Source organism: Nitrospirillum amazonense (assembly GCF_007828045.1).
GTDB lineage: Bacteria > Pseudomonadota > Alphaproteobacteria > Azospirillales > Azospirillaceae > Nitrospirillum > Nitrospirillum amazonense_C.
The window spans coordinates 1-191,493 of record NZ_VITN01000013.1 but is presented as its reverse complement, the minus strand read 5'-3'; the positions used below and the strand labels follow the sequence as shown (position 1 = coordinate 191,493).

Here is a 191,493-nt window from a genome sequence, read left to right as displayed (position 1 = left end):
GGGTCCGTAGAGGACTTCCACCTCCAAGTCACAAGCCGGTTACCAACCCGGCTCTCGGTGCTTACGCACCTCGCGCCATGCCTGGCGCACCGAAAAAAAGGGGCCGGCGGCATGCGCCACCGGCCCCTCGTCACACTCAACCCCCTCGCGGTGGAGGCTTACTTGCCTTCCGGCGCCAGGCCGCGGTTCCGCAGCATGGGCCCGATGTCCGGGTCCTGGCCGTAGAAGGCGCGGAACATGGGGCCGTAGTCCTCGGTATGCCCCTTGGACAGGATCATCTCGCGGAAGCGCTCACCGTTTTCCCGCGTCAGGCCGCCATGGTCCTTGAACCAAGCGTAGCTGTCGTCATCCAGCATCTCCGTCCACAGGTAGGCGTAGTAGCCGGCGGCGTAGCCGTTGCCCCAGATGTGCAGGAAATAGCTGGAGCGGTAGCGCGGCGGCACGTCGTCCACGTCCAGGCCGGTCTTGGCCAGGGCCTCCTTCTCGAAGGCATCGACATCCTGCTTGGGCGCGTCGGCCGGCAGGCTGTGCCATTCCAGGTCCAGCATGGCGGCGGCGACGATCTCACCCAGGGCATAGCCCTGGTTGAAGGTGGCGGCCTTCTTGATCTTCTCCACCAGCTCGGCCGGCATGACCTCGCCCGTCTGGTAATTCTTGGCGTAATGGGCCAGGACCTTGGGGTCCAACGCCCAGTGCTCGTTGAACTGCGACGGGAACTCGACGAAGTCGCGCGCCACGTTGGTGCCCGACAGGGTTTCATAGGTCTGGTTGGCGAACAGGCCGTGCAGGGCGTGGCCGAATTCGTGGAACATGGTGGTGACGTCGCTGAAGCTGATCAGCGCCGGCTGGCCCGGGGCGGGCTTGGTGAAGTTGCAGACGTTGTAGACCACGGGCTTGGTGCCCAGCAGCTTGGACTGCTGGACGAAGTTGGACATCCACGCCCCGCCAGACTTGTTGTCACGCTTGAAGTAGTCGAAATACATCAGCCCCAGGGGGGAGCCGTCCTTGTCGATGACGTCGTAGACCAGCACATCGGGCTGGTAGACGGGGATGTCGGTGCGGCGCTTGAAGGTCAGGCCGTACAGCTGGTTGGCGGCGTAGAACACCCCCTCCTCCAGCACGGTGTGCAGCTCGAAATAGGGCTTCAGCGCGCCTTCATCCAGGTCGTACTTGGCCTTGCGCACCTGCTCGGCGTACTTGTCCCAATCCCAGGGCTTCAGGGCGAAGTCCTGGCCGTCCTTCTTGATCTGCGCCTGGATATCGGCCGCCTCGCGCTTCTGTTCCGCCGCCAGGGCGGGAACCATGCGCTTCATGAAGCCTTCCGCCGCGTCCGGCGTCACCGCCATCTGGTCGGCCAGGACATAGGCCGCGTAATTGGGGAAGCCCAGCAGCTTGGCCTTCTGCGCCCGCAGGTTGGCGATGTCGGAGATGGTGGCGCGGGTGTCGTTGGCGTCGCCCTTCTCGGCACGGGTCCAGCCGCGCTCGAACAGGGCCTGGCGCGTGGCCCGGTCGTCGAGGGAGGACAGCGCCGGCTGCTGCGTGGTGTTCTGCAGCGGCACCAGGTACTTGCCCTCCAGCTTGCGGCCCTTGGCGGCCTCGGCGGCGGCGGCGATGGCGCCGTCGCCCATGCCGGCCAGCTTGGCCTTGTCGTCGACCACCAGGCCGCCTTCCTTGGCCGCCGCCACCAGCTTCTGCTGGAAGGCGGTCTCCAGCGACGACAGCTTGGTGTTGAGATCGCGCAGCGTGGCCTTGTCGGCGTCATTCAGCATGGCGCCGGCATGGATGAATTGCTGGTAATACACCTTCAGCAGCTGGGCCTGCTCCGGGTTCAGCTTCAGGCCGTCGCGCGTGTCGTACAGCGCCTTGACCCGCTGGAAGAGCTTCGTGTTCAAATAGATGGCGTCGTTGTGCTGGGCCAGCAGGGGCGACACCATGGTCTGCACCTTGTCCAGCGCGTCGTTGGTGTTGGCCTGCACCACGCCGAAGAAGACCTGGCTGACCCGGTCCAGCATGCGGCCGGACTTCTCCATCGCCACCAGGGTGTTGTCGAAGGTGGGGGCCGCCGGGTTGCCCGCGATCTTCTTGATCTCGGCCAGCTGGATCTTCATGCCCTGCTTGAACGCGGGCAGATAGTCGCCGTCCTTGATGATGTCGAAGCGGGGCGCTTCGAACGGCAGGGTGCTGGCGGTGGCGAAGGGATTGGCGCCAGCCGTGGCGGGCTTCTCCGCCAGCGCCGGGGTGGCGGTGAGCGTCGCGAGCGCCAGCGCGCCCACGGTTCCAAGCAGAACGGTACGTGTCATCGGGATCCCCTGACAGTCTCTTGTTTCGTTTCCCCGCCCTCGACGACCGTCGATCAACAGGGGTGACCAGGCGGATCCCCCCCGCAGGGTCCCGCCGAAGGGGAGGGTTGTATCACGTCTGGCGAAGGATCGTTGCCCCTTCCGTATCGGCGCGGGGTCGGCACGTGCGGCATTTTTCGCACCGGGACGGCACCTTGCCCCATCACGGGTGCATGCGGGCGCCCTTGGTGATCTTGTCCACCAGCTTCTTGTCGGCACGCATGCCGATGCCCACCACGCGGGCGTCCTCCGGCCCGTAATCGGCGAAGACGGCGCGGTTAGCGGCGTCATGCCCAGTGCGGAACATCTCCTCGATATAAAGGGAGGTGCGCAAGCCACGCTCCAGGGTACGCCGATGGATGGCGGCCATGGTCGCGGCGTCGGCAGCCAACACGATCACCGGCTGCACCGACAGCGGATTGTAGACGGTGCCGGAGCGGTCACGGTAGGGTTCGCCGATGATCTCCGGACATTGGGCGACGATGCCGCTGGTCAGGAAGGCGGTAACGTTCAGCGCCTGCCAGGCGGCCAGGTCTTCGCGCAGGACGAGGGCGATTTTGGTATCGAACATCAAGACGGGCTCCTTGAGGCCGGGAGAGGCCCCGACTGTGGCGGGCGTCGCCGGTGCCGGTCTTGGACGTTTGTGCGACCCGGAGCCGCGCGAATCCGCCACCGACGCGGCGGCCGACGGCATCACCGCCGCCCCGGCCTTCCCCGGTATCGAGCGGATCGAGGCGCGCTTCCATGGTGAGGCCTTCAGCCCCCACCGCCACGACACCTATGGCCTGGGCGTGACGCTGCACGGCGTCCAGACCTTCCAGTACCGGGGCCAGCGGCGCTATAGCCACCCCGGCAACGTCATCATTTTGCATCCGGATGAGGAGCATGACGGCGGCGCCGGCACGGATGAGGCCTTGCGCTATCGCATGCTGTACCTGGAACCGGCGCTGCTGCGCCGCTGCCTGGACGCCGATGGACACCCCGGCGCCGCCCTGCCCTTCGTCGGTCAGCCGGTGCTGGCCGATGCGGAGCTGCGCCAGGTGCTGCTGCCGGCGCTCAGTTCCCTGGATGAGGGGCTGGAGGATCTGGCGGTGGACGATCTGCTGGTCCGCCTGGCCCGTGGCCTGGCCCGCCATGCCAGCGTCAAGACCAAGCCCCTGGGCCTGCTGGCCCAGCGCCAGGCCCACCGGGCGCGAGACTACTTGGAGGCCAACGCCCTGGCTCCGGTGCGTTCAGAGGATCTGGAAGCAGTCACGGGCCTGGATCGTTATGCCCTCGCCCGCCACTTCCGGGCCCTGTTCGCCACAAGCCCCCACCGCTTCCTGGTGATGCGCCGGCTGCAGCATGCCCGCCGCATGATCACCGAGGGCGAACCGTTGGCCGAGGTGGCCGCCGCCACCGGCTTCGCCGACCAGAGCCACCTGCACCGCCATTTCAAGAAGGCCTTCGGCATGACGCCGGGGCGCTGGGCAGGTCTGGTGGGACCAACGGAAGCAGCCTCGTGGAGGCGAGCGACCGGCGGCTGAGGGCTCAGCCAACGGACAGCACCGCCGCATCGGGCGCCAAATCCAGCATGTTGTCCTTCAGCCGACTTACCTGGCCCAGGAGGTGCTGGATGGCCGGTGTCATGATGAGGTCGGGGCGATAGACGGCGCAGACGGTGATGTCCGGCAGCTTTTCCTTCAGGGCCAAGTCGGTGACGTTCTCCCCCGGCAGCTTCAACTGCGGCCCCATGGCGTTGGGCGCCAGGCCCGTCCACAGGGTGACGGTGTTGGGCCGGCCGGCCAGGGCCAGCATCACGAAGGGGGATTCACAGCGGGTGAAGGGCGGCAGGTGATCCACCCCCGCCTCGGCGAAGGCGCTGCGGAAATGATGGTCGAAGCTCTGTTCGGATTCCGCGAGCAACCATTCCGCCTGCGTAAGGTCCGCTAGGGACCGCGCCTTTTCCAATGGATCGCCCTTGGCCACCGTCAGCACCGCGGGCAGGCGCAAAAGCGGCTCGCACCGAAAGCCCATCCCCATCTCCTCCGGGTTGCCCGGCAGGGTAGCGATCACAAGGTCCAAGGTGTGGTTGTACAGCTTTTCGAACAACGGGCGGCGCGACCCACCCAGCACGGTCCAGGCGGTGTCCGGGTGGCGCTCTTTGAAATCCACCAGGGTGGGCGCGACCGCGACGCTGGCCAAGGTTGTGAGGCCCAGGCTGACATGGTCACGCGGGCCAGGGCCACGGAACTCATGCTCCGCCCGCGCCACCTGATCCAGGATGCCCCGGGCGCGGCGCAGCAGCGACACGCCATCCGGCGTCAGCTGAGTGCCGCGCGAACTGCGCGTGACCAACTGGCGGCCGGCCCAGATCTCCAACTCGCGTACGGTCTTGGCCACCGCGGGCTGGCTCACCGACAGCAGGCGTGCCGCCTCATTGAAGCTGTGGGAGTCGGCGACCGCGACGAACGCCTTCAACTGATGGATTTTCATGGGGATCGCCGACCGGTGCCGGATAAGGTTGACTGTACAACTCTCATCAGAAAACACCAAGGCCGGAAAGGAAATGGCGACCCCGGCAGCGGCCGGCATCTCCTTTTCCTATACGAAAGAGACTCGCTCGGCCCTGCCGGTTGCAGCGGCGCCACCACCGCCAGCGTCATGGCCGCGGATGCCCAGGAGCAGCAGGCGCGTCACCTGGAGCGGATGGTGTAACGGGTCGCTGACAGGGTGGCGGATACGGCGCTGACTTTGGTGTCCATGAAACCGGTGGCGCGCATCCAGGCACGCACCGGCGCCTCACCGAAGGTGGCCTTGGGACCCTTGCCGTGGATGAGCCACAGGGCGGCGCCCGGCGGCAGTGCCGCGTGGGCCGCCACCGCCCGTTCCAGGTCCGCCGCGTTCCTGACCACCGCCAGCGCCAAGCGGGCCTCCGCCGGGGTGGCGGCCACGGCGTCCGCCAGCGCCTCCGCCAGGGCGGGATCGTCCACCGTGCCGATGACCAGGACCGGCGTGGCCGGGCCGACACCCAGCTTCTGCGCCAGGCTGGGCGGTGGCGTGGTCAGCTTCTTGGCCCAGCGGGTGGCGGCGTCGGCCCCCAGGGTCAGGATCAGCGGACCGTCCGGCGTGGACAGCACCAGGTCATCCCCCTCCACCGTCACGGCGATGATGGCAGCCACCGGCACGGTGCGCCGGACCTCACCGCGCAGGATCAGTTCCCGGCTTTCCAGCAGGGCCTTCACCTCGCCCGCCCCTCCTTCGCCGGCGCCCCCGGCCCAGGTGGCGTGACAGACGGCCTGCAACCCCATGATGTATCCCCCATTCACGGTGGCCGGCGGCCCTCAGCGCTGGGCCGTCGCCAGTTTGATCGCCAGGCCGATGAACACCACGCCGGCGATGCGGTTCAGGATGACTTGCGCGTTGCTGGACCGGACCAGCCAGCGGTTCAGCCCGCCCGCCAGCACGGCGATGGCGGAGAAGCACACCAGCGCCACGGCGGCGAACACCGCCCCCAGCAGGAAGATCTGCACGGTGACGCCGCCCCTCTCGGGCGAGGCGAACTGCGGCAGGAAGGCCAGGAAGAAGATGGCCACCTTGGGGTTGGTCACGTTCATGACGATACCCCGGCCATAGAGGGCCATGTAGCGGTCCGCCCCCGCCTTGGCACCGCCCAGCGCCTCCGGCGACGCGCGGAAGGATTTGTAGGCCAGGTACAGCAGATAGGCGGCGCCGGCGGCCTTCAGCAGAGTGAAGGCCAGTTGCGACTGCTGAAAGATGACGGCGACCCCCAGCGCCACGGCGGTCGTGTGCACCACCAGGCCGGTGCACAGGCCCAGCGTCACCATCACCCCGGCCCGCCAGCCCCGCGCCGCCGACAGCGTCAGCACGAACAGATTGTCCGGCCCCGGCACGAAGGCCAGGATGGCAGCGGCGGTGATGAAGGTCAGCAGGGTTTCCAAGGACAACATGGGCGCGGTCTCAAGGTCTTGACGGAAAAGGTGTTCAGCCACCGATCCTTCCAGACTTTGCCCGCCCCGGCCACTGTCCTTATCAGAACCAGCCATTATACTGCGTGGATCGTATCGGATAGGGGACCACCGTGCCGCCCAGCCCCCCGCCACCCGTCCCGCAGCTGACGGTCTGGTACAACACCAAATGCCCTGTCTGTAACGCCGGCATCGACTGGCAGACCAACCGCCTGGTGCAAGCCGCCCGCGCTCGCGTCATCGCCTTCCGCGACATCAACCTGGAGCCGGAGGCGCTCGCCCGCTTCGGCGCGGATGTGGAAGCCGTGCGCCGCCGCCTGCACGGCCTGGACGCAAACGACCGCCTGCTGGTGGGGGCGGACTGCGCCATCGCCATCTGGCGCCACACGCCGGGCGACGCCTGGCTGGCCGCCCTGCTGGGCAACCGCGTGATGCGCCCCCTCACCCGCCTCGCCTACGACGGCTTCGCCGCCGTGCTGTATGCCTGGAACCGGCGCAAGGGGCATTGGTGACCCAATCGGAATGACCGCATGAAAATCCTGATCGATGTCGACGCGCTGGAAGCGGCGGGCCTTTTGACACGCGAAACGGCGACCATGCTGCGAACCCACGCGCTGCGGGGAACGGGCACCACCGCGATCAACGCGCTGCTGGCCCTAGGCGTCCTCGCCACGGCCGCCGGCATCAACGCCCTGCTGCCACGCCCCAGCCTGACGGCTGTCTTCGGCGCGGCTTTCATCCTCGCCGGCGGCTGGGTTCTCGCGGCACTCGGTCCAGTGGCGCAAGTTGGGCGCGATCTGGATGATCGTGGGTGCCCTGGTCCTGTCGGCGGCGCTGGCCATCATCATCCAGCGCCCTCTGACCGGATCGCTGGTCCCGATTCCCATCCTGCTGTTGGTGGCGTGGTACGCCGGCAGCCGCTTGCTGATCGGATTGGTTCCTTTGGCCATCGCCGCCGCCATAGGCGGCAGCACCGGCTATTGGCATGCGGTCTACGAAATTTCCGTGCAGGAACCATCGCTGACCATCGTCACCTTCACGGTGTTGGGCTGCCTGGCCTGGCACCTGGCGCTCAGAAGCGTGGGCAAGGCACAGGCCCTGACCATCGTTTTCGCCCGCGTTTGTGTCATCCTGGTCAATCTCGGGTTCTGGATAGGGTCGCTCTGGGGCGACACCCCTGGCCAGATGTGGGACCAAGCCCAGGCGGACCGCATGTTCAGCAGCGCGGGCGCCACCATCACCCCCACGGCTTTCGCCACCGCCTGGGCGGTGGCCTTGCTGACCGCTGGTGCGTGGGCCGCCGCCAAAGGGCGTCACTTCCTGGTCAATACCGTGGCCACTTTCGCCGTCATCCACATGTATACTCAATGGTTTGAGCGACTGGGCGTCACACCCATCTCCATAACCGTTGGCGGCCTGATCGCCCTGGGGGTCGGCTGCCTGGCCTGGCACTACAACAGGCAGATCTTCGGCGACGAAGACTGACACGTAGCGCGACGGTTCCCAAAACCGTTGTCCCCTACTCCGCCGCCCGCACCGCCGGCAGCGGGGCGGGCTCCAGCGTCACCGGCACGCCGCTCAGCACGGCGTTGCCGGACAGCGGGTCGCGCAGGTTCTCGTCCAGCAGGGCGTTGAGGTTGGCGCCGGGGCGCTGGCTGGCCAGCCCGAGCTTGGCGCCATCCACGTCATGGCCCCAGCCGTGGGGCAGGCTGACGACCCCGGGCATCATGTCGGCGCTGACGGCCACCTGCACCTCGATCGCCCGGCCGGCGCGGGACAGGCGGGCGTGGCCGCCATGGACCACCCCGTGGCGGCGGGCGTCATCGGGGTGCACCAGCACCGTGCAGCGGAACGGCCCCTTGGCCAGGATGGGCAGGTTGTGCATCCAACTGTTGTTGGAGCGCAGGTCGCGCCGGCCGATGATCACCAGGTCCGGTGCCGGCTGTTCCAGCGCCGCCAGGGCGCGGGCCAGGTCCGCCACCAGGATGTCGGGCGCCAGCTCGATGCGGCCGCTGGGGGTGCGCAGCACCTCCGGAATACGGGGTTGCAACGCGCCCAGGTCGATGCCGCCGACGCTGTCCGCCACCTTGGCCAGGGTCAGGCCGCCCGGCTTGCGGCCGAAGCCGTCGCCATAGGGCCCGCCGCGCAGGGCCAAATCCAGCAGGCGCTCCGGCCCCGTCCAGCGCGAGACGGCGGCCAGGACGGCGGCGGTATGGTCCCCCGCCCAACGCCCCACCTCCGCCGCCACCATGGCGTCATCCAGGGCGGCGAGGTCGGCATCGGCCCCCTTGCCTTCCGCGATGGCGGCCAGCTTCAGCAGCACCTGCCATTCCGCCAGGACGCCTTGACCCCGGGGCAACAGCGCCGGGCTGTAGCGAGCGTGGTTGCGATAGGACAGCTGCGGAAAGGCCACGTCGTAGTGGCTGTCCTGGAAGGGCGACACGCCCGGCAGGATGACGTCGGCGTGGCGTGTCGTCTCGTTCAGATAGATATCGACGCTGACCATCAGGTCCAACTGGTCCAAGGCGCGCGCCAGCCGGTCGCCATTGGGCGATGACAGGACGGGGTTGCCGGCCACGGTGAACAGGGCCCGCACCTGGCCCTCGCCCGTCGTCTCGATCTCCTCCGCCAGGCAGCCCACGGGCAGTTCGCCGAACACCTCCGGCGCGTTCGACACGCGGGAGCGGCGGCGGCCCAGGGGCACGCCCCGCCCCTTGCCGCCCGTCCCCACCGTGTTGGCGGCGAAGGCGGCGGCCTTGGGGAACATCGCCCCGCCCAGCGCGTCCAGGTTGCCGGTCAGGACGTTGACGGCATCTACCAGCCAACTGGCCAGGGTGCCGAATTCCTGGGTGCAGGTGCCGATGCGGCCGTACAACACCGCCGGCGCCGAGCCCGCCAAGTCCCGCGCCAGGGCGCGGATGGTGTCGGCCGGAATGGCGGTGTGGGCGGCGGCCCGTTCAGGGGTGAAGGGCGCGATGGCGGCGCGCAACTCCTCAACGCCGCTCACATGCTCCGCCAGCCGGCCCAGCCGCACCAGCCCCTCGTCGAACAGGGTGTGGACCAGGGCGGCCAAAAAGAAGATGTCGCTGCCCGGGCGGATGAAGTGATGCTCATCGGCCAGGGCCGCCGTCTCCGTCCGCCGGGGGTCGATCACCACCAGCCGCCCGCCGCGCGCCTTCAGGTCCTGGGCCTTGCCGCGGAAGTCCGGCACGGTCCACAGGCTGCCGTTGGACGCCATGGGGTTGCCGCCCAGGATGACCATCAGCTTGGTGCGCTCGATATCCGGCACGGGGATGCTCAGCCAATGGCCGAACATCAGGCCGCTGGACAGCTGCTTGGGCATCTGGTCCAGGGTGGAGGCGGAATAGATGTTGCGCGTACCCAGCGCCCGCGCCAGCACCGGCGTGTACAGCAGCAGGCCCATCTTGTGGGCGGCGGGGTTGCCAATATAGGTGGCCGCCGCGTCGCGGCCGTGGGTTTCCAGCAGGGGCGTCAGCCGCCGCTCGATCTCCGCGAAGGCCTCCTCGTACGTGGCCTCGACGAAGCAGCCGTCGCGCTTGATGAGTGGCGCGCGCAGCCGATCCGGATCCTCATGCAAATCCTTCAGCGCCACGCCTTTGGGGCAGATGAAGCCGTGGCTGAACACATCGGCGTCATGCCCCCGGATGCGGGAGACGACGCCGTCCACCGACGTGACCTCCAGGCCGCAGCAGGCCTCGCACAAGGGGCAGATGCGGTGGGCGACGGTTTCAGTACCAGTCACGGGCGGGCCTCCCAATTATTGTGGCCCAACTATCGCGGGTGGACGGGGCGGCTGTCCAGGCCTCGCATCCACTGGGCCTAACGTCTTTGGCCCCTCGACATCCATTCGGTTACAGCCCATCTTATGGGGCATGAGCAACCTCGCCCCCACCTTCCCCGACGGCGAAGACGAAGCCGCCGCTGAGCTCGCCGCTCTCACGGCGGCGATCGAGAAGGCGCGCGCCAACAAGCGCGGGGTCCCGCATGAGGAAATGCGGGTTTGGCTGCGCGCGTTGGCTGAAGGTCGCTTTGATGCTCCACCACCAGCGGCCCGTGACTTGTGAGTGTCATTGGGCGCGAAGACGCCCGTGACGACGTCGCCCGGATCACCAGCTATATCGCCCACGACAATCCAGTGGCCGCTGGTCAAGTAGCGCGCGCCTTGTTCATCGCCGGTGAAAGCCTTGTGGACTTTCCCCGCCGGGGACGCCTTGGGCGTGTAGCGGCAACCCGGGAACTGATCGCCTATCGACCCTACATCATCGTTTATGAGATCGATGCGGAGGGCGACGTGCATATCCTGCGCGTCTGGCACGGCGCCCAGGATCGCCTGTAACGGCAGAACGCCCGATCCACTGGAACCGGGCGCCCCTTCACCTCATTCCGCCAGCGAGGCGGTGGCGCTGATTTCCACCAGCAGGTCGGGGGAGATCAGGGGGCCCACCTGCACGATGGTGGTGGCGGGCTTGGCCCCGCCGAAGACGGCGCCGTGGGCGCGGCCCACATCCTGCCAGGTGCTCATGTCGGTCAGGTAGATGCGTGTTTCCACCACGTGCTCGGGCCCGGCGCCCAGCTCGGCCAGGGCGGCCACGATGCGCTCCAGGATCACCTTGGCCTGGCCGCCGGCGTCGCCGGGGTGGAAGGCCTTGCCATCCGGGCCACCGCTGGCGGTGGTGCCCGACACGAAAATCAGGTCGCCGGCCTTGACCGCCCGCGAATAGCCGATGGCCTCGCCCCAGGCGGACGCCACCTCAACCTTCTGCCTACCCATGAGTCAGTTCCCTATTATTCGCCGCGCTTGATGTCGGCGTAGTTTAATTGCGCGGACACCATATCCGCTGTTGGATTGTTATCCAGCGGCGGGAAAGCAGGGCTGATGCGCTTCAGGGATCCAGGGGGTCGCCGGCGTCCAGCGTCAGGGCCGACAGGGTGGGCAGATAGGCCACGTCGAAGGGCGACACCCGCTCCAGCCCGGTGAAGGGGACGGAGCCCAAATCCTCCTGGTTGCGCGTGGCGAAGCGGTCCTCGGTGATATAGCCGCTCTGGCCCAGGTCGGTGACCACCAGGGCCTTGCGGTCCATGGGCATGCCGTAGCGGTAGATCAGGCGGTCGGCGTTGCGCAGGTTGGTGGTGGTGTGGCGGGCGTGCGGCTCCACCAGGATGGCGTCGGCTGGTACGCCATAATCCTGGACCAGGGCCTTTTTCATCTCCAGCGCCTCATTATAGGGCGTCTGGTTGGGATGGACGTTCCCGCCGCTGACGATGATGACCGGCGCCTTGCCGTCACGCCAGCGCCTGGCCGCCAACTGTACCCGCAACAGCCCGGGCGCAGACAGGGCCACGCCCGCCGTCTCCGGCCCATAGCCCGGCACCACCAGGGCGGTGTAGGGATACTTGGCCCAGTTGATGGTCTTCAGGCGGGCGACCGCCGCCTTGTTCTCGCCGGCCTCCATGGGTTCGAACCGGCCGGCCTCATCCCGGCGGTTGATCTGCAACAGCAGCAGGGCGAAGACCTCCGCCGGCTCGAAGAACGGGCTGTCATCCGCCAGGCCGTCCGCCAGGACGGAAACCGTGCTCTTCACCAGCGTGCCATAGGCGGGGGCCGCCACGTCATAAGCGGGGCCGTCGATGGCGGGGCCGCGCGGCTTCTCGCCGAGGCCGTAGACCGCCAGGATGTGATGGGCGGTGGCCGCAGCCTGCGTCCAGGCGCGAACCACCACGTCGGCATCCTGGCCCGGCATCGCCGGGTAGAGACCGCTGGCGTCCAGGGCGGCCGCCAGGCGCCGCGCGGCCTCGGGATGGGCCTTGAGGGCGGCGGCCAAAGCCTGGCCGGCGGCCGCCACCTCCGCGTCCGACCAGTCGAAGCCGCGGACGTAACACCCGGTGTCGCCGCCACAGGCCTCCACCGCCCCGCGCGCCCGGGCACGGCGTTCCGCCGCCAGGCGGTTCAGTTCCGGCGCGGTCGCCACGGCCGCCAGTGCCTGCGGGTCGCGCGACAGCAGGCTCAAGCCATAGAACAGCTTGTCGCGCAGGGGCTGTTTATAGACCAGCGGCTTCGGCGCGGGCATCGTGGGCTCCGCCGCCGGCGCCGCTCCCGCCCACGCCGACCAGGCCATCACCGCAATCGCGGCCACACGCGCCCTGCACCGCATATTTCCAAGCCTTCGGTCCGTTAAAGTCGCGACACCTTATACGGGAACAGCGTCGCTTGCATGACCATGCGCGGGTCCCCCTCGCCCGAAGTCCTAGCCGCATCGGGACGTTGCGCGCGGTGGAATGTCACGGTCATAGTGCGCGGCACTCGACGACAGCCCAGCCAGGAAACACCGACCGCCTTGCCCACCCTGCCCCGCCTCACGGTCCTGTTCCTGGCCCTGGTCCTCGCGGCCCTGCTGCCGCCCCGGGCCGACGCCTGGGCGGCCAAGCCCAAGCCCCTGAAGGTGCAGGCCGATACGGAAGAGGTGGTGCCCACCGTGCGCCTGCCCGATACGGCGCGCCCCCTGCGCTACCGCCTGAACCTGGCCATAGATCCGGACCAGACCGAATACTCCGGCCAGGTGGAGATCAAGGTCGCGCTGGGCAAGGCGGCGGACCACATCTGGCTGAACGGCCGCGACCTGGACATGGCCTCGGCCGAGGTGGTGACGGCGGCGGGGGAGCATCTGCCCGCCACCTGGGACCAGGTGACACCGGACGGCGTGGCCCGCATGGGCTTTCCCCGGTCGCTGGCGCCGCAGACCTTGACGCTACGCTTCACCTACACCGCCCCTTTCGACCCCTCGCTGGACGGTCTCTACCGGGTCAGTGAGAAGGGGCTGAACTACGCCTTCAGCCAGTTCGAGGCCATCAGCGCCCGCCAGGCCTGGCCTTGCTTCGACGAGCCGCGCTTCAAGACGCCCTATGACATCACGCTGACGGTGAAGGCGGGGGACGAGGCGGTGACCAACACCCTGCCCGTGCGGGAGGAGGCGGTGCCCGGTGGCGGCCGGCGCCTGACTTTCGCCCCCACCCGGCCCTTGCCCACCTACCTGCTGGCCTTCGCGGTGGGTCCGCTGGACATTGTGAAGGGGCCGACCATCCCGCCCAGCGGCGCCCGCCGCCGGCCCATCCCCCTGCGCGGCGTGGCCCTGCATGGCAAGGGTTCGCGCCTGGCCTATGCCCTGTCGGTCACGCCGGGCCTGTTCCTGACGATGGAACGCTACTTCGGCATCCCCTACGCCTACGGCAAGCTGGACCTGATCGCGGCCCCCGACTTCGACGCCGTGGGTATGGAGAACGCCGGGACCATCCTCTATAGCGAGCAGCGCCTGCTGGTGAAGGCCGATGACACGGTGGACGCGCGCCGCCGCTTCCTGGTGCTGCACGCCCACGAAATCGCCCACCAATGGTTCGGCGATCTGGTGACGCCGGCCGGTTGGGAGGACATCTGGCTGAACGAGGCGTTCGCCAGTTGGCTGGCGCCCAAAGCGGTGGATGCCTGGCAGCCGCGCATGCTGACCGCCCGCGTGGTGGAGCAGGAGGCGCTGGAGGCGATGGACCTGGACTCCCTTGCCTCCACCCGCACCATCCACCAGCCCATCGCCACCACCAGCGACATCGAAACCGCCTTCGACAACATCACCTACCGCAAGGGAGCCGGCGTGCTGTCGATGGTGGAGGGCTATATCGGCCCCGACGCTTTCCGCAAGGCGGTAGCCACGCACCTGCGCCGCCACATCGACGGCGTGGCGACGGCCCAGGATTTCTTCGGCGCCCTGGCCGACACGGTGCATGACCCGGTGCTGGTCGATTCCCTGCGCTCCTACATCAACCTGCCGGGCGTACCGCGCCTGTCGCTGGGCTGGACCTGCCCCCGCACCGGGCTGCAGGTTCTGACGGCCCAGCGCCGGTACCGCCCCCTGGGTTCCGAGGCCGCCACGGCGGCCCACTGGACCCTGCCCTTGTGCGTGCGGCCGGGCGCGGCCGGCGCCACCACCTGCATGATGGTGACAACGGCGCGTCAGACCCTTTCCCTCAGCCAGTCCGCCTGCCCGGCGGTGCTGATCCCCAACGCCACCGGCGCCGGCTATTTCCGGCTGTCGCTGACGACCGAACACTGGCGCCGGCTGCTGGCTGTGCTGCCGCGCCTGCCGGCGGCGGAGCAGTTGGCCCTGCTGGAAAGCCTGTGGGGCGAAGTCGCGGCCGGCCACCAGCCCCAGTCGCTGTACCTCACCGCCGCCGTCAGCCTGGCCACCGTGCCGGCCTGGGACGTGGCCTCCGCCCCCTTCCCCCGGCTGAAGCAGTTGCTGGAGCAGGCGCCGACCGACAGCGACCGTGCCGCCCTGCGCCTGTTCCTGCTGCAGGCCTGGCGGCCGGTGCTGGCCCGCGTGGGGCTGACGCCGGGCAAGCTGGACCGGGTGGCGCCGGAAAACACCGCCCTGCTGCGCGACCGGCTGGTGGCTTTCCTGGCGCTGGAGCTGCGGGACGAGGATGTGCGGGCCCGCTTGATGGCTTTGATGCGGGCGTCCGACACCCAGCCGCCGGCGGAGATACGGGCCACGGGCATGGCGGTCATGGCCCAGGAACTGGGGCGTCCCTATATCAACGGCCTGGTCGATCAGCTGCGATCCTCCACCGACGCGGAAGAGCGGGAAATGGCGCTGGACGCCTTGAACCGGGTGACCGACCCCACCCTGGCGGCGGAGGTGCGCGACATGGTGTTCGCGCCTTGGCTGAAACTGAACGAGGTCAACATGCTGATTCGCGGCCAGGGGCGCGAATCCAGCCACGTCCCCGCCTATTGGGCCTGGGTCCAGGCCAACATGGCCCATCTGCGCGCCCGCGGTTCCTCCGCCACCTTGGGTGCGCTGACCCTGCCGCTGGAAGGGCTGTGCAGCGCTACCGCGGCGGACCAGGTAGAGGGCTTCTTCCGGCCCATGGCCTCCGAGCTGGAGGGCGGCGGGCGCACGGTGGATCAGGCGGTGGAGCGCATCCGGCTGTGCGCGGCCCAACGGTCCGGGCCCCCGCCCCAAACGCAAACACCGGGGCAAAAGCAATAATCCCTAAAGTGTAACCCCGAAAGTTTCGATCATCTGGCTGAATTGTTTAGGCTCATGGCTTGCTGTACCTACTGAAGGAACAGTGTTGCAATGGGGCCCTTGGGTCCCGACCTGGCCATCAGGCCTGGGCATGAGGATATGCGTGGGGCGCACGCCGGGGGGCGGCTTCCACAAGGCATCGCGTCGGGGATGACCAGTCAGGGGAAGCATGAGTCAGGCAGAAATCAACCGGGACGCCGACGACGGCGATGACGCCGCAGTCCGTTTGATGATCGTGGAGGATGACGCCCTGGTGGCCTTGGGCATTCGCCTGACGGTCGAGGATCTGGGCTATTACGTCTGCGGCATCGCGGCCTCCGAACCCGAGGCCGTCGCGCTGGCCGCCAGCAGCCATCCCGACCTGGCCCTCATGGACATCCGCCTGAAGGGCACCGTGGATGGAATCGACACGGCCCGGCGACTCAGAAACGAATTCAGCCTGCGGTCGGTCTTCCTATCGGCCTACACGGACGAGCAGACCATGGCCCGGGCCAGCCTGACCTATCCCTTGGGCTTCGTGCAAAAGCCATATTCCGCAGGACAGTTGAAGTCGGCCCTGGACTTGGCCTTGCGGCGGCTTGCCGCACCCAGGGACTAGACGGAAATCCCCGTTGAGTGGCGCCCGCCCCCGGGTCAAAAAGGCTTAGGACGAATTCCTGCTTGGAATGATGTCCAGACTGGCGTGTTATCAAGGCGGTAGCGTTCCGTCGTGGTTAACGCGCTGGCAGGGTTTCCCGCATTGGCCGGCCGCGTTGCCTTAATTCCGCCGGAAGGTGCTGCAAAATCATTGTCGTGGCTCGGGAGCCTCGGGCCACGACGTCAAGACGTGCGGAACCAATCCGCGCGTAAAGACGCATAGAAGGAGAGGAATATGCGCTTTAAAGCCCTGATGCTCGCCCCGGTTCTGTTGGTTGGCTTGGCTGCTTGCGACAAGCACGACGCCCCGGCCCCTGCCAAGACCGAAGCCCCGGCTGCCGCCCCGGCGGCGCCCGCCGCCGAACCCCCGGCCGCCGCCCCGGCTGACAGCACCGCCACCCCGGCGCCGGCCCCGTCCGACGCCACCCCGGCCCCGGCCACGCCGGAGCCTTCCACGACTGAACCCCCGAAGGGCAACTAAGCACTTCGTCGGGGCTTTGGCCTAGCGTTCACAGGCCCGTTCCGCATCGGAACGGGCCTGTTTTCGTTTGTTCGTTTTCCTCAAACGCCGGCAGGCGCATCCGCGCCTTTGGCTTGTCCTCGCTCCGCCCTGCGATGCTCGCTGCGGCGGCCCCGGTCGGGGCCTATGGATAAATCAACTTGTCGGTCGCGCCTGGCCCTAATCCGCCTCGACGGGACGGGGGCGACCGTCTTCGCCGATGGCGACATAGGTGAAGACGCCCTCGGTCACCCGCACCGCCTCGCCCGTGGCGCCCCGGCGCACCCAGGTGTCGATGCGCACGCGGACGGAGGTGCGGCCAACGGCCAGGATCTCGGTGTAGCAGTTCAACTCATCGCCCACCGCCACCGGCCGGTAGAACTTCATGGCCTCGATGCCCACGGTCGCCACCCTGCCCCGCGCCCGCCGCACGGCCTTGGCGGCACCGGCCAGATCCATCTGCGACAGCACCCAGCCGCCGAAGATGTCGCCGTTGGCGTTGGTGTCCGCCGGCATGGCGAAGGTGCGCAGCGCCGGCGCCGTGGAAAAGTCGGGGGCGGGCGGTTGGTCGTTCATGGGTCCGTACTCCAGGCCGGGCACCCCCGATTTGGGAGGGTGCCGCGGCCATCCTTACAAAATGTGGTGGTCATCGGGGCCGATCCGCCGCCCCGGTCCTTGAACTGCGGCGACGCCCGCTCCTATAATGGGGTATGAGCGACCTGTTTCAGAATACCGCCCGCAAGCAAGACAGCTATTCCGCCCAGGACATCGAGGTTCTGGAGGGGCTGGAGCCTGTCCGCCGCCGCCCTGGCATGTACATCGGCGGCACGGACGAACGCGCCCTGCACCATCTGGTGGCCGAGGTGCTGGACAACGCCATGGACGAGGCGGTGGCCGGCCACGCCAACCGCATCGACCTGGAACTGGCGGCCGACGGCACCGTGTCCATCCGCGACAACGGCCGTGGCATCCCGGTGGACGACCATCCGAAATACCCGGGCAAGTCGGCGCTGGAGGTCATCCTCACCACCCTGCATTCCGGCGGCAAGTTCAGCGGCAAGGTCTACGCCACCTCCGGCGGCCTGCACGGCGTGGGCCTGTCCGTCGTGACCGCGCTGACCGACCAACTGACGGTGGAGGTGGCGCGCGACCGCACGCTCTACACGCAAAGCTACAGCCGGGGCGTGCCCCTGACGCCGCTGGTGAATGCCGGCCCGGTGAACAACCGCCGCGGCACCCTGGTGCGCTTCCACCCCGACGCCCAGATTTTTGGCGAAGGCGCGCATTTCAAGGCGGAGCGGCTGTACCGCATGGCGCGGTCCAAGGCCTATCTGTTCCGGGGCGTGGAAATCCGCTGGAGTTGCGATCCCTCGCTGCTGGCCGACGACAGCCCCATCCCGGCGGCCGAGACCCTGCATTTCCCCAACGGCCTGCTGGACTATCTGGTCTCGGCCCTGAAGGACCGGCGCACCGTCACCCCAACCGCCTTCGCGGGCCAGGCCGACTTCCCCAACCAGGCCGGCCGCGTGGAATGGGCGGTGGCTTGGCCCGAGGATGACGAGGGCTTCAGCCACACCTACTGCAACACCATACCCACGCCCCAGGGCGGCACCCATGAACAGGGCCTGCGCCAGGCGTTGACGCGCGGCCTGAAGGGCTATGGCGAGCTGGTGGGCAACCGCAAGGGCCCGTCCCTGACGGCCGAGGACGTGGTGGACGGCGCCACCATCCTGCTGTCCGTCTTCATCCGCGACCCGCAGTTCCAGGGCCAGACCAAGGAAAAGCTGGTGAGTGCCGAGGCCGTGCGCCTGACCGAGGCGGCCATCAAGGACCACTTCGACCACTGGCTGTCGGCCGCCCCCGACGCCGCCAAGGTGCTGCTGGACCGCCTGGTGGAAAAGGCGGAGGAGCGGGCGCGTCGCCGCGCCGCCAAGGACATGGCGCGCAAGACCCCCACCCGCCGCCTGCGCCTGCCCGGCAAGCTGGCCGACTGTTCGCGCCAAAGCTCCGAAGGCACCGAGATCTTCATCGTCGAGGGCGACAGCGCCGGCGGTAGCGCCAAACAGGCGCGCAACCGCGAGACCCAGGCCATCCTGCCCCTGCGCGGCAAGATCCTGAACGTGGCCTCGGCCAGCACGGACAAGCTGCGCGGCAACCAGGAACTGAGCGACCTGGTGCAGGCCCTGGGCTGCGGCGCCGGCAAGGAGTTCTCCGCCGAACGGCTGCGCTATGAGCGCATCGTCATCATGACGGACGCCGATGTCGATGGCGCGCACATCGCCTCGCTGCTGATGACCTTCTTCTATCGCGAGATGCCGGCGCTGATCGAAAACGGCAACCTGTTCCTCGCCCTGCCCCCGCTGTATCGCCTGTCCCAGGGCAGCAACGTCCGCTACGCCCGCGACGATGCCCACAAGGACGAGCTGCTGGGCAGCGTGTTCAAGGCCAACCAGAAGGTGGAGATCAGCCGCTTCAAGGGCCTGGGCGAGATGCAGCCCAGCCAGTTGAAGGAAACCACCATGGACCCGGCGCGCCGTACCCTGCTGCGCGTGACGGTACCGGACATCCGCGACCCGGAGCAAAAGGACGACGCGGAGAGCACGGCCAGTCTGGTGGAAAGCCTGATGGGCCGCAAGCCGGAGCTGCGCTTCAAGTTCATCCAGGAAAACGCCAAGTTCGCGCAGGATCTGGACGTTTAAGCGCCGGCTGAAAGCTTAGGCGAACGCCCGGACGGTTCCCCATCCGGGCGTTTCGTTTTTCAGCTGTGCCAGACGCCGTTCAAGGCGCCGGCGTAATAGCTGTTGCCCGTGCTGCTCTGGCTGGTGGTCAGCGGGTTGAAGCCCGCGTGGCCGTTGGTGAAGGTGGTCATCTTGCCCAGCAGGGTGGTGACGTCCGCAGGCGTCAGCAGCACGCCGTCGCTGGCCTTGATGGTGGCGACCTCGGCACTGGTGCTGGTGAACCAGTTCGCCAGGCGCGCCGCCTGCCCCACCCCCAGCTGCTCCACCACCAGGTCGTTGCCCGCGCGCTGCAGCCATACCTTGTCATGGGTGACGAACAGGTCCAGCTCCCCGCTGGGGCCCACCCCGTTGCTGGACAGGGACAGGGCGGCGCCGGTGCCGGCCATGACGATCTTGTTGCCGGCGCCAGTCAGGTTCAGCGTGTCCCCGCTGCCGGTAAGGGTGATGGTGTTGCCGGGCCCCGTCATCTTCAGGCCGCCCTGGGCGCCGACCGTGACCACGTTGCCGGAGCCGTTGACCGTGTTGCTGGACTTGGCGGCCAGGGTGATGGCGTCACCGCCTGCCGTCACGCTATTGCCCGTGCCGTTGAGGGTCATGGTTTCGCCGGCGACGGTCAGCGTGATGGCGGCATTGGTGCCGTTGACCGTCTCCGTCGCACCGCCGGGTGCCGCCACCGTCAGCGTCGCGTCGGAAGCGGTGATCGTGTCATTGCCGCCGGTCACCGTCAGGCTGGCGCCGCTGGCGATGGTCGCGGTGTCGCCATTCCCGTTCAGGGTGGCGCTGGCCTTGGCGGCCAGGATAAGGCTGCCGCCCGCCGCGGTGGTCACTTGGTTGCCCGTGCCCGCCAGGGTCAACGTATCGCCCGTGCCCTGCACCAGGATGGTGTCACCCGCGGCGCTGATGCTTTCGACGCTGTTGCTGGCGGTGACGGTGATGGTGGCGCGGCTGGCGGCGCTGCCGAGCACGACGTTCTTGCCGCCGGCCAAGGTGACCTGGTCGCCCGTCCCGGTCAGCGACAGCGTGGCGCCGCTGCCCGCCATCAGCGTGTCGTTGTTGCCGGTGGCCAGCAGGATGCCCACGTTGGTCAGCGTATCGACCTTGCTGCCGCCCGTGACCGAGGCGCGCCCGCTGACCAGATTGATGGACATGCCGCTGGCGTCATAGCGGATGGTGGCGGCGGCCGAGCCCGAGAGCGTCGCGCCGGTGGCGTTGCCCACCACCGTCGTGGCGGCGGCCATCGCGGCCACGGTGGCGCCGCCCACGGCGGTGACGATATTGCCGGCGCCCTGCACGACGGCCCTGCCCCCATCGCTGACGGTCACGATGTTGTTGGTGCCGTTAATGGTGGCGGCGGCCCCTTGCGCCACGGTGACGGTGTTGGCGGTGCCGGAGATGACATCGCCGATCGCGGCCACGCCGACGACCTCACCATTACCCAGCAAGGTTTGGCCATTGGCCGCCAAGCTGACGTTAAAGCCAGGCCCGGCGACGGTGAGCGTCGCGTCGCGGCCCAGGATGGTGGTCGGGCCGGCACTGGCCGGGCCGGTCAAGGTGGCGCTGCCGCCGGACAGGAAATTCAACGATGTGCCGGCGCCATTCAGCGCCAGGTCAGACTGGGTGGTGATGGTGCTGGTCCCGGCGTAGAGGCGGTTGGCCCCTTTCTTCGAGCCGGTGACGGTCACGTTGCCGGCGCCGGCCAGGACACGGATGGTGTTGCCCGCCGCCTGGACCAGCATGTTGCTGCCGCCCACCGACAGGGCGTTGCTGGCGTAGTTCAGGAATACGGTGTCGCCCGTGCCCGTCACCGTTTCCACCAGGTTGGTCGCGGCCAGGACGATGGTGGAGTTGCTGCCCAGGTCGGTGACGGAATTGCCCGAGGTATTGAGGTTCAGCGTGCCCGAGCCGTTCATGGTGACCTGGTTGCCGGTGCCGTTGACCGTCAGGCCGCCGCTTTTGGCGATGGTCAGGAAATTCAGGCTGCCGGTGAAACTGGAGGCGAAGCCGTTGAAGAACACATGGTCGCCGGAATAGCTATCGACGACGGTGTTGTTGTTATTGATATTGACGATGTTGCCGCCGCCGATAAGGGTGATCACATCGGCGGTGGCGGTGACGGAGATCACCCCGCCCCCCACGGCGATGGTATTGCCCGCGAAACTATCGACAATGGTGTTCCCGCCGCCAACGATGCTGGTCACGCCGTTGATGGTGGACTGCAGCAGGGTGATGGTGTTGCCGGACCCGACGATGGTGTCGCGGTTGCCCTGCACGACCAGCGTGCCGCTGTTCACCAGCGTCGAACGATTATTAGCGGTAACAATGGTCGCCATCGTGCGTTCCCCAACAAACACGCAAGATGGCCATATGGCAATCACCCAGGCCGTTGTGTATCGCGCATAAGATTATATTTGGGCTCATCTTGGTCGCACCCAAGAAAAAAGGCCGCATCGCTGCGGCCTTTTTCAAACAAACCGGATGAACGGCCAGGCTGCCAGCCCGGCACCGCCCATTACCGGAAATGAGAAATGGAAAAGCTCAGTGGCCGTGGCCGCCGTGACCGTGATCGTCATGGCCGTGGCCGCCATGCCCATGATGGGCATTCGCTTCGGCCGGCTTCACGGCGGCGATGGACAGCGCGGCGAGCAGGCTGAGGCCGAGGAAAGCAGCGATGCCGATGGTGACCATGGATATCGTCCTTATGAAGCAAGGGGCGGTTGAGCCGACAAAGGAAGCCTAGACCAGTTCTCGCGGGCTGCGCAACCGGCCAGGTGACAAAGTCGTGTCATCTCTTGAGATGATGGGGCTTCCGCCGGCCAAAACAAGGGCCCAAAACAAGGGCGGCCAGGCTATCGACTCGGCGGTGGCCCGATCAGGCTTCCGTCTCTCTGCCTCGTCACCGGCCGGTGCATCGGGGAAGCGCCACGGGGCCGCGTCGCACGATTAACCCGGCAACAGGATAAGAACCGGCTTCCCTCCCGCCCCGGACTCGGGCGCGGAAGATGACACAACAGTTGACATTAAAGGAAATCCTTGCCCTTGCGGGCTGGAATTGATATCGAACGCGCGACCCTAGATCATGCCGCGACTTCCGCCAAGTCGCGCGTGGTTCGGGTATGGGCGGCGCCGGGCCGCCATGTACAGGCCTGGATGCGGCCCCGATCCCGTTTGAAGACGGGCTTGGCGTGGGATGGCGGCCCCGCCGGCCCGGCGCTTGATCCAAAGGGGGGCGCGGCGGTTCCGCCGGGTCCCGTCCTTTTAACGACGCACATCATACAGATACAAGGTCGCATGCTTTTCTCGGAAATTGGGCTAGGCCCGGAAGTCCTTCGCGCGGTTGAAGACGCGGGCTATAGCCAGCCGACCCCGATTCAGGAAAAGGCGATCCCCTGGGTGCTGCAGGGTCGCGACGTGCTGGGCTGCGCCCAGACCGGCACCGGCAAGACGGCGTCGTTCACCCTGCCCATGATCGACATCCTGGCATCCGGCCGCGCCCGCGCCCGCATGCCGCGCTCACTGATCCTGGAGCCGACGCGCGAGCTGGCGGCGCAGGTGGCCGAGAACTTCGAGGTCTACGGCAAGTACCACAAGCTGAACATGGCGCTGCTGATCGGCGGCGAATCCTTCGGCGACCAGATCAAGAAGCTGGAGCGCGGCGTCGATGTCCTGATCGCCACCCCGGGCCGCATGATGGATCTGTTCGACCGCGGCAACATCCTGCTGTCGGACATCAAGATCCTGGTGATCGACGAAGCCGACCGCATGCTGGACATGGGTTTCATCCCGGACATCGAGCGCATCGTCGGCCTGCTGCCCAAGATGCGCCAGACGCTGTTCTTCTCGGCCACCATGCCGCCGGAGATCCGGCGCCTGGCCGACGCCTTCCTGATGAACCCGCGCGAGATCACGGTGGCCCCGCCGGCCTCCCCCGCCGCCACCGTCACCCAGGCGGTGGCCATGGTGCGGGGCGAGGACAAGCGCGAGGCCCTGCGCCACCTGCTGCGAACAGAGGACGTGAAGAACGCCTTCATCTTCTGCAACCGCAAGCGCGACGTCGCCCTGCTGCACCAGTCGCTGACCAGGCACGGCTTCAACGCCGGCGCCCTGCACGGCGACATGGTGCAGTCCAAGCGCACCGAGACGCTGGAACAGTTCCGCCAGGGTGAGATCGCCCTGCTGTGCTGCAGCGACGTGGCCGCGCGCGGCATCGACATCGCCGGCGTCAGTCACGTCTTCAACTTCGACGTGCCCCACCACGCCGACGACTACGTCCACCGCATCGGCCGTACCGGCCGCGCTGGCAAGTCCGGCCGCGCCTTCATGCTGGCCACGCCGGACGACAGCCGCACCCTGGGCGCCATCGAGAAGCTGATCGGCCGCGAAATCCCGCGCATCATGATCGATGGCCTGGAAACCCCGGACATGTCCGAGGGCGAGAGCGAAGGCGGACGCCGCCGTCGCAGCAGCCGGAGCGACAGCGCCGCCAAGGGCGGCAGCCGTCGCCGCGGCAGCAGCCGGGGCGACGCCGCCCCCGAAGCCCCGCGCGAGGCCCAGGCCGAAGCCGCGCCCGTGGCGGAGGAAGCGGTGGAGGCCCGCCGGCCGGAACGCCAGGAACGGCCCGAACGCTCTGAGCGCCAGGAACGCCCTGAGCGGGGCGGCCGTGACCGCAACCGGAACCGCGACAATCGGGGCGAAGCCCGTGAGGGCGGCCGGAGCGAGGGGGGTCGCGCCGACGCCCGTCCCCCGCGCCAGGATGACCGGGGCGAGCCGCGCCGCCGCTGGCGGGATGAGGATGACGGCCCGACGGTCGTCGGCTTCGGCGATGACGTGCCGGCCTTCATGCTGCGCGTGGCGCGTCCCGTGGCCCGCGCCGTTCCACCGGAAACTTTTGACGGTTCCGACACGCCCGAGGCGTGACGGCGAACGCCGGAGGCTTGGAAGCATCCCATGCAGACCATCTTCGTGCAGATCAAGTGCGAATTGGGCAAGGCCTACGACGTGGCCGATTCGGCCGTGGAGGCCTTGGAAGAGGTTTCCGAGGTACATTCCATCTCCGGCCAGTACGACCTGATGATGAAGTGCTATCTGGGTGACGAGGCCGACATCGGCCACTTCGTCACCCAGCGCCTGCAGACCCTGCCGGGCGTCAAGGACACTTTCACCATCATCACCTTCAAGGCCTTCACCTGACATCCCCGCCGCCCCTTCGCGGGGTTGGTGCCGCCCGTGGCGTTTTCCAGGATGGTGTTTCTGGGCCACGCGCCGACGATATCGGGAGATGAGCCCGTGGAACGGGCCAGCCGTGTTGACTTGGCCCACGGCATGGGCAAGAAGGTGATCCATGAAGCGGAGCAAGGACATCGGCCACATGGCCCGGAACGGCGGCATCCCCACCCCCAGCCCCTGCGTGCACTCGGGCGCGCTGACGGGGAGTGCGACACGTTGAGCCCCCATCCCCTGATTGCGGAGCCGTCCATGGCCGCCACGCGGCGGCGTGCCGCCATCGCCGCCACCCTGATGGTCGGCCTGATGTCCAGCACGGCACTGGCGCAACAGCAGCCGACACCGCCTTCCACCGGAGCACCCGCCGCCCCCCAGGCTGCGCCCGCCCAGGCCGCCGCCCCTCAGGCCGCGCCGAAGAAGGACCAGCCGCCCGTCCTGCTGGAGGCCGACCAGGTCGACACGGACAATGAGCTTGGCATCACCACCGCGACCGGCAACGTGCAGCTGTCGCAGGGTGGCCACGTCGTGCTGGCCGACACCATCAGCTATAGCGAGCGATCCAACGTCATCACCGCCAGCGGTCACGTCGTCATGATCCAGCCGGACGGCGAGGTGATGTTCGGCGACTATGCGGAACTGACGGAGGACCAGAAGCAGGCCTTCGTCGACCAGTCGCGCATGCTGTTGCAGGACAACAGCCGCCTCGCCGGCTATCAGGCCGAGCGCATCGACGGCCGCTATACCCGCGTCACCCGCGGCACCTACAGCCCCTGCAAGCTGTGCGAGGACGATCCCACGCGGCCGCCCACCTGGCAAATTCGCGCCAAGCAGGTGACGCACGACAACACCTCGCACGACATCTATTTCCGCGACGCCACCATCGAGGTGGCGGGCGTGCCCATCACCTACCTGCCCGCCTTCTCCATGCCCGATCCCACGGTGGACAGGCGCAGCGGCTTCCTGACGCCCACCATTGGCTACAACACCAATTTGGGCATGTTCGCGCGGGTGAAGTATTACTACGACGTCTCGCCGGACAAGGACCTGCTGTTCGACCTGTTGCCCAGCGCCAACGACGGCTTGCTCATCGGCACGAAATATCGCCAGCGCTTCACCAACGGCTACCTGGAACTGCAGGGGGCAGCCACCTATACGCAGAACCCGCAGGCGACGTCCAACGGCACCATCAGCCCGACGGAGCTGCGCGGCTGGGCGCAGGGCATCGGCCGCTTCGACATCGACGATTCCTGGCGCTGGGGTTTCGACCTGAACCGGGTCACCGACAACAACTTCCTGTTGCGCTACAACTATAGCGCTGAGCAGCTGCTGACCAGCCGCCTCTATACCGAGCACTTCGCCGGCCGCGACTACTTCAACGCCGGCATCTACGGCTTCCAGGACCTGCGCCCTTCCAACACGTTGGAAGAGCCGGTGGCCCTGCCGCTGATCACCTACAGCGCCCTGGGCGAGCCGGGCGAAACGCTGGGTGGCCGCTGGTCCTTCGACGCGCAGTACCTGGACCTGTGGCGCGAGCAGGGTGTGCGGTCCCGCCGGGCCTCACAGGTCTCGGGCTGGCAGGGCGACTACACCAACAGCCTGGGCATGGTCACCACCGTGAACGCCCTGCTGCGGACCGACGCCTACGCCATCGGCAACCTGAAGGACGCGGCCAACGGCGGCCCCCGGGACGACTTCACCCGCGTCCGCATCTTCCCCCAGGGCCAGATCATGACCCGCCTGCCCTTCGTACGCGAGGACGGCACCGTGTCGGAGATGATCGAACCCATCGTGGCCTTCACCGCCGCGCCCAACTATCACAACAGCCGCGACCTGCCGAACGAGGACAGCGAGGACATCGAGTTCGATTCCACCAACCTGTTCCGCCTCAGCCGATACCCTGGCGTCGACCTTCTCGATGGCGGCCAGCGCGTGACCTACGGTGTCCGCGCCGGCGTCTACGGCAATGGCGGCGGCAGCAGCACCCTGTTCTTCGGTCAAAGCTACCGCCTGCAGCACAACACCGACTTCGCGGTCAATTCCGGCCTGTACAGCCGCCAGTCCGACTATGTCGGCCGCCTGGAACTGACCCCCAGCCCGTGGATGGACATCAGCTACGGTTTCCGACTGGATCCGACCAGCGGCGCCCAGCGCATGCACGATTTCACCGGATCGTTCGGCCCGTCCATCTTCCGCGTGTCGGGCAGCTACCTGTACATCAACAAGCTGGAACTGCAGAACGGCACCACGGCCGACACCACCTCCAACCTGCAGGAAGTCAGCGGCGGCGTGACCTCGTCCTTCCTGAAGTATTACACGGTGGGCCTTTCCACCCGGTACAACCTGGCCGAGGGCGGCGGACCCGTGTCCACCAGCCTGACCACCACCTACCAGGACGACTGCTACACCTTCTCGCTGATCATGGAGCGTGATTACGCCCAGCGTGTCGGCCTGGCGTCCGGCAACCGCATTTACTTCCGCATGATCTTCAACAAGCTGGGCACGTTCGTCAGCCCCGCCTTCACCGGCACCTCGCATTAGTTTTGCAGGTAACCCGGTTACGGGGTTTATAGTCCGATATCGCGACCAGGCGGGGCCTCCAGGCAGCGGGGCCCCGCCACCGATATCCGAGGAAGAACCCCATGCCCGCTTCCCTGCCGACCCGCCGCGTCCTGTTCCGGGGCCTGGCCATGGCCGCCCTGGCCATCGCCGGCCTGGCCGCCGCCCGCCATGTCGATGCCGCCACCCCGTTGCCCAGCTCCGCCGCAGGCTCGGCATACGATTACAAGTTCACCTCCATCGACGGCGATCCGCTGCCCCTCAGCCAGTTCAAGGGCAAGGCCATCCTGGTGGTGAACACCGCCTCCCTCTGCGGCTTCACCCCGCAGTACAAGGGCCTTGAGGCTCTCTACACCGCCTACAAGGACAAGGGCCTGGTGGTGCTGGGCGTGCCTGCCAACGATTTCGCTGACCAGGAACCGGGCAGCAATAAGGAGATCAAGCACTTCTGCGACGCCAACTTCGCCGTCGATTTCCCCATGACGGAGAAGGAAACGGTGACCGGCGACAAGGCCCATCCCTTCTACAAGTGGGTCGGCGCCGCCAAGGGCGCGCCCAAGTGGAATTTCCACAAGTACCTGATCAGCCCTGAGGGCGCGCTGATCGCCGCCTTCCCCAGCAAGGTGGAACCGGAATCGCCGGAACTGAAAGCCGCCATCGACGCGGCGCTGTCGCACAACGGTTGAGAGCCGACGTAGACACGGCGGGGTGGGCCATCCCCCCGTTCATTGGCCCAGCCGTTGGCCCGTCGTGCATATAGGCCGACAGCCGCTTGAGTTTGGGAGGCGGCCCCGCTAGGGTCAGGCCCGGGAGACGTTGTTTCCCGGGCTTACTAATTCCTTGTTCTCCCTGACCTATCTGCTGGGTGTTGGCGCCACCATGAGTTATGGCCTCTATGATCACAGCCGCCGGGCCCGCCGCCGTTTCTGGGGGCGTCTGGGCAAGTTCCTGCTGCTGGCCGGTGTCGTCGGCGTCGCCTGCGCCTTCAGCTATGAGGTGGGGCAGGAACAGTTGATCCGGCGGGAACAAAGCCTGCAGACGCAGCTGACCCAGGCCCAGTCCGCCAAGGAGGAGACCGAGCGCAAGGTCGCCCAGCTGCAAGCGGCGCTGCAGACCGCCGAAGTGCGCGTCAGCGAGCTGCAAGTGCGCTATGACCGCGACGTGCCCACGGGCGACCTGGGCCGGTTGAAGGACCTGCTGGCCAAGAAGATGGTGGAGGGTGTGGACGCCGGCCGCCTGGCGCTGATCATTGAGCAGACGGGCACCCCCCGCTCCTGCGGCAAGGCGGAGACCAAACGCTTTGTCCTGTCGACCTCGCTGTACAAGGGTCCCAACACCTCGGCCGGCTTCGCCGACGGCGCCATCACCGTCTCTGGCGAGGGCGCCACGTCGCGCAGCCCGGACGGCGCGCCGCAATCCTGGTTCGACCCGGCCAAGCCGGTCACCCTGAAGTTCACCGACAAGAACGGCAAGGAAACCCAGACCACGGGCATGCTGCCGCTGCAGCATTCGGTGATCATCGACGACACCGAGTACCGCTTCAAGATCAGCCCCGGCTCACGCTCCTTCGTGGACGTGGTGGGCGATCACTGCCCGTTCCCTTGATGCGCGCGGCGCTTGATCGACCATGGTCAAGGGCACGCTCAGGCGCCGGCGAACATCCACCGTCCGCTACTGCCGTCGCTCTGCGGCACTGGTGGCGGACAGGTCGCCGGCGTCCAATTCCAGGTCCAAGTCGACCGGATAGCCGCCATAGAACCCCGGGTTGACGCCGCGCAGCAGCAGGCGGGCGCGTGGGTCGGTCAGGATGGGGCCCTTGGGCTCCAGCGTCAGGGCTTGATAGTCGTAATCGGCCAGTGCCCGGGTCACCAGGGCCACCTTGCCGTTGTGGTCGGGGTTCAGCACCACCGGCACGCCGGCGCCGGTCGTATCCGCATAGCCGATATGGCCGGGCGCCTCCGCCTGCAGGCCGCCGTAGGCCAGCACCGGCGCCATGCCGTCGAAGCGCCCCAGCAGGCGCCCGCCCAGCTTTCCTTGCAGGGTGTAGCCGGCCGCCGCCCAGGCCGGCAACGCCTGGGCCAAATCCACCTCCGCCACCGTGGCGCTGAAGCCGCCACCCTCCTCCGGCGACAGATGCACGTGGCCGCCGGCCCAGGCCAAATCGCCGCCTTGCAGCAGCACCCGGCCCTCCGCCAGTTGGAAATCCAGCCCCACGTCCTCCAGCGCCAGGGCGGCGCGCACGGCCTTGGCCTCGATATGCTGGACAGGCGGACTGTGCAGCGGGAACAGCCCGTCCAGCGCCACCGCCCCCTTGAGGCCGTCGATGGCCAGGGACGGGCTGGCGAGGCTGACGGCATCGGCCCGCACCTCCCCCGACGCGGTCAGATGCCCCTGCTCCCAAGACAGATGGGCGCGGCCTGCCACCGTGCCCAGGCCCTGGACCGGTCCCGCCAGACCGGCGCCGGGCAGCAGGCGGCTGAGATCCGGCACGTTGGACAGTGTCAGCGGCTCCAGCACCGCCGCCGCCTCCCCCCGCTTTTCCGCCCCGATCCAATGGCCGCTGAGCCCCAGGATCAGGGGCGTGTCCAACCCGCGGGCCTGGCCCGCCAGGGTCAGCGTGGCGGCCGGATCGCCGGACAGGGTGACGGCCAAGGCCAGGGGCGGCAGCATCGCACCCCGCACACGGCCGCCATCCAGCGTCAGTTGCCCGGAATGGGCGCGGTTGGCGCGATCGAAGCCGGCGGACAGATGGGCCCCTTCCAGCGTACCGCCCAGCAGCACCGGCGCCTCCACTGACGCGGCGGACGCCTCCAGGGCACTCAAGCCCCCGGCATCCCAATCGGCGGCGATGTGCAGGCCGGTGGTGCCACCGGCGATGAGTGGCGCGGCCGCCGGCCCCAGGCGCCCCACCAGGGCACCCTGTGCCTCGGCATGCCCCCGGCGTTCCTTGCCCCAGCCACCGCGCCAGGCCACCGTGAGGTGGCCGTCGGCACCGGGGTCCCAGCCCAGGCTGACCGGCGTGCCCCGTCCGTCCCGCAACCGCCCCCCCACTTGCGCCGCACGGGTCAGATCCAGGCGCCAGGCGCCATCGCCTTCCGGCGTCAGGTTTCCGCCGCCGTTGAGGAAGGCGGCCATCAGCGGCAGTTCCGGCGCCGTCATCCCCTCCGCCGCGACGGTCACGGCCAAGGCGCCGCCCCCGGCGGTGCCGGCCACGGTCAGCAGACCCTCGCCGCTCCAGGTCCCGGCGCCCCGGGCGCGCAGGGTCGTCCCCCACGGCGCGGCGGGCATGGCGGCCTGCGTGCCGGTCCCCTGCATGCCGATCCAGGGCTTGGCGCCCTCCAAGGCCAGGTGGGCGGCGGGCGTCTCGGCGGTGGCGCTCACGGTCCATCGGTCCCCGTCGCCTTGCGCCACCAGGTGGGCGGAAATGGGGCCGCCCCAATCGCGCACGCGCAGGTCCGTTACCGTCAGTTCAGCCTTGGCCGTGCCCTTGGGGCCTGCGGCCAGGGTGCCCGACACCATCGGGGTGGCACCCGGCGCCGCGGCCAGCCGCAGTGCTGGACCATCCGCCGTCTTGGTCAGGCTGACGGTCACGGCAAGCGCCGGCCAGCCGGCCGCCGGCTCCATCACCGCCTGCCCCTGCCAAGCGCCCGCTTCCGCCCCGTCCCCCGCCTTGTGATCGAGCGTGGCGTGCAGGGCCAAGGGCATGGACCAGTCACCGTGGATCAATTGGGCCGATCCAATGTCCACATGGTCGATGGGCAGATCCGTCAGGCGCGCCAGGGCCTGCCCGTTCAGATGGCCGGCATCCAGGCTGACCCCGGTCAGCGCCAGGCGCGCCGGCTGGCCCCAGGGCACCAGGCCGGCGAAGGTCACCAGCGCGGTGTCGGCCTCCAGTCCCGGCTGCAGGCGCACGCCCGCCTCCAGCCAGCCCCAGCCGGCGTGCCGCACCGTCACCTGGGCATCGGCGAAGCCGGCCTCGACCAGGGCCGCCTTCAGCCGCTGTTCCGCCGTGGCCGGCAAAATCAGCCGGCCGGCCAAAATGCCCCCCGCGATGGCCAGGGTGAGGGGCACCAAGCCCCATAGCCAGCGGCCCCCCCATGGCGGCAGGCCGGCCTTGAACGGGATCGGCCACCGCCACCCCTCCAACGCGGCCCGCCACGACGGCAGGCGTCCCGCGCCGGGCGTCGGGCGACGCTTGGCCTTGGGCGCGCGCAGGTCGGGGGGCCGCATTCCGGGCGGCGGCCGTAACGGCGGCATGGACATAGGATGTATAAGTCCTTCCCGGCCCCGGTGGTGCCCGGAACCGTGGTGGAGAGTGGCAAGACCGCCGCCGGACCACAAGCAGCGCCACAGCCCCCTGTGTGCGGCAAGAAGGTCCGGTCACCGACCTTGATCGCCTCCTCATGCAAGGCGCTTGCCGGTTTTGGGTCCCCCACGCGCCAATTTTGCCGCGGGCGGGGGGCGGCTGCGCCAGAAGGGCGGTTCAAATCGGCCGGCGGGGGCGCTATGGTCCGCCGACCGGCAAAGCCGGACACGGACGCGCCCACCACAAGAACGAGCTTCCCAAAATGGATCTTGAGAACACCCTGTATCTCGACCTGCCGGCCGGCCGCGTCGTCATCGCGCTCCGCCCCGACCTGGCCCCCAACCATGTCGCCCGCATCAAGGAACTGGCCCGCGACGGCTTCTACAACGGCCTGAGCTTCCACCGCGTCATCGAGGGCTTCATGGCCCAAGGCGGCTGTCCCATCGGCGACGGCACCGGCGGTTCGGGCAAGAAGCTGAAGGCGGAATTCTCGGCCGAGCCGCATGTGCGCGGCGTCTGCTCCATGGCCCGCGCCATGAACCCGGACAGCGCCGACAGCCAGTTCTTCATCTGCTTCGACGACGCCACCTTCCTGGACCGCCAGTACACCGTCTGGGGCAAGGTCACCGAGGGCATGGAATTCGTCGACGCCCTGAAGAAGGGCAGCCGCCGTGACAACGGCAGCGTCACCGACCCGGACAAGATCGTGAAGATGCAGGTCGCGGCCGACGCCGCCTGACCCTGGCATCCTCCATCCGGTTCAAGGTTCGACCGCCCGCCCCTTAAGGGGCGGGCGGTCCGCTTTTAGGGCGGGCGCTGGACCGGGGGTAAAAACGGCCCCCCGGGGCGGGTTTGGCCCCCCTGGTCCGGCAGAAACTGCCGCGAGGGGAAGCCCCTGCCGCCCCTACCTCCCCCCTCCGCAGCTAAGCACTTGAATTTCCTTCACCTCGAATGTTGGCACACCCCCTGCATATAGGGAGGCGACTAACAAGCGGCCGGCATCGACCGGCAGCGACGTTCGAGGCGAAAATGGAAAACCCGATTTACGTGGCGCTGTCCCGTCAGGAGGCGCTGTCCCGGCAGTTGGATGTGGTGGCGAACAACATCGCCAACATGAACACGACGGGCTACAAGCAGCAGCGCATGCTGTTCCAGGAATACCTGGAGAAGCCGGCCCGCGGCGAACGGGTCTCCTTCGTCCAGGATTACGGCCTGATGCGCGACACCCGCGCCGGCGCCCTGCAGGTGACCAACAACACCCTGGACCTGGCGCTGAAGGGCGACGGGTACTTCACGGTGGAGACCCTGTCCGGCCCGCGCTACACCCGCGCCGGCAATTTCCAGCTGAACGACCGTCGTGAGATCGTGGACCAGAACGGCCTGCCCGTGCTGGACACCAACGACAACCGCATCACCGTTCCCGACGGCACCACCGACCTGAAGATCCAGGGCGACGGCACCGTGATGGCCGACCGCGCCCAGCTGGGCAAGCTGAAGGTCGTCACCTTCGACGACCAGCAGCAGATGCAGACCCTGGGCGGCGGCCTCATGACCACCACCCAGACGCCGCGCCCCTCGGCCAACCCGCAGGTGACGCAGGGTGCGGTCGAAGCCTCCAACGTGCAGGCCATCGTCGAATCCACCGCGATGATCGACGTGCTGCGCCAGTACCAGATGACCCAGAAGCTGGTGGACGAGGAACATGATCGCATCCGCAACGCGATCACCCACCTCGCCAAAGCCCAATAACGCCCCAGTGACGCCGAAGAAGTAGGAGAAACAGATCATGCGTAGCCTCTCCATCGCCGCCACGGGCATGCAGGCCCAGCAGACCAACGTCGAAGTCATCTCGAACAACATCGCAAACATGACGACGACCGGGTTCAAGCGTCAGCGCGCCGAATTCCAGGATCTGCTCTACCAGAACATGCGCCGGGTCGGTTCCAACTCGTCCGACGCCGGCACCATCGTCCCCACCGGCATCCAGATCGGCGCCGGCGTGAAGACGGCGGCCGTGTACCGCATCAACGAGCAGGGCAACATCACCACCACCGGCAACAGCCTGGACCTGGCGATCAACGGCAACGGCTTCTTCCAGGTGACGCTGCCCAGCGGCCAGATCGCCTACACCCGCGCCGGTTCCTTCTCGCTGAACGCCAACAGCCAGGTCGTCACCTCCGACGGCTACCTGCTGAACCCCGGCTTCACCATCCCGCAGAACGCGGTGGACATCTCGGTGGACGCCTCGGGCCAGGTGCAGGCCAAGATCGACGGCCAAGTGAATCCGGCCATCGTCGGCCAGCTGACCCTGGCGAACTTCCCCAACGCGGCCGGCCTGGAGGCCATCGGCGACAACCTGCTGCTGGAAACCCCGGCCTCGGGCCAGCCGGCCACCGCCGTCCCCGGCTCCACCGGTTTCGGCCGCATCACGCAGAACGCGCTGGAAACCTCCAACGTCAACGTCGTGACCGAGATCACCAACCTGATCCAGGCGCAACGCGCCTACGAGATGAACTCGCGCGTCGTGACCACGACGGACCAGATGCTGCAGTCCATCACGAACATGAAGTGATGACGGCGGATAGCGGAGAACAGTCATGAAAGCCTTGGCCACCATCCTGCTGGGCACCAGCATCCTCTTCAGCGCCGGCGCCGCCATGGCCGCCGACCTGCATGGCGATGTGGACGTCAATGCCGACACCATCCACCTGGGCGACCTGTTCGACGCGCTGGGCCCCAACCAGGCCACCATCGTCATCGGCCAAGCCCCGGCGCCGGGCCACCGCATCACCTACGACGCCACGGTGCTGGACCGCATCGCCGCCGCCAACGGCGTGGATTGGAAGTCGACCGGCAACGAGCGCGTGATCGTCAGCCGTCCATCGGTGGACGTGACCGCCGACCAGATCCAGGCCGCCTTCACCAAGGCCCTGGCCGACGCCGGCGCGCCGGCGGGCATGGAAGTGCAGCTGGACAACCCCGGCACCGTCCTGCGCCTGCCGGCCAACAGCGACAGCAGCATCGGCTTCGCCAACGTGAACTACGACGCCGCCCGCGGCCGCGCCACCGGCGACCTGGTGATCCCCGCCAAGGGCGAACCCGTCATCCGCCAGAGCTTTGGCGCCCGCGTGGCCGTCATGGTCACCCTGCCGGTGCTGAACCGCCGCGTGGCCCCGGGCGAGACCATCGCCGCCAGCGACGTGGAATGGACCAAGGTGCCGCGCACCCGCATCAGCGGCGACGTGGTGACCGAGGCCCGCGACCTGATCGGCCTGACCGTGCGCCACGGCGCCAGCCCCTACCAGCCGGTGCGCGCCGACGAGGTGCGGGCGCCGGTGGTGGTCACTCGCGGCGCCCTGGTCACCATGATGCTGCAGTCCGGCAACATGATCCTGACGGTTCAGGGCCGCGCCCAGACCGAAGGCGGCGTCAACGAGATCATCCGCGTCACCAACACCGCCAGCAACCGGACCATCGACGCCCGCGTGGCCGGCCCCGACCTGGTCATGGTGCAACCAACGGCCCAGGCCCCCCTAGGGCAGTTCAACACCACCACCGCCCGCGCCACCCGCACCGCCCTGAATTGAGGAGAGACATCATGCCTGTGCCTTCCACCATCCGCGCTCTCCTCATCGCCACCGCCGCCACCGTGGCGCTCAGCGGCTGCGGCGCCGTCGACCGCATCAACAACATCGGTAAGGCGCCGGACATGAGCACCCTGTCCGACCCCACGACGCAGAAGGGCTACCAGCCGGTGCGCATGCCCATGCCCACGCCGCCGGTGCTGGAGCGTCAGGCCAACTCGCTGTGGCGCCCGGGCGCCCGCGCCTTCTTCAAGGACCAACGCGCCAGCCAGACCGGCGACATCCTGACCATCGCCATTTCCATCAACGACAGCGCCAACGTGTCGGATGAGACCAAGCGGTCGCGCGCCAATTCCGACAGCATGGGCATCCCCAACTTCTTCGGCCTGGAGGCCCAGATCCCCAAGGTGCTGAACTCCGCCACCTCGGCATCCAGCCTGGTGTCCACCACCAGCGCCAAGGCGTCGGACGGGAAGGGCACCGTCGCCCGTTCCGAACAAATCGACCTGAAGATCGCCGCCCTGATCACCCAGGTACTGCCCAACGGCAACCTCGTCATCCAGGGCAAGCAGGAAGTGCGCGTGAACTACGAACTGCGCGAGCTGACCATCCAGGGCATCATCCGGCCCGAGGACATCGACAACACCAACGCCATCTCGTACGAGAAGATCGCCGAAGCCCGCATTTCCTACGGCGGCCGCGGCCAGATCACCGACGTGCAGCAGGAACGCTACGGCCAGCAGCTGCTGGATGTCCTCCTGCCCTTCTGATGACCGCCTGATCCAACGGCCCGGCGGTGCCCCCGCCGCCGGGCTTCCCATCAGCCTTCCGGTCCGCAACCTTCCAGCCGGCGCGGCCGCAGCGGATCACCCGAGTTCCATTTTCGCCTGTTAGTCCCCCGCGTCCACGGGGCCTCTGTGGACCTTTGTTGACCTCGAACAAACTGAAAAGGGCCGGTGTCGCGTGCACCGGCCCTTCTTTTATCCAGGTACTGGTATCCGGCCACTGCTGGTCAGCCACTGCCAGATCGGTGGCGAATCAATCGTCGCGCTGCGTGCGCTCCATCCGCTCATGCCGCTCCTGGGCCTCCACCGACAGGGTGGCGATGGGGCGGGCCTCCAGGCGGCGGACGCCGATGGGCTCCCCCGTCTCCTCGCAATAGCCGTATTCGCCCAGCTCGATTCGTTCGATGGCCTCATCGATCTTGCTGATCAGCTTGCGCTCCCGGTCCCGGGTCCGCAGTTCCAGGGAACGGTCGGTTTCCGCCGAGGCGCGGTCGGCGATATCCGGTTCCTGAATGCCGCCATCCTGCAGATTGACCAGGGTTTCGGTGGACTCTTTCAAAAGCTCCGCGCGCCATTGCAGCAGCTTCTGACGGAAGTACTCCGTCATCACGGGGCTCATGTACGGCTCATCCTCGGACGGGCGGTAATCCGGGGGAAGTATCGGAGACGACATATGTTTTGGTCCGAATCCAGTGTGATCGAGACGGCGCGGAGTATAGGGAGACGCAACGCAACCCGCAATACTGCGCGCAGCGCCGGCATGCGATGTTTAAGTCACTGAAATGGATGGCGATTTTGCCCACTCCCGCCCAAAGCGAGAAGGCGGCCGGCCATTCGGATTACAGGTATAAGCGTATAAGAATAGGACGGGCTCTCCGTCCGCGGGCGCCCGCGTGAGCCGCCCCCTTCCCCGCGCCCTAGCGCGAAGCCGATTCGAACTTGGCCAATTCCACCTGCGCGCGCAGGTCGATCTCATCCAGCACTTCCTGCAGGCGGGGGTCGGCCACCGTCTCGCGCCGGCTCTGCACCATGCGCACCAGGTCCTGCAGACGTTCGCGCGGGAAGGTGCCGGCCAGCAGGCCCAGCCGCAGCTCGTCCAGCTTGTCCAACAGGTTTTCCGCGCGCTGGCGGGCCTTGCGCTTGGAGTTCAGCGCGTCGTCGACCTCCTGCAAGGCCAGCAGCGGCGTGATGGCCATCGCGGTCTGCGCGCCGGTCACAGACTTCACGCCCTCATCACCGTCGCCTTCCGACACCTGGGTGCGGAAGCTATCGCCACCGGCCCGTTGCGTTTTGCGCGTCTGGCTGGAGGGAAGGGAGGAACCGGGACCTTGAATCTTCATGTCGTGCCGCCACCGCAATCTGGGCCAGCCGCCCGGTACATCCGGACCTCTTCACCCATTCCTCCCCCGACGAAACCGGAAAAAGGGGGCGATTCCGCCGGTTTGGCGGGCCTGCGGCCTGTCTTATTGTTACCACCCGCAGGGAAGACGCGCATAGGGCAATTTTTGCCGGGGATATTCGGCCGCCTCTGGTCATAACGGCGGGCTGACGGCCCTGGTTCCAGCGGCTGCCCCTGGGAAACCGCCAGCTTTGGGCGCATGCTGCGGTTGGCATGAAGTTCGCTAGGGGAGCGGCATCTGTTTCAGGGAGTATCCCCCCCGTGTTCACGCACGACCCGTTCACGAACGCCCGCATCCGTTCCGCCACAGCCTCGGGCACCGCCCTGGGCCGCGCCCTGAAGCGCGCCGCCGTCGTGCTGGCCGCTGTCCTGGCCCTGGGTGCCGCCCAACCGGCCGGCGCGCAGTCGCGCCTGAAGGACATCGTGGATGTGGAGGGCGTGCGCGACAACGTCCTGGTGGGCTACGGCCTGGTCGTCGGCCTGAACGGCACCGGCGACACCATCAACAACGCGCCCTTCACGCAGCAGAGCCTGTACGGCATGCTGGAGCGCCTGGGCGTGAACATCCGCGGCACCACGCTGACCACCAAGAACGTGGCGGCCGTCATGGTCACCGCCACCCTGCCCCCCTTCGCGGCGCAGGGCACGCGCATCGACGTACAGGTGGGCACGCTGGGTGACGCCAAGAGCCTGCAGGGCGGCATCCTGGTGGGCACGCCCCTGCTGGCGCCCGACGGCGACGTCTATGCCGTGGCCCAGGGCCCCGTGGCCATTTCCGGCTTCACCGCGCAGGGTGCCGCCGCCAGCGTCACGCGCGGCGTCCCCACCGCCGGCCGCATCGCCGCCGGCGCCCTGGTGGAACGTACCGTGGACTTCCGGATGTCCGACATGCAGGCGCTGCACCTGGCCCTGCACAATCCCGACTTCACCACCGCCAAGCGCATCGCCGACGCCATCAACGCCGCCATCGGCATGGGCACGGCCATGGCCATGGACCCGTCCAACGTGACGGTGAACGTGCCGGCCGGCCGCAAGGCCGACCTGGTGGGCTTCATGCGCGACATCGAGCAGCTGAAGGTGGCCCCCGACAACCCGGCCACCGTGGTCATCGACGAGGCCTCGGGCGTGATCGTGATGGGTGAGAACGTGCGCATCAACACGGTCGCCATCGCCCAGGGCAACCTGACCATCAAGATCACGGAGACGCCGCAGGTCTCCCAGCCCGGCCCCTTGAGCGGCGGCACCACCACCACCGTGCCCCGCACCAACATCCAGGTGGACGACGGACAGGGGAAGAAGCTGGCGATCCTGCCCTCCGGCGTGTCCTTGCAGGACCTGGTGCAGAGCCTGAACGCCCTGGGCGTCAGCCCCCGCGACATGATCTCCATCCTGCAGTCGATCAAGGCCGCCGGCGCCCTGCAGGCCGAACTGAAGGTGATGTGATGAGCGACGACATGAAGCTGTCGCCCCCCGGCTACGATGCCAAGGCCCTCATGGACGCAAAGGGGACGCCCAAGCCGCAGGCCGGGCCCGGAAACGGCATGAAGGACGACGCGGCCATCGAGAAGGCGGCCAAGGAGTTCGAGTCCGTCTTCATCAGCCAGATGCTGCAACACATGTGGGAAGGCGTGAAGGTCGATGAGAACTTCGGCGGCGGCCATGCGGAGGAGATGTTCCGCGGCATGATGATCGAAGAGCAGGCCAAGGCCATCACCAAGGGCGGTGGCCTGGGCATCGCCGATGAGATCAAGAAGGAAATGATGCGCATGCAGGAAAAGGCGGCCGGCGCCGACCCGCTGCATCGCCCCCAGAACGCCGCCGCGGGGGCCGCGGCGCCCAAGAACGCCTATGCCCAGGCGCAGGCCACACTGGCCCAGCACATGCCGCTGGATGCCGCCACCAGCCCCGCCATCAGTTCCGACGCCGCCTCGGATGACACGCCATGACCCCCAGCGACACCCCCTCCCTGCCCCCGCCCGCCCCGGCCATGGCCAGCCCGGCCGAAGCCCGCGCCCTGTCGCTGATCGCCGCCATGGAGCGGCTGATGGCCCTGTACCAGGAAGAGACGGCGCTGCTGAAAAAGCGCGACATCAAGGCCATGCTGGCCCTGGTGGAACGCAAGCACCTGCTGACCAAGAGCTATGAGGACGCGGTGCGCATCATCAGCCTGGACATGGTGGGCTTGCGCGCCCTCAGTCCGGAGCTGAAGGCACGCATGAGGAACTTGGCCGAACTGTTCCACAAGGAATCCATGGAGAACGCCACCACGCTGCGGGCCGCAGCCGCCGTGGCGCAGTCGGTGGTCAACATCATGGTCAACACCATCAACAAGCAGCGAAACCAGGAACAGGGCTACGTCGCCAAGCATGGCGCCGCCCGTCCGGCGGGCTATCGCCGGGCCGGCATCCCGCCCCTGGCCGTGAACCAGTGCCTCTGACCTGACCCGACACCTCCCGGCATTCGCCCGCCCCGCCCTGGCCGCCACGCCGGTGGCGGGCGCTGGCGCATGGGGGCGCCCAAGGGGCGGCAGATTCTTCCCCCTGCGGCAAGAAGCTCCCATCCCCGGCGGGCGTTTTTCCCGTCATCCAACAGTTCCATCCTGAAAAACCGTTGAAAAACCTGGGCTGGGCCCTTTCGAAGGCCTGGCACGTCGATTGCTTTCCCAGGCGGTGGGCGTCTTGCCCGCCACCGTCCCCGCCATCCGGCGGTGGACGTGCCCAGGCCCGAGGAAGCGACACATGACCGGTTTCCAGTCCGTTCAAAGCCTGTTCCCCACCCAGGGGACCACCGCGTCCGGCATCCTGGGCGGCACGGCGGCGGGCGGCGAGGCGGCGGACCTGTTCACCCAGTTGCTGAGCGGTATGGTCGACGCCAACACCGCCGCCGGTCAGTCGGCGGGCCAGGGTGGCGCCTTTCTCACCGCCGGCCAGGGCGCGGGCGGCGCCAATGGCGCTGCGATCCCCTCCCCCTTCACGCCGTCCACCATTCCCTTCGCCACGGGCAAGGGCGGCGTGCAGGCCAAGGGCGGGCTGGTTCCGGCCAGCGCCACCACGGGCACGGCCGTGACCGCCCTCATGACCGGCATCACCGCCAACACGCCGTCGGCACTGCAGCCCGCCACCGGCTGGACACAGACCCATTGGTCGGCCAAGACCGCCATGGCCGATGCGGCCGACGGCGCCACCGACGGCCAAACCGCCGCCGCCACGCAGGACGGCGCCGCCACCGACACCACGCTGGCGGCATTGGCCGCCGCCATGGGCGGGCAGCAGCAGCCCACCCCTCCCGTTCCGGTCGCGCAGACCACCGCCGGCCAGATGCCATCGGACGCCATCAAGGCGGATGCCGCCACGGCCACGAACGCGACGGCCGCCGGTCAAGCGGCCGCCCAGGCCGCTACCGCCCAGGCGGATGCAGTCCAGGCCAACGCCGCCAAAGCCGATGCGGTCCAGATTGGTGCGCCCCAGACGAATGCGGTCCAGATCGGCGCGTCCCAAACGGGCCCATCCCAGGCCAGCATGGCGCTCCCCGGCATGACGCCGGTGACCGAGCCCACCGCCGCCGACGCGGCGCTGGCGGCCCAGGCCATGCAGGCCAGCCCAGTCCCATCCGCCAAGGGCAGCGCCGCCTCCGCAGCAGCAGCCAGCCTGGCCGTGGCCGACCAGAAGGCCGCGGCACTGGCCGCCGGCGCCCCGCCGGTCACCAGCCGCGCATCCACCGCCGCTCCGCTCGTCAACGCCGCCCCGACCCAGACCCAAACAGTTCAATCGCAGGCAGCCCAGACCCAGGCGGCCCAGGCTGTTCAATCGCAGGCTGTTCAGGCCCAGACCGTCCAAGCCCAGGCGACCAAGGCCCAGGCCGGCACCGTGGCCGATGCCACCGCGCTGGCCGCCACGGCCGCCGCCGCGGCGACGGATGGCGCCACCAAGACGGGCAAGGCCGACGGCGTGGCCGCCTCGGGCTCCGGCCTCAAAACCGGCGCGCCCAAGGGCGCCAAGGGCGACACGGCGAAGCCGCAGGGCGCCACCGTGACCGCCACGACCCTCTCCGACCAAAAGTCCGGGGCCGCCACCGCGGACCAGGCCCGGCAACAGACGGCCGGCAGCGCCACCGACGACAGTGGCAGCAACGGCGTCCTGGCGGCACCGGCCGACGATGGCATGATCTACGCCGACGCCCATGCCGCCGCCGCGGCCCCCCTGGCCAAGGTGGGCGACGCGGCCACGCCGGCGGCGACGGCGCCCATGGCGACGCTGGCCAACGCCGCCGCCAATGGCAACACTGCCGCCAACACCGCCACCTCGGCCCAGGCCACCCTGCAGGCGCTGCTGCAACAGCAGCAGGCCGGGCGGGCCAACACCGCCAGCAACGGCCTGCTGACCACGACCGAGAACGGCCTGCTGCCCGCCGCCACGGACGGCGCCAGCGGCTCGGCCTCGGCCAGCGACGCGGCCCTGAACGCCAGCGGCTTCATGGGCCTGGTCGATGGCCAGCACACCTTCCCCACCGGCTTCGCCGCCCAGATGGCCGGCACGGCCCAGACGGCCCGCCCGGCACAGTACCCACCGGTGCTGCAACAGGTGACGATGGGCTTTCAGAAAGCCGCCAGCAACGGCATGGACAGCGTCACCATCCAGCTGACCCCGGACGATATGGGCAGCATCGACGTGAAGCTGGACTTCCACAAGGACGGGAAGGTGCGGGCCAGCGTGACGGCGGACAACGCCAAGACGCTGGACCTGCTGCAGCGCAACTCCGACGACCTGAAGACCGCCCTTCAGGATGCCGGCTTGCAGACCGACAACGACAGTCTGTCCTTCAACCTGAAGGACGACAGCCAGGCCCAGCAGCAGCAGGAACGCCGCGGCGGGCAGAACGGCGCCCAATTCTCCATGGACGACACGGCCGCCCCCGAGGAGGCCGCGTCAGAAGACACCATCATCCCGTCGCTCGGCCGCGTCGACGTGCGGATCTGACGATAGATTTGAGGGAGTAGCGATCATGACCGATGCCGTCAGCGGTTCCAGCAACACCAACAACGTCAACCCCAGCGGTTCGTCGGGCAGCAACACGCCGGCCAGCAACCCGCTGAGTGACCTGACGAACAACTACACGACGTTCCTGACGCTGCTGACCACGCAGTTGAAGAACCAGGACCCGACGTCGCCCATGGACACCAACCAGATGACGCAGCAGCTGGTGCAGATGAGCTCGGTCGAACAGCAGATCGAAGCCAACAACCAGCTGAAGTCCATCCAGTCGACGCTGGCCGGGGGCCAGTCCAGCCAGGCGCTGAACTACCTGGGCAAGTATGTCGAGATGGAAGGCGACAAGTTCCCGTTGCAGAACAGCACGGCCAACGTCTCCGTCACCTATGGCGGTACCGCCGCCTCCGCCACCATGTCGGTCTATGACAGCACCGGCGCCCTGGTCAGCAGCACCGACGTGTCCGGCGCCGCCGGCACCCACAACTATTCCTGGGACGGCAAGGACAGCTCCGGCAAGGTGCTGCCCGACGGCACCTACAGCGTGAAGGTCACCGCCACCGACAGCAGCGGCAAGGCGGTGGACACCACCGTGAAGGTGGCGGGCAAGGTGACCGGCGTCGACATGTCCGGCACCACCCCCACCCTGCAGATGGGCGACATGACGGTGAACATGAGCGATGTCACCACCGTGCTCGCCGGCGCGTAGCACCCAAGGGAACCTGCCTGAAAGTGATAGGGGCATTCAGCTCTTCTTAACGCCCCCGCCCTTATGGTGCTGCAGGTCCTGGTGGAGTCCAGGGCGCACAGGCACCGTATGAGGTAAGGCATGTCGGCACAGGAAGCCGGACGCGGCCCCCGCGCGCCGTTTAACGGGGGGATCGGTCGTCATGCGGCCAAGGCCTCCGCGCAGGGCAGAGGCCTGACCCTGGATGACCTTCCGCCGCCCGACACCAAGCGATGGGTGATGCGGCGCAAGGCCCAGGTGGTGGACGGGGTGCGCAGCGGCCTGCTGACCATGCAGGAGGCATGCGCGCGTTATACCTTGTCGGAGGAAGAGTTCCTGTCGTGGCAGCGGCTGATCGATGCCCACGGCCCCCGGGCCCTGCGCACCACCCGCCTGCAGGATTACCGCCGCGGCATGGACGGCGCCGACGACCAGGATCCCTTGGCGGCCGCGGGCTGAGCGCCCTTCCCAAAGGCGCCTCTCCCGGGCGGCTTTGGGCTGCCTGCGTCAGTTCGGCTTGAGACTGTCGGCGATCATATGCAGGCCCTCGCCGCGCAGGGTCTGCTGGCGCTGGATCAGCCGGCGCGCCGCCAGCGCCTGTTCCACGACCTCTCCCCCGACGATGGCGCCATTGGCCGTCAGCGCCACGGCGACACGGGTAAGCTCGCTGCCTTCGCTCTTGGGGTCGTGACGGTTCAGCGGATGCTCGCTGGCCAGCTCCGTGGTCAGCCATTCCAGCAACACTTCCCGGCCCTCCGGCAGCCGGTCATCGGCCAGCAACTTGGCCAGCAGGCCCATGGGCGTGGGCACCTTGCTTTCAGCCTCAGCCTTCGCCGCTACGGCCGCCGGGTCGCGCAACAGGTCGGTCAGCGCGATCAGAAAATCGGACAGGCAGCGCTGGTTGCCGAACAGGTCCTGGATGACGTCGGAAAAACGCAGGAGGTCGGCGGCGATGCCGCCCAGCATTTCCTGCAATCGCCAGGGCGTTTCCGGCGTGGCCAACCGCATCACCTCCTCCAGCTTGCCGCCCAGGGTGCGGATGCCCGCCAGGCGTACGGTCAGCAGGCTGTAGAAGGCATGGTCGTGGCCTTCCGGTCCCACCAGCCGCTCCACCGCGGCGCTGAGCTCCGCCGCGCCGCCGTTCAGGGGCACGGACCACTTGCGGCTGTTCGCCTGGAAATCGCGGGCCTTCTGGGCGACGGCATCGACATAGCGGTCCAGGTCGGCGATACGGGCGCGGGCATTTTGGCCCGTCACCTTGGACTGTACCGTGGCCGCCTTGTGCAGGGCCGCCTGCAACATGGCGCCGGTGTCCTGCAATCGGCGGAGGTGGGTGGCACCGTGCAAAAGCTCGGTCGGGCTGATCTGCTGGCGCGTCAGGTAATCCCTCAAGATCAGCGCGATGGCGCGGCGCGACTGGCGGCCGTACAGATCCTCCGGCGCGGAGCAGAGCGGCGTGCCATCCGGCGCCTCGCGCAGCACGCTGGGCTTGACCACCTCGGGCGCGGTCTTCTCGAACACCAGGGTGCCGGTGGGAAAGGCGTTCATGACCGTGCGCACGGCCATGACGCGCACGGCCTTCAGCTTGCCCTGGGCCAGCCGGCGGTTGGCCTCGGCCACCGCCATTTCCTCGGTGTCGCCAATGAAAAGGATGGTCCAGCGGCCCTCTTCCAGGCCCAGCAGCTCAAACTTGCAGCTGCGGAATTTCAATCCCATGTCCCAGCCCTGCGTCCCCAGCCTCGCGACCCGGCGGCCCGGATTCGACTTCCAACGACACTATAGGCGATCCCCCCCGTCCCCAGAAGAAAATAGAAAAGCCGCCCCCCTCACGCGCGTTCCAACAAAAAAGGGAAGCGGATGACCACTTCCCTTTTTACGATGGGCAATCAATCCCAATAACCGGGCCACTAGAACTGGCCGCCTGGTCAGTCGAACGGGTTGTCGCTGCCCTTGCGCAGCAGGAAGCGCAGGGGAACGGCCGGCAGCTTGAACGTCTCGCGCAGGCCGTTGATCAGGTAGCGCGTGTAATGTTCCGGAATTTCCACCGGGCGGCTGCTGAACAGGGCGAAGGTTGGCGGGCGGGCCTTCACCTGGGTCATGTAGCGGATTTTCAGACGGCGGCCGTCCACCAGGGGCGGCGGGTGCGATTCCAGCATGCCCTGCAGCCAGCGGTTCAGCTGGGCCGTGGGGATGCGGCGGTTCCACAGGCGGTAGACCTCGAACGCCGCGTCCAGCAGCACGTCCAGCTTCTGCTGCTTCAGGGCGGAAATGGTGATGGTGGGAATGCCCCGCACCTGCGGCAGCGACGTCTCCAGCCGATCGCTCAGCTGCTGCAGGGCCTCGGCGCGGTTGGCCACGGCGTCCCACTTGTTGACGGCGATGACCAGGCCGCGGCCTTCCTCGATCACCTGGCGGGCGATGGTCAGGTCCTGCTTGTCCAGGATGGCATCGGCATCCAGCACCAACACCACCACGTGGGCCATGCGCACGACCCGCAGGGTGTCGGCCACCGCCAGTTTTTCCAGCTTGTCTTCCACGCGGGCGCGGCGGCGCAGGCCGGCGGTATCGACCAGCTTCACCGGCCGGTCGCGCCACGTCCACTCCGCCGCGATGGCGTCACGGGTCATGCCGGCCTCGGGACCGGTCAGCACACGCTCCTCCCCCAGCAAGCTGTTCAGCAGGGTGGACTTGCCCACGTTGGGCCGGCCAACGATGGCCAGTTGCAGGGGCTTGGCGTTGTCCCGGGCCTCGGCCGCCTCGTCGTCCAGGGGGCCTTCGGCCTCCTCCTCCTCTTCCTCCGGCTCGGCGGGGGGCAGGTAGGGGGTCAGGGCGTCCACCAGGTCGGCCATGCCCTCGCCATGCTCGGCGGACAGGGGCACGGGATCGCCCAGCCCCAGCTCATAGCATTCCATGAGCCCGGGCTTGCCGGCGTTGCCCTCGCACTTGTTGGCCACCAGGATGATGGGCGTCTTGCCCTTGCGCAGCCAGGCAGCGAAGTGGCGGTCCAGCGGCGTGATGCCGGCACGGGCGTCCACGATGAACAGGCCGACGTCGGCCCGTTCGATCGCGCGTTCCGTCTGGCGGCGCATGCGCGCCTCCAGACTGTCGTCGAACGCCTCTTCCAGGCCGGCGGTGTCCACCACCGTCAGCTCGATGCCGGCCAGATAGCCGTCGGCGGATCGCCAGTCCCGGGTGACGCCCGGGGTATCGTCGACAATGGCCAGCTTCTTACCGGCAAGTCGATTGAACAGAGTCGACTTGCCGACATTGGGCCGGCCGATGATAGCGACCGTCAAGCGGCGGGGACTCGCCATAACTAAAACGCCTTATCGATACGCGAAGAGATCGCCGTCGTCCGTCAGCACAAACAGGGTGTTGTTGACCACAATGGGGGCAACGCTGATCGGGTCGTCGAACTCCATCTTGTTGAGGATGTCGCCGTTGGTGGGCGACGCTTCCACAACCTGCCCCAGGCTGTTGGCCATAATCAAGCGTCCACCGGCTGCGATAGGACCAACCCAGTTAATCGGATCCTTGCGCTTCTCCGGATTCTCCCAGCGTTCCAACTGCTTGATCCAGCGGACACGGCCGGTGTCGCGCGTCAGCGCGACCAGCTGGGCCTCGTTGTTCACGACAAACACCCAGTCGCCGACCAAGGCCGGCTGGTTCTGGCCGCCCACGTCCTGTTCCCAGACGTGCTGGCCGGTGCGCTGGTCGATGGCGACCATGCGGCCGGAATAGCTGATGGCATAGACAAGCCCGCGATCCACCACGGGCAGGCCCTTGATGTCCGCCAGGTTGGCCAGGTTGGCGCCCCGGCGCGACGACGCCAAGTTGTCGCTCCACGCCGGATGGCCGTTGTCGACACGCAGGGCGTACAGCTCACCCGAGGAATAGGGGATGATGGTGATGTCGTTCTCGACCGCGGCGCTGGCGCCGCCCAGCAGGGCCGCCGGCTCCGGGAAACCGGCGTGCGTCCACTGCAAAACGCGGTTGTTGGAGGCCAGGACGATGCACTGGTTATCGATGGTCACGACGAACACGCGGCCGCCGGCGACCGTGGGGCCAGAGCGGATGGGGGCGGCGATACGCTGCCGCCAGGTGACCTTGCCGTCCTTGGGATCGACCTTGATGGCTTCGCCGTAACCGGTGGTGACGAACACCGCGCCGTCGCCAACCGCGACACCGCCCCCCATGGCGGAGCCTTCCTGATCCGGCCGCTTCATCTCGCTGTCCCAGATCTTCTTGCCGGTGGCCTCATCAAAGGCGTGCAGCACGAAGTCGGTGTCCAGCAGATAGACCTTGCCCTCGGAGACGACCGGGCCGTCCAGCAGCCGGTTATCGCTGGAGGAGCCCTCGATGCTGACCTTCCAGGCCTCTTTCAGGGTCTTGGGCAGCGCGACGTGGCCCGGATTGTGGGCCGCGTTGCCACCAGGCTGGGCCCAGTCGGTGTTGGTCACCGCGTCCGGCAGGGTCACCTGCTTGGACTGGGCCTGGCTGTCCGGCTCGATCTGCTGGTCCAGCTGCAGCACCGAGATGCGGTTGCCCGCCAGCTTTTCCTTCGGCTTGTTGTCATCGCCGAAACCCAGCCAATCGAACATGCCGCAGCCGGTCAGCAGCATGCAGGCCACCAGCGCGGTGCTGAGGCCGACGGCACGGCGGACCCGCATGGGGCGGGTGGACGACGGCCGGGCGGCGGGGGCACGGGCGAAGGCCTCGGTGGAGGGCAAGCCGGTGACGGCGTTCTTGTTGGTCATTTCTGCTCGGCGTAGAGGGCGACGAGATCGGCGGCGCGGGCGCGGACGCCCTGGGGTGCGGCCGGATCGACGGACAGGGACTGGAAAATCTCCCTGGCCTTGGCCAGGTCGTTGGCACGCAGATACAGCAGGCCCGACAGCTCCTGCGCGGTGTAGCGCCACGGCCCCTTGGTCAGGCCCGCGATGCGGGACTGCAGCTGCGCGGGGTTGCCGGTATCCACCTGCTGCATCACGGCCAGGATCTGCGCCAGATCGCGGAACAGCGGATCGTTGTCGGCGCTGCCGGCGATCTGGTCGTAGATGGCAATGGCGCCGGCGGCATCGCCGCTGGCGGCCTTCAGCCCGGCCTCCTGCAGACGGGCCAGCGTGGCCGGCGCGCCCCCCAGCTTGGGCGTCACCGCCGCCAGGGCGGCCAGCGCGTCCTTGGCGTTGCCGCTCTCAATCGCGGGCGACACCTTTTCCGTGGCGGATATCAGGGCGCTGGTGCGCTCGATCGCCTGGCGGGTGCGGTACTGGTCCCAAGCCACGTAGGCGGCCGTGCCCGCCAGGATGGCCACAGCCCCCGCCAACAGGTAAGGCCCCACCTGGCGCCACAGTTTTTCCAGTCGTTCACGGCGAAGGTCGTCATCGACCTCGCGAAAAATATCGCTCATCAGCTCACTCTTCGACACCGAGGCCGGCACCATAACAGCAATCCGCGCCGATACCAGAGGGGCGCGTGACGGTCAAGGAAAGTCCGGATCGAATGTCCCCCAATCCCCTGCCCGCCATCCCCTGCCCGTCATCCCCTGAAGGCCAGCGGCGTCGCCCCGCCAATCGCGGCCGGGCGGGCAGCATAGATTAAATCAATCGCCCTTGGCACGGGCGGAGAGGGCATTTCCTATCGGTCCGTTGTTTTTGCCCCGCGAAATAATCCGGTCCTGTGGATAAGTCTGTGGAGTGACACACGGAAAAACGTCCCTCCCCTATCCGAAAGAGAAAGGCCGGCCGGCAAGACGCCCCAGGAATAGTGGCGGATGCCCTGAAACAGCCATCGGTGGTGCGTGGGCGACCGGCCCGATTCCCTGCCCGAAAGGTGGATAATCCCCGTCCGAGGGAGTAGGCGCAGCAAAGACTGGCGATCCACGCCGCGTCGCGGTAATGAGCCTGGGTCCCCCGCCCGGGGGCTCCCGCGCTGCCACCACGCCTGATTCAAAGCCGCCATGACCGATACCGCGCGCCGCATCGTCGGCCTTATCGCCACCGAACTTTCCGCCCGCCCCGAACAGGTGGCGGCGGCGGTCGCCCTGCTGGACGAAGGCTCGACCGTGCCCTTCATCGCCCGCTACCGCAAGGAGGCGACCGGCGGCCTGGATGACACGCAACTGCGCACCCTGGATGAACGCCTGCGCTACCTGCGTGAGATGGAGGAGCGGCGCGCCGCCATCCTGAAATCCATCGAGGAGCAGGGCAAGCTGACGCCCGAGTTGCAGACCCAGATCGCCACCGCCGACACCAAGACGCGGCTGGAGGATTTGTACCTGCCCTACAAGCCCAAGCGCCGGACCAAGGCCATGATCGCGCGGGAGGCGGGGCTTGAGCCCCTGGCCGACCTGCTGCTGAACGATCCGACCCACGATCCGGAAACCGGCGCCGCCCCCTACGTCGATGCCGAGAAGGGCGTGGCCGACACCAAGGCGGCCTTGGACGGCGCCCGCGCCATCCTGGTGGAACGCATGGGCGAGAACGCCGAGTTGCTGGGCTTCCTGCGCGGTTATTGCCAGGAGCACGGCCGCATCGTCTCCACCGTCGTAGAGGGCAAGGCTGAGGAGGGCGCCAAGTTCTCCGACTATTTCGACAAGGCGGAGCCCCTGACCAACCTGCCCTCGCACCGCGCCCTGGCCCTGTTCCGCGGCCGCGCCGGCGGCATCCTGGACCTGGCCCTGAAGGTGGGCGAGGACCCGGCCCCCGGCCAGCAGCACCCCTGCGAGGCGGCCATCGCCAACCGATTCGGCATCCAGGACCGGGGCCGGCCCGCCGACCGCTGGCTGTTGGACACCTGCCGCTGGGCCTGGCGCACCAAGATCGCGCTGCATCTGGAACTGGACCTGATGGGCACGGTGCGCGACCGGGCGGAGGATGAGGCCATCGCCGTCTTCGGCCGCAACCTGAAGGGCCTGCTGCTGGCGCCGCCCGCCGGCCAGCGCGCCACCCTGGGCCTGGATCCGGGCATCCGCACCGGCGTGAAGGTCGCCGTGGTGGACGCCACCGGCAAGCTGCTGGAAACGGCCGTCATTTATCCGCATGAGCCGCGGCGCGACTGGGCCGGCTCCATCGCCACGCTGGCGGCCCTAGCCGGCCGGCACAATGTCGGCCTGATCGCCATCGGCAACGGCACGGCGTCGCGCGAGACGGACAAGCTGGCCGCCGATGTCATGGCCCAGTTCCCACAGCTGAAGCTGACCAAGATCATGGTCTCTGAGGCCGGCGCCTCGGTCTATTCCGCATCGGAAGTGGCGGCCAAGGAATTCCCCAACCTGGACGTCAGCCTGCGCGGCGCCGTCTCCATCGCGCGGCGCCTGCAGGACCCGCTGGCCGAGCTGGTGAAGATCGACCCCAAGTCCATCGGCGTCGGCCAGTACCAGCATGACGTCAGCCCCGCCAAGCTGGCCCGCACCCTGGACGCCGTGGTCGAGGATTGCGTGAACGGCGTGGGCGTGGACCTCAACACCGCCTCGGTGCCCCTGCTGGCCCGGGTGTCGGGCCTGAGCGACAGCATCGCCCGCAATATCGTGGACTATCGCGACACCAACGGCGCCTTCCGCAGCCGCCGCCAGTTGCTGGACGTGTCACGCCTGGGCCCCAAGGCCTTCGAACAGGCCGCCGGCTTCCTGCGCATCCGCGACGGCGACACCGCCCTGGATGGGTCCGCTGTACACCCCGAGTCCTATGCGGTGGTGGAGCGCATCCTGGCCAAGACCGGGCGCACCCTGGCCACGCTGATCGGCGACGTGCCCTTCCTGCGCAGCCTGGATCCGGCCGACTATGCCGACGATCGTTTCGGTATCCCAACGGTCGAGGATATCCTTAAGGAACTGGAGAAGCCCGGCCGCGACCCGCGCCCCGAGTTCAAGACCGCCGCCTTCAAGGACGGCGTGGAGGAACTGAAGGACCTGCAGCCCGGCATGGTGCTGGAAGGCGTGGTCACCAACGTCACCGCCTTCGGCGCCTTCGTCGACGTGGGCGTGCACCAGGACGGCCTGGTGCACATCAGCCAGTTGGCCGGCAAGTTCGTGAAGGATCCGCATGCCGTCGTCACTGCCGGTGACATCGTCAAGGTCAAGGTGCTGGAGGTGGACTTGAAGCGCCGCCGCGTCGCCCTGACCATGCGGCTGGAGGAACAGGCGGCCCGTCCGGCCGGCAACGGCGGTAGCCGCGCCCAGGGGGGCCAGGACGACACCCGCCCCGGGAACCGCAACGACAATCGCGGTACCAGCGGCAGCCGCCCTCAGGGTGCGCCGGGCAATGGTCCCAAGGGCAATGAGCGTGACCGCAAGCCGGGCGGCGGCCGTCCCAACCAGGGCGGCGGCAAGGCCCAGGAATCGCGCGGCGGCAGCTTCGGCAACGCCTTCGGCGGCGCCCTGGCCGACGCCTTCGCCCGGGCCCGCAAGGACAAGTAAGCAGGGAGGAACGCCCCCAGGCGCATGAGGCTAGTCTTCATGCGCCCGCCCGGCGCCTGTGGGGCCCCCGTTAACGCTTATGAATCAGCTTGGCGCGGGCCAGGGCCAGCGATTTGGTCAGGGCCTGCCCCAGTTCGCCGCCGTCGCCCTTGATGTCGTCGCGCACCACGACATGCATGGCGTCGATATGCAAGCCCACCACCGTCAGCAGGGCATCCGTGGGGTTTTCCAGATCCACCAGGAAGTGGTTCATGGAATTGGCGAAATCGGACAGCAGGTTGTAGCCGAAGGTCCGGCCCAGGGTCATGATGCCGTCGGAAATCTTATAGACCTTGCGCAGATGCTGGACGCGATGCTCCGCGTCGCGCTTGGCCTGTTCGAAGGCGGCCTGCAAGGTGGTCAGGTCGATGCGGGTCTGGGCCTGGTGCGCCTCCGCCATGCGGGCCACGTGGCGGCTGGCGCGATCAATGGCCGCCGGGTCGATCTGCCCGGGCTTGCCCGCCGCCCCGCCGACCTTGGCGCGCAGCTTGTTCGGCAGCTCGATGATCTCCACCACCCGGGTGCCCTTCCCAGGCAGGCCTTTATCGGACTTGTCCGTCATACCTGTCCTCCCATAAGGGATCACAACTTTTCAAAAGCCGGCCGGCATGCCCCGCCATCGATGTTAATCCAAAGTTCCCGACGGCGGCGGTGCGGCTTCCGCTCCAACGGCTCCGCCCGCCTCCTGGGCGGCCACCTCGGGCACGGCCTGGCCGACGGGCGGCAGCGCCTCGTCCTCGATGGGCGCCTGGGCCCCGTCCAGCGTCACGCGGTGGCCCGTCATCACGCGGCGGTCGTCCCCCGCATAGGGCAAGGTCCGCCGCCGCCGGTCAGGCCCGATATAGCCGGGCGCGCGTATGAAGGGCCGCGGCTTGTCGACGATGGCCACCAGGCGTGAGGCGACATTGGCCACCGACATGGGCTTGGCCAGGTATTCAGTGACCCCGCCGTCGCGCGCCAGGCGCACGGCGTTCTCGTCCGCCTCGCCGCTCATCATGATGTAGGGCATGAACTTCAGCTTGTCGTGGTCATGCTCACGCACCCACTTCAGCAACTCCAGCCCATCCACCGGCGCCATGAGATGATCGGCGAAGACGAGGTCGATGTCGCTGGCCCCCTGGATCTGCGTCGACACGTCCAGGATGGCGGTCGCTTCCTCGCCATTCTCCGCCTGCAGCACGCGGCCGACACCCAGGCCCCGCAGCACCGTGACCAGGATGGTGCGCACGAAGCGGTTGTCGTCGGCCACCAGAACGCTCAAACCGTCCAGGCGGTAGTATTTTCCGGATTTCGCTGATGCCATGTCGCCTGATGCCAGCCGGCCCCTGTTTGGCCGGCCCCTGTTTGGCCAACAGTGTAGACCCTTCCTGTGTCCCGCGCGCGGGTTAATGCGGCAGGAACATACCGCGCGCCGCGCCCGATCCTCACCCTATCCCCTCGCACAGTGCGGCCTACACGCCGTTCTCGCGCAGTTAACGGTTTGGTGACGAGCGGCGGCCTATGGTTCGCTCATCCCCGGATGGATCCGCCGCATGCGGCTCCCTGCACCGGGCAGGTGTTGATAAGGAGCGCCAGTCCCATGTCCCGGCCTATCCCCCAGAACAACCTCATCGAACGCACGTCCGTCCTGACCTACACGCTGATGGAACAGCTGCACGATGTATTGAACACCCCCAGCGCGCCGGACGACGTGACCTTGGGCATGCTGATGGGACTGTCCATGTTCCTGGATGATCAGATCGGCCCTTTCCGCATGACTCAGCTGCTGCAGGCGGCCCCCGACATCATCCTGCGCACGGACGCCCACGTCACCCGCGACCAGATCGACCGCTTCCTGCCGGTTCTGCGCGCCTTCGGTGACAAGCTGGCCGCCCTGACGCCGGAAACCGTGGCCGAGCCCACGACCAGCCTGTCGTGAGGCGCCGCCGCACACGCGGCCTTTTCACCAGACGGTGCCACGCTTATTTGTAGAAAAGGTCACCGCCCCCTACGACCGCCGCCCCTTAACCGCGGCCGCCATGGTTGAACGCACATGCTTTCGCAGTTGGACAACGCCCACCCCACCCTGTTCCTGGTCTTCGCCTGTGCGGCCGTGCTGGCCGCCACGGGCATGACCATCGGCTATGTCTGGCGCCGCCTGGGCCGCCTGGCCGTGCGCCAGTCAAACCTGGCCCGTACCGCCTCGGACCACCTGACGCGGCTGCAGCGCGACCTGACCGACCTGGCCGGCCAAGTGGAACGGCTGGGTGAATTCAACCAGCGCCTGACGGAAGAGGTGGACATGCTGCGCCACCGCCTGGCCGACGGCGGCTATGAGCCGCAGGACCACCACCCCAGGGTCTTGCATTGAGCGCCGGCGGTCCCCCGGCCGCCGACCCGCATCCCGTCCGCGAACGGGAAATCCGCCGCTGGCACGACAGCGGCCAGGCCTGGGACCGCTGGGCCGACAGCATGGCGGACCCCGCCGCGCGCCTGAACCAGCCGCTGCTGGCCGCGCTGGCGCTGCAGCCACACCACACCCTTCTGGATTTGGCCAGCGGCGCCGGCGAACCGGCGATCACCGCGGCAAAGGGCATGAGCCCGACCGAAGGTGCCAAAGGGGGCCGCGTCCTGGCCAGCGACCTGGTGCCCGCCATGCTGGCCGGCGCCCGCCGGCGCGGGGCCGGCGTCGCCGCCCTTTCCTTCCTGGCGGCCGACATGACCGCCCTGCCCCTGGCCCCCGCCAGCGTGGACCGGATCAGCTGCCGCTTCGGCCTGATGTTCGTGCCGGATGCAGCCGGCGCCGTGGCCGAGATGCATCGCGTCTTGCAGCCGGGTGGCATCGCGGCCTTGCTGTGCTGGGGCCCGAAGGCCGACAATACGCTGTTCCGCCTTTTGGATGAGGCGCTGGGCGGCGTGCCGGAGTTGGCCGTGCTGTTCCGCTTCGCTGAAGAGGGCGCGCTGGGCCGCCTACTCCTGGATGCGGGCTTCGACACCGTGTCGGAAACCTCGCTGGAGCAGTCGGCCCTGGCCGACGCCGCCAAGCCATTCTGGCGCCCCACCCTGGACATGGCCTTCACCCCCGCCCTGGCCCGGATGTCGGCCGAAGGGCGCGCGGCGGCGGAGGTGCGCATCGCCACCGCGGTGGCGCTGGAAACGGAGATGGACGGGAAGATACCCGTCCATCTCCATGCCCGTTTGCTGGTGGCTCACAAATAAGGGTTGGTCAGGGCCGCGGCGCCGTCCCCTCCGGCGGCGGCACCGGCGGTTCGCCGGCCACCGGGTCCACCACGCTTTCCGGCGCCACGGCGCCCTCTGTCACCACGCCCTCCGTCATCACGCCCTCTGTCACCACGCCCTCTGGCCCTTCCGGCCCGGCGCCCACCAGCGATTCCGCCTGGGTCATCAGGCGCTGGTACTGGCGGACGCTGAAGGGCAGCGTGGCGAGATAGCCCACGCCCAGGATCAGCAGGGTGGTCCAGGGCGCGCTGACCACACCGGCCGCCAGCAGCACCAGGCCCAGGAAAATGAAGACGACATAGCGCGGGTGGATGCGCAGGCCCTTCAGGGAAAAGGTGGGGATGGCGCTGATCATCAGCGCCGCCATGCCCACGGTCCACACCACGACGAAGGCCGGGTGGCCCACGACCGTGCGCCCCATCTCGAAACTGGCGACGATGGGCAACAGGGCCAGACCGGCGCCGGCCGGGGCCGGCACGCCGGTGAAGTAGTTGTAGGCCCACACCGGCTTCTGCGCGGCCGAACCCAGGGCGGTGTTGAAGCGCGCGAGGCGCAGGGCGGCACAGGCCCCAAACAGCAGGCAGGCGATCCAGCCGAAGCTGCGCGCCTCGTTCAGGCCCCACATGTACAGGATCATGGCCGGGGCCACGCCGAAGCTGACCACATCGGACAGGCTGTCCAGCTCCGCCCCGAACTTGCTCTGCGCATTCAGCAGGCGGGCGATGCGGCCGTCCAGCGCGTCCAGCACGGCCGCCACCACGATGGCGACGACCGCGTGTTCCCAGCGCTGCTCGGTGGCGAAGCGGATGCCCGTCATGCCGGCCGACAGGGCCAGCACCGTCAGCATGTTGGGCAACAGCTTGTTGATGGTGAGGCCACCCAGGCGCGGCGGCCGGATGGCCCGGCGGCGCCGTCCCAGCGCCCCCCCGCCTGTCCTCGGGGGACGTTGCACCATCAGCGCACCACGCCCTGACGCTGCGGCTCCGTGCTGGCCAAGTCGGCCAGGATGGTCTCGCCACCCAGGGCCTTCTGGCCCACCACCACCAGGGGCTGCACGCCATCCGGCAGGTAGATGTCGGTGCGGCTGCCGAAGCGGATCAGGCCGTAGCGCTCACCCGTCGATACGCTCTGCCCCGGCTTAAGGGTACAGATGATGCGGCGGGCCACCAGGCCGGCGATCTGCACGAAGGCGATCTCGCGCCCGTCGGGCATGGCCAGGCGGATGCTCATGCGCTCGTTCAGGTCGCTGGCCTTGTCCAAGGCGGCGTTCAGGAACTTGCCCGGGTGGTATTCGGCGCGCGTCACCGTGCCCTCGATGGGGGTGCGGTTGATGTGCACGTTGAACACGTTCAGGAAAATGCTGATGCGGGTCAGCGGCTCCGGCCCCATGCCCAGCTCCGGCGGCGGCACCGCCTTGGTGATCATCTGCACCAGGCCGTCGGCCGGGCTGACCATCAGGCCAGGGCGGGTGGGCACCACGCGGTCGGGATCCCGGAAGAAGTAGGCGCACCACGCCGTCAGGATCACCCCGATCCAACCCAGGAAGGTCGAGAGCCAGAACAGGATGAGGGTGACCACGGCGAAGGCCAGGATGAAGGGCCAACCGGCGCGGTTGATCGGCACGATCACGGTGCTGAGAGCGGACATTTGCACTTTCCAAAGGCGGCCCCGGGGATGGGTCCGAGGGATATAGGCGGGCCCCAGGGAGATGGGTAGACCGCCGCAGTGTAGACAGGGCCGGTCCGGATTTTAAGTGCCAATGCATATCGTTTGGGTTACCGGAGAAGCCGTGCCGGCTGTTCAAGGCCTTTTTTGGCCATACGCCAAGGTCGTCAGCTGCACACTGCGCTCGACCCTGTGAACTATGACAGGTTGCCTACCGGTCTCTTCCGCAAGGGCGGATACCCTTTCACGTCGTTTTGCGGAAAAATGTAGTCAATCTGGGTCGGCCCCTGGCAACGGCGCGCCCTGATGTTTCTTGCGAGGTTGCTGCGCCGTGCGTGCCGAACAGACAATTGATCGGGAACTGACCCAGCGGTCCTCCACGGCCCGTCATCCCCGTTATCGCATCGTGGTCGTCGAGGACGAGGCGCTGATCGCCCTCGGCCTCCAGCAAATCCTGTTGCAGCAGGGCCACGAGGTGTGCGCCCTGGCCGCGTCGGTGGAAGAGGCGGTTGACGCGGTGGATCATCACCGTCCCGACCTGGTGCTGATGGACGTCATGCTGCGCGGAGGTGACGACGGCGTTGAAGCGGCGGAGCGCATCTGGAAGCGCTTCGGCATCCGCAGCCTGTTCACCAGCGCCGTCGACGCCAACATCCTGCGCAACCGCGCCCATTCCATCTCCCTGGGTTTCATCACCAAGCCCTACCGGGCGGAGGACTTCCAGCGCAGCCTGGACACCCTGAGCCTAGCCTGAGCTAGCCGCGCCCCATGACGTGCAGCGGGCTGAAGCAGCCGTAGATCAGCCGCTTGGCATCGAACGGCATATCACCAGGGATGTCGAAGCGCGTATCGTCGCGCATCTTCTCCTCGGCCGCGTCCAGCGTCTCCTTGTCCGGCCACACCTGCCAGGAAAAGACGATCTTCTCCCCCGGCTGGGCCGCCACCGCCCGGCGCATGTCGGTCTGCTTGCCGTCCGGGACGTTATCCTCCCAGGATTCGACGATTTCCAGGCAGCCAAATTCCTTGAACAGCACGGCGCTGTTCTCCGACCAGGCGCGATAGGCGTCCTTCTTGTCCCCAGGCACGGGAATCACGATGCCGACGATGTACATGGTCCAGCCCTCCCCTGCGAATGAGATGCCGACCGCATCATAGCAAAGCATCGCAAGGGCTGGCAGTGGCCGCGGTCGCGCGCTATGACGGCACCATGCCGCCCATCGACCAGATCGCTCTTCCCATCGATGCCGTGCTGCCGGACCTGCTGCGGGTCCTGGCCGGCACGCCCAACGCCGTGCTGCAGGCCGCCCCCGGCGCCGGCAAGACCACACGCGTGCCCCTGGCCCTGCTGGACCAGCCCTGGCTGGCCGGCCGGAAGATCATCATGCTGGAACCCCGGCGCCTGGCCGCCCGCGCCGCTGCCAAGCGCATGGCCGACACCCTGGGTGAGGCCGTGGGCGGGACGGTGGGATACCGGGTCCGCCTGGACACGCGCGTCGGGCCGGCGACCCGCATCGAAGTCGTGACGGAAGGCCTGTTCCTGCGCCAGCTGCAGGGCGATCCGTCGCTGGACGGCGTGGGTGCTGTGCTGTTCGACGAATTCCATGAACGCAGCCTGGACGCCGACCTCGCCCTGGCCTTTTGCCTGCAGGCCCAGGGCCTGTTGCGCGAGGATCTGCGCCTGCTGATCATGTCCGCCACCCTGGATGGCGCCGCCGTGGCCAGGCTGTTGGCCAACGAGGGACAGGACGCAGCCCCCATGGTGAACAGCGAGGGCCGCGCCTTCCCGGTGGAGACGCGCTGGGTCGAGCCCGCGCCCACCGACCGGCTGGAGACCGCCGTGGCCCGCGTGGTCAAGCGCGCGCTGATGGAGGAACAGGGCAGCGCCCTGGTCTTCCTGCCGGGAACCGGCGAAATCCGGCGCACGGAAAAGGCCCTGGCCGACCTGGGTCTGCCCCGCGACGTGATGGTCGCCCCCCTCTATGGCGACCTGGCGCTGGACCAGCAAGAGGCGGCCATCCGCCCGGCCACGGCCGGCCAGCGCAAGGTGGTGCTGGCCACCGCCATCGCCGAAACCAGCCTGACCATCGACGGCATCCGCATCGTGGTCGACGCCGGCCAGGCCCGCCTGGGCCGCTTCGATCCCGGCAGCGGCATGAACCGGCTGGAAACGGCCCGCGTCTCCCGCGCATCCGCCGACCAGCGCCGGGGGCGCGCCGGCCGCTTGCAACCCGGTGTCTGCTATCGGCTGTGGAGCGAACAGGCGGACCGGGCGCTGACGCCCTACGCCCCACCGGAAATCCTGCGCGCCGATCTGGCCCCCCTGGCGCTGGAACTGGCCGCCTGGGGGATCGACGACGTGACCGCCCTGCCCTGGCTGGACCTGCCGCCGGCGGCCCCCCTAGCCCAGGCCCGCACCCTGCTGGGCCAGCTCGGCGCCTTGGACGAGGAATCCAGGATCACCGCCCACGGCCGGCGCATGGCCACGCTGGGCATGCATCCCCGCCTGGCGCACATGGTGCTGACGGGCGTGGAGCTGGGACTGGGCGCGGCGGCGGCCCACCTGGCGGCCCTGCTGGAGGAGCGTGATCCCCTGCGCGGCATCTCCCGGGACGCCGATTTGCGCCGCCGGCTGGACCTGCTGTCCGGCCACGACGGCGGGGCGGCCGATCGCAACGCCCTGCGCCAGATCCGGGAAAGCGCCCGCCAAACCATGCGCCAGTTGCGCATCACCGACCGGTCGTTCACGGGAGAGGACGCCGGCCGCCTGCTGGCGTTGGCCTATCCCGACCGCCTGGCGCAGAAGCGCCCCGGCGGCCAGGGCCAGTACCGCCTGGCCAACGGCAAGGGGGCGGTGCTGGACAGCGCCGACGCCCTGTCGCGCCAGGATTGGCTGGCGGTGGGCGACCTGGATGGCGACGCGCGCGAGGCCCGCATCTACCTGGCGGCCCCCATCACGCGGGAAGAGATCGAGGAGGTCTACGCCGACCGCATCGTGACGGAAGATCTGGTGAGCTGGGACGGACGGGAACAGGCCGTGCTGGCCCGCCGCCGCCGGCGCCTGTTCGGCCTGGTGCTGAAGGACGAGGTGTTGAGCCAGCCCTCGGCCGAGGCCATGGCCGCCGCCATGATGGCCGGCATTCGCGAGATGGGGCTGGCGGCCCTGCCCTGGACCAAGGCGTTGGAGGCGTGGCGGGAGCGTGTGCGCTTCCTGCACCGCTCCGGCGGACAGGATGTCTGGCCGGACCTGTCGGACGAGGCGCTGCTGGCCACCCTGGAGACTTGGCTGGCCCCCTACCTGACCGGTATCAGCCGCGCCAGCCATTTGCCGCGCCTGGACCTGCACAGCGCGCTAACCGGCATGCTGGACTGGCCCCAGGGCCAGGAACTGGAGCGTCAGGCGCCCACCCATATCGACGTGCCCAGCGGGTCGCGGTTGCCCATCGACTATTCCGGTGAAATCCCCACCCTGGCCGTGCGCCTGCAGGAGCTGTTCGGCCGGCCGCAGACGCCGACGGTGGCGGGCGTGCCCGTGCTGCTGCACCTGCTGTCGCCGGCTCATCGCCCCATCCAGGTCACCCGCGACCTGGCCTCCTTCTGGGCCAACACCTACCGGGACGTGAAGAAGGATCTGGCGGGCCGCTACCCGCGCCACTACTGGCCCGACAATCCGCTGGAGGCGGAGCCTACGGCCCGGGCCAAGCGCAGGGGAACCTAGGGCCTCCAGCTTTCGACCACCGCCCGCGCCACGCCGGCGATGAAGGCGTCCGCCCGCTCCCGGGGGCCTTGCACGCTGGCGACGTAGACCGCCACGGCGTAGCGGTGACCGTCCGGCGCTGTCATCAGGCCCACGTCGTTGTTGGCCAGGGTCACGCCCTCGACGGAGGGCCCCGCCCCCGGCTTGTGCGCCACGGCCCAGCCTGCCGCCAGGCCAGCCTTCAGACGGTTGGGCTGGGTGGTGGTGTGGTCCAGGATGTCCAGCAGGCGCCGGGTGCTGGCGGGGCTCAGCAGCTCGCCCTTGTCCAGCCGGTCCAGCAGCAGCGCCATGGTGGCCGGCTGGGCCGTGTCGCGCGGGTCGCTGAGATAGGCCTCACGCTTGGCGAGGCGGGTGGCGACTGGCACGGCGTCGGCCGCGGCCCGGAACACCCCCGGCTCGACATAGGCGTCCTTCCAGGTCAGGCCCAGGATGTCGCTTTGCAGGTGGCGCTCATCCCGGTCCACGCGAATGCCATCCAAGCCCCGGGCCGTCAGCGCGGCCTGCACCACCGCCGGCCCGCCGACCAGGCGCAGCACGGTGTCGGCGGCGACGTTGTCGCTGTCCGCCACCATGCGCGCCATCAGGTCGCCCAGCGTGGTGGTCCAACCGGCGGGGGTGATGTTCTTGGCCAGCGGCTGCCAATAGACGGAACGGTCCTGGGGGTAGAGCGTGACCTTTTGCGCCAGGTCCATGCGGCCGTGATCCACCAGATCCAACAGTGCGATGGCCACCGTCAGCTTGAACACGCTCTGCTCGGGAAAGCGCTCCCGCGCCTTCACCCCCACCTCGGCACCGGTGACGCCATCGCGCACGGCGATGCCAGCCCGGCCAGGGAAGTCGTGGGTCAGGCGCTGCAGGCGCGCCTGCAGCGCCGGCATGTCCAGGGAACCGGCGCCGGCGGGCGCGGGGGCGGCAAGGCACAAGGCAGCGGCGGCGCAGGCCGCGCGCAGCGTCGATGTCAGCATTGGAAAGGTCCCCATCCCTCTCGGGCCCACCGAAGATCGGCGGCCACGGAGGAGTGCCCGTGAACTATGGTGGAAGCGTGGCGGCCAGGCCGGCCAGGATCAGACCTTGGTGGTCAGGTCGGTCAGCTTGCTCAGCAGATAGTCCAGATCGTCGCTGGCCATTTCCTCGAACTGGGTGAGGATGCGTTCCAGCATCTTGCGGCGGTGGCGCTCCAGGTCATGCTCGCCGCCGTCGAACTCCGTCTCGCTGGCGACATCCAGCGCCACCTTGATGGCCGGGTAGATCGACTGCGGCATGCCGGTGCGATCGAACAGCGCCTTCATGCCCAGCTTGCCGGCATCATGGATCAGCATGCGGGCGTTCGGGGTGGGGATGCGGGCCAGCTGGGCCAGCGCCACCTCGAAGAAGGCTACGTCGCCCATGCACAGCGACCGCAACAGCAGCGACGGCGACAGGCGGCCGTTGCGGTACAGCTGCTCCACCAGCGTTTCCAGCTGGGCGTCGGTGGCGACCCCCACCAGCCCGTAGGTCGCCTTTTCGCGGCCCTGCAGGACGATGTCGCTGGCGACGTCGGCCGGCAGCTCATGCCGTTCCACCAGCCGCTCACGCAGCTGTTCCGACACCATGGTCACCAGGCGCTCGGCAATGGTGACGGGCAGGCTGCCGCGTTCGATCAGGGGGGCGTGGACGGCGTCGCTCTTGGGGAAGCGGTTCAGCACACGGGTCAGCGCCGCTTCCGTCACCTTGGCGGCCTCGTTCGCCATCAGCGTGGCGACCGCGGTCTCGGCGCCATCATCCACCAGCGCGTCGACCACGCCCTCGGACACGTCGGGACGCTTGGCCACGGCCGATTGTTTGGCTTCCGAACCGGTCTTGATCAGCTCGATCAGGTCGGCGTCGGTCAACACCGACGACAGTTCGATAAAGGGCAGCGACACCTCTTCCACGTCGCGCGCCAATTGCAGGGCGACGTCGCGGGGAATCGCGGGATAGCTCTTCAGGCTCTCCGACAGGGCGGAACGGACGCGCACGGCGGCGTCGCGCGCCATCAGGCGGACGATGTCCTCGGCCAGGGCCCGTTCGGAAGGGGAAAGCTGATCGGCGCCGAACTGGGCGGCAACCTTGGTGGCCATTTCGGCCCGGGTCGTGGCGGACGGATCGGCCAGAAGCCGTTGCACATCCTGATGCGTCAAGGTCTCGGACATTGGCAGGGCAACCCGCTCCCTTCGCTACCGACCGGCCACCTGGCTTTCCATCCCCACCCCCCGGCCGTCATACGCGGCCGGACCGGGGGTACCAGGCTTCACCACCATTCAGGCCCCCGATCCACGCCGGGTGACCATTGCCCACTAATAATACAGCCTTCCCCGTCTTGGCCAACGCCATTTGGGTGATATTCCCCGCCTATCCCCCAGGGGCTGCTACGCAGGATCAGCCATAGGGGATTGTTGACGGTTGCGCCGACGCAGCGCGCGCTCCAACTCCTGGATGCGGCCCTCCACGTCCACCAGCCGTTCCGACGTCACCTCGAGATCGCGGTCGTCATAGACGTAACTGCCGGGGTGTTCCGCCTGCCAGCGATCGACAGCCGCATCCCTTTCCTGCAAAAGCTCAATGATTTCATGGCGGTACAGGTTGACGACCGCAGTGATCCAGCGGTTCAGCGGCCAGGATGGCCGGGCGTGGTCGATCTGGAAGCCTTCCAGCATCCGCACCACGTCGGCCGCCGTGTACCAGGTCTCCCCCGTCACCCAGCGGTTGGTGGTGAACAACCGTGTCACCCGGCCCATGCCGTCGATCGAAATCCCCACCAGGTGGCTGAGCGCGGCGTTGCCGTCCGTATCGGGCTGGAGATCGGGCAAGGGCGCCGGCGCCACCCCGGCCGGCATGCCCAAGGGCCGCATGAAGGTGTGAAAGTGCCCCATCTCCTCACCAACCAGTTCCGACTCCGGGTGGGCGTGGAAGTAGTATTGGGCGTGGTATTCGCTGTCGTAGACATCCCCCGGCGGATGATGGTGCCAGGGATCCAGCGGCGGCACCGCGTCGCGCAAGACCTCGCTCAGCACCGTGTCGCCGGTTTTGGCCAGCACCCGCGTGCACAAGCTGACTTCACGCGCGGCCTCCACCAGCCGGGTCAAAGTCTCGTACGGCAGGCCATCGACAACGGAACTGCCGCGCGCGGGGCCCCGGAGGAAGGGCATGGCCGTTCCCTTCCCTTAGACGCCGCCGCCGGCGCGCCGCCCGGGCTGCAAGGCCCACTCGGCCACCTGCCGGGCCAGCGTGTGGAAGGCCTCGTCATAGGCCGCCAGCACGGCGGGAAAGCCCGTGGACTTGGCCGGCACCCGGATCTCGAAGCCCTGGCTTTCCTGGATGGTGCGGCGGGGCAGCGTCACCATCTTACACTGGACGCGAACATGCACGGTGGGCACGTCGTCCACCGTCGCGTGGGGATATTCCGCCTGAAAGTCACGAATGTCGGTCAGCAGGACATAATCGGCGCGCAGGCCGGAGCCCTCGCGCGCCACGCCCGGGACGCGGCCGGAATACTCGAAAGACTCGATCAACAGGCCCTGCACCATCTCCGGCATCGGGTCCTGCCACTCGGCATCGAAATAACCGAAGTCCCCCTCCAGGCGGCTCAACGCGATCCGCGTGGTGTTCAGCACCGAGGTGGTGGTGGGCACCCCCACCAGCAGCTGCCAGCCCACGGGCGGGGCCGGTGAGAACTCGCGCGCGGCCGTCAGCCGCACCACGTGCGGCGGGCTGTCGAACACGGAACAGGCGGGCAGCGCCCCCAGCGCCAGGCCGCCGCCCATCACCCCCATCCCGCGCGCCAACAGGCGGCGGCGGCTCATCGCACCCTTGTGGGCCCCCCTCATTTCACCTCCACCCCACGCTGCCGGCCACCGAACAGGAAGCCGGACGGATCGTTCTCGATACGGTTGGTCACCCGCGACAGGTTGTTGCTGAGCGTGCGCAGGTCACCGATCAGCTGGGTCAGGTCGTAAAGACCGCTGGAGGTGAAGTCGCGGATGGGCCCGCGATTCTCCTCCACCATGCCGCGCAGCTGCTCCACCGTCTGGTTCAGGTTGCGGGTCAGGACCTTCACGTCCTCCGCCGACTGGTTCAGGTTGCCGCTGATGCGCTTGGCGTCGCTGCCCACCGTGTTCACGGTGGTGCGGGTATCGACCAGCAGCGCCTCGGTCTGCTTGCTGATTTCGCGCACGCTGCCGCGCAGCTCGTTCACCAGATGGCCGGCGTCCTGCACCGTGCCGTTGGCGGCCCCGGCGGTGGACGCGAGGTTGGCCAGCATGGAGGCGAAGGCCTTCTGGTTGTCCGGCGTCATGAAGCCCGCCAGGCTGTCCGACAGCTTGATCAGGTTTTCCAGCAGGTGCGGCGCCTCCTGCAGCAGCGAGGCGATGTTGCTGGGGCGCGAGGGGATGACGGGCACGTCGACATCGTTCTGCGTCTCGCGCAGCAGCGGCGCCTCCTGGCTGCCGCCGGCGATCTCGACATAGACGCCGCCGGTAACCCCCACCGGCTCCAGCGAGGCCACGGCGTCGGACTTGATGGGGGTGTCCTTGGGTACCTCCACCTTCACCTCGATGCGTTCCACGTTGCCGGGATCGATGCGGATGTCGGTGACCCGGCCCACGGCCACGCCGCGATAGCGCACGGGGCTGCCTGCCACCAGGCCGGTGACGGAGCCGGAGAAATAGATGCGGTAAGGGGTCGACGCCTTGTCGAACTGGACCTTGGCCAGCCAGACGATGGCGATGAACAGGGCCGCCGTCAGTGCCAGGATGAACCCGCCGACGAGCGCGTAGCTGGCGCGCGTTTCCATGTGAATCAGCCCCTAACTGCTCAGCTCTTCACGGCCGCGCGACCGCGCGGTCCATGGAAGTAGTCGTGGATCCAGGGATGCGTGTCCGCCAGCAACATGTCAATGGTTCCCACCCTCATCTTACGGTCGACCAGCACCGCGATGCGATCGCAAATGGCATAAAGGCTGTCCAAATCATGGGTAACCATGACGACGGTCAGGCCCAAGCTGCGCTGTAATGTCCCGATCAGCTCATCGAAAGCGGCGGCACCGATGGGGTCCAGGCCGGCCGTCGGCTCATCCAGGAACAGGATTTCCGGGTCCAGCGCCAGGGCGCGGGCCAGGCCGGCCCGCTTGCGCATGCCGCCCGACAGTTGGGACGGGTATTTGGAACAGCTGTCCGGCGGCAGGCCCACCATGGAAATCTTGATGCGGGCCAGTTCCTGGATCAGGCAGTCCTCAAGATCCGTATGCTCCTTCAGCGCCACCATGACGTTCTCCGCCACGGTCATGGAGCTGAACAGCGCACCGTCCTGGAACAGCACGCCCCAGCGGCTCTGGATGTTGCGGCGGGCGGCGCTGTCGGCCGTCCACATGTTGGTGCCCAGCACCTCCACCCGGCCGGCGGTGGGACGCAGCAGGCCGATGATCTCCTTCAGCAGCACCGACTTGCCGGTGCCCGACCCGCCGACCACGCCCAGCACCTCGCCCCGGCGCACGTCCAGATCCACCCCGTCGTGCACCGTCTGGCGGCCGAAGCGGGTGACCAAGCCGCGCACCTGGATGACCGGTGCGACGTTGTCCCCCATCGGGCTGGCCCCCTCTGAGTTGCCAAGGCTCATCAGCGCCCTCAGATCTTGAGATAGGAGAAGAGGATGGAGAACAGCGCGTCGAGCACGATCACCAGGAAGATGGACTCGACCACCGACCGGGTGGTCAGCTTGCCCACGCTCTCGGCGCTGCCGGTCACGTTCAGGCCCTCGAAACAGCCGACCAGCGAAATGACCATGGCGAAGACCGGGGCCTTGATCAGGCCCACCAGCATGGTGGTCGGGCTGACGGCCACCTGCAACTGCCGCAGAAACTGGCCCAGCGTGATGTCCAGCGTGCCGTAGGACATGACGGCGCCGCCGAACAACCCCACCACGTCGGCGTAGAAGCTGACCAGCGGCAGGGCCACGAACAGGGCGGCCAGGCGGGGCAGCACCAGCATCTCGATGGGGTCCAGCCCCAGCACCTGCATGGCGTCCACCTCCTGGTTCACCTTCATGGTGCCGATTTGCGCGGTGAAGGCGGAACCGGAGCGGCCGGCCACGATGATGGAGGTGATCAGCACCCCCAGTTCGCGCAGGATGCCGATGCCCAGCAGGTTGACGACGAAGATTTCGGCGCCGAATCGCCGCAGCTGGTCGGCGCTCTGGTACGCCAGCACCACGCCGATCAGGAAGGTCAGCAGGCCGATGATGGGCAGGGCGTTCAGGCCCACCTGCTCCAGGTGGAAGAAGAAGGCCGTCCAGCGGAAACGGCGCGGATCGCGGGCCACGCGGGCGATGGTGATGAACACCAGCCCGAAGAAGCTCAGCAACTGGAACGCGTCCTGCGCCAGGCTGAAGGCGCCCTTGCCCACCCGCTCCAGCAGGTCATGGAAGGGCTGATGCGGCGTGGTGACCTCGGGATGGCGCACCACGGCGCGCCGCACGTCGCGCAGCAGGGTGCACTGTGCCGGCGTGGCGCCGACCACGGCCACCGTCTCCCCCTCCGCCCGCAGGCGCTCGATCAGGCGGTCCAGCACCAGGGCGCCGGCGGTATCCATGCCCGACAGGCCGGACAGGTCCAGCAGCACCTGGCCCGGCTTGCGCTCCGGCTTCAGGCGGGTCAACGCCATGTCCAGATGCTCCGCCCCCGCCAGATCCCAACGGCCCAGGGCGGCCAGCAACCAATGGTCGCCGTCCCATGCCGTCTTGATCACGCCGCTGCCTGCCGCCGCCATCTCGCCCCTTCGCCGTCCCACTCCATTACCGGGCCGGCTCCTGCCGGCCCCCGCCCCCATCCTGACGGGGGCGCCGGGCGGCCTTGCTCGTCCTTCACTTGACAGAAAGGTCCGCTGCGGGTCAACAGCAGCGGCCGTTAGGCGCCCATCCGGATCATCCGGACGGGGGCGGCGCGGCTTGGCGCTGGCATGCCAGACCAGCCTCCCCTATGATTTCGCGCCCCGGGACCGGGGCGCATCCGTTTCCCCGAGGCCTTCCCCCATGGACCTGAAAAGCCACATCCGCGGCGTCCCGGACTATCCCAAGCCCGGTATCCTGTTCTACGACATCTCGCCGCTGCTGGCGCACGCCGACGCCTGGGCCGTCGCCATGGGCCGCATGGCCCGCCTGATCCAGGAGACGGGCGTCGACTTCATCGTGGGCATCGAGTCCCGCGGCTTCCTGATGGCGGCCCCTCTGGCGCTGAAGCTGGGCCTGGGCTTCGCCATGGTGCGCAAGAAGGGCAAGCTGCCGGGCGACGTGGTGCGCCACTCCTACGACCTGGAGTACGGCAGCGACACGGTGGAAATCCAGGCCGACCTGGTGCAGCCGGGCCAGCGCGTGGTGGTGGTGGACGATCTGCTGGCCACCGGCGGCACCATGAACGCCGCCATCAAGCTGTTGCGCGACGTGGGCGCCGACGTGCGCGCCGCCGCCTTCCTGATCGAGCTGGACTTCCTGGAAGGCCGCAAGAAGCTGGACGTGCCGGTGCTGTCGCTGCTGAATTACGACAAGTAATCCAGCGGGTTCCCTCAAACGCCGGGCGCGGCCATCCGGCCGCTTGGCCGACCCTCGATTCAGGGCCTTGGCCCCAAAATCTCCGGCGGACGCGGTCGCGTCCTACAACGGCATGAGCCAGCGTCTCACGCCGTTGATCTAAACGTTAGCGATGTCAGCCTCGCTGTCGTGCCAGCGCCTGAGCGCCAGGCGCTGGACCAGCGACAACAGGGCGAAGATGGCCACACCCAACAGGGACAACAGCGCCAGGGCCGCGAACATGCGCGGGGTGTTCAGGCGGTTGCTGGCATCCACGATGCGCCAGGCGAGGCCGCTGCCCGTCCCCGACCCGGCCACGAATTCCGCCACCACCGCGCCGATGAGCGCCAGGCCGCCCGAGATCTTCGTGCCCGCCAGCAGGTAGGGCAAGGCCGAGGGCAGCTCCAGCCGCCACAGCACCTGCCACTTGCTGGCGCCATAGAGGCGGAACAGGTCGCGCAGGCCCGCGTCGGCCGAGCGCAGGCCCAGGGTGGTATTGCCCAGAATGGGGAAGAAAGCGACGATCCAGGCTAGGATCAGCTGCGCCAGATCCACCCGCTCATACCCCACCCAGACCAGCAGCAGGGGCGCGATGGCCATCACCGGCGTCACCTGCAGGATGACGGCGTAGGGATAGAGGGCGGAGGCCAGCAGGGGGGAACGGGTGAACAGGATGGCCAGCGCCACGCCACCTGTCACCGCCAGGGCGAAGGCCTGCAAGGTCACGGTCAGCGTGAACCACAGCGATAGGCCCAGCGTGTTGGGATCGGCCAGCAGGGCCGCGACCACGGCGCTGGGCGGCGGCAGGACGAAGGCAGGCACGGCCAGCAGGCGCACCAGCCCCTCCCACGCCGCCAGCACGATCACGCCGAGGATGATGGGGGCCAGGCGACGCAACGTGTTCATGCCGCCCTCAGGATAGCGTCAGCCAGGGCCAGGGAGACTGCGCGGCACGCGGCGGCATAGCGGGCATCGGTGCGTAGCGCCTCATCGCGGGGATAGGGCAGGTCCAGCGGGATATCGGCGTGGATGCGGCCCGGCCGGGGCGCCATGACGATGGCGCGGTTGGCCAGGTACACGCCCTCATAGACGCTGTGGGTGACGAACATCGCGGTGAAGCGCTGCTCCCGCCACAGGGCCAGCAGGTCGTCGTTCAGCTTCTGGCGCGTGATCTCATCCAGGGCCGCGAACGGCTCATCCATCAGCAGCAGGCGCGGGCGGGTGACCAGGGCGCGGGCGATGGAGGCGCGCATCTTCATGCCGCCCGACAGTTCGCGGGGATAGGCCTGGGCGAAGTCGGCCAGCCCCACCTGGGCCAGCAGGGCGGTGACGCGGGCGTCGGCCTCGGCGCGCGGCACCTTGGCCAGATCCAGCGGCAGGCGGACATTGTCCCGGATGCAGGCCCAGGGCATGAGCGTCGGTTCCTGGAATACCATACCCACGCCGCCAGTGGCCGGCGGCTTGGACCAGCTGATGCGGCCGGCCGTGGGCGCCACCAGGCCGGCGACATGGCGCAGGATGGTGCTCTTGCCGCAGCCGCTGGCGCCGACGATGGCCAGGAACTCCCCCTCGCCCACCGCCAGCGAGATGCCGGTCAGCGCCAGCGTCCCGTTGGGATAGCGCTTGGTCACGCCCTGCAATTCCAGGAAGGGTGCCGGCCCCTGCCCCATCATGTGTTTCCGTCTCCAGCCATGCCGGCCTTAACCTTTACCTATGCCGGAGACGACGCGCCAGTCTTGCCCAAGTGGATCGCGGGCCCAAGTGGATCGCGGGCCCAAGTGGATCGCGGAAAGCCGGAAACGGCTTGAAGCGTGAATCCACGCATCCGGACTTGAATAGACCGGCCGGGGTAGCCGATCATGGTAAAGCCGTTCTGTCACGGGCGGGTTGAATGGGGCGGCGAATCCCGCTACCTGATAAGGGTGGCCGGATGGGCCGCCGGTTCGGCCCCCCGTCTTGTTCGTTCCCATGGAGATCCTGGTGACCCTGCCGATCCGCTTCGACGACGAAGAACCCGATGACGCCCCCGAGACCGCTCCGGAAGGCGGCAAGGAGGAAAAATCCAAGGGCGCGCCTTTCTCCCCCGTGGCGCAGAGCCTGTTCAAGAGCCGCACGGTCCTGATCTTCGGTGAGATCAACCAGAAGATCGCCGAGAGCACCATCGCCCAGCTGCTGGCCCTGGCGTCGGAAAGCGACGACCCCATCCGCCTGGTGATCAACTCGCAGGGCGGTCACGTGGAAAGCGGCGACAGCATCCACGACATCCTGCAGTTCATCCGTCCGCGCGTCCTGGTCCTGGGCACCGGCTGGGTGGCCAGCGCCGGCGCACACATTTTCCTGGGCGCCGCCAAGGAAAACCGCTTCTGCCTGCCCAACACCCGCTTCCTGATCCATCAGCCGATGGGCGGCACCGGCGGCCAGGCCACCGACATCGCCATCGAGGCGCGCGAGATCGTGAAGATGCGCAAGCGTCTGAACAGCATCATCGCCCGTGAGACCGGCCAGCCGCTCGAGAAGATCGAGCAGGACACGGACCGTAACTTCTGGATGTCGGCGGAAGAGGCCAAGGATTACGGCATCGTCACCCACATCATCAGCAAGGCCGACGACCTGAAGTAAGGTCCAGCACCTTGAGACGTTGATCAAAGCCGCCCTCGCCCCACCGGCGTCGGCGGCTTTTTTCATGGCCCCCAACCCGCCCCGCCCCGCCAGGTCTGGAGTTCCGCATGTCCGACACCGCCGCCTTCCCCTTGTTCTATCCCACCTACCAGCCCTTCATGGGGGAACGGTGGGAGATGCGGCTGGCGGCATTGGTCATCTGCCCCGGCTATTGGTCGGGGCCGCGCATGGTGGAAAACATGGCGGCGCTGATCCGCCACGACAGCGGCAACACCCGCGCCTGGATGTCGATGACGCCCATGGAAACGGAAAGCCAGGAGATCGGCTGCCAGCTGGCCAGTGGGCGTACGGTGGTGATGGGCATGGGCATGGGCTGGGCCGTCGCCAACGCCGCCCTGAACCCTGCCGTCACCGCCGTCACGGTGGTGGAATTCGATGCGGAGGTGCTGGCGGTGGTGGAACAGTCCGGCATCTTCCGGCAGTTGCCGTCCGAGGCCGCCGCCAAGATCACCATCCACCAGGGCGACGCCTACAGCTGGACGCCGGTGGACGGCCAGCCCTTCGACACCCTGCTGGCCGACATCTGGCTGCCGCTGCACGGCCTGGACCGTGAGGCCCAGGTGCGGACCATGGCCGCCAACACCGGCGCCACCCGGATCTATTTCTGGGGCCAGGAGATGAACATGGCCTGGCGCTTGAAGGAACTGGGCCTGCCCATGGACGCCGACGGCATCGCCCGCGTGGTGGCGGAATGGGGCCTGCCCCTGCTGGGGCCCGACCAGCCCGACTATGCGGAACGGGCGGCGGCGGCGGCCGAGCGCTGGCTGCGCGCGCCGGAATAAGCGGCCTTCCCCAAGAGTTCCCGCACGGCATCCCGTGGCGTCATGCCTCCTGCTGCAACGCAGCATGACAGCGCTTACCTATTTTCGGCGATGCTAAGGGCATCCACGATAGCATCGCCGATTCCGGAGTGGTTCCAGTGCCCTTGCCCCTGCTCGCCCTCGCCATCGCCTCCTTCGGTATCGGCACGACCGAGTTCGTGATCATGGGCATGCTGCCGGATCTGGCGCAGGATCTGCGCGTCACCATCCCGCAGGCCGGCATGCTGGTCACCGCCTATGCCTTAAGCGTGGTGGTGGGCGCCCCCATCCTGGCGGTATCGACCGCACGGCTGCCGCGCAAGAGCGCGCTGATCGGCTTGATGGGCATCTTCATCTTCGGCAACTTCTGCTGCGCGGTGGCGCCCACGTACGGACTGCTGATGACGGCGCGCATCATCACCGCCCTGTCGCACGGCACCTTCTTCGGCATTGGCGCCGTGGTGGCGGCCGGCCTGGTGCCGCGACACAAGCGGGGCCAGGCCATCTCGTTGATGTTCTCGGGATTGACGTTGGCCAATGTGCTGGGCGTGCCCCTGGGCACCGCGCTGGGGCATGAGCTGGGCTGGCGCGCCACCTTCTGGGCCGTGGTCGCCATCGGCGTCATCGCCGCCGCCGCCCTGGCCCTGTGGCTGCCGCGCGGCCTGCAGGGGAGCAGCGGCGGTAGCCTGCTGGGCGAGTTCCGCGTGCTGGGCCGCCCCCAGGTCGCCATGGCCATGATGATCAGCGTCATCTCCTCCGCCAGCCTGTTCAGCGTGCTGACCTACATCACCCCGCTGCTGGAGCATGTCACCGGCTTCAGCCCTGACCAGGTCACCTACGTCCTGCTGTTGTTCGGCGTGGGGCTGACGGTGGGCAACCTGGTGGGTGGGCGCCTGGCCGATTGGAAGATGATGCCCGTGGTCATGACCACCTTCGGCATCATCACCCTGATCCTGGTGGCCCTGGTATGGACCAGCGCCACGCCGCTGGGCGTCGTGCCCACCTTGGTGCTCTGGGGCATCGCCGCCTTCTCCGTCGGCTCCCCCTTGCAGATGCGGGTGGTGGACCAGGCGCGCGGGGCGCCCAACCTGGCCTCCACCCTGAACCAGGGTGCGTTCAACATGGGCAACGCGCTGGGCGCCTGGTTCGGCGGCATCGCCATCGACCACGGCGTGGCCTACGGGAATTTGCCCTGGCTGGGCGCCGGCCTGGCCGTCTGCGCCCTCAGCCTGACCGCCATCGCCGCCGCCACGGACAAGGGCGGCACGCAGGCGGATGGCGTGCAGGACGACGACGCCTGCCCCGGCTTCGCGCATTAGCCCCGCTTCGAAAAAATTTCCGCCCCGCCTGGAATAATCCGGCGGCGGCGGCGTCAATGGGGGGTGCGGCCCCCTAGGGGGCCCGTTTCCAAGGCCGAAAGGGACCCCGCCCATGCCTGGCTACCGAGTTCAGGACATCCTCAGCCGCCGCAGCCTGGTGTCGCTGCTGGCCATCGCCACCGTCGCGGGCGGGGCCACCGCCGCCTTCGCCTATGCCGGCGGCTGGCTGTCATCCGGCCGGCTGAAGCCGACGACTATCGTGAATGCGCTGGAGGGCCATGACGGAAAGCACGAGGGCTTCCGCCGTGCCCATGCCAAGGGCCTGTGCGTGGTCGGCCATTTCGACGGCAACGGCCAGGGCTTGGCCCTCAGCAAGGCCAGCCTGTTCCGCCAAACCACCACCCCGGTCATCGGCCGCTTCTCCCTGGCTGGCGGCGTGCCCAATGCCGGTGATGGCCGCGTCACCTTCCACAGCCTGGCGCTGAAGTTCGATCTGCCGCGGGGTGAACAATGGCGCATGGCGCTGAACCATGTGCCGGTGTTCCCCGTGGCCACGCCGCAGGCCTTCCTCGACTTTCAGCTGGCGACCACGCCCGACCCCGCGACGGGCAAGCCCGACCCGGCCAAGGTACAGGCCTATATGGCGCAGCATCCGGAGACCAAGGCCTTCGCCGACTACATGGCGAAGGCCCCCCTGCCCAGCAGCTTCGCCAACGCCAACTACAACAGCGTCAACGCCTTCCGCTTCACCAACGACCAGGGCCAGACCCGCCTGGTGCGCTGGATCTTCACGCCCGAGGCGCCGTTCGACGAATTGGACAAGGCGACCCTGGCCGACCGGCCGCGCGACTTCCTGTTCGATGAGGCCGCCAGCCGCCTCGCCCAGGGCCCGCTGGTCTGGCATCTGTCCGTTATCCTGCCCAACGCCGGCGATCCCACCGACGACGCCACCAAGCCCTGGCCGGACGACCGCCAGCGGCTGGAGGTTGGCACCCTGACCATCGATCGCGCGGTGACCGAGGAGAATGGGCCCTGCCGTGACGTGAACTTCGACCCCACCATCCTGCCGGCCGGCGTGTCGCCCTCCGACGATCCGCTGCTGGCCGCGCGTTCCTCCGTCTACGCCGTGGGCTACACCCGCCGCACGGGTGAACCCGTGGCCGCCAGCGCGTTGGCCGCCGACAAGGCTTTCCCCGCCCCCGCTTCCAGTCAGCCCGCCGCCAAGGAGTCCGCCCAATGAAGTCGACCACGTTCAGCGGCGCCGCCCGGCTGCTGCACTGGCTGATGGCCGTCCTGATCATCGCCATGCTGTTCATCGGCGTAGGCATGGTCTCCACCGTCGGGGCCAGCCACAATTGGCTGGTGCCGCTGCACAAGTCGGTGGGCGTCACCCTGCTGCTGCTGGCGCTGATCCGCCTGGCGGTGCGAGCCACCAAGGGTACGCCGCCCCTGCCGGCGGACATGCCGGCGCCGCAGAAGGCCGTCGCCCACCTGTCGCACCTGGTGCTGTACGCCCTGATGATCGCCTTGCCCCTGGTGGGCTGGTCCATGCTGTCGGCCGGCGGCTACCCCATCACCGTCTGGGGTGCCGTGCACCTGCCGCCGCTGCTGTCGCCGGACAGGGGGCTGTACGCGTCCTTGCGCCACCTGCACACCTATCTGGCGTACGCTTTGTTCCTCACGGTGATCGCCCACTTGTCCGCCGCCCTGATGCATGGCCTCCTTTTCAAGGATGGCGTGTTCCAGAGCATGGCGGCCTGGCGCACCCGTCGCTGACGGTGGACCCCGGGCCCAGGGATGCGTGCCATGAACGACATGATGCTGCTGATCGAGCCGCTGATTCCACCGCTGCGGCGCTACGCCCGGGCGCTGGTGAAGGACCACGCCACGGCGGACGATCTGGTGCAGGATTGTCTGGAGCGGGCCATCACCCGCTGGCACCAGCGGCGGCAGGACGGTGACGCCCGCACCTGGCTGTTCACCATCCTGCACAACCTGGCCGTCAGCCATATGCGCCAGAACCGGCGGCGCGGCAGCCACGTCACCCTGGACGACGGGGTGGACGAGGCCATGATCGCCCGGCCGGCGACACAGGAGGACGCGCTGCACCACGCCGACGTGATGCAGGCCCTGCAAACCCTGCCGGAGGATCAGCGCAGCGTGCTGCTGCTGGTGTCGGTGGAAGACCTGACCTATGCCGAGGCGGCACGGGTGCTGGACATCCCCATCGGCACCGTCATGTCCCGCCTGGCCCGGGCGCGGGAGAAGCTGTTACGGAAGATGGAGGGCGCCCCCGCGCAGGAGGCCGCGAAGGGCGGCGCCACCATCCATCGCCCGGTTTTTGGCGCTGGAATTTTCAGGAGAGTGAAATGAACCCCGGCCGCCCCATCACCGAGGAAGACTTTCAGGCCTATGTCGACCATGCCCTGGACGAGCGGCGCCAGGAGGAGGTTGAGGAGTATCTGTCCACCCACCCCGACGCCGCCCGGCGCGTGGCCGCCTACACCGCCCAGCGTGAGGCCCTGCGCGCCGCCCTGGCCCCCATCGCGGAAGAGCCGGTGCCCGACCGCCTGAATCTGGCCCGCCTGGTCGAGGCGCGGCAACACCGGCAGGCGCGCTCGTGGCTCTCTGTTCCGGGGGCCGGCCCCTGGCGCACCATCGCCGCCGCCGTGGCCCTGGTGCTGATCGGCGGGGCCGGCGGCTGGTCCATGCACGGCATCACCGCCGGCAAGGCGTCGATGAACCCTGAGAGCATGCTCACGCAGGAGGCCATGGACAATTACCGCGTCTACGCGGCCGACGCCGTGCGGCCGGTGGAAATGCACGCGGGCGAGCAGGAACAGCTGCTGCGCTGGGTGTCACAGCGGCTGGACCGCAAGGTGGCGGTGCCCGACCTGTCGGCCTCCGGCTACCGGTTCATGGGCGGGCGCCTGGTCGCCACCGCCCACGGCCCGGGTGCCATGTTCTTCTACGACGACAGCAGCGGCAACCGCATCGCCATGCTGGTGCGGCCCATGAAGCAGGATGGCGACGCCCCCATGACCGAGCACCAGAAGGACGATGTCGGCGGCGTCACCTGGTGCAACCGCGGCATGGGCTATAGCCTGGTGGCAGACGCCTCGGCCCAGGCGCTGCACCCCTTGGCGGATGAGGCGCGACGGCAGCTGCGCACCAAGATTTGATCTTTCGCAGGAGCGGCACCGAACCAAACGCCACCTCGGTGCTTGTACAGATCGGATACAGGACCAGAAAGGCAACCAAATGGTTGCTGTTCTCGTTTGGACAGGCTATAAATTGGCAACCAGGAGGTTGCGAAAAATGTCCGATCACATTCGCAAGCACATCGAGCTGAAGGCCCCCATCGAGCGGGTGTGGCGGGCGCTGACCGATCATGAGGAATTCGGCGCCTGGTTCCGGGTCAAGCTGGACGGGCCTTTCGTGCCGGGCCAGGAGGCGACCGGCCGCATCACCCATCCCGGTTATGAACATGTGAAATGGCGGGCGACCGTGGTGCGGATGGAGGCGCCGCACCTGTTCTCCTATACCTGGCATCCCTATGCCGTGGATCCGGAGAAGGATTATTCCAGCGAGACGCCCACCCTGGTGGAGTTCACGCTGGAGGAACGGGACGGCGGCACCCTGCTGACCATCACCGAAAGCGGCTTCGACACCTTGCCCGACAACCGCCGGGTGGAGGCGTTGCGCATGAACGAGGGCGGGTGGACGGCCCAGGCGCACAACATCCGCGCCCATATCGAGGGGCCGCTGGATGACTGAGGCCGCCGCGGCGGCCAACCCCGCCACTGTCTTCGCCGCCTTGGGCGATCCCACCCGCCTGTCCCTGTTGTCCCGCCTCAGCGATGGGCATGCGCGATCCATTGCCGCCCTGTCGGCCGACACCACCTTGACCCGCCAGGCGGTGACCAAGCATCTGCACGTGCTGCAGGATGCCGGCCTGGTGGCCTGCGTGCGGGTGGGCCGGGAAAGCCGCTTCGCCTTCCAGCCGGAACCGGTGGCGGCGGCGCGCGGCTATCTGGACGCCGTGTCGGCGCAGTGGGACGGCGCCCTTGCCCGCCTGCGCGCCTTCGTCGAAGGCTGAGTTTTCCCGCCCTCAAAAAAAGTTCAAAAAAAATTGCATGCCCGGGAATAAAGCCCCCTGGCCGGCGTCTTATTGGCATCCCCCGTGCGGGAAAAACAAACCCCCTCAACGCGATGTCAAATTGAAGGAGCTTAGGCCATGAACACCCGGACTCTGTCTGCGTCGATCAAGACCACCGTCGCCGCCGCCCTGATGGGCGCCGCCACCTTCGCCGCCCCAGCCTTCGCCGCCCCGGCCACCGCCCCCGAGGCCACCACCATCCAGCACACCTGCGAACAGACCCTGGGCCTGACCGTCAACGACAGCGGCTATGCCGCCTGCGTCGCCACGCTGGCCCAGGCGCGGGCCGCCAGCGCTCGGCCGCAGACACCCGCCAACACCGCCTGCGCCGACGTGGGCCTGACCCCCGGCAGCGCCGACTACGGCCGTTGCGTCGCCAACCTGGATGGCGCCCTGAACCAGGTGCTGCTGGCCCCGAACTGACCGCTCCCCTCGGCCCCGCGCCCTATCCTAGGGCGGGGGGCCGCCGGCGGTCACATCAGGACGTGGTCCTTGGGCTGCGGCAGGGCGGGCAGGTCCGTCTCCCCCAGCGCCTCGCGCAAATTGATCTCCATGGTATCGGCCAGCGCCTCGATGGGCAGGGCGTTGGGCCGGGTGCCGAACGGCTCCTCCAGTTCATCCCCCAGGGCGTCCAGGCCGAAGAAGGTGTAGGCCACCAGCCCGGTGATGAAGGGCGTGCCCCAATGCAATACATCGGCGAAGCCGAAGGGCAGCAGGAAGCAGAACAGATAGGCCGTGCGATGCAGCAACAGGGTGTAGCCGAAGGGAACCGGCGTGTTGCGAATGCGCTCACACGCCGCCAGGACGGCCGACATGCGGCCCAGCGTGCCTTCCAGCACCGTGTACTGGATGTCGCTGACATGGCCATCGGCCAGCAGCTCCGCCAGCACCTGGCCCATCTGGCGCAGCAGGAAATCCGGCCGGTTGCGGGAGGATTCGAAGCCCACCAGCTGGCCGGCCGACAGGAAGCGGCGGGGCTTGGTGGCGTCGCCGCCGGGCCGCAGGTGGCAGACCAGGGCGTGGCCGAAGGCCATGGCCAGGCGCAGCAGCTGGCGCCGCGCGGCTCTCGGCTCGCCGTCCCGGTCCAGCATCAGCGTCTGCCGGCCCAGGTCGCGCACGGCATAGAGCAGTTGCCCCCAATCCTTGCGCGCCTCCCACCAGCGGTCGTAGCAGGCGTTGTTGCGGAAGCCCAGGAACACCGACAGGGCGATACCCAGCAAGGCGAAGGGCGCGCCATTGAAGGCGGGCGCCCAGCCCGGATGGGTGCTGCGCGCCCACACCACACCCGCCGACAGCACGAGGATGACCAGCACCTGGGGCAGGATGCGCAGGACGATGGAGCCGCGCAGGATGAAGAACAGCCGCAGCAGGCCGGGCCGGTCCCGGACGATCATGGTGGATGCTTTCCATTGACGAACGCCGGCGACAGCCAGCGGCACCTAGGACGATGCACCCGCCGCCGCGCCGAATCCAAACGCAAAATCAAGCGGCTGCCATCCGTATCCTTGATACGGGCGCCTTGATGGTGACCATTTCAGTGGAAATATAAAAATAAAGCCGGATCCTACAAATATTCATAAAAATAAAACCAGTGATTGTTCCATAAACAACTGAATCATCCAATCCAGTAAACGCTCCTACTCTTACAAAAGACCCACACACCCGTAGCGTGCCAGACACCAGGCACGCCTAACCTTGAAGGATATCATGCTATGTTGAAATCTTCCGTCGTCGCGATCACCGCCCTGTTCGCCCTGGCCGCCCAGCCGGTCCTGGCCGCCGACACCATGCCGACCGTCACCGTGCACCCGTCCATCGACCGCGCCTGCCAGGACGCCCTGCACGTCAGCCCCGCCGACACCCAGTATGCCGCCTGCGTCGCCAGCCTGAAGGAGACGCTGTCCATGACCAAGAAGATGCATGAACAGCGCAGCCAGACCGCCTGCGGCGAAGCCGGCCTGACCGCCGGCACGGAAGCCTACGACCGCTGCGTCACCAACCTGAGCGGCGCGCTGCAACAGGCCCAGACGACGGTCAATTGATGAGCGACGCATGCCCACGCCGCAGCCGCGCCCCCCCTCAGGGGCGCGGCTGCTGCTGGGTGATGCAGTGGATGCCGCCGCCGCCGCGCACGATGTCCAGCGCCGGGACCTGCACGATCTGGCGGTCGGGGTAGAGGCGGCTGAACAGCTTAGCGGCCTCCGCATCCATGGGGTCTTCGAAGGCGGGCAGGACCACGCCGCCGTTGGCCAGGTAGAAGTTGGTGTAGGACAGGGTCAGGCGCACGCCCGCCTGTTCCTGGCGCGCCGGCGTGCGCAGGGTGACGATGTCCAGCTCCCGCCCTTGGGCGTCGGTCGCCATGGACAGCCGTTCGATATTGTCCTGGAAGGTATCGAAGTTGGGGTCGTCGGGATCGTCCGTGGTCATAGCCAGCACCAGGCCTGGGCGGATGAAGCAGGCGATCTCGTCGATGTGGCCGTCGGTCTCGTCCTGCTCATAGCCCCGGCCCAGCCAGATGATCTGGCGCACGCCCAGGAAGTCGCGCAAATGCCCCTCGATCTCCCCCCGCGTCAGGCCGGGGTTGCGGTTGGGGTTCAGCAGGCATTCCTCGGTGGTGATCAGCGTGCCCTCGCCATCCACATGGAAGGACCCGCCCTCCATGACCAGGGGCGCCTTGAAGCGGGGAATGTCCTGGCCCTTCAGGATTTCCGCCGCCACGTGGGTGTCGGCCTCGAAATCATCGTAGTTGCGGCCCCAGGCATTGAAATCCCAATCCACCCCGCCGATGCCGCCCTTGCCGTCGATGACGAAGCTGGGGCCGTTGTCGCGAATCCAGCTGTCGGACAGGGGCACCGGGATGACGCTGACCGGCGCGCCCGAGCACAGGATGGAGGCGTCGGCCACCTCCCCCGGCGGGGCCGCTATGGTCACCGGTTCGAACTGCGCGATGGCCTTGGCCACGGCGGCATAGGCCTGACGGGCGGCGTCCAGCCCGTTGGGAAAGGTCTCCGCCCGGTTGGGCCACGCCATCCAGCAGCGGTCGTGCGGGTGCCACTCACCGGGCATGACGAAGCCCGCCGCAGCGGGGGAACCGGGGGTGTAGGTCATGGGCGCAACATCTCCGCCACCGCCCGGATCAGGCGGCATGTATCCGAAAAAGAACAGTATCCGGCCGGGGGGACGGCCTGGCAATCAGCGCTTTGGATGAGCCCGCCTCCGAGCCGCCGAGGGGAGGTCAGGCCTTGCCGGCCTGGCTTTCCTCACGCTCGCGGACGCGGGCGCGGCGGGCCTCCAGGAAACCCGCCAGACCGATGCCGGTGGCGACCACCGCCACCACGATGGTGGCCAGCGCGTTGATCTCCGGCTTCAGCCCCAGGCGGATGGACGAGAACACGATCATCGGCAGGGTGGTGGAGCCCGGGCCGGAGACGAAGCTGGTGATGACCAGGTCGTCCAGCGACAGGGTGAAGGCCAGCAGCCAGCCGGACACGATGGCCGGCGCGATGATGGGCAGGGTAATGACGAAGAACACCTTGGCCGGACGCGCACCCAGGTCCATCGCCGCCTCTTCCAGCGAGACATCCATGCTGACCAGGCGCGACTGGATGACCACGGCCACGAAGGACATGGTGAAGGTGATGTGGGCCAGGACGATGGTCAGCACCCCGCGCCCCGCCGGCCAGCCGATCAGCTGCTCCGCGCTGACGAACAGCAGCAGCAGCGCCAGGCCCATGATCACCTCGGGCATGACCAGGGGGGCGGAGATCATGCCGGCGAACAGGGCGCGGCCGCGGAAGGCGCCGAAGCGGGCCAGCATCAGCCCGGCCACCGTGCCCAGCACCACGGCCCCGCAAGCGGTGGCGAAGGCGATGCGCAGCGACAGCCACGCCGCCTCCAGCATCTGCCCGTCCTGGATCAGCTCGTGGTACCAGCGCAGCGAGGCTCCGGTCCAGACGGTCAGCGAACGGTTGTCGTTGAAGGAATAGACCACCAGCAGAAGGATGGGCAGGTACAGAAAGGCCAGGCCCACGCCCAGCAGCACCATCGGCAGGCGGGACTTTTTCATCACGCGGCCCCCTTGTCCTGGTCGCGGCCCTGGAAGTGCTGGAAGATCATGATGGGCCCCACCAGGAAGGCCAGCAGGGCGATGGCCACGGCCGAGGCCGACGGCCAGTCACGGCTGTTGAAGAACAGGTTCCACAGCTCGCGCCCGATCATCAGCGTATCGGACCCGCCCAGCAGCGAGGGGATGACGAACTCACCCACCGCCGGGATGAACACCAGCAGCGAGCCCGCGACGATGCCCGGCAGCGACAGCGGCAGGGTGATGGTCAGGAAGGACTTCCACGGCCTGGCGCCCAGGTCGGCCGCCGCCTCCAGCAGCGTGTGGTCCATCTTTTCCAGCGTCGCGTACAGCGGCAGGATCATGAACGGCAGGTAGGAATAGGTGATGCCGATGTAGACCGCGAGGTCGGTGTACAGGATCTTCAGCGGCTCATGGATGATGCCGAGGCTGAGCAGCAGGTTGTTCAGCAGCCCCTCGTCCTTCAGGATGCTCATCCACGCATAGACGCGGATGAGGAAGCTGGTCCAGAACGGCAGGATGATCAGCATCAGCAGCGGCCCGCGCCGCTTTTCCGGCGCCGTGGCGATGGCGTAGGCCATGGGATAGCCGATGAAGAGGCAGCACAGCGTCGAGACGAAGGCAATCTTCAGCGAGTTCAGATAGGCCAGCAGATAGAGGTCGTCGTCGAACAGCGCCTGGAATCCGCTGAAGCGGATGTGCACGTCCAGCCCACCGTCCACCCACTCGATCAGCTTGGTGAAGGGCGGAATACCCACCGCCGGCTCCGCCACGCTGATCTTGAGCACGATCAGGAAGGGGATGAAGAAGAACAGGACCAGCCAGGCGTAGGGGCCCAGGATGACGCCCCCCCGGCCGGTGAGGCCCAGGCGTCGGGTGACGCGCAGCACGCGGTCCTTCACGGTGCGCGGCGCCACGGGGGGCAGGGCGGGAGAGGGCTGCGGTGCGGCGGCGGTCGGCGGAGGCATGGCCAAGGCGGGTCCCCTCCCCTCAGTCCGTCAGGACGACGCCGGCGAATGGCCGCCAGCTCAGCCAGACCTCGTCGTCCCAGGTGATGGGCAGCTCGGTGCGGCGGGTCACGTTGGGCGCCGTCGCCCGCACGCGCTTACCGCTGGCCAAGTCGATCTGGTAGATGGAGATGTCACCCAGATAGGCGATCTCGCGCACCACGCCGCGCGTGACGTTGCGGCCGCCGTCGGCCTCCGCCGGCTTTTCCTTGGTGATGCTGACCTTCTCCGGCCGGATGGCGACCCAGCAATGGCTGCCCGCGGCCAAATGGGCGGCGTGGGTGACATAGAGGTCGCAACCGGCCTCCGCCGAGCGGATAAGGGAGTGGTCGGGCTCCGATTCCACGATGTTGCCCTCGAACATGTTCACCGACCCGATGAACTCCGCCGTGAAGCGGCTGTTGGGGTATTCGTAGATCTCGGTGGGCGTGCCCACCTGGGCGATGGCGCCATGGTCCATGACCGCGATGCGGGTGGACATGGTCATGGCTTCTTCCTGGTCGTGGGTCACGACCACGAAGGTGACGCCCAGCTTCTCCTGGATGTTCACCAGCTCGAACTGGGTCTGCTCGCGCAGGCGCTTGTCCAGGGCGCCCAGCGGTTCGTCCAGCAGCAGCAGCTTGGGCTTCTTGACCAGCGAGCGGGCCAGCGCCACGCGCTGCCGCTGGCCGCCGGACAGCTGGTGCGGCTTGCGCTTGGCGAAGGGGGTGAGCTTCACCAGCTCCAGCATCTCCGCCACGCGGGTGCGGATCTCATCCTTGGGCACGCCGTCCTGGCGCAGGCCGAAGGCCACGTTGTTCTCCACCGTCATGTGGGGGAACAGGGCGTAGGACTGGAACATCATGTTGACCGGGCGGTCGTAGGGCGGGATGCCCGCCATATCGACGCCATCGATGAAGATGCGGCCCTCGGTCGGCTGCTCGAACCCCGCCAGCATGCGCAGCAGCGTCGTCTTGCCCGACCCCGACCCACCCAGCAGCGAGAAGAACTCCCCCCGGTAGATCGACAGGCTGACATTGTCCACGGCCGTGAAGTCGCCAAAGCGCTTCGTCACCTTTTCGATGCGGATGTACGGCTTGGCGGCGGGATCATGCCAGGGCTCGAACTTCACGGCCGGTGATTTGACAGCCGGTGATTTGCCGATGGGACCGGTGGCGGCCGGCCGGGGACGAGGGTCGGGGGCGTCGGACATGAGGCGGCGGATCACGATGCTGGAAGTGGGCCCGATGGCGGACGTCCGATGGGCGCTTCCTGATTGCTGGAACCGCCTGCCCGGAATAGCGTTCCGAACCTGCTGAATGCCAGGGTGCGCCCCCGCTGTCCATAGGAACTATGCGGTCTGCGGCCCTGGGCCGCGCGTTTTTTCGCAGGTGCGATTTTGCGCGAAAATGCCAAAAACGTGAAACAAGCCAAAGCTCAAGAAAAAGGGGCGCCTCCGGCGGGCGGCGCCCCTGTTACCCTCACCCTGGCCGGACGGCCTAGCGGCCGGTCTTGATGCGGGTCCAGGTGCGGTTACGCTCCTGCTCCGCCCGCTGGGCCAACTGCTTGATGGTGAACAGCTTGTCCATCACGTCCTTGGGCGGATAGATGCGCGGGTTGTCCTTGATCTCCGGCTTCAGCAGGGGCAGCGACGCGGGCACGGCATTGGCGTATGAGACAGCGTTGCTGATGCCGGCCATCACCTTGGGGTCCAGCATGTAGTTGATGTAGGCGTAGGCCTCGGCCACGTTGGGCGCCCCGGCTGGGATGGCCAGGGTGTCGAACCACAGCTGGGCGCCTTCCTTCGGGATGGCGTAGTCGATCTTGACCTTGCCGCCGGAGCGGGCCTGCGCCTGCAGCACGTCGCCGGAATAGCCGATGGCGACACAGGCGTCACCGCTGGCCAGCGGGTCGATGACGGACGGGACGAAGGTCTTGATGTAGGGGCGGATGCTGGACATCAGTTCCCCCGCCTTCTTCACGTCATCCGACTTCTCGCTGCTGGGCGGCAGGCCCAGGTAGTTCAGGACGGAAGGCAGGATGTCGGCCGGGCTGTCCAGCACGACGATGCCACAGCTGGCCAGCTTCTTGGCGCTCTCCGGATCGAACACCTGCTTCCAGCTGTCGATGGTCGCGGTGCCCAGCGCCGCCTTCACCTTGTCCGGGTTGTAGCCGATGCCGACGGTGCCCCACTGGTAGATGGCGGCGTACTCGTTGCCCGGATCCACCTCCGCCAGGCGGGCCATCAGGACGGGGTCCAGGTTCTTCAGGTTGGGGATCTTGGACTTGTCCAGCTTCTGCACCGCCTGCGCCTGGATGAACTTGCGCAGGGTGGGCTGGGCCGTGGGGACGATGACGTCGTAGCCGGAATTGCCCGTCAGCAGCTTGGCCTCCAGGGTTTCCAGGTCGGTGTAGACATCGTACTTGGTCTGGATGCCGGTGGCCTTGGTGAAATCGGCCAGCGTGGTCTCGCCGATATAGTCGGTCCAGTTATAGACGTGGACCGTCTTGCTCTGCGCCCAGGCGGCACCGGCCACCGCCACCACCAATCCCGCCAGCAGCGGCACCAGCTTCTTTTTCATCCACTTCCCCGTTCTTGGAAATTGGCCAGGCCCCACCGGGCATCCCGTTGCAGGCCCTGGTCGGGGGCATTTGCACCCCATGGGACAGGCCCTGTCAAGCAGCCGGGGCGGCCTGTCGCCCATTTGTACTACATGCTGCGCGCCGATCCGCCCTTTTGGGGCAAGCCCCGGAAAACACAAGCACCTTTGCCACCCCCCCGGCATCAGGTCGGCGCGCCCCGCGCCGCGATCTCCCGCGTTTCGGGTGTGAGCGGCCGCGCCTCCTTGCCAGCCTGGAACAGGGGCATGGGCTTGGGCTCCCTGGGCCGGAACTGATTGAAGCCCTCCAGCTGGCCGCTGGCCTGCTCCAGCGCCAGGCGCTCCTGGTCGCGGCGCCGCACCTCCTCCGCCGTCTCGCGCGCCTCTTCCTCCGGCAGTCCCAGGAACTCCAGCGCGCCCTGGCCGAAGGCCAGCGCCGATTCCAGGGTTTCGCGCACCTGCAGGTCCACCCCGGCTGCGATCAGGTGCAGGGTGTGGCGGCGGTCGTAGGCGCGCACCAGCAGCCCGGCGTGGGGGAAGCTGGACTTCACCAGATCCACGATCTTGTTGGCGGTGTCCTTGTCGTCCACGCACACCGCCACCGCCCGGGCCCGTCCGGCGCCGGACGCGTGCAGCACGTCCAGGTTGGTGCCGTCGCCGTAATAGATCTGGAAGCCAAAGCCGGCGGCCGCCTGGATCATCTCCACATCCGTGTCGATGATGGTGACGTCCAGCCCGCGCGCCAGCAGCGTCTGGCTGACCACCTGGCCGAAACGGCCGAAGCCGATGATCAGCACCGCGCCGTTGAGGCCATCGGGCCGCGCCAGGCCGGCGGTGTCCGGCGCCGGTTCGGGCAGCAGGTTCCACACCAGCCGCACGGTCATGGGCGTCAGCACCATGGAGAGGATGACGGTGGCCGTCATGACGGCGTTGACCTGTCCATCCAGCACGCCGACACCCATACCGGCGCCGTAGAGCACGAAGGCAAACTCGCCGCCCTGGGCGAACAGGGTGGTGCGCTGGACGGATTCCCGGCAGTCGGCACCCGAGACGCGGGCCACGGCATAGATGCCCGCCGCCTTGGTGGCGACGCAGCCCGCCAGCACCAGCAGCACCAGGCGCCATTCCGCCGCCACCACCGAAAGGTCCAGCGACATGCCCACGGCCATGAAGAACAGGCCCAGCAACAGGCCGCGGAAGGGTTCGATATCCGCCTCCAGCTGATGGCGGAAACCGGAACCGGAGAGCAGCACGCCGGCCAGGAAGGCGCCCATGGCCATGGACAGGCCGGAGCTTTCCATCAACAGCGCCGCCCCCAGCACCACGGCCAACGCCGCCGCCGTCATCGCCTCGCGGACCCGGGACCCGGCCAGCAGGCCGAACAGCGGGTTCAGCACCCAGCGCCCGGCCACGATGACCAGGGCCACGGCGGCGGCGGCCACCGCCACGCCCACCCAGCTGCCGCGCAGATCATGGCTGGCCTCCGGCGCCAGCAGCGCCACGACGGCCAGCAGCGGTACCACCGACAAATCCTCCAGCAGCAGGATGGACATGGCGCGCTGGCCGAAGGGGGTCGATATCTCCCCCTTCTCCTCCAGCGTCTGGATGATGGCGGCGGTGGAGGATTGGGCGAAGCCCATGGCGGCGACGAAGGCTGCCGCGGGCGGAAAGCCGGCCAGCACCCCGGCGATGGTCATGAGCGCGCCGCAGACGGCCGCCTGCGCCACGCCCAGGCCGAAGATCTGGCGCCGCAGGGTCCACAGCTTGGCCGGCCGCATCTCCAGCCCGATGAGGAACAGGAACATGACGACGCCCAGCTCGGCGAAATGCAGCACCGCCGCCGGATCGGCCAGGATGCCGAAGCCGAAGGGGCCGATGGCAAGGCCGGCGGCCAGATACCCCAGGATGGAACCGAAGCCCAGCCGCTTGAACAGCGGCGCCGCCACCACGCCGGCGCCCAGCACGGCCACGATCTGCATCAGGTCGACGCCGGACGAGGTGTCGGTCACGCGGAATACCCCCCAGGCTTGCCCCAAAAGGCCCCCGCCCGAATGGTTCGGGGCCCATGCGGTGGACCCTAACAAGGATGCGATGACCGGAGCAAGGCGGCCCCGGTCATCGCGCCCGATTAGCGGAAGTAATGCGGCAGGAAGCGTGAGGCGCCGGTGATGATGGGCCCCGAATCCTCGCGCACGCACAGGCCGGCGGCCTCATCCCCAACCACCCAGGCGCCCAGCACCACGTGCCGGCCGTCGTCACGGGCCAAATCCACCGCGCGCTGGTAAACCACGGGCCCTTGGTCGTAGGCGCCGGCGGTGCGCACCACCTCCCGCCCCCCACGCACCAGGCGGATGTTGGCGCCCTCGCGCGCCTGCACCGGCTTGGCGATCCAATCCGGCCCCACAGCCTCGGCGGTGAAGCCGGCGGGCAGCAGGTTGGGATGGCCGGGGAACAGGTCCCACAGCACGGTCAGGATGGCCTTGTGCGACAGCAGCATCTTCCACGGCGGTTCCACCACCGTCAGAGCGGCCCCCGTCATGCCCGCGGTCGGCAGATGGGCGCCGAAGCGTTCCGCCGCCAGCCATTCCCAGGGGTAGAGCTTGAACCACAGCGCCAGCGGCCGGCGCCGCTCATCGACGAAGCGGTTATCATCCTTGTCCCAGCCCACCTGGGTGATGGGCAGGTGGACCGCGTTCAGGCCGGCCTGGCCGGCCGTGTCCACCAGATACTCCACCGTCCGCAACTCCTCCTCATAGTCGGCGTAGGACGACAGGTGGACAAGGGCGCCGGACGGCTGGCGCCGGCCGATTTCCCGCCAGCGCGCGATCAGCCGCTCGTGGATGGAATTGAACTGGTCGGCGTCGGGCAGGACATCGCGCAGCCAGAACCATTGCACCACCGCTGATTCGATCAGGGTGGTGGGCGTGTCGGCGTTGTATTCCAGCATCTTGGGCTCGGCCAATTCCTCCCGGTCCGGATTGAAGGCCAGGTCGAAGCGGCCGTACAGGGCGGGATCGCCGCGCCGCCAGCTGTCGATGACATAGGCACGGTAGGCCGGGCTGAGCCCGAAGCGGTCCATCAGGCGCGGCGTCGCCACCACGGCCGCGACCGCCTGCAGGCATAACTGGTGCAGCGTGTTGGTCGCGGCTTCCAGCCTGTCGACTTCCCCGGCGGTGAAAGCGTAAGCGGCGGATTCATCCCACCACAGCCCATCGGCCCCGCCGCTGGGGGATAGGCCCCCAGGCGGCAGGCCCAGGGAGTGATAGGTCAGGCCCTGGGATTCGATGCGGGCGATCCAGTCGGCCCGGGGGATGAAGCAGATGCGTTCCATGATCGCGAGCCTCCCTACTCTCCGCCGCCGCCGCCGCCGCCGCCGTGGCCGCCACCGCCCTCGCCGCCGCCGCCATGCGCGGCGGCGCTTTCGCCAAAACCGCCGGTTTCAACGCCGCTGGACTTGGAGCCTATAGACATAGCTTCCGCCGCCATGGCCGCCACCGCCGCCGGATCGGCAGTCGGCCTGCTGGCTCTGGTTCGCCTTGCAATCCTGATTGTGCTTTGAATCACACCCGCTCAACGACAGCGTCGTCGCGGCGGCCAAGGCCGCCAGCGTGATGTGGTGACTGCGTTTCATGGATTTGTTCCCAAAGGGTTGGCACCGGGGGTGCACCCAATCAGCCGGCTCCACTTCGAAAGCCCCTGTTCCACGGGGCAACCCCGCGGGACGGAGGGTGCGCCGGTGGCTGCCCCCACACCAACGGCACTGCGACATGTCAGGCCGTGCATAATTGTGCGAGACAGCGGTTTGGTCCCGCATGCCGAGCGCCCCCATCGCCCCTTGACGCCGGGGCGCGGGTGACGCACATGGCATCCCCATTCCTGTCCCACCCGGTGCCCATCCCATGCCGTGGCGTCCCATGACGGTGGCCGACCTAGCCCCCGCCTTCACCCTGGCCTGCGCCATCCACATCGACTTTTTCGAGGCGTTGGAGGTCATGGCCGACAAGCTGGCCGTCTACCCCGCGGGCTGCCTGACGCTGGCGGCGCCCGATGGCGAGCTCACAGGGTATGCCGTCAGCCATCCCTACGCGCGGGGCCGCGTGCCCAAGCTGAACCACCTGCTGGGCGGCCTGCCGGCGAACGCCGACATCTACTACATTCACGACATCGCCATCGACGCCGCCGCGCGCGGCAAGGGTCACGCCGAGATGGCCGTCGACCTGTTGGCGGCGCATGCCCGGCACGCGGGCTTCCGCGAAATGCGGCTGCTGTCCGTCAATAATTCCGGAGCTTTTTGGCGGCGACGCGGTTTCAGCCCCGTGCTGAATGAACAAGTGGACGTGGCGTCATACGGCTCTGATGCCACTTATATGCGACGGTTTTTTAAACCATTCGCCCCGACGTGATGGCAACGATGTCAATATAGCAACGGTGCCTTGTCCAACGTCCGGGTATAGCCAGCTGTTAGAGCGGCGGCATTAAGCCGCACCCCTTTCTGGTTGGTGGTAACCGATGTCATTCCTGAAATCGCTGCGCGGCATCAGCGGCCGCATCCTGATTATTCCGCTGCTGGCCGTGATCGCGCTGGCGGCCGTGGGCGCCGTCACCGTCGTCGCCTCCAGCCGGACCCTGATGGAGGAGCGGCAGGCCCGCGCCCGCGTGGCGGTGGAGGCGGCGATATCGCAAATCCAGACATTGGAAGCCAAGGCGAAAGCGGGCGAATTGCCGGAGGACAAAGCCAAGGAGCTGGCCTTGGACCTGGCCCGCGCGTTCCGCTACGACGGCGATCATTACCTGATCATCCACGATGACACGGGCCTGACGCTGGCCAGCGGGCAAAGCCGCGCGCTGGAGGGCAAGCGCAACATGGACAGCGTCGACGCCAACGGGGTCCATTACGCCCAGGAACAGTTGCTGCGCGCCAAGGAGGGTGGCGGCTTCAGCTACTACGTCTGGCCGCCCAAGACAGGTGCGCCGCCGGCGCCCAAGGCCACGTACAACAAGCTGACCGGCGGCTGGGGCTGGGTCGTGTCCTCCGGCATCTACATCGACGACGTGGACGCGGCCGCCCGGGCCAGTGGCTATCGCACCGCCGGCACGGTGGGGCTGCTGGCGCTGGCGACCTTCGGCCTGGCCCTGTGGCTCAGCCGGGGCATCACCGGCCCCCTGCTGCGCCTGACCAACACCACCAACCGCCTGGCCGATGGCGATCTCAGCGTCACCGTGCCGGGCACCGGCCGCACGGATGAGATCGGCACCCTGGCCCAGGCGGTCAACGTGCTGCGCGACCGCTCGGCCGAGGCCGTGCACCTGCGCGAGCGCCAGGAAGGGATGAAGGATGAGGCGGAGCGGGAGCGCAAGGCCGCCTTGGCCCGCCTGGCCGACGAGTTCGAGGGCAGCGTGAAGAAGGTGGTGGACGGCATCGCCGCCGCCACGACCGAGATGGCGGCCAGCGCCGACGCGGCCACCACCGCCGCCGCCCGGGCGGAAAGCCAGACCACCTCTGCCGCCGCGGCTGCGGAGCAGACCAGCGCCAACGTCGCCACCGTGGCCGCCGCGACGGATGAGCTGAGCGCCTCCATCCATGAAATCGCCCGCCAGATCACCCAGTCGTCGGAGATCGCGGCCAGCGCCGTGGCGGAAGTCGGCCGCACCAGCACCGCCATGGGCGACCTGGCGGACTCGGCCGCGCGGGTGGGCGACATCGTGGCGCTGATCACCGGCATCGCCGGGCAGACCAACCTGCTGGCGCTGAACGCCACCATCGAGGCGGCGCGGGCGGGTGAGGCCGGCAAGGGCTTCGCCGTGGTGGCGTCAGAGGTGAAGAACCTTGCGACCCAAACCGCCAAGGCAACGGAGGAGATCCAGGCCAAGGTGGCGGAAATCCAAGGCATGACGGATGCCGCGGTGGACGCCATCGCCGGCATCGGCCAGACCGTGAACCGCATGAACGAGATCACCGCCGCCGTGGCGGCGGCCGTGGAGGAACAGGGGGCCGCCACGGCGGAGATCGCCGGCAACGTCCAGCAGGCGGCCACCGGCACGCAGCAGGTCTCCGGCAACGTGACCGCCGCCCGCCAGGCGGCGACCGAGACCGGCGAAGTCGCCCACACCGTGCGCACTGCCGCCGGCGAACTGTCGGCGGAGGCCGAACGCCTGCGCGGCCAGGTCCACGGGTTCCTGGCGAATATTCGCTAGGAAGCGAGACCAGCGGCAAGAGCAACGGCTCTTGCCGCTGTAGGCCCCGACGGGGGCCGCCGGAGATTTCCGGGGAGCGTCAGCGGACCGGAAATCGAGGATGCGAGCCGGCGGATGCCGGCGCCCGCAGGGCATCAAACGTTAAGTAATAAATTCTCCCGCTCCCAGCTGGAGATCACCTGCTGGTAGGCGGCGTCCTCGGCTTGCTTCACCGCCGTGACGCAGGCGACGAAGCGCTCGCCGAAGATCTCCCGCAAGGGGCGGCTGGCGTTCAGCTTGGCCAGGGCGTCCCCTTGGTGGCGGGGCAAGGTGAAGGCCAGGCGGTGAGCGGTACCCTTCACCGGCTCCGTGGGTTCCAGTTCCTGCACCATGCCCAGGTAGCCGCAGGCCAGGCTGGCGGCGATGGCGAGGTAGGGGTTGGCATCGGCGCCGGCCACGCGGTTCTCCACCCGCCGGGCCTCCGGCTGGCTCAGCGGCACACGGAAGCCGGTGGTGCGGTTGTCCCGCCCCCAGTGGACATTGATGGGCGCGTCCGACCCCTGCACCAGCCGGCGATAGCTGTTCACGTTGGGCGCCAGCAGGGGCATGGCGCTGGGCAGGTACTTCTGCAGGCCGGCGATGTGGCTCATGAACAGGGGCGTGTCGCCGCCATCGGGGTGGCCGAACAGGTTGCGCCCCGTTTCCGCGTCCACCAGCGACTGGTGGATATGCATGGCGCTGCCCGGCTCGTTCTGCATGGGCTTGGCCATGAAGGTGGCGTAGATGCCGTGGCGGATGGCCGCCTCACGCACCGTGCGCTTGAACAGGAAGACCTGGTCGGCCAGGCTCAGCGCGTCGCCATGGTTGAAGTTGATCTCGATCTGGGCGGCACCGGCCTCATGGCTCATGGTGTCGACGTCGATGTCCTGCTGCTCACAGTAATCGTAGACCGCCTCGAAAATGGGATCGAACTCGTTGACGGCGTCGATGCCGAAGGCCTGGCGCCCACTTTCCTGCCGGCCGGAGCGGCCGACCGGCGGAACCAGTGGATAGTCCGGGTCCTTGTTCACCGCCACCAGGAAGAATTCCAGCTCGGGCGCCACCAGGGGCTTCCAGCCGCGCTCGGCATAAAGCTCCAGCACGCGCCTCAGCACCCAGCGCGGGCTGATGTCGACGCTGGTGCCGTCGGCGTAGACGCAGTCACAGATGACGGCGGCGGTGGGCGCCTCATACCAGGGGACGAAGCGCACGCTGCCGGGGTCGGGCAGCATGTAGACGTCGGAGTTTTCCGGGTTGGTGACGCTGTTGGGCGGCGTGTCGCCCGTCACGGTCTGGATGAAGACGCTCTCGGGCAGGCGCAAGCCGCGATCCCGCAGGATGCGCAGGAACTTTTCCGCCGGGACGATCTTGCCCCGGGCGATGCCCGAGAGGTCGGGCACCAGGCATTCCACCTCGGTGATGCGGTTGCTGCGGATGAATTCTTCCAGGACGGCCATGGGGTCGTACACCTCGATATCGGGGATGGGAACGCCGCTCTCGGGCGATCCGAACCGGACAAAATCGACAGGGACCGTCCCATCATATCGGGGCGGGAATGCGGCATGGCAGCGGCCAAAGCTGGCGGGAACCCTAGCGCTTGCGGCCTATGCCGAGGTGACAGCGCCCCCATCGGATGATATGTGCGGACGGGTGCGTCCCTTCATTCTTCCGGATCGTCCCGCCGCCATGCCGTCCCCAACCCTTCCCCGCGCCCTGAGTTTCATGGCGTTGATCGGCCTCGCGGCATTGCTGGCCTACGCGACGGTTTCGCCCACCCTGGACTTGGCCGCGGCCGGCTGGTTCTGGACGCCGCAGGGGGGCTTCGCCTGGCGGGCGAACCCGGTAGCCAACCTGCTGCACGAGGCGGTGCAGGTGGGCGCCCGGGTGATGGCCGGCACGCTGGTGCTGGGCACCGCCTGGACCGCCTGGCGCCGCCGGCCCCCACGGGGTGCCACCCTCTTGGGCGCCGACGCGCGCGCCTGGGGCTTCCTGCTGCTGTCGCTGGCCATTGGGCCCGGCCTCCTGGGCAATGCCGTGCTGAAGGACCATTGGCACCGCGCCCGCCCCGTCCAGGTGGTGGAGTTCGGCGGGGCCGCCCCCTACACCCCGCCGGTGCTGCCGGCTCCCAAGGCCAATTGCGGGCGCAACTGCTCTTTCGTGTCGGGGGACGCCGTGCTGGCCTTCTTCCTGCACAGCTTCGCCTACACCGCGCGGCGACGGCAGCGCCTGTGGCTCTATGGCGGGCTGGGCGTCGGCGCCGGCGTGGGCCTGCTGCGCATCGGCATGGGCGGCCATTTCTTCAGCGACGTGATGTACGCGGGCCTGCTGGCCGTGCTGACCAGCGCCTTGCTGCACGCCGCCCTTTACGGCCGCCGGGCCACCTTGGCGCTTTGGTGCCGCTGGCTGCCCGGCTGACATGAGCATCTGCTGGCCAAATAGCTGGTACGTCCATTCCTCCCCGCCCGGCGCCGCCGTTCCGGCGCTCGCCGGCGATACCGACTGCGACGTCTGCGTCGTCGGCGCGGGCTACACCGGCTTGTCCGCCGCCCTGACCTTGGCGGAACGCGGCTACGACGTGGTGGTGGTTGAGGCGGAGCGTGTGGGCTGGGGCGCCTCCGGCCGCAACGGCGGCCAGCTGATCAGCGGCTATAACAAGCCCGTCAGCGCCATCGCCCGGCTTGGCGGCGCCGACGACGCCCGGCGCCTGTGGGCCTTGGCGGAGGAAGCCAAGGCCCTGCTGGTCCAGCGGGTGGAACGACACGGCATCGACTGCGCCCTGCGCTGGGGCTACATCAACGCCGCCGCCAAGCCCCGCCACCGCCGGGATTTGCTGGCCCAGCTGCGCGACGCGGACACCGTGGGCTATGACCGGTTGCGCCTGGTGGAGGGCGAGGCGCTCCGCGCCCTGCTGGCCAGCCCGCGCTATGACAGCGGGCTGGAGGATAGGGGCAGCGGCCACCTGCACCCACTGGCCTACGCCCAGGGCCTGGGACGCGCCGCGCGCGAGGCCGGCGCGCGCCTGTACGAGAACACGCCCGCGCTGGCCATCACCACGGGCGCCGCCCCGGTGGTGACCGCCCCCCACGGCCGCGTGCGCTCGCGCTTCCTGGTGCTGGCCGGCAACGCCTACCTGGGCAAGCTGGCGCCAGCGTTGACGCCCACGCTGGTTCCTATCGTCACCTACATGCTGGCGACGCAGCCCCTGGGGGCGGAACGGGCGGCGGCCCTGTTGCCGGGCGACCACGCGGTGTCGGACACCAACGTCGGCCTACACTATTTCCGCCGCAGCGCCGACCACCGACTGCTGTTCGGCGGCGGCGTGAACTTCGCCAACCGGGCGACGCCGGACGCGAAGGCCAAGCTGACGCGTCGCCTCCACCATTGCTTCCCCCAGCTGACGGGCGTGGGCATCGACCACTTCTGGCACGGCAGCGTAGGCATGACCGTCAGCCGCCTGCCCCAGTTGGGCCGCCTGTCGCCCTCCACCTATTACGCCCATGGCTACAGCGGCCACGGCGTCGCCCTGACCGGCATCTGCGGCCAATTGCTGGCCGAGGCCATCATGGGCCAGGCCGAGCGCTATGACGTGTTCGCCCGACTGCCCCAGCAAACTTTCGTCGCCCCCCCTTGGCGCGTGCCCCTGCTGATGCTGGCCAGCCTGTGGTACCGCCTGCGCGACCTGCTGTGAGCCGGAGATTCCGGGAAGCCGAAGGCGGACTGGAAATCGAGGGTGAGCCAAGGGCCGGACGGCCCGCCGGCGCTTGAGGAATCAGAAAAACGGCAGCTCCGCTTCCACCGGCTCCGGCACCGGCGCCCTGGGCATGTCCGACAGCGGGATGTCGAAGGTGACGACGTCGGCCGGGATGCCGATCAGCAGCAGCGGGCACGGGTTGCCCACACCCCGGTGCACGCGGTCCTCCAGCTTGCGCCAGTGGGTGGTGGCGGCCCCGTATTTGTCCTGGCAGAAGGAGGCCGCCCAAGCCTCGGCGAAGGACGGCGCGCCGCCGGCCATGCGGCGGGCCACGTCATCCTGTTGCCGGGTGGTGGGGCGCAGGCCCAGGGCCAGCACGTCGGCGTCGCAGGTCAGGCCCCGGCCCTGGGCGAAGCGGCGCACCATGGGCACCATCTCATCCTGCAGGCTGCGGCCCCGGGTGACGATGACGCCGACGGAAATGACACCCTCGGCATGCAAGCGCTTGAAGTTCTCAAGGTCGCGGTCGAAGAACGGGTCCTTGTTGTTCCACTCGATCTCCAGCGCGATGACGCCAACGCCAGGCACGTCGCGCACATGGTCCACCTCGTGGCTGATGGACTCGCGCCGCTTGCCGTTCACCCGTTTCTCGATGGTGAAGTGCGCCTTCTCCCATCCATGCTCGGCCAGGGAACGGCGCAGACGCTGGGTGATCTTGGCCTCACCGCCGCCGGACCCGACGATTTCCGTGACGGGGATGGACAGCGCGCCGATAACGGCGTCCAGCTCGGCCATGGCGTCGGGGAAGTCCACGCCCAGGATGGCCCGGGCATGGGACAGGAACTCCACCTGGAAACCGCGCTGAAGCAAGGTAGGGAACATCTGGAGGTAACGTCCGCTGGCGAAAACCGAGGCGGGGACCCTACCCGATCCTGCGGCCCTGTCGATACCGGATCCGGCACCGGCGCCTCTGACGCGTTCAATGGCCGCTAGCAGAGGCCGCTGGCCAAGGCGGCGGCCGTCGTCACCGGGATACGTCGGCAGGGCATCTATCTCCATCGGCCATACGGCTTCCGGCCCCTTGCTGTCCGGGAGATGCGTAGTCGCCCGCAGCGGGTGTCGTCTAAGGTCTGCGCCGCGAAGCAGAGTCGCGTGGGCGACTCGGGAAACAGTCCCGCCGGCCGCCCGGCAAACCGTCCCTGGTCGCGAGATCGAGTGGGACGCCGGGATGATCATGCCTGATCCGTTCAACCAGGAAATGACCTGAGAGGCGAGTGTGAGCGCGCAGCAAGATTTCACGACAACACTGCAACTAAGCTCAGCCGGCGACATGGACAAGGCGGAAGATTGGATCCGGGCCAATATTCGAGGCCGGTGGGCCGTCGAGTTTCTGGGCATGGAAGAAAAACTGGATCCCGGCCTGAACCGCCGTTCCCAGGTCTTGCACGTGTCTTTCCGTTTCGGCCTGCGTGAGGATCTGGAGCGGTTCAAGCGCGACTACGCCGGTATTAAAACGCCCGGCTCTCCCACCCCTGCCACGGCGGGGGCCAAGCGGCCGGTTGGAAAAGCCGCCGCGGTGAAGCCCAAAAGCAAAGGGATTTTCGCGTGGCTGCGCTCGTGAGGGCGCACCCCAGACCCATCCCCTTATCGCTTCCCTTCTAGTCGGAAAGACCTATTTTCCGAGCCGCGCGCGTCTCTAGATTCCCAATGGTTTCATGCTTCTGACCACTATCATCCGGAAGCTTTCAGGAGTACCGCTAACAAGGATTTGGGGACTGGATGTCCTTACTGCCTGCCGCTGGGCCAATGCAGGACGTTGAAAAACGACCTGCCTAATGGAGTAGGCATATGCCCTGCCAATCCTTTTTCGCACTTGCAGCAGAGTATCGGATGGTGTCAGGATCACGTCAGGCGTTTAGAAATACATCCTCGGACATGCGATTTCAGTGCCTCCGTCACGCTCTGTTAATCGCCCATAAACAATCAACCGCAGGCTGGAGCCATGCGTAAACTAAAAGAAATCTTCCGGCTGCCGCTTATTTTTGATCGGCGCTTCCTTGCATACTTTCATGACATTTTGGTTGCCGGGGTTTCGTTTATTGTTTCGCTGTACCTGAGGGTTGGGGATGGGATCACCCACTACACCCAAGCCCTGGTTCCCGGCGTCGCGCTCTTCACCATCATCGCCGCCGCTGCTTATCGCCTGTTCGGTATGAACTCGGGCGTCTGGCGCTACGCCTCGTTGCGCGATCTGATGGCCATCGCCCGCGCCGTCACCACCACCATCCTGGTCTTCCTGCTGCTGATGTTCCTGGTGACGCGGCTGGATGCCCTGCCCCGCTCCGTCCCGCTGATCAACTGGTTCGTGCTGGTGGTGCTGTTGGGCGGCCCGCGCCTGCTGTACCGCCTGGCCAAGGACCGCCGCCTGGCCGGCATCCTGGAAAGCAACGCCCGCGACCGCATCCCCGTGCTGCTGGTCGGCGCCGGCGATGAAGCCGAGATTTTCATCCGCGCCATGGCCACGGATCGGGACGCCGCCTACCGCGTCGTCGGCATCCTGGACGACAAGGGCGGCCGCATCGGCCGCGAGATCCATGGCGTGAAGGTGCTGGGCCGTCTGGCGGAGTTGTCGTCCGTGGTCGGCGACCTGGCCGCCGGGGGGCAGTGCCCGCGCCGCCTGATCCTGACCCGCCCCCGCGCCCGCCTGTCGGGCACCAGGCTGGGTGCGCTGGTGGAAAAGTGCGAGGCGCTGAATCTGGTGCTGGCCCGCCTGCCCGACCTCACCGACTTCCGCGACGCCGTGAACGAGGGGCCCATGACCGTGCGCCCCATCGTCATCGAGGACTTGCTGGGCCGTCCCCAGGTGGCCCTGGACAAGGGCGCCATCGACGGCCTGGTCGCCGGACGCACCGTGCTGGTCACGGGCGCCGGCGGCACCATCGGGTCGGAACTGACCCGCCAGATCGCGCAGTTGAAGCCGCGCCGCCTGATCCTGCTGGATCATGGCGAGTTCAACCTCTACTCCATCGAGATGGAGATGCGGGAGAACTGCCCGGACCTGGACTGCCGCGCCGTGCTGGCCAACATCCGCGACCGCAACCGCCTCATGGAAGTCTTCCATGAGGAAAAGCCGGAACTGGTGTTCCACGCTGCCGCCCTGAAGCATGTTCCCATGGTGGAGTTGAACCCGGTCGAGGGCGTGCTGACCAACGTCATGGGCACGCGCAATGTCGCCGACGCCGCCATCGCCGCCGGCGCGGCCGCGATGGTGCTGATCTCGACGGACAAGGCGGTGCGGTCCACCAACGTCATGGGTGCCACCAAGCGCATCGCCGAGTGCTATTGCCAGGCCCTGGACATCGTGGCGTCAAGCGGCGCCGGCAAGGGCTGGCAAACCCGCTTCATGACGGTGCGGTTCGGCAACGTGCTGGGCTCCACCGGGTCGGTGGTCCCGCTGTTCAGCCGCCAGCTGCGTGCCGGCGGCCCGCTGACCGTCACCCACCCCGAGGTCTGCCGCTACTTCATGACCGTGCGCGAGGCGGTGGAGCTGGTGCTGCAGGCCTCCGCCTACGGCATGAACGCCGGGCGCGACGACCGGGGCCGCATCTTCGTTCTGGACATGGGCCAGCCGGTGAAGATCATCGACCTCGCCCGCCAGATGATCCGCCTGGCCGGCCTGCGCCCGGACAAGGACATCAAGATCACCTTCACCGGCCTGCGGCCCGGCGAGAAGCTGTATGAAGAGATGTTCGCCGCCGCCGAACCGCCGGAACAGACCTCCGCCGAGGGCGTGCTGGTGGCCTCGCCCCGCGCGGTGGACTTGGCCATCCTGCGCCGCTCGCTGGATGAGCTGGACGCGGCCTGCGCCACCGCCGACGCCGACCGCCTGCAGGCCCTACTGCACCACATCGTCCCCGACTACAGCCAGTTGGAGCCGGTTCCCCTACCCTCGGAAACCGTGCTGCCGCATCAGGCGTAAGACGGCGACACCACAACGGACAAAGGCCCGGAACCGCCAAGTTCCGGGCCTTTTGTTTTGGTTGGGCAACGCTCAGTGGCGAGGCGTGTCGGGCCAGCGCACCGGACTTCTCAGGGGGCCTCAGGGCACCCGGGCGAAACGCACCGGCGCGTCCGACCAATCCACCAGGACGATGGCGTAAGGGCTGGTCAGGCTGCCGGCGGCGGTGTTGCGCGAGGACTGGTCGAACTCGTGATATTCGACCACCAGGCGGTCGCGCATGCCATCCCGGTGTTCCACGCGGGTGTTGACCACCTCCACCCCGGCGCCGGATGAGTTACGGGACCCGAGGAAAACACCCAACGCCATCAGCCGTTCCGGCAGGGCGCCCGGGACGCGCGTTCCCACCAGGTCCCACAGCGACTGCCATTCGGCGGCGTTGCGGGCCACCAGGTATGTCGTGCTTTGCGCCCGGCTCAGCCCGCCGTGCCATTCGCCGCGCCCAACAAGGCTGGGGGAAACGGCGGGGGGAAGGGCGTTGTCATCGGGCGGCGGCTCGCCCCCCAGCCACGCCATGCCGCCGGAGCAGCCTGTCAAGGCGGCACCCATGCCCAGGGCCAGCCCCAGCGCGGCCATGCGGCGCGCCGGCCCCGCAAGGCGACGACGACGACCGCCCCCTGCCCGGCTGTCACAGCGGGCGGAAGCCGCGATCCGGGACCCCTCCCGGCGGATGGGCCAGGGCCGGATCATGCCACCCGGGGCAGAACGGTTTCCACCAGGGTCGCCCAGTAGCTGGCGCCCATCGGCAGAACGTCGTCGTTGAAGTCATAGCGCGGGTTGTGCAGGGAGCAGCCCAGCGCGCTGCCGCCCTGGCCCAGCCAGACATAGGAGCCGGGACGGGCATTCAGCATGTAGGCGAAGTCTTCCGCCCCCATGCTGGGCCCCATGTCGCCCAGCACGTTTTCCGCCCCCGCGACCTTGGCGGCCACGGCGGCGGCGATGACCGAGGGTTCGGCGTGGTTGATGGTGGGCGGATAGCCCAGGTGATAGACCAGCTCACCCGTGGCGCCGAACACCGGCGGCAGGGTCCGCACCAGATTACGCAAGCCATCCTCCAGCTGCTGGCGAATCTCGGGCGTCAGCGCGCGGACGGTGCCGGCCAGCTTCACCTCGTTGGGGATGATGTTGAAGGCGGTACCGGCATGGATGCGGGTGATGCTGACCACGCCGCATTCCACGGGCGAGAGGCCGCGGCTGACCAGGGTCTGCGCCGCCACCACCAGCTGGGCCGCGACCACCACCGGGTCCACCCCCAGGTGCGGCTGGGCGGCGTGGCCACCGCGCCCCTGGATGGTGATCTCGAACCGGTCGGCGCCGGCCATGACCGGCCCGGGGCGAACGCCCATCTTGCCTGGCGGCAGTTCCGGCCAATTGTGCATGCCAAAGGCCATGTCGCAGGGGAACTGGTCGAACAACCCTTCCTCCACCATGCGCTTGCCGCCGCCGGCCCCTTCCTCGGCCGGCTGGAAGATGAAGTTCACAGTGCCGGAGAAGTTGCGGGTCTCGGCGAGATAGCGGGCGGCGCCCAGCAGCATGGTGGTGTGGCCGTCATGGCCGCAGGCATGCATCTTGCCCGCCACCTTGGAGGCGTGGGCGAAGGTGTTCTCCTCCTGCATGGGCAGGGCGTCCATGTCGGCGCGCAGGCCGATGGTCTTGCCGGTGTCCCGGCCCTCCCCCTGCAGCACGCCCACCACGCCCGTGCCGGCCAAGCCGCGGTGAACCTCGATCCCGAACTCGCTCAGCTTCCCGGCCACGAAGGCGGAGGTCTGCGTCTCTTCGAACGCCACCTCGGGGTTTTCGTGGATGTGATGCCGCCAAGCCGTCATGTCGGCGTGGAAATCGGCGATGCGGTTCTGAATGGCCATAACGGAATCTCAAGGGCACGCGAAAGCGAGGCGCACGGGTTCGATCACCGCATCATAGCCACGGCCAGGGGGGAACCGCCAGGGGCTTCACCCGCCGTTGAGGCGCCCCCCGACCGTATGGGCCGCCTCAACGGCGCCCACGGCCTACGGAAAGACGCCCCCCGCACCCGCGCCTGTGCGGTTTTATCGCGCCGTCTCCAGCGGCAGGTGCAGGATGACCTTGAGGCCGCCCTCCGCCTGGTTCTCCAGCCGGATTTCACCGCCGTGGGCACGCACCACGTCGTTGGCGACCGACAGGCCCAGGCCGGTGCCGCCGGTGTCGCGGGAGCGTGAGGCCTCCAGCCGGTAGAAGGGGCGGAAGACGTTGTCCCACTCCGCCTCCGGGATGCCCGGCCCCTGGTCGGTGACGGATACGGCCACCGTCTCGCCCTGCACGGCCACGGCTACGTCGGCGCTGACGCCGTATTTCAGGGCGTTTTCCACCACGTTGGTGAAGGCGCGTTTCAGCGCCGTGCGCCGCCCGACCACGCGCACCGGTCCCGGCGCCGGGCTGAAGCCCACGGGCTTGCCGGCGTCCCGATAATCCTCCGCCGCGCGCGACAGCAGCAGGTTGAGGTCCAGGGGCTCCAGCGTTTCCTGCGCCGCCTCGTCCCGGGCGAAGGCCAGCGTGGCGCCGATCATCGACTCCATCTCGCCCAGATCCTCCAGCATCTTCTCGCGCACGCCGTCGTCGTCCACGAACTCGGCGCGCAGGCGCATGCGGGTCAGCGGCGTGCGCAGATCGTGCGACACGGCGGCCAGCATGCGCGTGCGATCCTCAACGAAGGCGCGCAGCCGGCGCTGCATCTTGTTGAAGGCGGCGGCGGCCAGCCGCACCTCGCGCGGGCCTGTCTCATCCAGCGAGGGGGCGTTCATGTCCACGCCCAGCCGGTCGGCGGCGGCGGCGAAGCGGCGCAACGGCCGGGTGGTGAAGCCCAGCACCCAGGCCGACAGCAGGATGGCCACGGCGGCGCTGCCTGCCAGCGAGGCCAGGAAGCCCGGTTCCGACAGGGCGTCGGCCCCGGCCATGGGGATGTGCACGTTCAGCCAGCTGCCGTCGGCCAGCTGGTGGCTGGCCATGACGTACTTGGGCTCCGGCGGGGGGGTGGTGATGGTGCCGAAGGGCGGCAGGGCGATCATGTCCGTGTGACGGGGGCCCGGCGGATTCACCTTGGGCTTCTCATACACGTCCAGCGACACGTCCTGGGTGGTGCCGGCGACATTGACCTTGAAATTGCCGTCGCGCAGGCCCGCCAGCATCTTGTCGCGGATGTCTGCCGGCTGGTGGTCCACCACGCCGGCGATGCTGGCCAGGCAGCCGGCCAGCTGCCCGCTCTGCGCCGCGGCCACGGCCTCGGCCCGGTCGGTCCGGTAAAGCCCCAGCGCGATGGCCTGGCTCAGCAGGATGCCGCCGACCAGCACGGCGAAGATGGAATACGACATGCGGTCGGTGACGGCCCTCATGGCGTGCCGACCTCGGCGGAGAAGATATAGCCGCCGGATCGCACCGTCTTGATGATGGCGGGGTCGGCGGGGTCGGTCTCGATCTTGCGGCGCAGGCGGCTGATCTGCACGTCGATGGACCGGTCGAAGGGGCCGGCGGCGCGGCCGCGGGTGATTTCCAGCAGGTCGTCGCGCGAGAGCACGCGGCGCGGCCGCTGTACCAGGGCCAGCAGCAGCTCATACTCCCCGGCGGTCAGCGCGATCTCCTCGCCCGAGGCGGCGCTGAGACGGCGCTGGGCGGGGTCCAGCATGTAGCCGGCGAAGCTGAAAGCGCCCGCCGCCGGGCCGCCGCCCACGTTGGCCGCCTGCGACCGGCGCAGCACCGCCTTGATGCGCGCCACCAGCTCGCGCGGGTTGAAGGGCTTGGGCAGGTAGTCGTCGGCCCCGATCTCCAGGCCCAGGATGCGGTCGGCGTCCTCGCCCATGGCCGAGAGCATGACCACCGGCGGGCCGGACTCCGCGCGGATGGCGCGACAAAGGACCAGGCCGTCCTCACCGGGCAGCATCAGGTCAAGGACGATCAGGTCGATGTTCCGGTCAGCCAGGAACCTGCGCATCTCCTGCCCGTCGCGGGCGGCGGTGACGCGGTAGCCGTGGCGGGTCAGGTAGCGGGTCAGCAGATCACGAATTTCCCGGTCGTCGTCGACCACCAGCAGATGAATGTTCTCAGACATCTCTCGTCCCATATGCGGGCCCGAACCCGCCCGCTGGGCAATGCCCTCAAGGGCGTTTCCCAAAGGGCGTATCCGGGCATGGACAACTGTACCGGCAATCCCCGCCGCGTCCGATGGGGATGTTGTAACGACACTGTAAATGCCCGCAAGGCCGGTTACGCACTGTTTCATTCGACCGGCCCGGCGGAAATCTCGGCGAAACAGGGCCATGGTCAGATGGGACCGTCAACGAAAACAGGAAAGCCTGAGGCCCCGGGGGCCAAACTTCAGCCAAACCCACCCGGCGGCCCGCTCAAAGCCCCCACCCGAGGAGAACCACCATGAACCGTTTCGCCGCCCTGATGACCGCCACCGCCCTGCTGGTGGGCGCTGCCGCCCCGGCCTTCGCCGACGATGCCATGGTCAGCAGCTCTGACGCCCGCAAGGCCGTCCAAGCCTATCTGCAGGCCCACGACAAGGCCAACCTGCGTGTCGGCAGCGCTACCCGCAAGGACGAGTACTACAACGTCCCCGTCGTCACCGCCGAGGGCATCCCCGTGAAGTCCTTCCGCGTCGACGCCGCCAGCGGCAAGGTCCTGGACCGCTAACCCATCCCCTTTCGCGGAGCCCCCACGGGGAAACGCGGGCCGCCCGGCGGCCCCCTCCGCACCGATGCGAGACCGGCGGTGGTGGCGCCCCTTCCCCGCCGCCGGTTCGAAACGGGATGGCCTGATGGTCGTGTGGCCATCCCCGATCGCACCCGGCGGACGGCGAGCGCGTACCGCCGTCCGCCGGTTCCCCTCCGGCCGATATTCCGGCCCCCTGCCTCCCCCCTCGGAGACGCCTCATGAAAAGCCGACGCGGGCCCCTGCTCACGCTGACGGACGGCGGTGAAGGCGGCTCCCTGCAACAGCGCCTGTTCGACCGCCTGCGCCATGCCATCGCCACCGGCGTGGTGGCACCCGGCGAGCGCCTGCCCTCCACCCGCACCCTGGCCCGCGACATGGGCCTGTCGCGCAACACCGCCGTGGCCGCCATCGAGCGTCTGACGGCCGAAGGCTACCTGGAATCCCGCGTGGGCTCCGGCACCTTCGTGGTGGAAAACCTGCCCCCCGATTACGCCCCGGCGGAGGTTCGCGCCCCGTCGCCGCGCGCCCAGGGCTCGGCACCGGCGGAAACAGCCCTGCCGTCGCCCACCCTGCCTTTCCGTCCCGGCATCGCCGCTGGCGACCAGCTGGACATCGAGGCCTGGCGCCGGGTGCTCAGCCGTTCCTGGCGCAGCCTGTCGGCCCGCGCGCTGGAGCGGGACAGCGCCCCCGGCTGGCGCCCCCTGCGCGTGGCGCTGGCCAGCTTCCTGGAGGCCAGCCGCGGCCTGCGCTGCCATCCCGACCAGATCCTGATCCTGCCCGGCCGCGCCGCCGCCCTGGACCTGGCGGTGGGCCTGGCCGCCAGCCCGGGCGAGCGGGTGTGGACGGAGGATCCGGGCTGCCCGCTGACGCAGGCGCTGGTGCGCCGTCTGGGCATGACGCCCGTGCCCGTTCCGGCCGATGCCGACGGGCTGGATCCCGCCAAGGGCGTGGCCCTGGCGCCCGACGCCCGGCTGGCCGTGGTCACCGCCAACTGCCAGATGCCGCTGGGCACGGTCATGAGCCTGGAACGCCGCCAAGCCCTGCTGGACTGGGCCGCGCGCGCCAACGCCCATGTCATCGAGGATGACGGCGACGGCGGCTTCACCTTCGAAACCCGCCCGCCGGCCACCCTGATGAGCCTTGATCGCCTGGGGGATCGCCTGGGGGATCGCCCGGGTGAGCGCCTGGGGGACCGAACCGCCCAGCGGAGCGGCCGCGTCCTGCACGTCGGCGGGTTCGAGCGCATCCTTTATCCCGGCCTGCGCATCGCCTACCTGGTGGTGCCGGAGCATCTGCTGGAGCGGGCGCTGGAGATGCGCGCCCTGTTCGAGTTGCACGCCCCCGTGGTGGAGCAAAGCGCGCTGGCGGAGTTCATCGACGAAGGGCACCTCGCCTCCCACCTGCGGCGCTCTCGTCTGACCTACCAGGAACGGCGCGAGACGCTGATCGACGCCGCCCGCCGCCTGTGGGCCGGCGCGCTGACCCTGACGCCGGCGGCGGCCGGGCTGCAGATGGCGGCCAAGCTGGCCGACGGCCTGACCCTGAAGACGGCGCCGGGCATTTCCCCCACCCTGGCCCCCGACATGGCCCTGCGCCAGGCGGCGCGCGCCCGGTCCATCGACGTGACGCCGCTCAGCAGCTTCCACGCCGGCCGGGGCGGTACCCAGGGCCTGGTGCTGGGCTACGCCGCCTTCCCCCCACCCCTGATCCTGAAGGCGGCGCAGCGCCTGGCCGAGACGCTGGAGGCGCATGCCAGTGGTACCGCCTGCGCCTGTTGATTACCCATCATCCCAGCCCATGGCCAGTCCATGGAAAATATCGTTGCGCCCGCTCGAGGCGGCCGTGTCCGACCAAAGGCGGACCGCTTGGGCAATTTGTCCAGCGGATCCGGGCTTTTCACCCCGGGATTTCAGGGTTAAGGTCCATTTGCCCGCCGAATTGATCAACATCAAAGCTGATGGCCTCGGTCCACTGGCATGGTACATCTGCTCGGTCGCGGCCTGCCGGCACTTGCCAGCGGCGATTTCGCTGCCCACTATGAGGACAGCGAGCGCTTGGTCGGTGATGGTTGTCGTATCGACCGGTAGCTTGCCTCCGGTCTTCTAGGATTAGAGGACCGCTCCACGAAGGAGCCATCGGACAGATGGATTACGAAGCCTTTTTCCGCTCCCAGATCGATGGCCTTCGCCGCGAGGGCCGCTATCGCGTGTTCGCCGATCTGGAACGCCGTGTGGGTGAGTTTCCGATCGCCTCCTACTACCCTTCCCCGGATGAGCCGCCGCGCGACGTGACCGTGTGGTGCAGCAACGACTATCTGGGCCAGGGTCAGAACCCGGTGGTGCTGGCGGCCATGCGCGAGGCGCTGGCCAAGTCCGGCGCCGGCGCCGGCGGCACCCGCAACATCTCCGGCACCAACCACTACCACGTGCTGCTGGAGCGGGAGCTGGCCGACCTGCACCGCAAGGAAGCGGCGCTGCTGTTCACCTCGGGCTACATCTCCAACGAGGCGTCGCTGTCGACGCTGCCCAAGCTGTTGCCCAATTGCGTCGTCTTCTCCGACGCGCTGAACCACGCCTCGATGATCGAGGGCATCCGGCACAGTGGTGCTGAGAAGCACATCTTCCGCCACAACGATCCCGAGCATCTGGACCAGTTGCTGAGCCGCTACCCGGCCGACCGCCCCAAGCTGGTGGCGTTCGAAAGCGTCTATTCCATGGACGGCGACATCGCCCCCATCGCCGAGATCTGCGACGTGGCGGACAAGCACGGCGCCATGACCTATCTGGATGAGGTCCACGCCGTGGGCATGTACGGCCGCCGTGGCGCCGGCGTGGCCGAGCGTGACGGCGTGCTGGACCGCCTGACGGTCATCGAGGGCACGCTGGGCAAGGCCTTCGGCCTGATGGGCGGCTACATCACCGGTTCGGCCGCCCTGGTCGATTGCGTGCGCAGCTTCGCCTCCAGCTTCATCTTCACCACCTCCATCGCCCCGGTCATCGCCGCCGGCGCTGCCGCCTCCGTCCGCTACCTGAAGGAGCATGACGAGCTGCGCGTGCTGCACCAGGAGCGGGCGGCCACGCTGAAGCGCCTGCTGACGGAGGCCGGGCTGCCGGTCATGCCGTCGGTCAGCCACATCGTGCCGGTGCTGGTGGGTGATCCGCGCCTGTGCAAGCAGGCCAGCGACGATCTGCTGACCAAGCACGACATCTATGTCCAGCCCATCAACTATCCCACCGTCCCCAGGGGCACGGAGCGGCTGCGCATCACGCCCACGCCCTTCCACGACGACCATCACATGGCCCGCCTGGTGGACGCCTTGCTGGACGTGTGGAGCCGGCTGGAACTGCGCAAAGCGGCCTGAGGCCGTTCACCTGATGAAAGGCCGCCCACACCGGGCGGCCTTTTTCATTCAAGCATCATCAACCGATACCAATGCACTGGAGCGCCGCGACGGTCCGCGTCTTGCGCTCCGGCGCGCCCGCGGGCTAGATCCACGGAATATGTTTGAGGGGCGCCATGGTTGAGCAGACCGATTTCGACGATCTTGTTGAACAGCTCAAGGTCGAGTTCCGCGACGACGTCCATGACCGCCTGGGCGCGCTGTATGAGACGCTGAAGGCCGTGTCGCTGGGGCGCATCCCCACCGCCGACGGCCTGCTGGCCATCCGGCGCGACGCCCACAGCCTGCGTGGTTCCGGCACGTCCTTCGGCTTTCCGCTGGTCAGTCTGATCGCCCAGCGTCTGGAGGCCTACCTGACGGGCCTGAAGGATCTGACGGAAAACCAGATCGTCGACCTGCACACTTTCGCCGATCGCATCGCCGAGGCCGCGGACCGGGACGACACGCCGGACCTGGCGGCCACCAATGCCGTCATCCGCGCCCTGCCCTCGCGCTATGAGTTCGACATCGCCGACGTGGAAGTCCACGACGTCGACATCATGCTGGTCAGCCCCAACAAGATCGTGGCCCGCCGGGTGGCGGCGGAATTGGCGGCCTGCGGCTTCAAGGTCAACACCCTGGCCGATCCCATCGAGGCGCTGGCCGTGGCCGTGCGCGTGCCACCGGACATGATCATCGCGTCGGCCGTGATGGACGGCCTGGGCGGGGTGGACCTGATCCGCGCGCTGAAGGCCATCTCCCTGACCGAGGGCGTGCCCATGGCCTTGCTGACCAGCCTGGACGCCGCCAGCCTGAAGGGCGTGCCCGGCGAGGTGGCGACCGTGCGGCTGGGCCCCAGCTTCGGCGACGACATCGCCGCCGCGATCACCCATTTCAACTTGGGCTGAGGCAAGCCCACACCCAAACGCGCCGCGCCGGAGGAAGATGCCTGCCGCCAAAATGGGGGTTCTGGCTTCGGGGCGAGCGTAAATCGCCCTACTGCCGGCGGCGAAGACCTTGTACCTTCAAGCTATGCTTCAAAAGCATAGCGAGGGGGTTCGATGGAACTGCGGCATCTCCGGTATTTCATCGCCGTTGCGGAGGAAGGCGGCCTGCTGACCGCCGCCCAGCGGCGGCTGAACACCTCGCAACCGTCCCTGAGCCGGCAAATCCGCGACCTGGAAGCGGAAGTCGGCGTGACGCTGCTGGAGCGGCAGGCGCGCGGCGTGACACTGACCCCTGCGGGGCGCGTTTTTCTCGATCATGCGCGGCTGGCGCTTCTACAGGTCGAGGCGGCGACCGACGCCGCCCGCCGGATGGCGCAACCGGAAAGGCCCGTGCTCACCATCGGGTTCATGGTGGGGCTGGAGGTCACGTGGCTTCCCCATCTGCTGCGCATCATCCGTGAAGAGGCGCCAGACGTTGAGATCACCCTGAGCAGCCTCTCGTCCCCTGATCTCGCCCTCGCCCTGATGCGCGGCAGGCTGGACGTCGCCTTCCTCCGCCCCGGGGTGCAGAGCGTGGGCCTATCCTTCAAATTGCTGGCGAAGGAGCCTGTGATCGCCGTGCTGCCGGCGGGCCATCGCCTGGCATCCCTCAGGAAGATTCAGCCGCAGGACCTTGCCGGCGAAACCTATGTCAGTTCGGCCAGAACCTCGCCGGTCCTGCAGTCGGTGATCCAGGACTACGCCACCAAGGTCGGGATCACGCTCAAGGCGAAGTACGAGGGCGAGAACATATCGTCGGCAATGTCGCTGGTCGCGTCCACGGGCGGCGTCACGCTGGTGCCGCTGTATGCGCAAAACATACTGACACCGAACGTCGTGGCCAGGGCGCTGGATGGCGTGCCCCCGACCGTCGACCTGACCTTGGGATACAATCAGGCCAATCCCTCGCGCCTGCTACGGCAGCTTCTGGCCCGTACGGACGAGCTGGTCGCAAGCGTCCAAAATCAAAGCATCATCCGATACGCCGAGGCGCCGTCGTGACCTGACGCGGCCAACAGCCTCCAGCGGGGCCGGCTTATCAGGCGCCGCCCGTCATGGGGAGCCGGCGGCGCGCAGCCAGGCCAGCGCCTTGCCACGGTCGCCGAACACGGCCTCTGCCAGCGCCAGCGCGCCGGCGGCGCGGAAGGCCTGTTCGCTGGCCTCCAGCGTCGATAGGCGGGGTAAACGCCGCAGCTTGGCCAGCAGCAGCCCCTGACGGGCGGCGGTGGCACGGAAACGGCGTTTGGTATGATCGGTTCGCAGTGACGGCTTGGTCATGGAGAGCCCTCCACCAGGTCACGTGAGTGATGCGCGGGGGACGCCCAGACGGCTTATCGATGCCGCGTCCCCACGCGAAAGGATCAACGCGCCTCCCATTATGCAACGCGCGACCCGGCTGACCATGACTCAAATCAGCCCATCCGGCAACCCATCCCGGCTCACCCTATCTCGTCGAGGTATTGCCGGGAGAGACGGACGTAATGCGGCGCGGTCAGGGGCAGCGTGGCCTTGTCCTGTTCCGTCAGGGCGCGCAGCAGGCGCGCCGGGCTGCCGCCCCAAAGCTCCCCCGCCTTGACCCGTTTGCCCGGGGTCACCAGGGCGCCGGCGGCGACCATGGCACCGCTTTCCACCACGGCGCCATCCATGACGCAGGCCTTCATGCCGATGAAGGCGCCATCCTCGATAACGCAGCCGTGCAGCAGCGCCATGTGCCCGATCGTCACATTGTCGCCGATGACCGTGGTGAAGCGCTCATGCGTGCAGTGAACGGTGGTGCCGTCCTGGATGTTGGTGCGGCGGCCGATGCGGATCTGGTTCACATCGCCGCGCACGACCACGTTGTACCAGAGGCTGGACTCCTCCCCGATCTCAACGTCGCCGATGACGATGGCGTTGGCCAGGAAGGCGCTGGCGTGGATGCGGGGCAGCACGCCCTTGTAGGGCAGCACCGTGGGCCGCACGGCCGTGAGGGCCTCGCTGACATTGGTCATGGTCGTCTCCGCACGCAGAATGAAAAAGGGCCCGGGCGCTTAACACCCGGGCCCCATACATAAGGCGGTTTCCCGAAGACGGAAACCCGATTGGGGAACCCCCATCACGGGAATAGGGGCGCCTGTTCCAGGCCGCGATCCTCGGGATAGCCCATCATCAGATTCATGTTCTGAATAGCCTGGCCCGAGGCGCCCTTCACCAGATTGTCGATGACCGACAGCAGGATGGCGCGGCCGGGGACGCGGTCGGGGAAGACGCCGATCAGGCAGTGGTTGCTGCCCTTCACATGGCGGGTCTGCGGCGCCACGCCGGCGGGCAGCACGCGCACGAAGGTCTCGCCCTTGTAGGCATCCACCAGGGCGGCGCGCAGGTCGTCGGACGTCTTGCCCGGCGCCAGCTTCACATAGATGCTGGCATGGATGCCGCGGCTCATGGGCATCAGGTGGGGCGTGAAGTTCAGCACCACCGGCTTGCCGGCGGCCTCACTGACACCCTGCTCGATCTCCGGCGCGTGGCGATGGCCGGCGACGCCGTAGGCGTGCACGCCTTCCGCCACCTCGCCATACAGGTTGGCCTGCTTGGCGTCGCGGCCGGCGCCGGACACACCCGACTTGGCATCGATGATGATGTCGTCGGCCTGGATCAGGCCCTGGCGCAGCAGCGGCAGCAGCGGCAGCTGCGACGCCGTCGGGTAGCAGCCGGGGTTGGCCACCAGGCGGGCGGCCTTCACCGCCGCGCGGTTGGCTTCGACCAACCCGTAGACGGCCTCGGCCTGCAGCTCCGGCGCCTTGTGGGCGTGGCCGTACCAGGTGGCGTAGGTTTCGACATCGTGCAGGCGGAAATCGGCGGACAGGTCCACCACCTTCAGGCGCGGCGGCAGGCTGGCGATGACCTCCTGCGTGGTGCCGTGCGGCAGGGCGCAGAAGACGAAATCGACGCCGTCCCAGTCCACCTGGTCGATCTTCACCAGGTCCGGCAGCTCATACCCACCCAGATGCGGGAAGACCTCGGCCAAGGGCTTGCCAGCCTGTCGCTCCGCCGTCAGGGCCACCAGGCGGACGTCGGGATGACGGACCAGCAGGCGGACCAGTTCGGCGCCGGTATAGCCGGAGGCACCGAGGATGGCGACGCGCAGGGCGGTGGACATGGGATGTGATCTCCTAAAAAAGGGCGGGCGCGAATGGCGACCGTAAGGCCACATAATCAATCGGGCCCGATACTGCAACCAAGGGAAACGCATGGCCAAGGACACCTCGTCCCCTCAGCCATGCGTTATTGTCCGCCCCCAATGGTCAGGGCGTCGTCAAAGCGTAACGCCCGCCTTCTTCAGGGCCTGCTGCATCATGGTCATGCTGTCCTCGTTCATGCGGAACTGGATGCGCACGACGCCGTCCACGATGCTGGCGACACGGCCGGGAATGGCGTGGTCACCCTGGCCCCCCACCAGCAGATCGTCGCCCGGCTTGTTGGCCATCTGGCCGATGCGGGCCGCCAGGCCGGCGGCCGAGAGGTCGATGGTGCGGCCCGGGTAGGTGGGGCCGGGCTTGCCCGTGGCCATGCATAGCACGGTGATGGGCAGGTCCGCCGGGACGCGCTCGAACTGCCGGCGGTCGCCCGCCCGCTCCATGGCGCCCAGGAACTCCTCCACCTATCAGATCCCCTTCAATAGATGTACATCCATGCGATGCTTATTTTTGATGGAATATCCGACGCGCCGCCGTTCTTCAACCTTCGACGGGTTACGCTTTCGCTGAGTTTCCCTCTCGGCGCCTCCCGCCCGAACCGGCCGCGAGCCCCCAAAATCAACTGGCAATCAACGGCCGGGTATTACACCGGCGTCGCAAAAGCCACGACACATTAACCTGTCGTGAATCGGCCACCCGCACCGGGGGGCGGCCAGCACAGCCAAGTGGCGGTTCATCCTGTTCTTCGGGGTTGTCTACGAAACTAGCCTTGAGGTTAACTTTTATCCAAATTAAAGTGCTTCCGTATATCCAGGTTGGGTAAGTCGGCATCGGATCAATACTCGCGCATCCCTGGGCACCGGCGGCTCCAGAACGGGGCGGCCGTCCTGGGACACAAAGTACTTCCGCTGTTTCCATAAGGGGCATAGCGGGGGGTTGAAGACCCGCGTGGCTGTGGGTGCGCCCAGAAGGGGCGTGGTGATGCCGAGTGTGAAGCATCTCAAAGAGATGTGATCGGAGAGGGTGATGGTTTCGTCTATCGGTACTGTACCGCCATCGCAGATCGCGGCTTATTCGACAGCGGCTATTCAGGCCCTGACCACTCAGGACGTCGCGGCCCTTACCACCGCCCAGATCGCTGTTCTTTCCTCCACCCAGGTCACGGCCTTCTCGGCCAGCCAGATGGTGTTCAGCGCTCAGCAGCTGCAGGCGTTCAGCGATGAGGACATCGCCGCCTTCAGCCCCGCCGATCTGGAGGCGCTGAAGTCCAACCAGGTGCAGGCCCTGACCTCCAGCCAGGTGGAGGCCATCACCGTCAGCCAGCTGTCGGGCCTGTCCACCACCGCCATCCGCGATTTCAGCCGCGCCCAGGTGGGCTACCTGACCACCGGCCAGCTGAACGCCCTGTCCACCAGCCAGATCCAGGCCATCAGCACGGCGCAGGTGCCGGGGTTGACGGCCGACCAGATTTCGGGCCTCAGCACGGCCAACCTGTCGGCGCTCAGCAGCAGCCAGGTGGCGCTGCTGACCGCCGCCCAGGTCCGGGCACTGACCACCGATCAGCTGAACGCCCTGACGACCGCGGACATGCGGGAATTTTCCGGCATACAGTTGGCGGCACTCAGCACCGACCAGGTGGTGGCGCTCAGCACCCGCAACCTCTCGGCCCTCAGCGCCGGACAGATGCTGGGCCTGACCGCGGCCCAGGTCAACGTCTTCACCACCAGCCAGATGGCCGGCCTGACCACCCAGCAGTTGGCCAGTCTGAGCGCAACCCAGATGCGGGTGCTGGATACCGCCCAGCTGAACGCGCTCAGCACCAATGACTTCCGCGCCCTGACCACGGCACAGATCGCCAACCTGACGACGGAACAGATTGCAGGCCTGAGCGTCGCCAACCTGTCGGCGCTGAACAGCGCCCAGGTCGCCCGGCTGAGCCAGCCCCAGATCCAGGCCCTGACCACGGACCAGTTGAACGGCCTGACCTCCACCGATGTACGGGAACTGTCCGCCACGCAGATCCTGCAGCTGTCCACCGCCCAACTCACCGGCCTCAGCACCGCCGGCGTGGCTGCCCTGACCACCAACCAGACCTTGCTGATGTCGGCCGCGCAAATCCGGGCGCTCAGCACCAACCAGTTGAACGCCTTGGCCACGGCCGACGTGCGCCTGTTCAGCGCCTTGCAGTTGGGCGCCCTGACCACCGATCAGATGGGCGCCCTGGCCACCGCCAGCCTGGCGGCGCTGAGCGCCACGCAGGTGACGCAGCTGACGACGGCGCAGGTCAGCGCCCTCGGCTCCAGCCAAGTGCAGGTCTTCTCCTCGGCGCAGTTGGCGGCCCTGAGCACCGGGCAAATTCGCGCCCTGGGCGCGGATGGCTTGGCCGCCCTGGATTCATCCCAGGTATCGCGCCTGAGTTCGGCCCAGATCCGGGCGCTCAGCACCGACCAGCTGAACTCCCTGTCCACGGCGGACATCCGGGCCCTGACCTCCGGCCAGTTGACGGCCTTGACCACGGCGCAGCTGGCCAGCCTGGAAACGGACAGCCTGGCCGCCCTGTCCACCAGCCAGGTGACGCAGTTGGCCGCCGCCCAGGTCAAAGGGCTGACCAGCGACCAGTTGAACGCCCTGGGCACAGCCGACATTCGCGCCCTGACCACGGCGCAGATCGCCGGCCTGACGACCGACCAGGTGGGCAACCTGACCACGGCCAACGTGGCGGCGCTCTCCTCCCTCCAGGTGGCGCAGCTAACCTCGGCCCAGATCAAGGCGCTGACCACGGACCAGCTGGGCGCCCTGCCTTCCGCCGACGTCCGCGCCTTCACCTCCGGCCAGCTGCGGGCGCTGACCACCGACCAGCTGTCGGCGTTGAGCGGCAACGCCATTTCGGGCTTTACCACCACCCAGCTGAACGGCTTCACCTCCGACCAGCTGTCGGCGCTGACCACCGACCAGATGGCCGGCCTGACCACCCTGCAGGTGGCGGGCTTCGGCTCAGCCCAGGTGCGCGGCCTGACCAGCGACCAGCTGAACGCCTTCACCACCGCCGACATCGCGGCACTGACCACCGCGCAGCTGTCGGCGCTGAGCACGGACCAGCTGTCCAACCTCACCACCCTGAACGTGGCGGCGCTGACCAGCGTCCAGGTTGCGCGCCTGACGACCGCGCAGCTGAAGGCGCTGTCCAGCGACCAGATCAACGCCTTCGACACGGCGGACGCCCGGGCGCTGACCTCCACCCAGGTGAAGGCGCTGACCACCGACCAGGTGGCAGGCCTCAGCACCACCAACCTGTCGGCCCTGACCTCCGCCCAGATCGCGAGCCTGACGGCCGACCAGGTGGGCGTGCTCAGCACCAGCCAGGTGGCGACCCTCACCACCAACCAGGTGACGGGCCTGTCCAGCCTGCAGCTGAAGGCGCTGAACAGCGATCAGATCAACGCGCTCAGCACCGGCGACGTGCGCGTCCTGGCCACCGCCCTGACCGCGGCCCTGACCACCGACCAGGTGGCGGGCCTCAACACCGACAGCTTGGCAGCACTCAGCACCGCGCAGGTGGCCGCGTTGTCCAGCGGCCAGATCCAGGCGCTGGGCAGCGACCAGTTGAACGCCCTGTCCACGGCCGACATCCGCGCCCTGACCACCGCCCAGATCGGGGTGCTGACCACCGATCAGCTGTCCACCCTCAGCACCGCCACCCTATCCGCCCTCAGCAGCGCGCAGATCAACCGCCTGTCGGCCGCTCAGGTGCGATCGCTGGGCAGCGACCAGCTGAACGCGCTGAACAGCGCCGACCTGCGGGAATTCACCTCCACCCAGGTCGGACAGCTGACCACCGACCAGCTGACGGGCCTGACCACGGCCAGCCTGTCCGCCCTGTCCAGCACGCAGATGCTGGGCCTGACCACCGCACAGGTCCAGGCGCTGACCACCGACCAGGTGGCGGGCCTGGCCACCAGCCAGGTGGCGAGCCTGACCACGGCACAGGTCCAGGCGCTGAACAGCGACCAGTTGAACGCCCTGTCCGCCGCCGACATCCGCGCCCTGTCCACCGCCCAGATCGGGGTGCTCAGCACCCTCCAGCTCACCAACCTGGGCACCGACGCCCTGGGCGCCCTGTCGACGGCCCAGGTCACGCGCCTGACCAGTACCCAGTTGCGGGCGCTCAGCAGCGACCAATTGGGCGCGTTGTCGACCGCCGACGTGCGGGCGCTGGGCTCCCAGCAGCTGGCGGCCCTGACCACGGACCAGCTGTCGACCCTCAGCACCGCCAACCTGGCAGCACTCAGCAGCACCCAGGTCATCGGCCTGTCCAGCACGCAGCTGCGGTCCCTGACCAGCGACCAGCTGAACGCCCTGTCCACGGCCGACATCCGGGAATTCACCTCCGCCCAGATCGCGCAGCTGACCACCGACCAGGTGTCCGCGCTGGCATCGGATAATCTGGCGGCGCTCAGCACCAGCCAGGTGGCAGGCCTCAGCAGCAACCAGCTGCGCTCGCTCACCAGCGACCAGCTGAACGCCCTGGGCAGCGCCGACATCAGGGAATTCAGCTCGGCCCAGCTGGCGACCCTGACAACCGACCAGATTTCCACCCTCGGCACCGCCACCGTGGCGGCGCTGTCGACCACGCAGCTGGCCGGCCTGGGCACGGCCCAGGTGGGGTCGCTGACCACCGACCAGGTGGGCGCGCTCACCACCCTGCAAGTATCCAAGCTCAGTACGGCCCAGTTCCGGGCGCTCAGCAGCGACCAGCTGAACGCGCTGAACAGCGCCGACGTGCGCATCCTGACCACGGCGCAGGTGGGCGCGCTGACCAGCGACCAGCTGTTGTCCTTCAGCAGCGACACGATGGCCGCCCTCAGCACCGCCCAGGTGGCCAGCCTGTCAGCGGGCATCCTGAACGCGCTGACCAGCGACCAGTTGAACGCCCTAAACACGGCCGACATCCGCGCCCTGACCACCGCCCAGGTGGCGGCCCTCAGCACCGACCAGCTGTCCACGCTCAGCACCGACAACACCGCCGCCTTGACCACCGCCCAGGTGGCCAGGCTGTCAACCACCCAGGTGGGTGCGCTGACCAGCGACCAGCTGAACGCGCTGTCCACCGCCGACGTGCGGACGTTGAGCAGCGCGCAACTGCGGGCGCTCAACACCGGCCAGATCGCCGCGCTGAATTCCACCAACCTGTCGGCCCTTGGCAGCACCCAGGTCATCGGCCTGTCCAGCACCCAGGTCCAGGCCCTGACCAGCGACCAGCTGAACACCCTGACCACCGCCGACATCCGCGAGTTCACCTCCGCCCAGGTCGCGCAGCTGACGACGGACCAGATCTCCACCCTGGCCACCGCCAACCTGTCGGCGCTGACCACCCAGCAACTGGCGGGGCTGGGCACCGATCAACTGGTGACGCTGACCACCGACCAGGTGGTGGGCCTGACGACCCAGCAGGTGGCAGGCCTCAGCACCAACCAAGTGCGGGCGCTGACCACCGATCAGCTGGGGGCCTTCACCACCGCCGACGTGCGCGCCCTGACCACCGCGCAGCTGGCGGTGCTGTCGTCCGACCAGCTGGCGGCCTTCGGCACCGCCGCCGCCAGCGTGCTGACCACCGCCCAGGTGGCGCAGCTGACCACGGCGCAGGTCCGCGCCCTGACCAGCGACCAGCTGAACGCCCTGTCCACCGCCGACATCCGCGCGCTGACAACGGCGCAGGTCGCGGTGCTGACCACCGACCAGCTGTCGACCCTCAGTTCCACCAACCTGTCGGCGCTCAGCAGCACCCAGGTGGGCAAGCTGTCCAGCGCCCAGGTGCAATCGCTGACCAGCGACCAGCTGAACAGCCTGACCACCGCCGACATTCGCGAATTCACCTCCGCCCAGCTCGGCGCCCTGACCAGCGACCAGGTGTCCAACCTCAGTTCGGCCAACCTGTCGGCCCTGGCCAGCAACCAGGTGGTGGGCTTTACCAGCACCCAGGTCCAGGCACTGACCACCGATCAGTTGAACGCCCTGTCGACCGCCGACATCCGCGAATTCACCTCGTCCCAGGTGGGAACCCTCACCACCGATCAGCTGGCGGGCCTTTCCACCAGTGTGGTGACGGCCCTCAGCACCACCCAACTGGCCGGCCTCACCACCGCGCAGCTCGGGGCCGTCACCAGCGACCAGGTGGCGGCGCTGTCCACGCTGCAGGTGGCGACCCTGACCACCGCCCAGGTGCAGGCGCTGAACAGCGATCAGCTGGGCGCGCTCAACAGCGCCGACGCGCGCGCCCTGACATCCGGCCAGCTGGCGGCCCTCTCGACCGACCAGATCATCACCCTCGGCACGGCCACCGTCGCCGCGCTCAGCACCTTGCAGGTGACCCGCCTGTCCACCACCCAGGTGCAAGCGCTGACCAGCGACCAGCTGAACGCCCTGTCGACCGCCGACGTGCGGGCGCTGACCTCCACCCAGGTCGCGGCGTTGACGACCGAGCAGTTGTCCACCCTGGGCTCCGCTAACCTGTCAGCGCTCGGCAGCGCCCAGATCAACAAGCTGTCCAGCAGCCAGATCCAAGCGCTGGGCAGCGATCAGCTGAACGCGCTGACCACCGCCGATATACGGGAGTTCACCTCCACCCAGCTGTCGGCCCTGACCACGGACCAGCTGTCCAACCTCAGCTCCGACAACCTGTCGGCCCTGGCCAGCAACCAGGTGGCGGGCTTGACCAGCGCCCAGGTGCGCGTCCTGACCACCGACCAGCTGGGCGCGCTGACCTCTGCCGACATGCGGGAGTTCACCTCCACCCAGGTGCAGGCCCTGACGACCGACCAGATCGCCGGTCTCAGCACGGCAGCGGTTTCAGCGCTGACGACCACGGAACTGGGCGCCCTGACATCATCCCAGCTGGCCGCGCTGACCACCGACCAGGTCGCCAGCCTGACCACGCTGCAGGTGTCCAAGCTTTCCACGGACCAGATCCAGGCGCTGAACAGCGACCAGCTGAACGCGTTGACGCCGACCGACGTCCGGGCGCTGACCACGGCGCAGCTGCTGGCGCTGACCACCCGCCAGGTGTCAGCGTTGGGCAGCGACACGGTGGCGGCCCTCAGCACCCTGCAGGTGGGCAAGCTCTCCACCGACCAGGTTCAGGCGCTGAACAGTGACCAGTTGAATGCCCTGTCCACGGCCAACGTGCGCACCCTCACCTCCACCCAGGTGGCGGTGCTGACGACGGATCAGCTGTCCACCCTCAGCTCCACCAACCTGTCGGCGCTCGGCAGCGCCCAGGTGAACAAGCTGTCCAGCGCCCAGATCCGGGCCCTGACCACCGACCAGCTGGACGCGCTGACCACCGCCGACATCCGTGAATTCACCTCCGCCCAGCTGTCGGCCTTCACCACCGACCAGCTGTCCAACCTGACCTCCGACAATCTGGGCGCCCTGGCCAGCAACCAGATCGTGGGCCTGACCAGCGCCCAGCTGCAGGCCATCAGCAGCGACCAGTTGAACACGCTATCAACCGCCGACATGCGGGAGTTCACGTCCGCCCAGGTGGCGGCGCTGACCACGGATCAGGTGGCCGGCCTGAGCACCACCAATTTCGCCGCCCTGTCGACCCTGCAGCTGGGAGGGCTGACCTCCGACCAGGCGGCCGCGCTGACCACCGGCCAGGTGGCGGCACTCAACACCCTGCAGGTGTCCAAGCTCAGCACCACCCAGGTGCAGGCGCTGAACAGCGACCAGCTGGGGGCGCTGTCGACTGCCGATATTCGCGCACTGGGCACCGCGCAGCTGGCGGCCCTGACGACGGTCCAGGTGTCGACCCTGGGCAGCGACAACGTGGCGGCGCTGTCCAGCGCCCAGATCAGCAAGCTCAGCACCGACCAGGTGGCGGCGCTGACCAGCGACCAGCTGAACACCCTGGGTTCCATCGACCTTCGCGCCCTCACCACCGCCCAGGTCGCGGCGCTCGGCACCGGCCAGTTGTCGACCCTGACGGCCGCCGCCCTGTCGGCGCTGACCAGCGCCCAGATCAGCAAGCTCAGCACCGACCAGGTGGGGGCGCTGACCAGCGACCAGCTGAACGGTCTGACCACGGCCGATATCCGTGAATTCACCTCGGCCCAGCTGTCGGCCCTGACCACGGACCAGCTGTCCAACCTTGGTACCGGCAACTTCGCGGCCCTGACCACCACCCAGCTGGCGGGCCTGACGGGTGCGCAGATAACGGCGCTGACCACCGACCAGACCAGCGCCCTCAACACGCTGCAGGTGGCGAAGCTCAGCACCACGCAAACCCAGGCGCTGACCAGCGACCAACTGAACACCCTGAGCAGCGCCGACGTGCAGGCGCTGACCACGGCGCAGCTGGCGGCGTTGACCACCGACCAGCTGTCCAACCTGGGCACGGGCGCGGTCTCGGCCCTCAGCAGCGCCCAGGTTTCCAAGCTGTCGACCGACCAGCTCCAAATCCTGAACAGCGACCAGTTGAACGCGCTGACCACCCTGGACGTGCGGGCGCTGACCACCGCCCAGGTCGCGGCCCTGTCCACCGCCCAGCTGTCGGCCCTGGGTTCCGACAACCTCTCGGCGCTCAGCAGCGCGCAGATCGCCCGGCTGTCCAGCGACCAGCTGCGGGCCCTGACCAGCGACCAGTTGAACACCCTGACGACCGCCGACATCCGCGAATTCACATCCGCCCAGGTGGCGACGCTGACCACCGGCCAGCTGGCCGCGCTCACCACCGGCAACTTCGCCGCGCTGACCACCACACAGCTGGGCGGGCTGACCAGCGCTCAGGTGGCGGCGCTGACCACGGACCAGACGGGGGCCCTCAACACGCTGCAGGTGGCCAAGCTGACCACCACGCAGGTGCAGGCGCTGACCAGCGACCAGCTGAACACGCTCAACACGGCCGACGTGCGCGCGCTGACCACCGCGCAGTTGGGCGCACTCAGCACGGCTCAGCTGTCCAGCCTGGGCAGCGATACCGTGGCGGCGCTGACCACCCAGCAGGTGGCGAAACTGACCACCGACCAGGTGCGGGTGCTGAACACCGACCAGCTGAACGCGCTCAACACCGCTGACATCCAGGCGCTGACGACGGCGCAATTGCAGGCGCTCAGCACCGGCCAGCTGTCCAGCCTGAACACCGACGCCACGGCCGCGCTGACCAGCGCCCAGGTGGCCAAGCTGGGTACCGACCAGGTCGCGGCACTGACGACCGACCAGGTGAACGCGCTCAATACCGCCGACATCCGCGCCCTGAACACGGCCCAGGTCGCCGCCCTGACCACGGCCCAGCTGGCCGCCCTCAGCACTGACAACGCCGCCGCCCTGACCAGCGCCCAGGTGTCCAAACTCGGCACCGACCAGGTGCGGGCGCTGACCAGCGACCAGTTGAACGCCCTCAGCACCATCGATATCCGCACCCTGACCACAACCCAGGTGGCGGCGCTGACCACGGCACAGCTGTCGACGCTCGGCACCACCAACCTGGCGGCGCTGAGCACCGCCCAGCTGGGGGTGCTGACCACCGATGAAGTCCAGGTGCTGACCACCGACCAGCTGCCGGGCCTGACCACGCAGCAGGTGGCCGGGCTCAGCACCGCGCAGCTGCAGGCGTTGGGCAGCGACCAGCTGAACGCGCTGACCACGACCGAAGTGCGGGCGTTGAACAGCCTGCAGGTGGCGGCGCTGTCCACCGCCCAGGTGGCGACGCTCAGCACCGACAACGTCGCGGCGCTGACCACCGCCCAGGTGGTCCGCTTGACCACCGACCAGGTGCGGGCGCTGACGACCGACCAGCTGAACGCGCTCAACACGCTGGACGTGCGGTCGCTGACCACCGCCCAGATCACGGTGCTGAGCACGGCCCAGTTGTCGGCGCTGAACAGCGACAGCGTGGCGGCCCTGACCACCGCCCAGGTGGCGCAGCTGACCACCGACCATGTGGGGGCGTTGACCACCGGCCAGCTGAACGCGCTGACCACCGCGGACGTGCGGGCCCTGTCGGCGGCGCAGCTGAACAGCCTGTCGACCGACCAGGTGCTGGCCCTGGACACCCTGCACGTGGCGGCGCTGACCAGCGCGCAGGTGTCCCAGCTGGGCACCGGGCAGATCCACGTGCTGACCAGCGACCAGCTGGTGGCCCTGCCCACTGCGGACATCCGCAGCCTGACCTCAGCCCAGATCGGGGCGCTGACCACCGATCAACTGGCCAATCTCGGCACGGCCAACCTGGCGGCCTTCACCACCAGCCAGCTGGCGGGTCTGACCAGCGACCAGTTGAATGCACTGACCACCGACCAGCTGGGGGCGCTGACCACGGCCCAGGTGACCGGCCTGAGCACCACGCAGATCCAAACCCTGACGACGGACCAGCTGAACGCCCTGGCCACGACTGACGTCAGGGTGCTGACCATCGCGCAGGTGACCGCCCTGACAACGGACCAGCTGCTGGCGCTGAACAGCGACAGCGTGGCCGCGTTGACCAGCACCCAGGTGTCCAAGCTGACCACGGACCAGGTGCAGGTGCTGCACAGCGACCAGTTGAACGCCCTGCCCTCCGCCGACCTGCGTGCCCTGACCACGGCCCAAATCCGGGCGCTGAGCACGGCGCAGCTGGATGGGCTGACCACAGACCAGGTACAGCGGCTGTCCACCACCCAGGTGGCGGCGCTGGCCACCAGCCAGGTGGCGGGCCTGACCACCGACAACCTGTCGGCCCTGACCAGCGACCAGGTGCAGCGGCTATCCACCGCGCAGCTTCAGGCCTTGACCACCAGCCAGGTGCAAGCGCTGACCACCGATGATGTGCGGGAGCTCAGCACCAGCCAGGTCGCGGCCCTGACCACCGCCCAGGTCCACGCGCTGACCACCGATCAGCTGTCCACCATGGGCCAGAGACTGGCTCTCGCCGTCACCGGCGCCCAGGTCGCCGCCTTCTCCAGCGACCAGGTGAACGCCTGGATGAACAGCATCCTCGGCACCACCCCCAGCTAAGCCTTCAGGCCAAGCGGCACGGCGTCGGTTCCGTGGCCGTACAATGCCCAGCCTTTCCTGGATCACGCCTAAAAAGAAACGGCCGCCCCGGGTGGGGCGGCCGCTCTTGCACTCATTGCCTATGAAATCAGGCTCAGGCGGCCTTGCCGCTCTTCGCGATGATCTCGTCGGCCACGTTCTTCGGCACCGGGTCGTAGTGCGAGAACTCCATGGTGTAGGAGCCACGACCCGAGGTCATGCCACGCAGCTGACCGATGTAACCGAACATTTCGGACAGCGGCACGTGGGATTCGACGGCGATGTTGTGGCCACGCTCCAGCTGGCCCAGCACCGTGCCGCGACGACGGTTGATGTCGCCGATCACGTCACCCAGGTAATCGTCCGGAACCACCACCTCGACCTTCATCACCGGCTCCAGCAGGATCGGACCGGCGGTCCGGATGCCTTCGCGGAAGCAGGCCTTGGCAGCGATTTCGAACGTCAGGGCGTTCGAGTCCACTTCGTGGTACTTACCGTCCAGCAGGGTGGCTTCGAAGTCCACGGTCGGGTAGCTGGCCAGAACGCCGTCTTCCTTCTGGACGGTCAGGCCCTTTTCCACCGACGGGACGTATTCGCGCGGCACGGTGCCGCCGACGACCTTGTCGGTGAACTTGAAGCCCTCGCCGCGCTCCTTCGGCTCGAAGCGAATCTTCACTTCGGCGAACTGGCCCGAACCACCGGTCTGCTTCTTGTGGGTGTAGGTGTATTCGACGGTCTTGGTGATCGTCTCGCGGTAGGCGACCTGCGGACGGCCCATCACACCTTCCACGCCGAACTCGGTGCGCATACGGTCGAGCGTCACTTCCAGGTGCAGCTCGCCCATGCCGCGCAGCAGGGTCTGGCCGGTATCGCGGTCCGTTTCCAGACGCAGCGACGGATCCGCGCGGACCATCTTGCCCAGGGCGGCGCCGAACTTGTCCTGATCGACGCGGTTCTTCGGCTCCACCGACACGCTGATCACGGGATCGGGGAAGCGCATGCGCTCCAGCACCACCGGGGCGGTGGGGTCGCACAGGGTGTCACCGGTATCCGTCTCGGCCAGCGAGACGAAGGCCACGATGTCGCCCGCGCGGGCTTCTTCCAGGTCGTTCGCTTCCTTGGCGAACATTTCCACGATACGGCCGATGCGCTCACGCTTGCCGCGGGTGGTGTTCAGCAGGGAGGTGCCCTTGGACACGACGCCGGAGTAGACGCGCACGAAGGTCAGGGCGCCGTACTTGTCGTTGATGACCTTGAAGGCCAGGCCGGAGAAGGGCTCGTCGTCCGACGACTTGCGCTCGCCGTTCGGGTTGCCGTCCGGATCCACGGTCTTGATGGCCTCGACTTCCGTCGGGGCCGGCAGGTACCAGATCACCGCATCCAGCAGCTGCTGCACGCCCTTGTTCTTGTAGGACGAACCGCACAGCACCGGGGTGAAGGCGCCGCTCAGGGTGCCCTTGCGCAGGCATTCCTTCAGGACCTCGACCGCCGGCTCATCGCCGCTTTCCAGGTACTGTTCCATGGCCGCATCGTCCTGCATCAGGCAGGTGTCGATCAGGTTAGCGCGGTACTCGGCGACCTTGCCCAGCAACTCACGGTCGTAGGCGTTGGTGATCTTCAGCTTGTCGGCCAGGTCGTCGGTGACGTCCCAGATTTCCCACTGGCTGTCCTTTTCCTCGGAGAACCAGACGTAAGCCTTCATCTCGACGAGGTCGATCATGCCCTGGAAGTTGTCTTCAGAGCCCAGCGGCAGCTGGATGACGGCCGGGGTGGCGCCCAGGCGCTTCACGATCATGTCCACGCACCGGCTGAAGCTGGCGCCGGAACGGTCCATCTTGTTGACGTAGCACATACGCGGAACGTTGTAGTTGTCCGCCAGGCGCCAGTTGGTCTCGGTCTGGGGCTCCACACCGGCCACGCCGTCGAACACCACCACGGCGCCGTCGAGCACGCGCAGGGAGCGGTTCACCTCGATGGTGAAGTCCACGTGGCCTGGGGTGTCGATCAGGTTGATCTTCTTGTTCTTCCAGAAGCAGGACACGGCAGCGGACTGAATGGTGATGCCGCGCTTCTGTTCCTGTTCCAGATAGTCGGTCGTGGTCGACGACTTCAGGTCCTTGGTGTCATGAATGTCGACGATCGTGTGCTTGCGACCCGTGTAGTACAGGATGCGCTCAGTGGTCGTCGTCTTGCCGGCATCGACGTGGGCGATGATGCCGATGTTGCGAATGTCGTCCAGCGGTGTGCTGCGGGGCATTAGAGGGCTCCGTCGTCCAACGTCCGGTGCAAAAGAATGAAGCCGGCGCGGGGGGTGTTCAAAAACGAGCGCGGGCCCTGAAAGGACCCGCATGAAAAAAGGCCGGGGGGTCGACGGCACGCCGCATTACCTCCCGGGCGGGCGGATATCTAGCGCGTTCCGCCACCTTTTCCAAGGGCTCTTGCGGCATGTCACCCCTGAGCAGGGGAGATTCACGCGCATGGCCGGGGCCCTTCTCCCGCCACCTACCCGATTCCCCAGGGCGGCGCGCCGGGATCGGGGCCGGATCCAGCATGGCCTAGGGCTAAAGTATCCCCCAAGTTCGCGAAATCCTGACCGAATGCACCCTTGGTGATCGTCCCCAAACGGCGTGGAATCAGCGCCCGGCACGAGGCCCCCCGGGCCCCGGAAACCATTGCCCCGCCTACCCGCAATGGGTGCCCCCATAGTGGAATTGTTAACGTTTAGGGCGCAAGCCTGCTTGTCAGCCGCACCCATGACCGGGGGCGTCCCCGGACGGCAAGACGAAAGCGTATGATCCTGGACCTCAACGCCCCGGCCGACAACGCCGCCCACGGCGGCACCGAAAGAACGGGTCCGCAGCAAAGCGCCCGGCCGTCACCGGACGCGACCATCGCCGACGCGCACACCGCCGGCGCCGACATCCCCATCCCACCCGACGACACCCCGGCGCGCCCCCTTCAGGGCCTGTCCATTCCCCGCCGCCTGTTCCTGGCCTTCACCCTGCTGTTCGTCCTGGCGGCCGCGGTCTGCCTGTGGGGCATGCGCAAGATCGACGTCATCGTCGGCACCACCCGCGACAGCCAGCAGGCTCTGGCCGTCATCCAGGCGGTGGAGGCGGTGCGCACCACCATGCTGGACCAGGAGACGGGCCTGCGCGGCTATATCGTGGCGGGTGATCCCACCTTCCTGGAGCCGACCCGCCAGGCCATGCAGTCGCAGGAAAGCCGCCTGGCAAGGCTGGAGGCGCTGATTCAGGGCGACACGGACCAGCGGCGGCAGGTGGATACCCTGCGCGCCGAGGTGCGCGATTGGCAGGACGGCTACGCCAACCCCACCTTGACCATGGCGGCGGACCCCACGACGCGGGCCCTGGCCCGCGACCAGGCCCGGGCCTTGGGGGGCAAGCGCTCCATGGATGCGGTGCGCGGCACGTTGGACGCCATCGCGACGGCGGAACGCGAAATGCTGGACCAGGATCTGGTGCGCCAGCAGAACGCCCAGTCGGAGGGGGTGCGGGGCATCCTGGTGGGCGGCCTGATGATCGTCGCCACCGCCATCGGCATCTGGGTCCTGCTGTCGCGCAGCCTGGTGCTGCCCATCCTGGCCCTGACCGCCGCGCTGCGCGCCATCGCCCGGGGCGACGCCAGCGTCACGGTCACCGGTGCCGGACGCAGCGATGAACTGGGCACCATGGCGCGCGCCCTGCAATCGTTGAAGGAACAGAAACAGGCGCGGGAGCGCCAGCAGGCGGACCGCGAGGCCCTGGAACGCCGCATGCTGGCCACCGTGCAGGAAAGCCGGGAGCGGCTGGACAGCATCCTGAACAGCCTGGAGGACGGCGTCCTGACCATCAACGAGGCGGGCGTCATCCTGTCCGCCAACCGCGCCGGCGCCACCATGCTGGGCCGCGACGTGCGCCAATTGCTGGGCCTGCCGGTGGACGAGTTCCTGACCCTGCCCAGCCTGGCCGGGGCCAGCGCCGCCGCCAGCGCCGTACTGGAAGAGGCGGCCGGCACCCTGTGGCTGCCCCTGGCGCTGGAAGGGAACAGCCCCCGCGAGGTCGAGGTGCGCGGTGAGGAACGCCGCTTTCCGGCGGAACTGACCGTCACCACCACCCAGCTGGATGACCGCCCCCTCTACACCCTGGTGCTGCGCGACATCACGCATCGCAAGGAGGTGGAGCGCATGAAGGACGCCTTCATCTCCACCGTCAGCCATGAATTGCGCACGCCGCTGACCTCCATCCATGGCTCCATACGCCTGGCGCTGGGCATGCCCGACGCCCTGTCCGTCCAGGCGCAGAACCTGCTGCGCATCGCCGACCGCAACAGCGAGCGGCTGATCGCCATCGTCAACGACCTGCTGGATATCGAGCGTATTGAATCCGGCACCCTGGATCTGAAGGCGGACAAGCTGGACCTGGGGGAATTGGCGGCAGAGACGGTGGCCACGCTGCGCCCCATGGCCGAGGAACACACCGTCACCCTGCGCCACATTTCAACCGGTCCCCTTCCCGTGGTGGGCGACCCGCGACGCCTGCGGCAGGTGCTGGCCAACCTGGTGTCCAACGCCATCAAATATTCCAACCCCGGCGGCGCCGTGACCGTGCGGGGCGAGGTGGAGGATGGCCGCGTCCGCCTCTCTGTGCACGACAACGGCCCCGGCGTGCCGGACTGGTTCAAGCCGCGCCTGTTTCAGAAATTCGCCCAGGCGGACTCGTCGGACAGCCGGCAGAAAGGCGGCAACGGCCTGGGCCTGTCCATCGTCAAGGCCATCGTGGAGCGCCACGGCGGAAACATGACCCTGACCAGTCACCCGGGCGACACGGAATTCGTGCTGATCCTGCCGTCCAGGCGCATTGATGCCCGGTCCGACGCCCCTGCGGGCGCCGACATCCCGCAGTCCCCCTGACCCAGCCCCCTTGATCCCACCCCCCTGAACGGCACCTTGGCGGCCCGGCAGCCTGTGGCCGACTGTCGCCCGAACTCCATTTGCGCCCGCTGGCCCCGGCGGCTACCCTGGTGCGCACTGTAGCGCCACGGGGACGCCGGCATGTCCCTCCCGAGACCATGGCACCCAAGTCCATCGCACCAGACCACCGCGAGGCAGCATGGCCGAGTCACTGAACCGCATCCTCTATGTCGATGACGAGCCGGACATCCGCGCCATCGTCGAACTCAGTTTGCGCCATGTCGGCGGCTTTGACGTGCAGATGGCCGAATCCGGTGCCCACGCCTTGGAAATCCTGGATGGCTGGACGCCCCAGCTGATCCTGTTGGACGCCATGATGCCCGGCATGGACGGTCCCGCCACGCTGGACGCCATCCGCCAGCGCCCGTCCCTGGCTGGCGTCCCCATCGCCTTCATGACCGCCAAGGTCCAACCGTCGGAGGTGGCACGGTTCAAGGAGCTGGGCGCGGTGGGCGTGATCGCCAAACCCTTCGACCCCATGAGCCTGCCCAACACCGTGCGCGACCTGTGGGGTGGCGCCGGCCCGACATGATCCAGAACACCCCGCCCATCATGCCGACCCCGCCAGCGGACCTGCTGGCGCGGATGGAGAAAATCCGCCAGGACTTCATGGCCGGCCTGCCGGATCGCCTGGCGCAGATCCGCCACGCGGCGGAGATGCTGGAAGGTCTGGATGGCGACGACGCCACCGCCACCCGCGCCGACCTGGCGCGGCACGCCCATTCCCTGGCCGGCTCCGGCGCCACCTTCGGCCTGCCGGACCTGAGCGTCGCCGCCCGCGCGCTGGAGGAGGTGGTCGACCAGATGGGCGCCATCGCCCCATCGGTGCTCCACGCCGCCATCGACGGACTGGCGCGAGCCATCACCGACGCCGCCCCGACCGCCACCGCCGTCGATGCCCTGCCCGCCGCCCCCGCCCTGTCCAGCGAGGGGCCCTACCGTTCCGTCTACCTGATGCTGGCCGATGGCGCGGAGGCCGAGGATCTGGCCGACATCCTGGCCGCCTACGGCTATAAGCTGACCGCCTTTCCCGATGGCGACGCCCTGACCGCCGCGGTGGCCGAGGCGGCGCCGGAAGCGATCATCCTGGACATCAACCCGCAGGGCACGATCCCCAGCGCCACGCAGATGACGGACGCCAAGGGGCGCAAGATACCGACCCTCGCGCTGTCGTCCGCCACTGGCTTCGCCGCGCGGCTGGCGGCGGCGCGGGCCGGTTGCGACGCCTATGTGGTGAAGCCGCCCGACGCCAACGCCCTGGTCGGCCATCTGGACCGCCTGACGGAACGCGACCCCGACCAACCGTTGCGCATCCTGATCGTGGACGACGACGCCACCCTCGGGGCCTATTACGAGATGGCGCTGCAATCCGCCGGCATGCAGACGCGGCTGGTGACCGACCCGCTGCAGACGGTCGAAGCGCTGTATGACCACAACACCGACCTGATGGTCACCGACCTGATCATGCCCCAGTGCACGGGTTTCGAGCTGGCGTCGGTCCTGCGTCAGTATGATGGCCTGCTGGCCCTGCCCATCGTCTTCCTGACAGCGGATCTGGACGCGGAAACGCACCGCTCCGCCGTGCGTACGGGCATCGACGCCTATCTGACCAAGCCCGTCGACCTGGGCGACCTGACCGAAACCGTGCGGGCCCGTGCCCGCCGCGCCCGCCAGCTGAAGGCCCTGATGGTGCGCGACGGCCTGACCGGCGCCTACAACCATCCGATGATCCAGGATTTGCTGGTGACCGAGGTGGCCCGCGCCCAGCGCGACGGCACGGACCTGTCCTTCGCCATGCTGGATATCGACCATTTCAAGAAGGTCAACGACCGCTATGGCCACGGGGCCGGGGACCGGGTGATCAAGAGCCTATCACGCCTGCTGCAGCAGCGGCTGCGGCGTAGCGACATGATCGGGCGCTATGGCGGGGAGGAGTTCGCCGTGCTGATGCCCCAAACCCGGGCCGAGGACGCGGCGGCCCGGCTGGACACGCTGCGCCAGCAGTTCAGCGAAATCCCCTACGTGCACGGCGACACCCAGTTCCAGGTGACCTTCTCCGGCGGCGTGGTGGGCCTGAAGCCCGGGCTGGATGCCAAAGCCCTTAACCTGACGGCCGACGCCGCGCTCTATCGCGCGAAGAATGCCGGCCGCAACAGGATTGAGCTGGGCTGAACGCCAGAGCTATGAAACGCCGTTTCACAGCTTGGTTCCGATCGCGCCCGGCGTTTGCTGGGAAACTTATCTCACAGGCGCGGTGACGACCTTGGCCGTGGTGCTGACCGCGGTGCCGGCCACGTCGGCCGCCGTGCCCACGGCGGTGCCGGCGGCATCAACCACGACGCAGCCGCTGAGGGCGCCCAGCGCCAGGCCCAGCACCAGCACGCTTCTGCCCACCCGGTAAATCTTTCCCTGGAACAACGACACGCCCGACATGGCGAACCCCCTTGGCTGGCCTGGCTTCCCGTCTGATCCGGGAATCCTGGGGGCCGGCCGCCGGCCCCCTTCCCTTTATACGGAAGCAAAGGGCGGGCCAGGTGGTCTCTGTCAGGCTATGCCGTCTGGGGCGGATTGGTCAGGCTATGCCTTCCGGTCCGGTCTGGTCAGGCGACGCCTTCCGGGGCGGTCATGTCGAAGCCCAGGGGTGTCACCGACACCAGGCCGTGCTTCAGCGCGCCGGCGTCCGTGTCCGGCCCCAGGATGGGCATGTGGCGGCGAAAGGCCATCCAGTAATAGGTGCCGCCGCGCATGTCGGCGCGTGGCTCCACGTCGATGCGGTCCAGGGTGCCCCGGCTCTGCCGTGTCAGCACCACGTCACCCACGTCCGCCGCGTCCACGTCGGGAAAGTTCACGTTCAGCACGGCGTTGGCGGCGACCCGCAGGTCCAGCGCATAGTCCAGCGACCGGGCGAAGACCGCCCGCGCCGTCTCCCAGCGCACCTGGCCACCCCTGGCGAAGGATTGGCTGAGGGCGATGGCCGGAACGCCCAGCAGGCGCGCGGTCAGGGCCGCCGCCACGGTGCCGGAATATGGCACCTCGTCGCCCACATTGGCGCCCCGGTTGATGCCGGACAGCACGATGTCCGGCGGATTGTCCTTCAGCAGGTGGCGCAGGCCGAAGATGGCGCAGTCGCTGGGCGTGCCGGTCAAGGCGTAGCGGCGTTCCCCCCGTTCCTCCACCCGCAGGGGTGTGGTCAGTGTGACGGCGCGCGACATGCCGCTCTGGTCCTTCTCCGGCGCCACCACCCAGACCTCCTCCGCCACCCCGGTCACCAGTTCAGCCAGCAGGGCCAGGCCGGGCGCGTTGATGCCGTCGTCGTTGGTGAGCAGCACGCGGCCCAGGCGACGGGCGGGCGGTACGGATGACGTCATGACTCTGGCCTCGGAAGCGGTGGAACCCTATAGATACGGACGCACCTTTCCGGGCGGCGGCACGGATGGCAAGCCGCAATGTCGCGCCCGCTCCGCTTTGACCGCTTTTCCCGTCCAATTCTTCAGGAACCCCGGGACCATGTCCGACGACCGGCTGTCCACCGCCCTCTGGGTCCAGCTGCACCTGCGCCGCTGCGCCGCCGACAGCATCCCGGTCTACGTTCTGCGCAAGGGCGAGGCGGAGAGCGGCCTGATCCTGCTGAAGGTCGTCATCCCCTTCCAAGGCGCCAAGGTCTACACCCAGAGCCGCGACATGGACGGCAAGCTGGGCTGGTTCCCCGGCCTGAACGGCGCCCAGGTACCGGAATCGGAAGCCGACGCCTTCATCGAGCGCGCCACCCGCCGCGACCCCGACCTATGGGTGATCGAGGTTGAAAGCCGCGACGGCAGCCATCCGTTCGAGGGTAAGGTGATCTGACCCCTAAGCAGGTTCCTCCAGATCGGGCCACACATGGCCCGGCCTGGAGAAACCTGCCGACTCTATAGTTTAGCAGATTTCCGAGCCCGCCCATGTGTGGGCGGAGTTCGGAAAGTCTGCTTAGGTGCCCAGGGGGACAGACTATTGGGTTTGGCCGCCCTGCCCGGATCGGGCAAGTTTCGATGGAATTCACACGACGTATATTTAAATTATTATTTACAAACTGACCCGGCAACCTTGAACAAGACCTCCGAACCGCCCTAATCCCCTTTATAAAACAATCCATAAGGGAGAGCGGCATGCCAAAATCCGTGAGCGTCAGGGTTAAAATCTTAGCGGCCGTCCTTTTGCCGGTCGCCGCGATGATCATCGTCGCCATCCTGAGCACGTTCCATGAGCGCACCCTGATGCTGGAAGGCCGCAAGGAACAGATGGTGCGACAGGTGGAGTCGGCAACCAGCCTCCTGGCCTATTATCACGACCAGTCGACCAGCGGAAAACTGAGCGAGGCGGAAGCGCTGGAGCGCGCCAAGGCCGACATCCGCGCCATCCGTTTCGCCAACGGCAATTACATCTTCGTCTACACCGATACCGGCATCGCCCAGGTCGTCGGCCCGCAGCCGCAGATGGAAGGCAAGGACCTGATCGACCTCAAGGATCCGAACGGCGTTCCCTTCATCCGGCTGTTCATCGAGGCTGCGCGGGCCGGCGGCGGGGACGTGGCCTACGCCTTTCCCCGCAAGCAGGGCGACCCGCCCGTGGCCAAGGTGGCCTCCATCCGTCCCTTCGCCCCGTGGGGGCTGCTGGTGGGCGCCGGGGTCTACATCGACGACATCGACACGGTGTTCCATCAGCGCCTGATGACGTACGGCGTCGCCCTGGCGGTGGTGAGCCTGGCCATCCTGGGACTGTCGCTTTACCTGGTGCGCACCATCACGCACCCGCTGGAGGCCATCACCGATGCCATGGTGCGTCTGACCGACGGCGACCGGAACATCACCATCACCCACGCCGCGCGGGGGGACGAGATCGGCAAGCTGGCCCGGGCCCTGACCGTGTTCCGCGACAGCCTGATGGAACTGGACCGCAAGGAGCAGGAACGGCGTGAGGTGGCCGACCGTGCCGCCGAAGCGCTGAAGTCGGAGCGCGAGGCCATCGCCAATACCTTCCAGCAGAGCGTTATGGGCCTCATCCAGCGCAGCGCGGAAGCGGCCAACGAAATCCACCACACGACGGAGACGATGAGCGACGTGGCCGACCGGGCCAGCATCCAGGCCCGTGACGCCGCCAGCGCCGCCGGCCAGGCCAGCACCAACGTGCAGACGGTGGCCGCCGCGTCGGAGGAGTTGTACGCGTCCATCAGCGAGATCAGCCGCCAGGTGGCGGATGCCGCCCGCATCGCGGTCGAGGCGGCGGACCAGACGGGCAGGGTCAACACCATGATGCTGAGCCTGTCGCAATCGGCGGGCCGGATCGGCGAGGTGGTTCAACTGGTGGCCGGGATCGCCAGCCAGACCAACCTGCTGGCCCTCAACGCCACCATCGAGGCGGCGCGCGCCGGCGAGGCGGGCAAAGGCTTCGCCGTGGTCGCCAGCGAGGTGAAGACCCTGGCGACCCAGACGGGCCGCGCCACGGAGGAGATCACGGCCCAGGTCGCCGACGTCCAGCAGGAAACGGCACAGGCCGTCGCCGCCATCCGCACCGTCAGCGGCGTCATCGACCAGATCCGCACCATTTCATCCGGCATCGCGGCAGCGGTCGAGGAACAGGGCGCCGCCACCCGGGAAATCGCCCGCAACGTCACCGAGGCGGCCAGCGAGACCCAGGAAATGAGTGCCAACATCGGCGGCCTGACCGAGGCGGCGGCGACCACGGGATCGGTGGCGCAGAAGCTGCTCTCCGCCTCCAGCGACCTCGCCCGCAATGCCGAGCGGATGCGCGGCGACGTGGACAATTTCCTGCGCGGCATCCGCGCCGCCTGACCCGGCGGGCGCCTGCGCGGCGGGGGTGCCTACTCCGCCGCGTTGGCGCGGCCGTCGGTGTTGGCGGGCACCAGGCGGCGGGCGGCGCGGCGGGTCTTCTGGCGGTGCAGCTGCCGGTCGATCCAGCGGCTGAAGTCCTCCATGTAGAGGTACAGCACCGGGGTGATGTAGAGCGTCAGCAGCTGCGACACCACCAGGCCGCCCACCACGGCCACGCCCAGGGGCTGGCGCAGCTCGGCGCTGGCGCCCGACGCCAGGGCGATGGGCAGCGTGCCCATCAGGGCCGCCATGGTGGTCATCATGATGGGGCGGAAGCGCAGCAGGCAGGCGCGGTAGATGGCGTCCTGCGGGGTCGCGCCGTCGCGCCGGGCCTCCAGCGCGAAGTCGATCATCATAATGGCGTTCTTCTTCACGATGCCGATCAGCATCAGCACGCCGATGATGGCGATGACGCTGAGGTCGAAGCCGAACAGCATGAGCGAGCCCACCGCCCCCACCGCCGCCGAGGGCAGGCCGGACAGGATGGTCAGCGGGTGGATGAAGCTTTCATACAGCACGCCCAGCACGACGTAGATGACCAGCACCGCCGTCAGCAGCAGCAGGCCCTGGTTGGCCAGCGCCTGCTGGAACACCTGGGCGGTGCCCTGGAAGCTGCCGGAAATGCTGTCCGGCATGCCGATGTCGCGCTGCACGCCCTCGATGGCGGTGACGGCGTCGCCCAGCGAAACACCCGGTGTCAGGTTGAACGACAGGGTGACGGCGGGCAGCTGCCCCTGGTGGTTCACGCTGATGGGGCCCGAGGTGCGGTCGATGCGGGCCACGGCGCCCAGGGGGATCAGCTTGCCGCTGTCGGAGCGGATGTAGATGCGGTTCAGCACGTCCGCCGACTTCTGCGCCTCCGGCGACAGCTCCAGTATCACCTCGTAATCGTTGGTCGGCGTGTAAATGGTGGAGATTTGGCGCGTGCCGAAGGCGCTGTAGAGGCTGGAACGCAGGTTCTCCGCCGTCAGGCCCAGCATGTAGGCCTTGTCCAGGTCGATATGGATGGAGGCGTTCTGGCCGGACAGCTGCAGGTCGCTGGTCACGTCCTGCAACTGCGGCATCTGCGCCATCTTCTGCATCAGCCGGTCCGACCATTGGTACAGCTGCGGCTGGTCCAGGCCCTGCAGCGTGTACTGGTACAGGCTCTTGGACTGGCGGCCGGAGACGTTCAGGTTCTGCACCGGCTGGAAGAAGACGTTGATGCCCGGGATGTCGGCCACGTCCTTGCGCAGGCTTTGCAGCACCGCCTCCATCTTGGGGCGATGGGCGCGGTCCTTCAGGGACATGAAGACACGGCCGGCGTTGGTGACGTTGCCGCCGCCGCCGACGGAGGAGATGAAGGTCTCCACATAAGGGTTCCTGGCCACCGCCGCCGCCACCTGCTGCTGCAGGGCGATCATCGCGTCGAAGGAAATGTCCTGCCGGGCCTCCGTCTGGGCGAAGATCTGACCGTTGTCCTCGGTGGGGAAGAAGCCCTTCTGCACCTGCTGGAACAGCACCACGGTGCCGACCAGGGTGGCGAAGAACACGGCCACCACCACGCGGCGATGGCCCAGGCACCAGGTCAGGGTACGGTCATAGCCCCGGAGCCAGGCCTGGAACCCTGCCTCCGTCACCCGCTCGAACCGGTTGGGCTTGGCATGGTGGTCATGGGTGATGAAGCGGCTGCACAGCATGGGCGTCAGCGTCAGCGACGTGATGGCGGAGGCCGCGATGGCCAGGGTCACCGTCACCGCGAACTCATGGAACAGCCGGCCCACCACACCACCCATCATGAAGATGGGGATGAACACCGCCACCAGCGACAGGGTGATGGAAACGATGGTGAAGCCGATCTCCCGGCTGCCCTTCACCGCCGCCTCGAACGGGCTCATCCCCTCTTCGATGTAGCGGACGATGTTCTCCAGCATGACGATGGCATCGTCCACCACCAGGCCCACCGACAGGGTCAGCGCCAACAGCGAGATGTTGTCGATGGAAAAGCCGAAGGCCTTCATGGCGCCGGCGGCGCCGATGAGGGAGATGGGGACGGCGATGCCGGGGATCAGGGTGGCGCTGACCTTGCGCAGGAACAGGAAGATGACCATGACCACCAGCCCGATGGTCAGGATCAGCGTGAACTGCACATCCTCCACCGCCGCGCGGATGGACAGCGACCGGTCGATCAGCACGTTGATGGCGATGGAGGGCGGCAGGCTGGCCTTGAAGGTGGGGATCACCCGTTTCACGGCGTCCACCACCTCCACCGTGTTGGCGTCGGGCTGGCGTTGGATGGCCAGGACGATGGTGCGGGTGCCGTTGAACCAGCTGGCCGTCCGGTCGTTCTCCACCCCATCGATGACGCTGGCGACGTCGCCCAGGCGTACCGGCGCGCCGTTGCGGGTGGCGATGACCAGGTGGGAGAAGCTCTGGGCGTCGAACAGCTGGGTGTTGGTTTCCAGGATCAGCTGCTGCGCCGAGCCCGAGACCACGCCGACGGGCGAGCTGGAATTGGCGGCGACGATGGCGTTCTGCACCTCATCCACGCCGATGCCGCGCGCGGTCAGCGCCTCCGGGTTCAGGCGGATGCGCACCGCGAATTTCTGCGCGCCCCAGACCTGCACCTGGGCCACGCCGCTGAGGGTGGACAGGGCGGGGCTCAACAGGGTCTCGGCGTATTCGTCCACCTGGCTCAGCGGCAGGGTGGCGCTGCTGAGCGCCAGCAGCAGCACCGGCTGGTCGGCCGGGTTCACCTTGCGGTAGCTGGGCGGGGTCGTCATCTCGATGGGCAGGCGCCGCTGCACCCGCGACAGGGCCGCCTGCACGTCCAGGGCGGCGCTGTCGATGTCACGGTCCAGATTGAACTGGATGTTGACGTTGGTGCTGCCCTGCACGCTGCTGGAGGTGATGCTCTCGATGCCGGCGATGGTGGAGAACTCACGCTCCAGCTGGATGGCGACGGAGGACGCCATGGTGTCCGGGCTGGCACCCGGCAGGCTGGCCGACACGCTGATGACGGGGAAGTCCACGCGCGGCAATGCGGCCACCGGCAGGTATTTGTAGGCCAGCACGCCGCTGAGGATCAGGGCCGCCGTCAGCAGGACGGTCATCACCGGCCGGCGGATGCAAAGCTCGGAAATGTTCACGTGCGCGCCTTTCCGCTGGCCTGCGCGGCGCCCGCGCCGGGATTGGCGCTGTCGGCCTCGACCCCGCCCCCTTGAGGGACCGGGCGTTCCACGATCCTGGCACCGGGGACCAGGCGCAGCTGGCCTTCGGTCACCACCCGCTCACCCGCCTCGACACCGCTCGCGATCACGGCACCTTGCTCGGCGAAGCGCCCCACCGTCACCGGGCGCATGTCCACCGTGTCGTCAGCCTTGACCACGAACACGTAGGGGCCGGCCTGGCCGCGCTGCACCGCCACCGCCGGCACCGACAGAACGTCGGCCTCCATGCCCAGGTGCAGGGTGACGTCCACGAACTGGCCCGGCCACAAGGCGCGGTCCTTGTTGTCGTACAGGCCCTTCAGCTGGATGGTGCCGGACTGCGCATCCACGCTGTTGTCGATGAAGACCAGGCGGCCCGTGGCGGCCACCAGGCCGTCGGCGGTCTTGCCCGAGACCAGGGGCGGCCGGCCGGAGCGCAAGGCCTGGCGCACCGCCGTCACATGCTTCTCCGGCACGGTGAAGGCGACGTTGATGGGCGCCACCTGCACCAGAGTGGTGAGGGTGGAACCGCTGTCGCTGCCCTTCACCAGGTTGCCGGGGCGCAGCTGGATGCTGCCCACCACCCCGTCGATGGGGGAGCGGATTTCGGTGAAGGCCAGGGTCAGGCGCGCCTGGTCCACCGCCGCCTGGTCGGCCAGCACCGTGGCCTCCTGCGCCTTGGCGGTGGCCGACGCCTGCTCGTTCTGCTGCAGGGAGACGGCGCCGCGGGCGAACAGGCCGGCGTTGCGCTGGGCGTCCGACCGCGCCTGGGCCAGGTTGGCCTGGTCGCGGGCCAGGTTGGCCTCCGCCTGCATCAGGGCGGCCTTGGCCGGGCGCTGATCCAGCAGGAACAGCAGGTCACCGGACTTGACCTCCTGCCCCTCCTCCACCTTCGCTTCCATCAGCTGGCTGTCGATGCGGGCGCGCACCTGCACGGTGGAGATGGGCTGCACCGTGCCCACCGCTGCCACGTCGATGGGCATGGCGCCACGCCGCACGCGCGCCGTCACCACCGGCACCGGGCCGTTGTTGTTAGTGCCAGGACCATGCTTGTTGCCCGGCGTGGCCGAGGCCTCCGCTTCGGACACCCCGGACTTGGCGTCCCACACGCGGTAACCGCCGTAGGCGGCGACCAGGACCAGGGCCAGCGCGGCGGCGGCCGTGCGACGATTCATCGGGACTTCTCCGGGAACAAACGGGTACAGGCGATATCGGGACCGGTGGCATCATGGGACAAAACGATGACAGTTGCCTTAACGCGATTGAAAACCACGCCAGCCACCGCCCGTCGGACGACGGGCATCACGCCCAGCCCTGTCAGCCCACGCGTCGGCATCTGCGGCCCAACCCCACGCCTCGTCCGTACGACCGCCAACCCCCAGGCCCCGCACCTAAGCAGGTCCCAAGAAGGCAAAACGTCGCGGATCCCGGTTTTCGCAGTCTTATAAGATATACAGCGGCCCCAGGCATTATCCTTAAAGTCTGAGGCCCGTCCCACGGGGCGGAATGGCCCGCACGGACGGTGGGACATACCGCCCATCTCCGGCCGCGGCGCGTTCATGCCTTCGCAGTTTGCGACGGATGGGGTACACCGGCGCCGTTTTCCCACATTTCCGCATTCAAAGACCTGAGGAGGCTTCTGAAACGATGCGCCGCCTGCTGCTGCTGTCCACCATCCTGGCGGGTTCGCCCGTGCTCTCGGCTTCGGCCGCCCTGGCTGCAGACGTTTCGTCCTCCTATACCGCCGACCATACCACCGGCCGACATACCGACGACCCCCATACCACCGGCGGGCAGACGCCCGCCTCCGCGGGTCCCGCCGCCGACAGCGACTCTCCGCTGGACCAGATCATCGTCACCGCCACCCGCCGGGCCGAGGCCTTGCGCGACGTGCCCGCCAGCGTGTCCACCGTGTCGCGCGACGAGTTCGAACAGAAGGGTGTGCTGTTCATCGGCGACGAATTGACGGACCTGCCGGGCGTGCTGGTGTCCAAGAACGACATGGGCACCTACACCTCGATCACGCTGCGCGGCGTGCCCAGCAAGGTGCACAACGACACGCTGGTGGTGATGATGGACGGCATCCCCTACGTCACCGGGGATGACGAGGTCGACCTGGAACAGCTGCCCTACAGCGCGGTGGGCCGGGTGGACGTGGTGCGCGGCCCCATGTCGGCCCTATACGGCCGGGGCGCCATCAGCGGGACCATCAACTACCTGACCCGCGAGGTCACCGACGAGACCAAGGGCGAGGTCACCTTGCAGGCCGGCAGCGACGGCTGGCTGCACGGCGACGCCCTGCTGCAGACGCCCACCGTGAAGGGCGGCGCCCTGCTGCTGGACGTGGGGCATGAGCGGGGCGACGGCTGGCGCGACCGCACCGGCCGCAACGAGACCAACCTGTTCCTGAAGCACCAGCTGGACATGGGCGACGCCGGCCGCCTGACCGTCACCGCCACCTGGGTGGACACCCGCCAGCAGCTGGCCGGCGAACTGCCGGTGGACGGCCGGGGTGAGCTGATCAACCTGCCCGGCGGCCGCGAGGCCAACTGGAACGAGGACAACGCCGGCTTCTACAAGCGCATGGCCACGGCCACCGCGACCTATGAGCGTGACCTGGCCGACGGCTTGGTGGCCACCACCAAGCTGCACGTCCGCCAGGCCCTGACCTCCGCCCTGCAGGGCTTCGCCAACGAGTACGACCCCAGCGCCGGCTCCGTCACCTTCACCGGCTTCCGCGTCGACGGCAACACCATCACGGGGTATGGCGAGCAGCAGCTGTCCTGGACCCACGGTCCCTGGCAGGTGCTGGGCGGCGTCAGCGCCGAGCAGGTGCGCGCCCACCATACCGAGCATTGGACCGGCCAGCTGGACGACACCTACTACTACGGTGAGCAGCGCAGCATCCTGACCGGCCGGAACATCGACACCGATCAATGGGTGACGGACACCCAGTTGAACGCCTACGGCCGCGAACGGGCGTACGCCGCCTATCTTCAGGTGGACCGGACCTTCAGGCCCATCACCCTGGACGTGGGCGGGCGCTATGACTACTTCGAGCGGCATGTCGTCTACGGCGACACCACCAGCGGCGGGCCCAATGGCGCCATCACGCCGGGGGGCACCGCCTACGACGACAACGCCCATTTCAGCCCCAAGGCGTCGGTCACCTGGAAGGTGACGCCCGAGGTCAGCGCCTATGTCGCCTACGGCCAGGGCTTCTCGGCCGCCTTCGGGCCGCTGTGGTCCTTCCGCACCCGCCAGACCGGCCTGAACCCGGAACTGGCGGACAATGTGGAGGCCGGCGTGAAGGCCGACGCCTTCGGCGGCCTGCTGTCGGGCAGCGTCACCGTCTATCGCCTGCAGCGCCACGACCTGTTGCAGGTGGTGGAGGTCAACGGCGTGCCGCAGACCTTCAACACGGGTGAGCAGCTGTCCCAGGGCGTGGAACTGGCGGGCAGCGCCCGGCTGGACAGCCTGGTGCCCCACCTGTCGGCCGACGTCACCTATGGCTATACCGAAGCCTACTGGCTGGACAACCGCTTCGTGGAAAGCGACACGCTGATCCAGCGCGACTTCACCGGCAAGCGGGTGCAGGGCGTGCCCCGGCACACGGGCAGCGTCGCCCTGAACCAGGGCATCCCCACGTGGGGCCTGTCGGGCAAGCTGTGGGTAGAAATGTTCGGCGACTATGCCTACGACAGCCAGAACAGCCGCGTCAGCGGCGGCTACGCCCTATGGAACACCACCTGGACGTGGACGCCGCCCCGTCAGGACACCGTGGATTTGAGCCTGACGGTGCGCAACCTGTTCGACCGCAAGGTGAACCTGATCGAGGCCGACGACAACGGCCCCCTGGGCGCCTTCCCCCAGCCGCCGCGCCAAATTCTGGGCACGGTGAAGGTGCGGTTCTAGTCAAGCAAGTCTTACGGGACGTTCAAAGACCGGCGCGCGGGACCTTCCCGCGCGCCGTTTCTTTATGGCCATCGGCCTAAGCGGGTGATCGGGCTTCCAGTCGCCCTAAAAAGCCGTAACTTGTTCTTGACGCTTTCTCTGCGCGACGGATGGCCATGACAAGCAGCATCGCTTTGTTCTTCCCCATGCTGGTCCTGTTCCTGTTCACCCTGCTGGTGGGCCTGCGGCTGTTCATCATGCGGGTGCGGGCGGTGAGGCGGGGCAATGTCCGGCTGTCCTACTTCCGCAACTTCACGGCAGGCACCCAGACGGACGGTTGCGCCACGGCCCAGCGCGCCTTCAACAACCTGCTGGAGGTGCCGCCGCTGTTCTACGTCATCTGCGTGGTGCTGATGGTGCTGCGCCAGGGTGACCATCTCTATGAGGCGCTGGCCTGGGTCTTCGTGGCGCTACGCATCATCCAGAGCGCCATCCACCTGACCTACAACAACGTCCTGCACCGGGCAGCGGTGTTCATCGTATCCATGGCCGTGCTGGCGGCGATGTGGGTGCGGCTGGGCCTGACGCTGCTGATGTTTCCGGCCTGACGCTCAGCGGTTGGGCCGGACGCGCCAGTAGAGATAGGAGCGGAGGACCGAGATCAACGCCAAGGGCAGCAGCACCGCCATCGTCAGGCGGGGCCCCCGGATCAGGGCCGGCGGCAGCCAGAAGGTCAGGGCCAGCAGCAGGAAGCCGCCGGCCACAAATAGTCGGCCGCCGAAGCGGTGCGTCTGGTCCCACACCCATTCATCGTTGCGCGTCCACGGCGTGCGGATGCCCAGCAGACCGTTCGGCCGCACCTTGCCCATCACATTGCCCATCAGAACCAGGAACACGCCCATGATCAGCGCGTGGGTGCGGCCCATGTCCACCGGGTGGCCCAAAAAGCCACCCACCAGGGCGAAGTGGGTCAGTGCCAGCATGCCGGTCAGCGACAGACAGGCCGTGCGCCAGGCGGTCCCCGAGCGCGCCAGGGCCGCCGCGCTGGGCGAAAACTGGGCCAGCACAGCCATGAGCGCCACCCACCCCACAACGGTCAGAGGCAGGATCGCCAGCGCCCAAGGTGCCGGGGCGACCCCATCGACCTGACCGTTGGCGCCCCAATGGATGGGCAGGGTCGCATCCATTCCAACCCGCGTCAGCGTATAGATGCTGACCAGCGCCATGACGGCCAGGATCTGGGCCGTCATCAGCCAATAGAACCGAGCGGACATATGCATGCTCCTTGCGGGACCGCTATTTCCCCGGCTTAACCAGACCGGGGCTATGGGCCGCCCGCTCCCCCTGCCCTATCCCCATGCTGTCCATGAGGCCCGACAGCGCCTCTTCCAGCACCGACAGGTTCAGGCGGTAGTAGATGGTGGTGCCCTGCCGCTCCTGGTCCACCAGGTCGGCCTCGCGCAGCACGGCGAAATGGCCGGATAGGGTGGGCTTGGCCAGGTCGAAATGGCGGGCGATATCGCCGGCGGACAAGGGCCCCTCGCGCAGCAATTGGAGGATGCGGCGGCGGCTGGGATCGGCCAGGGCTTTGAAGACGCGATTCATGATGACGGTATTTAGCTAATTAACAAAATATAGTCAAGCCACCTTGGCGACATTCTCCACGGCCATTGCATTTTGCAATTTTTACCGCCGCGGCAGCTCTTGTTGAATGCAACACTCCGTCAACTGGCAAAATGCGTGACGCAAATGACACACTTTGCGGGGTGTAGGAAATTTTTGCCCACCACCCCCTATTCCATTCCCTGAACGTTCCCACAATCCTGGCAAACGCGGAAGCGACGCTATAGACTCCGCTGTGATTTTTCGGTGACCGCCGGCCCGGGAGCGGACCTTGGAAAACCTGTTGCAGACCTTGCGTAATCTTGGGCCGGTGCGGCTGGGCGCCATCGGTGGCGTCGCGCTGCTGATCCTGGCCCTGTTCGGCTTCCTGCTGTTCAACGGCTCCTCGCCCAACATGGCCCTGCTGTACAGCGACCTGTCGCCCAGCGACGGCGGCGCCATCGTGCAGCAGCTGGACCAGATGCAGCCCAAGGTGCCCTACCAGGTCAGCCCGGACAGCACCCGCATCGAGGTCCCGGCCGACCAGGTTGGCCGCATCCGCATGCTGATGGCCCAGCAGGGCCTGCCCACCGGTGGCAACGTCGGTTACGAGATCTTCAACCAAGCGGAAAGCCTGGGCACCACTAGCTTCATGCAGTCCGTCCAGCAGCTGCGCGCGCTGGAGGGTGAGCTGTCGCGCACGGTGAACACCCTGGCCCCGGTGCAGCAGTCCCGCATCCACCTGGTGCTGCCCAAGCGCGAGCTGTTCAGCCGTGAGACGCAGAAGGCCACGGCCAGCGTCGTCCTGCGCCTGCGGCCCGGCCAGCAGTTGAAGAAGGAACAGGTGGCCAGCGTCCAGCACCTGATTGCCGCGTCGGTCCCGGGACTGCAGCCGGATATGGTGTCGGTGGTGGACGACAAGGGCAACCTGCTGGCCCGGGGCATGGGTTCCGACAGCAAGGAAGCCATGATGGCGACGGCGGAAGAGAAGCGCCTCGCCTATCAGCAGCGCCTGACCGACAAGGTCGAGGAGATCGTGGGCCGCACCGTGGGCATGGGCAAGGTGCGGGCCGAGGTGACGGTCGACATGGATTTCGACCATATCACGACGAACAGCGAGATCTTCGACCCCGACAGCCAGGTCGTGCGCTCCACCGAGACCAACAACGAGAACTCGGAAGACATCAACAAGGAAGGCCAGGACCCGGTGACGGTGGCGAACAACCTGCCCTCCGCCAACGCCGAGAACACCACCAACGGCTCCTCCAGCTCCAAAACCACCAAGACCAACGAGCGTATCAATTACGAGATCAGCAAGACCGTGAAGGTCCATGAGCGCGAGGCCGGCCAGGTGCGCCGCCTGTCGGTCGCCGTGCTGGTCGATGGCAATTACGTGCCCGACGACAAGGGTGTGGCCCAGTACCAGCCGCGCTCGGACGACGAGCTGCAGAAGCTGGGGTCCCTGGTCAAATCATCCATCGGCTTCGACGGTTCGCGCGGCGATACGGTGGACGTAGTCAGCATGAAGTTCGCCACCCCCGAGGGCGAGCTGGAGGCCAAGGAAGAGACGCTGTTCGGCCTGCCCAAGCAGGATGTGTTCCGCATCGCCGAAACCATCGTGCTGGCCATCGTCGCCATCCTGGTCATCCTGCTGGTCATCCGGCCGCTGGTGGCTCGCGCCCTGGACCGCACCCCGCAGCTGGATGAGGAGCCCGACCTGCTGTCCGACCAGAGCGGCGTGCCGCAGCTGGCCGGTCCCGGCGGCGGCGCCCTAGCCCGCGAGCTGGCGCTGGAGGCCGCCCAGGCCAACGAGGAACTGGAACAGATGATCGACATCAACCGCGTGGACGGCCGCGTGCGCGCGTCCTCGCTGCGCAAGGTGGGCGAGATCGTCGAGAAGCACCCGGAAGAGGCCGTGTCCATCATCCGGAACTGGCTGTACCAGGAAAATTGAGCGCGGACGTAACCCATGACCAACATCCGCAGATTCCTGTTCGACAATTCCTTCGATCCCGAGGGCCGCCGCGTCGAGGTGCCGGAGGAACAACTCCCGCCCGCGCCCGAGCTGCCGCCGGAACCGCCACCCCCGCCCCCACCGCCGCCGGAACCCACATTCAGCCTGGCCGACCTGCAGCAGCAGGTGCGCATGGCGCGCGAGGCCGCCTACGCCCAGGGCCATGCCGAGGGCATGCAGGCCGGTGCCGACCAGTCGGCGCTGGCTTTGGCCAACGTGCTGGCGCAATTGCAGGGCAGTGTCGGGCAGCTGATCCAGGCGGAAGCCCAGGGCCGCGCGCTGCGCGCCCAGAACACGATCCGCATGGCGCTGGCCATCGTGCGCAAGCTGTTCCCCGCCATGGTCAAGCGCCACGGCCTGGTGGAGGTGGAGGCCTCGGTCAACGCCTTCCTGGCGGAGCTGTCGGACGAACCGCGCCTGCTGGTCCGCGTGCATGAGAACTGGCTGGCCCCCATCAAGGAGAAGATCGAGGACATGGCGGCGCGCCAGGGCTTCGCCGGCTCCGTCGCCGTGGTGGCCGATCCCCGCGCCGGGGAACTGGACTGCAAGGCCGACTGGGGGGATGGCGGCGCCGAGCGCGACGTGGCCGCCCTATGGGCGGAAATCGACCGCATCGCCGGCAACCTGGGGCGCCCCCTGGAAGACGGCCGCGAGGCGGCGGAATGAGCGTATAGGCCGTCATAGGCCAACATGGTATGGGCCAGTGTTGTTAGGATGCGTGACCGGGCGACGCCCCGGCGGTGAGAAACGAGGGAAGCGATGAGCCTGGACGATTTCGACGGCCAAGCAGGCATGGACGCCGATGGCGCCCCTATCGTGAAGGACCTGGAGGCCGTCTACGACATCCCGGTCCAGATTTCCGCCGTGCTGGGCAAGTGCACCATGCAGGTGAGCCAGCTGTTGAAGCTGGGCCGCGGCGCGGTGGTGGAACTGGACCGCAAGGTGGGCGAGGCCATCGACATCTACGTCAACAACCGCCTGGTGGCGCGCGGCGAGGTGGTGGTGGTGGAAGACCGCCTGGGCGTGACCATGACGGAAATCATCAAGTCCGAACGCACCTGATCCGTAGTCGAGAAAGAGAGACCGTTGAACAGCCGCCCCCCTTCCCCGACCTTGCGCGCCGCCGGCACCGCCGCCGGACGGGTGGCTGCGGCCGCGCCGGCGCCGGAGGCGGCGAACGAGGCCAAGGGGCCGGCCCACCCGGCGGGAGCCCAGGCGCCGGCGTCCGCCCCCCTGCCGGAACCGGTGCGGGTGCGCCATGGGCTGGACCTGACCACGGTGCTGGGCCTGACGGCGGGGTTCGCGCTGGTGTTCTCGGCCCTGGCCTTTGGCGGGCACGCGCGGGCCTTCATCAACGTGCCCTCGCTCATGATCGTGGTGGGCGGCACCATCGCCGTCACCATCGTGTCCTTCGCGCGCGAGGACTTGGCGGCCTGCCGCCGCCAGTTGGCCCGCGCCCTGATGCGGCCGGTGGCCGACATCGCCGATGTCTCCGGCTATGTCCTGCAGATGGCGGAGGCGGCGCGCCGCAACGGTCCGCTGACCCTGCAGCCGCTGATGAAGGACAAGGGGGTGGAACCCCTGCAGGCCCGTGCCATCGAGCTGGTGGTGGACGGTATTGCGGCGGAAGATGTGGAGCGCATCCTCCGCACGGAGATCGAGGCGCAGCAGGCCCGGTCCCGCCATGGCGCCGCCGTGCTGCGCCGCGCCTCGGAAGTGGCGCCGGCCATGGGCCTGATCGGCACCCTGGTGGGCCTGGTACAGATGCTGGGCAACCTGCAGGACCCGGCAGCCATCGGCCCGGCCATGGCGATAGCCCTGCTGACGACCTTCTACGGCGCGCTGGTGGGCAATATGGCCCTGGCGCCGCTGGCCGGAAAGCTGGAACGCAACACCGACGCCCAGGCCATCGTGGACACGCTGTTCATGCTGGGCGCCATCTCCATCGCCCGGCAGGAGAATCCGCGCCGGCTGGAAATGATGATGAACACGGTTCTGCCGCCGGAGCTGCGGCTGAACCATTACGATTGATGGTTGGACGACGGACGCGTCCCCGGTGGGGCGTCCCGGTTTGAAAGGGTTTTGAGCGATGCGGTTGCTGATCGTAGGAACGCTGGAAGGCTACATCACGGCGGCGGGCAAGATCGCGCTCCAGAAGGGCGCGAAGGTCGCCCACACCGACAGCATCGGCGGTGCCCTCAACGCCCTGCGCGGCGGCCAGGGCGCCGACCTGGTGATGATCGACGTCAAGCTGGACGTCGGCATGCTGATCGAGGCGCTGAAGACCGAGCGCATCACCGTGCCGGTGGTCGCCTGCGGTGTTGCGACCGATGCGCAAGCGGCGGTGAAGGCCATCCGCGCCGGCGCCAAGGAATACATTCCCCTGCCTCCGGACGCGCAGCTGATCGCCGCCGTGCTGGAGGCGGTGGCCGAGGAAAGCCACGCCATCGTCAGCCGCGACCCCTCCATGGGTAGCGTGCTGCGCCTGGCCGACCAGATCGCCCCCAGCGACGCCAGCGTGCTGATCACCGGCGAGTCCGGCACCGGCAAGGAACTGATGGCCCGCTACATCCACCGCAAGAGCCGCCGGGCCAACGCAGTGTTCGTCTCCGTCAACTGCGCCGCCATCCCGGAAAACCTGCTGGAATCCGAGCTGTTCGGCCATGAGAAGGGCGCCTTCACCGGCGCCGTGGCGCGCCGCGTGGGCAAGTTCGAGGAGGCCAACGGCGGCACCCTGCTGTTGGACGAAATCTCGGAGATGGACATCCGGCTGCAGGCCAAGCTGCTGCGCGCCATCCAGGAACGGGAGATCGACCGGGTGGGCGGGACCCAGCCGGTGAAGGTGGACATCCGCGTACTGGCCACCAGCAACCGCCTCCTGGAGGAGGAGGTGCGGGCCGGCCGCTTCCGCGAGGACTTGTTCTTCCGCCTGAACGTGGTGAATCTGGTCCTGCCGCCCCTGCGCGAGCGCCCGGCCGACATCGCCATCCTGTCGCAGCACTTCGCCACCAAATATTCCGAGGCCAACGGCCTGCCGGAACGCAAGGTGAGCCCGGAGGCGATGGCCATGCTGCAGGCCCACCGCTTCCGCGGCAACGTGCGTGAGCTGGAGAACACCATGCACCGCGCCGTGCTGCTGTCGCGCGGGACGGAAATCGGCACCGACGCCATCCTGCTGACCGGTGCGGAACCGGCGGCGGCGGCGCAAGGCTACAGCGCGGTGGCCCCGGTGGCCGCCCGCGCCACCGCCGCCGCCCAGCCCCCGGCTGGCGAGCCCGGCGCCTCCGGCACCGCCGGCCTGGTGGGCCGCAGCGTGGCGGATGTGGAGCGTGACCTGATCATCGACACGCTCAGCCATTGCCTGGGCAACCGGACGCATGCCGCCAACATCCTGGGCATCTCCATCCGCACCCTGCGCAACAAGCTGAAGCAGTACAGCGACGAGGGCGTCGCCGTGCCGCCGCCGGCGGGTGGCGAGCTGGACCGGGCGGCGATGTAAGGCGAGGGAACGGACACCTGACAGGCACCGGAAAGAGAGACCATGGCTGACCAGACCGCGGCCTCCGGCGGCAACATGCTGCAGTCCCTGTTCGGCAACGCGCGGACGGCCGGTCCCGCGCTGCTGAAGCGGACGGAGATTCTGTTCGCGCTGGGCATCGTGACCATCCTGGTCATGCTGGTCATCCCGCTGCCGACCTTCCTGCTGGACTTCGGCCTCGCCGTTTCCTTCACCTTTTCCGTCCTGATCCTGATGACGGTGCTCAGCATCCAGAAGCCGCTGGAGATGAGCTCCTTCCCCACCATCCTGCTGGTGTCCACCATGTTGCGCCTGGCGCTGAACATGGCGTCCACCCGCCTGATCCTGGGGCACGGGCATGAGGGCACCCAGGCCGCCGGCCACGTCATCCAGGCGTTCGGCGGCTTCATCATGGGCGGCAACTTCATCATCGGCGTGACGGTGTTCGCCATCCTGGTGATGGTGAACTTCACCGTCATCACCAAGGGTTCGGGCCGTATCGCCGAAGTGGCGGCGCGCTTCACCCTGGACGGCATGCCCGGCAAGCAGATGGCCATCGACGCCGACCTGTCGGCCGGCCTGATCGACGAGGGCGAGGCCAAGAAACGCCGCCGCGAGCTGGAGGAGGAAAGCCAGTTCTTCGGCGCCATGGACGGTGCATCCAAGTTCGTGCGCGGCGACGCCGTGGCCGGCATGGTCATCACCTTCATCAACGTCGTCGTCGGCATGATCATCGGCGTCGGCCAGAAGAACATGTCGTTCCTGAAGGCGGGTGCCACCTACACCCAGCTGACCATCGGCGACGGCCTGGTCAGCCAGATCCCGGCGCTGATCGTCTCGCTGGCCGCCGGCCTGATGGTGTCGAAGTCGGGCCAGTCGGGGTCCGCCGACAAGGCGCTGTTCGGGCAGCTGAGCTTCTACCCCTCGGCCATGGGCCTCAGCGCCTTCCTGCTGTGCGCCCTGGCGCTGCTGCCTGGCCTTCCCTTCCTGCCCTTCATCTCGCTGGCCGTCGCCCTGTTCGCTGGCGCCTATTACCTGCCGCGCCTGCGCAAGGCGCGCGGCGATCCGATGGCCGGAGGGGAAGCCATGGCCGGCGGCGCGCCCGGCGCCCCAACCGGCCCCGGTGGCGCCCCCCTGCCGGCGCCGGAGGAGCCCATTTCCTCCGCGCTGGCCATCGACCTCATCCGGCTGGAGCTGGGCTACGGCCTGCTGTCGCTGATCAACACCGACGCCGGCCACCGCCTGACCGACCAGATCAAGGGCCTGCGCCGCCAATTGGCCAGCGAGATCGGCATCATCATGCCGGCCGTGCGCATCCAGGACAATTTGCAGCTGCCGCCCAACAGCTACGTCATCCGCATCAAGGAGATCGAGGCCGGCCGCGGCGACGTGCGCCCCAACATGCTGCTGTGCATGGATCCGCGCGGCGAGCCCATCCAGCTGCCGGGCGAGGTGACGACGGAGCCCACCTTCGGCCTGCCCGCCATGTGGATCGAGCCGGCCTATCGCGAGGAGGCCTTGTTCAAAGGCTTCACCGTGGTGGACCCTCCCACCGTGCTGACCACCCACCTGACCGAGGTGGTGCGCGACAACATGGCGGACCTGCTGTCCTACGCCGAGACCCAGAAGCTGCTGGACGAGCTGAACAAGGAACAGCAGAAGCTGGTGGCCGACGTCATCCCCGGCCAGATCGGCGTGGGCGCGCTGCAACGCGTGCTGCAGAGCCTGCTGGCCGAGCGCATCTCCATCCGCGACCTGCCGGCCATCCTGGAAGGCGTGTCGGAGGCGACGGGCTACACCCGCAACATCACCCAGATCACGGAGCACGTGCGCGCCCGCCTGTCGCGCCAAATCTCCGACAGCCACACCAACGACCAGGGCTACATCCCCCTCATCACCCTGTCGCCGGAGTGGGAGCAGGCCTTCGCCGAGTCCGTCGTCGGCGAGGGGGATGAGCGCAACCTGGCCATGGCGCCGTCGCGGCTGCAACAGTTCATCACCGCCGTCCGCCAGACCTACGACCGCCACGCCATGATGGGTGAATCGCCGGTGCTGCTGACCAGCCCGGGCATCCGGCCCTTCGTCCGCTCCATCATCGAGCGGTTCCGGCCGGCCACCGCCGTCATGTCGCAGAACGAAATCCACCCCAAGGCCAAGATCAAGACCTTGGGACAAGTGTAAGAGCCGCGGGGGCGGCCGGGGATATAGAAATAGCGGGGCGGCGGCAGGACGAAGCGGCCTTCCGCCGGATGATGTGGGGCGTCACCGAACATGGCTAACGCAAAATTAAGCAAGCGCGGTGTAAATGACACGGCGGGCCGGAAGCTGCGCCAGCACGCCCTTATCGCTGATGCAACGGTCCGAATAAGATGCCATCTTTGGGTCCTTGACGTATTTGTCCTTTTGACGGCAGACAAGCCGGGTTAATGCCCGCATACGCGCAAATGACCTGGCGCAGCGCCCTTAATGGAGTGCCGTGCCAGGATAGCCGAACCAGGATGGCCGAACCGGGAAGCGTTCGGCCGCTTCGGTGCAGGGTTCGGTTGAGGTTGGGGTTTCAGATGCCGTGGGCGGCGGGTGCGGCCGCGGCGGTTCCGGTGGCAGGGTCCCTCGGGGGTGGGCCCCTGTGGGGAGGTGGAGTGGATATGGCCCCTAGGGCAGGACAATCATGCGGCTGAAGTCCTTTCATGCCCCAACCATGGGTGAGGCGATGCGCCTTGTCCGGGAGGTGCTGGGGGATGACGCCATCATCGTCGCCACGCGCGAGGAAGAGGGCGTCGGCGTCCGGGTGACGGCGGCGGTGGAGGAGTCCATCCCCGTTCCGGGCATGCCCGCCATCAATGATCGCTACCACGACCCGCTGGCCCCCGACCCCGCCGACCAGGTGACGGACATCCTGTTCCGCCACGGTCTGCCGGCCGACCTGAATCAGCGGCTGATGGACAGCATCGCCGATTTCGACGCCAAGGACGCCCAGACCCTGCTGGCCGCTGCCCTGGAGTCCGTCTTCACCTTCCAGCCCCTGCCCGAGGGGCGTTTTCCCAAGCCGCTGATGCTGGTAGGCCCGCCGGGTGCGGGCAAGACGCTGACGGTGGCCAAGCTGTGCGCCCGCGCCGCCTTGAAGGGCCGGCCCGTGGGCGTCATCTCCACCGACACGGTGCGCGCGGGCGGCATCGACCAGCTGGCCGCCTTCACCCGCGTGCTGAAGCTGCGGCTGATGACGGTGGAGGATCCGCTGGCCCTGGCCGACGCCCTGGATGTGCAGCGGGGGGCGGAGCAGGTGCTGGTCGACAGCGCCGGCCGTAACCCCTACAGCCAGGCCGACCTGAACGACCTGCGCGATTTCCTGGTGGCCGCCGACATCGAGCCGGTGCTGGTGCTGCCCGCCGGCATGGATCCGGTGGAAGCGTCGGAGATGGCCCGCGCCTTCCGCGCGCTGGGCGCCCGCCGCCTGCTGACCACCCGCCTGGACATGGCCCGGCGCCTGGGCAGCATGTTGACCGCCGCGCACGAGGCCGGCCTGGCCCTGTGCGACGCCAGCACCAGCCCGCGCGCGGCCGAAGGCCTGACGCCCCTCTCACCCACATCGCTCGCCCGCCTGATGATGCCCGGCTCTGAAACCAGCGAACGCCGCGCCAAGCAAACGGGGACCCACGCATGAACGACCTCCTCTCCCCGACCGGCGCGCCGGCGGCCCTCGCCACCGCCGACAACGTCATGCCCCTGCGGCGCCAGAACATCCTGGCCGTGGCCAGCGGCAAGGGCGGCGTGGGCAAGACCTTCTTCTCCGTCACCCTGGCGCACGCCCTGGCGCGCAGCGGCAAGCGCATCCTGCTGTTCGACGGTGACCTGGGCCTGGCCAACGTGGACATCCAGTTGGGCCTGATGCCCAAGCGCGATCTGGGCCAGGTGATCGACGGCATGGTGACCCTGCAGGGCGCGGCCCAGCGCTTCCCCGAAGGCGGGTTCGACATCATCGCCGGCCGCAGCGGTTCCGGCAGCCTGGCCAACCTGCCGCCTGCGCGGCTGACCCAGCTGCGCACGGAACTGGCGGACGTGGCCAAGAGCTATGACTGGGTGGTCATCGACCTGGGCGCGGGCGTGGACCGCATGGTGCGCACCTTCTCCGGCCCGGCCGGCACCACCCTGGTGGTGACGACGGACGAGCCCACCTCCATCACCGACGCCTACGCCTTCCTGAAGCTCAGCTACCAGGCCAACCCCATGGCCGACCTGCGCGTGGTCATCAACATGGCCGACAGCAAGGCGCTGGGCGAGAGGACGTATGAGAAGCTGCTGACCGTCTGCCAGCGCTATCTGAAGATGTCGCCCAAGCTGGGCGGCATCGTGCGGCGCGACGCCAAAGTGCGCGAGGCCATCCGCAACCAGTCGCCCCTGTTCATGCGCTTCCCCACCTCAGATGCCGCCCATGACATCGAGATGGTGGCCAACCGCCTGAACCAAGGGGGCTGATCCGGCGTGGCCCCCGGCTGGATGGCACTGATCGGACTGGGCTCGCCCCCTGAGGGACGGAGCGAGGGACGGAGCCTTCGGCCATGAGCGGCGTCCAGACACCCTCCATCATCACCCAAACGGCTGGCACCGGGGCCGGTGCCGCCCCCACTGTGTTGGGGCAGGTGACGGTGACCCAGCTGCCGGACAAGCTGGCCGGCCTCGCCCGGGCTTTAGCCGTTAGCGGCATGGTCACGGAACAACAGGGCGACCAGGCCACAGTGCGCACCGCCGCCGGCGACGTGCAGGTCCGCACCGAAGCCCCCCTGCCCACCGACCGCCCGGTCACCCTGCAAATCCCGGCGCAGACCACGGGCACCGCGCTGACGGCCACCGTGGTGGCGCAGGCGGCGACACAGGGGGCGGCCCAGGGGGCGGCCCAGACTGGCGGCAGCGGCCAAGCCGCAGCGGCGGTCCAACCCCAGCCGCAGCCTGCCGTCCAGTTGACCAGCCCCGCCGCCAGCCTGCCGGCCTTGCAGGTGGGCACCACGCTGGCCGCCGTCCTGCTGAACCCCGCCCCCGCATCCAATACCGCCAGCACGCCGGCACCCGACACCCAGGCGCCGGCGTCCGACATCAACCAGGGCCAGGGGCTGGGCCTGATCGTCGGCGCCCGGGGCGACACCGGCGACCAGCCCGACCTGACGGACGACTCCCCGCAGCAATCACCGAACCAGCCGGCACCGAACCAGCCCGCGCCCAGCCCAGCCGCCACCGCGGCCAGCGGTAGCGGCGCCACGGCCCCACAGACAGGCGCCACCGCTCCGGATACGGATACCGGCCAGCCCCCATCGACCACCCCGTCTGGGACAACCCTATCTGGGGCAAGCCCATCCACGGCCCTGCCGGCAGCCGGCGGCCAGGCCCCCCCCACCCCCACGGGCGCGCCCATTCCCGCCTCAGCCACCAGCACCCTGGCGAATTTGCTGTTCGCGCAGACGACAGCCGGCCTGCCCGGCACTGGCGCCGGCGCCAACCCGCCCTCGTTGGCCGACCTGCTGCCCGGCATCGCGCCGCCACCCACGCCTCAAGCATCGGTGCCAAGCGGTGGCGGCACGCCAGCCACCGCCACGCCAGCGCCCAACGGCCAGTCCACCACGGGCGTGTCGTCGCCGGTTCCATCCCCGGCGAACCCGTCCCCCGCCCAAACCGCCATACCGTCAACCGGGGCTCCGGTGACGCCCGGCACCGCCGCACCCGACACCGGACCGGCAGGGATGCAAGCATCCCCCACCGCCGGCGCCCCCGCTCCCACGTCAGCGCAACAGCCCGCCCCACCAGCGGCGTCCCAGTCGCTCGGCCGTGCCGCCACCCTGCTGGCCGCCCTGGGCGTGCCGGAGTTCCTGCCGGACCTGGGGCCGTCCAAGGCAGTGCCGACGCAGTCCGGGACGCCATCGCAGGCGCCGCAACCGGACGCCGCCCCCTCTCCCACCGTCGTGCCCCCGGTGACGGATGAGGCGTCCTTCGTCAGCGGCGGCCTGTTCCTGAATGCGACGCGGCCCAGCTTCGTTCGCACCGGCTTGCCCTCCGGCACCGCCGCCCCCTTCTCCCCCCTGCCCGCTGGCACGCCGCCGCAGGAGCAGCCGACCACCTTGGCCACACCGGCGGCGGCGGCGCCCGTCCCAAACGCCCAGGCATCACAGACCCCAGCGCCACAGCCCCCACCGCCACAGGCCACCACCATCGCGGCGGCCCCCCTGACGAATCTATTGGCGCAGAGCGCACCGGCACCCGCAGGCCAAGTTCCGCCGCCGCAGGCCCCGACCGGCCCCCCGGCGCTGGCCGTGCCCGCCGGCCAAGCCGGGCCATCGGCGGCTATGGGTGGCGGCGTGCCCGCATCGCCCTTCGGCGCGCCATCAGAACCTCCAGCCATGACACCCGCGGCCGCTTTCACGCCCGGCGCCTCGCCCCCTCAGGCGGGGTTGCCCGGCACGCCCCTTCCGGCCGCGCCGGCCGGTGCCTACACTCCCGCTCCGCGCGCGCCCACCAGCCCCAGTCCGGGGCAGACGCTCAGCCTCACGCTGCTGTCCGTGCAGCGGCCGGGCATGCCCTTGGAAGCCGCCCCCGCTGCCGGCCCCGGCATCCTGCCGCCGGAGGATGCGGCGGAGGCGCCGCTGAACCCCGCCCTGGCCCGGCCGGGCGTCCTGCCGCCCCTGCCCGGCACGGTGGTGGCCCTGACCCGCAGCGGCCAGCCGGTGGTGGAAACGCCCCGGGGCACCTTCCTGTTGCAGGCCCGCGCCGACCTGCCCGTGGGCACCAAGGTGCAGCTGGCGCCGGCCGCCACCGCGGCGCCGGAGTTGGATGCCGTGCCGCCGCCCATAGACCCGGCGCGGGGCCGCGACTGGCCGGCCCTGCGGGAGGCCTTGGCGGTCATCGCCGCCAGCGACCCGGCCCTGGCGCACCAATTGATCAACAGCGTGCTCCCCCGCCCGACGCCGCAGCTGACCAAGACCCTGGTGGTCTTCCTGGCGGCCCTGCGCGGCGGCGACGCCAGCGGCTGGCTGGGGTCGGAGGCGATGTCGACACTCAGCAAGGCGGGGCGTGGGCGCCTGTCCGCCCGCCTCAGCGATGATTTCAACAGCATCGCCACCCAGGCGGCGGAACCCAACAAGGAAGGCTGGCGCACCTTCGCCGTGCCCTTCGGCGATGAGGTGGGGCGCCTGCAAGTCCATGTCCGCGCCATCAACGACGAGGAGGGCGAGGAAGAGGACGGCGGCGCGCGCGGGGTTCGCAACCGCCCGCTGCGCCGCTTCCTGATCGACCTGCAGCTGTCGCAGCTGGGGCCCATGCAGCTGGACGGCCTGATTTGGACTGGCCGCTTCGACCTGGTGATCCGCACCCGCCAGCTGCTGCCCAGCAGCCTGACGCGGGAACTGCACGGCATCTACAGCAACAGCCTGGCGGCCGTGGGCTACAGTGGCGGGTTGGCCTTCCAGACCGGCGCCCACGGCTGGGTCGATCATGCCGCCGGCGTCGGCAGCGGGGGCGTGGGTCCCACCACGCGGATATAGCGCCCCTTGTTTCGGGGCCAGGCCGCCCCACCTTGGTTGACGCCTCGGACGTGAACAAGCGGGATCCGCCCCATGGACAGCCAGCCCACCCTCACCCTGAACGACGGCCGCGTCATGCCCCAGCTGGGCCTGGGCGTCTGGCAGACGCCGGACAGCCAGGCCGCCCCCGTGGTGGGAACGGCCCTGGAGGCGGGGTACCGGCTGGTGGACACCGCCGCCATCTACGGCAATGAAGCCGGTGTGGGCCGGGGCCTGCGGAGCACCGGCATCACCGCCCGCAGCCTGTTCGTGACCACCAAGCTGTGGAACGACAGCCATGGCACGGAGGCGCCGGTGGCGGCGCTGGACCACAGCCTGTCGCGCCTGGGGCTGCCCGCCGTGGACCTCTATCTCATCCACTGGCCAACCCCGGCCCGCGCACGCTATGTGGAGACGTGGCGGGCGCTGATCGCCCTGCGGGAAACGGGCAAGGCCCGGTCCATCGGCGTTTCCAACTTCACCACCCCTCAGCTGGCCCAGCTGATCGAGGAGACGGGCGTGGTGCCGGCCGTGAACCAGATCGAACTGCATCCCCGGTTCCAACAGCGCGAGCTGCGCGCGTTCCATGAGGAACACGGCATCGTCACCCAGTCGTGGAGCCCGCTGGGCCAGGGCAAGCTGCTGGACCATCCGGTGCTGGTGGAAATCGCGCGCAAGCACGAACGGACGCCGGCGCAGATCGTCATCCGCTGGCACCTGGACCTGGGCCTGGGGGTCATCCCGAAGTCCGCCACCCCGCACCGCATCCGCGATAACATCGCCGTCTTCGACTTCCGCCTGGATGAGGCGGACAAGGCCCGCATCGCTGGCCTGGACGACCCGCGCGGCCGCCTCGGCCCTCACCCCGATGATTTCAACTGAAGGCTATTTCGCGAAGGGCAACTCCGGCCCCGACAGGTAGGTCGAGACGGTATCGGAGACCTTGACCTGCCCCCGGCCGGAGCGGTCCAGGTCCCAGGCGTAGGTCTTGCCGTCCGCCGTCGTCAGCGTGCCCTTGGCGAAGCACTGGGTCCAATCCAGCTCCTCCCGCCAGGCATGCTCCGTCACCTCCTTGGCCTTGGCGAACCAGCGCGTGGCCGCCTTGTCGCTCAAATGGAAACGGGCGCACCTCTCCCTGGTTTCGTCACCATCCGACTTTTCCTGCCAGATTCCGGCCTGCTCGACATGCACGCGCTTGATGACAAAGGAAGTGGGCTTGGCCTGGACGGGGGCCTGCGCAGCCAGCAGCAGGGTCACCAGAAGGGCCGAAAACCTTACCATCGCGCGGACTCCGCCTCGTGCTCGTTCTTGCGGGACACGGCGGGATGGCGGAACACCTCCGTCATCGGCACACCGAATTTCTCCGTCAGTTCCTTGACCAGCCAGGCCAGGGACGCGTTCTGCTCCGCCGTCACCGTCTCATAGCCCTGATTGGGCGCGGTGCCCGTGGGAGCGCCGACCAGCTCGATGCCGATCGAATCGTCATTCGACGGATAGCGGTCAGGCACCGCCTTCTGCGTCTCATAGCTGTTGATCTCGGCGTAGGTCATATGGGCGAAATTCTTCACCTCGACCGGTGTGCAGCGCTTTTCCAGCATACAGCGGGGCTTCAGCTTGCCCACATGCCATTGCCGCCAGAAGACGGACCCGGTCTGGTAGATGTCGCCGTTCTTGTCGATCAGGAAATGCGCGCCGTTGGCGCCATCCTGCAGATAACTATTGAGGGTGGACGACGCCGTGGGGGCGCCCGTCTGATGGACGATGATGCCGCTGACCGTTGTCATGCGGCCATGCGCCAGATTGGGCCGGCGCGCTACCGTGATCTTGGGATCCACCGCCCAACCGTCCTTGTCGAAGGCCAACACGTTCACCTCCACCGCCGGGAAGGTTCAACCTGGGATATCGGGACACATTCTCCCGCTGCACCGATGTAAAGGACGGAGGAGCGGTTTCAACCAGCGGCGGGCCGGGAAATATCTGGGTATTCCTTCCGAGCGGGCGTCCTACTCCTCCCCCATCCCGCCCTCTTCCTGCTGGCGCAGGTGGCGCTGGGCGGCGACCTCGTCCAGCATCATGGCCTCCTTGCGGGCCAACTCCGCCTTCTCCTTGCGGATGCGCTCCTCCTCCGCCAGTTCGAAGCGCTTCAGTTCCTGGAAGGCCTGGGCCAAGTCTTCTTCCGCCCGCCGGATGGCGATCATCAACTGCTGCCGGGCGATTTCCATGGCGTTGCGGCGCAGCTTGATCTGGGGAAGGTAGCTGGCGAAGGCCATCGCCATGTCGACGGAGGTGCCGGACAGCTGGCGCTCCATCTCCACCTGGGCCTCGAACTGCTGGCGCTGCAGGGTCAGCCTGTCCTCCTGGTCGCGCAGCTGCGTCAGGTGGCGGCGCTTGTCGTCCACCTGGTTCTTGTGCAGCCGGATCAGGGCCTTCAGGCTTTTCATGGGTTAGGGTGATCCTGGTTCGGCTCAGACGGGCCAGCTGGCGCCGTTCAGGATGGCCTGCAGCTGAGCGTAGCCGGTGGCGAGGTCGCTGCGCTCATGCCGCCCCTGGCGCAGGAAGCCTTCGATATGGGGGTTCAGCTCGATGGCGCGGTCCACCTGCGGATCGCTGCCCCGGCGATAGGCGCCGAGGCGGATCATCTCCTCCATATCGCTGTAGGAGGACATCAGCCGGCGGGCGGCGATGACCAGCGCGTTCTCCTCATCCGTGTTGCAGTCCGGCATGGTGCGCGAGACGCTGCGCAGGATGTTGATGGCGGGATAGCGCCCGCGCTCGCCGATGCGGCGCTCCATAACGATATGGCCATCCAGGATGCCGCGCACGGCGTCGGCGATGGGCTCGTTATGGTCGTCGCCGTCCACCAGCACGGTGAACAGGCCGGTGATGGTGCCGTCGCCCGCCCCCGGCCCCGCCCGTTCCAGCAGGCGCGGCAGCTCGGCGAACACGGTGGGCGGATAGCCCTTGGTGGTGGGCGGCTCGCCGGCGGACAGGCCGATCTCGCGCTGGGCCATGGCGAAGCGGGTGACGCTGTCCATCATGCACAGCACGTCCAGCCCCTGGTCGCGGAAATGCTCCGCCACCGCGAAGGTCATATAGGCGGCCTGCCGGCGCATCAGCGGCGGCTCGTCGCTGGTGGCCACCACCACGACACTGCGGGCCAGGCCTTCTTCCCCCAGATCGTCCTCGATGAACTCCTGCACCTCGCGTCCGCGTTCGCCGATCAGGCCGATGACGGTGACGGAGGCGGCGGTGTAGCGCGCCAGCATGGACATCAGCACCGACTTGCCCACGCCGGAACCGGCGAAGATGCCCATGCGCTGCCCGCGGCAGCAGGACAGGAAAGTGTTGATGGAGCGCACGCCCAAATCGATCTTCTCCCCCACCCGCTTGCGGGTGCTGGCCTGCGGGGGCGCTGCCTTGATCGGGTTGCCCACGGGGCCCAGGGGCAAGGGCCCCTTGCCGTCCAGCGGCTCACCCAGGGCGTTGATCACGCGGCCCAGCCAGGCGGGCGTGGGGTGGATCTCGGGCTGGCCCTCCGACACCTCGGCGCGGCAGCCCAGGCCGATGTCCTCCAGCGTGCCGTAGGGCAGCAGCAGAGCCTTGCCGTTGCGGAAGCCGACCACCTCGCACGGCACGGGCCGCCCCCCGCGCGAGATGACGCGGCAGCGCCCGCCGATGGACAGGCGGCGTTCCACGCCGCCGACCTCCACCAGCATGCCCAGCACCGATGTGACCCGCCCGAAGATCTTGAAGGGAGCAAGCGCCTCGATTTCGGGGATCAGGAGGTTGGGGTCGTACATCATGGCCGGTCTCTCGCGCCCTAAATCCGGATTTATCAAGCCGTTACGGCCCCGAATCATCCCAATCGCGGGACGGGTTCCGGAGTGGTGCCCACAACGGGTGAGATAGCTAAAGGATAGCCTTACCCGCGTAGCATAATGCCGCGGCATCTGTTAACCTAGTCGGCAGTTAACCTCCCCGCTCCCTTGAGACTACACCCCTTTCAAGGAAGACGCCCATGAGAGTACTGGTCGTAGAAGACGATCCGTCGATGGCCAAGAGCATTCAATTGATGCTCAAATCCGAAGGGTTCATCGTTGACATAACCGATCTTGGCGAAGATGGCCTGGAGATCGGCAAGCTGTATGACTACGACATCATCATCCTGGACCTGATGTTGCCCGACATCGACGGGTATGAGGTGCTGCGGCGCCTGCGCTCGGCCCGGGTGACCACGCCCATCCTGATCCTCTCCGGCCTGACTGAGCTGGACGCAAAGCTGAAGGGTCTGGGCTTTGGTGCCGACGACTACCTGACCAAGCCGTTCGACAAGCGCGAGCTGCTGGCCCGCATGCAGGCCATCGTCCGCCGCAGCAAGGGCCATTCGGAAAGCGTCATCCGCACCGGCGCGCTGACCGTGAACCTGGACACGCGCTCGGTCGAGGTGTCGGGCCAGCCCCTGCACCTGACGGGCAAGGAATACGGCATCCTGGAGCTGTTGTCCCTGCGCAAGGGCACCACCCTGACCAAGGAGATGTTCCTGAACCATCTCTATGGCGGCATGGATGAGCCGGAGCTGAAGATCATCGACGTCTTCGTCTGCAAGCTGCGCAAGAAGCTGGCGCAGGCGACGGACGGCAGCAACTACATCGAAACCGTCTGGGGCCGCGGCTACGTCCTGCGCGATCCCAACGAGGCCCGCCAGCAAGCGGCGGCGGCCAGCTGACCCTGGCCGTGATGAGAACAAGGCCGCGCCGCTCCAGCCGGGTTGCGCGGCCTTTTTTCTTGGGCCCCTCACACGCAGGGCGGTCGCGTCCCACGGCATGAGGGTGAACCTCATGCCGCTTGACCATACGCGGCCGCGGTAAGCGCTAAACCGTCGGCAGCTTGTGGAAGCCGGTGGCGCCGGGATCGCTGCCCGGCGTGGCGTCCACCTCGGTTACCCGGGCATGGGTGGGGCCCCGATGGCACCGGGTCACCATGTCCGCCACGGCGGCGGGCGGGCCGGCGAACAGCGCCTCCACCGTGCCGTCGTTCCGATTGCGCACCCACCCGTCCAGGCCCAGTTCCAGTGCTTGCTCCACCGTCCAGTTGCGGTAGAAGACGCCCTGGACCCGGCCCCGCAGGACGACATGGGTGGCGACACGGTCGGCGGGTTCGGCCATGGCAGGCTCCATCATCGAAGTAGGCGGGTCTAAGAAGACAGGGGCGAAGGATCAACGGGGCCAAGGATATAGCGTCAGTCATCGGGCGCGCCAACGCCGCGATGGACAAGGCCGGCCGGCCTTCGGCATCATCGCCGCCAACGGCCCGGTGGGCCTGCGACCAGGGAACGGAGGAAGGCGATGCGGCGCGCGGTACTGGAATGGGGTCGCTTCATCCTGATCTGGGGCGTCTGCGTCCTGTCCTTCCGGGCCTTCGCCTTCGGCAGCTACTACGTGCCATCGGAAAGCATGCTGCCCACCCTGGCGGTGGGGGATCATTTCATCGCCGCCAAGTACGCCTACGGCTACAGCCGCCATTCCCCGGATATCACCCTGCCGGAAGGGTTCATCCCCACTGCCGATGGCCGCCTGCTGTCCCACCTGCCGCAGCGGGGCGACATCGTCGTGCTGAAGCCGGAGGGCGCGCCGGAAGCGCTGGTGAAGCGGGTCATCGGCCTGCCGGGCGACACGGTGCAACTGGCCCACGGCCGGCTGGTGCTGAACGGCCAGGTGATCAGCCGGCATGAGACGGGCGCCTACGACTATCGCGACGACCACGGCCGTACCGTGCATGTGACGGAATATGTAGAGGATCTGCCGGCCACCGACGGCGGCCTGGCCCGCCATGCCGTCCTGCAGCGCAGCGATGAAGGTCCGGCCGACAACACCGGCGTCTATACCGTGCCCGCCGGCCATGTCTTCCTCATGGGTGACAACCGCGACAACAGCCAGGACAGCCGCTTCCCCTATCCCGACCTGGGGTTCGTGCCACTGGACCGGGTGATCGCCCGCGCGCAGTTCACCGCCTACACCAACCATTTCTGCAAGGCCGAGAGCGACCTGACCTGCCCCGGCGGCGACTGGAGCACCCGCTTCGGTCGCAGCCTGAAGCCCTGACCCTCCCTCCCCTTTTAGGAACCGCCTGCCCCCATGGCCAAGCCTCCCAAGCCGCCCGCCGGCCCCACCGTCCCCGCCGAGGAACTGTTCGCCCAGGGGGTGGAGCACCAGAACCAGGGCCGCTGGGCGGAGGCGGAGGCCGTGTACCGCGAGGTCGCCCGCATGCTGCCGCGCGCCTCGGCCGTGCACTGGAACCTGGGCACGGTGCGCAAGCATTTGGGCCAGTGGAAGGAGGCGCTGGACGCCTTCCGCAAGGCCGTCAGCCTGGACCCCACCTGGCGGGGCCGCGACTTCAACATCGGCCTCTGCCACCAGAAGCTGGGCCACGCCAACGAGGCGGCGGAGAGCTTCGCCCGCGCCGTGGCGGCGGAGCCGGACGATCCCATCAACCGCTTCAACCTGGCGGCGGCCCTGCGCGACCTGGGCCGCCTGGCGGAAGCGGTGGTGCATACGGAAACGGCGCTGGAGCTGAAGCCGGACTTCATCGAGGCGGAACTGCAACTGGCCAAGCTGCGCACCGCCCTGACGCCGCGCTGGCACGTGCCGATGATGAACGACATCGAGCGCAACGCGGCCTATGAGGCCGCCATCACCGCCGCCGTGCGCCCGGGCGATATCGTGCTGGAGATCGGCACCGGCTCCGGCTTGCTGGCCATGATGGCGGCCCGGGCCGGCGCCGCCCATGTCTATACCTGCGAGGCCGATCCCGTCATCGCGGAGACGGCGCGCGCCATCATCGCCACCAACGGCTACGCCGACCGAGTCACCGTCATCGCCAAACCGTCCGGCACCGTGACCGTGGGCAAGGATCTGCCGCGCCCGGCCGACCTGCTGGTCTCTGAAATCCTGTCCAGCGACCTGCTGTCGGAACGGGTGCTGTCGGCGGTGCGCGACGCCAGGGACCGGTTGCTGACGCCCGAGGCACGCATCATCCCCCAGGCCGGTGGCGTGCGCGCCCTGCTGGCCGAAAGCCGGGCGATGGAGCGGGCCTTCTTCGTGGAGGAGGCTTGCGGCTTCGACCTTGACGAGTTCAACCGCCTGGCCCCCCGCGCCGTTCGGCTTGACCGGATCATGCCCTTCACGCCCCTGTCCGCCCCCTTCCAGGCCCTGACCGTGGACCTGGCCGATCCCCAGCCGGGTCAAAGCTGGCGCGGCCACTTGGCCGTGCCGGTGACCGCCGACGGCCGCTGCGTCGGCCTGCTGCAGTGGATATGGTTGAAGCTGTGGGATGGGGTGGAATTCGAGAACAGCCCCCTCACCCCCACCGAGGCGTCCGGCTGGCAGCCCGGCCTTTACCTGCCGCGCCGGCCGCTGGACTTGATGGCGGGGGAAACGGTGGAGGCCACTTCCTTCCACGACGGCCATAACGTCTGGCTCAGCCTCAAGCGCTGACCCCTTGCAACGCCGGCCCAAATAGGAGAATTACTAGATAAGTAATTCTCGGTTAAGGGGAGGTGCGTGGTGGGGGCATTCGAGACGGCGACAGCGCGGCGATCCATCCTCAAAGGGCTGGGCGCCTTGGCGGTGGGCGCCAGCCTACCGATGCCGGTCAGGGCGCAGCAGTTTCTGGCCGACCCCGGCGTGGAACTGCACCCACAGACGCACAATCCCGGCAAGGGCGCCTGGGCCGACCTGGCGCGCGAGCTGAAGGGCAACGTGGTCCTGCCGGACGACCCGTTCTTTGGCGATTATTCCCGACCCAACAACCTGCGCTACGCCACGCGGCCGGCCGGCATCGCCCGCTGCACCAGGGCGGAGGATGTGAGTGCCTGCCTCAAGTGGGCCAAGAAGACCAACACACCCTTTGCCGTACGCTCCGGCGGACACAACTACGCCGGCTTCTCCACCACCCATGGCCTGCTGATCGACATGTCGCCCATGGCCGGCATCACCAAGCTGGATGACCAGCGGGTGGAAATCCGGGGCGGCACCATCAACAGCCTGGTCTACAAGGCGCTGGAGCGCATGGGCCGCACCGTCACCCACGGCCGCTGCGACGGCGTGGGCGCCGCCGGCTTCTTGCTGGGCGGCGGCATCGGCTTCAACATGCGCCTCTATGGCATCGGGTCCGACCTGATGCGCGGCACCGAGCTGGTGCTGGCGGATGGGGAACGGGTCAGCGCCAGCGCGGACAGCCACAAGGAATTGCTGTGGGCCTGCCAGGGCGGCGGCGGCGGCAATTTCGGCATCAACACCAGCTTCACGGTGGAAACCTATCCCGTCAGCACCGTCACGGTGTTCGAGATCACCTGGACCCGGGATCTGGAGCGGGTGCTGCACGGCCTGCTGCACCAGTTGCAGACCGCCCCCAACGGCTTCGGCAGCAAGATTTCCGTGACCGTGCCGTCACGCGAGGATCGCGCGCTGGGCAAGGGCCTCAGCGTTTCCATCCTGGGCCAGGCGCATGCCGGCACCCCGCCCCTGCCGGAGCTGTTCGGCCCCTGGCTGTGGGAGCAGGCGGAGAAACGCAGCATCCACGCCGACATGCCCTATTGGCAGGCGCAGGACATCCTGTCGGAAGAGACCTTCCCCTATTACTACCGGGAACAGTCGACCTTCCTGAACACCAGCGACCTGACGGAAACCGTCGTGGCGAACTTGATCGCCAGCGGCAAGGCCATGCCGGGCACCAGCATGGCCTCGGCCTTCAAGTTCTTCCAGGTCGGTGGTGCCGTCAACAAGGTCGGCCGCAAGGACACGGCCTTCGTCCACCGGGGATACGACTGGCTGTTCTCCAGCGAAGTCAACTGGTGGGCGCTGAAGGACAGCCCCACCCTGGTCACGGAGAACCTGGCCTGGCAGGACAAATTCTATGCCGGCGTACGCGCGCTGACCACGGGCGGCGGCGCCTACCAGAACTTCCCCGACGCCTCGCTGAAGGACTGGAAGGCCGCCTATTACGCGGAAAATTATCCGGATCTGCAAAAGGTGAAGGAAGCGGTGGACCCAACCTCCCTCTTCCGCTTCGCCCAGGCCATCACGCCCGCTTAAGTCAATTATCCCTCAAGCGGCGGGAGCCGGCATCCGCCGGCTTGCCTTCCTCGATTTCCAGTCCGGTGGCGCTCCCCGGAAATCTGCGGCGGCCACGGTCGTGGCCTATAGCGGCATGAGGGTCGGTTTCATGCCGCTGATGGCGTCGCGCCCTCAATCGTCCAGCATGCCGGCCAGCTTCAGGGCCACGCCCATGTCACCCTGGACCTTCAGCTTGCCGAAGGTGAAGGCCAGGGTGGGGCTGAGCTTGCCTTCGCTGAGCTTCACGAAGTCGGCCAGCGAGATCTTCAGGGTGGTGTTCACGTCCACCGGGTCGCGCGACACGGTGGGCACCTTGGTCGCATCCAGGAACAGGGCCCCGTCGGTGCCGAAGTCGAACTTCACCTTGGCGCCCAGTCCGGTGAATTGGGAAAGCGAGGCGCGCATCTTGGCTTCAAGCTGGTCGAAGGTCATGGGGGAACGGATCCTTGGTATGCGGGGCGGAACGGTTGTTGCACCGCATATAAGGGGGCGCCGCGCGCCCAGTTCCAATGTTTTCTGATGGCCGCCGACTCAGGCCTTCAGGAACTCCAGGTAACGTAAACTGGCAGCGAGGTCGGCCTTCAGCGACGCGCGCCGGTCCCTGGCCTCATCATCCTCGCCCCACTGCTCGATTTGGAACGACTCGTCGAGTTCGGCCAGGTCGAAGGCCTGGTCGGCATCGATGCGCCCCTCGAACAGGGCCAGGCCCAGCACCAGCGATCCGGTCAGCGCCACGGCGTTCTGCACACCGGTCAGCTGCCAGTCGTCCAGTGCCTCCAGCGCGCGCTTCAGCGCGTTCAAGGCCACCGGGTCCTGGGCCCGGTGCATGATGCCGGTGGTGGTCTGCAGCAGGGCGTCATAGCGCAAGGCCGCCCAGTCCAGCAGCGGCTGCCAGGCGCGCCCCTGCCGTTCGGCCAGCGTCGCCGGCTCGGCGACGCGGTAGCACAGCAGGTCGGTGCCGCCATAGGCGGCCGCCCCATCCAGGATGGTGGCGCGCTGCGGCCCCACCCGGTCGACGCAGGTGGACGCCAGCTGCATCATGGGCATGGAGTCCGGCACCACGGTGTCGCCCTGGGCATCCCACTCCGCCGCCACCGCCCGAGCCAGCGCCTCGGTCGGCAACACCAGGTCGGCCTTGGCCGGCGACTTCAGGATGCGGGCGTCCAGCTGAACCTGCCAGCCACCATGCATGCCAGGCACCACGGCCACCGTCTTGTAAATCCGCTTCATCAGATTGTTCCTAGCTCACGCCGTCACCAGGGCGGCGGCCGCCGCCGGCACCTCGGCATAATCGTGGCAGACGCGGGCGGCACCAGCCGCCAGCAGGCTCTGCGGCGCGTGATAGCCCCAGGCCACGCCCAGGGCGGCGGCCCCGGCGCTGCGCGCCATCTGCATGTCGTAGCTGGTGTCGCCGATGACCACGGTGGTGGCCGGATCGGCCCCCGCCTCCGCCATGGCGCGCAGGGCCATGGCCGGCGCGGGCTTGCCCTGGGCACGGTCGGCCGTCTGCAGGGTGATGAAACGCCCGCCCAGGCCGTGATGGTTCAGCGTGGCGACCAGGCCCCGGTGCGACTTGCCCGTGGCGATGCCCAACAGGAAACCCGCCGCCTCCAAGGCATCCAGCGCGGCCACCAGGCCGGGGTAAAGCGGTTCTTCCGCGATGCCGTTGGCCCGGTTCGCAAAGAACGCGTTCTTGTAGGCCGCGACGATGCCGGCCACGGCACCCGCCCCCACCCCTTCGGGCAGCAGGCCCAGCACGGCGACCTCCAGCGACAGGCCCACCTGGCGCCGCACGGCCTCATCGGTCGGCGGCGTCAGGCCTTGGCTGGCGAAGCCCGCGGCCATGGCGGCGATGATGGCGTGCTGGCTATCCACCAGCGTGCCGTCACAATCGAACAGGGCCAGGCGGTTGAAGGCGGACATGAGGTCAGACGTAGCTGGCGAAGGGATCGCCGTCTTTCATATCGAAGCCGAAATATTCCCAGGTCTTGGCCATGTGCGGTGGCAAGTTGGCCGTCACGTCGATGGGTTTGCCGCCGCGCGGGTTGGGGATGACGATGCGACGGGCGTGAAGATGCAACTGGCGCGGCAGCTCGGCGCCACCGGGCAGAAAGGCCTCCTGCCCCGCGTACTTGCCATCGCCCAGGATGGGCGTGCCGATGGCCACCATGTGGGCGCGCAGCTGATGCGTGCGGCCGGTCAACGGCCATAGGGCGACGAAGGCGGCCTGCCGGTGCGCGTTCTCGATCACCTGGTACAGGGTGACGGCGCGCGCGCCCTCATCCTCGTCCACCGCCATGCGCTCACCGCGCGTGCCGGCTTCCTTGGCCAGGGCCGCGTCGATCTTGCCCTGGTACTGCTTGGGCACGCCCACGGTGACGGCCCAGTAGTACTTGCGTGCTTCCTTGCCCCGGAAATAGCCGGCCAGGCGGGTGGCGGCGAAGCTGGTGCGGGCCAGCACCAGACAGCCGCTGGTGTCCTTGTCCAGGCGGTGGACCAGCTTGGGCCGCTCCTTCCCGTCGAACATCAGCACGTCCAGCATGGCATCCAGGTGCTTGTTCTGGCCGGTACCGCCCTGCACCGCCAGGCCGGCGGGCTTGTTCAGGACGATGACGTCGCCATCGCGGTACAGCACCGCATCGCGCAGGGCCTTCACTTCCTTGTCCGACAAGACCGGCCGTTCCTTGCGCGTCACGGCGCCCGGCGCCAGGGGCGCCAGGTCGGGCATGGGGGGGATGCGCACGGACTGCCCGGCCTCCAGCCGCGTGGCGCCCTTGACGCGGCCGCCATCCACCCGCACCTGACCGGTGCGCAGCAGCTTTTCCAGCTGGATATGGCTCAGCGCCGGGAAATGCCGCTTGAACCAGCGGTCCAGGCGCATCTCCGCCTCGTCGGCGGTCACGGTCCGCGCCTCGACCTTACGGCCACCCTCATCACTCATGACATCACCGCACGTACCAGGGCCATGCCCACAAAAAGACCGCCGACGCCGACCACCAGCGTCGCCATGAAATACAGCATCGTCACCGGCCAATCCCCCCGCGACACCAGCGTGCCGATGTCCAGCGAGAAGGATGAGAAGGTGGTGAACCCGCCCAGTATGCCCACCGCCAGGAAGGCGCGCAGCTCCGGCGAAGGATGCCACACCCGGCCCGCGGCCTCTGCCAGCACGCCCATGAGCACGGAGCCCACGACGTTCACGAACAGGGTGCCCCAAGGGAAATCCAGCCCCAGCCAACGCCCCAGCCAAACCTGCGTAAGGTATCGCAGGACCGAGCCCAAGGCGCCGCCCACGGCGACGACGATAACTTGGTTCATCCCCCACCCCTGGCCCCACCCCTGGCCCTACCCCTGGCGACGGCACTGCTCTCAATGGCGGTGGCGTCCCCCGACATATCGCCGGTGACGCCAAAAATCCATCCTTCGCGCCGCGCCGTGCCGGTGTCCAGCCCCTTGGGCGCCCAGACATCGTCCAAAGGCGCCCAGCGCATCATGCCGGCGGCGGCGATCATGGCATCACCGGCGTGGTCATCAAAGGCCGCCGGCACCCCGGCCCCCGCATGGCTGCCCATATGGCACCCCAACTGGGCCAGCGCCGCCGCCATGGCGCCGTGGTCGCGAATCTTGGCCAAGCCGTGCGCGCGGCGCCGGAACAGGGTGGGATAGATTTCCGTGACCACCGACCGGGCGGCGCCGTCCGGCCCTGTCAGCGCTTCCGCCGGCCACACCGCCAGCGCATCACCCAGGCGCCGCTTCAGATGGCGCAGCGACCGCATGCCGGCCAGCGAGGCCTTGCCCACCTGCTTGGACGCCGCCGCCAGGTTGAAGACGGAGACGGGGGTGCCCACGCCGGTGCGGGCGGCGACCAATTCCACCCGGCGCCGCTTGCCGCCACCTTCCGCATCCGTCCAGTGCGCGGGCCGCCGTCCCGCCAGCCAGAAGCTGGGGCCCAGACGCGGATCGGCCAGCGCCGGGGTACCGCAGAAGTCATCGGCGCCAATGCCGTCGCCGGCGGCCTCATCCACCAGGTCCCACAGGCCCGCCATGTCGTCCACCCCGGCGGCGCGGCCATCCAGGTAGCCCACGTCCGGCACATAAGGCAGGGAAAAGCCGCAATCGATGCCGACCAGGGCGCGGACGCCGGCGCGGTGATGGTCCGCCAGGCGCTGGGCCACCCAGTCCATGGCCTCGCGACGGCTCCAGTGCCGGCCGGGCGGCGGCACCAGGTGAACCGCGCCCTCATCCGGCCGGACGCGGGCGATGGCGATACCCCGGGCGGGCAGTGCCCCCGTCCAGTCGATACCGATATACTCATCAAAGACCGGCACCAGCCTCTCCTTAACCCTTGGCCTTAACCCTTGGCGTTCGCCATCCTTCACCCGTCGCGGTACCGCGAGGCGGCGGATGGCCGCTTTTCAACCACCCCACCCCTGCCCTGTCTGCAACGGACGCGCGCACGGTCGTTGGGCAGGCAACAGTTGGCAGGGCGGTCCCACGTGGTAAGCTATATGACCGTCGCTGCGGAGTTTTTCCCGTGTTCGCCCGTAATTGGCTCTCTACCGCCCGTCCCCTGCCCGCCCTGCTGGGCACGGTGGCGCTCGCCCTGACGGTCCTTGCCGGCCCCGCCCGGGCCCAGACGGCGCCGGCCCAGCAGCCCGCCACCGCGCCCTCGACTCAATCCGACGCGCCGCCCAGACCTGACGCGCCCAAGCCGGGCCTGGATAAGAATGGCCTGCCCACCTCGGTGGTCAAGGTGGCCGCCCCGCCCAAGGATCCCGACGCGGTCGAGCCGCCGCGCACCGATGGCCCCATCGACGAAATCATCATCACCGCCCCCCAGTTCGGCAACCGGGAGGAGGTCGAGGCCTTCCACAAGGCGGAGTTTGAGCGCCTGGACAAGATCTACGGCAAGCATGAGGAAAAGCGCAGCCGGGGCGACACCCTGACCAAGGCGCCCGAGGCCAACACGGGCACCACCCGTGACGGGCCGATCACCCTGGACCGTTAACGGACGCGTCCGCGCCCGTTCTCCTCGATTTCCAGTCCGCTACGCTTCCCGGAATCTCCGGTGGCCGCAGTCGCGGCCTACGGCGGCGCGACGTGCGCCGCTGTTCGGGTTGTACTTCAGTCCAGCGCGATATCGCTGATGTCGCGGCCCAGCACATGGGCCAGGGCTGCCATGGCCAGCGTGTGATCCTCACGCTGCGGCAGGCCGGAAACGGTCAGCGCGCCGATGCAGCCGGCGCCCTTCACCATCAGGGGCACCGCGCCGCCGTGGCTGGCGTAGTCGCGATGCGGCAGGCCGCTCTTGACCTCCAGCGTCGTGCCTTGCTGCGCCAGGCCCAGACCGATGGCGTAGGAGCTGCGGGCGAAGTGCAGCGCGGTGGCTCGCTTGCGGCGAATCCAGTCGTCATGGTCCGGCGTGGCCGGCCCCACCGCCAGGCGCAGCAGCTGCTGGCGGTGCAGCGACACATCGACCACCAGCGCCCCGCCCCGCTCCAGCCCCGCTTGGCGCAGCCACACGCCCAGGGTCCAGGCCTCATCCTGCCCGAAGCGCTCGAACACCAGCCGCTGTTCCTGCAAGGCGATGCGACGCAGATCTTCTTCAGGGGGCATGGGGGCCTTCCGGGGAAAGTGGGCTCAAGAGTGGAATGGAGATTAACGATCCAGCGCGCGCCCACGATAGAGCATCCGATCAATCACCACATCTAGTCCCTGCGCATGGAACGCGATGACCGTGGATCGGTCGGCCCCCAACCATGCGCAAGCCCGGCCGGATATCCGCCCGCGCCGTTCCACGGTTGGGAATGGTCTTGAGGCCGGCGCGGAAGGCGCCAATCCGCTCCATATGGCGCAACGCGACATCCTCGCCGGTCTCACCGGCGATGTAGTCATGTGGTCGCGACAGGTCAGCCTTCTTGTCCCCCATAACGCACCCCATCCCCTTGCGCCGCAGGGGGCGGGGTGGCCTATCCTTTGGGAGCAAGGTATTACTAAACCCATGGAGCAGGAACGCGTCAGGACCCGGAGTATGCGCACCGTCGGGGAGGTCCTGGCGGTGGCGCTGGAGCATCACCGGGCGGGCCGCCTGGCGGATGCCGGCGCGCTCTATTCCTCGCTGCTGGCGCAGGAGCCGGAGCAGCCGGACGCCTTGCACCTGCTGGGGGTCGCCACCGCCCAGGCGGGACAGGCGGCGGAGGCGGAGCCCCTGATCGCCCGGGCCATCGCGCTGCGCCCCGGCGTGGCCGACTTCCACGCGAACCACGCCCAGGTGCTGGACACGCTGGGCCGCACGGATGAGGCGCTGACCGCCTACACCCAGGCCCTGCGCCTGAACCCCAGCCATGCCGACGCCCTGCGCAACATGGCCCGCCTGCTGGCCCGGCTGGAGCGGCTGTCGGCCGCCGCCGACGCCTTGCGCGCCTGCGTGGAGCGGACGCCCGACGATCTGCCCACGGTGACGGAGTTGGCCCGCCTGTGCGAACGGCTGGGCCGGGGGGGCGAAGCGGAGACCTGGTACCGCCACATCCTGGCGCGCGATCCCTTCAACACCCTGGCCCTGAACAACATGGGGGAATTGAAGCGCCGCGCCGGCGACGTGGCCGAGGCGGTCAGCCTGCTGTCCCGCGCCGTCAGCGCCGCCCCCGACGCCCCCCTGCCCCGCTGCGCCCTGGCCAGCACCTTGACCAGCCTGTTCCGTTTCGAGGAGGCGGAGGCCCATCTGGTGGAGGCGGCGCGCCGCCGGCCGGACGCCCTGCTGCCCCACCGCGACCTGGGCGTCCTGCTGCGCCTGCTGGGCCGGTCGGAGGAGGCGTTGGCCGCCTTCCAGGTCGCCGCCGCCCTGGCGCCGCAGGACCCGGTGGCCAATTTCGGCGTGGCCCTGTGCCTGTTGCGCCTGGGCCGCTACCGCGAGGGCTTCGAGCATTATCGCTGGCGCTGGCCCTCCGCCGCCAAGCCGCCCCGCCACCAGGGGCTGCCCGCCTGGACCCAAGGCGCACCGGCCGGCCTGCGCCTGCTGGTGTGGCATGAGCAAGGGGTGGGCGACACGCTGATGTGCCTGCGCTTCCTGCCCCAGCTGACCGCCGCCGGCGCCCGCCTGACCATCGAGGTGCCGGCCGGCCTGGCCCCCCTGGTGGCGGCGCAAGGGTATGGCGCCGTGGTGGTGGACGCACAAACGCCGGCACCGGGCACCACCTCCCTTGCACCGCTGCCCTGGGACGCCCAGGTGCCCTTGATGGACCTGCCCGGCCGCTTCTGCCCCACGCCCGCCGCCGTGCCCTGGACGGGCCCCTATCTGAAGGCCGACCCCGGCCGCAAGTTGCGCTGGGCGCAGATGCTGGGCCCGAAGCGGGGCCTGCGCATCGGCCTGTTCTGGCAAGGCAATCCGGATTTCCCGGACGACCGCTGGCGCTCCCCCGGCCTGGCCGCGCTGCTGCCGCTGCTGGACGTGCCGGGCGTGGAGTTCGTCAGCCTACAGATGGGTCCGGCCAAGGCCGCCCTGACCGACCCCGCCATCCCCCCCGGCCGCATCCGCGACGCCGCCGCCTCCATCCGCGACTGGGCCGACACCGCCGCCCTGGTGGCCGGACTGGACCTGGTCATCGGCTCCGACAGCGCCTGCATCCACCTGGCGGGCGCGCTGAACATCCCAGCCTTCCTGCTGCTGTCCCCCACTACCGACTGGCGCTGGCACGACAGCGGCGACACCAGCCCCTGGTACCCGTCCCTGCGCCTGTTCCGGCAAACCCGCCTGGGAGACTGGACGGCGCCGGTGGCGGCGGTGAAGGCGGCGTTGGAGAAGAGGATCGCCGCAACCTGACGAGGGCCTTCGCCTTCGTCCTTGGCAATACCGCATTGCACACACCAATGCTGCATCTGCGAACGGGTTTGAGATACCGTTGCCCTGGCCACCCGTTCGCCTAATTGAGTTTCCATGTCCCACGCCCACACGGTGCCCACCGACCGCTCCTCACCGCTGGCCCGGCTCGCGCGCTGGCTGCAGGCGCGCTCGTTCGCGCTGACGCCGGAGCAGATCGGCATCACCGAAGGCCTGCGCGCCGCGACTGCGGTGGCGCTGATGGTCACGCTGGCGCTGTACCTGGACCGGCCCATCCTGTCCTGGGCGGCCTTCGCCGCCTTCTGGGCCTGCCTGGCCGATCCTGGTGGACCTTTTGGCGTGCGCCTACGGGCCATGGGCGGCTTCGCCCTGATCGGCACCGCCATGGCGGGCGTGATGAGCGCCGTGGCGGCGCTGGGAACCGTCTGGGCGGCGGCGGCCCTATTCGGGGCGCTGTTCCTCTGCTGCCTCAGCCGCGTCTACGGGCCCGCTGCCACCCAAGTGGGCGTGCTGGCCTGCTGCGTCGCCGTGGTGGCCGTGGGCTATCCCATGGCGCCCCTGGACGCCCTGCGCCTGTCCGGCGTCTTCCTGGCGGGGAGCGGCTGGGCCGTGGCCCTGTGCCTGGTGCTCTGGCGCATCCATCCCTATGCCCCCGCCCGCCGCGCCGTCGCCGCGATCTATGCCGAACTGGGCGACATGACGGCCGAACTGCTGGCCCTGCACGCCAGCGGCGCCACCCAGGACGCGCGCTGGAAAGCGCATGCCGCCGAGCATCGCCGCGCGGTGCGCGACACCATCGAGCGGGCGCGCGCCGCCGTGGGCCGCTTCTCCGCCGGCCGCGGCAACGGGCGCGACATCCGCCGCGCCTTGCTGGCCGCCATCGAGGCGGGCGAACGCATCTTCGCCGGCCTGATCGCGCTGGGCTATGACCTGGAGCCGCATGCCGCCGGCACGCCCACCGATGCCGACACGCTGCCCTTGCGCCAGCTGCGCGCCGCCCTGACCCGTACCAGCCGCCAGGTGATGCGCTCGGCCCCCGACGGCGCCCTGGTGGTGTATGAGGCGGAGGTGCTGGATCGCGTCGCCCGGCCGGCGCATGACCTGGTGGGTCGCGTGGCCCAGGTCTGCGCCCAGGCCCTGACCGACCTGACCCGCGCCTGGGCCCCGCCGGTGGATGACGGCGCGCTGGCCACTGTGCCTGAAAATGACGAGACGCCGCGCCGCCGCCTGACGCCCGCCCGCGCCCTGCGCCTGGCCCTGGCGCCCTCCTCCCCCATCGCGCGGCACGCCCTGCGCGTGGCCCTGGTGGTGACGGCCACCTACGCCGTCACCGCCTATCTCGATGTCGCCTATGCCTACTGGGCCACCATGGCGGCGGTGGTGGTGATGCAGCCGCAGGCGGCCACCACCTGGCCGCGCACCCTGGAACGCGTGGTGGGCAGCGTCATCGGCGGCGCCGCGGCCGCCTTCCTGGCCGTGGCCCTGCCCACGCCCCTCGCGCTGCTGGCCGCCATCTTTCCCCTGGCGGCCGCCACCATCGCCCTGCGCTCCGTCAGCTACAGCCTGTTCGTCACCTTCCTCACACCCCTGTTCGTGCTGGTGGCCGACCTGCTGCATCCGGGCCTGAACGCCCATGGCGAGGGCATCGCCCTGGCCCGCGCCTTCAACAACACGCTGGGCAGCTTCATCGGCCTGGCTGGCTGCCTGGTCCTGTGGCCGGAGCGGGAGCCCAAGGGCTTCCCCCACAAGCTGGCGGCGGCGGTGGAGGCCAACATGCGCTACGCCACGCTGGTGGTCCGGGCGGGCCAGACGCCCTATGCCGAAATCGACGCCGCCCGCCGGGCCGCCGGCTTGGCCAGCACGGCGGCCGAGGTCACGCGCCAGCGCATGGTGCTGGAGGGCCGCCGACGCAAGGCGCACCTGGACGAGGCCGGGGCGGTGCTGGAGACGCTGCGCCGCCTGGCGGGCGCCGCCACCGTCGCCTGGCTGGATGAGCGCACCATCCCCGGCCCGCCCGACGCCCGGCGCATCGGCTATTGCGAGGCCGCCACAGTGCGGCTGGGCGCCCTGGTGCGCGGCGTGCCGACGGAGGATGGCGCCCTGGACCGTGAGGGCGAGCCGCCGGACGATATCGCCCGCGCCGTCACCCACGTGGTGCAGGCGGCCAAAGACTATGCCCGCGCCATGGCGATGGACGCCAAGGCACCGGCATAGTCCCAGCCGCGCCGGCGCGGTGCCTACACGCTCTTCAGGAACGGGATCAGGTTCTTGAAGTAGAAGTCCTGGTCATATCCTCCGGATCCATCTCGTCATGGGTGGCGCCAATGGTCAGGGTCTTCACCTTGATCCGGGGCAGCGCGTCCCAACGCTCCCAATCCTTCAGGTTGCCCGTCACCTCCAGTTCGCTTTTGATTTCAAGGGCATAGCCCATCAGGGCAGGCGTCAGTCCTCCCCGCCACCCTCGGCCGCCCGCTGGCGCAGCTTGGCCCAATAATCCTGGCGCTTCTTGATCTCGCGCTCGAAGCCGCGTTCCACCGGCTGATAGAACTCCCGCCGCGCCATGCCGTCGGGGAAATAGTTCTGGCCGGAGAAGCCGTCGGCCGTGTCGTGGTCGTAGTTGTAGCCCTTGCCGTAGCCCAGGTCCTTCATCAGGCGGGTGGGCGCGTTCAGGATGTGCATGGGCGGCATCAGGCTGCCCGTCTCCTTGGCCGCCCGTTGCGCCTGCTTGATGGCCATGTAGGCGGCGTTGGACTTGGGCGCGGTGCCCAGATAGATGACGCATTGGGCCACGGCCAACTCACCCTCCGGACTGCCCAGGCGCTCATAGGCGTCCCAGGCGGCAAGGGCGATGGTCAGGGCCTGCGGATCGGCCATGCCGATGTCCTCGCTGGCGAAGCGCACCAGGCGGCGAGCGATGTAGCGCGGGTCCTCCCCTCCCGCCAGCATGCGGGAATACCAGTAGAGGGCGGCATCCGTGTCCGAGCCGCGCAGCGACTTGTGCAGGGCGCTGATGAGGTTGTAGTGCCCCTCCTGCGCCTTGTCGTAGAGGGGCATGCGCCGCTGCACCGCCACGGTCAGGGCGTTGGTGTCCAGCGGGTCCTCCCCCGCGCGCGCCACGGCAAAGATCTCCTCGACCAGGTTCAGGAAATAGCGGCCGTCGCCATCGGCCATGGCCTTCAGCGCCGCCCGCGCATCCTCGGTCAGCGGCAGGGCGCGGCCCTCCTCCGCCTCCGCCCGGCCGATGAGCTTTTCCAGCGCCTCCTCCCCCAGCCGGTTCAGGACGAAGACCTGCGCACGGGAGAGCAAGGCGGCGTTCAGCTCGAACGACGGGTTCTCCGTCGTGGCGCCCACCAGGGTGACGGTGCCGTCCTCGACATAGGGCAGGAAGCCATCCTGCTGCGAGCGGTTGAAGCGGTGGATTTCATCGATGAACAGCAGGGTGCCCTGGCCCGCCTGGCGGCGCTGCTTGGCCGCTTCGAACACCTTGCGCAGGTCGGCCACGCCGGAGAACACCGCGGACAGGGGCTCGAACGCCAGGGTGGTGGCCTGGGCCAGCAGGCGGGCGATGGTGGTCTTACCGCAGCCCGGCGGTCCCCACAGCACCATGGAGCTGAGACGGTGGGCCGCCACCATGCGGCCGATGGGCCCCTTGGGGCCCAGCAGATGCTCCTGTCCCACCACCTGGTCCAGCGCGGTCGGCCGCAGCCGGTCGGCTAGCGGGCGCGGCGCCTCCGCCTCGAACAGGGAACCCGATCCGCTCTTCACCATGACGTTCCATACACCCCGGATACAAACCCGGAACACCATGCCAGAGCGGGGGGCGGCTTGGCATCGTCCTTTTGACCAGTACCGGACCTGTATGCCGACGTTTCCATGAATGACGCGGCGGGAAACCGCGTCAGCCGCCCATGTCCTCAGCCGCCGACGCTCAGCGTCAGCACCTGGTCGCCGCGCCGCACGGCCAGGTCCCAGCGGCGCTGGGGCTGGCTCACCACGCGCTTCAGGTCGGCCACGCGGGAGATGGCTTGGCCATTGACCTTCACCACCACGTCGCCTGGCTGGAAGCCGAGGGCCTGGGCGGTGGTGCCCTGCTGCACCTTCAGCACGATGACGCCGTCGGAATTGCCGGCATAGCCGACCTCCTCCGCGAGCGCCGGGTTGATGTTGGCCACGGTGGTGCCGGCGAAGGGCTGACGGCCGTCCAGCGCCGTCTCATCCCGCGGCGGGTCTTCCGGCGGGCCGATCAGCTTCACCGGCAGCTTCGTTTCCGCGCCCTTACGGATCACGGTCACGGTGGCGGTGCCCCCCACGGGCAGCAGGGCGATGCGGTAGCGCAGGCTTTCCGGATCATCGACCAGGTGGCCGTTCACCGCCGTCACCACATCACCGACCTTCACGCCCGCCTGCTCCAGCGGGCCCTTGGGGTTCAGTTGGTTGATCAGCACGCCCTGGGGCCGGGGCAGGCCCAGGTTGGTAGCCAGTTCCTGCGTCACCGGCTGGCCGCTGGCGCCCATCCACGGCCGCACCAGCTTGCCGCCGCCCTCCACCGCGGTGACGACGGAGCGCACCATGTCCGCCGGGATGGCGAAGCCGATGCCGACCGAGCCGCCGCTGCGCGAATAGATGGCCGAATTGATGCCGGCCAGCTTGCCGTCCATGGTGATCAGCGCGCCGCCGGAATTGCCGGGGTTGATGGCGGCATCCGTCTGGATAAAGAAGTTGAAATCCGACACGCCCACGCCGGTGCGGGCCAGCGCCGAGACGATGCCGCTGGTGACCGTCTGGCCCACGCCAAAGGGGTTGCCGATGGCCAGCACCAGGTCACCGACCTGGATGCTGTCACTGTCGCCCAGTTCCAGGGTGGGCAGCTTCTCGCCCTTGGTGTCAATGCGCAGGACGGCCAAATCGACCTTCTCATCCGCGCTCATGACCTTGGCCGGGAACTCCCGCCGGTCGGCCAGCACCACGGTGATCTGGTCGGCGTCCTTGATGACATGGTCGTTGGTGACGATCAGGCCGTCGGGCCGGATGATGACGCCGGAGCCCAGCGAGGATTCCACCCGCTCCCGCGGGACGCCCCGGAAGGCATCGCCGAAGAACTGGCGGAAGAACGGGTCTTCCATGAAGGGCGATACGCGTTGCTTGATCACCCGGCGGCTGTAGATGTTGACCACCGCCGGCGCCGCCCGCTTCACCAAGGGGGCATAGCTGAGCGTGATCTGCTCCTTGCTTTGCGGCACCTGCTGGGCGACGGCGCCCAGGGGCGACAAAGCAAGACCGGCGGCCAGACTGGTCAGGACCAAGCGGGACATCGAGCGGCGGAACGGCGTTTCAAGCTTCACGGGAACCAACTCTCACGTCTGATCGAAACGAAGGGGATTGGGGTGAAATAGGGTTCAGCCCGGGTCGCCGCAACGGTTCAGGCAGGATTTCAGGTCGCGCTGGCACATGCCGTTGTTCAGTTCGGGCGTATGATCGCTCTGCCCGGCCTTGGTATCGCCGCACACCTGGCTGTCGCGGTTGCAGCGCGCCACGCAGGCGGCGTGGGTGTCCAGCTTGCCCTCGCGCTGCGACGGCAGCCCCAGGCAGCCCGTCAGCCCCAGCAGCAGCACGCTGGCGGCAGCCGCCTTGATCCCCCAAATACGCACCGGTTTATCCTCCTGTCCGTCACACGGGCGCGCCTGTCGCGCCGGCGATGGACGGGCGGCAGGATGCGCGATTTGGCCCCCGCCCGTCCACACGCTTACACGGGGTCTGCGTCCCCGCCCGCCGGCCGCCCAATGAAAAAGGGCGAACCCTCGCGGATCCGCCCCTTTCCTTACCATTCCGGAAGTGGAACAGCCTAGACTCAGGCCGCTTCTTCCTCGGTCTCCGTCACCTGGACCGGACCGCTGTCCTGGCCCTTGGCGGAGACGTCGCGGTCCACCAGCTCGATGACAGCCATGGCGGCCATGTCACCGTAGCGGAAGCCGGCCTTCAGGACGCGGGTGTAGCCACCCTGACGGTCCTTGTAACGCTCGGCGATGGTGGTGAACAGCTTATCGACCATGGCGTTGTCGCGCAGTTCCGCGAACGCCAGGCGACGGTTGGCGAGGCCGCCCTTCTTGCCCAGCGTGATCAGCTTCTCGACGATCGGCCGCAGGTCCTTGGCCTTCGGCAGGGTCGTCTTGATCTGCTCGTGCTTAATCAGGGCATTGGCCATGTTGGAGAACATGGCCAGACGGTGGGTAGAGGTCTTGCTGAACTTACGCCCGGAAACGCCGTGACGCATGGTGCTTCTCCTTTCATGTCCGGGTGTCGGATGCCGACACCTATGACGATCCCCGAAACGCCCGTCCTTGCCCGTAAGGGGCGCCGGCCGGCACGGCGGGGGTGGGCCCTATGCCCTGTACCCTGCACCCGGCCGTAGCCGGATGCGGGTAACCTCAAATCAAGCTCAGTACGGCTCTTCCAGACGCTTGGCCAGGTCCTCGATGTTCTCGGGCGGCCAGTTCGGGATTTCCATGCCGAGGTGCAGGCCCATCTGGGACAGCACTTCCTTGATCTCGTTCAGCGACTTGCGGCCGAAGTTCGGGGTGCGGAGCATTTCCGCTTCCGTCTTCTGCACCAGGTCGCCGATGTAGACGATGTTGTCGTTCTTCAGGCAGTTGGCCGAACGGACCGACAGTTCCAGCTCGTCCACCTTGCGCAGCAGGTTCTTGTTGAACGGCACCTCGTCGGACTTCTCCGATGCGGTAACGGCCTGCGGCTCCTCGAAGTTGATGAACAGCTGCAGCTGGTCCTGCAGGATGCGGGCGGCGATGGCCACGGCATCCTCGGGCGTCACGGCGCCGTTGGTCTCGATCGACAGCGACAGCTTGTCATAGTCGGTGCGCTGACCCAGGCGGGTGTTCTCCACCTTGTACGCCACCTTGCGGATGGGGCTGTACAGGGCGTCGATCGGGATCAGGCCGATGGGGGCGTCTTCCGGACGGTTCTGGCTGGCGGGGACGTAGCCCTTGCCCTTCTCGACCGTCAGTTCCATGTTCAGGCGGGCGCCGGCGTCCAGGGTGCAGATCACCAGATCCGGGTCCATCACCTCGATGTCGCCCGTCACCTCGATCATGCCGGCGGTGACTTCCTTGGGGCCTTCGGCGCGCAGGCGCAGCCGCTTCGGGCCCTCGCCCTCCATCTTCAGACCCATGTTCTTGATGTTCAGAACGATGTCGGTCACGTCCTCGCGGACGCCGGGAATGGAGGAGAATTCGTGCAGGACGCCATCGATGTGGATGGCGGTGACCGCCGCCCCCTGAAGGGACGACAGCAGGACGCGGCGCAGGGCGTTGCCCAGGGTCAGGCCAAAGCCACGCTCCAGCGGACCGGCGATGATCGTGGCCTCACGGCGCGGATCGGCACCGACGTTCACGTCGAGCTTGCTGGGCTTTTCCAGGGTCTGCCAGTTCTTCTGAATCACGGGTAGTTGCCTCTAATGCCATCGGGAGGACACGACACCCGGTTTCACCGCTGTCGGGTGCGGATCAGGGCGCCGGTCTTGCGACCGGCGCCCTGTCCTGAACCTGACCACCTCCCCCATGCATGGGCGATCGCGATGGCATGCGAAAGCCGGTCCCGGGGCGGCGGGGAAACGCGGAAGCGTTTGGACCGGAAGCGGCCACGGGGGCCGCCTCCGTAATCGGTAGAATGATCAGACGCGACGCTTCTTCGGCGGGCGAACGCCGTTGTGCGGGATCGGCGTCACGTCGCGGATGGACGTGATCTGGAAGCCGACCGACTGCAGGGCGCGCAGGGCGGACTCACGGCCCGAACCCGGACCCTTCACTTCCACTTCCAGGGTGCGCATGCCGTGTTCCTGGGCCTTACGGCCCGCGTCTTCGGCGGCCATCTGGGCGGCGTAGGGGGTCGACTTGCGCGAACCCTTGAAGCCCATCATGCCCGACGAGGACCAGGCGATGGTGTTGCCCTGGGCGTCGGTGATGGTGATCATGGTGTTGTTGAACGAGGCGTTCACATGCGCCACGCCCGAGGTGATGTTCTTGCGCTCGCGGCGACGAAGCCGGGCGGCAGAAGCGTTGGGCTTTGCCATTTCTTATCAGTCCTTCAGCTTACTTCTTCTTACCGGCGATCGGCTTGGCCGGGCCCTTGCGGGTGCGCGCGTTGGTGTGCGTGCGCTGACCGCGGACCGGCAGGCCCTTGCGGTGACGCAGGCCGCGGTAGCAGGCCATGTCCATGAGCCGCTTGATGTTCATGGCGACAGAGCGACGCAGGTCGCCTTCGACCGAGTAGTCGCTGTCGATGACTTCGCGGATACGCAGGACTTCGTCGTCGGTCAGCTGATGCACGCGGCGCTCCAGCGGAATGCCGACCTTGCCGCAGATCTCCTTCGCCATGAAGGGACCGATGCCGTGAATGTACTGAAGGGCGATTTCCACCCGCTTCGCGGTGGGAATATTAACGCCAGCGATACGCGCCACGCGCTTTCTCCATCGTTCATGCCCGCCCCGGCGTCACGCCCGGGCGATGCGATCTTCGTCCACACCCCGCCTGATCACCGGCTCCCGTGGCGGGGACGTCCAATGACCTTCGGGGCATCTCATCCGAAGAAAACCTGGAAACTCCAGGATCTCCAAATGCACATATGAACCAACCCCGTCCCGCCACCTCATGGGGTGCCAGGGCCGAGAGCCGGTTTCATCCGCACCCGCCGGGCCAAAAGCCCATAACGGATCGGATGCGGGAGTATACGCAGGCGCGACTGGATGTCAACCGCGCCCACGCGGACAATGCCCAACACCGGGCATGCAGCCAGCGGAGGGCACGAAAGGGAAAAGGCCGCCTCTCCTACCCGGAGAAACGGCCCTTCCATATTCGGATAAGCGCGAGGCCTCCAGCTCAGGCGGCGATGATGGCCTCCAGCTGACGGGTGACCTCGTCAATCTCCGCCATGCCATCCACCTGCTTCAGCACGCCCTTGCCCTGATAGTAAGGCAGGATGGGCGCCGTCAGCGCGTGGTATTCCGCCAAGCGCTTGGTGAAGGTCTCGGCGTTGTCGTCGGCCCGGCGCTTGAACTCGGTCGAGCCGCAGATGTCGCAGACGCCCGCCACCTTGGGCTGGTGGAACTTGTCGTGATAGCCGGCGCCGCATTTGGCGCAAGTATACCGGCCGGTCACACGCTCCACCAGGGCCGCGTCGTCCACCACCATCTCGATGATGTGGTCAAGCTTCAGGTGCTTTTCCGCCAGCATACGGTCCAGGGCCTCGGCCTGCGGAACCGTGCGGGGGAAACCGTCGAGGATGAAGCCCTTGGCGCAATCCGGTTGGGTGATGCGGTCGGCGATCATTTCGACCATGATCGCGTCCGGCATCAGCTTGCCGGCGGCCATGATCTCCTTGGCCTGCTGACCCAGCGGGCTGCCGCTATCCTTCAGCGCCCGCAACATGTCGCCCGTCGACAACTGCACCAACCCGAACTTCCGTTCAAGCCGCTGCGCCTGCGTTCCCTTGCCGGCGCCCGGCGGTCCCAGAAGAATCAGGTTCATCCACGCCTCCCCCTCAGCTTTGCCTTCTTGATGAGGCCTTCATATTGATGCGCCAGCAGATGCGAATGGATCTGGGCGACCGTGTCCATAGTCACCGTTACCACAATTAGCAGGCTGGTGCCGCCAAAATAAAAAGGAATAGCGTTCTTGGCCATCAACAGTTCGGGCAATAGACAAACCACCACCAGGTAGCCGGCGCCCAACACCGTCAAACGGGTGAGAACAAAGTCCAGATAGTCCGCAGTGTTCTTACCCGGACGGATACCGGGGATGAAACCGCCATACTTCTTCAGATTCTCCGCCGTCTCGGTCGGGTTGAACACGACCGCGGTATAGAAGAAGCTGAAGAACACGATCAGCGCCATGTACAGCACGATATAGAGCGGCTGGCCATGGGTCACATAGCGGGCGATGGTCTGCAGGATTTCCGGGCCGGTGCCGCCGGAGAAACCGGTGACGGTGGCCGGCAGCAGCAGCAGCGAGCTGGCGAAGATCGGCGGGATGACGCCCGAGGTGTTCAGCTTCAAGGGCAGATGCGAGGCTTCACCCCCATAGACCTTGTTGCCCACCTGGCGCTTCGGGTACTGCACGATCAGCCGGCGCTGGGCGCGTTCCATGAAGACGATGAAGAAGATCACGCCCACGGCGACGGCCAGCAGCAGGGCAAGGATGCCGAAGCCGATGGCCCCGGTGCGGCCCAGTTCCAGCAGTTGCATCAGCGCCTTGGGCAGCGCGGCCACGATGCCGGTGAAGATGATCAGCGAGGTGCCGTTGCCCACGCCCCGGGCGGTGATCTGCTCACCCAGCCACATCAGGAACATGGTGCCGCCCACCATGGTGACCACGGTGCTGATGATGAAGAAGGGGCCGGGATCGATCACCGTGCCGCCCTTGGCGCCCTGCAGCGCCACGGCCAAGCCGTAGGACTGGAAAATGGCCAGGATCACCGTGCCATAGCGGGTGTACTGGTTGATCTTCTTGCGGCCCGCCTCGCCTTCCTTCTTCATGGTTTCGAGGCTGGGGATCACCGCCGTCAGCAGCTGCACGATGATGCTGGCGGAGATGTAGGGCATGATATTGAGCGCGAAGATGCTCATGCGCTCGATGGCGCCACCCGCGAACATGTTGAACATGCCCAGGATGCCACCCTTGGCCTGGTTGAAAACGTCGGCAAAGGCCTGGACGTTGATGCCCGGCAGGGGAATATAGGTGCCCAGGCGGAAAACGATGAGCGCTCCCAGGGTGAACCAGAGCCGCTTCTTCAGTTCCGTGGCCTTGGCGAAGGAGCCGAAATTAAGATTGGCGGCGAGCTGCTCGGCGGCTGAAGCCATGGAATCCGTTCCTATCGAGGCGCCTCACAGGGGCGCGGCACAGACGGTATCAAAAAGACAAAAGAAAAGGGACCGTCGCCGGTCCCCCTAACGGGTCCCACCCCAGATGGGGAGACCTGCGGCAGAAAGAAAGACGGCCGGCGCTCGCTTTTAACACGAACGCCGGCCGCACTTCCTTAATTACTCGGCAGCCGCTTCGACCGCGGGCACCTTGACCGAGCCACCGGCAGCTTCCACGGCGGCCACAGCCGCGGCGGAGGCGCCGGCGACATCGAACGCCACCTTGGCGGTGATGCTGCCCTTGGCCAGCAGGCGCACGCCATCACGGGACGGACGCACCAGGCCGGCGGCGACCAGCACCTCGGCGGTGATCACATCGGCGGCGTTCAGGCGGCCCTCATCGAGGGCCTTCTGGACGGTACCGATGTTCACCACCGAATAGTCGGTGCCGAACAGGTTGTTGAAACCGCGCTTCGGCAGGCGGCGATGCAGGGGCATCTGACCGCCTTCGAAGCCATTGATCGACACGCCGGAACGCGAGGTCTGACCCTTCACGCCACGGCCGCCGGTCTTGCCCTTGCCGGAGCCGATGCCCCGACCAACCCGGGTGGGCGCCTTGCGGGCGCCCGGGTTGTCGCGAATATCCGTAAGCTTCATGACTTTATCCCTTCAAGCCGTATCGGGAAGGCCTCAGGAGGCCTTCTCGACGCGCACGAGGTGCTGCACCTTGGCGATCATACCACGGACCGAAGGGGTATCCTCCAGCTCGCTGGTACGGTGCAGCTTGTTGAGACCAAGACCCACCAGCGTCGCCCGCTGGTCCTTCTGGCGGCCGATCGGGCTGCCGATCTGGGTCACGATGACGGTGTTCTTCTCGCTCATCACGCGCTCTCCTTCGCCTCGGCACCGGCCTCGCGGCGGCCCAGGATGTCGCTGACGCGACGGCCACGGCGGGCGGCGACGGCGCGGGGGCTGACGCACTGGGACAGGGCGTCGAAGGTCGCCTTGATCATGTTGTGCGGGTTCGACGTGCCGACCGACTTGGTCACGACGTCCTGGACGCCGAGAGCTTCGAAGATCGCGCGCATCGGACCACCGGCGATGATGCCGGTACCGGCGTCGGCGGTGCGCAGCACCACCTTGCCGGCGCCGAAGTGACCATGCACGTCATGATGCAGCGTCCGGCCCTCACGGAGCGGCACGCGGATCATGGAGCGCTTGGCCTGATCGGTGGCCTTGCGGATGGCTTCCGGCACTTCGCGGGCCTTGCCCGAACCAACGCCGACGCGACCCTTGGCGTCACCCACCACGACCAGGGCGGCGAAGCCGAAGCGACGGCCACCCTTCACCACCTTGGCGACGCGGTTAATACCAACGAGCTTTTCTACCAGCTCGCTTTCCTCACGGTCCCGGGGCGTACGATCCCGGTCCCCGCCACGCTCGCGACCGCCGCTGTTGCCGCCGTCCCTCTCGTTACGTGCCATAATCGCTACCCCTTAGAACTGCAGGCCGGCTTCACGCGCGGCGTCGGCCAGGGCCTTGACCCGGCCATGGAACAGATACGAACCGCGATCGAACACCACTTCCGTGATGCCGGCTTCCTTGGCCCGCTCGGCGATCAGCTTGCCGACCGCCTTGGCCGCCTCGATGTCGGCACCGGTCTTCAGCTGCGCGCGCAGGGTCTTGTCGATGGACGAGGCAGCGGCCTTGGTCTGGCCGGCCACGTCGTCGATGACCTGGGCGTAGATGTGCTGGCTGGAACGGAACACGGACAGGCGCGGACGCCCCTGGCCCAGCTTCCGGATCCGCGTGCGCACCCGCTGTTGGCGGCGCGCGCTCAGAACTTTTGCATTGCTCATGATCGTGCGCCTTACTTCTTCTTGCCTTCTTTGCGGATGATGACCTCATCCGCGTACCGGATGCCCTTGCCCTTGTAGGGCTCGGGCGGACGGTACGCGCGGATCTCAGCCGCAACCTGGCCAATCTTCTGCTTGTCGAAACCGGTGATCGAGATGGAAGTGGGCTTGTCGCACTTCATCGTGATGCCGGCCGGGATCGGGAAGCGCACGTCATGGCTGAAGCCCAGGTTCAGGAGCAGTTCCTGACCCTGGACGGCGGCCTTGTAACCCACGCCGGTGATCTCGAGGTTCTTGGTGAAGCCGGTGTCGACACCCTTGACCATGTTGGCCAGCAGCGTGCGAGAGGTGGCCCAGTTCACGCGAGCCTTGCGGCTGTCGTTCGCGGGCTTCACCACCACAGCGCCGTTTTCCAGCGTGGCGGAGATGTCGTCAACCAGGGTCAGACTGAGCTGGCCCAGCTTGCCTTTCACGGTGACGTCCTGGCCGGTGACCTGAACGGTCACGCCGGCCGGAACGGGCACCGGATGCTTGCCGATACGAGACATGTGGCCAGCTCCTTAGAACACTTTGCAGAGGACCTCGCCGCCAACATTGGCGGCACGGGCCTCGCTGTCCGACATGACGCCACGGGGCGTCGACAGGATCGAAATGCCGAGGCCGTTAAAGACCCGCGGCAGATCGGCGATCTTGGAGTAAATGCGGCGGCCGGGCTTCGACACGCGCTGCACCTGCTTAATGACAGGCTCGCCTTCGTGATACTTCAGCTCGATACGCACGCTATGGACACCCGGACGAACCGTGTCCAGGGAGTAGCCACGGATGTAACCCTCGCGCTTCAGCACCTCCAGAACGTTGGTGCGCAGCTTCGAGGCCGGGCTGGTGACAGACTGCATGCGGGCCCGCTGTCCATTACGGATGCGGGTCAGCATATCGCCCAAGGGATCGCTCAACGCCATTTCCCGAACCTCCGATTACCAGCTGGACTTCGTCATGCCCGGGATCTGGCCGGTCGAGGCCAGGTCGCGCAGGGCAATGCGAGACAGCTTAAACTTGCGGTAAAAAGCACGCGGACGACCGCTCAGCTCGCAGCGATTCCGAATACGGGTCGGGCTGGAGTTGCGCGGCAGCTCAGCGAGCTTGAGGCGAGCGGCGAACCGCTCCTCGGGTGGCAGGGTACGATCGGACGCGATGGCCTTCAGAGCATTACGCTTGCCGGCGTACTGCTTCGCGAGGCGCTCGCGGCGCTTGTTCTTCTGAACAGAACTGGTCTTGGCCATGGGAAGCTCCTGCCGCTCAGTTCGCGAACGGCATCTGGAAGCCCTTCAGGAGGGCCTTGGCCTCCTTATCGGTCTTCGCCGTGGTGACGATGATGATGTCCATTCCCCGGATCTCGTCCACGCGGTCGTAGTCGATTTCCGGGAAAATGATCTGCTCCTTGAGACCCATGGCGTAGTTGCCACGACCGTCGAAGCTCGTGCCCGACACGCCGCGGAAGTCGCGGACGCGCGGCAGGGCGATCGTGATCAGACGGTCCAGGAACTCGTACATGCGGTCACGGCGCAGGGTCACCTTGCAACCAATGGCCATGCCCTCGCGCAGCTTGAACTGCGCGATGGACTTGCGAGCGCGGGTCACCACCGGCTTCTGACCGGACAGGGCGGTCAGATCGGTGACGGCGGCGTTGATCTTCTTACCATCGGACGTGGCCTCGCCGACGCCCATGTTAATGATGATCTTCTCGATCCGCGGCACTTCCAGGTCGTTGGCGTAGTTGAACTCGCTCTTCAGCGAGGCGCGAACGACGGAATCATAATGTTCTTTAAGCCTGGCAGCCATAACGCGCCTCACAGGTCGATGACTTCACCGGAAACCTTGGCAAAACGGACCTTGCGGCCGTCTTCCAGGATCCGGTAGCCGACGCGGGTCGGCTTGTTGGTCTTGGGGTCGACATGGGCGACGTTGGAGACGTCGATGAACGCCTCGAGCTCAACGATGCCACCCTGCTGGGTCGGAGTCGGACGCTGGTGCTTCTTGACCAGGTTCACGCCGCGCACCTTGACGCGGTTCTCCTTCGGCAGAACGGCGATCACCTCGCCCTGCTTGCCCTTGTCCTTGCCGGCGATGATGACGACCTTGTCGGCCTTCTTAATCTTCGACATTTACAGGACCTCCGGCGCCAGGGAGATGATCTTCATGAACTTCTTGGCGCGCAGCTCACGCGTGACCGGCCCGAAGATACGGGTCCCGATCGGCTCACCCTGCTTGTTGATGAGCACGGCCGCGTTGCGGTCGAAGCGGATGGCGGAACCGTCGGTGCGACGGATTTCCTTGGCGGTGCGAACGATGACGGCGCGGTGCACGTCACCCTTCTTCACGCGGCCCCGCGGAATGGCCTCCTTGACCGAGACGACGATGACGTCGCCAACGGCCGCGACCTTCCGCATGGAGCCGCCCAGCACCTTGATGCACTGCACCCGGCGCGCGCCGCTGTTGTCAGCGACCTCCAGGTTGGTTTGCATCTGGATCATGGTTTGGCTTCCTTAAGCAAAACAGTTAGACGGCGGCGCCCGACGGGGCGGCGCTTTCCACGACGACGGCCCACCGCTTCCGCTTGGAAATCGGACGGCACTCTTCGATCGTCACCGTGTCGCCAGCCTTATAAGCATTCTGCTCGTCATGAGCAGCATACTTCTTCGACTGCTTAATAAACTTCTTGTACACGGGGTGCATAACACGACGCTCGACCAGCACGATGACGGTCTTGTCGCCCTTGTCGCTCACAACCGTGCCCTGCAAAACACGCCGGGGCATAACGCTTCCCCCTGTCAGGACACGGGCGCAGCGGTTTCCCGCTGGCCCAGGATGGTCTTAATCCGAGCGATGTCGCGCCGAACCTGGCCGACACGCGCGGTATTCTCCAGCTGCCCGGAGGCGCGCTGGAAGCGCAAATTGAACTGCTCTTTCTTCAGCTGCAAGAGCTGGTCCTGCAACTCATCCACGCTTTTGGTGCGCAGGTCGACGGCTTTGGTCATGCCTCAGCTCCCTCACCCAGGCGGGTGATGAATCGGGTCTTAATCGGCAGCTTGGCAGCGGCCAGCTCGAAGGCGCGCTTGGCGAGGTCCGCCGGCACACCATCCAGCTCGAACATGATGCGGCCGGGGGCCACGCGGGCCGCCCAGAACTCGGGCGACCCCTTACCGGAGCCCATGCGGACTTCGGCGGGCTTGCTCGACACCGGCACGTCCGGGAAAATCCGGATCCAGACCCGGCCCTGACGCTTCATGTGACGGGTGATCGCGCGGCGGGCCGCCTCGATCTGGCGCGCGGTGATGCGCGCCGGTTCGACCGCCTTCAGGCCAAAGGCGCCGAAGTTCAGCTGGCTGCCGCCCTTGGTGGCGCCGTGGATGCGCCCCTTGTGCTGCTTGCGGTACTTAGTACGTTTCGGACTCAGCATGGCAATTGCCCTCTAGTATCCGTTCACCCTCAGCGCGCCGCGACGGGCTGCTGATCGGCGCGCTTGTCCTGGGCGAACGGATCGTGCGCCAGAATTTCGCCCTTAAACACCCACACCTTGACACCGCAGGTGCCGTAGGTGGTCTTCGCCGTGGCCGTGCCGTAGTCGATCTCGGCGCGCAGCGTGTGCAGCGGCACGCGACCTTCGCGGTACCACTCCATACGAGCGATCTCAGCACCACCCAGACGGCCGCCGCAGTTGATGCGGATGCCCTGGGCGCCGAGGCGCATGGCCGACTGCACGGCGCGCTTCATGGCGCGACGGAAGGCGACACGGCGCTCCAGCTGGCTGGCGATGTTCTCGGCGATCAGCCTGGCGTCGAGTTCCGGCTTGCGGATTTCGACGATGTTCAGGCTGACCTCGGAGCCGGTCATGCGGCCCAGATCAAGGCGCAGCTTCTCGATGTCGGCGCCCTTCTTGCCGATCACCACACCCGGACGAGCCGTGTGGATGGTGACGCGGGCCTTCTTGGCCGGACGCTCGATGATGATGCGCGACGCGCCGGCCGCGGCCAGCTTGCCCTGCAGGTGCTTGCGCAGGCGCAGGTCCTGGTGCAGCAGCGTGGCGTAGTCGCGGCTGGCGAACCAGCGGCTGTCCCAGGTCCGGTTGATACCGACGCGGAGCCCGATGGGGTTGACTTTCTGACCCATGTTACGCGGTCTCCCCCGTGGCTTCCTCGGCGCGCTCGCGCACCACCACGGTCAAGTTGCTGTAAGACTTCTCGACACGGGCGCCGCGACCGCGGGCCCGGGCATGGAAGCGCTTCATCACCAGGGCGCGGCCCACGGTGGCGTAAGCGACCACCAGACGGTCAACGTCCAGCTGGTGGTTGTTCTCGGCGTTGGCGATGGCCGACTGCAGAACCTTCTTCACTTCGCCGGCGATGCGGCGCTTGGAGAAGGTCAGCATGGCCAGCGCGGTGCCGGCTTCCTTGCCGCGGATCATCTGGGCGACGAGGTTCAGCTTGCGGGCACTGGACTTGATCATCCGGCCGTGCGCCGCAGCCTCGTTGTCGGCGAAAGGCCGTTCAGATTGAGGCTTGCTCATTTTACTTCCTCTTCGCCTTCTTGTCGGCCGCGTGGCCGTAGAAAGTCCGCGTCGGGGAGAACTCACCGAACTTGTGTCCGATCATGTTCTCGGTCACGAGCACCGGCAGGAACTTATGGCCGTTGTAAACGCCAAAGGTCAGACCGACGAACTGGGGCAGGATCGTGGAACGGCGCGACCAGATCTTGATGATCTCGTTGCGGCCGGACGCGCGCGCCTTCTCTGCCTTCTTCAAAAGGTAGCCGTCAATGAACGGCCCCTTCCAGACGGAACGGGTCACGGGTCCTACTCCTTACTTAGAGCGACGACGACGGATAATCAGCCCGTCCGTCTTCTTGTTGCTACGCGTCTTCTTGCCCTTGGTCGGCTTGCCCCACGGCGTGACCGGATGACGGCCACCGGAGGTACGGCCTTCACCACCACCGTGCGGGTGGTCGATCGGGTTCATGGCGACGCCACGGACGGACGGACGACGGCCCAGCCAACGGTTGCGACCGGCCTTGCCGATCACGGTGTTGGACTGGTCGGGGTTGGACACGGCACCGATGGTGGCCATGCACTCGCCCCGGACCATGCGCAGCTCGCCCGAGGGCAGCTTCAGCTGGGCGTAACCCTGGTCGCGGCCCACCAGCTGCAGGAACGTACCGGCGGAACGGGCGATCTGCCCGCCCTTGCCCGCACGCAGCTCCACATTGTGGACGATGGTGCCGACCGGGATGTTCTTCAGCGGCATGGCGTTGCCGGGCTTCACATCGACCTTCTCACCGGCGACGACAACGTCACCGGCCTTCAGGCGCTGCGGAGCCAGGATGTAGGCCAGGTCGCCGTCCTGATAACGGATCAGAGCGATGAAGGCCGTCCGGTTGGGATCGTACTCCAGACGCTCGACCGTCGCGGGGACGTCGAACTTGTTGCGCTTGAAGTCGACCAGACGGTAACGGCGCTTGTGGCCGCCGCCCATGCGACGCGCGGTGATGCGACCGGTGTTGTTACGACCGCCGGTGCCGCTCAGGCCCTCCGTCAGACGCTTAACCGGCTTGCCCTTGTACAGCTCCGAGCGGTCGACCAGCACCAGCTGGCGCAGGCTCGGGGTAATGGGACGGTAAGTCTTAAGTGCCATCGTTAATGCCCTCACACGCCGGTGGTGACGTCGATCGTGTGCCCTTCGGCGAGGGTCACGATGGCCTTCTTGAAGTCGGACCGGCGAGCCACGATGCCCCGGAAGCGCTTGGTCTTGCCCTTCGAGACGATGGTGTTGACGGCCGTCACCTTGACCTTGAACAGGCCTTCGACGGCCTGCTTGATCTCGGGCTTCGTGGCATCCAGGGGCACCCGGAAGGTGACCTGGTTATGCTCGGAGCCCAGGGTGGACTTTTCGGTGATGACGGGCGCGACGATCAGATCGTACATGCGCTCGGCGCTCACAAACGGCTTCGCGTTCTTGCTCATTTCAGGCGAGCCTCCAACTGCTCGACCGCGTTGCGGGTCAACACCAGGGTGTCGCGCCGCAGGATGTCGTACACGTTGGCGCCCTGCTCCGGCAGCACATCCACGTGGGGGATGTTGCCAGCGGCCCGGACGAAGTTCTCATCCAGGTTGGCGCCGTCGATGATCAGCACCGAGCTGAAGCCCAGGGCGCCGAACTGCTCGACCAGCGCCTTGGTCTTGTGCGTCTCGGCACGGGCGTCGTCGAGGATGATCAGCTTGCCTTCGGCGGCCTTGACCGACAGGGCGGTCTTCAGGGCCAGCTTGCGGACCTTCTTCGTCAGGTCGTGCTCATGGCTGCGCACCACCGGACCGAAGATCACCGCGCCGCCGCGGAACTGCGGCGAGCGCAGGGAGCCCTGACGGGCACGGCCGGTGCCCTTCTGCTTCCACGGCTTCTTGGTCGTGCCGGAGATCTCGGAGATCCCCTTGGTCTTGTGCGTGCCCTGACGGCGCTTGGCCAACTGCCAGTTCACCATGCGGGCCAGCAGATCGGAGCGGGCCGGCAGGCCGAACACGGCATCGTCCAGCTCGATCTCGCCGACTTGCTCGTTCTTCAGGTTCTTAACGGTCGTCTTCATGATGCTCAACCCTCCTGCGCGGCAGGAGCGTCCTGCGTCGGCGCACGGAAGGCGGCCGGGAAGGGAACGCCCTCCGGCAGCTTCTTCTTCACGGCGTCCTTGACCAGGATATAACCGCCTTCGGAGCCGGGGACGGCGCCGCGGACGAGGATCAGGCCGCGCTCGACATCGACCGAGACGACCTTCAGGTTCTGGGTGGTGACCTGCTCAACGCCCAGGTGACCCGCCATCTTCTTGTTCTTGAAGGTGCGGCCGGGATCCTGGCGCTGACCGGTCGAACCGTGCGAACGGTGCGACACGGACACACCGTGCGTGGCGCGAAGGCCGCCGAAGTTCCAGCGCTTCATGCCACCGGCGAAGCCCTTACCGATGGTCGTCCCGGTGACGTCCACGAACTGGCCAGCGACGAAGTGATCGACGGTGATCTCCGCACCGACCTCGACCAGGGCGTCCGGGGTCACCCGGAACTCCACGGTCTTCTTCTTCGGCTCCACCTTCGCCTTGGCGAAGTGGCCGCGCTCAGCCTTCGTGACGTTCTTCACCTTGGCCTTGCCCACGCCGACTTCCAGGGCGGTGTACCCGTCCCGGTCTTCGGTCTTGTGGGAGACGACCTGGCAATTGTCGACTTTCAGCACAGTCACCGGCACGTGCTCACCCTCATCCGTGAAGATGCGGGTCATGCCGAGCTTCTGCGCGATCAAACCGGATCGCATTTTAGTCTCTTCTCCTAACAGGGGACATCCTCAGGGGGAGAGGTCCCTCAACTCAAACTTACAGCTTAATCTCGACGTCGACGCCGGCGGCCAGGTCGAGCTTCATCAGCGCGTCCACGGTCTGCGGGGTCGGATCGACGATGTCCAGCAGGCGCTTGTGGGTACGGATCTCGAACTGCTCACGCGACTTCTTGTCGATGTGCGGGCTGCGGTTCACCGTGAACTTCTCGACCTGGGTCGGAAGGGGGATCGGACCGCGCACCCGGGCACCGGTCCGCTTGGCCGTATTCACGATCTCGCTGGTCGACTGGTCGAGCACGCGATGATCGAACGCCTTCAGGCGGATCCGGATATTCTGGCTTTCCATCGTCCTAAACCTTGGTTGGAAGCGGTGCCGAATAGCATCGGCACCGCACACCGTCAATCAAATCAGTTGGTACTTATCAGGCGATGATCTTCGCGACCACGCCGGCGCCGACGGTGCGGCCACCCTCGCGGATGGCGAAGCGCAGGCCTTCGTCCATGGCGATCGGGGCGATCAGCTCCACGGTCACCTGCACGTTGTCGCCCGGCATCACCATCTC

181 protein-coding genes are annotated in these 191,493 nt (G+C 67.9%); 79 read left to right on the top strand and 102 right to left on the bottom strand.

The features are described from left to right. Nucleotides 1-158: 158 nt before the first annotated feature. Both dcp and FBZ89_RS19915 read right to left on the bottom strand, forming a co-directional pair. Nucleotides 159-2,300: a peptidyl-dipeptidase Dcp gene (gene dcp / locus FBZ89_RS19920; RefSeq protein WP_246172357.1), complete on the bottom strand. Its 2,142-nt coding sequence runs from the start codon at nt 2,298-2,300 to the stop codon at nt 159-161. 202 nt (nt 2,301-2,502) lie between these two features. Then, complete coding sequence (locus FBZ89_RS19915; RefSeq protein ID WP_145751588.1) at nt 2,503-2,910, bottom strand: DUF2000 family protein; 408 nt, start codon at nt 2,908-2,910, stop codon at nt 2,503-2,505. A 37-nt stretch (nt 2,911-2,947) separates the two neighbouring features. Between FBZ89_RS19915 and FBZ89_RS19910 the strand changes: the two genes are divergently transcribed. After that, complete coding sequence (locus FBZ89_RS19910) at nt 2,948-3,865, top strand: AraC family transcriptional regulator (RefSeq protein ID WP_246172355.1); 918 nt, start codon at nt 2,948-2,950, stop codon at nt 3,863-3,865. A gap of 4 nt (nt 3,866-3,869) precedes the next feature. Here FBZ89_RS19910 and FBZ89_RS19905 read toward each other — a convergent pair whose 3' ends face one another. From FBZ89_RS19905 to FBZ89_RS19895, 3 genes are all read right to left on the bottom strand, one after another. Beyond that, entirely contained in the window at nt 3,870-4,814 is a 945-nt protein-coding gene (locus FBZ89_RS19905; RefSeq protein ID WP_186457454.1) for a LysR family transcriptional regulator, read from the bottom strand. A gap of 200 nt (nt 4,815-5,014) precedes the next feature. Beyond that, a complete protein-coding gene (locus tag FBZ89_RS19900) occupies nt 5,015-5,629 on the bottom strand; it encodes a hypothetical protein (RefSeq protein WP_145751585.1) in 615 nt (204 codons plus the stop codon). 33 nt (nt 5,630-5,662) lie between these two features. Further along, a complete protein-coding gene (locus tag FBZ89_RS19895) occupies nt 5,663-6,289 on the bottom strand; it encodes a LysE family translocator (protein WP_145751584.1) in 627 nt (208 codons plus the stop codon). A gap of 131 nt (nt 6,290-6,420) precedes the next feature. Between FBZ89_RS19895 and FBZ89_RS19890 the strand changes: the two genes are divergently transcribed. Further along, on the top strand, nt 6,421-6,819 hold the full coding sequence (locus FBZ89_RS19890) for a thiol-disulfide oxidoreductase DCC family protein (protein WP_145751583.1): 399 nt from the start codon (nt 6,421-6,423) through the stop codon (nt 6,817-6,819). Between the two features lie 289 nt (nt 6,820-7,108). Further along, complete coding sequence (locus tag FBZ89_RS19885) at nt 7,109-7,792, top strand: hypothetical protein (RefSeq protein WP_145751582.1); 684 nt, start codon at nt 7,109-7,111, stop codon at nt 7,790-7,792. A gap of 34 nt (nt 7,793-7,826) precedes the next feature. On the opposite strand, the gene FBZ89_RS19880 is transcribed toward FBZ89_RS19885, so the two are convergent. Then, a complete protein-coding gene (locus tag FBZ89_RS19880; RefSeq protein ID WP_186457453.1) occupies nt 7,827-10,070 on the bottom strand; it encodes a molybdopterin-dependent oxidoreductase in 2,244 nt (747 codons plus the stop codon). 130 nt (nt 10,071-10,200) lie between these two features. Here FBZ89_RS19880 and FBZ89_RS19875 point away from each other — a divergent pair, with 130 nt between their 5' ends. Together FBZ89_RS19875 and FBZ89_RS19870 are read left to right on the top strand one after the other, a co-directional pair. Beyond that, a complete protein-coding gene (locus FBZ89_RS19875; protein ID WP_145751580.1) occupies nt 10,201-10,392 on the top strand; it encodes a hypothetical protein in 192 nt (63 codons plus the stop codon). Continuing rightward, nucleotides 10,389-10,664 (top strand): type II toxin-antitoxin system RelE/ParE family toxin, encoded by a 276-nt coding sequence (locus FBZ89_RS19870; RefSeq protein WP_145751579.1) that lies wholly within the window; start codon nt 10,389-10,391, stop codon nt 10,662-10,664. Before FBZ89_RS19875 ends, FBZ89_RS19870 begins: the two co-directional genes overlap by 4 nt. 42 nt (nt 10,665-10,706) lie before the next feature. Here the strand turns inward: FBZ89_RS19870 and FBZ89_RS19865 are convergent, their stop codons facing one another. Both FBZ89_RS19865 and FBZ89_RS19860 read right to left on the bottom strand, forming a co-directional pair. Further along, a complete protein-coding gene (locus FBZ89_RS19865; protein ID WP_145751578.1) occupies nt 10,707-11,099 on the bottom strand; it encodes a RidA family protein in 393 nt (130 codons plus the stop codon). Between the two features lie 112 nt (nt 11,100-11,211). Beyond that, on the bottom strand, nt 11,212-12,396 hold the full coding sequence (locus FBZ89_RS19860) for a YdcF family protein (RefSeq protein ID WP_145751577.1): 1,185 nt from the start codon (nt 12,394-12,396) through the stop codon (nt 11,212-11,214). Nucleotides 12,397-12,663: 267 nt separating this feature from the next. Between FBZ89_RS19860 and FBZ89_RS19855 the strand changes: the two genes are divergently transcribed. The 3 genes from FBZ89_RS19855 (at nt 12,664) to FBZ89_RS19845 (ending at nt 16,522) form a co-directional block, all read left to right on the top strand. Further along, complete coding sequence (locus tag FBZ89_RS19855; RefSeq protein WP_186457452.1) at nt 12,664-15,366, top strand: M1 family metallopeptidase; 2,703 nt, start codon at nt 12,664-12,666, stop codon at nt 15,364-15,366. A 208-nt stretch (nt 15,367-15,574) separates the two neighbouring features. Then, nucleotides 15,575-16,003: a response regulator gene (locus FBZ89_RS19850; protein ID WP_145751575.1), complete on the top strand. Its 429-nt coding sequence runs from the start codon at nt 15,575-15,577 to the stop codon at nt 16,001-16,003. 273 nt (nt 16,004-16,276) lie between these two features. Beyond that, nucleotides 16,277-16,522 (top strand): hypothetical protein, encoded by a 246-nt coding sequence (locus FBZ89_RS19845; RefSeq protein ID WP_088871635.1) that lies wholly within the window; start codon nt 16,277-16,279, stop codon nt 16,520-16,522. A gap of 198 nt (nt 16,523-16,720) precedes the next feature. Here FBZ89_RS19845 and FBZ89_RS19840 read toward each other — a convergent pair whose 3' ends face one another. Next, nucleotides 16,721-17,116 carry an acyl-CoA thioesterase gene (locus FBZ89_RS19840; protein WP_145751574.1) on the bottom strand — a complete coding sequence of 132 codons (396 nt, stop codon included), beginning with the start codon at nt 17,114-17,116 and terminating at the stop codon, nt 16,721-16,723. Nucleotides 17,117-17,250: 134 nt separating this feature from the next. Between FBZ89_RS19840 and parE the strand changes: the two genes are divergently transcribed. Continuing rightward, nucleotides 17,251-19,239 (top strand): DNA topoisomerase IV subunit B, encoded by a 1,989-nt coding sequence (gene parE, locus FBZ89_RS19835; protein WP_145751573.1) that lies wholly within the window; start codon nt 17,251-17,253, stop codon nt 19,237-19,239. Nucleotides 19,240-19,298: 59 nt separating this feature from the next. Here parE and FBZ89_RS19830 read toward each other — a convergent pair whose 3' ends face one another. Together FBZ89_RS19830 and FBZ89_RS30940 are read right to left on the bottom strand one after the other, a co-directional pair. After that, nucleotides 19,299-21,608 carry a beta strand repeat-containing protein gene (locus FBZ89_RS19830; RefSeq protein WP_145751572.1) on the bottom strand — a complete coding sequence of 770 codons (2,310 nt, stop codon included), beginning with the start codon at nt 21,606-21,608 and terminating at the stop codon, nt 19,299-19,301. Nucleotides 21,609-21,813: 205 nt separating this feature from the next. Beyond that, nucleotides 21,814-21,963: a hypothetical protein gene (locus FBZ89_RS30940; RefSeq protein WP_157999429.1), complete on the bottom strand. Its 150-nt coding sequence runs from the start codon at nt 21,961-21,963 to the stop codon at nt 21,814-21,816. 603 nt (nt 21,964-22,566) lie between these two features. On the opposite strand from FBZ89_RS30940, the gene FBZ89_RS19825 reads away from it, so the two are divergent. From FBZ89_RS19825 to FBZ89_RS19800, 5 genes are all read left to right on the top strand, one after another. Beyond that, complete coding sequence (locus tag FBZ89_RS19825) at nt 22,567-24,192, top strand: DEAD/DEAH box helicase (RefSeq protein WP_186457451.1); 1,626 nt, start codon at nt 22,567-22,569, stop codon at nt 24,190-24,192. A 30-nt stretch (nt 24,193-24,222) separates the two neighbouring features. Further along, nucleotides 24,223-24,465: an Lrp/AsnC ligand binding domain-containing protein gene (locus FBZ89_RS19815; protein ID WP_145751570.1), complete on the top strand. Its 243-nt coding sequence runs from the start codon at nt 24,223-24,225 to the stop codon at nt 24,463-24,465. Nucleotides 24,466-24,717: 252 nt separating this feature from the next. Continuing rightward, entirely contained in the window at nt 24,718-27,036 is a 2,319-nt protein-coding gene (locus tag FBZ89_RS19810; RefSeq protein WP_246172353.1) for an LPS-assembly protein LptD, read from the top strand. Between the two features lie 101 nt (nt 27,037-27,137). Further along, on the top strand, nt 27,138-27,740 hold the full coding sequence (locus FBZ89_RS19805) for a glutathione peroxidase (RefSeq protein WP_145751569.1): 603 nt from the start codon (nt 27,138-27,140) through the stop codon (nt 27,738-27,740). 154 nt (nt 27,741-27,894) lie between these two features. Further along, complete coding sequence (locus FBZ89_RS19800) at nt 27,895-28,659, top strand: hypothetical protein (RefSeq protein WP_145609230.1); 765 nt, start codon at nt 27,895-27,897, stop codon at nt 28,657-28,659. 66 nt (nt 28,660-28,725) lie between these two features. On the opposite strand, the gene FBZ89_RS19795 is transcribed toward FBZ89_RS19800, so the two are convergent. Continuing rightward, on the bottom strand, nt 28,726-31,284 hold the full coding sequence (locus tag FBZ89_RS19795) for an intermembrane phospholipid transport protein YdbH family protein (protein ID WP_145751568.1): 2,559 nt from the start codon (nt 31,282-31,284) through the stop codon (nt 28,726-28,728). Between the two features lie 338 nt (nt 31,285-31,622). On the opposite strand from FBZ89_RS19795, the gene FBZ89_RS19790 reads away from it, so the two are divergent. The 5 genes from FBZ89_RS19790 to flgH all read left to right on the top strand — a co-directional run bounded on the left by FBZ89_RS19790 (nt 31,623) and on the right by flgH (nt 35,714). Further along, entirely contained in the window at nt 31,623-32,099 is a 477-nt protein-coding gene (locus tag FBZ89_RS19790; protein ID WP_004272662.1) for a peptidylprolyl isomerase, read from the top strand. Between the two features lie 290 nt (nt 32,100-32,389). Further along, nucleotides 32,390-33,109, top strand: a complete 720-nt coding sequence (flgF, locus tag FBZ89_RS19785) for a flagellar basal-body rod protein FlgF (protein WP_145751567.1) — start codon at nt 32,390-32,392, stop codon at nt 33,107-33,109. A gap of 37 nt (nt 33,110-33,146) precedes the next feature. Next, complete coding sequence (gene flgG, locus FBZ89_RS19780) at nt 33,147-33,932, top strand: flagellar basal-body rod protein FlgG (RefSeq protein WP_145609227.1); 786 nt, start codon at nt 33,147-33,149, stop codon at nt 33,930-33,932. Between the two features lie 25 nt (nt 33,933-33,957). Further along, a complete protein-coding gene (flgA, locus tag FBZ89_RS19775; protein WP_145751566.1) occupies nt 33,958-34,947 on the top strand; it encodes a flagellar basal body P-ring formation chaperone FlgA in 990 nt (329 codons plus the stop codon). Nucleotides 34,948-34,958: 11 nt separating this feature from the next. Beyond that, a complete protein-coding gene (gene flgH, locus FBZ89_RS19770; protein ID WP_145751565.1) occupies nt 34,959-35,714 on the top strand; it encodes a flagellar basal body L-ring protein FlgH in 756 nt (251 codons plus the stop codon). 268 nt (nt 35,715-35,982) lie between these two features. Here the strand turns inward: flgH and dksA are convergent, their stop codons facing one another. Both dksA and FBZ89_RS19760 read right to left on the bottom strand, forming a co-directional pair. Continuing rightward, complete coding sequence (gene dksA / locus FBZ89_RS19765) at nt 35,983-36,402, bottom strand: RNA polymerase-binding protein DksA (RefSeq protein WP_004272667.1); 420 nt, start codon at nt 36,400-36,402, stop codon at nt 35,983-35,985. Between the two features lie 244 nt (nt 36,403-36,646). Then, nucleotides 36,647-37,069 carry a flagellar assembly protein FliX gene (locus FBZ89_RS19760; protein WP_145751564.1) on the bottom strand — a complete coding sequence of 141 codons (423 nt, stop codon included), beginning with the start codon at nt 37,067-37,069 and terminating at the stop codon, nt 36,647-36,649. Between the two features lie 320 nt (nt 37,070-37,389). Between FBZ89_RS19760 and FBZ89_RS19755 the strand changes: the two genes are divergently transcribed. The 6 genes from FBZ89_RS19755 (at nt 37,390) to sciP (ending at nt 43,299) form a co-directional block, all read left to right on the top strand. Beyond that, a complete protein-coding gene (locus FBZ89_RS19755) occupies nt 37,390-38,571 on the top strand; it encodes a flagellar basal body P-ring protein FlgI (RefSeq protein ID WP_425465970.1) in 1,182 nt (393 codons plus the stop codon). Beyond that, nucleotides 38,571-39,074, top strand: coding sequence for a rod-binding protein (locus FBZ89_RS19750; RefSeq protein WP_145751562.1), 504 nt, complete (start codon nt 38,571-38,573; stop codon nt 39,072-39,074). Before FBZ89_RS19755 ends, FBZ89_RS19750 begins: the two co-directional genes overlap by 1 nt. Further along, nucleotides 39,071-39,565, top strand: a complete 495-nt coding sequence (locus FBZ89_RS19745) for a hypothetical protein (RefSeq protein WP_145751561.1) — start codon at nt 39,071-39,073, stop codon at nt 39,563-39,565. Before FBZ89_RS19750 ends, FBZ89_RS19745 begins: the two co-directional genes overlap by 4 nt. Before the next feature lie 301 nt (nt 39,566-39,866). Then, the gene (locus FBZ89_RS19740; protein ID WP_145751560.1) at nt 39,867-42,104 is read left to right on the top strand and encodes a flagellar hook-length control protein FliK; all 2,238 of its coding nucleotides are present in this window, start codon (nt 39,867-39,869) and stop codon (nt 42,102-42,104) included. A gap of 25 nt (nt 42,105-42,129) precedes the next feature. Continuing rightward, on the top strand, nt 42,130-42,822 hold the full coding sequence (locus FBZ89_RS19735) for a flagellar hook capping FlgD N-terminal domain-containing protein (RefSeq protein ID WP_145751559.1): 693 nt from the start codon (nt 42,130-42,132) through the stop codon (nt 42,820-42,822). Nucleotides 42,823-42,942: 120 nt separating this feature from the next. Beyond that, nucleotides 42,943-43,299 carry a CtrA inhibitor SciP gene (sciP, locus tag FBZ89_RS19730; protein WP_145751558.1) on the top strand — a complete coding sequence of 119 codons (357 nt, stop codon included), beginning with the start codon at nt 42,943-42,945 and terminating at the stop codon, nt 43,297-43,299. Nucleotides 43,300-43,347: 48 nt separating this feature from the next. Here the strand turns inward: sciP and FBZ89_RS19725 are convergent, their stop codons facing one another. The 4 genes from FBZ89_RS19725 to FBZ89_RS19710 all read right to left on the bottom strand — a co-directional run bounded on the left by FBZ89_RS19725 (nt 43,348) and on the right by FBZ89_RS19710 (nt 48,250). Beyond that, nucleotides 43,348-44,556 carry a hypothetical protein gene (locus FBZ89_RS19725; protein WP_145751557.1) on the bottom strand — a complete coding sequence of 403 codons (1,209 nt, stop codon included), beginning with the start codon at nt 44,554-44,556 and terminating at the stop codon, nt 43,348-43,350. A 209-nt stretch (nt 44,557-44,765) separates the two neighbouring features. Then, nucleotides 44,766-46,154, bottom strand: coding sequence for a ribosome biogenesis GTPase Der (der, locus tag FBZ89_RS19720; protein ID WP_145751556.1), 1,389 nt, complete (start codon nt 46,152-46,154; stop codon nt 44,766-44,768). Nucleotides 46,155-46,166: 12 nt separating this feature from the next. Continuing rightward, the gene (locus tag FBZ89_RS19715) at nt 46,167-47,597 is read right to left on the bottom strand and encodes an outer membrane protein assembly factor BamB family protein (RefSeq protein ID WP_246172352.1); all 1,431 of its coding nucleotides are present in this window, start codon (nt 47,595-47,597) and stop codon (nt 46,167-46,169) included. Continuing rightward, the gene (locus FBZ89_RS19710; protein ID WP_186457450.1) at nt 47,594-48,250 is read right to left on the bottom strand and encodes a tetratricopeptide repeat protein; all 657 of its coding nucleotides are present in this window, start codon (nt 48,248-48,250) and stop codon (nt 47,594-47,596) included. Before FBZ89_RS19710 ends, FBZ89_RS19715 begins: the two co-directional genes overlap by 4 nt. Before the next feature lie 549 nt (nt 48,251-48,799). Here FBZ89_RS19710 and FBZ89_RS19705 point away from each other — a divergent pair. Further along, on the top strand, nt 48,800-51,256 hold the full coding sequence (locus FBZ89_RS19705; protein WP_145751554.1) for a Tex family protein: 2,457 nt from the start codon (nt 48,800-48,802) through the stop codon (nt 51,254-51,256). A 70-nt stretch (nt 51,257-51,326) separates the two neighbouring features. On the opposite strand, the gene FBZ89_RS19700 is transcribed toward FBZ89_RS19705, so the two are convergent. Together FBZ89_RS19700 and FBZ89_RS19695 are read right to left on the bottom strand one after the other, a co-directional pair. After that, the gene (locus tag FBZ89_RS19700; protein ID WP_145751553.1) at nt 51,327-51,857 is read right to left on the bottom strand and encodes a hypothetical protein; all 531 of its coding nucleotides are present in this window, start codon (nt 51,855-51,857) and stop codon (nt 51,327-51,329) included. 63 nt (nt 51,858-51,920) lie between these two features. Then, nucleotides 51,921-52,598, bottom strand: coding sequence for a response regulator (locus tag FBZ89_RS19695; protein ID WP_145751552.1), 678 nt, complete (start codon nt 52,596-52,598; stop codon nt 51,921-51,923). Nucleotides 52,599-52,874: 276 nt separating this feature from the next. Here FBZ89_RS19695 and FBZ89_RS19690 point away from each other — a divergent pair, with 276 nt between their 5' ends. The 3 genes from FBZ89_RS19690 (at nt 52,875) to FBZ89_RS19680 (ending at nt 54,493) form a co-directional block, all read left to right on the top strand. Further along, nucleotides 52,875-53,213, top strand: a complete 339-nt coding sequence (locus tag FBZ89_RS19690) for a hypothetical protein (protein ID WP_004273698.1) — start codon at nt 52,875-52,877, stop codon at nt 53,211-53,213. 114 nt (nt 53,214-53,327) lie between these two features. Continuing rightward, nucleotides 53,328-53,645, top strand: coding sequence for a hypothetical protein (locus FBZ89_RS19685; RefSeq protein ID WP_145751551.1), 318 nt, complete (start codon nt 53,328-53,330; stop codon nt 53,643-53,645). Beyond that, nucleotides 53,642-54,493 (top strand): class I SAM-dependent methyltransferase, encoded by an 852-nt coding sequence (locus FBZ89_RS19680; protein WP_246172350.1) that lies wholly within the window; start codon nt 53,642-53,644, stop codon nt 54,491-54,493. The genes FBZ89_RS19685 and FBZ89_RS19680 overlap by 4 nt, the downstream gene beginning before the upstream one ends. 7 nt (nt 54,494-54,500) lie before the next feature. Here FBZ89_RS19680 and pssA read toward each other — a convergent pair whose 3' ends face one another. Both pssA and FBZ89_RS19670 read right to left on the bottom strand, forming a co-directional pair. Next, complete coding sequence (gene pssA / locus FBZ89_RS19675) at nt 54,501-55,469, bottom strand: CDP-diacylglycerol--serine O-phosphatidyltransferase (RefSeq protein WP_145751550.1); 969 nt, start codon at nt 55,467-55,469, stop codon at nt 54,501-54,503. Further along, complete coding sequence (locus FBZ89_RS19670) at nt 55,469-56,161, bottom strand: phosphatidylserine decarboxylase (protein ID WP_145751549.1); 693 nt, start codon at nt 56,159-56,161, stop codon at nt 55,469-55,471. Before FBZ89_RS19670 ends, pssA begins: the two co-directional genes overlap by 1 nt. Before the next feature lie 349 nt (nt 56,162-56,510). Here FBZ89_RS19670 and FBZ89_RS19665 point away from each other — a divergent pair, with 349 nt between their 5' ends. After that, nucleotides 56,511-56,933: a response regulator gene (locus tag FBZ89_RS19665; protein WP_186457448.1), complete on the top strand. Its 423-nt coding sequence runs from the start codon at nt 56,511-56,513 to the stop codon at nt 56,931-56,933. Between the two features lies 1 nt (nt 56,934). Here FBZ89_RS19665 and FBZ89_RS19660 read toward each other — a convergent pair whose 3' ends face one another. After that, nucleotides 56,935-57,291, bottom strand: coding sequence for a DUF1428 domain-containing protein (locus FBZ89_RS19660; protein WP_004273697.1), 357 nt, complete (start codon nt 57,289-57,291; stop codon nt 56,935-56,937). A 95-nt stretch (nt 57,292-57,386) separates the two neighbouring features. On the opposite strand from FBZ89_RS19660, the gene hrpB reads away from it, so the two are divergent. Next, nucleotides 57,387-59,894 (top strand): ATP-dependent helicase HrpB, encoded by a 2,508-nt coding sequence (gene hrpB / locus FBZ89_RS19655; RefSeq protein ID WP_145751593.1) that lies wholly within the window; start codon nt 57,387-57,389, stop codon nt 59,892-59,894. On the opposite strand, the gene bla is transcribed toward hrpB, so the two are convergent. The 7 genes from bla to FBZ89_RS19620 form a co-directional block, all read right to left on the bottom strand. Beyond that, nucleotides 59,891-60,898: a class A beta-lactamase gene (gene bla / locus FBZ89_RS19650; protein WP_186457447.1), complete on the bottom strand. Its 1,008-nt coding sequence runs from the start codon at nt 60,896-60,898 to the stop codon at nt 59,891-59,893. The genes hrpB and bla overlap by 4 nt on opposite strands. 99 nt (nt 60,899-60,997) lie before the next feature. Next, complete coding sequence (gene spbR / locus FBZ89_RS19645) at nt 60,998-62,104, bottom strand: SpbR family protein (RefSeq protein WP_145751546.1); 1,107 nt, start codon at nt 62,102-62,104, stop codon at nt 60,998-61,000. Nucleotides 62,105-62,320: 216 nt separating this feature from the next. Beyond that, entirely contained in the window at nt 62,321-63,100 is a 780-nt protein-coding gene (locus tag FBZ89_RS19640; RefSeq protein WP_145751545.1) for a DUF6969 family protein, read from the bottom strand. Nucleotides 63,101-63,115: 15 nt separating this feature from the next. After that, complete coding sequence (locus tag FBZ89_RS19635; RefSeq protein ID WP_145751544.1) at nt 63,116-63,778, bottom strand: ABC-type transport auxiliary lipoprotein family protein; 663 nt, start codon at nt 63,776-63,778, stop codon at nt 63,116-63,118. Further along, a complete protein-coding gene (locus tag FBZ89_RS19630) occupies nt 63,775-64,743 on the bottom strand; it encodes an MlaD family protein (RefSeq protein ID WP_040846323.1) in 969 nt (322 codons plus the stop codon). The genes FBZ89_RS19635 and FBZ89_RS19630 overlap by 4 nt, the downstream gene beginning before the upstream one ends. Before the next feature lie 20 nt (nt 64,744-64,763). Beyond that, complete coding sequence (locus FBZ89_RS19625; RefSeq protein ID WP_145751543.1) at nt 64,764-65,531, bottom strand: ABC transporter ATP-binding protein; 768 nt, start codon at nt 65,529-65,531, stop codon at nt 64,764-64,766. Nucleotides 65,532-65,572: 41 nt separating this feature from the next. After that, a complete protein-coding gene (locus tag FBZ89_RS19620) occupies nt 65,573-66,712 on the bottom strand; it encodes an MlaE family lipid ABC transporter permease subunit (protein WP_145751542.1) in 1,140 nt (379 codons plus the stop codon). Between the two features lie 262 nt (nt 66,713-66,974). Here FBZ89_RS19620 and FBZ89_RS19615 point away from each other — a divergent pair, with 262 nt between their 5' ends. Next, a complete protein-coding gene (locus FBZ89_RS19615; protein ID WP_145751541.1) occupies nt 66,975-67,490 on the top strand; it encodes an adenine phosphoribosyltransferase in 516 nt (171 codons plus the stop codon). 138 nt (nt 67,491-67,628) lie between these two features. On the opposite strand, the gene FBZ89_RS19610 is transcribed toward FBZ89_RS19615, so the two are convergent. Together FBZ89_RS19610 and FBZ89_RS19605 are read right to left on the bottom strand one after the other, a co-directional pair. Continuing rightward, nucleotides 67,629-68,414, bottom strand: coding sequence for an ABC transporter permease (locus FBZ89_RS19610; RefSeq protein ID WP_145751540.1), 786 nt, complete (start codon nt 68,412-68,414; stop codon nt 67,629-67,631). After that, on the bottom strand, nt 68,411-69,181 hold the full coding sequence (locus FBZ89_RS19605) for an ABC transporter ATP-binding protein (protein ID WP_145751539.1): 771 nt from the start codon (nt 69,179-69,181) through the stop codon (nt 68,411-68,413). The genes FBZ89_RS19610 and FBZ89_RS19605 overlap by 4 nt, the downstream gene beginning before the upstream one ends. Before the next feature lie 307 nt (nt 69,182-69,488). Here FBZ89_RS19605 and FBZ89_RS19600 point away from each other — a divergent pair, with 307 nt between their 5' ends. The 10 genes from FBZ89_RS19600 to FBZ89_RS30935 all read left to right on the top strand — a co-directional run bounded on the left by FBZ89_RS19600 (nt 69,489) and on the right by FBZ89_RS30935 (nt 76,888). Further along, complete coding sequence (locus tag FBZ89_RS19600; RefSeq protein ID WP_425465969.1) at nt 69,489-70,127, top strand: ATP-dependent Clp protease proteolytic subunit; 639 nt, start codon at nt 69,489-69,491, stop codon at nt 70,125-70,127. Nucleotides 70,128-70,234: 107 nt separating this feature from the next. Next, nucleotides 70,235-70,969 (top strand): hypothetical protein, encoded by a 735-nt coding sequence (locus FBZ89_RS19595; protein WP_145751538.1) that lies wholly within the window; start codon nt 70,235-70,237, stop codon nt 70,967-70,969. A 137-nt stretch (nt 70,970-71,106) separates the two neighbouring features. Continuing rightward, nucleotides 71,107-72,306 carry an MFS transporter gene (locus FBZ89_RS19590; RefSeq protein WP_145751537.1) on the top strand — a complete coding sequence of 400 codons (1,200 nt, stop codon included), beginning with the start codon at nt 71,107-71,109 and terminating at the stop codon, nt 72,304-72,306. A gap of 112 nt (nt 72,307-72,418) precedes the next feature. Then, nucleotides 72,419-73,546 carry a catalase family peroxidase gene (locus FBZ89_RS19585; protein WP_145751536.1) on the top strand — a complete coding sequence of 376 codons (1,128 nt, stop codon included), beginning with the start codon at nt 72,419-72,421 and terminating at the stop codon, nt 73,544-73,546. After that, on the top strand, nt 73,543-74,082 hold the full coding sequence (locus FBZ89_RS19580; protein WP_145751535.1) for a cytochrome b: 540 nt from the start codon (nt 73,543-73,545) through the stop codon (nt 74,080-74,082). Before FBZ89_RS19585 ends, FBZ89_RS19580 begins: the two co-directional genes overlap by 4 nt. A 30-nt stretch (nt 74,083-74,112) precedes the next feature. Then, entirely contained in the window at nt 74,113-74,679 is a 567-nt protein-coding gene (locus FBZ89_RS19575; RefSeq protein ID WP_145751534.1) for a sigma-70 family RNA polymerase sigma factor, read from the top strand. Further along, on the top strand, nt 74,676-75,488 hold the full coding sequence (locus FBZ89_RS19570; protein ID WP_145751533.1) for an anti-sigma factor family protein: 813 nt from the start codon (nt 74,676-74,678) through the stop codon (nt 75,486-75,488). The genes FBZ89_RS19575 and FBZ89_RS19570 overlap by 4 nt, the downstream gene beginning before the upstream one ends. Nucleotides 75,489-75,624: 136 nt before the next feature. Next, the gene (locus tag FBZ89_RS19565) at nt 75,625-76,083 is read left to right on the top strand and encodes an SRPBCC family protein (RefSeq protein WP_145751532.1); all 459 of its coding nucleotides are present in this window, start codon (nt 75,625-75,627) and stop codon (nt 76,081-76,083) included. After that, nucleotides 76,076-76,405 carry an ArsR/SmtB family transcription factor gene (locus FBZ89_RS19560; RefSeq protein ID WP_145751531.1) on the top strand — a complete coding sequence of 110 codons (330 nt, stop codon included), beginning with the start codon at nt 76,076-76,078 and terminating at the stop codon, nt 76,403-76,405. The genes FBZ89_RS19565 and FBZ89_RS19560 overlap by 8 nt, the downstream gene beginning before the upstream one ends. A gap of 138 nt (nt 76,406-76,543) precedes the next feature. After that, complete coding sequence (locus FBZ89_RS30935; protein WP_186457446.1) at nt 76,544-76,888, top strand: hypothetical protein; 345 nt, start codon at nt 76,544-76,546, stop codon at nt 76,886-76,888. A gap of 50 nt (nt 76,889-76,938) precedes the next feature. On the opposite strand, the gene FBZ89_RS19555 is transcribed toward FBZ89_RS30935, so the two are convergent. Further along, nucleotides 76,939-77,859: a bestrophin family protein gene (locus FBZ89_RS19555; protein WP_145751530.1), complete on the bottom strand. Its 921-nt coding sequence runs from the start codon at nt 77,857-77,859 to the stop codon at nt 76,939-76,941. A gap of 318 nt (nt 77,860-78,177) precedes the next feature. On the opposite strand from FBZ89_RS19555, the gene FBZ89_RS19550 reads away from it, so the two are divergent. Continuing rightward, nucleotides 78,178-78,507, top strand: coding sequence for a hypothetical protein (locus FBZ89_RS19550; protein ID WP_145751529.1), 330 nt, complete (start codon nt 78,178-78,180; stop codon nt 78,505-78,507). 37 nt (nt 78,508-78,544) lie between these two features. Here the strand turns inward: FBZ89_RS19550 and FBZ89_RS19545 are convergent, their stop codons facing one another. The 8 genes from FBZ89_RS19545 to FBZ89_RS30930 form a co-directional block, all read right to left on the bottom strand. After that, a complete protein-coding gene (locus FBZ89_RS19545) occupies nt 78,545-79,573 on the bottom strand; it encodes an agmatine deiminase family protein (protein WP_246172348.1) in 1,029 nt (342 codons plus the stop codon). Between the two features lie 127 nt (nt 79,574-79,700). Continuing rightward, nucleotides 79,701-80,531, bottom strand: coding sequence for an ABC transporter permease subunit (locus FBZ89_RS19540; RefSeq protein WP_145751528.1), 831 nt, complete (start codon nt 80,529-80,531; stop codon nt 79,701-79,703). Beyond that, entirely contained in the window at nt 80,531-81,517 is a 987-nt protein-coding gene (locus tag FBZ89_RS19535) for an ABC transporter permease subunit (protein ID WP_425465968.1), read from the bottom strand. Before FBZ89_RS19535 ends, FBZ89_RS19540 begins: the two co-directional genes overlap by 1 nt. Before the next feature lie 22 nt (nt 81,518-81,539). Continuing rightward, nucleotides 81,540-82,667 carry an ABC transporter ATP-binding protein gene (locus tag FBZ89_RS19530; RefSeq protein ID WP_425465971.1) on the bottom strand — a complete coding sequence of 376 codons (1,128 nt, stop codon included), beginning with the start codon at nt 82,665-82,667 and terminating at the stop codon, nt 81,540-81,542. Between the two features lie 367 nt (nt 82,668-83,034). Continuing rightward, nucleotides 83,035-84,117, bottom strand: coding sequence for a polyamine ABC transporter substrate-binding protein (locus FBZ89_RS19525; protein WP_145609183.1), 1,083 nt, complete (start codon nt 84,115-84,117; stop codon nt 83,035-83,037). A 203-nt stretch (nt 84,118-84,320) separates the two neighbouring features. Beyond that, complete coding sequence (locus FBZ89_RS19520) at nt 84,321-86,144, bottom strand: monovalent cation:proton antiporter-2 (CPA2) family protein (protein ID WP_145751527.1); 1,824 nt, start codon at nt 86,142-86,144, stop codon at nt 84,321-84,323. A 119-nt stretch (nt 86,145-86,263) separates the two neighbouring features. Further along, nucleotides 86,264-87,466: a glutathionylspermidine synthase family protein gene (locus tag FBZ89_RS19515; protein WP_145751526.1), complete on the bottom strand. Its 1,203-nt coding sequence runs from the start codon at nt 87,464-87,466 to the stop codon at nt 86,264-86,266. 108 nt (nt 87,467-87,574) lie between these two features. Beyond that, complete coding sequence (locus FBZ89_RS30930; RefSeq protein WP_186457445.1) at nt 87,575-87,766, bottom strand: hypothetical protein; 192 nt, start codon at nt 87,764-87,766, stop codon at nt 87,575-87,577. Nucleotides 87,767-88,034: 268 nt separating this feature from the next. Between FBZ89_RS30930 and FBZ89_RS19510 the strand changes: the two genes are divergently transcribed. Together FBZ89_RS19510 and FBZ89_RS19505 are read left to right on the top strand one after the other, a co-directional pair. Continuing rightward, a complete protein-coding gene (locus tag FBZ89_RS19510) occupies nt 88,035-88,538 on the top strand; it encodes a GNAT family N-acetyltransferase (protein WP_145751525.1) in 504 nt (167 codons plus the stop codon). 106 nt (nt 88,539-88,644) lie between these two features. Next, a complete protein-coding gene (locus tag FBZ89_RS19505) occupies nt 88,645-90,330 on the top strand; it encodes a methyl-accepting chemotaxis protein (RefSeq protein WP_145751524.1) in 1,686 nt (561 codons plus the stop codon). Nucleotides 90,331-90,464: 134 nt separating this feature from the next. Here the strand turns inward: FBZ89_RS19505 and FBZ89_RS19500 are convergent, their stop codons facing one another. Beyond that, on the bottom strand, nt 90,465-91,805 hold the full coding sequence (locus tag FBZ89_RS19500; protein ID WP_145751523.1) for a glutamine synthetase family protein: 1,341 nt from the start codon (nt 91,803-91,805) through the stop codon (nt 90,465-90,467). 229 nt (nt 91,806-92,034) lie between these two features. On the opposite strand from FBZ89_RS19500, the gene FBZ89_RS19495 reads away from it, so the two are divergent. Next, nucleotides 92,035-92,763 (top strand): phosphatase PAP2 family protein, encoded by a 729-nt coding sequence (locus FBZ89_RS19495; RefSeq protein ID WP_145751522.1) that lies wholly within the window; start codon nt 92,035-92,037, stop codon nt 92,761-92,763. 1 nt (nt 92,764) lies between these two features. Continuing rightward, nucleotides 92,765-94,036, top strand: a complete 1,272-nt coding sequence (locus FBZ89_RS19490) for an NAD(P)/FAD-dependent oxidoreductase (RefSeq protein WP_145751521.1) — start codon at nt 92,765-92,767, stop codon at nt 94,034-94,036. An 81-nt stretch (nt 94,037-94,117) separates the two neighbouring features. Here FBZ89_RS19490 and FBZ89_RS19485 read toward each other — a convergent pair whose 3' ends face one another. Continuing rightward, nucleotides 94,118-94,921 (bottom strand): BglII/BstYI family type II restriction endonuclease, encoded by an 804-nt coding sequence (locus FBZ89_RS19485; protein WP_004274424.1) that lies wholly within the window; start codon nt 94,919-94,921, stop codon nt 94,118-94,120. A gap of 394 nt (nt 94,922-95,315) precedes the next feature. On the opposite strand from FBZ89_RS19485, the gene FBZ89_RS19480 reads away from it, so the two are divergent. Both FBZ89_RS19480 and FBZ89_RS19475 read left to right on the top strand, forming a co-directional pair. Beyond that, nucleotides 95,316-95,660 (top strand): hypothetical protein, encoded by a 345-nt coding sequence (locus FBZ89_RS19480; RefSeq protein ID WP_145751520.1) that lies wholly within the window; start codon nt 95,316-95,318, stop codon nt 95,658-95,660. A gap of 381 nt (nt 95,661-96,041) precedes the next feature. Beyond that, nucleotides 96,042-98,018, top strand: coding sequence for a polysaccharide biosynthesis protein (locus FBZ89_RS19475; protein WP_145751519.1), 1,977 nt, complete (start codon nt 96,042-96,044; stop codon nt 98,016-98,018). Nucleotides 98,019-98,138: 120 nt separating this feature from the next. On the opposite strand, the gene FBZ89_RS19470 is transcribed toward FBZ89_RS19475, so the two are convergent. The 4 genes from FBZ89_RS19470 to FBZ89_RS19455 all read right to left on the bottom strand — a co-directional run bounded on the left by FBZ89_RS19470 (nt 98,139) and on the right by FBZ89_RS19455 (nt 102,138). Beyond that, complete coding sequence (locus FBZ89_RS19470) at nt 98,139-98,633, bottom strand: hypothetical protein (protein ID WP_145751518.1); 495 nt, start codon at nt 98,631-98,633, stop codon at nt 98,139-98,141. Between the two features lie 110 nt (nt 98,634-98,743). Further along, complete coding sequence (locus tag FBZ89_RS19465) at nt 98,744-99,922, bottom strand: M20 aminoacylase family protein (RefSeq protein WP_145751517.1); 1,179 nt, start codon at nt 99,920-99,922, stop codon at nt 98,744-98,746. 183 nt (nt 99,923-100,105) lie between these two features. Then, the gene (locus tag FBZ89_RS19460; protein ID WP_145751516.1) at nt 100,106-101,425 is read right to left on the bottom strand and encodes an ATP-binding protein; all 1,320 of its coding nucleotides are present in this window, start codon (nt 101,423-101,425) and stop codon (nt 100,106-100,108) included. Continuing rightward, nucleotides 101,422-102,138 carry a response regulator gene (locus FBZ89_RS19455; protein WP_145751515.1) on the bottom strand — a complete coding sequence of 239 codons (717 nt, stop codon included), beginning with the start codon at nt 102,136-102,138 and terminating at the stop codon, nt 101,422-101,424. Before FBZ89_RS19455 ends, FBZ89_RS19460 begins: the two co-directional genes overlap by 4 nt. A 320-nt stretch (nt 102,139-102,458) precedes the next feature. Between FBZ89_RS19455 and FBZ89_RS19450 the strand changes: the two genes are divergently transcribed. The 5 genes from FBZ89_RS19450 to FBZ89_RS19430 all read left to right on the top strand — a co-directional run bounded on the left by FBZ89_RS19450 (nt 102,459) and on the right by FBZ89_RS19430 (nt 108,113). Further along, nucleotides 102,459-102,725 (top strand): hypothetical protein, encoded by a 267-nt coding sequence (locus tag FBZ89_RS19450; protein ID WP_145751514.1) that lies wholly within the window; start codon nt 102,459-102,461, stop codon nt 102,723-102,725. Between the two features lie 239 nt (nt 102,726-102,964). Next, nucleotides 102,965-104,524: an aminotransferase-like domain-containing protein gene (locus FBZ89_RS19445; RefSeq protein ID WP_145751513.1), complete on the top strand. Its 1,560-nt coding sequence runs from the start codon at nt 102,965-102,967 to the stop codon at nt 104,522-104,524. Between the two features lie 365 nt (nt 104,525-104,889). Continuing rightward, entirely contained in the window at nt 104,890-106,107 is a 1,218-nt protein-coding gene (gene hemA / locus FBZ89_RS19440; RefSeq protein WP_004273529.1) for a 5-aminolevulinate synthase, read from the top strand. A gap of 155 nt (nt 106,108-106,262) precedes the next feature. Then, the gene (locus tag FBZ89_RS19435; RefSeq protein WP_040848083.1) at nt 106,263-107,033 is read left to right on the top strand and encodes an Hpt domain-containing protein; all 771 of its coding nucleotides are present in this window, start codon (nt 106,263-106,265) and stop codon (nt 107,031-107,033) included. 153 nt (nt 107,034-107,186) lie between these two features. Then, on the top strand, nt 107,187-108,113 hold the full coding sequence (locus tag FBZ89_RS19430; RefSeq protein ID WP_145751512.1) for a LysR family transcriptional regulator: 927 nt from the start codon (nt 107,187-107,189) through the stop codon (nt 108,111-108,113). Between the two features lie 51 nt (nt 108,114-108,164). On the opposite strand, the gene FBZ89_RS19425 is transcribed toward FBZ89_RS19430, so the two are convergent. The 4 genes from FBZ89_RS19425 to FBZ89_RS19410 form a co-directional block, all read right to left on the bottom strand. Next, nucleotides 108,165-108,389 (bottom strand): hypothetical protein, encoded by a 225-nt coding sequence (locus tag FBZ89_RS19425; protein ID WP_145751511.1) that lies wholly within the window; start codon nt 108,387-108,389, stop codon nt 108,165-108,167. A gap of 161 nt (nt 108,390-108,550) precedes the next feature. Beyond that, nucleotides 108,551-109,102: a gamma carbonic anhydrase family protein gene (locus tag FBZ89_RS19420; RefSeq protein WP_145751510.1), complete on the bottom strand. Its 552-nt coding sequence runs from the start codon at nt 109,100-109,102 to the stop codon at nt 108,551-108,553. A gap of 104 nt (nt 109,103-109,206) precedes the next feature. Then, complete coding sequence (gene argC / locus FBZ89_RS19415) at nt 109,207-110,250, bottom strand: N-acetyl-gamma-glutamyl-phosphate reductase (RefSeq protein ID WP_145751509.1); 1,044 nt, start codon at nt 110,248-110,250, stop codon at nt 109,207-109,209. 156 nt (nt 110,251-110,406) lie between these two features. Next, complete coding sequence (locus tag FBZ89_RS19410) at nt 110,407-110,751, bottom strand: PilZ domain-containing protein (RefSeq protein ID WP_145751508.1); 345 nt, start codon at nt 110,749-110,751, stop codon at nt 110,407-110,409. Nucleotides 110,752-111,313: 562 nt separating this feature from the next. On the opposite strand from FBZ89_RS19410, the gene FBZ89_RS19405 reads away from it, so the two are divergent. After that, nucleotides 111,314-121,279: a beta strand repeat-containing protein gene (locus tag FBZ89_RS19405; protein ID WP_145751507.1), complete on the top strand. Its 9,966-nt coding sequence runs from the start codon at nt 111,314-111,316 to the stop codon at nt 121,277-121,279. A 133-nt stretch (nt 121,280-121,412) separates the two neighbouring features. Here the strand turns inward: FBZ89_RS19405 and fusA are convergent, their stop codons facing one another. Beyond that, nucleotides 121,413-123,554 (bottom strand): elongation factor G, encoded by a 2,142-nt coding sequence (gene fusA / locus FBZ89_RS19400; RefSeq protein ID WP_145751506.1) that lies wholly within the window; start codon nt 123,552-123,554, stop codon nt 121,413-121,415. 534 nt (nt 123,555-124,088) lie between these two features. On the opposite strand from fusA, the gene FBZ89_RS19395 reads away from it, so the two are divergent. From FBZ89_RS19395 to FBZ89_RS19385, 3 genes are all read left to right on the top strand, one after another. Then, nucleotides 124,089-126,209, top strand: a complete 2,121-nt coding sequence (locus FBZ89_RS19395; RefSeq protein ID WP_145751505.1) for an ATP-binding protein — start codon at nt 124,089-124,091, stop codon at nt 126,207-126,209. Between the two features lie 199 nt (nt 126,210-126,408). Then, nucleotides 126,409-126,801 (top strand): response regulator, encoded by a 393-nt coding sequence (locus FBZ89_RS19390; RefSeq protein WP_145751504.1) that lies wholly within the window; start codon nt 126,409-126,411, stop codon nt 126,799-126,801. Continuing rightward, a complete protein-coding gene (locus FBZ89_RS19385) occupies nt 126,798-128,441 on the top strand; it encodes a diguanylate cyclase (RefSeq protein ID WP_145751503.1) in 1,644 nt (547 codons plus the stop codon). Before FBZ89_RS19390 ends, FBZ89_RS19385 begins: the two co-directional genes overlap by 4 nt. A gap of 66 nt (nt 128,442-128,507) precedes the next feature. On the opposite strand, the gene FBZ89_RS19380 is transcribed toward FBZ89_RS19385, so the two are convergent. Beyond that, on the bottom strand, nt 128,508-128,702 hold the full coding sequence (locus FBZ89_RS19380; protein WP_088871714.1) for a hypothetical protein: 195 nt from the start codon (nt 128,700-128,702) through the stop codon (nt 128,508-128,510). A 167-nt stretch (nt 128,703-128,869) separates the two neighbouring features. Beyond that, entirely contained in the window at nt 128,870-129,637 is a 768-nt protein-coding gene (gene surE, locus FBZ89_RS19375) for a 5'/3'-nucleotidase SurE (protein ID WP_145751502.1), read from the bottom strand. 139 nt (nt 129,638-129,776) lie between these two features. On the opposite strand from surE, the gene FBZ89_RS19370 reads away from it, so the two are divergent. Further along, complete coding sequence (locus FBZ89_RS19370) at nt 129,777-130,115, top strand: DUF1491 family protein (protein ID WP_004271363.1); 339 nt, start codon at nt 129,777-129,779, stop codon at nt 130,113-130,115. 362 nt (nt 130,116-130,477) lie between these two features. Next, nucleotides 130,478-132,097, top strand: a complete 1,620-nt coding sequence (locus FBZ89_RS19365; RefSeq protein WP_186457444.1) for a methyl-accepting chemotaxis protein — start codon at nt 130,478-130,480, stop codon at nt 132,095-132,097. Between the two features lie 29 nt (nt 132,098-132,126). Here FBZ89_RS19365 and FBZ89_RS19360 read toward each other — a convergent pair whose 3' ends face one another. Further along, nucleotides 132,127-135,264 (bottom strand): efflux RND transporter permease subunit, encoded by a 3,138-nt coding sequence (locus FBZ89_RS19360; protein ID WP_145751500.1) that lies wholly within the window; start codon nt 135,262-135,264, stop codon nt 132,127-132,129. Further along, nucleotides 135,261-136,499 carry an efflux RND transporter periplasmic adaptor subunit gene (locus tag FBZ89_RS19355; RefSeq protein ID WP_145751499.1) on the bottom strand — a complete coding sequence of 413 codons (1,239 nt, stop codon included), beginning with the start codon at nt 136,497-136,499 and terminating at the stop codon, nt 135,261-135,263. The genes FBZ89_RS19360 and FBZ89_RS19355 overlap by 4 nt, the downstream gene beginning before the upstream one ends. 472 nt (nt 136,500-136,971) lie before the next feature. Here FBZ89_RS19355 and FBZ89_RS19350 point away from each other — a divergent pair, with 472 nt between their 5' ends. Together FBZ89_RS19350 and FBZ89_RS19345 are read left to right on the top strand one after the other, a co-directional pair. Continuing rightward, nucleotides 136,972-139,239: a TonB-dependent receptor gene (locus FBZ89_RS19350; protein ID WP_186457443.1), complete on the top strand. Its 2,268-nt coding sequence runs from the start codon at nt 136,972-136,974 to the stop codon at nt 139,237-139,239. Nucleotides 139,240-139,394: 155 nt separating this feature from the next. Continuing rightward, nucleotides 139,395-139,826 (top strand): MAPEG family protein, encoded by a 432-nt coding sequence (locus FBZ89_RS19345; protein WP_186457442.1) that lies wholly within the window; start codon nt 139,395-139,397, stop codon nt 139,824-139,826. Nucleotides 139,827-139,829: 3 nt separating this feature from the next. On the opposite strand, the gene FBZ89_RS19340 is transcribed toward FBZ89_RS19345, so the two are convergent. Together FBZ89_RS19340 and FBZ89_RS19335 are read right to left on the bottom strand one after the other, a co-directional pair. After that, nucleotides 139,830-140,492: an SdpI family protein gene (locus FBZ89_RS19340; RefSeq protein ID WP_186457441.1), complete on the bottom strand. Its 663-nt coding sequence runs from the start codon at nt 140,490-140,492 to the stop codon at nt 139,830-139,832. 22 nt (nt 140,493-140,514) lie between these two features. Next, nucleotides 140,515-140,823: an autorepressor SdpR family transcription factor gene (locus tag FBZ89_RS19335; protein WP_145751495.1), complete on the bottom strand. Its 309-nt coding sequence runs from the start codon at nt 140,821-140,823 to the stop codon at nt 140,515-140,517. Between the two features lie 289 nt (nt 140,824-141,112). On the opposite strand from FBZ89_RS19335, the gene fliF reads away from it, so the two are divergent. The 10 genes from fliF to FBZ89_RS19285 all read left to right on the top strand — a co-directional run bounded on the left by fliF (nt 141,113) and on the right by FBZ89_RS19285 (nt 154,774). Continuing rightward, complete coding sequence (gene fliF / locus FBZ89_RS19330) at nt 141,113-142,774, top strand: flagellar basal-body MS-ring/collar protein FliF (protein WP_088871724.1); 1,662 nt, start codon at nt 141,113-141,115, stop codon at nt 142,772-142,774. Between the two features lie 15 nt (nt 142,775-142,789). Then, nucleotides 142,790-143,500, top strand: a complete 711-nt coding sequence (locus FBZ89_RS19325; RefSeq protein ID WP_145751494.1) for a FliH/SctL family protein — start codon at nt 142,790-142,792, stop codon at nt 143,498-143,500. 93 nt (nt 143,501-143,593) lie between these two features. Then, nucleotides 143,594-143,896: a flagellar motor switch protein FliN gene (gene fliN / locus FBZ89_RS19320; protein WP_004273939.1), complete on the top strand. Its 303-nt coding sequence runs from the start codon at nt 143,594-143,596 to the stop codon at nt 143,894-143,896. 24 nt (nt 143,897-143,920) lie between these two features. Further along, entirely contained in the window at nt 143,921-144,865 is a 945-nt protein-coding gene (locus FBZ89_RS19315; protein WP_246172342.1) for a motility protein A, read from the top strand. A 58-nt stretch (nt 144,866-144,923) separates the two neighbouring features. Further along, on the top strand, nt 144,924-146,333 hold the full coding sequence (gene flbD, locus FBZ89_RS19310; RefSeq protein ID WP_145751493.1) for a sigma-54-dependent transcriptional regulator FlbD: 1,410 nt from the start codon (nt 144,924-144,926) through the stop codon (nt 146,331-146,333). A gap of 42 nt (nt 146,334-146,375) precedes the next feature. Next, nucleotides 146,376-148,532, top strand: coding sequence for a flagellar biosynthesis protein FlhA (gene flhA / locus FBZ89_RS19305; RefSeq protein ID WP_145751492.1), 2,157 nt, complete (start codon nt 146,376-146,378; stop codon nt 148,530-148,532). A gap of 487 nt (nt 148,533-149,019) precedes the next feature. Next, nucleotides 149,020-150,012: a flagellar biosynthesis protein FlhF gene (locus tag FBZ89_RS19300; protein WP_145751491.1), complete on the top strand. Its 993-nt coding sequence runs from the start codon at nt 149,020-149,022 to the stop codon at nt 150,010-150,012. Further along, the gene (locus tag FBZ89_RS19295) at nt 150,009-150,824 is read left to right on the top strand and encodes a MinD/ParA family protein (protein ID WP_145751490.1); all 816 of its coding nucleotides are present in this window, start codon (nt 150,009-150,011) and stop codon (nt 150,822-150,824) included. Before FBZ89_RS19300 ends, FBZ89_RS19295 begins: the two co-directional genes overlap by 4 nt. An 83-nt stretch (nt 150,825-150,907) precedes the next feature. Next, on the top strand, nt 150,908-153,874 hold the full coding sequence (locus tag FBZ89_RS19290) for a hypothetical protein (RefSeq protein ID WP_145751489.1): 2,967 nt from the start codon (nt 150,908-150,910) through the stop codon (nt 153,872-153,874). Nucleotides 153,875-153,946: 72 nt separating this feature from the next. Then, nucleotides 153,947-154,774, top strand: coding sequence for an aldo/keto reductase (locus FBZ89_RS19285; protein WP_145751488.1), 828 nt, complete (start codon nt 153,947-153,949; stop codon nt 154,772-154,774). Nucleotides 154,775-154,777: 3 nt separating this feature from the next. Here FBZ89_RS19285 and FBZ89_RS19280 read toward each other — a convergent pair whose 3' ends face one another. From FBZ89_RS19280 to fliI, 4 genes are all read right to left on the bottom strand, one after another. Next, nucleotides 154,778-155,173 (bottom strand): hypothetical protein, encoded by a 396-nt coding sequence (locus FBZ89_RS19280; protein WP_145751487.1) that lies wholly within the window; start codon nt 155,171-155,173, stop codon nt 154,778-154,780. Further along, nucleotides 155,167-155,763, bottom strand: coding sequence for a peptidoglycan recognition protein family protein (locus FBZ89_RS19275; RefSeq protein ID WP_246172340.1), 597 nt, complete (start codon nt 155,761-155,763; stop codon nt 155,167-155,169). The genes FBZ89_RS19280 and FBZ89_RS19275 overlap by 7 nt, the downstream gene beginning before the upstream one ends. 132 nt (nt 155,764-155,895) lie before the next feature. After that, nucleotides 155,896-156,333: a flagellar FliJ family protein gene (locus tag FBZ89_RS19270; RefSeq protein ID WP_145751485.1), complete on the bottom strand. Its 438-nt coding sequence runs from the start codon at nt 156,331-156,333 to the stop codon at nt 155,896-155,898. 24 nt (nt 156,334-156,357) lie between these two features. After that, nucleotides 156,358-157,695, bottom strand: a complete 1,338-nt coding sequence (gene fliI, locus FBZ89_RS19265; RefSeq protein WP_088871734.1) for a flagellar protein export ATPase FliI — start codon at nt 157,693-157,695, stop codon at nt 156,358-156,360. Between the two features lie 215 nt (nt 157,696-157,910). Here fliI and ctrA point away from each other — a divergent pair, with 215 nt between their 5' ends. Next, nucleotides 157,911-158,618 (top strand): response regulator transcription factor CtrA, encoded by a 708-nt coding sequence (gene ctrA / locus FBZ89_RS19260; RefSeq protein WP_145751484.1) that lies wholly within the window; start codon nt 157,911-157,913, stop codon nt 158,616-158,618. A 145-nt stretch (nt 158,619-158,763) separates the two neighbouring features. Here the strand turns inward: ctrA and FBZ89_RS19255 are convergent, their stop codons facing one another. Then, the gene (locus tag FBZ89_RS19255) at nt 158,764-159,057 is read right to left on the bottom strand and encodes an acylphosphatase (protein ID WP_145751483.1); all 294 of its coding nucleotides are present in this window, start codon (nt 159,055-159,057) and stop codon (nt 158,764-158,766) included. Nucleotides 159,058-159,237: 180 nt separating this feature from the next. On the opposite strand from FBZ89_RS19255, the gene lepB reads away from it, so the two are divergent. From lepB to FBZ89_RS19240, 3 genes are all read left to right on the top strand, one after another. Further along, nucleotides 159,238-159,993, top strand: a complete 756-nt coding sequence (gene lepB / locus FBZ89_RS19250) for a signal peptidase I (RefSeq protein ID WP_145751482.1) — start codon at nt 159,238-159,240, stop codon at nt 159,991-159,993. A gap of 33 nt (nt 159,994-160,026) precedes the next feature. Continuing rightward, nucleotides 160,027-161,385, top strand: a complete 1,359-nt coding sequence (locus FBZ89_RS19245; RefSeq protein WP_145751481.1) for a tetratricopeptide repeat protein — start codon at nt 160,027-160,029, stop codon at nt 161,383-161,385. A 69-nt stretch (nt 161,386-161,454) separates the two neighbouring features. Further along, nucleotides 161,455-162,984: an FAD-binding oxidoreductase gene (locus FBZ89_RS19240; RefSeq protein WP_145751480.1), complete on the top strand. Its 1,530-nt coding sequence runs from the start codon at nt 161,455-161,457 to the stop codon at nt 162,982-162,984. Nucleotides 162,985-163,137: 153 nt separating this feature from the next. On the opposite strand, the gene FBZ89_RS19235 is transcribed toward FBZ89_RS19240, so the two are convergent. The 6 genes from FBZ89_RS19235 to FBZ89_RS19210 form a co-directional block, all read right to left on the bottom strand. Continuing rightward, nucleotides 163,138-163,437, bottom strand: a complete 300-nt coding sequence (locus tag FBZ89_RS19235) for an SCP2 sterol-binding domain-containing protein (RefSeq protein WP_088871739.1) — start codon at nt 163,435-163,437, stop codon at nt 163,138-163,140. Nucleotides 163,438-163,536: 99 nt separating this feature from the next. Next, a complete protein-coding gene (locus tag FBZ89_RS19230) occupies nt 163,537-164,235 on the bottom strand; it encodes an ATP12 family chaperone protein (RefSeq protein ID WP_145751479.1) in 699 nt (232 codons plus the stop codon). A 15-nt stretch (nt 164,236-164,250) separates the two neighbouring features. Next, nucleotides 164,251-164,928, bottom strand: coding sequence for an HAD-IA family hydrolase (locus FBZ89_RS19225; RefSeq protein WP_145751478.1), 678 nt, complete (start codon nt 164,926-164,928; stop codon nt 164,251-164,253). A 4-nt stretch (nt 164,929-164,932) separates the two neighbouring features. Continuing rightward, nucleotides 164,933-165,946, bottom strand: a complete 1,014-nt coding sequence (locus FBZ89_RS19220; protein ID WP_145751477.1) for an RluA family pseudouridine synthase — start codon at nt 165,944-165,946, stop codon at nt 164,933-164,935. Further along, nucleotides 165,943-166,323 (bottom strand): fluoride efflux transporter CrcB, encoded by a 381-nt coding sequence (gene crcB / locus FBZ89_RS19215; RefSeq protein ID WP_145751476.1) that lies wholly within the window; start codon nt 166,321-166,323, stop codon nt 165,943-165,945. The genes FBZ89_RS19220 and crcB overlap by 4 nt, the downstream gene beginning before the upstream one ends. Then, nucleotides 166,320-167,333 (bottom strand): hypothetical protein, encoded by a 1,014-nt coding sequence (locus FBZ89_RS19210; protein WP_145751475.1) that lies wholly within the window; start codon nt 167,331-167,333, stop codon nt 166,320-166,322. The genes crcB and FBZ89_RS19210 overlap by 4 nt, the downstream gene beginning before the upstream one ends. Nucleotides 167,334-167,539: 206 nt before the next feature. On the opposite strand from FBZ89_RS19210, the gene FBZ89_RS19205 reads away from it, so the two are divergent. Beyond that, nucleotides 167,540-168,013 (top strand): hypothetical protein, encoded by a 474-nt coding sequence (locus tag FBZ89_RS19205; RefSeq protein WP_145751474.1) that lies wholly within the window; start codon nt 167,540-167,542, stop codon nt 168,011-168,013. Between the two features lie 116 nt (nt 168,014-168,129). Here FBZ89_RS19205 and FBZ89_RS19200 read toward each other — a convergent pair whose 3' ends face one another. Next, nucleotides 168,130-168,621 carry a heme-degrading domain-containing protein gene (locus FBZ89_RS19200; RefSeq protein ID WP_145751473.1) on the bottom strand — a complete coding sequence of 164 codons (492 nt, stop codon included), beginning with the start codon at nt 168,619-168,621 and terminating at the stop codon, nt 168,130-168,132. Between the two features lie 415 nt (nt 168,622-169,036). On the opposite strand from FBZ89_RS19200, the gene FBZ89_RS19195 reads away from it, so the two are divergent. Together FBZ89_RS19195 and FBZ89_RS19190 are read left to right on the top strand one after the other, a co-directional pair. Beyond that, a complete protein-coding gene (locus FBZ89_RS19195) occupies nt 169,037-170,824 on the top strand; it encodes a tetratricopeptide repeat protein (protein ID WP_186457440.1) in 1,788 nt (595 codons plus the stop codon). 114 nt (nt 170,825-170,938) lie between these two features. Further along, a complete protein-coding gene (locus FBZ89_RS19190) occupies nt 170,939-173,056 on the top strand; it encodes an FUSC family protein (RefSeq protein ID WP_145751471.1) in 2,118 nt (705 codons plus the stop codon). A gap of 46 nt (nt 173,057-173,102) precedes the next feature. On the opposite strand, the gene FBZ89_RS19185 is transcribed toward FBZ89_RS19190, so the two are convergent. The 32 genes from FBZ89_RS19185 to FBZ89_RS19030 all read right to left on the bottom strand — a co-directional run. Further along, complete coding sequence (locus FBZ89_RS19185) at nt 173,103-173,273, bottom strand: hypothetical protein (protein WP_211115286.1); 171 nt, start codon at nt 173,271-173,273, stop codon at nt 173,103-173,105. A gap of 11 nt (nt 173,274-173,284) precedes the next feature. Further along, on the bottom strand, nt 173,285-174,610 hold the full coding sequence (locus FBZ89_RS19180) for a replication-associated recombination protein A (RefSeq protein WP_145751470.1): 1,326 nt from the start codon (nt 174,608-174,610) through the stop codon (nt 173,285-173,287). Between the two features lie 146 nt (nt 174,611-174,756). Beyond that, complete coding sequence (locus tag FBZ89_RS19175; protein WP_145751469.1) at nt 174,757-176,184, bottom strand: DegQ family serine endoprotease; 1,428 nt, start codon at nt 176,182-176,184, stop codon at nt 174,757-174,759. Between the two features lie 54 nt (nt 176,185-176,238). Continuing rightward, nucleotides 176,239-176,490, bottom strand: a complete 252-nt coding sequence (locus tag FBZ89_RS19170; RefSeq protein WP_145751468.1) for a hypothetical protein — start codon at nt 176,488-176,490, stop codon at nt 176,239-176,241. A 200-nt stretch (nt 176,491-176,690) separates the two neighbouring features. Continuing rightward, entirely contained in the window at nt 176,691-177,113 is a 423-nt protein-coding gene (rplQ, locus tag FBZ89_RS19165) for a 50S ribosomal protein L17 (protein ID WP_040848395.1), read from the bottom strand. Between the two features lie 165 nt (nt 177,114-177,278). After that, the gene (locus FBZ89_RS19160) at nt 177,279-178,295 is read right to left on the bottom strand and encodes a DNA-directed RNA polymerase subunit alpha (RefSeq protein ID WP_145751467.1); all 1,017 of its coding nucleotides are present in this window, start codon (nt 178,293-178,295) and stop codon (nt 177,279-177,281) included. Nucleotides 178,296-178,526: 231 nt separating this feature from the next. Further along, the gene (rpsK, locus tag FBZ89_RS19155; RefSeq protein ID WP_004273656.1) at nt 178,527-178,925 is read right to left on the bottom strand and encodes a 30S ribosomal protein S11; all 399 of its coding nucleotides are present in this window, start codon (nt 178,923-178,925) and stop codon (nt 178,527-178,529) included. 19 nt (nt 178,926-178,944) lie between these two features. After that, nucleotides 178,945-179,313, bottom strand: a complete 369-nt coding sequence (gene rpsM, locus FBZ89_RS19150) for a 30S ribosomal protein S13 (protein ID WP_004273657.1) — start codon at nt 179,311-179,313, stop codon at nt 178,945-178,947. Nucleotides 179,314-179,731: 418 nt separating this feature from the next. Next, nucleotides 179,732-180,379, bottom strand: a complete 648-nt coding sequence (locus tag FBZ89_RS19145) for an adenylate kinase (RefSeq protein ID WP_145751466.1) — start codon at nt 180,377-180,379, stop codon at nt 179,732-179,734. Then, a complete protein-coding gene (gene secY / locus FBZ89_RS19140; protein ID WP_040848397.1) occupies nt 180,376-181,710 on the bottom strand; it encodes a preprotein translocase subunit SecY in 1,335 nt (444 codons plus the stop codon). Before secY ends, FBZ89_RS19145 begins: the two co-directional genes overlap by 4 nt. A gap of 180 nt (nt 181,711-181,890) precedes the next feature. Beyond that, entirely contained in the window at nt 181,891-182,367 is a 477-nt protein-coding gene (rplO, locus tag FBZ89_RS19135; RefSeq protein WP_145751465.1) for a 50S ribosomal protein L15, read from the bottom strand. Nucleotides 182,368-182,400: 33 nt separating this feature from the next. Further along, complete coding sequence (rpmD, locus tag FBZ89_RS19130) at nt 182,401-182,592, bottom strand: 50S ribosomal protein L30 (protein ID WP_040848399.1); 192 nt, start codon at nt 182,590-182,592, stop codon at nt 182,401-182,403. Next, the gene (gene rpsE, locus FBZ89_RS19125; protein ID WP_040848400.1) at nt 182,592-183,194 is read right to left on the bottom strand and encodes a 30S ribosomal protein S5; all 603 of its coding nucleotides are present in this window, start codon (nt 183,192-183,194) and stop codon (nt 182,592-182,594) included. Before rpsE ends, rpmD begins: the two co-directional genes overlap by 1 nt. 12 nt (nt 183,195-183,206) lie before the next feature. Beyond that, nucleotides 183,207-183,569, bottom strand: a complete 363-nt coding sequence (rplR, locus tag FBZ89_RS19120; RefSeq protein ID WP_145751464.1) for a 50S ribosomal protein L18 — start codon at nt 183,567-183,569, stop codon at nt 183,207-183,209. 11 nt (nt 183,570-183,580) lie between these two features. Beyond that, on the bottom strand, nt 183,581-184,114 hold the full coding sequence (rplF, locus tag FBZ89_RS19115) for a 50S ribosomal protein L6 (RefSeq protein ID WP_004273659.1): 534 nt from the start codon (nt 184,112-184,114) through the stop codon (nt 183,581-183,583). A gap of 12 nt (nt 184,115-184,126) precedes the next feature. Beyond that, a complete protein-coding gene (gene rpsH, locus FBZ89_RS19110) occupies nt 184,127-184,525 on the bottom strand; it encodes a 30S ribosomal protein S8 (RefSeq protein WP_004273660.1) in 399 nt (132 codons plus the stop codon). A gap of 15 nt (nt 184,526-184,540) precedes the next feature. Then, nucleotides 184,541-184,846 (bottom strand): 30S ribosomal protein S14, encoded by a 306-nt coding sequence (gene rpsN / locus FBZ89_RS19105; RefSeq protein ID WP_004273661.1) that lies wholly within the window; start codon nt 184,844-184,846, stop codon nt 184,541-184,543. Between the two features lie 16 nt (nt 184,847-184,862). Next, nucleotides 184,863-185,405 (bottom strand): 50S ribosomal protein L5, encoded by a 543-nt coding sequence (gene rplE / locus FBZ89_RS19100; RefSeq protein WP_040848402.1) that lies wholly within the window; start codon nt 185,403-185,405, stop codon nt 184,863-184,865. Nucleotides 185,406-185,413: 8 nt separating this feature from the next. Beyond that, the gene (gene rplX / locus FBZ89_RS19095) at nt 185,414-185,728 is read right to left on the bottom strand and encodes a 50S ribosomal protein L24 (RefSeq protein WP_040848403.1); all 315 of its coding nucleotides are present in this window, start codon (nt 185,726-185,728) and stop codon (nt 185,414-185,416) included. Further along, on the bottom strand, nt 185,729-186,097 hold the full coding sequence (gene rplN / locus FBZ89_RS19090) for a 50S ribosomal protein L14 (protein ID WP_004273662.1): 369 nt from the start codon (nt 186,095-186,097) through the stop codon (nt 185,729-185,731). A gap of 25 nt (nt 186,098-186,122) precedes the next feature. Beyond that, nucleotides 186,123-186,380, bottom strand: coding sequence for a 30S ribosomal protein S17 (rpsQ, locus tag FBZ89_RS19085; RefSeq protein ID WP_004273663.1), 258 nt, complete (start codon nt 186,378-186,380; stop codon nt 186,123-186,125). Nucleotides 186,381-186,394: 14 nt separating this feature from the next. Further along, nucleotides 186,395-186,601: a 50S ribosomal protein L29 gene (rpmC, locus tag FBZ89_RS19080; protein WP_040848404.1), complete on the bottom strand. Its 207-nt coding sequence runs from the start codon at nt 186,599-186,601 to the stop codon at nt 186,395-186,397. Further along, nucleotides 186,598-187,023, bottom strand: a complete 426-nt coding sequence (gene rplP / locus FBZ89_RS19075; protein WP_040848405.1) for a 50S ribosomal protein L16 — start codon at nt 187,021-187,023, stop codon at nt 186,598-186,600. The genes rpmC and rplP overlap by 4 nt, the downstream gene beginning before the upstream one ends. Nucleotides 187,024-187,052: 29 nt before the next feature. Continuing rightward, nucleotides 187,053-187,733, bottom strand: coding sequence for a 30S ribosomal protein S3 (gene rpsC / locus FBZ89_RS19070; RefSeq protein WP_145751463.1), 681 nt, complete (start codon nt 187,731-187,733; stop codon nt 187,053-187,055). A 1-nt stretch (nt 187,734) separates the two neighbouring features. After that, nucleotides 187,735-188,130, bottom strand: coding sequence for a 50S ribosomal protein L22 (gene rplV, locus FBZ89_RS19065; RefSeq protein WP_004273664.1), 396 nt, complete (start codon nt 188,128-188,130; stop codon nt 187,735-187,737). A gap of 1 nt (nt 188,131) precedes the next feature. Then, entirely contained in the window at nt 188,132-188,410 is a 279-nt protein-coding gene (gene rpsS / locus FBZ89_RS19060) for a 30S ribosomal protein S19 (RefSeq protein ID WP_004273665.1), read from the bottom strand. A gap of 12 nt (nt 188,411-188,422) precedes the next feature. Next, nucleotides 188,423-189,250 (bottom strand): 50S ribosomal protein L2, encoded by an 828-nt coding sequence (gene rplB, locus FBZ89_RS19055; protein WP_040848407.1) that lies wholly within the window; start codon nt 189,248-189,250, stop codon nt 188,423-188,425. An 11-nt stretch (nt 189,251-189,261) separates the two neighbouring features. Further along, a complete protein-coding gene (locus FBZ89_RS19050; RefSeq protein ID WP_088871757.1) occupies nt 189,262-189,579 on the bottom strand; it encodes a 50S ribosomal protein L23 in 318 nt (105 codons plus the stop codon). Continuing rightward, nucleotides 189,576-190,196 carry a 50S ribosomal protein L4 gene (rplD, locus tag FBZ89_RS19045; RefSeq protein ID WP_145751462.1) on the bottom strand — a complete coding sequence of 207 codons (621 nt, stop codon included), beginning with the start codon at nt 190,194-190,196 and terminating at the stop codon, nt 189,576-189,578. Before rplD ends, FBZ89_RS19050 begins: the two co-directional genes overlap by 4 nt. 5 nt (nt 190,197-190,201) lie before the next feature. Beyond that, nucleotides 190,202-190,909, bottom strand: a complete 708-nt coding sequence (gene rplC, locus FBZ89_RS19040; RefSeq protein WP_145751461.1) for a 50S ribosomal protein L3 — start codon at nt 190,907-190,909, stop codon at nt 190,202-190,204. Nucleotides 190,910-190,967: 58 nt separating this feature from the next. After that, the gene (rpsJ, locus tag FBZ89_RS19035) at nt 190,968-191,276 is read right to left on the bottom strand and encodes a 30S ribosomal protein S10 (RefSeq protein ID WP_040848411.1); all 309 of its coding nucleotides are present in this window, start codon (nt 191,274-191,276) and stop codon (nt 190,968-190,970) included. Nucleotides 191,277-191,352: 76 nt separating this feature from the next. Then, nucleotides 191,353-191,493, bottom strand: a 141-nt coding sequence (locus FBZ89_RS19030; RefSeq protein ID WP_484213824.1) for an EF-Tu C-terminal domain-related protein, incomplete at its 5' end; no start/stop codon positions are given.

Coding starts and splice junctions, on each gene's coding strand:
- fliN (WP_004273939.1), top strand. CDS start 143,594: ATGAGCCTGGACGATTTCGACGGCCAAGCAGGCATGGACGCCGATGGC.
- FBZ89_RS19760 (WP_145751564.1), bottom strand. CDS start 37,069: ATGAAGATTCAAGGTCCCGGTTCCTCCCTTCCCTCCAGCCAGACGCGC.
- FBZ89_RS30940 (WP_157999429.1), bottom strand. CDS start 21,963: ATGGTCACCATCGGCATCGCTGCTTTCCTCGGCCTCAGCCTGCTCGCC.
- FBZ89_RS19545 (WP_246172348.1), bottom strand. CDS start 79,573: ATGACCTACACCCCCGGTTCCCCCGCTGCGGCGGGCTTCGTCATGCCC.
- FBZ89_RS19570 (WP_145751533.1), top strand. CDS start 74,676: ATGAACCCCGGCCGCCCCATCACCGAGGAAGACTTTCAGGCCTATGTC.
- sciP (WP_145751558.1), top strand. CDS start 42,943: ATGTCGGCACAGGAAGCCGGACGCGGCCCCCGCGCGCCGTTTAACGGG.
- FBZ89_RS19700 (WP_145751553.1), bottom strand. CDS start 51,857: ATGACGGACAAGTCCGATAAAGGCCTGCCTGGGAAGGGCACCCGGGTG.
- rpsK (WP_004273656.1), bottom strand. CDS start 178,925: ATGGCAAAGCCCAACGCTTCTGCCGCCCGGCTTCGTCGCCGCGAGCGC.
- FBZ89_RS19460 (WP_145751516.1), bottom strand. CDS start 101,425: ATGAGGGCCGTCACCGACCGCATGTCGTATTCCATCTTCGCCGTGCTG.
- rpsE (WP_040848400.1), bottom strand. CDS start 183,194: ATGGCACGTAACGAGAGGGACGGCGGCAACAGCGGCGGTCGCGAGCGT.
- FBZ89_RS19740 (WP_145751560.1), top strand. CDS start 39,867: ATGACCGGTTTCCAGTCCGTTCAAAGCCTGTTCCCCACCCAGGGGACC.
- rplD (WP_145751462.1), bottom strand. CDS start 190,196: ATGAAGACGACCGTTAAGAACCTGAAGAACGAGCAAGTCGGCGAGATC.
- FBZ89_RS19490 (WP_145751521.1), top strand. CDS start 92,765: ATGAGCATCTGCTGGCCAAATAGCTGGTACGTCCATTCCTCCCCGCCC.
- FBZ89_RS19225 (WP_145751478.1), bottom strand. CDS start 164,928: ATGTCCGCCTTCAACCGCCTGGCCCTGTTCGATTGTGACGGCACGCTG.
- FBZ89_RS19510 (WP_145751525.1), top strand. CDS start 88,035: ATGCCGTGGCGTCCCATGACGGTGGCCGACCTAGCCCCCGCCTTCACC.
- FBZ89_RS19875 (WP_145751580.1), top strand. CDS start 10,201: ATGAGCAACCTCGCCCCCACCTTCCCCGACGGCGAAGACGAAGCCGCC.
- rplN (WP_004273662.1), bottom strand. CDS start 186,097: ATGATCCAGATGCAAACCAACCTGGAGGTCGCTGACAACAGCGGCGCG.
- FBZ89_RS19230 (WP_145751479.1), bottom strand. CDS start 164,235: ATGAAGCGGATTTACAAGACGGTGGCCGTGGTGCCTGGCATGCATGGT.
- spbR (WP_145751546.1), bottom strand. CDS start 62,104: ATGTCCGAGACCTTGACGCATCAGGATGTGCAACGGCTTCTGGCCGAT.
- FBZ89_RS19745 (WP_145751561.1), top strand. CDS start 39,071: ATGACCCCCAGCGACACCCCCTCCCTGCCCCCGCCCGCCCCGGCCATG.
- ctrA (WP_145751484.1), top strand. CDS start 157,911: ATGAGAGTACTGGTCGTAGAAGACGATCCGTCGATGGCCAAGAGCATT.
- FBZ89_RS19050 (WP_088871757.1), bottom strand. CDS start 189,579: ATGAGCAAGAACGCGAAGCCGTTTGTGAGCGCCGAGCGCATGTACGAT.
- secY (WP_040848397.1), bottom strand. CDS start 181,710: ATGGCTTCAGCCGCCGAGCAGCTCGCCGCCAATCTTAATTTCGGCTCC.
- flgF (WP_145751567.1), top strand. CDS start 32,390: ATGGAAAACCCGATTTACGTGGCGCTGTCCCGTCAGGAGGCGCTGTCC.
- rpmD (WP_040848399.1), bottom strand. CDS start 182,592: ATGAGCGAGAAGAACACCGTCATCGTGACCCAGATCGGCAGCCCGATC.
- FBZ89_RS19790 (WP_004272662.1), top strand. CDS start 31,623: ATGGATCTTGAGAACACCCTGTATCTCGACCTGCCGGCCGGCCGCGTC.
- FBZ89_RS19420 (WP_145751510.1), bottom strand. CDS start 109,102: ATGACCAATGTCAGCGAGGCCCTCACGGCCGTGCGGCCCACGGTGCTG.
- FBZ89_RS19180 (WP_145751470.1), bottom strand. CDS start 174,610: ATGGTGAAGAGCGGATCGGGTTCCCTGTTCGAGGCGGAGGCGCCGCGC.
- FBZ89_RS19795 (WP_145751568.1), bottom strand. CDS start 31,284: ATGCGGCCCCCCGACCTGCGCGCGCCCAAGGCCAAGCGTCGCCCGACG.
- dksA (WP_004272667.1), bottom strand. CDS start 36,402: ATGTCGTCTCCGATACTTCCCCCGGATTACCGCCCGTCCGAGGATGAG.
- FBZ89_RS19585 (WP_145751536.1), top strand. CDS start 72,419: ATGCCTGGCTACCGAGTTCAGGACATCCTCAGCCGCCGCAGCCTGGTG.
- FBZ89_RS19895 (WP_145751584.1), bottom strand. CDS start 6,289: ATGTTGTCCTTGGAAACCCTGCTGACCTTCATCACCGCCGCTGCCATC.
- FBZ89_RS19295 (WP_145751490.1), top strand. CDS start 150,009: ATGAACGACCTCCTCTCCCCGACCGGCGCGCCGGCGGCCCTCGCCACC.
- FBZ89_RS19280 (WP_145751487.1), bottom strand. CDS start 155,173: ATGGTAAGGTTTTCGGCCCTTCTGGTGACCCTGCTGCTGGCTGCGCAG.
- FBZ89_RS19830 (WP_145751572.1), bottom strand. CDS start 21,608: ATGGCGACCATTGTTACCGCTAATAATCGTTCGACGCTGGTGAACAGC.
- FBZ89_RS19300 (WP_145751491.1), top strand. CDS start 149,020: ATGCGGCTGAAGTCCTTTCATGCCCCAACCATGGGTGAGGCGATGCGC.
- rplE (WP_040848402.1), bottom strand. CDS start 185,405: ATGGCTGCCAGGCTTAAAGAACATTATGATTCCGTCGTTCGCGCCTCG.
- rpsH (WP_004273660.1), bottom strand. CDS start 184,525: ATGGCGTTGAGCGATCCCTTGGGCGATATGCTGACCCGCATCCGTAAT.
- FBZ89_RS19190 (WP_145751471.1), top strand. CDS start 170,939: ATGTCCCACGCCCACACGGTGCCCACCGACCGCTCCTCACCGCTGGCC.
- FBZ89_RS19535 (WP_425465968.1), bottom strand. CDS start 81,517: ATGCCTCCGCCGACCGCCGCCGCACCGCAGCCCTCTCCCGCCCTGCCC.
- FBZ89_RS19465 (WP_145751517.1), bottom strand. CDS start 99,922: ATGGCCATTCAGAACCGCATCGCCGATTTCCACGCCGACATGACGGCT.
- rpsJ (WP_040848411.1), bottom strand. CDS start 191,276: ATGGAAAGCCAGAATATCCGGATCCGCCTGAAGGCGTTCGATCATCGC.
- FBZ89_RS19525 (WP_145609183.1), bottom strand. CDS start 84,117: ATGAAAAAGAAGCTGGTGCCGCTGCTGGCGGGATTGGTGGTGGCGGTG.
- crcB (WP_145751476.1), bottom strand. CDS start 166,323: ATGAACCAAGTTATCGTCGTCGCCGTGGGCGGCGCCTTGGGCTCGGTC.
- FBZ89_RS19370 (WP_004271363.1), top strand. CDS start 129,777: ATGTCCGACGACCGGCTGTCCACCGCCCTCTGGGTCCAGCTGCACCTG.
- FBZ89_RS19270 (WP_145751485.1), bottom strand. CDS start 156,333: ATGAAAAGCCTGAAGGCCCTGATCCGGCTGCACAAGAACCAGGTGGAC.
- FBZ89_RS19340 (WP_186457441.1), bottom strand. CDS start 140,492: ATGTCCGCTCGGTTCTATTGGCTGATGACGGCCCAGATCCTGGCCGTC.
- FBZ89_RS19705 (WP_145751554.1), top strand. CDS start 48,800: ATGACCGATACCGCGCGCCGCATCGTCGGCCTTATCGCCACCGAACTT.
- FBZ89_RS19485 (WP_004274424.1), bottom strand. CDS start 94,921: ATGTTCCCTACCTTGCTTCAGCGCGGTTTCCAGGTGGAGTTCCTGTCC.
- FBZ89_RS19245 (WP_145751481.1), top strand. CDS start 160,027: ATGGCCAAGCCTCCCAAGCCGCCCGCCGGCCCCACCGTCCCCGCCGAG.
- FBZ89_RS19610 (WP_145751540.1), bottom strand. CDS start 68,414: ATGAACACGTTGCGTCGCCTGGCCCCCATCATCCTCGGCGTGATCGTG.
- FBZ89_RS19630 (WP_040846323.1), bottom strand. CDS start 64,743: ATGGAAACGCGCGCCAGCTACGCGCTCGTCGGCGGGTTCATCCTGGCA.
- fusA (WP_145751506.1), bottom strand. CDS start 123,554: ATGCCCCGCAGCACACCGCTGGACGACATTCGCAACATCGGCATCATC.
- rplV (WP_004273664.1), bottom strand. CDS start 188,130: ATGAGCAAGCCTCAATCTGAACGGCCTTTCGCCGACAACGAGGCTGCG.
- flhA (WP_145751492.1), top strand. CDS start 146,376: ATGGCTGACCAGACCGCGGCCTCCGGCGGCAACATGCTGCAGTCCCTG.
- rplO (WP_145751465.1), bottom strand. CDS start 182,367: ATGAAGCTTACGGATATTCGCGACAACCCGGGCGCCCGCAAGGCGCCC.
- FBZ89_RS19430 (WP_145751512.1), top strand. CDS start 107,187: ATGGAACTGCGGCATCTCCGGTATTTCATCGCCGTTGCGGAGGAAGGC.
- FBZ89_RS19425 (WP_145751511.1), bottom strand. CDS start 108,389: ATGACCAAGCCGTCACTGCGAACCGATCATACCAAACGCCGTTTCCGT.
- FBZ89_RS19290 (WP_145751489.1), top strand. CDS start 150,908: ATGAGCGGCGTCCAGACACCCTCCATCATCACCCAAACGGCTGGCACC.
- FBZ89_RS19470 (WP_145751518.1), bottom strand. CDS start 98,633: ATGGCCGCGCTGGGGCTGGCCCTGGGCATGGGTGCCGCCTTGACAGGC.
- surE (WP_145751502.1), bottom strand. CDS start 129,637: ATGACGTCATCCGTACCGCCCGCCCGTCGCCTGGGCCGCGTGCTGCTC.
- FBZ89_RS19145 (WP_145751466.1), bottom strand. CDS start 180,379: ATGAACCTGATTCTTCTGGGACCGCCGGGCGCCGGCAAGGGAACGCAG.
- FBZ89_RS19345 (WP_186457442.1), top strand. CDS start 139,395: ATGACAAGCAGCATCGCTTTGTTCTTCCCCATGCTGGTCCTGTTCCTG.
- FBZ89_RS19715 (WP_246172352.1), bottom strand. CDS start 47,597: ATGACCAACAAGAACGCCGTCACCGGCTTGCCCTCCACCGAGGCCTTC.
- FBZ89_RS19200 (WP_145751473.1), bottom strand. CDS start 168,621: ATGCCCCCTGAAGAAGATCTGCGTCGCATCGCCTTGCAGGAACAGCGG.
- FBZ89_RS19900 (WP_145751585.1), bottom strand. CDS start 5,629: ATGGGGTTGCAGGCCGTCTGTCACGCCACCTGGGCCGGGGGCGCCGGC.
- FBZ89_RS19500 (WP_145751523.1), bottom strand. CDS start 91,805: ATGGCCGTCCTGGAAGAATTCATCCGCAGCAACCGCATCACCGAGGTG.
- FBZ89_RS19555 (WP_145751530.1), bottom strand. CDS start 77,859: ATGATCGTCCGGGACCGGCCCGGCCTGCTGCGGCTGTTCTTCATCCTG.
- FBZ89_RS19825 (WP_186457451.1), top strand. CDS start 22,567: ATGCTTTTCTCGGAAATTGGGCTAGGCCCGGAAGTCCTTCGCGCGGTT.
- FBZ89_RS19235 (WP_088871739.1), bottom strand. CDS start 163,437: ATGACCTTCGACCAGCTTGAAGCCAAGATGCGCGCCTCGCTTTCCCAA.
- FBZ89_RS19635 (WP_145751544.1), bottom strand. CDS start 63,778: ATGAGGGGGGCCCACAAGGGTGCGATGAGCCGCCGCCGCCTGTTGGCG.
- rpsC (WP_145751463.1), bottom strand. CDS start 187,733: ATGGGTCAGAAAGTCAACCCCATCGGGCTCCGCGTCGGTATCAACCGG.
- rpmC (WP_040848404.1), bottom strand. CDS start 186,601: ATGACCAAAGCCGTCGACCTGCGCACCAAAAGCGTGGATGAGTTGCAG.
- FBZ89_RS30930 (WP_186457445.1), bottom strand. CDS start 87,766: ATGAAACGCAGTCACCACATCACGCTGGCGGCCTTGGCCGCCGCGACG.
- FBZ89_RS19515 (WP_145751526.1), bottom strand. CDS start 87,466: ATGGAACGCATCTGCTTCATCCCCCGGGCCGACTGGATCGCCCGCATC.
- FBZ89_RS19445 (WP_145751513.1), top strand. CDS start 102,965: ATGAAAAGCCGACGCGGGCCCCTGCTCACGCTGACGGACGGCGGTGAA.
- lepB (WP_145751482.1), top strand. CDS start 159,238: ATGCGGCGCGCGGTACTGGAATGGGGTCGCTTCATCCTGATCTGGGGC.
- FBZ89_RS19435 (WP_040848083.1), top strand. CDS start 106,263: ATGGTTGAGCAGACCGATTTCGACGATCTTGTTGAACAGCTCAAGGTC.
- FBZ89_RS19710 (WP_186457450.1), bottom strand. CDS start 48,250: ATGAGCGATATTTTTCGCGAGGTCGATGACGACCTTCGCCGTGAACGA.
- FBZ89_RS19550 (WP_145751529.1), top strand. CDS start 78,178: ATGTTGAAATCTTCCGTCGTCGCGATCACCGCCCTGTTCGCCCTGGCC.
- FBZ89_RS19690 (WP_004273698.1), top strand. CDS start 52,875: ATGTCCCGGCCTATCCCCCAGAACAACCTCATCGAACGCACGTCCGTC.
- FBZ89_RS19335 (WP_145751495.1), bottom strand. CDS start 140,823: ATGAATCGCGTCTTCAAAGCCCTGGCCGATCCCAGCCGCCGCCGCATC.
- FBZ89_RS19905 (WP_186457454.1), bottom strand. CDS start 4,814: ATGAAAATCCATCAGTTGAAGGCGTTCGTCGCGGTCGCCGACTCCCAC.
- FBZ89_RS19455 (WP_145751515.1), bottom strand. CDS start 102,138: ATGTCTGAGAACATTCATCTGCTGGTGGTCGACGACGACCGGGAAATT.
- FBZ89_RS19685 (WP_145751551.1), top strand. CDS start 53,328: ATGCTTTCGCAGTTGGACAACGCCCACCCCACCCTGTTCCTGGTCTTC.
- FBZ89_RS19885 (WP_145751582.1), top strand. CDS start 7,109: ATGATCGTGGGTGCCCTGGTCCTGTCGGCGGCGCTGGCCATCATCATC.
- rplQ (WP_040848395.1), bottom strand. CDS start 177,113: ATGCGTCACGGCGTTTCCGGGCGTAAGTTCAGCAAGACCTCTACCCAC.
- hrpB (WP_145751593.1), top strand. CDS start 57,387: ATGCCGCCCATCGACCAGATCGCTCTTCCCATCGATGCCGTGCTGCCG.
- flgG (WP_145609227.1), top strand. CDS start 33,147: ATGCGTAGCCTCTCCATCGCCGCCACGGGCATGCAGGCCCAGCAGACC.
- FBZ89_RS19595 (WP_145751538.1), top strand. CDS start 70,235: ATGTCCGACACCGCCGCCTTCCCCTTGTTCTATCCCACCTACCAGCCC.
- parE (WP_145751573.1), top strand. CDS start 17,251: ATGAGCGACCTGTTTCAGAATACCGCCCGCAAGCAAGACAGCTATTCC.
- FBZ89_RS30935 (WP_186457446.1), top strand. CDS start 76,544: ATGAACACCCGGACTCTGTCTGCGTCGATCAAGACCACCGTCGCCGCC.
- flbD (WP_145751493.1), top strand. CDS start 144,924: ATGCGGTTGCTGATCGTAGGAACGCTGGAAGGCTACATCACGGCGGCG.
- FBZ89_RS19850 (WP_145751575.1), top strand. CDS start 15,575: ATGAGTCAGGCAGAAATCAACCGGGACGCCGACGACGGCGATGACGCC.
- FBZ89_RS19195 (WP_186457440.1), top strand. CDS start 169,037: ATGCGCACCGTCGGGGAGGTCCTGGCGGTGGCGCTGGAGCATCACCGG.
- FBZ89_RS19395 (WP_145751505.1), top strand. CDS start 124,089: ATGATCCTGGACCTCAACGCCCCGGCCGACAACGCCGCCCACGGCGGC.
- rplR (WP_145751464.1), bottom strand. CDS start 183,569: ATGAGCAATGCAAAAGTTCTGAGCGCGCGCCGCCAACAGCGGGTGCGC.
- FBZ89_RS19365 (WP_186457444.1), top strand. CDS start 130,478: ATGATCATCGTCGCCATCCTGAGCACGTTCCATGAGCGCACCCTGATG.
- rplC (WP_145751461.1), bottom strand. CDS start 190,909: ATGCGATCCGGTTTGATCGCGCAGAAGCTCGGCATGACCCGCATCTTC.
- FBZ89_RS19355 (WP_145751499.1), bottom strand. CDS start 136,499: ATGAATCGTCGCACGGCCGCCGCCGCGCTGGCCCTGGTCCTGGTCGCC.
- FBZ89_RS19845 (WP_088871635.1), top strand. CDS start 16,277: ATGCGCTTTAAAGCCCTGATGCTCGCCCCGGTTCTGTTGGTTGGCTTG.
- FBZ89_RS19915 (WP_145751588.1), bottom strand. CDS start 2,910: ATGTTCGATACCAAAATCGCCCTCGTCCTGCGCGAAGACCTGGCCGCC.
- FBZ89_RS19255 (WP_145751483.1), bottom strand. CDS start 159,057: ATGGCCGAACCCGCCGACCGTGTCGCCACCCATGTCGTCCTGCGGGGC.
- FBZ89_RS19615 (WP_145751541.1), top strand. CDS start 66,975: ATGGACCTGAAAAGCCACATCCGCGGCGTCCCGGACTATCCCAAGCCC.
- FBZ89_RS19670 (WP_145751549.1), bottom strand. CDS start 56,161: ATGTCCGCTCTCAGCACCGTGATCGTGCCGATCAACCGCGCCGGTTGG.
- rplB (WP_040848407.1), bottom strand. CDS start 189,250: ATGGCACTTAAGACTTACCGTCCCATTACCCCGAGCCTGCGCCAGCTG.
- FBZ89_RS19540 (WP_145751528.1), bottom strand. CDS start 80,531: ATGAAAAAGTCCCGCCTGCCGATGGTGCTGCTGGGCGTGGGCCTGGCC.
- FBZ89_RS19350 (WP_186457443.1), top strand. CDS start 136,972: ATGCGCCGCCTGCTGCTGCTGTCCACCATCCTGGCGGGTTCGCCCGTG.
- FBZ89_RS19450 (WP_145751514.1), top strand. CDS start 102,459: ATGAACCGTTTCGCCGCCCTGATGACCGCCACCGCCCTGCTGGTGGGC.
- FBZ89_RS19725 (WP_145751557.1), bottom strand. CDS start 44,556: ATGGGATTGAAATTCCGCAGCTGCAAGTTTGAGCTGCTGGGCCTGGAA.
- FBZ89_RS19325 (WP_145751494.1), top strand. CDS start 142,790: ATGACCAACATCCGCAGATTCCTGTTCGACAATTCCTTCGATCCCGAG.
- FBZ89_RS19285 (WP_145751488.1), top strand. CDS start 153,947: ATGGACAGCCAGCCCACCCTCACCCTGAACGACGGCCGCGTCATGCCC.
- FBZ89_RS19380 (WP_088871714.1), bottom strand. CDS start 128,702: ATGTCGGGCGTGTCGTTGTTCCAGGGAAAGATTTACCGGGTGGGCAGA.
- FBZ89_RS19625 (WP_145751543.1), bottom strand. CDS start 65,531: ATGGGGGACAACGTCGCACCGGTCATCCAGGTGCGCGGCTTGGTCACC.
- rpsQ (WP_004273663.1), bottom strand. CDS start 186,380: ATGCCCCGGCGTGTTTTGCAGGGCACGGTTGTGAGCGACAAGGGCGAC.
- FBZ89_RS19620 (WP_145751542.1), bottom strand. CDS start 66,712: ATGGCGGCGGCAGGCAGCGGCGTGATCAAGACGGCATGGGACGGCGAC.
- FBZ89_RS19605 (WP_145751539.1), bottom strand. CDS start 69,181: ATGATGGGGCAGGGGCCGGCACCCTTCCTGGAATTGCAGGGCGTGACC.
- hemA (WP_004273529.1), top strand. CDS start 104,890: ATGGATTACGAAGCCTTTTTCCGCTCCCAGATCGATGGCCTTCGCCGC.
- dcp (WP_246172357.1), bottom strand. CDS start 2,300: ATGACACGTACCGTTCTGCTTGGAACCGTGGGCGCGCTGGCGCTCGCG.
- FBZ89_RS19840 (WP_145751574.1), bottom strand. CDS start 17,116: ATGAACGACCAACCGCCCGCCCCCGACTTTTCCACGGCGCCGGCGCTG.
- fliI (WP_088871734.1), bottom strand. CDS start 157,695: ATGATGTACGACCCCAACCTCCTGATCCCCGAAATCGAGGCGCTTGCT.
- FBZ89_RS19660 (WP_004273697.1), bottom strand. CDS start 57,291: ATGTACATCGTCGGCATCGTGATTCCCGTGCCTGGGGACAAGAAGGAC.
- FBZ89_RS19385 (WP_145751503.1), top strand. CDS start 126,798: ATGATCCAGAACACCCCGCCCATCATGCCGACCCCGCCAGCGGACCTG.
- FBZ89_RS19560 (WP_145751531.1), top strand. CDS start 76,076: ATGACTGAGGCCGCCGCGGCGGCCAACCCCGCCACTGTCTTCGCCGCC.
- FBZ89_RS19815 (WP_145751570.1), top strand. CDS start 24,223: ATGCAGACCATCTTCGTGCAGATCAAGTGCGAATTGGGCAAGGCCTAC.
- flgH (WP_145751565.1), top strand. CDS start 34,959: ATGCCTGTGCCTTCCACCATCCGCGCTCTCCTCATCGCCACCGCCGCC.
- FBZ89_RS19575 (WP_145751534.1), top strand. CDS start 74,113: ATGAACGACATGATGCTGCTGATCGAGCCGCTGATTCCACCGCTGCGG.
- der (WP_145751556.1), bottom strand. CDS start 46,154: ATGGCGAGTCCCCGCCGCTTGACGGTCGCTATCATCGGCCGGCCCAAT.
- rpsN (WP_004273661.1), bottom strand. CDS start 184,846: ATGGCCAAGACCAGTTCTGTTCAGAAGAACAAGCGCCGCGAGCGCCTC.
- FBZ89_RS19750 (WP_145751562.1), top strand. CDS start 38,571: ATGAGCGACGACATGAAGCTGTCGCCCCCCGGCTACGATGCCAAGGCC.
- FBZ89_RS19505 (WP_145751524.1), top strand. CDS start 88,645: ATGTCATTCCTGAAATCGCTGCGCGGCATCAGCGGCCGCATCCTGATT.
- FBZ89_RS19865 (WP_145751578.1), bottom strand. CDS start 11,099: ATGGGTAGGCAGAAGGTTGAGGTGGCGTCCGCCTGGGGCGAGGCCATC.
- FBZ89_RS19640 (WP_145751545.1), bottom strand. CDS start 63,100: ATGCCCTTCCTCCGGGGCCCCGCGCGCGGCAGTTCCGTTGTCGATGGC.
- FBZ89_RS19390 (WP_145751504.1), top strand. CDS start 126,409: ATGGCCGAGTCACTGAACCGCATCCTCTATGTCGATGACGAGCCGGAC.
- argC (WP_145751509.1), bottom strand. CDS start 110,250: ATGTCCACCGCCCTGCGCGTCGCCATCCTCGGTGCCTCCGGCTATACC.
- rplP (WP_040848405.1), bottom strand. CDS start 187,023: ATGCTGAGTCCGAAACGTACTAAGTACCGCAAGCAGCACAAGGGGCGC.
- FBZ89_RS19735 (WP_145751559.1), top strand. CDS start 42,130: ATGACCGATGCCGTCAGCGGTTCCAGCAACACCAACAACGTCAACCCC.
- FBZ89_RS19695 (WP_145751552.1), bottom strand. CDS start 52,598: ATGGCATCAGCGAAATCCGGAAAATACTACCGCCTGGACGGTTTGAGC.
- pssA (WP_145751550.1), bottom strand. CDS start 55,469: ATGGTGCAACGTCCCCCGAGGACAGGCGGGGGGGCGCTGGGACGGCGC.
- FBZ89_RS19475 (WP_145751519.1), top strand. CDS start 96,042: ATGCGTAAACTAAAAGAAATCTTCCGGCTGCCGCTTATTTTTGATCGG.
- FBZ89_RS19220 (WP_145751477.1), bottom strand. CDS start 165,946: ATGAGTGATGAGGGTGGCCGTAAGGTCGAGGCGCGGACCGTGACCGCC.
- rplF (WP_004273659.1), bottom strand. CDS start 184,114: ATGTCTCGTATCGGCAAGCATCCGGTGCCCGTTCCGGCCGGCGTGACC.
- FBZ89_RS19495 (WP_145751522.1), top strand. CDS start 92,035: ATGCCGTCCCCAACCCTTCCCCGCGCCCTGAGTTTCATGGCGTTGATC.
- FBZ89_RS19860 (WP_145751577.1), bottom strand. CDS start 12,396: ATGCCCGCGCCGAAGCCGCTGGTCTATAAACAGCCCCTGCGCGACAAG.
- flgA (WP_145751566.1), top strand. CDS start 33,958: ATGAAAGCCTTGGCCACCATCCTGCTGGGCACCAGCATCCTCTTCAGC.
- FBZ89_RS19565 (WP_145751532.1), top strand. CDS start 75,625: ATGTCCGATCACATTCGCAAGCACATCGAGCTGAAGGCCCCCATCGAG.
- FBZ89_RS19805 (WP_145751569.1), top strand. CDS start 27,138: ATGCCCGCTTCCCTGCCGACCCGCCGCGTCCTGTTCCGGGGCCTGGCC.
- FBZ89_RS19185 (WP_211115286.1), bottom strand. CDS start 173,273: ATGGGCTATGCCCTTGAAATCAAAAGCGAACTGGAGGTGACGGGCAAC.
- FBZ89_RS19580 (WP_145751535.1), top strand. CDS start 73,543: ATGAAGTCGACCACGTTCAGCGGCGCCGCCCGGCTGCTGCACTGGCTG.
- FBZ89_RS19405 (WP_145751507.1), top strand. CDS start 111,314: ATGGTTTCGTCTATCGGTACTGTACCGCCATCGCAGATCGCGGCTTAT.
- bla (WP_186457447.1), bottom strand. CDS start 60,898: ATGCTGACATCGACGCTGCGCGCGGCCTGCGCCGCCGCTGCCTTGTGC.
- rplX (WP_040848403.1), bottom strand. CDS start 185,728: ATGTCGAAGATTAAGAAGGCCGACAAGGTCGTCATCATCGCCGGCAAG.